The following is a 230,686-nucleotide window of genomic DNA, read 5'->3' as shown; positions in this document are numbered from 1 at the left end:
GGTGTCATCGGCGCCGCAGCGGCGGCGCCTCTAATAAGTCTCGGCCTTACGATTTCTTCCGCGGCGGGCTTGTTCGTGCTGTCCGCAACCAATGCAGTTGTAGATGCAGTCAGAGATGCAGCGAACAGCATCAGCCATCTGCTTGACAGCATCGCATCCCAGTCCGGCACTAGTGGCCAGTCGAGCTCTACTCAAATCGGTGCGCCTGGCACCAACGGAACGACACCCGAATCCGGCGCGGGCGGTGCCGCAATGCGCAAGTACGAGGAAAGTTACCCTCAAATCAGCCCGCTGGTTCTCGATCTGACTGGCTCGGGAATCAACCTGACGCCACTCAACACAAGCTCTCCTTACTTCGATCTGACCAACAACGGCTTCGCTCGTCAGACGGGCTGGATCGGTACCGGAATGGGTCTTCTCTGTTTCGATCCGGATAACCGGGCCGTCACGAATATCACGCAGTTATTCGGCAACGCAACGACCGACGGTTTCGACATTCTTCGCCCGCTCGACACCAACCACGACAACGTTATCAACGCGTCCGACTCCGCATTCGCAAGCCTGCGAGTCTGGGTCGATGCCAACGGAAACGGCATGACTGATCCCGGCGAGCTTTACACGCTTGCCGATCTCGGCATTGTTTCTATCAGCCTGAATGCCACCGCGGTGCATCAAACGATCGCCGGCAACAGCATCAGTTCGATCAGCAGCTATACGCTGGCGGATGGCACCACGCACGAAATCGCCGACGCGTGGTTTTCCAACAGCACCATGAACACCAAACCGGTAACGCCCGTTGAGGTGACCGCTATCGCCGCAGCGCTTCCGCAGATGGCTGGCGCGGGAACGTTGCGCGATTTGCGCTCAGCCATGACGCTCGATCCGGGATTGCAGGAACGGGTTCAGGCGTTCGTTGGCCTGCCGGCTGACACAATCCCTTCCAGTCTGAAAGCAGCAGCAGAGGCAATTCTCTTCCAGTGGGCTGGGGTGAGTCAGGTCGCCCCCAAGTCACGCGGCGACATGATCGACGCACGCCAGCTCGGCTTCGTCGAACGGTATCTCGGCCGCCCATTCAATACCACGGGTGACGGTGTCAATCCCGGAATCAGGGCAGCGGCCTATGTGCAACTCGCGTGGAACGACCTGTACGACGCAGCACTGGCGCGGCTTGTTCTGCAGTCACCGGCGGCCGCAAGCATAGCTCCCGAGTTCAGATATGACGCCGCCAGCGATACGGTCCAGGCAGCGGCGACACTCGCTCCCGCGATAGCCTCCGTTTTCCAGCGTCTCGGCGCAATTACCGCGGCGAATTTGGGGTCGTGGGACCTGATCTTGCGCGTCGCCGACGCAGCGCGACTCGACATGGGTATGCCTGCCTCCCTGTTCGAGAAATACGTAGCGGCAGCGACGAACGACACGGTCGCGTCGGTTGCTAACGCCATTGCATCCGGACTGCAGATCAGTTTCGACGGGGCGGGCCGAATTCAGGAAACGGGTGCCACGACGTACCAAGATTTTTACGCGGGCCCGGGAGTCAGTTTGCTGATCGGGGACCACGCCGGCAATAACCCGGCGGGCCAGTTGCCGGGCAACGATATTTTCACTTACTCGGCCGGTGACGGTGCTGTGGAAATTCGTGAACGCGACCCGAACTCCGCCGCGCCGGCCAATACGCTGCGGTTTGGTCAGGGCGTCGACCCGTCATCGATAAAAGCGAAGGCCTTGAGTAACTGCGATCTGGTGCTGACAGACGGCATTGCAGGCGACCAGATCACGCTGGTCGGAGAAATGCGCGACGGCGGACAGGGTGTACAGGTAGTGCAGTTTGCGGATGGCACGACGTGGACGAGACAACAGTTGATCCAGGTCGCAGCTCTCTGCGGCACAGCAGGCAACGACACCCTTTATGGCACCTCAACCGCGGAGGTGTTCGACGGTCGGGGTGGCAACGACTACGTGGTGGGCGGCGGCGGTGGCGATACGTTTATCTTCAACGCGGGCTACGGAAAGCTGGAAATCTACGAGTCCGACAACAGCAGCGGTCCTTATAACGTACTTCAGCTTGGTCCGGGAATCAGCAACGCTTCCGTCACGGTGCGCGGCACGAGTGGCGCCAGTATGGTGCTGACGGACGCCATTGCCGGCGACCAGATCACGCTGGACCTGGGAATGCTCTTCAACTCAATGGGTGTGCAGGCAGTACGGTTTTCTGACAATACAGTCTGGACGCGGCAGCAACTGCTCCAGATGGCAACTACCGGCACCACAGGTAACGACGCGTTGTACGGCACCATTGGCGCGGAAATATTCGACGGCAGAGGTGGGAATGACTACGTTGAGGGCGGCGGAGGCGGAGACACGTTTATCTTCAACGCCGGCTACGGAAAACTTGAAATCGCCGAAACCGACAACTCCGCCACGCCTCACAACGTTCTGAAACTCGGCGCCGGGATCACCGCGTCATCGGTCACGGTGAAGGGAACAAACAATTTGGGCATTGTGCTGACCGACGGCGTTGCCGGTGACCAGATCACCCTGGACGGCGAACTGGGCAGCAACGGCTTTGGCGTGCAGACGGTCGAGTTTTCGGACGGCACGACGTGGACACGGCAACAGCTACTCCAGATGGCGGCAACAGGCAGCCACCTGGGAGCGGTGGCTGTAACCGGGGTGTCTGCAGGAAATACGCCCCTGAGCGCCCAGGTTAATCATTTAATCCAGGCGATGGCCACCTTCACCGATTCTGATGCCGGATTCGATCCGGCATTCTTGGGCACGCCGGCAAGCACCGTTCCGACCTTCCTGGCTGCGACACCCGGCAGCCTGCATCACTGACTCTTTTTGAACGCACCGGCATGACGTGCGGCCACGCAGGCAGACACCTGTCACCCCCGCTCGCGCCGTCTCAGGCGCAACGGCCGCAAGACTGACCAGCAACCACGCCCGTCGCACGGGCCAGCACCAAGGTATCAGACGTGACAGCAAGACTAGAGACCGTCGCCGCCGATCCGGGCCTGGCGGCGCTCGTACTGATCGCCCGCCTTCACGGTATCGCGGCGGAGCCGGATCAGATCCGGCATGCAGCAGCGCTAAATACACAACGCTTCGGCGAACAGGACCTGATTCTTTCAGCGCGCTCACTCGGCCTGAAAGCGCGCGCAATCACCGTGAGCCAAACCCGCTTTGTCACGACGCCACTACCGGCCCTGCTGCTCGACAGTTCGGGGCGACATTGTGTGCTGGCGGCCTGCGACGTAACGCGCGCCATGCTGCTCGAATGCGGCGCCGAAACGATGTCGGTGAGCTCACCCGCACAGGTCATGGCCCGCTCGGGCGGTCGTATGCTGCTGTTCACCTCCCGCGCGTCGCTGGCCGGCAGTCTGGCCCGCTTCGACTTCTCCTGGTTCATTCCGGCAATCGTCAAATACCGGCGACTGCTTCTCGAAGTGCTGCTTGTCTCGGTGATTCTGCAATTGTTCGGACTGGTTTCGCCACTCATGTTCCAGGTGGTAATGGACAAGGTGCTGGTCAATCGTACCTACAGCACACTTAACGTCGTGTGTGTTGCGCTACTGGCCAGTTCAGTCTTCGAAGTCCTGCTCACCGGGTTGCGCAACTATGTCTTCACACATACGACAAACCGGATCGATATCGAACTGGGTGCGCGGCTCTTCCGGCATCTTGTATCGCTCCCATTGGCCTATTTCGGTGCGCGCCGTGTCGGCGATACGGTAGCCCGGGTGCGGGAGCTGGAAAGCATCAGGAATTTCCTCACCGGCCAGGCGCTTACCGCGTTTGTCGATCTGACATTTTCGTTCGTCTTTCTTGGCGTGATGTGCCTTTACAGCTTCTGGCTGACGGTGATCGTCGCTCTTTCGCTGCCCGTCTACGCCACGATTTCGGCGGGTCTCGTCCCCGTACTGCGCGCGCGTCTGAATGAGAAGTTCGCGCGCGGTGCCGACAACCAGTCCTTCCTTGTTGAAGCGGTGTCCGGTATGGAAACCGTCAAGGCGATGGCGGTCGAGCCACAGTTCATCAAACGCTGGGAAACGCAGCTCGCGGCCTACGTCGCGGCGGGGTTTCGCGTCAGCTCGCTAGGCAATGCAGGGCAGCAGCTTATCCAGCTGGTCGGCAAGCTGGTGACGGTGGGCACCCTGTTCTTTGGTGCCCGGCAGGTCATCGACGGCAAGTTGACGGTCGGTCAACTGATCGCCTTCAACATGATGGCGCAACACGTCAGCGGGCCCGTCCTGCGGCTTGCTCAGCTATGGCAGGACTTCCAGCAGGTCGGCATTTCGATGAGCCGGCTGGGCGACATTCTGAACGCGCGGACCGAACTGCCGCCGACCGTTCAGGCGCTCCCCGCACTCAAAGGTGAAATCAGCTTCGAAAACGCGCGCTTTCGCTATCGTATCGACGGGCCACCGATTCTCGATAACCTTTCCCTCCATATCAGAGCTGGCCAGGTGGTCGGCATCGTTGGACGTTCGGGATCAGGCAAAAGCACACTGACGAAACTGCTGCAACGTCTCTACGTTCCTGAACAGGGAACGGTGCGCATCGACGGTATCGATCTCGCGCTTGCCGACCCGTCCTGGTTGCGACGCCAGATTGGCGTGGTGCTCCAGGAGAACGTGCTCTTCAACCGTTCGATCCGCGAGAACATCGCGTTGAGTGATCCCGGCGCGCCGCTCGAAGCGGTCATCCGCGCGGCGACACTCGCCGGCGCGCACGAATTCATCTGCGAGATGCCGCAAGCCTACGATGCGCTCATCGATGAACGCGGCTCGAACCTGTCCGGAGGGCAACGACAACGCCTGGCGATTGCACGCGCGTTGCTCACTAACCCACGCATCCTGATTTTCGACGAGGCGACCAGTGCGCTCGACTTCGAAACCGAGCGGGTAATCCAGTCCAACATGAGGGCCATGTGTGCGGGACGGACGGTCATTATCATCGCGCACCGGCTGACGGCAGTCCGGCTCGCCGACCAGATTATCTCAATGGACCGGGGCCGAATCGTCGAGCAGGGCAACCACACATCATTGCTCGCGCGCGACGGCTATTACGCCCATCTGGTCTCGCTGCAGGACGCTCAATCATGAGGTTTATGCGATTGCAGGCCGCTGGCGACCTGATTGCCCGCTACGCAGCGATATTCCGCAGTGCCTGGAGCATCCGCCACCAATTCGACGCGCCGGAGCGCGAGGCTCACGAACTCGCATTCTTACCCGCGCAGCTTGAACTGGCCGAAACGCCGCTTCATCCCGCACCACGCTGGACCATGCGCATGCTGGTTCTACTGGTGACGCTGGTTCTGCTCGTCGGCGTCGTCGGCCGACTCGATATCGTGGTAACGGCGAAGGGCAAGTTCGTCCCCAACGAACGCGTCAAGGTCATCCAGCCGGCGATGACTGGCGTGGTGCGCGAGATTCTCGTGCGAGACGGGCAGCGGGTCACGGCGGGGCAACTGCTGGTGAAACTCGACACCACACAGGCAGCCGCCGACGCGCACAAAGCAAACTCCGCAAAGCTCGATGCCGAACTCGCCATTGCACGGGCAACCGCGTTGCTCGCCGCGCAGCGTGATCATCATGTACCGCTGATCGAGTCCGTCGAAGGTGCGCCGCAGTACCGCGTGCTGGCGGCTCAGCGACAGGCTGAGGGCGCATACCTTGAGTATCAGGACGCAATGGATAGCGCCCGCGCCGAACTGCGCAAACAGGAGGCTGGACTTGACAGCACCCGGCAGCAGGTCGCCAGGCTCCACGCCACCGCACCGCTCGCGCGCGAACAGGCCGATGAGTACCGGACGCTCGCGGGCGAGAAGTACGTTGCGAGAGGTGACTATCTCGACAGGGAGGCGACAGCGCTTAGCCAGGAGCATGAACTGGCTGCGCAGCGGAGTCACGTTCGCGAACTCGCGGCCGGCATAGCGGGCCAGCGCGCCCAGATTGCGACGGCCGCTTCGAAGTTCCGGCATGACCAGCTCGACGAGCTGGAGAAGGCCACACAGCAGGTCGCCCAAACCCGTGATGAAGCCACCAAAGCGCAGACGCGCCAAGGATTGCTCAGTCTGACCGCGCCGGTGGCAGGAACCGTTCAGGTGCTAACCACGCATACGCTGGGTGGCGTCGTCACCACCGCCCAGTCGCTGATGGAAATTGTGCCGGACGACAATTTGGAAGTGGTGGCGCAACTGGAAAATCGGGATGTCGGGTTCATCGAAGTCGGCCAGACAGCCGCCGTCAAGGTCGAAGCGTTCCCGTACACGCGCTACGGTTTCATCACCGGCACGGTCGTGTCAGTCTCGAACAATGCCGTGCAGGATCGGAAGTCCGGTCTGGCGTTTCCGGTCCGAATCCGACTGACCGCCAACAGGCTGCATGTCGAAAACAGATGGATCACGCTGACACCCGGCATGGAAGTGAGCGCCGATATCAAAACTGGCAGGCGCAGCGTCGCTGGGTACTTCCTCGGGCCGTTGGTCGAAGGTATGCAGGAGAGCATGCGTGAGCGCTAGACCATTCATCGCGGCAACCCTCGCCACATGGCTCACGGTATCGCCTGAGGTCCAGGCTTTCGATGTTCTGAGGACTGAAGCATCAATCCCGACGACAGCGGCTGGCGCTATCGCACCGGCCGCAGACGGCTGCGTGTTTGGTACGCCCGGCAACCCGTTCCTGCTGGCCGAAGCGGTTGAGCGCGCGCTGTGCGGCAATCCCAAAACGCGTGCTGCATGGGCTGATGTGAAGGCACAGGCAGCGGCTCTCGGCATGGCACGTTCGGGCTACCTGCCAACCGTATCTGCCACGGCTCAACGGGTGCGCGACCAGTCGACCACCGATGTGACGGGGCACCCAACACTCAGTTCCGCCAATGCTTCCGGCGTCAATTCGGAAAGCGTCTCGCTGGACTGGACGCTCTATGATTTTGGCGTGCGGGCGGCCGCGGTCAGGCACGCGTCGGCGCTGCTGGCTGCCGCCCGGTCGACGCAGGATGCGACGCTGCAGGGCCTCTTTGTCACAGTCGCAAAAGACTACTACACAGCACAGGCGGCGGCCGGTGCAGTCACGGCGGCGCTCGATATCGAACACATGGCCAGTGAGAGCGCGAAAGCATCCACGGCACGTGTCGAACGAGGCATTGCACCGATATCCGATGCGCTTCAGGCCCAGACCGCATACATCCAGGCGGTCCTGAGCCGCAATAAGGCGCGTGGCGCATGGAAGACGGCAATCGGCACGCTCGCTGCAGATCTCGCGCTGCCGCCCGATACGCCGCTACAGTTGCCCGCGGTCGCGGACGGCGTGAAGCCGGATGCAGCTTTCTCGCATTCAATTGGCGAACTGATGGAGGATGCGCGCCGCACCCATCCGGCCGTACTCGCCGCGCAGGCGCAGGTCGAAGCAGCGGCGGCGAGAATGGACGAGACACGCGCACAGGGTCTACCCAATCTCATCCTCGTTTCGAAATACAGCCGCAACAACCAGCCCGCCAGCCTCGGTCTCGGCGCCGCGCAATTCCCGGCAACCGGGCGCGACTGGTATGTCGGGGTACAGATCACCATTCCCTTCTTCGAAGGCTTCAACCGGACGTACCAGGTGCGGCAGACGCAAGCCCAACTCGAACGCCAGCAAGACACACTCGACGAGACGCGCCAGGAGGTAGGTTTGGAAGTGTGGAACAGCTATCAGGCAGTTCAGGTCTCGATGAATGGTGTCGAGGACAGTGCCGCGCTGTTCGATATTGCACAGCGCTCATTTTTGGCAACTCAGCGCCGGTATCAGGCAGGCGTCGGGAACATTCTGGAACTGCTCAATGCGCAAACCGCACTGGCAAACGCGCAGCAACAACGGATTCAGGCGCTCGCGGATTGGCGTTCAACGCGGTTGAGGTTTGCTGGCAGTCTAGGGCGACTCGATCTCTCCCGACTCGCCGACAGTCCACAGTGACCATTCGGGCCGCCCTCTTTCCACTCCCGAAAAAGCTCACCAATGGTTTGTTCGAGCGCCTTAGCCTCTCCCGAAAACCCTCACCTTCCCCCAAACACCGGCGCACGTCTCTCCGAAAACGCCACGAGCCCCTCCCCGAAATCCGCGCTCTCACACACCCGTCGACGCAACTCCGCTATCTGCTCCATCGCCTGCACGGGCATCGGCTGCATGTCTTCAAGGATTCGCAATTGCTCCTTCACCGCCTGGATCGCCAACGGCGCTTTGGCCGCTATGCCGCGCGCTATTTCAAGTGCCGTCGCCTCCAGTTTGTCGCTGTCCACCAAACGGTTGATCACGCCAAACCGCTCCGCTCGCGCAGCATCGAGCGGCTGCGCCGTGAAGAACATCTCCTTCAATACGTGAATCGGCACGTTGTTGAAAAAACGCAGCAAACCGCTCGTCGTGTACGGCAATCCTATGTTCGCCGGCGTCATCGCAAAACGCGCGCTCCCGTCCGTAATCACCATGTCGCAACTCATCGCCAAATCCACCGCGCCGCCCCACGCGGAACCCGACACCAACGCGATCACCACGCCCGGGTAAGCTCGCACGCGACGCAAAACCTTCTCAAGCGGCTTGCCATAAGCAATCGGGTCGCGGTCGTGTGCCAATTCGCCCAGGTCGTGACCCGCGCTCCAGACGTCCTGGCCAACGTCCGTGCCTAATATCACCACCGGGATCCGCTGCGCGGCCAGGTCGACCAGCCTTGCGTCCATCTGCTCCAATAGCCCCGCGCTGAGCGCGTTTCTTCGTGTCGGATAACTGAACGTCAAACGGGCGATTCGCTCGTCCACTATGTCGGCCGTTACCGAAAATGCTCCCGCTTCCGTCGTGCTCATTGCGTCACCCCCGCAGCGCGTTCCAATGCCCTCTGCTGCGAATAATAGTCGCCCGTTTGATGCACGGTTTTGGTCGCGAGCAGCGCGTCGATCGCGGTTGTGTCGAAACCGGCTTCGCGCAATACGTCGACCGTATGTTCGCCCAGCGCCGGCGGTGCGTGGCGGCTCGTGTGCTTCGCCAGTTCGCCCGCCTCGGTGGAACTCGTCACGGGTGTCACCACCTGGCGCAACGCACCGAGCGTTGGATGCTCAAGCGTTTCAACCAGCCCGCAATGCTGGACCTGCGGGTCGGCGAATACTTCGTCCAACGTGTTGATCGGGCCGGCCGGTAAACCCGCGGCAATGAACAGCTCCGTCCACTCGCGTTTGCCGCGCGTCTTCAAGCGCGCTTCCAGCATCGACTTCAATTCGTCGCGATGCGCGACGCGCGCTTCGTTCGTCGCGAATCGCGCGTCGTCCGGTAGCGCAGGCAGGTCGAGCAGTTGGCACAGGCGTAGCCACATGTCGGAGGTGATCGGTGCAAGGTTCAGCGGACCATCAGCGGTTTCGAATACGCCATACGGCGCAATCACCGAATGCGCGTTGCCCGTGCGGCGCGGAATGTCGCCGAGGCTCAAATAGCGCTGGCCATGCACGCTCAGCAATCCCACCAGGCTCGCCAGCAGCGACGTGCTCACGTGCTGGCCGCGGCCGGTTCGTTCGCGCTCCAGTAGCGCGGAGAGAATCGCCATCGCGAGCCACATGCCGGAGCTCAAGTCGCCGATTGCCGTGCCGGTGCGCGTCGGGTCGCCATCGGCGAAACCGGTCAGGCTCATCAGGCCGGAATAGCCCTGCGCGATCTGATCGAAACCGGGCCAGCCGCTCATCGGGCCATCCGCGCCGAACGCGTTGATGCTGCCCATCACGAGGCGCGGATTGCGCGCGCTCAGCACGTCGTAACCCAACCCCATGCTGTCGATAGTGCCAGGCTTGAAGTTCTCGATCACCACGTCGGCGCCGTCGATCAGTCGATGAATCGCGGCCAGCCCTTCCGGCTGCCGGAAGTCGATGCACACGCCGCGCTTGTTGCGGTTGCAGGACAGATAGTAGGTGCTCACGCCACGATCGAACGGTCCCCACGTGCGGCTCATGTCGCCGCTCGGACCAGGCTCGACCTTGATTACGTCCGCACCGAGATCGGCCAGCACCATCGAACAGAACGGCCCCGACAACGCGCGGCTCAATTCGACGACCTTGATTCCTTGTAATGCTTGCATGCAGTTCTCCAGCTAATCGACGATGACAGTTAAACGAGCACGCTATTCCGGCAACGTCTGATGACGCGTTTCAACCGCGAACGGCAAGATCAACAGCCCGATCACGAAGGCCGCCGCGGTCCACGCGATCGGCAAGCCGAGCGAGCCGTGCCAGTGAATCGCGGCGGCCAGCAGGAAGTTGACGCCCGCGCCAAGCAGGCGCCCCACCGACGCGTTGAACGCGAACGCCGTGGCGCGAATTCGCGTCGGGTATTGCTCCGGCAACCACAGCGAAAAGATCGCGAAGTTGCCGCCGAAAAACCCGAGGAACAGCAGTGAGCCCATGAACAGGTTGAGACCGTTCGGCAGATAGAAGACCCAGCCGAACGCGAACACGATCGACACCGCCATGCCGGCGAAATACGCGCCGAGCGCGAGCCGTCGGCCCACGCGCTCGGCGAGCCACGGCGCCACAAGACAGCCGAGAATCGTCCCCACCGCCAGCACCGCCGCCCCAATCGACGCGAGATGCACCGCGCCGATCCGGTCGATACCGGCGCGCGTCGCGAGCGTCACGACAGCGCTCGCCTCGTAGACCGAACCCGCCCACAGGCCGATGATCGCGACGCCCACCAGACTCGCGCTAGTCAGCGTGCGACGCAGATACGCCGGCGCGAAAATCTCCAGCAGTGGACGGCGAACCGGCATCGACGGCGCGCTCGTCTGGCCGACACCGTGGGCCGCCTTGCGCCACTGTCCCGGCTCCTTGACCCTGAGCACCGTGAAAATAGCGAGCAACGCGGGTGCGAGACCGCACAGAAACATCGCGCGCCAACCGTACGTTGCGCCGACCGTGTAGTTCAGCAACGCGGCAAGGAAGAAGCCCACGTAGTAACCCGTCTGCAGATATCCCGCGCCCATCTTGCGACGATCCTCCGGCCAGCTCTCAGCCACATAGGTACCAGCCAACGCCCATTCGCCACCCACGCCAATGCCGGCAATCAGCCGGAACGCGGCCAGCTCCCACACGTTGTGCGCGAACGCCGCCGCGCCGGTGAATACCGAGTAAATGAGGATGCTCGCGGCCAGCGTTTTCACGCGCCCGAAGCGGTCGGCAAGCGGCCCCCAGATGAACGACAGCCCCCAGCCGATCAGAAACAGCGCGAACAGAATCGAGCCATACATGCCGAGGTTGCCCGGCGTGGCGGCAATGCCCGAGGCGGGCAGCAGCTCGGTCAGCGCCGGGATCAGCACCAGCGCGTAGATGACGGAATCCACGCCGTCCAGCACCCATCCCGAGTAAACGGCCCAGAAACCGCCGATCTGCTCGCGGCTTAGGGGCGTGCGCCGAGGCTTGAGCGCCGGCGTCGATGCAGCGATCACTTTGGACATGCTTGTCTCCGTTTGAAGCGGCATCGCACCATGGGGACGGACACGCTTCGGTTTTTTGTGGTTCGAGTATAAGAACGCATCCGATAATCGAAAAATATGATATTTCTCTTGTTCGATCGGATTTTCTTATGGGAAGAGGGAGCGAGCGACGCGCATGGATCTGCGACAGCTAAGGTATTTCGTCAAGGTGGTGGAATGCGGCAACGTCACGCGTGCCGGCGAGGCGCTGCATATCGCGCAGCCGGCGATCAGCCAGCAGATGCGCAACCTCGAAGCCGATCTCGGTATGCAACTGCTCGAACGCAGCGTGCAGGGCGTCGCGCCGACCGCTGCGGGGCAGACACTCTACCGCCACGCGATCGAATTGCTGCGGCAAGCCGACAGCACCCGTGAACTGCTGCGTCAGGATGCCGAGCTACCGCAAGGCAAGGTATCGGTGGCGATGCCGTCGAGCACGGCGCGCATGGTCGCGATTCCGCTCGCGCGGACGATTCGCGACCGCTATCCGGGCATCGCGCTGGAATTGATCGAAGCACCGAGCGCGGATCTCGCCAACCTGATCGGCGGCGGACGCGTGGAATTGGCGGTGGTGGTCGATGCGGTCGAAACACGCGGCGTCGCGTCGCAAAAGCTGCTCAGCGAGGCGCTTTATCTGATCGCATGGCCGGAGTTTCAGATGCCGGACGAGCCGGTGCCGATCGCCGAGTTGGCGCGCATGCCGCTGATCCTGCCGAGCGCGCCGAATACGATACGCAGCCGCGTGGAGTGGGCGCTGCGCGAGGCCGGCCAGCCGTGCGAGATTCTGTTCGAGGCCAGCTCGACCGCGCTGCTGTTCGCGGCGGTGATGGCCAGGCTCGGCGTCACGATCCTGCCGTGGACCGCCGCGCATGTCGAACTCGACGAACACAAACTGAAGCTCGCCAAAGTCGATCACCGGCTGTTTTCGCGCGACCTGTCGCTGTGCTGGCACGACACGGCGTTGTTGAGCAACGCCGTGCAGAAGGTCAAGGCGACGATCCTCGAACTGTTCGACACGTTGGGAAGACGGCCGGAGTGGACGGCGGCGGATTAATTCGCCGCCGTCGGGTAAACCAAGAAAACGCAACGTTCAGGAAGCGCGCGTCCGTCGCATGAAAATGCGTCGCGTCAGATCGAACGCCACCAGATTGCCGGCCACCACGAGCAGCAGTCCGACCACGGCGAGCGCGGACCATTGGTAGCCCTCGAATACCGTCGACACCGCCAGCGCCACGATCGGGAACAGCACCGTGCAGTAGGCCGCCCGTTCGGGGCCCATGCGGCCGACCAGCATCAGATAAGCGGTAAAGCCGATCACCGAGCCGAAGATCGCCAGATAACCGAGCGCGCCGAGATAACGCACGGACGGGTCGACCGCAAACGACAAGCCGCCCAGCGCGCTGCCCACGGTCAACACACTGGCGCCGATCATCATCGCCCAGCTATTGGTGGCGAACGGATGCAGACCCATCGATTGCATGCGGCTCGACAGCAGATTGCCGGCCGAAAAACACAGGGTGCCGAGGAACGCGATGCCGAGTCCCAGCCACGCGGTGTGATCGCCGAGATGTCCCGCCATCTGCTGAACGAACAGACACACAATGCCGACGAGCCCCAGCATCGCCCCCGCAATCGCCGTGGGTTGCAGCGGCCGGCCCATGAACAGACGCCCATTGATCGAGTTCAACAGCGGCGCGGTGGAAAACACCACGGCCACGAGCCCACTCGGCACGACCTGTTCGGCGTAGTAGAAGCACAGAAAGTTGACGCAGAACAGCGCCAGTCCTTGCGCGACGAGGAATCGCCACGCGGCGCGCGGCGGCCAGATCGGCCGGCGCATGATGCGAAGCAACGCGAACAGCACCAGCGCGGCGATCCAGAAACGCCACGCGATCGAAACCGGCGGCGGCACCGACCCCAGTTGCCATTTGATGGCGATCCAGGTGGTGCCCCAGATCAATACGGTAACGGCATAAAGCGCCAGATTCATGGTCAAGCCTGCAGCAACAATGTCGGAAGCCCGACTATGCCCCCGCGCGGCGCGCCGCACTTGTCCAGGATTGCGCACTTTTTCGTGGTGGTCAGCGGCGGCGCAAGCATCCCCGTATACTGGCGCTCAGCCCGCTTTTAGAAGTATTCCGCCTATTCCGTGAACGCCAGACCGCCCGCCGCCGAGTTGAATCCCATCGAAACGCCGTTCGGCCTTCAATCGGTGTGTCACACGCTGGGCAGCTCCAACGCCAATCTGGATCGCTTCGCGTGGCTCGGCGACCGGCTCGCCGTCGCCGTCTGGACGCGCGAAACGAAAGAGGCCGAGACCGTCTACGACCAGCCCGGCCATCACACGTTGTCCTGCTATCTGGATGGCGGGTACCGCACCGAGCGGCAGAAAATGCCGGGCCATTACGGCGCGCCGTCGCGACTCTGCACCCTGCCCGGCGATCATGAATCGCGTTGGTGGGTGCGTGGTCACATGCACTTCATGCATCTGTACTTCCTGCCGGAACACTTCACGCAGCGCGCCGTTCAGGAGCTCGATCGCGAGCCGCGCGAACTGACGCTCGCCGATCGCACCTATTTCGAAGACGCGCGTATCGCCAGTCTGTGTCAGGCACTCGCCAATGAAGACTGGCAAGACCCCGACGGCCTGCTGCGCACCAACGAAACCGCGCACCAGGTGTTGAGTCTGCTGCTGCGTGCGCAAGGCGTGCGTCGCACCGACACGGCGCTTAAAGGCGGTTTGTCGGTGGCGACTCGCCGACGCTTGCGCGACTACATCGAAAGTCATCTTGCGCAGACGCTCACGCTTGGCGAACTCGCCGGCGTCGCGGCGCTTTCCGAATTCCATCTCGCGCGGATGTTCCGCACGTCGTTCGGTTTGCCGCCCGCCGCATGGATCGCGCAACAGCGGCTCGAACGTGCCCGCACGCTGCTGCGCACCACCGCGCTGCCGCTCGCGCAAGTCGCCGAACAATGCGGCTACGCGAACGCCAGCCATTTCAGCCATCGCTTTCGCGAGAGCGTCGGCGTGGCGCCGTCCGCGTATCGGCAGGCTGTCGCCGCCTGAAACGCGAGGCGGCTTGCCTCCTCGATCTAGCGTTAGCTTCAGCGTTATTTCAACGCCATTGCCAGCACGCGCGCCACATGGATCGCGTCGACGCCCGCGCCGTCGTGGATCTGATGCCGACAACTCGTGCCGTCGGCCACCATCACCGTATTGGCGTCGATCTTGCGCACCGCCGGCAGCAACGACAATTCCGCCATAGCCAGCGAGGTCGCGTAATGCTCGACTTCGTAGCCGAAGCTGCCCGCCATCCCGCAGCATGACGATTCCACCGTCGATACCTTCAGCTCGGGAATCCACTTCAACACGGTTTGCACCGGCGTGAACGCGTCGAAGGCCTTCTGATGGCAGTGGCCATGCACCAGCGCCTGCGACGTGGCCAACGGCTTCAACGCGAGTTGCAAACGCCCAGCCTTTTCCTCGCGCACCAGAAACTCTTCGAATAGAAACGCCTGCTTCGACAATTGCCGCGCCTCTTCGCCGAAACCGTAGTGCAGAAACTCGTCGCGCAACGACAGCAAGCACGACGGTTCCAGACCGATAATCGGCACGCCCCGCTCCACGAACGGCTTGAACAGATCGAGCATGCGCCGCGCTTCCTGCTTCGCCTGATCGACCAAACCCGCCGCGAGGAAGGTGCGGCCGCAACACACCGGCCGTTCGCCCTGGCGCATATTGAAATGCACCGTGTAGCCGGCGGCTTCCAGCACTCGCTGAGCGGCGCGCGCGTTGTCCGGCTCCATATTGTTGTTGAACGTATCGACGAACAACAGCACCTCTTTCAACGCGCCGCCTTTGGGCGGTTTGGCCGCCACTGCGTTCGACAGAAACGATTTCCTGAAGCGCGGCAAACTCCGCTCAGGCGCAAAACCCACGGCGCGCTTGAACCACGCCGATAGCACCGGCACGTTGTCGGCCAAGGCCATCAAACCCGGCATGCGGCTCGCCGCCCCGGCATAGTGCGGCATGAAGGCGACCAGCTTGTCGCGAAGTCGGAGCCCGTGCCGTTTGACGCGCGCCGCCCGTGCTTCGATCTTGAACTTCGCCATGTCGACGCCGGTCGGGCAATCGCGCTTGCAGCCCTTGCACGACACGCAGAGATCGAGCGTGTCCTTGACGTCGTCGCTCGCCAAACCCGCTTCGCCGAGTTGCCCCGAAATCGCGAGACGCAAGGTGTTCGCGCGTCCACGGGTGACGTGCTGTTCGTCTTTCGTCACGCGATAACTCGGGCACATGGTGCCCGCGTCGAACTTGCGGCAATGGCCGTTGTTGTTGCACATCTCCACGGCTTTCGCGAGACCGCCGGACAGATCGTTGCCGGTTCCCGGCGAGGTTTCCTGACCCGTGAGCGGATCGCGTTCGACATTCCACGCCGACCAGTCGAGCGCGGTGTCGATCCGCTGTTCCTGGTAGCCAGGCGCAAAGCGGAAATTACGCGTGTCGTCCATCTTCGGCGGACGCACGATCTTGTCGGGATTGAAGCGGTTATCCGGATCGAACAGCGTCTTGATCTCGCTGAACGCCTGGTTCAGACGCGGTCCGTATTGCCACGCCACCCATTCGCCGCGGCACAGACCGTCGCCGTGTTCGCCCGAATAGGCGCCCTTGTATTCGCGCACCAGCGCCGCCGCTTCTTCGGCAATCGCGCGCATTTTCACCGCGCCGTCGCGTCGCATGTCGAGAATCGGCCGCACGTGTAGCGTGCCGACGCTCGCGTGCGCGTACCAGGTGCCTTCGGTGCCGTAACGATGGAACACTTCAGTTAGACGGCTCGTGTACTCGGCCAGATGCTCGAGTGGCACCGCGCAATCTTCGATGAACGACACCGGCTTGCCGTCGCCCTTCATGCTCATCATGATATTCAGCCCGGCTTTGCGGACCTCCCACAACGCTTTCTGTTCGTTCGCGTCCGGCATCTCCACCACCGAATCGGGCAAGCCCAGATCGGCCATCAGTTCCGTGAGCTGTTTGAGCGACGCGCATTGCGCGTCGCGATCCTCGCCCGCGAATTCCACCAGCAGGATCGCCTGCGGCTCGCCGACCAGCGCTTTGCCGATCACCGGCCGGAACGCAGGGTTGCTCATCGCCAGATCGATCATGGTGCGATCGACCAGCTCCACCGCGACCGGCTTCAGCTTGACGATGTGCTGGGTCAGGTCCATGGCCTGCCAGAACGTTGGGAAGTTGACCACGCCAAGCATCTTATGCATGGGCAGCGGCACGAGCTTGAGCGTCAACTGCCGGCTGAACGCGAGCGTGCCTTCCGAGCCGACCAGCAGATGCGCGAGGTTCGCGAAACCGTCGTCGGTATAGGTGCGCGGGTTCTGGCAATCGAACAGATCGATGTTGTAGCCCGCCACGCGGCGCAACACCTTCGGCACCTGCGCGACGATTTCGTCGCGTTCGCGCTGGGCGATCCGCGTCACGCCGTCGAGTATCTGCTGCAAGCGCGCGCCTTGCGGCGCGTCGTGCAACGACGCGAAATGCGCTTCGCTACCGTCGGCGAGAATCGCGTCGATCGCCTCGACGTTGTGCACCATGTTGCCGTATTCGATCGAGCGCGAGCCGCACGAATTATTGCCGGCCATGCCGCCGATCGTGCATTGCGCGGCCGTCGAGACGTCGACCGGAAACCACAGACCGTGCGGCTTGAGCCACGCATTCAGATGGTCCAGCACGACGCCCGGTTCAACGGTGACCGTGCGCGCGTCGGCATCGAAATCGACAATGTTGTTGAGCCACTTGGTCGTGTCGATCACGAGCGCTTCGCCGACGGTCTGGCCGCATTGGCTCGTCCCCGCGCCGCGCGCGAGCAGCGGCACTTTCTCGCTACGGGCGATTTCCAGCGCGATGCGCAGATCGTCCTGATCGCGCGGCACGACCACGCCGATCGGCGTGATCTGATAGATCGACGCATCGGTTGCGTAACGGCCGCGGCTCGCCAGATCGAACAACACGTCGCCGCGCAACGACTTGCGCAGGTGCTGCGCGAGCGGCGTCGTCAGGCGTGCGGCAGAGGGGACCAGATGAATCGGCTTGACGAGCAAAGCGGAGGTGGGGTTCGTCATATCGTCTGCCTTTGGAAAAACGGGCTAGCTAGTACAGCGTCAGGCTGAGCGGCGCGAGGCCTTCAATGCGTCCGCTCGCGGTGCCCGCGTTCTGCGGAAAAAACATACCGGTATAGGAGCCCGCGGTGATGACCATGTCCGGCGTCACGGCAATACCACGCGACGTCGCGTGATTGACGAGCCACGTCAGCAAACGCCGCGGATCGCCGGCGGGGTTGGCGGGTGTTGTCTGAACCACGTCGTGAGCGTCGAAACTGAAACGCAGCGACGGCGCCACGAACGGAAAGTCCTCGCGATACGGCGTGAACTCGCCGACGATCAACGCGCCGTTGTTCTGCAAGTCCGCGAGTTGCGCGAGCTTGTCGATGTCGGGCCACGCCGCGTAGCGGCTTGAAACGATTTCGATCGTCGCGCCGATCGAGCCGATGCCCGCGCGCACTTCCGCTTCGCTATACGGCGTGGTGGAAGCGTCGAAGCGACGGCCGAAGCGAAACGCCACTTCCAGTTCGAGGCCCAACGGCGTGAAATCCGCACGCGCCAGCCGCGCGCCGTCGGCATGCATATCGACGGCGGGCAGCGGCGCGCCCTGGATCGGACCGCTATCCGACTTCGCGCCGATCTTCCAGCCGCCGATCCGTGCGCCGCTTGCGTCCAGCATCTCGTGCTGGATCGCGTAGGCCGCCTCGGCGTCGGCGGGGATAAGCTCTGGCGACAGCGCGTCGAGCGTGGTGTGGTTCCGGCGTGCGTCGGCGAGACGCCGGCTAAGTGATGTCGTCATATCGTGCTTGAAGCGAGGAGAGAAAACGGCGTCGTGTCGTCGGCTGGTTACGCGCCCAGACGGGTGGGCACCTGCCCGTTGTCCGCCGGATTGGCTGCGAATTTGCTCTCGGGCTGCATGCGGAACGCGAGCACCACGCCGATCGCCATCAACAGCATGCTGCCGACGAACGGCAACTCCCAGCTTCCGAAGTAGTCGATCAGGAAACCGCCCGCCACCGGCGAGATGATCGCGGCCAGTGCCGAGCCGGTGTTCATCATGCCGCTCGCGGTGCCGGAGAATTCCGGCGCGATGTCCATCGGGATCGCCCACATCGGACCGATCGTCATTTCAGCGAAGAAGAAGCCGGACGCGAGACAGGCCATCGACAGATACAGGTCGTGCGTAAACATCAGCGGGATCAGCGAGAGCAGGCAGAAGAACATGCAGACCGACACCATCCAGCTACGGGCGCGCTTCAGACTACCTGTGCGCTTGAAAATCCAGTCGGTCACGATGCCGCCGAGCGTATCGCCGAGCACACCGGCGAAAAACACCACCGAAGCGAAGATCGCCGACTTCGACAGTTGCAGGTGATAGCTATGCAGAAAGTACTGCGGAATCCAGCTCAGGAACAGCCACAAGGTCCAGCCGTAGCAGAAGTACACGATCGTGACCGGCCACATGCGGCGGAACAGTTTGCCCCACGGCACGCTGGCGGCTTTCGGCTTCGGCGCGGGCAGAATGTCGAGTTCTTCGGTCGTGATACGCGGATGATCTTTCGGATGCTCGGTGAACGTGAAGGCCCACACGGCGACCCACAACAGGCTGAACACACCGCAGATATAGAACGATTCGCGCCAGCCCCACGTTGCCATGACGAGCACGATCAGGCCGGGCGCCACCGCATTGCCGATCCGCGACGCCGCATGCGTGATGCCCTGCGCGAAGCCGCGTTTCTCTTTCGCGACCCAACGCGCCATGGCGGAAGTCGCGGCGGGAAAGGTTGCGCCCTCACCAAAGCCGAGCAACACGCGCGCGGCCAGCAGCGAGACCAGACCACCGGCAAAACCGGTCAGCAGGGTCGCGATGCCCCACACGGCGCCGCAAAACAGCAGCGTGCGTTTCGCGCCGAAGCGATCGCTGACCCAACCGCCGATAATCTGAAAGATCAGATACGGATACGCAAAGGCCGAGAACACGAGGCCGACTTCCGTATGCGAAAGGTTGAATTCCTTGCCGAAACCCGCAGCCGCCGTGCTGACGTTCACCCGGTCGAGGTAGGTGATGAAGTACATGATGCATAGCATCACTAGAACGATACCGCTCGCACTGGTCACACGAAACCGCTTCATCGTCTCTCTCCATTGCATGTGTCGACGGCACGCCTGAAATGGCGCGCTGCGTCGTTTCCCGTCAGCGGCGTAGGCTGAGGCGGGACCATCGCATGTTGTTCGGGCCGCGTCTCAGCGCGGCTTGGTGAGGGAAGTGCTCCCGCCTTCCCCGGCTGCGAGTTGCCTGGTGCTGGTGTTGTCGATTGCTTGTTGCTTTTTTTGCGCGGCCGCTGGGCAAATTGCCTGGCGGCCGCGCGTCTGGGGCGGCTTAGGCTGCCGCCTTCAAACCCGACGCCTTCGTCGGCTGGCTCAACCACTCCATAGCGGCAGGCAGGCCGCTTTCCTTGAGCGGCACACCCGCGAGCCGCAGACCCATTTCGCAGCCGGCCAACGTGGCCAGCAACATCAGGTCGTTGCAGTCGCCCAGATGGCCGATGCGGAACATGCGGCCTTTCATCTTGCCGAGACCCGTGCCGAGCGACATGTCGAAGCGTTCGTAGATAACCTTGCGCACCACGTCGGCATCGATGCCGTCGGGCATCATCACGCCGGTCAGCACCGGGCTATAGACCGACGGATCGGCGCACTGAATCTCCAGGCCCCACGCACGCACTGCGCGACGGGTCGCTTCGGCGAGACGCTCGTGACGGGCGAACACGTTGTCGAGCCCTTCGCCGAGAATCATGTCGAGCGCTTCGGAGAGCCCGTAAAGCAGGTTCGTATTCGGCGTGTACGGCCAGTAGCCCGCCTTGTTCATTTCGACGATGTCGGCCCAATCCCAGAAGCTGCGCGGCAGCTTCGCCTGCTTGCTGGCGGCAATCGCTTTCGGCGAGATCGCGTTGAAGCTGATGCCCGGCGGCAGCATCAAACCCTTTTGCGAACCGGACACGGTGACGTCGACGCCCCATTCGTCGTGACGGTAATCGGCACACGCAAGGCCCGAGATCGTGTCGACCAGCAGCAGCGCCGGGTGACCCGCGGCATCGATTGCGCGACGCACGGCAGCGATATCCGACGTGACGCCCGTCGACGTTTCGTTGTGCACCACGCACACCGCCTTGATGGTGTGCTGGGTGTCGGCGCGCAGACGCTCTTCGATCATCTGCGGCTGAACCCCGCGTCGCCAACCTTCGATACCCGGCAGTCCGAGAAACTCCGGCTTCAGGCCGAGGCTTTCGGCCATCTTTTTCCACAGCGTCGCGAAGTGGCCGGTTTCGAACATCAGCACGTGGTCGCCGGGGCTCAACGTGTTGGACAGCGCCGCTTCCCAGGCGCCCGTGCCCGAAGCCGGATAAATCACCACCGGCTGCTGCGTCTTGAAGATCTTCTTGATGCCGTCGAGCACCTGCAGACCTAGTTCGCCGAATTCGGGGCCGCGGTGATCGATGGTCGGGTAGCTCATCGCCCGGAGGATGCGGTCGGGCACCGGGCTCGGACCCGGGATCTGCAGAAAGTGACGGCCAGCGGGGTGAAAGTCTAATTTGAGCATTGGGCTCCTCCGATTGAATTTTGCATGCAAAAAACTATATCAGACGATCCGTGACACCCCCAAGACGAAATTTGACATTTTGGACCGGTGTTTACCCCCGCTCTTAACTAATCGGTGCGCTTCCGATAAAATCCGACGTAACACGATGTGAGGGCTTTTGTATGCAAAATTCGGATTTCGATGCGGGTGTGGGCGCTTCCCCGCTGATGCCGAAGGTCGAGCGGCAGCGGTTGCACGACACGGTGGTTGAGCACATTCGCCGGTTTATCGTCGAAGGGGTGCTCGAGCCGGGCAAGAAACTGAATGAGCGCGAGTTGTGCGAGACGCTCGGCATTTCGCGCACGCCGTTGCGCGAGGCGCTGAAGGTGCTGGCGGCGGAGGGCTTGATCGAGATCGAGCCGAACCGGGGCGCGTCGGTATCGAAGATGTCGGAGGCGGAGTTGCGCGAGACCTTCGAACTGATGAGCGGTCTCGAAGCGTTTTCCGGCGAGCTGGCGGCGGAGCGCATGACGGCGGCCGAGCTGGCCGAGATCAAGGCGCTGCATTACGCGATGCTCGCGTGCCGCACGCAGAACGATCTGGCCGGGTACTACAGCCGCAATCAGGCGATTCACGACAAGATCAATGAGGCGGCCAGAAATTCAGCGCTGCGACAGACTTACGTCGCGGTGAACCGTCGTTTGCAGGCGCTCCGGTTCCGGTCGAATTTCCAGATCCCGAAGTGGGATAGCGCGATTCATGACCATGACGAGATGCTGAAGGCGCTTGAAGCGCGCGACGGCAAGAAGCTCAGCGCGATTCTTCGGCAGCACTTGCTTGATAAGCGGGATGCGGTTTTGCAGGTGCAGTCGCGGGAAGATGTGTCGGCGTCGACGTTTAAGGCTTAGGGTGGTGAAGCGGTGTTTGGGGTCGGCGTTGGTGGGTACGCCGACGCTGTAGCTGGACTTGAAAACTTAACTTGTCCACGTAAATTGTTCGCAAGGCTGTGGATAACGGTCTGACATGGCGGGTAAGTGGTTGATGCGGCAGAGATATCGCCTGGCGGCTCATGCGTAAGCATCACGCGTCATTGCAGGCTCGACGACGCTCAAATAGGCGCCTCGCGGGTATCTTGTCCAAGACTCCGAACATGTTCCTCCAGTTGTCCACAGAATTTGTTGGCAAGGCTGTGGACAACACCCTTGAAACAGCGCCAAGCCATTGACGCAAATACGCTTGTGCAAATCGATGCGTCGGTCAGCCCATAGCGATCTGTTTCTGCTTCCCTAAATCGTCTTGACGAGTATTACCGCACTCTCGATGAGCGCTTAAAGCGTCCGCTGAGTGCTGCCGCCACTTCGCAATTCCTAGTCGTTACGGTCAGCTCCCCGCCTATTTTTGTTCTTCTTTGGCTGTGTCATCACCAGACCTTCTGGCGCAAGATCTGGGTAAGCTCTCCATAGCGGTTCAAGAAGAAGGTATAGCCCACCTGCGACTCTTCCAGCCTCCGAACGAAAGCCCTCAAACTCCGTTTTCGAGCATTTTTCCTGAACTATTCTTATGGCGTTCTCCACAGAATTGAAGGCGTCTAGCAGTTGCCTACTTACGTAAGCGGCCGTTTCCTTGTCGATTTCTTTGTCCAAAATCATCTCTCTAGCAGTCGTAGTCTGATTTGCATTGACTCATGCAGTTGGCGACACGTTTTCGAACCCGGCCTTGCACCGAACTGGGCGGAAAGCGTGAGACAGTCGACGGCATTCGCGCCGGAGGCGACCGTCAGCAGCGGAAATACGATCAGACCGGCCCCTCAGTAACGCTATCGTTTTTCACCGTCGTCCTCATCCGTTGTACCTGTTCGAAGAACAAGCACGCTATAAGGCACCGAGCGACGAAAAAACCCGAAAATTCTCCAACCCTTGCTGTCATTTCATCTATGACGGAGCGCCTCCCGCGACGCCTACATCGGACCTGGGAAATCACTCATCGGCCTGTCATCCCCTGACGAAATGCCCCATCCCCTTCGTCGTACAGACACATCTTGCCGACGCATCGTGCGCCGCTTCTGCCCCCCAACCTTATCCCCACATTTTGTCCATAAGCCTGTGGACAACCTGAGCACATCCCACCCAACTCATTGAAGCAACAAACCAATCCCCCGCCGCTCACTCACAAGCAACGGGATCCGCCCGCCCCTGTGATAAAAAGTAACTCCCCGCCATCTACCGAGGCCGCGCATGTCTTCCGTCATGGGCTTCAAACTCGTCTTGCTGTCGCTCGTCGCGATCATCGGTCTCGAACTGCTCGCCAAGCGGCTGCGTCTCCCGCCCGCCGCCGCGCTGCTGGTCGGCGGCGCCGCGATGGCCTTCGTGCCCGGGCTGCCGACCTTCAATCTCGATCCCGAACTAATCCTGATCGTGTTCCTGCCGCCGCTTCTCATGGATGGCGCGTACTTCTCGGTATGGGACGAGTTCAAACGCAATCTCGGCGGCATCCTGCTGCTCGCAATCGGCGCAGTCGCCTTCACCACGCTCGTAGTGGGCCTGGTGGTGCATTGGGTCGTGCCCGCGTTGCCATGGGGCGCCTGCTTCGCGCTGGGCGCGGTCGTCTCGCCGCCCGACGCCGTCGCCGCGAAAGCCGTGCTGGAACGCGTCGCGCTGCCGCGCCGCCTGATGGTGCTGCTCGAAGGCGAAAGCCTCCTCAACGACGCCGCCGGCATCGTGCTATTCCGCATCGCCGTGACCGCCGCATTGACCGGCGCGTTCAGCGCGCAAGCAGCGGCGGGGCACTTCGCCGTGCTGGCGCTTGGTGGCGTCGCCGTCGGCGTCGTGATCGGCTTTGTCGTCGTCAGGCTGCTGCGGCTTCTCGACGACGGCTACCTGATCATCACCGCATCGATACTCTCGCCATGGATCAGCTACATCGCCGGCGACATGCTGGGCGTGTCCGGTGTCATCGCGACCGTGAGCTGCGGGATGATGCTCGGCTGGTATCAGCACGAGGTCTTCTCGGCCGCCGTCCGGATGCGCGGCACGGCCTTCTGGCAAGTCGTGATCTTTCTGATGGAAGCGCTGGTCTTCATTCTGATCGGCCTCTCGCTGCGCGGCGTGATCGCGCGGCTGGGCGGCGTCGGCGACACGCTCGCCGCGCTGGCGCCGGCGGTCGGCGCAGTACTGGCGGCGGTCGTGCTGTCGCGTTTCGCGTGGGTCTTCACGACGGAATGGTTGAAGGCGCGGATCTGCAAATGGGCACGGCGCGAAGGCAGCACGCCCGACTGGCGCTCGGCTACCGTCACCAGTTGGGCCGGCATGCGAGGCGTAGTCACACTGGCTATCGCGCTGTCGCTGCCTGAAGCCATGCCCGGACGCGATCTGATTCTGGTCGCGTCCTTCGCGGTCATTCTCGTGACGGTGTTAGGTCAAGGCACGACGATCGGTCCATTGATCCACTGGATCAATCCGGATCACGAGGACGAGCAGAACGCCCGCCATCTGAGCGAACCGCAGGCATGGGCCAGGCTCGAAGCGGCGCAACTCGCCGCGGTTCTACCGCTCGCGCATGGGCCGGATGGCAGCGTGATTCATCCACGGCTGCTGGAGCAGTACACCTATCGTGCGAGCATGACCGAGGCGTATCAAAGCGAAACTGCTTATCCGCCGGACGTCCGGGCCGCGCACTATGACGTGGTATTAGCCGCGGTTGCCGCAGCGCGCGTCGAATTGCTACGTCTGCACCGAACGGGCTTGATTCACGACGAACTCCTGAGCGTTCTCGAACACGATCTGGATTTGCAGGAAATAGCCGCGACACACGGCAAAGGATGACGGTTGCGCGCGCGGCACCTTCACCGCGCGCGCCCCGAAAGAACTGCGTTGACGTTCAGTGACCCTTGAAGATGTCGAGCAATTGGCTTTGCATCTGCATCATGTCGTGGGTGTGCTTCATCTCCATCTGGGCCACGTTGTCCTGATACTCCATTTCCATCTGCATCATTTTTTGCTGAATGCCGATGGCTTGCGTGCGCTGCTCAGGCGTCAGCTTATCCATCATCATGCTGTAGTTCGGCGGCATCAGATACATACCGGCGTGCCCGATTCCCTGTGCCTGCGCGGAACCCGCGGCAAACGCAAGCGGCAACAGGCAGCACATCATGGCGGCTCGGATCGATTTCATGTCATCTCCAGTTTCAGGCCGGTGGCCGCGCTTCGATAGCGGGCCACGCAGCGACGTTCAAACGCCTGGACGTACCGGGCAGCGGTCGATCCACTGCCCATGCCGTACCCGGCAATGCAACATCCGGGGCTGGCCGCCATGTACGATCGTCCGGATGTTTCGTGGACTTAGTCGCCGCCGCTGACTGGAAATGACGTACCTCGCAAAAAATTATTCGAAGGATGCTTCAGCTACGCGATGCCGCTCATCTCGCGGCATCCTTCTGTCGCAACGACTCAGGCAAGCCGTACAACACGATCAGCGCGCAAACCAGACTCATCGCACCGATCACGTAAAGCGCCGGCGTCGTGCTGCCGGTCAGATCCCGCACTCGCCCCACCATGACCGGACTCACGATCCCGCCAAGCTGTCCGAGCGTATTGATCAGCGCGATCCCGCCGGCCGCGCCGGCGCCGGTCACGAGCTTGGGCGGCAGCGCCCAGAACGCCGGGATCGACGCCACCACGCCCGCGCCCATCACCGCCAACGCGACGACCAGCAAAGCGGTCTGCTTATCGAAGTAACCCGCCGCGAAAAAGCCGATCGCCGACATCACCAGCAAGCCGCAAACGAACTTGCGCCGCTCGCCGCTCGTATCGGACAGGCGTCCGACGACCACCATGCAGATGGCGCCGCACACATAGGGCACCGCCGTCAGCAAGCCAATCACGGTGGGGTTGTGGGTCCCCGCCACGCGAATCAAATGCGGCGCCCAGAAGTTCAATCCGTACGACGCCACCTGAATCAGGAAATAGACCAGACCCAGCGTCAGAAAGCCCGGCGTTCTGATCGCACCGAGAAACGAATGTCCGGTCTCGGGATGACGGCTTTGCTGCGCAATCTGCGCCGTCAGAAAAGATTTCTCCGTCGACGACAACCAGTCGGCGTCGTCGATCCGGTCTTTCAGCACCTTCAACACGAGATACCCCAGCACGATGCACGGCAAGCCGCCGAGCAGAAACAGCCAGTGCCAGCCCGGCATACCGAGCACGCCGTTCATATGCCCGATCACCAGACCCGCCAACGGCGCGCCGACCAGACCCGAAAACGCGGACGCCAGAAACAGCATCGACGTAATGCGTCCGCGATGACTCGGCGGAAACCACAGCGTCAGGTAGTACAGCACGCCCGGCGCAAAACCCGCTTCCATCGCGCCGATCACAAACCGCAGTCCGTAGAACTGCCATTCGTTATTGACGAACACCATCGCCGCCGTCGCCAGGCCCCACGAGATCATGATCCGCGCGATCCAGCGCCGTGCGCCGACCTTGTACAGAAACAGATTGCTCGGCACTTCGAACAGCACATAGCCGATCACGAACAGACTCGCGCCGAGACCGTACGCGGTGTCGGACAAACCGAGATCGCTTTGCAACTGGAACTTCGCGAAACTGATATTGATGCGGTCGAAGAACGCGAACAGATAGCAGATCATGATCAGCGGCATCAGCCGCCAGGCTACTTTGCGGATGATCGCCGCGGCGTCGTCCGCGTTGTGCTCACGGCTGCCGGCAGCCACTGCGCCCAGGTCGCTCATGCGTGTCTCCAATGCCGGATTCGGCGATGCCGTCCGATCGTGTAATCGGTTAGGGAATGTCAGATGTGTAGAACGTAGTCCGGCACGGGATGCAGGTCGCGATTGCGGCCGGCCTTTGCCAGTTGTCCCGGCATGTCGTGGCCGAGCAACGCAGGCAATCCGCGCGACAAGGTCAGCAACTTCTCCAGATCGATCCCGGTGGGAATGCCCATTTCGTCGCACAGGTTCACGAGATCTTCCGTGCAGATATTGCCGGACGCGCCCGGCGCGAACGGACAGCCGCCCAGGCCGCCTAACGCAGCGTCGAAGCGGCGCGCGCCGGCTTCGTACGCCGCCAACACATTGGCGAGACCGAGACCACGCGTGTTGTGAAAGTGCAGCGTGAGCGCGGCGGCCGGCAACCGCTCAAGTACCCGCGTGACGATCCGTGCGACCTGGCGTGGATTCGCCATGCCGGTCGTATCCGCCAGCGTGATGCCCTCGATGCCCATCTCGCGATACGCGTCGACAATCGCGATCACGCGGTCTTCGTCGATCTTGCCTTCGAACGGACAACCGAACGCCGTCGCCACGGACGCATTCAGCAACACGCCCGAGCCCTTCACCTGCCGCACGATGTCGCCGAACGCCGCGAGCGACGACTCGCAACTCATCCGCATATTGGCGCGGTTGTGCGTCTGACTCGCCGACATCACCAGGTTCAGCTCATCGGCGCGCGAAGCCAGCGCGCGTTCGGCGCCCTTCAGATTCGGCACGAGCGCAACGTAGATCACGCCCGGTTGCCGCGCGATTTGCTGGAACACCGCTTCGCCGTCGCGCAACGCCGGAATCGCTTTCGGCGAGACGAACGAACCTGCCTCGATGCGTGTGAAGCCCGCGGTGGAAAGCGCGTCGATCAGCGCGATCTTGTCGGCGGTCTCGACCCAGGTGGGTTCGATCTGCAAGCCGTCGCGCGGCGCCACTTCCTGCACGATCAGTTTGTCGAATGGGATGGCACTCATTGCACGACTCCTTCACCGCGCAAGCGCGCGATATCTTCGTTGCTGAATCCAAGTTGAGTCAGGACGCTGCCGGTATGCTCGCCGAGCGCCGGCCCTTGCCAGCGCACTTCGCCCGGCGTATCCGACAGCTTCGGCACGATCCCCGGCATCTTCACCGTGACACCGCCGGGTAGTTGCGCCGGCAACAACATCTCGCGCGCCTGGTAGTGCGGATCGGCGACGATGTCGGCCACGGAATAGATCCGGCCCGCCGGCACTTCGGCGCGTTCGAGCGCGGCCAGCACGTCCTCGGTGGCGTGGCACGAGGTCCACGCGGTGATGACCTGATCGAGCATCGCGCTGTGTTTCGCGCGGCCGTCGTTATGTGCCAGAGCGGGGTCGTCGGCGAGATCGGCGCGACCGATCAATTGCATCAGGCGCTTGAAAATCGGATCGCTGTTGCCGGCGATCACCACATAGCCTTCGTCTTCCGTGCGATAGGTGTTCGACGGCGCAATGCCCGGCAACGCGCCGCCGCTGCGCTCGCGCACATGTCCGAGCAGATCGTATTCGGGCACGAGGCTTTCCATCAGATTGAACACGCTTTCGACCAGCGACACATCCACCACCTGGCCTTCGCCCTGCCCCGTCTTCACGCGCAGCAGCGACATCAGCGCGCCGATCACGCCGTGCAGCGAAGCGAGCGAATCGCCGAGACTCACGCCGACGCGCGCCGGCGCGCCGTCCACTTCGCCGGTCGTGTAGCGAATACCGCCCATCGCTTCGCCGATCGCGCCGAAGCCCGGCCGGTCGCGATAAGGACCGGACTGGCCGTAGCCGGAAATGCGGACCATCGTCAGTTTCGGGTTGATGGCGTGCAGCACGTCCCAGCCGAGGCCGAGCTTTTCGAGCGCGCCTGGACGGAGGTTTTCGATCACGACGTCGGCGTCGGCGGCGAGCCGTTTGACAATCTCGACACCGTCCGTCGACTTCAGATTCACGCAGATAGACTTTTTGTTGCGCGACTGCAGATACCACCAGAGCGAAGTGCCCTCGTGCAGCTTGCGCCATTTTCGAAGGGGGTCGCCGGTGTTGGGCGCTTCGATCTTGATGACGTCGGCGCCGAATTCGGCCATGAGGCGCGCGGCGAATGGCGCGGCGATGAGGGTTCCGATCTCGACGACGCGGATACCCTGAAGAGGTCCACTCATGTTGCTGTCTCCGAAGTGGGTTTCGTGTTGGGAGACAGCTTAGAAGCGGCGCGACGGCGGCGTCCAACCGCCATTCGGCAACGACCGTTCGCGAACGGCGAACGCTCGGCGTCAGGCGGCGGCTGGCGGGGTGTTGGGGGTGGACTGGGTAGTCGAGGCCTCGGCGGCTTCGATCGAACGCAGATGGTCGAACAGCAGGCGACTCACCGGCGACAGCGCCTCGACGTCGCGCACCACCAGGATCAGGCTGCGCTCGGACCACTCGTCTTCGAGCGGCGCGCCGATCAGACCGAGCGGGCGGCCCATCAGTTGATACACCTTGAGCGGCAGAACGCCGACGCCCATACCCGCTTGCACCATGCGGCACACCGCATCGAAGCCCGGCACGTGGATGCGCAGCCGCAACGCCTTGCCCGCCTGACGCGCGGCCAGATGGGTGCGCGCGTTGATCGAACTCGCCGCATGCAGGCCGACGTGATCGCCGTCCAGCGTTTCGGCGAAGGCCACGCTGGCGCGTCCCGCCAGCGGATGATCGTCGCGCATCACGAGGATCAGCGAGTCGTGCCGATAATGCGCGACGTGCAGATCGCGCGTATCGGCCTCGCCGGAACAGATGCCGAGATCCGCGAGGCTATCGTCGACGGCTTCGACCACGCCGCCGCTCGGCCGCTCTTCCAGGTCGAGTTTGACGCGCTCGTGCTGCAACTGAAACGCGCGCAAGTCCTCAGGCAGAAATTCGACGATCGCCGACAGATTGGCCATCATCCGCACATAGCCGCGTACGCCGCTTGCATGACCAGCCAGTTCGATGCCGATATTCTCGATGTCGCGCATCACGCGACGCGCGTGGTGCAGCAGCGTTTCACCCGCCGGCGTGAGCGTCATGCCGCGCGCGTTGCGTTGAAACAGCGTCGCGCCGATCGTCTGTTCGAGTTCGAGCAGACGCTTGCTGGCGGCGGAGACGGCGATCGCTTCCCGCTCGGCGGCACGCGTCAGCGTGCCTTCCTCGTAGACCGCGAGAAAGAGGTGAAGCGTGGTGAGGTCGAGCCTTCGCAGAAGGTTTTTGATGGCCATGACGGGGCGCCGCGTGGTTGTGCGATCCGGCTATTCTGACGCCAGATGCGGAAACAGGTGCGATGTCTTGGTTGGAACACGCGCCATGCGGATGCGCGTGCCTGTGCGTGCATGTGCGTGACCTCGGGGCATCAGTCGAATTAAACTCTGCCACACGCGCTGTGCCCACCGCATCACGCTGACCGCCGCGACTAGCGGATGCCGTCCATCGTCAAAGGAAGTCTTTCGATGTCTACCGTCGCGATCGCGATCTTTCCCGGCGTCCAGGCGCTCGACGTCGCTGGACCCGTCGACGTGTTTTCCGAAGCCAACCGCTTCATTGCGCCGGCCGCGCGCTACGAGGTCAAGCTGATCAGTGCCGAGGCAGCGCCGCTGCGCGCGTCCAACGGCATGACGCTCGTCGCCGACACGACTTTCGACGAAGCGCGCCGCCCGTTCGATCTGGCGTTGATCGCAGGCGGCCCGGCGCTGCCGGACAGCGAGGCGCTAGATGACCGCATGCTGGAATGGCTAACGAGCGTCGCCACGCAATGCGACCGTTACGGCTCGATCTGCACCGGTGCATTCGCGCTAGGCCACGCCGGTTTGCTCGATGACTGCAACGTCACCACGCACTGGCAGCACGCCGCACAACTGGCGGCGCAGTTTCCGAAGGCGCGCGTCGACTTCGACCGCATCTATCTGCGCGATGGACCACTCGTCACGTCGGCAGGCGTAACGGCCGGCATCGATCTGTCGCTCGCGTTGGTCGCCGAAGATCACGGTCCGCACACCGCGCTGGCCGTCGCCAAACGACTGGTCGTGTTCGCGCAGCGTCAGGGCGGCCAGTCGCAATTCAGTCCGTATCTCACCGCCCCGGCCGACGAAACCTCGCCGGTTGCCAAGGTCCAGGCGCACGTCATGGAGCGGATTCGCGAGAGCTTCACGGTGAAGCAACTGGCGGACGTCGCGGGCATGAGCGCACGCAACTTCGCACGCGTGTTCGTGCAGGAGACGCAGGTGACGCCGCACGAATTCGTCGAACGTGCGCGTGTGGATGCGGCGCGCAAACTGCTCGAAAGCAGCGGCGCGGCGCTCAAGGCAATCGCCTACGACTGCGGCTTCGGCACCGCCGACCGGATGCGGATCGTCTTCACCAAACGAATCGGCGCGACGCCCATGCAGTATCGCGAGCGCTTCCGTTCCAGTTGAGCGCGTCGGTCGAACCCGGCGCTGAAGCCGCGCCGCTCAGCGCGCATGAAACCCGCGTGAGAAAATAGCCGCCTCCCCAAGCCACCGATCCCAAGGAACGACATGACTCCCTCTTCTCCGATTCGCGCGATCGTCACCGGCCACACACGCGGCCTGGGCGCCGCGCTTGCCGAGCAACTGCTCGCGCGCGACGTCGCCGTGCTGGGCCTGTCCCGCTCGCGTCACGCCACGCTCAAGACGCGCTTTCCCACGCAGCTCGAAGAGATCGAATTGACGTTGGACGACCCCGCGCGCGTCGCGCAATGGATCGCGACCGACGCGCTGCATGCGTTTCTCAAGGGCGCGCAAACGGTGCTGCTGATCAACAACGCGGGCATGGTGCAGCCCATCGGACCGATCGAAGGACAGGATCCCGCCGCAATTGCCACCGCGGTGAGCCTGAACGTCGCCACGCCGCTGATGCTGGCGAGCGCGCTCGCCGCCGCCAGCGCCGACGCCGTCGACCGGCGTATCGTCCATATCTCGAGCGGCGCGGCACGCAATGCGTATCCTGGCTGGAGCATCTACTGCGCGACCAAGGCCGCGCTTGATCATCACGCGCGCGCCGTCGCACTCGACGCGAATCGCGCGCTGCGCATCTGCAGCCTGGCGCCGGGCGTGATCGATACGAATATGCAGGCGGAGATTCGTGGAAGCGGCACCGAGCAGTTCCCGCTGCGTGAAAAATTCGAAGACCTCAAGCGCAACGGACAGCTCGCGACGCCGGAACAATGCGCAACCCAGTTGCTCGATTACGCACTCGGCGACAGCTTCGGCGAAACGCCGGTGGCCGACATTCGCGAGATCGCGAAGCCGGTTTGACGCACGCCGTCAGCGCTCCCGAAAACACTCACCTTTGAGCGGATTCGGGCGCCGCTAACGCCAAATCGCGGACCAGACACCCACGTCACACGCCGGGCGCGACCATTGCGCCGCGCTCGGCCGCACCGATCTCGCCGTGCGGCACGAACACATAACCGCGTCCCCACACCGTCTGCACGTAACGCGGTTCGGAAGGATCCATCTCGATCAGCCGGCGCAACCGCCAGATCGACACATCGAGACTGCGCCCTTGATGCACCACGCTGCTGCCGCGTAGCTGCTCGTTGAGCTGCATGCGCGTCAGCACGGTCATCGCGTGATTGACGAAGATCTTCAGCAACGCGAACTCGGAACTGCGCAGCGCGAAGCGCTCGTTATCGCGATGCAACTCGCGCGCGGAGAAGTTCAGCTCGCAGCGGCCGAAGCGATAAGGCGGCCGCGTTTCCGGCGCGCCTGGCGCGAGCGCGCCGCGCCGTCGCAACAGCACGCGGATACGGGCGAGCAGTTCGGCGGGATCGGCGGGCTTGCTCATGAAATCGTCGGCGCCCAGTTCGAGGCCGATTACCCGATCGATCGCCTTGCTGCCCGTCGACAGCAGAATCACCGGCACGTCGTTACCGCTCAGGCGAAGGTCGCGCAACACCGCCAGCCCGTCGCCATGCGGCGCGGAGATGTCGAGCACCAGCAACGCCGGCCGCTCCATCTCGACCACGTGCTTAAGACCGACGACCGGTGGACGTGCGGAGACCCCGCAGCCTTGCCCGCGCAACGATGCGCCCACCACGGCCGTCAAGCCGGCATCGGCGCCAACGAAAAGAATATGCTGACTCATCCAACTGATTCCAGGAGACGATCGTTTTTCAGAGACAGGGTCCGGCTTGCAGGTATAGCGAAGCCGCAGACTTTGTCGTCCGCGTCGCCATCTTCCCTGTATGCGGCTCATCTCAAAACGCGGAACAACCCCCAAGGTTGGCAATTTCTTCCCAACTCTTTCAATCTGGAACGTGGTATGGGATTGCGCGCGAGCCGCGCGCCGATGGGCAAGACACGCTCCCGAAAAACCTCACCTTTGATTCGGAGCGGTCGGGGTTAGGCGCAAGGTGCGGTTTGCCCCACTCCCGAAAACCCTCACCTTTCGAGCTTAGGGGCAGGGCGCAAAGGCATGCTGGGCGTGGCGCGGGAGGTGTCGAACCGGCTACTCCCGCAAACCCTCACCTTTAGCGGTGCTGGGGTAATTTGCATACCCAGGTAAGGAACCGCGACGACGGTGGACCTGGCGAAAGTGGGGCCGTGTGTTGTCAGGCCGGTAAGCGCGGTTCGATCTTGCCGCTCACATTTCTCTCATGGACTGCTTGAGCAGAACGCGGACGATCTGCGAAATGTCCTCTTCGCCGAGTCCTTGCTCCACCGCTTCCTGCAATAGCTTGCGCACTTCGCCGACTGCCCGCAGCGGCGCATGCGACTCGTGCGCCAACTCCGCGACGGCGTCGAGATCCTTCAACATGGTCCTGATCGTGCCCGACGGATTCGACGGCGGCGTCAGCATGCGCGGCAGCAAGGTTTGCAGCAGCACCGAATCGGCCCAACCGCCTCCCAACGCGGCGGGCATCGACGCGGCGTCGATACCCGCGCGTTGTGCGAGCACGCAGGCTTCGGCAATACCCGCAATGGTCGTCACGACGATCGCCTGATTGGCCAGTTTGGTCGCTTGTCCGGCACCGCTCGCGCCCATGCGCGTCACACGCGACGCATAAGCACGCAACAGCGGTTCGACCGCAGCGATCTCCGGCGCGCCGCCACCGCAGAAGATCGCGAGCGTGCCCGCTGCGGCGCCTGCCGTGCCGCCCGACACGGGCGCGTCAATCCATGCACCGCCGGTCATCTCATGCCAGCGCTGCGCGAAGTGTCGCGCCTGCATGGGTGCGATGGTCGAGTGGTCGATCAGAAAGCGCGGCGCGTTGACCGCCCGCGCGAGTCCTTCAGCGCCGAACACGACGTCTTCGACAGCATCGGCGTCGCCGAGGCACAGCATCGCGACGTCGCTGTGCTCGGCCAACTGCCTGGGCGATTCATCGACTACCGCGCCATGCGCCTCAAGCTGCGCCAACTTCGCGGACGAGCGGTTCCACACCCGCAACGCATGGCCTGCCGCAAGCAGCCGCCAGGCCATCGGCTCGCCCATCTTGCCGATTCCACAGAAGCCGATGCGCGGCGTCTCAGGCAAATCGCCATGGCTCATGCCTCATCCTCGCCGATGGACGCCTCATACGGCCACTCGACCGCGCCCGAATGGGTCACCGCGCCGAGATTCGCCGGCCGCACCAACGCTTCGTATTTCTCCAGCACACCGCCCAGACGCCCCCGCGTGAACGGCACCGCCTCCGCGCTGCGGCGCGCGAGTTCCGCTTCGCTCAGCTCGACGTCGAGCGTGCCTTTGTGCGCGTCGATATGAATCCGGTCGCCGTCTTTCAGCAAACGAATCGGCCCACCGGCCGCCGCCTCCGGTCCGACATAGCCGATACACATGCCGCGCGTCGCGCCGGAAAAACGACCGTCGGTCAGCAACGCGACTTTCTCGCCCATGCCTTGCCCGTAGAGGGCCGCCGTCACGCTGAGCATCTCGCGCATGCCGGGACCGCCCTTCGGCCCTTCGTTGCGGATCACCAGCACGTCGCCTTCCTGATAGGTGCGCTTCGAGACGACCGACATGCACGCTTCTTCGGTTTCGAACACGCGCGCGGTGCCGCTGAAGACCAGCGACTTCAACCCTGCCGTCTTCAGACAGGCGCCATCAGGCGCGAGGTTGCCGCGCAGGACAACCAGCCCCGCGTTCTCGCTCAATGGCTCGTTATGCGCGCGCACGACTCGACCATCCGGACCCGCGAACGCTTGCAACGCGACTTCGAGCGTTTCGCCGGTTTGCGTCAGCGTATCGCCGTGCAGAAAACCGCCGGCAAGCAACGCATTCAACACGGCCGGCACGCCGCCCACGTGATAAAGATCGAGCGCCAGATACTGCCCGCCCGGCTGCAGATCGCCGATCAACGGCGTGCGCGCGAGCACCTCGGAGACGTCGTCGAGCGTGAAGCGGATGCCCGCCTCATGCGCGATCGCCGGAATATGCAGCGCGGCATTGGTCGAGCCGCCGGTCGCCGCGACCGCGGCGCACGCGTTCTCCAGACTCTTGCGCGTGACCAGATCGCGCGGCAGCGGACCGCCGTTTTTTAGCGTGTTCATCACCGTTTCGCCGGCGCGGCGCGCAATCGCAATGCGCTCGCTATACACGGCCGGGACCATCGCCGAACCGAGCGGCGCAAGACCGAGCGTTTCGGCCACCATCGCCATCGTGTTCGCGGTGAACTGGCCTGGGCACGAACCCGCGCCCGGCGTGCAGCGCTTTTCGATGCCGCGTAGCGTCTCGAGCGACATGTCGCCGCGTTGCGCGGCGCCGACGGCTTCGATCGCGGTCAGGATCGTGGCCTGTGTGCCGTCCGGCGCAATGCCCGGCAACATCGCGCCGCCGAACAGGAACACGCCGGGCACGTTCACCCGCACCATGCCCATCAAAATGCCGGGCAGCGTCTTGTCACAACCGGCCACGCCGACGAACGCGTCATAGCAATGCGCGCGCACGAACACCTCGACGCTGTCCGCAATGATCTCGCGCGACACAAGGCTAAAGCGCATGCCGGAGTGATTCATCGACGTCCCGTCCGACACCGAAATCGCCGAGCCGCGAATCGGCACGCCGCCGCCCGCCGCCACGCCGAGCCGCACGTTGTCGGAGACCGCGGCGAGCGACATCGAGCACGGTGTGTTTTCGCCGAACGTATCGACGATCGCAACGAACGGTTTATCGATTGCGGCGTCGTCCATGCCGGTCGCGCGCAGGAACGCGCGGTGCGGCGTGCGCGTGATGCCTTCGGTCACGGTACGCGAGCGATGTTTGTGGAGATTGCTCATGGTGGGTCCTGTGCATGTATTGGGCGTTGTGCTGGGCGGGTGGCGTCGTCGCTTCAACCGTTCAACAGCAAGCCGTTCTCCGCGGCGATCACCTGGCCGGTCATCGCCGGCGCATGCGCGGCGATGAACCACGCAAGGTCCGCGATCTCGCCGGGCTGCGAGACGCGCTTGAGCGGTGCGACCTCCGTCATGCTGTCGACGATTTCCGCGTACGCCGCTTCACCGAGCACGCGGCGCGGCAAGCCGTCGTCCACCATGCCTGGGGCCAGCGCATTCACGCGAATATGCGGCGCCAGATTGCGGGCCAACGAGAGCGTCAGCGTGTTGACGGCGCCCTTCGAAGCCGCATAGGCGATGGAAGACCCCGTGCCGTTCAACGAAGCCAGCGACGAGATATTGATCACCGAACTGCTGTGCGACGGTGTCGACGATTCGCGCAGCACGGGCACCGCGGCGCGCGTCATCTGAAACATGCCGATCAGGTTCACGCGATACACCCGCTCGAACTCCATATCGTCGACGGAAGCGAGATCGCCGTGCGGGATAAAACGCGTCGTCCCCGCGCAGTTGATCAGCGCGTCGATGCGCTGCCATTGCTTCGCCACCGTCTCCACGGCCTTCACACAAGCGACGTCGGACCCGACGTCGGCGTCGAAGATCAGCGTCTCGGCGCCGAGCCGCCGGCATTGCGCTTCGACGGCCAAGGCCGCTTCACGCGTGCTGTCGTCGAAATTGCCGAGCGCCACCGCCCAGCCGGCGCCCGCGAAGCGCAGCGCGGTCGCCGCGCCGATACCGGTCGCGGCACCCGTGACCATACAAACCTGATGCGTCATCCTGCTCTCCTCATGCTGTCCTGCGCGTGGCCGGCATGGCCAGCACGATCACCGCAGCCAGCACCAGCGCGCAGGCGAGCACGATCATGCCGGGCAGCAAGGTGCCGGTCGCGTCTTTCAGAAATCCAATGACATACGGGCTCACGAAACCCGCCAGGTTGCCGGTGCAATTGATCACCGCGATCGCCGCCGCCGCGCCCACGCCGCCCATCAGCGCGGTCGGAATGCCCCAGAACACCGGCGCAATCGAATTGATGCCGATGGCCGCGACCACCAGCGCCACCATGGAAAGCCACACGTGCTGGCCGAGCAGCACCGACGCCAGCATGCCGGCCGCGCCGAGCACCGCGCACACCGCGACGTGGATGCGCCGCTCGTCGTGTTTATCGGCGTGACGCGCGATCAGGATCATCGCGACCGCGCTGATCAGCGACGGCACCGCCGACAACAAGCCGATATTCGCCACGCTGACGACGCCGCTGGCGCGGATCATCGTGGGTAGCCAGAAGACGAGGCCGTAGTTGCCCATTGCGATGCAGAAGTACAGCAGCCCGAGCAGCCACACTTTCGGATTGGTAAATGCGCCGCGCACCGTTTGATGCGCACGGGTCTGCGCATCGGCGTCGAGGTCGCGCGCGAGTAGCGCCTTCTCGTCTTGAGAGAGCCAGCTCACCGACTCGATACGGTCGTGCAGCACGAAGAACGCGACGACGCCGACCACGAGCGAGGCGATCCCTTCGATCAGGAACAACCACTTCCAGCCGGCGAGTCCGTGCACGCCCGCCAGGTGCTGCATGATCCAGCCCGACACCGGACCGCCTATCGCGCCCGACACCGGAATCGCCGCCATGAAGAGCGCAATGATCTGCGAGCGGCGGTTCGACGGGAACCAGGTGGACAGATACAGCACGATGCCCGGAAAGAAACCGGCTTCGGCGACGCCGAGCAGAAAGCGCAGCACATAGAACGACGTGGCGCCGCTCGCGAACATCGTCAGACACGACACGATCGACCACGTCACCATGATTCGCGCGATCCAGAGCCGCGCGCCGACGCGATGCAGGATCAGGTTGCTCGGCACTTCGAAGATGAAATAGCCGAGGAAGAATATGCCCGCGCCCGCGCCATACACGGTCTCACTCAACGAGAGATCGGTGAGCATCTGCAATTTAGCGAAGCTCACGTTCACACGATCGATATACGCGACGATGAACGCGAGAAACAGAAACGGCACGATGCGCCACGCGAGCTTGCGATAGAGCGCCGCGCGTTCTGCGGATTCGACGGGTTCGCCGGGTAAAACAGGACGAGCGGGCCGCGCGGCGCCGTCGTAAAGGGGGGTGCTCATGCATGTCTCCTTCCGCGCGCTTGGTGGCGCGCTGTGGTCGCGGCGTGCGGTGCATGAAGCGACTCCGGTTATACCCTGAGTCAGGTGGCCGACGCGTAGCTGCTATGCTCGCCTCACCCGTTTCACGCCCAACCGTCCCGCCGATAGTGAAGCGTAGCCGGGTTGCACACCGCGCTGCAAATCACCGTTTCGGCGCGAGTTATTACCGTTTAGTTATGTTCATGAGGCGATCCGGGTGGCAACCCTTGAAAACGACGCAATCGACCGCTTCTTTCGCAGCGGCCTGAAACTGCCGCATCTGCGCATACTGGTGAGTCTCGCCGAGCTCGGCCAGGTCACGCGCGTAGCGGCCGCATTTCACGTGACGCAGCCGGCCATCTCGAAGCAGATCGGCGAAATCGAGGAAGCGCTCGGCGTGCCCGTCGCGCGGCGCGTGGGCAATGCGGTCGAGTTGACCGGCATCGGCAAGGTGATGGCCGCGCGCGGGCGCGAGATCCTGCGGCATATCGAACTGGCCCGCCGCGACGTCAGTGCGTTGACCACGGGTACGGCCGGTCACGTCCGCTTCGGCGCGGTCACGACGATTCCGCAGCCGCTGATCGCGCACGCGGTCGAACTGTTCATGCGGCGTGCGCCGACCGCGACACTGTCGTTCGTCGAAACGACGCTCGACAAGCTGGTCAAAATGCTCGACGAAGGCGAGCTCGATCTCGCCTTAGGACGCAATCGCATCGCCGACAATCAGGACGTGCTGAGCCAGCAGACGCTGCATCGCGAGCCGTTCGTGTTCGTGGTGGGCGCGAGCCATCCGCTCGGCAAGGTCGATCTGCCGGTGAGCTGGAACGATCTGCGCCCGCTGCGTTGGATCACGCCGTTGCGCGGCTCGCCGGCCTTTGCGACGCTCGTCGAAGCGCTCGCCGCGCAGGGCATTGCGCTCGATCGCGGCGCGCTCGAATCCAGTTCGCTAACGTTGAATCTTTCGCTGCTGATTCGCGGCGACTTCGTGTCGATCCTGCCGCTCTCGGTCGCACGTCATCACGTGAGCCGTGGACGGATGCGCGTGCTGCCGCTCGCGCCCCTCGAACCGCTGGGTGAAGTGGTGCTGGTGTGGCGCGCGGATACGTCGGCGCCGGCAGCCGATCTGTTCAGCGACTGCTTGCGGGAATCGTCGTCGGAATTGCTGACGGGTGAGGCGGAATGACGTGATGGACTCACGGATAACCCGACGCGCGTCGGCTCCCGAATATCCTCACCTTTGACCACGATGAAGACATTCGGCAGCCCGGCCGCCCTTGCGACGGCCGGTGCGTTCATGCAAACAATCAGAACTTGTGACGGATGCCGACCACTGCCAGCTCCTGGCTGCTGGTCCCCGAGTTGACACCGAAACTGCCGATCGACGCCTGCGCGCTCACCACCTTGCCGCTCGCGTTCAACGTGTTGCCGCTCGCCTTCTGGTAGCCCGCCAGCGCATACAGATCGGTGCGCTTGGACAGCGCGTAGTCCGCACCGAGGTTGACCTGGTTGTAATGCGCCGAGCTCGGGCCCGTCAGCGACGTGTAGTTGTAGCCGACACCCGTGCGCAACGCCGGCGTGATCTGATAGTTGAAGAACACCGAGCCGTTATTGAACTTCGCCGTGCTGTGATACGCGGAGAACGCGTCGGTCGCGTACTGCGTGTTCGAATACGCAAGACCGACCGTTGCCGCGCCGATCACGTACTGTCCACCCACCCGCACGATCTGAATCGACTTCGCGCTCGCAAAGCCCGAGTTGATGACCGTGTTGAACAGCGTGTCGGAACTGCTGGTCCACGTCCGCACGTTACCCGTCGTCGTATTGCCGCCGTTGGCGTAGAAGTAACCGGCGCCCAGCGACAGCGGGCCATTCGCATAGGCCGCGCCAAAGCTGTAGGTCTGACCGTTGCCGCTTGCACCGGCCACGCCGCCCACGCCATACAGCGCTTCGACCTGGAAGCCGGCGAACAGCGGGCTCACATACTTGACCGAGTTGCTGACGCGCAGGCTGTTGTCGTAGTTGTCGAGGTCGCCCGGCGAAGCGAAGGTGCCGCCGAAGTAGTTGTCTTCCGTGAGGCCTTGAACCAGATCGACGATCGGATCGTATTGGCGTCCCAGTGTGACCGTGCCCCACGTGCTGCTCGACAGACCGACCACCGACTTACGGCCGAATTCGCGGCTGCCCTGGCCCAGCGTGCCCGTGCCGAGGTTGTAGCCGTTCTCGATCTGGAACACCGCGGCGAGACCGCCGCCCAGGTCTTCGGTGCCCTTGAGGCCCCAGCGACTGCCGGAGACGTTGCCGCTGCTGAACTTCACCAGCGACGACTGATTCTGGCCGTTCGCACCTTGTGCGTTGTGGACGTAAGCGATGCCGGCATCGGCGATGCCGTACAGCGTGACGCTGCTTTGTGCCTGAGCGCCGGCCGCCAAAAGGAGACCGGCGGGCAATGCGAGGAGAGAAAGACGCTTCATGGTTCGTGTGTTCCCGTATCGATGTTGTATTTCTTTAAAACTGGCGAAACGATACGAGACGAGCGGGCGTCGGCAAACTAACTAAATCTTCGAAGAATATGAAAGCGACAGTGGCGCGACCTCTACGACGGTCGGGCCAGTCCCGTTTCGACGTGACGTCACGCCGGCACGGCGGACTGTTCGGAGACCGCGTATTTCGACGTGGCGAGCACGTCGGCGGGAACGGCGACGTGGGCGCGGCGCAGCAGCGCGCCGCTGCGGAACATCAGCAGATCGCCGGGTTGGCAGGCGGTCCACACTTCGTCGGTCAGCGGCGTGGTGGCGATCACCGCGGCGCGATCGGCCGGCGTGCCGCGCTCGGCAAAATCCACGCTCAGATCGCCGTCGACCAGACGTGCGCTGGAAAACGGCCAATGACGGATTACGTACGAGAGCCGCGTCGAGCAATAGGCGAATTGCGCCTGCCCGTTCGACAACACGAAGTTGAAAATGCCGAAGGTGTTCAGCGTGCGCGTCGCCTGTTCGATGACGTTGAACACGGCGTCGATGTCGTCGACGTTTGTGTCCGTGCTCGTGTTCGTATTCGCGGCGAAATGCGCGTAGAGGCGGTTCATGATGAAGCAGAACGCGGCTTCGCTATCGGTCGTGCCGACCGGTGCATACGGACCGGGCTCCGGTTCGCCGAGCGGCCGCAAGTCGCCGTTATGCGCGAACAGCCATTGCTGGCCGCGCAACTCGCGCATGAACGGATGGCAGTTCTCGACGCGCGCGCCACCCTGCGTCGCCTTGCGAATATGCGCGACGACATTGCGTGATTTGATCGGATAGCTTTTCAGAAAGGCCGCGACCGGCGACTGATACGCCGGCTTTTCGTCGACGAACACGCGGCACGCGCGGTCTTCGTAGAAGGCCACGCCCCAGCCGTCGACATGATGGTCGGTGAGACCGCCGCGCGCGGCGAAACCCGTCAGCGAGAAACTGACGTCGGTGGGTTCGGCGCAGCTGAGGGCGAGCAATTGGCACATGTCCGGCCTCGCCCTACGCGGCCTGCGCCAGCCAACGCACAGGCATAAGCACCGGCATACGCACAGACCCAGGCACGAACAACGCGACGGCATCCGCCATTACGGCGCCAGCACTGCCTGAAGTTATCGCGGCCATCACTCGTCATCCCGGGTCGTTCACAGTCATTGGGAGACTAGCGTGTTTCAACCGCCGCCGTTATAGCGAATCGTGCTTTGCAAATCACGGGCAAGCGGCTCCCGAAAAACCTCACCTTTGGCCCATCTCACCGCATTGGCTGAGCTTTTACCGCCGCTCTTACCGACTTCAGCTCGCCAGCTTGCGGAACGTTTCCAGCACCGCGTCACCCTTGAACGGCTTGACGATCCAGCCTTTGACGCCCGCCGCCTTGCCACGCTCTTTCATGGCCGGGCTGCTTTCCGTCGTCAGCATGATCACGTTGACGGTCGTGTTCGCCAGCTCGCCGCGAATCTTTTCAACCATCGTCAGGCCGTCCATGTTCGGCATGTTGACGTCGCTGATCACCAGCTTGATACCGGGGCTGGCCTTCAGCTTGGCGAGGCCGTCCTTGCCGTCCACGGCCGTATCGACGTCCAGGCCGTTCTTCTTCAGAAAGCCGGCCACTTCGTCGCGCACCGTGCTCGAGTCATCCACCACCAGAATTTTCGACATGATTTTTCCTATGACAACAATCAGAACAGATCCAGTTCGCCCGCTTCGACCATGGCGCCGACGTCGTCCGTGACTTCCTTGAAGTCTTCCGGCGACCAGCTCAGGCTGAACACAAAACGTTGATGCAGCTTGACCGAACGTCCCGACTGCGGGTCCTTCAGCCAATACATGAAGCACAGTTGCGGATTGCCGCTGCCGAACGAGATGTACCGGTGCTTGTGATTCACCAGCAGCGGCACCTGCACCTGGCTGCGCTGCCAGGCGTCCGCGTCGCCGACATAGCGGTTCTTGAACGACCCCCAGATCAGGTTCGTCACCTCGCCGAGCACGCCGTTCAGATCGCGGAAGTCCGCTTCGCCGTCCGGCGCGTGGTCGACCATCCGGTAACGATCGAGCAGGTCGAGGATCGGCGCCTCCTCGGCCTGCATCATCATGTAGCCGCGGCACCACGCGCTTTCCAGCGGAATCAGGCTGAACACTTCGCCGAAAATGATGCGGTCGCGCACGATATACGGCGTGTCGCACGTAATGACGAGGTCCTTGAACACGTCGCCGAGAATCGCCTGCGTCATGTCGGCAATACCGCGCACCAACGCGTTCGGATAGTCCAGGCTGAAAATGTATTCGTCGATCAACTGGCGCAGCGGCGCCATGTCGTGCCCGACATAGGCGGCGCAGACCACACGGCGCAGACTCTCGGGCAAGCTATCCACACTGGCCTCGCTATCGCGCCGCATGATGATCGGCAACTCGGGCCGCACCGCGTTGATCCGGATCGCGATCTCGGCGCTGGCTTCGAGCGAGCCGCCATAGCTCTCGGAGAACAGCACCGCGCCCAGATCGATATTCGAGCGCAGCACCGACTGCAACCGGTTCTTGCCGACTTTCACGCCAACCAGATTGTTCTCGTCGCAAAACTGCTTCAGCGCTTCTTTGTGCAGCGGCGAGTCGTCCAGCACCAGCACCTTGCTGACCGGCTTGTTCATGTTCATGTCGCGTTCCTGCTCACTGCGGCGAATCGCCGGGTCGTTAAAACAATTCCAGCTCGCCGCTGGTTTCTTCAATAGCGCTGGTATCCGCAACGAAGTCGATCGGCGCATGCGCGCAGACGCATACCGTCGCGGCGAGGCGCACGTCGCCGTTGAGCGTGATCGCATACGACGACAGCAGACCCGGCTTCAATTCATGCAGATGCGGCAGGCAACGCGCGTTCAGCACATATGGCGTTGACATGCCGAGATCGGGAAAGTGATTCAGCAATTCCTGATTCATCGCCCCGCAGCAGAGATTGCAGATTTCCAGAAAGACTTCCTTGAACGAGCGCTCGTCGGCCTCTTTCAGGTAGTACTGGCGCGCGCTGTCGTTCTCGTCGAAATGGAGAATCAGCAACAGCCGGTACACGATCGACGAAATGGTCAGCACGACCACCTGCGTGTCTTTGGTCGTGCCGGCGCTCGCGTCGTCGATCGGTACGATCTCGAACAGGTCGCCCGAATCCAGCGGCAAGCGCGCCTGCGCCGCCTTGCGAAAAATGCGTTCGAAGCTGTCTTTGGCGTGGTCCGAAATCACGCCGGCACCTGATGCAGCTTCGCGTAAAACTGATTGGCGAGCGACTCGACGCTCGCCAGCGACGCCGAGATCATCTTGCCGCCCGCCTGAATGTCCTGGAACGTGGACGTAGTAGTCAGGTCGTTGCGATGCAGACTATCGCGATAGCTCTTCGACAACTCTTCGGAGCGCGCCGCGAGTGCGCGCACTTCGCTGGCCACCACCGCGAAACCGCGACCCGCCGGACCCGCGCGCGCCGCTTCGATCGACGCGTTCAGCGACACGATCACCACATGCCGCACGATCGACGACAGCTCCTGATTCTTCGCGTGCATGTCGTGGTTCTGCGTCATCAGCGAGATCATCTGCTCGTGCCAGCGCTCGAAGGTCGCGCCCAGCCCTTTCAGACGCGCGGCTTCGCCGGCGATCCGCTGGGCTTGCTGGGTCCACTGATCCTTGTCGCCGGTGAGGGCGTCGAGCGTGGCGCGCAGTTCGTCGGCGCTGGCCGATTGCTGCCGCAGCTCGTCGCGCAACTGGTCGGTCAGCGCGAGCAGTTCCTGCTCGGCCTCCTCGCGTTGACGCAGCAAGTCACCATGGTCGATCTTCTCGGCCATCAGCGTATTGATCCGGGCTTCCGCTTCGGCACGCAAACGTGCAGCCAGCTTCGCGCTATGCAGCTTGTGGAGGGCAAACGCCAGCAGCGCGGTGATCGCGCTGCCGGCTGCTGCTGCCGCTAAACCATACTGTTGAATCACAACCCTTCCTTGCGAAGTTCATCGCGACGCGCATCGACCCGCGCTCAGTCCGCCATCGCGTCGAGTTGCAGCTCGCCGGTTTCACCGCGCGCGTTCACGCCGAGCGTATCCACCGCGAAGCTGTCCGGCAGGCAGACGATCGTCTGGAACTGACGGAATGCCGCGCCCTTGTGATCGTCGGTGAAACGCAGTTCGATGCTGCCGTGCTCGCGCTTGAGGAAAGCACGCACCGCGTCCATACCGACACCGCGGCCCGACACTTCCGTGACCGTTTCCGCAGTCGAGAAGCCTGGCCGGAAAATGAAGTCGGCAATCGCTTCGTCGCTGAGTGCTTCGTCGCCGTTGATCCAGCCGCGTTCCGCCGCGATGCCGCGAATCCGTTCGAGCGCGAGGCCGCGGCCGTCATCGCTCAGCGTGATCTGCAATGCACCGCTGTCCACGCCGACTTCGATATCGATCGTGCCGGCCGGCGTCTTGCCGTGTGCGCCGCGCATGTCGGCGGTTTCAATGCCGTGGTCCATCGAATTGCGCAGCAGATGCATGAACACGTCGTTCAGCGTGCCGCCCGCCTGGCCACGCAGACGGTAGCCGTTGTCGTCGATCCGCACGTCCGGCGCCGGCTTGCCCAATTCGCTCGCGAGCGACGGCAGCGAATCCAGCACGCCCGACAGCGCGTCGGCCACGCTCTCGCTACCCAGCGCCCGCAGCGTGCGGCGCATCGCGTCGCGCATGGATTGCAGTTCATGCAGTTCGCCGGCGTTGGTTTGATCGAGCATGCTCAGCGTGCGTTGAATGTCGTCTTTCTCGACCATCACGAAACGGCCGGCGTTGCCTGCTTCGTTGGCCAGACCCTTACCCTTGCGGCCGAGGCTGTGTTCGTTGATCTTCGCGTAGCTTTCGATCGCTTCGCGCACGCGCGTCAATTCCTGCATCAGGTGATCCTGATCCCACGGGCGGTCCGCATCCGGCTGGCGCAGTTCGTGATAGCTCTGCTCGGTTTCGTGGACGACGTTGGTCAGATGCTGCAGGTTATACGTGCGCGCATTGCCCTTGATGGTGTGCATGTTGCGGAACAGCTCGACGATCGCTGCGTGATCCGCTTCCGAATGCTTGCGGATAATGCGCTCGTTCTCGCTGACGAACCCGGCCGAGCTTTCGATGAAGTGATGGAACTTCTCTTCGCTGACCGCGAGAATCTCGCCGATCATGTCGAGACGGCGACGCTGTTCGCTGGCTTCCGCCGCGAGCTTGCGCAATTCGGTGACGTCGCGCACGCACAGCATCAAGCGCACGATCACGTCGTTTTCATCGGTAATCGCCGACCAGCTCAGGTCGAGAATTTTCGCGCGACCGTCGGGCATGCGCTTCGAAATCTCGCCGACCAGCAGATGCTGATTGAACACGAAGTTCATGCAGTCTTCGCCAAGGCACGCATGAGCGGCGGCATCGACTTGCGAGAGCGCGTCCGAACCGAGATCGGTGTCGCCGAACACGAGGTCCATCAGGCCCCGGCCGGCAATGTCCTTGGTTTCGAAGATGTCTTCCAGATACGCCGAGTACTCCGAGTGGATCACCGCGCCGTCGACCACGGTCAGAATACCTTGCTGCATGTTCTGCAACATCGCCTGAATGTCGGCGGTTTTCTGCTTCAGTTGCGCCGAGCTTTCCTGAATCTTCTCGATCATGCCGTTGAACGCGACGATCGAATGACCGATCTCGTCGAGTCGGCCCACCGGCACGCGGCGCGTGAAGTCCTGGCTCGACGCGATCTCGCTCATCATGGCCTGCATGCGGCTCAGCGGGCGTGTGATCTGGCGGTACAGCAGCGAGCCGATCGACGTCAGCAGAATGATCGCGATACCGGTGACGATAGCAATCGCCGTGGTGGTGGTCGATAGCGTGGCGTTCAACGCCGTGATCGCGTCGTCTTTCTGGCGATTCTTCTCGACGCGCAAGGTCTCGACGATGCCTTCGAGTTCGTCGCGGTATTGCGCGACGTTGGCGAACAGATAGGCCTGGGCGAGTTCGTTCTTGCCGTCGGCCTTCATCTTCGCCGTTTCGGTAATCGCGGAGAAATAGTTCTCGAGGCTGTCGTTGGCCTGCGAAACGAGACCTTGCTGCGCGTGGCTCGCGGCGTCTTTAGCCTGCAAGGCGAGCGCCTGTTGCAGCGAGGCTTTTTTCTTCTTCAGCTCGTCCTGCGCCTGCGTCACCATGTTGGCATCGGGCGCGTAGACCAGCGTCATCGTGGCAAGTTGCACGTCCTTGACTTGCGAGACGAGGTCGGCGGAGGCGAGCGCGCTGGGCACCACACCTTCCGTCACCTTGCGTACGTCGGCCGCGCTGCCGCGCGTCTGATAAACGGCGTAGCCGCCGATCGCCGACAAGGCGACGAACATCAAAACAACCAATAGCGTGATGCGATGACGGATAGTCATTTGAACCCCCCGGGGTCTGGCCTTCGCGTCAGCCCTCGATCGGAGCAGCGCGTTTTGTACGAAATATGGTCTGACTTGCAGCGCTGCCGAGTATTGCCGAGGTTTGTTACTAAGCCATGACTACACTGTTCTGGTGCGTATAAAAATCCGTAAATAAATCGCTAAAGTTTTTGAATGAAAAGCCGTTAATGTTTAACGGCCAATTTTCTGATGTCACCGTTAAGACAAGCTGCGCGCATAGCGCCCAGCATCTCTAGACTCGAATGCTTTCGAAGGAATCGAGTGGCTCGACCAGTTCGGTTCCTTGCGCCACTTCATGTTGAGAAAACCCGTCGTAGGGAATGAGCGCGCTGAAGTCTATATTCGTGTTCTGCATCACACTCCGGATACTGATCTGGAACGTCTTATACCCGGCGTAGACAAACTTGAGGTGCTCAAGCGCCTGCACCTGATCGACCTTATAGGCGGTCGCGGAAGGACGGCCGTTCTCCGTCACAATCGCGACGACTTTCCAGAACGCCTTCGGGATCAGGGCGCCGCGATAGGCCAGGTCGTTCGCGCCGAAGAACGGGCCGGTGAAGACCGACACGCGCATGCGATCCACCTTGGCGTGCCGTAAAACGTAGTCTTCGAGTCCCAGCCAGACCTTCTGATTGACACTCGCCATTTGCGGGCAACAGTTCGTGAAATGGAACGTGTCGGCATTGGCCGTGCGCGCTTCCTCCAGCGTGCCCCAGACCGGATCTTCTCGACGCACCATGTGACCTCGGTCCAGTGCGTTGCCGTCGTAGAGCGCGTCTCCCCATTGATCGTCTTTGTCGAGCCGTCCGTCGAAACACCACACGTCGGTGCGCGGCACTTGCCGCGATTGCGCACCGTCGATATTGACCGCGGTGATGAGCGGAAGCCGTCGCGAGGCCGACATGATTACCGAGAAGTTTTGATACCTGAGTTCGGCGCCCGGCCCGCCCCGGCGAAGCGGGCGAATGTCGCCGGCAGGTTGGGGCAGCGCGACGCGCCAGCCTGTCAGGAAGTCGGCGTTGTAGCCATGACGCCCGCTCAATTCGTCGGGCGACGTAGTGGGTTCCCTGCCCGCCTTTTCGAGCGAATCCGACGGGTTCCGGCCGAGGCGAACCATGTCGGCGAGGGTGGTTTTCCGGGTGGGCGTCACGGGCATCGTCAGACTCCTTGATGAGGTACGGGTCGATCTGAGTACCATCATCAATGGTCGGGGGTGACGAGGCGGCGCTTACTTCTCTAGAGATTGATGTGAATCAAGCGACGCAATCGCACAGGTGCTAGTTGCTCCGGCGCAAGATAAGCGGCCGCGATCGAAAGTCCTGAAGCAGGGTCAGCGAATCGACGGCAGATGCTTCGACGCTTCTCGCACGGTGAGCGGCGACATGATGTCGCCGGAAACCGATAGAAAGCCGCTCACCGCTTGAGGCGCGTGCCACGCGTAATCGCGCAACGCCCAGCCGATCGCTTTGCGGATGAAAAAATCGCTTTCGTTGGCCAGCGAGCGGGCATAGCCGAACAGACGCGTTTCGTCGGTGTGATCGCGCCAGCCGAGCTGATGAATCATTGCGACGCGCCGTACCCACAGCGAGTCATGTTGAAGCGCCGCATCCATGGTGGCCTGTGCTTGCGGCGTGTGTGTTCGCGCCACCTTCAACACATCGCCGACCACACCTGCGAGCGGGTCGACGCAATCCCACCAGCAAGCGCGCTGCACGATCTCCAGCAAATGCGTGATGTCTGCCACTGCCAGCGTCTTCCACTTGCGCGCCAACAAGTCGGTTGCGACATACTGGTATTCGCGTGCCGGCATCGTCCACACGGCGTTCGCGCACGCCAATAAATGCTCGGCGTTCTCCACCTCCAGCCGCTTGAATACCGGCAGCACAGCTTGCCGCCGCAGCGGGGTGGGCACGCCGACAAAGTCGAACTGATCGCGCATGTAGGCACGCATAGCGGGCGCGCGCTGCGCGTCGGCGTGCGGTGCGAGCGCGGCCTTGATCTCTTTGGCGAAAGTCTTGGGCGTCATTGCGGGAAGCGCTCCACGTAAACGAGTTCAAGGACGAGATGCGGGCACGGATCCAGGCTCCCGAATTCCCTCACCTTTGAATTTAAAGTGCGGGGACAGGTAGCGATATTCTCACCTCGACCGCTCCCGAATTCTCTCACCTTTGGTGTTTTTAGTTGACGGTTGCCTGCGCAATCGCATCGGTATGTCATTCTGCGCGTGGCAAACGCACTCCCTGGAAATCCTCACCATATCGACGGTGCGAAGTCGGCATGACACTTTCTCACCTCCTGGAATCGCTCACCTTTGCGGTCGATCTCCTGGAACGCCTCACCTTCGGATGCTTTGCAGACGCCAGAGGTGCTGTTCTGTTCTTGCATCGACTCACCGCTCAGCGACCTGCGGACGGTCTCCTGGAACAGCTCACCTCTGATCCCACCGGGGCCGCCTCCTGGAAACTCTCACCGCTGATGACAGTGACCTCGTCTCCTGGAATTCCTCACCGTTGATGGCAGTGACCTCATCTCCTGGAATTCCTCACCGTTGATGGCAGTGACCTCGTCTCCTGGAATTCCTCACCGTTGTCTCGACGACCGCCGCTATCGCAGCGCGGCGGCCACTAACGGGCCGATTAACGCCAGTGCTTCCGGGTGCAACATCTTCTCGTGCAGACACGTAATGTCGTGGGCCACGATATCCCCGCCGATGTACGGCTGCCACGCGGTTGGCTCGCCCAGCAACGCATTGTCCGGTTCGGTCCGGGTGGCACGAAAGAACAGTAAATTGCCGTCGAATACGCTGGGTCTGAACTGGCAGATCAGTGCCGGCGTGGCCTTTAACTCGTCGAAGATCGCGTTGAATACATCGTCATCCAGCCCGTGGGCAAGCTCCCTTCGGTGACTTGGCTGTCGCCGGATCGCATCGGGCGACGACGGCTCGTCAGCATGCTCCCACGGTGTATCGGACAGCGACTGAAACAGCAGCTTCATGATTTGCAGGTCGGTTGGCGGGAGGGGCATCTCGACTGCGGGAGGGATCGGATAGCTGTCGAACATGATGAGTTGCTCGACCTGCTCATTCTGATGCTGCAGCAAGGTGGCGACCGCGTGCGCGATATGGCAACCGAGCGACCAGCCCAGCAGGCGGTAAGGGCCGGCGGCCTGCACCGCGCGGATCTGTTCAAGATAGTCTGCAGCGATCGTCTCGATCGTGCCGAAGCGGCGAGTCGGCTCGCTTAACCTGCGCGCCTGCAGCGCATACAGAGGGCGATCGGGGAGATAGCGCAGCAATCCCGCATAAGGCCAGCCGAACCCGCCGCCTGGGTGGATGCAGAACAACGGCGGATGCAGTCCTTGAGTGCGCAACGGCAGCAGAACATTCAGCGCCCCGGAATCTTCCCGCGGGACTGCGTGGGCCGCGAGTCTTTCGGCGAACAAAGCGATGGACGGCGCCTCGAATAACGCCCCCAGCGAGACGTCCCTACCGAATGTCACGCGCACCTGGTTCAGCAGACGAGCGGCCATCAGCGAGTGTCCACCGAGGGCAAAGAAGTTGTCGTGCCGGCCGACGCGTTCGATGCCGAGGAAGGCCTGCCAGAGCGTGGCCAGCATCGTTTCAGTCTCACCTTGCGGTGCGGCGTACTGCTGCAGGCTGAACGCGTCGCCCGGCGGCGCAGGCAGCGCCTTGCGGTCGAGCTTGCCGTTCGGAGTGAGCGGCAACCGCTCAAGATGAACGAACGCGGACGGGACCATGTAGTCCGGCAGCCGGCGCTCAAGGTGGGCACGCAGCTCGCCCGGCAGTCCGGCACCGGCCGTCGCGCCATCGTGCAGCGTGACGTAGCCGACCAGACGCGCTTCGCCCGGTTGATCGACGCGCGCGAGCACGACCGCTTCCCGCACCTCGGGGTGGGTCGCGAGCTGGACCTCGATCTCTCCCGGTTCGATCCGGAAACCCCGGATCTTCACCTGCTCGTCATTGCGCCCGAGGAACATCAGGTTGCCGTCGGGCCGATAGCGGGCGAGATCGCCGGTGCGGTACATGCGGGCGTCGGGCGCACCGGCGAACGGATCGTGCAGGAAGCGTTGCGTGGTCAGTTCCGGCTGGTTCAGATAGCCGCGTGCCACGCCAGCGCCACCAATGTACAGCTCCCCCACGGCCCCCAGCGGCACCGGTTCGAGCTGTGCGTCCAGCAGATAGATGCGGGTGTTCGCGATCGGCCTGCCGATGGTCGGCGCGGCGTCGCCGGGGCGGACGATACCCGACGTGGCGACCACGGTCGTTTCGGTGGGGCCGTAGTTGTTGACCAGTTCGATGGCCGCGGGCAGCGCGGCGGGACGCTGCGCAAGGCGGTCGCCGCCGACCAGCAGGCGGCGCAGACCGGGAGGCAGGCCGGCGTCGATGGCGAGCAGCGCGAGCGGCGTGACGAGGAACACGGTATCGACCGGTTGATCCCGCCACCAGTGGAGCAGCGCGGCAGGATCGGCGGCCAGACCCGGGGGCGGCAGCAGCAAGGTGGCGCCGCTGGCGAGAACGGGCCAGATTTCCCACGCGGTGGCATCGAAGGCCAGGCCGGCCGTCGCGGTGCTGGCGCATCCGGGCCGCAGACCGAAGCGCTCGATATGCCAGCAGACCAGATTGACAAGCTGCCGATGCTCGACCATGACACCCTTCGGCTGCCCGGTGGAGCCCGACGTATAGATCACGTAGGCCAGATGGCGGGAGGTAAGGCCCGGCACGACCGGATCGGTGTCGGGGCGGGCCGACCAGGCGGGCTGCGACGCATCGAGATCGATGTGCGCAACGGCGGCCGGCAGCAGATCGTCGAGCGCGCGCCGGCCCGCGCGATCGATCAACAGCAGCGTCGGCTCGGCGTCGGCCAGGATGTGCCCGATCCGTTCGCGCGGAGAGTCCGGGTCGAGCGGCACATAGGCTCCGCCGGACTTCAGGATCGCGAGCAGGCCGACTACCATCGTGACGCTGCGCTCAACACAGATCGCGACGCGGGTATCGGGCCGCACGCCTTGCGCGATCAACTGGTGCGCGAGCTGGTTGGCACGTGCATTGAGCGCTGCGTAGCTGAGCGCCGCATCGTCGCCTACGAGCGCAGTGACATCCGGGGTGAACTCGACCAGTTGCTCGAACAACCGGTGCAGACATAGCTCGTCAGGATAAGGAGTTTCCGTCGCGTTCCAGGTCTGCAGTAACAGGCGGCGTTCGTCCGCCGCTAAAAGCGCGATGTCACCGACGGGGAACATCAGGCCGGCGCACGCGTTGCCGAGATAGTGCACCAGCCGGTTCGCGTGATGCGAGATCGTCGCAGTGTCGAACAGTGCATCATTGAAGCGCAGTTCAAGATCGATCGGCGCGGCGCGGCCGAACTGCGTGTAGAGAAACGACAGGCCGCTTTCGGGCCCGCTCAGCCATCGCACCTGGGTCGGCGCCCCGGCAACCTCGATGCTTCGCCGCAGAAACAACGTGTTGATGCTGACCTCGGCGTGGCGCGGATCGAAACCATGGCGCCGCACCAGTTCGCCGAGCGGATAGCGGCCGTGCCGCAGGACTTGCCGGTGCGCGCGGCAGACGCGCTCTATCGCATCCGCCAGCGTATCGGCCGCGGGATCGAACGATGCGCCAACCACCATCACCTTGGCGAACTGACCAGGAATATCGAGCGCTTCCCGGGGCCGGTTCAGAAGCGGCACGCCGAACGCGACCTCGTTTTCGCCGCTGACGCGGGCAAGGTACAACGCGGTCAATGCCGTCAGGCATTCCGACAGCGTCAGCGACAAGGTATCCGCCGTCTGCGCCAGCGCGACTTGCAGCGTCGCCGGCAGTGACCGGCACAGCGACCCGACGCGACGTGGAGCATGCGTCGCATACGGTCGGTCGGCCAGTAACGTCACCAGCGCCGGGCGCTCGAAGGCGCGGCAGGCGCTCTGCCAGAACGCCGCGTCACGCGCATGTTCGGGCGAATCCAGGTAGCCGCGCTCCAGTGTCAGCGTGTCGAGAAATCCGCGATCTCGTTCGAACGCATGCGCAGGATCGCGTTCGAGTTGTCCATAGTTCTTCGCGACGCGCTCGAAAGCGCGCAGCGCGGACCAGCCGTCGTTCAGCATATGGTGTGAGCGGAGCGCGACCACGGCGCAATCGGACCAGTGAAACACCGCGATGTCGCTCGATTGATCGCCACGCCGGTCGTTCAATTCATGGTGCCAGTCGTACACCGCCTGCAATTGCGCATCAGGTGCGAGTGCCGCGCTGTCGGAGAAGCTCGCAAAGCGGGTTGTGGGCACCGGTGTCTCCCGCTGCAATCCGCTATCGGTCCATTCCAGCCGGAGCGATTGGGTTTGCGTGATCATCCCGCGCGCAGCGGCCTCCACCCGGTCGCGATCGACAGTGGGTGCGCAGCGCATCACCGCCAGCGAGAAAAACGACGAGCCCGGCGGCGACGCCTGCTCCTGCATCCAGACAGCCTGCTGGGCCGGCGACAGCCCATACCATGCACCCGTGGCGGACAGCGGGCGGGCGATCAGCCTGTTCAACGCCACACCGTGCGCAGACACCTGGGTCAATGTGATACACACATCCCAGAGCCGATCGACCGATGCCGTCGGATCGCGCGTCGCCTGCGAAATGAGCACCCGATAGAGCGCGACGATGGCTTCGACGCTCGCGTGATCGAACAGATCGACGCTGTAGGCGACTTCCGCTTTCAAGACATCGTCCGCGTGCTGGAACACGATGGCGAGATCCGCGCCGCGGCCGGGATTTTCGCGTGGCACCGCGTCGACCGACACGCCCGGGAGCGTCGCCTCGTTTTCGACAGCGCTCGGCTGTAACTGGCAAAACACCTGAAACAGCGGGTCGTGAGAAGCCAGCCGAACCGGATTGACGGCGGACACGATCTCCGGGAAGGGAAGTTCGCCGTGCTCCAGCGCAACCAGCAGTTCCTCCGACGCTCGCAGCAAATGGCTCTGGATCGAAGCGGACGGTTGGATCGTATGGCGTAGCGGAATCGTATTGACGAACAGCCCCACGATGTTCTCGGTGGCGAGCGGGTTGCGGCCCTCGGTCACGGTGCCGATCACAACGTCGCTGCTGTGCGCGAGGCGGCTGCACAGAATCGCCAGCAGGGTCTCGAGCACGACGAACGGGGTCAGCCGCAACGACGACGCGGTACGGCGGACGCTTCGGCTCAGCTCGGCCGGTAGCTCAAGACCGATGCGCCCGGCGCGATCCGTCATGCCGGCAGGACGCGCGCGGTCGAACGGCAGGTTCAGGCAGACCGGCGCGCCGGTCAGCTTGTCGCGCCAGTGCCGCCGCAGTTGCGCCAGCCGTTCCGTGCTCAGTTGTCGTCGTTGCCAGGCCGCGTAGTCGCGGTACTGGATCGGCTCGGGCGCATGATTCGGCAGGTGGCCAGCACTCAGAGCCTGATAGGCGCGCACGATGTCGCGCCAGACGATCGTCCACGAGATCGCATCGATCGCGATGTGATGGATGCCGAACACGAGGAGCGCGCGGTCGTCGTCTTCGTCGTGTTCGACGAACAGCGTCGCGCGAAATAGCGGCCCGCGGAAACAGTCGGGCATCACGGCGGCCTCGTTCTGCGCGGCGCGCAGACCGTCCGGCTCAAGCGCGTCGACCGGCCGGATAGCCAGCCGGAACTCCGTCGGCGCATCGATCACCGGGCAGAATGCGCCACTGCCTGGGTCTGCAGCGTAGCGGGTGCGAAGAATTTCATGCCGTGCGACAACCGACGCCATCGCCTGTTCGAGCCAGTCACGACGTAGCCTGCCGGACAACCGGAAGATGCACGAAGAATTGAGAATCCCGGTGCTTGTCGACGACGTTTCGAACGCCACCGCCCGCTCTTCGGCGAACGAGAGTGGCAGCTCGCCGTGACGATCCACCGCCACGATGGGCGCGCGACTCGCCGACGCGGAGCTCGCGGCCGCGGCCGCCGCAAGCTGCGCGATGGTCGGGCCATCGAAGACACAGCGCAGAGGCAATTCCTTGCCGAACGCCGCGCCGAGACGCGCCACCAGGCGTGCCGCGAGAATGGAGTGTCCACCGAGGGCAAAGAAGTTGTCGTGCCGGCCGACACGTTCGATGCCGAGGAAGGCCTGCCAGAGCGTGGCCAGCATCGTTTCAGTCTCACCTTGCGGTGCGGCGTACTGCTGCAGGCTGAACGCGTCGTCCGGCGGCGCAGGCAGCGCCTTGCGGTCGAGCTTGCCGTTCGGAGTGAGCGGCAACCGCTCAAGATGAACGAACGCGGACGGGACCATGTAGTCCGGCAGCCGGCGCTCAAGGTGGGCACGCAGCTCGCCCGGCAGTCCGGCACCGGCCGTCGCGCCATCGTGCAGCGTGACGTAGCCGACCAGACGCGCTTCGCCCGGTTGATCGACGCGCGCGAGCACGACCGCTTCCCGCACCTCGGGGTGGGTCGCGAGCTGGACCTCGATCTCTCCCGGTTCGATCCGGAAACCCCGGATCTTCACCTGCTCGTCATTGCGCCCGAGGAACATCAGGTTGCCGTCGGGCCGATAGCGGGCGAGATCGCCGGTGCGGTACATACGGGCGTCGGGCGCACCGGCGAACGGATCGTGCAGGAAGCGTTGCGTGGTCAGTTCCGGCTGGTTCAGATAGCCGCGTGCCACGCCCGCGCCACCAATGTACAGCTCCCCCACGGCCCCCAGCGGCACCGGTTCGAGCTGTGCGTCCAGCAGATAGATGCGGGTGTTCGCGATCGGCCTGCCGATGGTCGGCACGGCGTCGCCGGGGTGGACGATACCCGACGTGGCGACCACGGTCGTTTCGGTGGGGCCGTAGTTGTTGACCAGTTCGACGGCCGCGGGCAGCGCCGCGGGACGCTGCGCAAGGCGGTCGCCGCCGACCAGCAGGCGGCGCAGACCGGGAGGCAGACCGGCGTCGATCGCGAGCAGCGCGAGCGGCGTGACGAGGAACGCGGTATCGACCGGTTGATCCCGCCACCAGTGGAGCAGCGCGGCAGGATCGGCGGCCAGACCCGGGGGCGGCAGCAGCAAGGTGGCGCCGCTGGCGAGAACGGGCCAGATTTCCCACGCGGTGGCATCGAAGGCCAGGCCGGCCGTCGCGGTGCTGGCGCATCCGGGCCGCAGACCGAAGCGCTCGATATGCCAGCAGACCAGATTGACAAGCTGCCGATGCTCGACCATGACACCCTTCGGCAGCCCGGTGGAGCCCGACGTATAGATCACGTAGGCGAGCCCGGCGGCTTCATGGCCATCCAACCTGAGCGGGGATTGCGACTGGTCGCCCCAGCAGGGCGTTTCGGCGTCGAGATCGATAAGCGGGAGCGTGCCGGGCAGTAGATCACCGAAAGCGGAACATCCGGTCCGGTCGGCAATCAGCATGGCGGGCGCGGCGTCGTGGACGATGTGGACGAGACGCGATCCGGGAGAGACGGGATCCAGTGGGACGTACGCGCCACCTGCCCTGACAATGGCGAGCATCGCAACAACGAGCGCGGGCGTGCGCTGCGCGCAAACGGCAACGCGGGTCTCGGGCGCGACGCCCAGGTCGAGCAGGTGCCGGGCTAGCTGGTTGGCACGCGCGTCGAGTGCGGCATAGCTGAGCGACTCGTTGCCGACTCTGATCGCAACGGCATCGGGATGGCGGTCGGCCTGGTGCTGGACGAGCTGATGGATGCAAAGCTGGTCCGGATAGGGCCGCGACGTGGCATTCCAGGTGTCGAGCAGAAGACGCCTTTCGTCGTGCCCGAGCAGATCGATGCGGCTGAGGGGCTGTTGCGGATCGGCAAGCACGCTCTCGATGAATTGCCGCAACCGTCGACCATGCGCCGCGACGCTGGCATCGTCATACAGATTCGTATTGGCGTCGATATGCAACACGAAGCCAGGCCTGCCCGGCTGCCCCATTACCGTCACGGCGAAATCGTTGACGAGGCCGTTCGACAGCGCATGCAATGTGGCCGGATAGCCGTCGAAACGCCACGAATCGTCGAGCGGGACGATATTGATCCGGGGGCCGAAAATCGGTGCCGCGGCTGTGCCCAGCATGTGCCGGATGTCCTTACCGCGGAAATACTGGTGCTTCAGGTGTCTGAATATCTCGCTATCGACACGCTGGGTCAGCGTGGCCAATGTGTCGTCATTCGACATCGACACCTTCAGCGGCAACACGTTGGCGAACATGCCGGGCGTTGCGCGCGTGTCCTTCGCCCGCGCTGCAATCGGGAAGTCGAAAACACCGCTCCCGAGATTAGCCATGCGCAACATGTAGGCTGCCACGATCGCGGTGAGCAACTGTGGCCATTTGCAGAACGGTGTTTCTGCAACCGCCAGCGCCGCCGTCAAAGACTGTGACAACTCGATCGAACGTCGCCGGAACAGACCGCCCGCATCAGGCGGGCCGCCCGTCATCGTCGTTGCGCCGGACAATTCAGCGACGTAATCGCGCCAATAGTCGCGATCACTCGCGTAGCGGGCAGAGCGTCGGTACGCGGCATCGCTCTGTAGCAACACGTCGAGCGGCGCAAAGTTCGCCGCTGCGATGGGACGCTCCTGCATTAACGCCGAATAGATCGCGCCGACCCGGTGGGCCGCAAGCGGAATGCTGGCGCCGTCGAATGCAATGTGGTGGTAGCGCTGGTACCAGAGAAAATGCTCGCTATCCAGCTTGAACAGGGCGTACTTGAAGAGGGGTCCTTCGACGAGGTCGAGAATAGTCGAGGCGTCGACCCGCATTGCGTGAAGCGCCGCCTGGAACGGAGCGGCGTCGCCGGACAGATCGACACAATCGAATGGTAACGGGGGCGGCCCGATGAGTTCCTGCATCGGGCAGCCAGCCGTATCGACGAAACGAATGTGCAACGCCTCGGCTTCAGAAACGAATTGCTGTAAAGCCTGCCTGAATACAACGGTATCGACAGGACCATGAATCTCCAGATAAAAACAAACGTCGAATCGAGGATTTTCCGGAGCGAGTTGTTGCGCAAACCACATCTCAAGTTGGGGTGCGGTCAATGCTTGCAATGCGATGTGCCTGGATCTGTTCACAACAGCGATTTCCTTCTGGAAAGGGGATGGCTACTGAAACAACGACGCGTTATCGACAGATACAGGCTTTCCGAAAATAGCCAGCAAGCTCACGAGGTTCGTGACGATTGCGATAGCCCGGATGGGAGATATCCGGCCTCTCTATGCGAGGTCTTGAGTGTCATGGATTGGGAGGGCGACCGTAACTCCCCAGATTGGGAGGCGAGTCGAGGCAGCTTGCAGCAATGGCAGGACGAAGACGCCAGTCAATCTGACGCGCGCCGCTGCATGCGAGGGGGAGGGTGTTGCCAGTCAGTCAAGCATCCGCCGGACGAATCCGGCGGCAGATCAATCAGAACTTCACCTTCACCTGAAACCCGATCGTGAACGGCAGGTGATCCGACGGGATCGGCGGAATCACGATGAAGTTCGCGCCCACACGTTTGTATTCGACCATCACGATCGGCGCGACCACCGGTCCGATCGTATGATCGCGGCCCAGGCCCCAGTTGCCGTAGTTATAGCCGGAGATGATCCCACCCATCGCCGCGATCCGCACGATGCCCCAGTGCGCGAACTCCGGCGCCCAGACCCCACCGCCGTAATAGGACGGCCGGCGCAGCGAGTTGCGAAAGCCGCCGGCCGTCAGGGCCCACTGGTTGTTGAGCCAGCATTCCACGCCAAGGCCCGGGTTGAATTGCTCGAAGTGAGTGCCGGGATCGGGATCGATGTGGTACGAGCCGAGCATCGCGTCGACCCATACGCCGCCGTCGCACCAGCTTCCCGCGTGCGCCGCGGAGGCCGCGGCCAGACTCGCGACGAGTGCAACCGCGGTATGTCGGATGGTCTTCCTGATCTGCCGAAAATACATGTCTTCTCCGCCACCGGTCGAGCGCCGGCGTCATCTATGTTCTGGATAGTCGTGCTTGCCGCCCGTCGCGCACTGTACCTCAACCCGCACGGGCGATGTGGAGGACACGCTCGGGCGCGCGGGCACAAGTCGTGCCCCGCAGCCTGGAACCAGAACAATAACGGAGAACCGATGGCAGAGCCGTGAAGACGCGGCGGCTTTCTCGAAGGAGCGGTTAAAGACCGAGGTCGGACAAACTCGGATGATCGTCCGGACGACGTCCGAGCGGCCAGTGATACAGCCGGTCGGCTTCGCGGATCGGCATGTCGTTGATGCTCGCGTGACGGTGCGCCATCAAGCCATGCTCGTCGAACTCCCAATTCTCATTGCCGTAGGAGCGGAACCAGTTGTTCGAGTCGTCATGCCATTCGTAGGCAAAGCGGACGGCGATACGGTTGTCGGTAAACGCCCAGAGCTCCTTGATCAAACGGTAGTCGAGTTCCTTCGCCCATTTGCGACGCAACAGGCCGACGATCTCCGCGCGGCCATTCGTGAACTCGGCGCGGTTGCGCCAGCGGCTATCGACGGTATACGCGAGCGACACGCGTTCCGGGTCGCGGGTGTTCCAGCCGTCTTCAGCGGCACGCACTTTCTGGATGGCGGTTTCGCGCGTGAACGGCGGCAGCGGCGGGCGGGTTTCGGTTGGATCGGCCATGATGTTTCCTCACTTCAGTCAGGTTGCGGTGCGCCGGGATGGCGGTCGTTTGCTCGGTTTGTTCTTGCTCGAAGACGCGTTGGTCGCTCTGCTTATGGACGCGTCGGCCTCGCTGACGGACTCCGCTTCCAATACGGTGCGCGCCATAGACTGCGCGTCGAGTGCCGCATCGGACTCGCCGCTCACCAGCGCCACGGCAATCGCGCCATCGAGCAGCACCAGCCACTGACGCGACAGGCGCGCGGCGCGGCGGCCCTCCATGCCCGACTCCGCCGCGAACTCATCGCACTGCGTTCGCACGAAAGCGAGCAGGCGTTCCTTATGTCCACGTGCGACGATCCGGATCGGATCGTCCGCCGAGGCAATTTCGCCGGCCGCGTTTAGAAACGCGCAGCCGTGAAAATCCGCCGACTCAAACCATTCGCGCAACACGTCGAACATGCCGAGCAGACGCTTTCGAGCCGTCTTGCCGCGTTGCTGCGTGCCGGCGATAAACCAGTTCATCCAACGTTCGTCACGCCGTTCGAGTGCGGCCGCCACCAACGCATCCTTCGATTCGAAGTGCGTGTAGAAGCTTTTGCGTGCGGTACCGGACTGCTTGACGATCGCGTCCACACCGGTGGCATGGATGCCGCCGGCGTAGATCAACGCCTCGGCCGCTTCGAGCAGCCGCTCGCGCGCGCTGCCGGGCACCGTCGATTCTGTTTGAGTGTCGTTAGCCATGAGCGAAGAGTAGAACGATCATTCTCCTTCGTCAAGTCTTGATGTGTTTTGCGGATGAGCGACGCGACCTGCTATCTTGGTCGTGATCGGTCAACCGGAACGAACGTCATGAATTCATCAACTGCTTGTGCCAGCTTTGCACGCGCCTTAATGCGAGGCTTGCTCGGCGCAATGCTTTTAAGCGCGATGGCCTGCACGCCGATTCAGGTACTCACGCATTCGGTCAGTCAGAACGAGGCCCGTGTGCCGGCCGGCCGCTACGAGGTCGACCCGAACCATACCAGCGTGACTTTCGACATCGATCACTTCAAGTACACGCGCTTTCAGATCCGCTTCGATCGCAAGAAGGGGCAACTTGACTGGAATGAAGGCGGGTTGGATAAGAGCACGACGTCGATCACGATCGATGCCGCGAGCATCGATACGAACGTGCCGCTGCTCGACAAGATGGTGAAAAGCGCCAGCCTGCTCGACGTGGAGCGTTATCCGGAGATTCGCTTCGTGAGCACACGTTTTGAGCGCACGGATGAGTCGCGCGGCACATTGACGGGCGATCTGACGATTCACGGCGTGACGCAACCGGTCACGCTCGACGTCACGTTCAACGGCTTCGCCCCCGATCCGCTGACGAAACAGGACACGCTAGGATTTTCAGCAGAGGGGCACTTCAGCCGCGCGAAATTTGGTTTGGCGACGTGGTATCCAGCCGTCGGCGACGACATTCACGTGCGCATTCAGGCGGAGTTCGTGAAAACGCCCGCAGGCGGGTGAGCGCGCTGCGGGCGTTTTAGCGTTGTTGCGTTGCTGCTGCTGCGGGGCTAACTCAAGCAGCCGTCCAATCGAGAATCACCTTGCCGCTCTCGCCTGAGAGCATCGTGGCAAAGGCTTCCTGATAGTCGTCAACCTTGAAATGGTGCGTCAGGATCGGCGACAGATCCAACCCGCTCTGCAGCATCGCGACCATCTTGTACCAGGTCTCGAACATCTCGCGGCCATAAATGCCCTTGATTTCGAGGCCTTTGAAGATCACCTGCGTCCAGTCGATCGCGGTCTGCGCCGGCGGAATGCCGAGCAACGCGATCTTGCCGCCATGGTTCATCGCGTCGAGCATGCTGGTGAACGCGCTCGGCACGCCGGACATTTCGAGGCCGACGTCGAAACCTTCGGCCATGTGCAGATCCGCCATCACGTCACGCAGCGATTCACGCGAAACATTCACCGCGCGCGTCGCACCCATCTTGCGCGCGAGTTCGAGCCGGTAATCGTTGACGTCGGTAATCACGACATTGCGCGCGCCGACGTGTTTCGCGATCGCCACCGCCATGATGCCGATCGGTCCCGCACCGGTTATCAGCACGTCTTCGCCGACCAGATTGAACGACAGCGCCGTGTGCGTGGCATTGCCGAACGGATCGAAAATCGCGGCGAGGTCGTCGGAAATCTCCGGCGGAATCTTGAATGCGTTGAAGGCCGGAATCACCAGAAACTCGGCGAACGCGCCTTCGCGATTCACGCCGACGCCCACCGTATTGCGGCACAAATGCCGACGGCCTGCGCGGCAGTTGCGACAGAAACCGCAGGTGATATGCCCTTCGCCCGACACGCGATCGCCGATCGCAAAGCCGCGCACTTCCTGGCCCATCTCGACGATTTCGCCGACGTATTCGTGACCGACATGCATCGGCACCGGAATCGTTTTTTGGGCCCAGTCGTCCCACTTCCAGATATGAATGTCGGTGCCGCAAATCGCGGTGCGCGTGATGCGGATCATCACGTCGTTGTGGCCGACTTCAGGTTTCGCGACGTCCGTGAGCGTGAGGCCCGGTGCGCGTTCGAGTTTTGCCAATGCTTTCATGTACGCCTCCGGATCAGATCACGCCAAGTTCACGGCCGACGCGCGCAAACGCATCCACGGCGCGATCGATCTGTTCCGTGGTGTGCGCGGCGCTCATCTGCGTGCGGATGCGAGCGCGCCCCTTCGGCACCACCGGGAACGAAAAGCCGACCACGTAGACACCTTCCTTCAACAAGGCATCCGCCATCTTCGACGCGAGTTGCGCGTCGCCGAGCATGACCGGAATGATGGGATGTTCGCCGGGCACGAGCGTGAAACCGAGCGCGCTCATCTTGCCGCGGAAGTGCGCGCCGTTTTCGCGCACGCGTGCGCGCAGTTGCGCGCCTTCGTCGCTCGCGAGCAGTTCGAGCACTTTCAGCGACGCAGCGGCAATGCTCGGCGTCAACGTGTTCGAGAACAGATAGGGACGCGAGCGCTGGCGCAACAACTCGATGATTTCCTTGCGCGCCGCGACGTAGCCGCCCGATGCCCCACCCAGCGCTTTACCCAACGTACCCGTGATGATGTCGACGCGCGACAGCACCCCGCAATGTTCCGGCGTGCCGCGACCGTGTTCGCCGACGAAACCCACTGCGTGCGAATCGTCAACCATGACCAGTGCGCCGTAACGATCGGCAAGGTCGCAGATGCCGGCTAGGTCGGCGATGATGCCGTCCATCGAGAACACGCCGTCGGTCGCGATCAGTTTGAAGCGCGCGCCGGCTGCGTCGGCTTCTTTCAGCCGCGCTTCGAGATCGGCAAGGTCGTTGTTCTTGTAGCGAAAGCGCTTCGCCTTCGAAAGCCGCACGCCGTCGATAATGCTCGCGTGATTCAGTTCGTCGCTAATGATCGCGTCGTTATCGTCGAGCAGCGTTTCGAACAAGCCGCCGTTTGCGTCGAAACAACTGGAGTAGAGAATACAGTCGTCGGTTTGCAGGAACGCGGCGAGCGCCGACTCGAGTTCCTTGTGCACGCTTTGCGTGCCGCAAATAAAACGCACCGACGCCATGCCGAAGCCGTCGTGATCCAGGCCTTGCTTGGCGGCTTCGATCAGACGCGCGTCGTTCGCCAGTCCCAGATAGTTGTTCGCGCAGAAATTCAACACGTCCGCACCGTTGGCGAGACGAATGTCGGCCGACTGCGGGCTGGCGATCACGCGTTCGTTCTTGTAAAAGCCGTCGGCGCGGATCTGCTCCAGACTGCCGCGCAGATGGGCGAGATATTGGTCACGCATGAACCAGACTCCTGAAATGGGTGAGAGCGCCTGTGTCAGCGTGTTCGGCATGTGCGACCACGAGGCGGCCTGTTATAGTCGGCTGTCAGTTTTAGCGGATATTTTCGTTTTTCCGAACTAAAATCCGATATATCGAACAACTCTAAACGATGGGTCAGGAAATGGCAAGTTCGGGTATTCGCCGCGCAGCAGCCGCTGCGGCGCCTGCTGCAGGTGCTGCGGGCGCGGGGCCAGTGGCCGCGATCGCGGCGCCGCCGCGTGTCGGCGAACACATTCAGCGTTTGCGCGCCGAACGGCGCATGACGCTCGACGATCTGTCGCGCGCGGCCGGCGTGTCGAAATCGATGCTATCTGAGATCGAGCGCGACAAGGCGAATCCGACGATTGCGGTCGCGTGGCGGCTGACCAATGCGCTCGGTGTCAGTCTCGATTCGCTGTTCGCGCCGCAAAAGGCGCCGGAGGCGATTGCCGTCTCCGGTCCGCACGACATTCCCACGTTGAGCGGGCACGAAGCCAAGTATCAGTTGCGGGTGTGGGGGCCGATCGAGCTGGCCGGCAAGTTCGAGTGGTACGAGTTGACGCTGCAAGCGGGCGGGGCGTTGGTGTCGAATGCGCACGAACCCGGCACGCGCGAACACCTCACCGTGCTGCACGGATCGATAGAAATCGAGGCCGCCGGCACGACGAAACGGCTCAAGACCGCGGACACCGCGCGTTATGTCGCCGACGAACCGCACGCCATCCGCAACGCCGGCAAGGGTGAGGCGAAAGCCCTGCTGGTGGTGATTCACGGCTGACGCGCAAGCTCACCGTTAGTCGCGCGTAGCGGGATGAACCGTTCGTCGGATGAGGTTGCGCCAAACACTGTATGTTTGTACAGTATTGGCTATCGACTGGAGCCGACAATGAACGACCTGACAACCGACCATGCCGACCACGCTCTGGCCGCGCTGCGCTATCAAACCGCGGCGCGCGATCTCGAACGCATCGTGCGCAATATCGCCGCGCGCTACATCGTGCAAGAGGTGCCGCTCACGTGGCGGCTGCTGCATGCCATCGAGGCGGAGGCGCTGGCCGACCTAGGGTTTGCGAGCCGACATGACGCGATCATGCTCGGGCTGTTTCAGCGCCCGTCCGATCTGCCTTATCCCGAAACTGACGAAGGCGTGGACTTCGGTACGTCCACCGCGTTGCCCGCGGTGTTCGCGTTCGCCGTCTGCGCCTATGAGGAAGCCGCTCGTCGCGCTGCGCAACCTGCTGCGCAACCTGCTGCGCAAGACGCTCCGCTGAAACGCGCGCGAGCTTGGGGCGACTGATTCGGGGCTGATTTTTCGCCGGTTGCCACCTACAATGTGTGCAACTAACGGAAAGATAGCTCATGTCACCTCCCCATCTGTCCGACCCAGTTCCACGGCCTGCGCCATCCACCGATCTATTCGATCAGCAGCGCGAAGACTGGCGCCGCGATCCGCAAATCGCGTTCGACGCATGGCTCGCCAATCAACATTTCCGACGCTCGTCCGCTGAAGTCTACCAGGCGCAATGGGGACTCTTTCTCGAATGGCTGGCCGCACGCCAGAAGAGTCTCGTTACGGTCGATACGCACACCATCGCTGAATTTGTTGGTGGGCTTGAGATTCGCAAACCGCAGCGTATCCGGTATTTGCGCTTGATCGAGCGGGTGCTGGATCATGTGCGCGAAATCGAATCCGCGTCGACTAACCCCGCACGTTTCATCGCTCAGGACGGCGAGGCGGCTTGGCGAAACGCACGCGACAACGAACCCACAGGGTTTCTCAACCACGCTGAACGTACCGCGCTGATTGCCCACCTGTTTTCACCGTTGCCGGATTTGTCCGCGGCGCAGCGCTGGAGAGAACGGCGCGATCGCGCGTTGATCGCCGTGTTTCTCGGCGGTGGGTTGAAGACCGGCGAAGCGGGTGCGCTTTCGGTTAGTTGCGTGAATGTGGGGTCGCCCTGGGTCACGATCGAATCGGCCAACCCCATGTTGATGCGGCGCACCCGGCTTGCACCCTTCGCCACAGCCATCCTCGACGCATGGCTCGCCGAGCGGCGTCTGTCGGAATTGGCCGGCAATCTGGTTTTTCCCGCGTCGCCTTCCGGGCGGCCGATGCACAAGGCCACCATGCTGCGCGCGGTCGACGCATTGATCGACGCAGCGGGCATCGCCGCGTCGCGTGCTTCACGAGCCAGTCCGCAAACCTTGCGAAACACGTTTGCGGCGGATCTGTTTGAGAGCGGGGTGGAGGCAGAACTGGTCGGCCAATGGCTCGGCTTCGTGCAAGCCGTGTCGGCGAACCGTTTGTATCGGGCATGGCAAACGTGGGCGGATCAGCAGGATTCAGCCGCCGTCGACGCACCGGATCCCGCAGCGCAATCTTTGCCTGAACCTAGACGTGACGGGCGTGTAACGAGGAGAAGGGGAGGAAATGAGCCCTGAAAATCCTCACCTCTCAGGTCCCGAATTTCCTCACCTTTCGCCGTTTATCCGTTATTGCAGGACGTTGGACGCTCACGCCGAGGCGGTGATCGGGTCACTCGACAAAAACCGGCTAACTGCCTCCAGCCTTGATTCGCCGAGGCCGGACGAGTGGTCGCATTCCGGACATTGCAGTTCGAAGCGGTGATCGACCTGGGACAGCTCCGGCTCACCTTCCTCACATTTTGGGCATCGTAAAGGCACTGCGACGTGACCGTCCGCGGCAGTGCCGATCGTCCGCAACTCTTCGCTGCTAAGCCGCCCGGCTTCGACCAGCGAACACAGCAGACCGGCGATTGCCGGATCGATTCCTTGCTGGCCGCGCAGCACGGCGACTTCTTTTGTCAACGTATCGACGTCGTCCGATTGCTCGCGCAGTTGCGCATCGAGCCGATCGCCGCGCGCCTTGGCCGCGGCGATTTGCTGAATAAACTCGAATTCCTTGCGACTGGCGTCGCGTACGCCTGACTGATAGGTCGACGCCATGGTGCGAAGAGAGTCCAGCTCGACCAGCATCGGCTTCACGCGTCGCTCGGCTTCGGCGATAGCGTCTTTGATCTGTTGCGCATAGTGCTCGGTGCTTTGCCGTAATTCGACGTGCAAGGCGTCGATCCGGTCGCGAAGCGCCGCGTTGGTCGCACATTCATTGTCGAGCCGCTGACGAAGCGTCTCATTTTCTTGTTCGAGCCGTCGAGCCGTTGCCTGCAGGCCTTCCTGGTGAACGTTGCCGTGCGTAGTCGCACTGGATAACTGGGTTTCCAGTTCGCGAACCTTTTCCCATGCGGCTTCAGCTCGCAGTTCACTGCGCTTGATCGCGTCTTCGGAGGCATCCAGCCGAATCTCCGCGTCTCGAGCACGCTGGTCGGCATCCGCGATCTGGGTACGAATTTCGGCGCGTTCGTCGTCTAACGCCGTTCTGGCGTGGGCAACTGCTTCTTCAAAAAGAGCGCCTAGCAGTTCACCGGCGCGATCTTCCAGCGCTTTCGGAATGGCGCCTGCGCCCACTTTGACACGCGACACGTTTCGGATCCGTTCCCAGAAGTGGTCGATGTCTTTCGGGATATCGCTTGCGCTGCCGGTTTGCGTCAGGTCGCGAACCGCGGCCATGGACGGGCGAATACCCAGATCAAAAAACAAGCGCTTGCAGGCATGGAGCGAAAGCTCTTGCCGGCGAGCGCCGCTGGTTCGCATTGAGTCGAGCTCGTCGCGAATGGTTTGCCGTACCTGATCCAGATTCACGTATACCTCGATGTCGCTCGAATTGCATGAATCATAACAATTTACGTAACGTTTGCTACGTATTTATGGCCGCTGAGCTGACTTGGCCGAATTGGTGTGCTTTGACGCTTGTCGTGCATCACGGAATCGTCATGCAGTCGGTTTTTCCGTGAAACAAAACGAAGAATAGCCAACAAGTCCTTGTAAAGAAAGATGTTTTGCGGTTCTCCCGGCGATCGTGCACTGTTTCACGACCGTGTGATGACGGCGAAGTGGTTGGGAGACTTTGTCCGAAGGGCGCACGGGGTGAAGATTCTAGAGAGTAATAAAAGTAAACACCTTTGAACCCATGTTAAAAACGTTAACGCCACTGCAAACCTATACCTGGTAAGGGTTTCAGAGCGCGAAGGTGAAGCTTTGCGGGAGAGGTGGTGAGGTCTTGCGGGAGGGTTCGGTGATGGAGTTCGGGGACCTTGGTGAGCGGGTCCGGGACAGAACGTGAGCGGGTTCGGGAGACACCCCAAAAGTGGGGTTTGTTCAAAGGTGAGGTTTTGCGGGACCTGTTCGTCTCGGATCGCCCGGCAGCGCTCGATCGTGCCCTCTGAGGGCTGCCGGTCTGAAGGTGAGCGCTTTCAGGACCCTCTTGCCGACCGATTTTTGGCGGTATTCAAGGGTCGTAAACCCCTTCGGTGAGTCAAGACGGGAGGAAATGCGAACCGAAGGTGAGGTTTTACGGGGCCGAGGTGCCATTTTTGCCAAATTTTTGTGCATTGCGAGGCTTAAGGTGAGGGTTTGCGGGAGCCTAGCGATCGTTGCTGCTGTTTTCCGGCGGCAAGCTCGACCGGGGGGATCGGTGTCGAGTGTGGCAAAGGTGAGGAAATTCGGGAGGCTCGAATCGGGGCGATCCGCAAGACTTCAAATTGCCTGGTTTTTGGCAAAGGTGAGGTTTTTCGGGAGCGTTCTGAGCCGTTTTGGATCGCTACGGTGAGGAAATACAGGATCAAAACGACCTGAATGGCTCGGAAATGCCCTACACGCGTAGACGAACGGCGCTGTCTATTTCGTCTGCTGAATTTTAAAGGTGAGGTTTTTCGGGACCTTTGTGGTGGGGATTCGAAGCGCGTGGTTTCGATGCAAAAGACGGTTGAGGTGAGGTTTTACGGGAGATCGTGAGGAAGAAGCTTGTCGGCTATATTTTCTAACATATTGAATTGATAGATTATTTTGTGGCCATTTTGCAAAGGTGAGGTTTTTCGGGAGGCTTTTTTTGAGGGGCATTTTGTTGTCGTGGGGGCGCAAAGGTGAGCGTTTTCAGGAGAGTTTTCTCGCGATTCTTACGCTCCACCACGCTGGAGGCCGCGCCGTTCCGAGTGGTGTGGCGTGACTAAGGTGAGACTTTTCGGGGGCGTTTGTTGGTTCGGCGCTCGCGCATGAGTGAGAGATTGCGCCGGTGGCCGATTTGACGACCGCTGCGCAGCGGTGTCTTCGACCGGGGTCGCGTGACGAGAACCTCCGTGTTGCTGCGATGGCGTATTGGGCCGCGGGCTAATTGCGCGGCGATGATTCACCGATGGCTCCGTCGCTGGCTCAATTTGAGCGTGCTGCGCGGTTACCGGCGAGCGGTCGCCCGCACGTTGACTGCAGCGGGTGTGAGGGCTCTGGAGCGCGTGGTTTGGGGGCTCGCAGCGGGTTTCGACTCATGGATAACCTTGTCGTCGCCGCATTCGGGGTGTCCTTCGCATTGATCGCGGCGCCGGGTCCCCCTTTGATGGGGCTCGGGTAAGCGGGCGGCCCTCCCCTGCCGAAGCGGGCGGTCTCGATCGAGAGCAGGTGCTTTCACCAGGTGGATCGGCATCAGTGCGCCTGGCTCGGTCCGCCGTGCGAGCAGTGAAAATTCCGGAAATTTTTTAAGGTGAGGAGATTCGGGATCGAGTCGCCACTGTTCTCGCCAATGAGGGAAAAGGTCTGAATTTGCCAGGACCGCGACCTGCAAGGACAGCCCCAACCTGGCGCCGAACGGCTGAGGTGAGGCTTTTCGGGAGACGCTCGAGGTGAGTCGCGCGTCGTAAACTCACTTCACCCGGAACGGTGAGACGCACGCTATAGACGCGTATCACCGCAGTCGGTATGCTCTCGCCAAATCCCTCCTCGACCTGACGCATGGCCACGAAGCGCGCGAAGAAGACCGATGTAGTCAGCCCGAGCTCGGCCGAATTGCGCAAAGCCGTCGAGGCGATCGCGATTCAGCCTAAAAGCGGCAAAATCACCCTCCTTACCCGCAAGCTGTTCAACGTGCTGCTCGCCGTCGCTCAGCAAGCGGACGAGTCGGGCGACACGTATCGGGCCTTGCTGTCCGACATCGTCGCCAATTCGGCATTCGATTCCAACGACACGGCACTCGTCAAAGAGCATCTGCGGCGCATGGTGTCGGTGCAGGTGGAATGGAGCACGGGTACGTCCAGCCAGAAGCCGGGGCGCAAGTGGGGTATCTCCACGCTGATCGCCGACGCGGAAATTCTCGAAGATCCGACCACGCGTCGCGTCTGGGTTGAGTTTTCATTCGCGCCGAAGATCAAGAAGAAGCTGCTCGATCCGGTTCAATATGCCCGATTGAGTTTGCAGTTTCAGAGCCAGTTGCGCAGTAGCGCGGGGTTGGCGCTCTACGAAATTTGCGTGCGCTATCTGACCAACCCGAGTCACCTCACCATGCGTGAGACTTGGGAATGGTGGCGCCCTATCCTGTCCGGTACGCCGGACACGGAGGCGGGTGACGAGGCGAAGCGCGAGTACAAATACTTCAAGCGCGATTACTTGCGCCCGGCGATCGCCGAGGTCAACGCCGTCACGAATATCTTCGTCGAATTAATCGAACACCGGGAAGGACGGCGCGTTGCGGAAATCCAGTTCCGCGTGACCGAACGCAAGCAGCCCATGCTCGCGCTCGACGAACATCCGAACGTGTTTGACAGCACGCTGGTCGACCGGATGGTGAAGATCGGCATTCCGCTGAAAGAAGCGCAGACGCTGTATGCCGACAGCGAGGAAAACCGGATTCGCGCCGCACTGCAAATGACGGAGCAACGCATGCGCAGCACGTCGTTGCCGGCCGTGCGCAGTGCACCGGCGCTGTTCAAGGACGCGTTGAAGAAAGGCTATGCGCCGCCGGTCGAAGCGCTGCCCTCCGGTTCCGGTGGTAAGGCGGCGGTGGCGGCACCGGCCGACGATCTCAAGGCCCGTCTGCTCGGCGAATATTCGGCACATCGTCGCAAGGAAGCGTACGAGTTGTACAACGAGCAAGGTGAGTCGGAACGGGAGATCGCGCGGCAGTCGTTTGAAGAAGATGAATTGCCGGGTCTGGGCACTCACATGCGCGACGACTGGCGCCGTCGCGGCTTGGATTCGAAGATTGTCGAGACGGCATTCTTCGATTGGCTGGCTCGCAAGACTTGGGGTGAGCCTACCGACGGTGACCTGCTTGCCTTCACGCTGAGCCAATCGCGCGCGGCGTAATCATTGAGCGGGACGGCGGCTGGAACTGATTGCCGCCTGTCGACCAGAACCAGAGTTGGCGCCTTAGCGCTTCCTCTGGTCCCCTTCCCCGCTGTGACTTCCAGATCCGTTACTTCAACATCTTCTCAATCTGCCGAAGGATGTCGTCACGCTTTTCACGCGTGAGCCCTTTCAGGCGCAGTTCGATTCGATCATCCCCGTACGATTTGAGATCACCGACCGAGACGCCTTCGAGTTTGATTTCGAGGCGCTGCGCGTAGCGCTGCCGGCCAGCTGGCTTGGTGCTTTCCTGCGCGCTTGCTCGACCTTTGACGATATCTGCAACTTGTCGCGTGCTCAGATCGTCGGAGAGGATTTTGTTGATCAGACGCAGCGTCGCATCGGCGCCGCGGGCCGTATGGTAACGGCCGACCTGATACGCCATGTTCGAGCCGAAGCGGTCCGGACGCGCGACCATCTCATGCATGATGACCTCCGGCAACTTGGCGATCGACAGAGCGACTGCCACGGTCGATTCGTCCAGACCGAGATGTTCGGCAAGCTCCTTCTGGCTTTGAAAATGCCGGTCGTCGAGAAAGCGTTTCCAGACGACGGCGTTGTCGAACACCGTTTGCGAATCGCGTTGGACGTTGAGGTCGTAGCCGAGCTTGTAGCTCTGAATGCCGATCGGCAGATCGATGACGATCGCCTTCACCGATTCCTTGTTCGCTTCTTTCAGCGCGCGCACACGGCGGCCGCCGTCGCTGACGTAGTAGGTGCCGGGATTGTCGTAATCGGGAATGACGTGAATCGCTTGCTGCTGGCCTTGCTTCGCCAGATTCACGGCAAGCTCGGCAATCGACGACTTCAGATAGAAATGCCGCGGATTGAACGGGCTTGGTTTGATCGTCTTGAGCGCGAGGTCGATTACCTGACCCGGCCGATAAGCATGCTCGAGCCGCCACGAGCGGTAGGCCGCCGATTCGTCGGCGGAGTCGACCGTGTCGACTTCCGCGATGCTTTTCGGCATGACGGATGACATTGGACGGCTCGGCACTTCACTGCCCTTCGGGCCATTCTTGACCAGACCGTCGATGGCATTCAGACGATCGAGCGCGGTTCGCTTTTCGCTGCTGGTCGTATCAGGACGTGCTTGAAAGCCTTTGGCGAATTGGGAGGGTTTCATTCAGGGTCCTTTATGCGCATAAATTTCACGGGAGCAGGGCGGCGATCTCGTTGGTGCACGCCCGTACTTCGATGGCGGCAAGCTTGGCGCCACGATCGTTCATCTGAAGGACTGTCTGTCCTAACGCCATGGCCTGCTTGTAGGCTTCACGCGTCGGGATCTGGGTCTTCAGCAGCGGGAATCCGAGCTCTTCGAGCGCGCGCTTCAGTTCGCGCGTGAGCATCCGTTTCTCTTCGGTCTTGTTGAGCAGAAAGACGGCGCGCAGGTCTTCATTCATGACTTGAGCCTGCTGAACGAGTTTCACCAAGCCGATGCTCGACCAGTAGTCCGCCGGCGATGACGAGGTGGGAATTACCGCGACACTCGCTGCCAGCAGCACGACGCCAGATACTTTCTCTGTGATGGAGGGCGGGCAGTCGACCACGATGATGTCGTAGTCGGACACGAACTTCTTGATCTCGCGATGGATCTGGCTGCCGGCTTCGGACAGGTTGACGACCGGGAATGGGATTCCGTTATCGCCGTCCGATGATGCGCTGGCCCAGTGGATGAGTGTGTTTTGACCATCTGCGTCTACAACGAGGACGCGTTTGCCTTTCTCATGAAACGCAGCGCCGAGGTGCATCGCGATTGTGCTCTTCCCGACCCCACCCTTCTGCTGAGTTACCGCGATGATTTCTGCTGCCAATCTTCACCTCCTCTTTTTAGACGCAAATGGATTTTACCTGGATGAATTCGTAATTCAATCGTTTTTGGTAAATCAATAGACGCATTAGCCATTCGGGATAGGTTTATGCGCATAAAGCGACGTGATGGCCGTAAGAGGGCAATCGTGAGGCTGTGATCGGGCGGTCGGTCGGGTGTGATTAGCGATGCGGCGAAGAGGTACAACTGAATGCAAATCGGGGCTGTCGATGCATGTGAGGGAGTCGGAGTCGCTGACCTTCGTCGTGGGACGTTGAGCTCCGCCGCATAGATGAGCGAGGGCGGTCGCGCGATCGGATATCAAAGGGCGCCGCGTCGTCACGCGTGACTGGGGCGTCAGCGGGGAAGACAAAGCCGGCAGACGCTACGGTCACGCGCTTTATGCGCATAAAGTCCTCCGCGAACTGACGTAGTTCGCAGCCGGAGTGGGAGCATTCGGTATCGCGGGACGCGACCGTATGGCGAAGGCAGGCGGGTGGGACCTATCCGAGCATGCGACACGTGACGCGTGTTTGTGTCGGCTTGAAGCAGCGGCCGACCATCTTCGGGGGCTTTATGCGCATAAACCGAAAGCAGCGCTGTCGAAGCGAGGCGACGATGCGTGCCAGACCTTCATCGTCCCCCGCTCTCTTTGCGAGTCCCCACGTACGGGGAAATACAGCAACCCGCACGTACCTTTGCAGATAGGGTAGCTAAGCACGCGCCAAACGAGCTGGCACCGTCGATCAGAATTTCACCGGGTGGCTGGCCTGGCGCCTCCTGCCTGACGTCGATCGCCAAACGCAGTTTGTCCGCATATCCCGCTGGGACACAGAGGTCGTGCGGAAGAAGAAATTCGGCCAATAAATTGTGGAAGAAGCACAAGAAAAGCTAGCTCGAGTGGTCGCGCCCAGAGTCTGCTTAACCGCCAAACAAGCCATCCTTTGCCTGGTGCGGACCGCCCGCGCCGATACCCAAATAGAAACTACCGACGCAACCGCCGCCCCACCCACCGACGCGCCTGTACCAATCAACGCGCTAAAATCCAACACAAAAAAACGTCACACCACCAGAACACCAACCGCAACAAACCCCCCAACCATGATCACCATCTACCACAACCCTCGCTGCTCAAAATCGCGCGCCGCATGCGAGTTGCTCGCCAGCATCTACAAGGTCGCAAACGAACCAGCAGAAATTGTCGAGTACCTGAAGCAGCCGCTCACCGTCGCGCAACTCAAGCAGTTGAACACCCAGCTAGGCTGCCCGGTCCGCGAAATGATTCGAGACACGGAAGTCGAATACAAAGAACTCCATCTCTCCGATGCCGCGCTAACTGATGACGAGTTATACGAAGCAATGGCCATGCATCCCATCCTGCTGCAACGGCCGATTGTCGTGCGAGATGGCCGCGCGGTGATCGGCCGTCCGCCAGAAAACATCGCGGCGCTCTTTGCCTGACCAGCCACGAAAGCGCATCACCGAACCTGCGTAACTGCCACGCCAGCGAAGCACGCCGCTCAAGCGGTGTGTCTTGGCCACAAGCTCGGCCCTTCGTCACCAACGCCGCATCCATCGTCACGATCTTCACGAAGACAGCCGATACGAAATTCCTTCGCGCGAGGCGCATCGCCGACGAAAACGGATTGAGACGCAGCGTCCAACAAAGCGTCCGCATCGGCAAGAAACGCACGCGAACAAACTCACGCCAAGCGATCTGCCGCTGACGGCACATAAAAAAGTGCCCACAAAAAATAACGACCACAAACCAATCGACGCCGGCAATAATTTGTCCGCTGTCCCGTCCAAACCGATAAATTCGAATAAACAAAAATCCCTGCGGCCCGCGAAGCTCACCGCTCACCAATCGGTCGCCCTCACTGCGACGAGCGGTCGCGCCCCGCTACAATCCGTCATCCGCGGGCGGCCGTGGATGCGTCAATCGATTAAAAGGGACACCGTGCATCTGACGACAACACTCGCGCCGTGGTCATCCCACGACACCCAACTGATTCTCTCGTGCGTGCTTGGACTCGCACTCATTATCATTTTCATCAGCGTGCTGAAGCTCGCGCCGTTCCTGTCGATTCTGGTCGGCACGTTCGCCGCAGGTTTTGCCGCGGGACTGCCGCTAGAGGCTGTCGCCAGTGCTTTCAGCAAAGGCGCGGGTGCGTTGCTCGGCGACGTCGGCATCATCATCGCGCTGGGGGCCATGCTCGGCGCGCTGATGGCCGAATCGGGCGCGGCCGACCGGCTCGTTTCGACCATTCTCAAACATTCGACGCCGCGCACGCTGCCGTGGATGATGGCGCTCGTCGCGCTGATCATCGGCTTGCCGCTCTTCTTCGAAGTCGGCCTCGTGATGATGGTGCCGATCATCTTCGTGATGGCGCGCCGCTCGCAACAACCCATCTTACGTATCGCGATTCCCGCGCTGGCCGGCATGACCACGCTGCATGCGCTACTGCCGCCGCACCCGGGTCCGTTGATCGCGGTCAGCGCGCTGCATGCCGATCTCGGTCTGACGCTCGGCCTTGGCCTGATCGTCGCGATTCCGGCAGTGATTCTCGCCGGTCCGCTCTACGGTATCTGGCTGTCGAAGCGGATGCATGTCGCCGAGCCCGAAGAAATGGGCAAGCTGTTCACCGCGCAACAAGACACCGCCGAGCCACCGGGTTTCGCGATTTCGCTGATCACGATTCTGTTGCCCGTCGTATTGATGTTGGGCCGCACGGTCGCGAAGCTTCTGCTTCACCCCGAAACGTTCCTGTTCGACGCGCTGAATTTCCTGGGTGAGCCGTTGATTGCACTCGGCCTCACCGTGCTGTTCGCGGTGGTCGCATTGGGCTGGTCGCGTGGCATGGCGCGCGACCGCGTCGGTGGCATTCTGCGCAAAAGCTTGCCGCCGATCGCCGCGCTGCTGCTGACTATCGGCGCCGGCGGCGGACTCAAGCAGGCGCTCGTCGTCGCCGGCATCAGCACGACGATCGGCAAGATCGCGGTCGGCGCGCACATGCCGCTGATTCTGCTGGCGTGGCTTATCGCGGTGGCGTTGCGGCAAGCGACGGGTTCGGCGACTGTCGCCACCACGACGACCGCGGGGATCGTCGCCCCGGTCGTCGTGGGTCTCAGCGCGACGCACAATTCGCTGATGGCGCTCGCTATCGGTGCAGGCTCGGTGTTCTTCTGCCACGTGAACGACGCCGGGTTCTGGATGGTGCGCGAGTATTTCGGCTTGCAATTGAAGCAGACGGTGCTCGTCTGGTCGGTTTTGCAAACGATCGTCTCCGTGGTCGGCCTTGCGCTCACGCTCGTGCTGTGGGGCGTGCTGACGTGACGGTGCGATAGGCCCCGCCGGATTGGCAGGAATTGCGGCTGGGCTGTCAATTCCTGCGTAAGAGGGCCGCTTACACTGCGTGGTCAGGCGAGGTGCGGCGCACCTCGTTCCCCCCTCGACGCGGAGCCACCATGCTTGAACTGAGACCTTCCTGCGAAGGATGCGGCAAGTCACTGCCGCCGAACGCGCCTGACGCGATGATCTGCACTTACGAATGCACGTTCTGCGAGGTTTGCGCGCTCAGCACATTGCGTAATGTGTGTCCGAATTGCGGCGGCAATTTCCAGCATCGGCCGATACGCACGCGCGTGCAGCTCCAGAAACATCCCGCGCATATCGAACCGTTTCCTATCTCGATCGACGAGGCGGCGCACGCAAGTTATTTCGAGCGTTATCGGAATACACCGCCCACCGAGCGATGAATGGTGAACGCGCGGAGCGGGCGCAAGCAGCGTGCAAGGACGCTTCACGCGTTCGTCCGACGCGTCGCCACTACCCTACGCCGCGCATCAGTCGTCCCCGTTCGTGGCACCCGGCGTTGCAATCCCGCTCATCGAACGCGCGGCCACGCGCAGCAAACGGATCTGCTTGCGGTAGTTACGGCAGCCGCTGCAGGTCGGCAGATGCAGCCGGATGGCGACCCATTCCCCAGTTGTCAAACGCCGATCCAGCGCATCCGACAGTAAACGCGTGATGTTTTTACATTTCCCCATTCGCATCCTCGCTGGATAGGCCTTTTTCGCTCAGGCAAGTGCGCAGGCGCAAGCGCGCGCGGTAAATCAGCACGCTGCAATGATTGGCGGTCATGTTCAGTTCGGTGCAAATCGCCTCGGTCTCGAGATCGAGGAATTCGCGCATCATGAACACGCGCCCGATCTGTTCCGGCAGGTGTTCCAGACACATTTCGAACAGTGTCCAGAACTGCTGCTGACGCAGCGCGGTTTCCGGCGTTGGCCATGGACGCGGTTTGGTTTCGCGCGACCAGTGGCCGTTGTCCTTGAACAGTTCGCGATCGAGCAAGGCTTCGCCGTCGAGTTCGGATTCCAGCGCGGACAGGTTGATCGTCCGTTGCCGTGCGCGCAGCGTGTCGACGAGCTTGTGCCGCAGGATGCCGAACACCCAGGTCTTGTGCTCCGACTGCGCCGCGAAGCGATCGGCTTGCGTCCACGCCGCGGCGAGTGCTTCCTGGACGGCATCTTCGGCGGCGGCCGCGTCGCGCAGTTGCAAACGGGCGAAGCGCACCAGGTCGCGCCGCAATTGCGTCAGATAAACGGGATCGTCGAGCGCCGGCCCGCTTACTTGTGCCATGGCATGCTCCGTCGCCCGGCTCGCGGTTGCCGCGCGCTTTCTCTTGCGTCGTTGTGGTTCATAGAGGGGGGTGTTCTGCGCAATGTGGGGATTCGAGCGCCATTGTGCTCTAAGCCCCAGCGCAATCGAATCGGTATTGAACATATGCCCCGCCGACGCACGATAAACAGATGACGTTAGTCGAGCCACGGCAGGTGGTTATGACAGAAAAAACATTATTGCGAAAATTGAAATCAATCGTGTGTGCGAGCGCTGCTGTCGTCCGCCCCACAGCCCAGAGCCTGGCGGGCACCATCGCAATCGATCCACCACGCATGGCAATTTCGATTGTTTCATTTTGCGAAAAGATGTCTTTGCGACTTTGATATTTTTAGGCGGACACTGAATCGCTATCCTCCAGTCCATCGATCGACCTGATCGCGAACTAAACGCCGAAGAGGAGTAGCACCATGAAACGCATTCTGTCCGCCCTGATCGCTTCCGTCGCCCTGTTTGCGGCCGCTTCCGGCGCTGCGCATGCAGCCGCACCGGCGCAATGCAACGGTCCGGCATCGTACTGCAACGTGTTTTTCGGTAACTAAGCCGAACGGCGAACGGGCTCGCCGCCGGACGCTTCATTGGTCCGACGCCGGTCTGTCAGCAGGAAAGCTTTCCGAAGCAAAAGGGTGCCGTTATCGGCGCCCTTTTTTCGTTTGAGCAGTAGATGATGGAAGGACATCAGCGCGTCAAAGTGGACGGTACACACTACGCGGCACTCCGAAGCAACACTCGCGCCTGGCACATGAATGCGTCCAATGCTCGCTCTACTGACGTGTTACAGTGGGTCAACAGCTTGCAGTTCTCCTGCGCGCTTGCGCAGTCCCCAACGCAAACGCTTCGCATCACAGCGCCCTGCTTTGAACAGGGTCCCGTTCCTCCTACTCTGCTTTGCGGTGTCGTCTGCCGGCCGGGTTGAAAGCGGCCGTTGCTCACGCGCATCGTCGATCATTACCGTGTTTTCGTGAGACGTCTTCTGCCGGCCGCGCGGTTCGCCGCAACGATAGCGTTTCACGAAAGCCCTCACCGGAGACGACCATCATGAGCAACACGATTCGACACTATCGAGGACTCGAGATCTATCCGTTGGTCTATCCGCACCAGCCGAGGGATCGCGACGGCGCCCGTCATTACGATGCCGGCTTCGACGCCGCGGTGCGCATCTGCCGGCGCGGCAGCGACCACATCGTCACCGGCAGCCGCCTGTTTCAGGTGCCGAGCACATCGCCGTTCGACGCCGCCGGCGTCGCGCGCATTGCGTCGACCAGCTACGCCGAACAGGTGATCGACGGCATGGTAGCCGGTCAGTCGATCGCCGGGCTATGACGCGCGCAACGATGGCAAGTCACGTTTCCAAACGCTCGCAGGGCGAGCAGGTTCCGGCTCTCGTCGGCCGTGAGAATTATCAGGTGGCGGCGTCGTCGCGGCGTACGTCGAGCGGCACTGTGCCGACGCTAAAAGTCATCCGCCTGAGCGACGATCGGGTGATCTACCCGTTCCAGGGGCACGCGGACATGCCCTTTTTCGACGAAGCTAACGACGCTCAATCGTATGCCGAGCAATACGGCTGGCAATTGGTGGACGGGGACATCGCCGTACCTGAGTAGGCGGCTGAAGCTAGATCTAGCCGCCGCGGTTGCCATTTTGCCCCCACACCGACGCCGTTCGGCAATGTCGTCCCGCACGATTTGCGGACATCGGTCATTTGTACTCGCGCCGCCACGCGTTCTTAGCGTCCGCCTATGGATTGCTGCGATTTGCCTCAAATCTTCCTAGGCCGAAAGCATGCTTGATTGACAAGGCAAAAGTACCAGTTATCCACAAGGTTATTCAGTGAATCTGTGGATAACTTTTTGCGGCGATAAAGTTATCCACCGGTTGCTGCGTCTCACAGTCGCCCACCCGACCGGCGACAAGTCACCAGCGCTCATCGCCGCACCCGCCGTGGCTCCCCGCGCGGCTTTTGCCTATGATGTTCATGCATGAGCATGCGTTATCCGCCTGCGCGTCCCGCGCACCCCATTCGAGGAAACGAACCATGGCATATCACATTGCAGTCGTCGTCGGCAGCTTGCGTCGCGAGTCGTTTAACCGCCATCTGGCGCAAGCCGTGATTTCGCTTGCGCCTTCCGACTTTACGTTCGAGTTCATCGATATCGGCTCGTTGCCGCTCTACAGCCAGGACTACGATGCCGACTATCCCGAAGCCGGCAAGCAGTTGAAGCAACGTATCGAAGCGGCCGACGGCCTGCTGTTCGTCACCCCGGAATACAACCGCTCGATCCCGGGCGTGCTGAAGAATGCGCTCGACTGGGGTTCGCGTCCGTGGGGCACGAATTCGTGGGGGAACAAACCCGGTGCGGTGATCGGCACATCGGTCGGCGCGACCGGCGCGGCGTTGGCGCAGCAGCATCTGCGCAATGTGCTGGCTTATCTCGATGTCGCCACGTTGGCGCAACCCGAGGTGTTTATCAAACACGACCTGTCGGTGATCAACGAAAAAGGCGAGATCGTGAGCGACGGTACGCGCAAGTTTCTACAGACTTTCGTCGACCGTTACGTCGCGTGGGTTAAGCGCCAGACGGCCTGACGGCTCACCCATTTCGCTGCCGCACGATAGGCCTCGCTGGAGACAGCGAGGCCTATATCGCCAGACTGCACCGCGAGACCGAACGGGCACACGGTGGCCTCGCCATAGATTCACGGCACGCCGCCGCACCACGCTACACGTGGTGATGCCCCGTCACCCGCTCCCAGCCATGATGCACGGCGAGTTTGAACCGCTCCCATGCGCTATCCGGCGCGGTCGTTTCCCATTGACGCCGTACTTCCGGTTCGGCGTCGTCCCAAGGCATGTCGCGAAAGCGCGCGTCCTGACCGATTTCCGCGCCATAGCGGTACGCCGGCACATAGTCCTCGTAACGCGAATTTTCCGTCGCGTACTGCTCGTCATAGTGCGAGCGGAAATCTTCTTCGTACTCGAGGTATTCGTTCGGAATCTGGGCGCCTAAACCCGAGGTCGGATGCGCAGCGTCGGGCACGACCTCCGACGGCTGCATGATCGCGCCAGATCCGCCGATCGAGCCGGCGGCGATCGCACTACGCCCCGCGTCGCCGACCAGCGGATCCGTCACCGGTTCGTTGATCGGATCCAGCACGGGCCGCTCGTTGAGCGGCGGCGGTACGAACGGTTCGGCGTCAATGTTGCCCGGCGGCATGGGGTAGAGCGTATCGGCCATCGTCGTGCTTGGGCTAGGGGTCGCCACACCGGATGCCGGCGCGCCCGCTCCCGTCATCCCCGCAGCGGCCACGCTCGACGAATGCGGCGTCCCCGACCCCACCGTCCCGATGCCGAGTTCGTCGAGCACCGAATGCTCGCGGCCTGGTGCAGCGTCCTCATTCCAGTCCGGCACCCGTTCGCCGATATCGACCGCGCCGAGCCGCGTCAACGTTCCGCGTGCCAAATCCGCATGCGCTTCACTGGCAGCGTTGACGCACACCAGCACGGCGCCGCGCCGCACGGCCTCGGCATAACGCGCCGTGTCCGGCGCGCGTGCGCCGGTGGCGAACAGGCTCGACAGAAAGCGCTCGATATTCGCGAGCACGCCCGTGCTGGCGACTTCATCGGTTGCCGAGCCGATGGACGGTTCAGGGTTGGCCTGCAACTCGATCGTTTCGGGTGCAAAGCCGGTCTGGACGAGCGTGTCGCGGGCGCCTTCGGCTTGAGAGTAAGTGTCGAATAAACCAATCACGGTATGTTGCATGGCTGTCTCCCGACGTATTGAATGGACCGACGGGCGACGCGGTACGCGTGCCCTTCATCCGTTGTATGCCGCAACGATCATGCCGGAGCCGGCGCAGGGGTTCCGAAGCCCATACGCCCGTACAGGCCGGCCTGCGCTGAAGAATCGGTGACACCCGCCTGCACGGGACAGCAGGACCGCAGAACAGCGACGCGGCGCTTTTACAACGCCGGTAAATGACGACGGACGTCGACCCGCACCTCAAACCCATCGCCACCCGCTTCAATCCGTCGATTGCGCCGCCGGATCCGTCCCCGTCTGCGTCAAATCGTGCTGGATCGTACGCAGCAGTTGCTCCAGCAGGCCGATATCGAAGGGCTTGGAAAGCACCCGCACGTCCACGTGCCGTGCGCGGTCGAGTTCTTCCGCGTAGCCGGTCACCAGAATCACCGGCAACTGCGTGTCGAACGCCTGCACTGCCTCGGCCAGATCGATACCGTTCATCTTTCCCGGCATGTGGATGTCCGACAGCACCAGATCGAACGGCAGCGGCTCGCCGGTGCGGGCGCGCCGCGCGTGAGCGTCGTCGAACAGGTGCAGCGCGGTGTCGGCATTGAACACGCAGGTGATCTGGTGGCCCATCATCTGCAGCAGCGCTTCGGTGCCGGCGGCCACTTCCTCGTTGTCTTCGACCAGCAGAATGCGCAGCCCCTGCGGCGCGCCGCTCTCGTCGACGTTCGCCTCAGGCGGAGCGTCGGCGGCGGGTTCGTCGGTAGCGCGCGGCAGATACAGGCGCACCGACGTGCCCGCGCCGACCGCGCTGTCGATCGCGGCCAGCCCACCGGAGCGTTCGCAGAAGGCGAAAACCTGCGGCAGCCCGAGGCCCGTGCCCATGCCCTGCGACTTGGTCGTGTAGAGCGGTTCGAAAGCCCGTGCGAGCACGTCGGGCGCCATGCCGATGCCGGTGTCTTCGAGCGACAGTTGCACGAACTCGCCGCTCAGCGGAAAGTCGTCGTCGCGACGGAAATGGATATTCGCGGCCCGCACGGTGAAACGGCCGCCGTTCGGCATCGCATCGCGCGCGTTGACGGCTACGTTGATCAGCGCGAGTTCGAGCTCGGCGACGTCGACGTGCATCGGCCAAACCTCCGCACCAATATCAATCACCAGCGAAACCTTCGCGCCGAGCGACGCGCGCAACAATTCGCGGCAGGCCGGCAGCCAGCGCTCCAGCGACAGCGTCTCATTGCGCAACGGCTGTTTGCGCGCGACGCCCAGCAACTGCCGCGTCAGCGACTGACCGCTCTTGAGCGCGCGTTCCATTGCCGACAGTTCGCGATCGAGGCCTGGTGTGCCGCGCCGCCGTGCGATCTGCACGTTGGACGAGAGAATCATCAGCAGATTGTTGAAATCATGCGCGACGCTGCCGACTAGCGTGCCGAGCGCCTCCATCTTGCGCGACTGGCGGTACGCGGATTCGATCGAGCGGCGCATCGACGCCTCGGCCTGCCAGCGCTCCCACGCTTCCTGTTCGGCGCCGAGCCGACGCAGCGACAGCCAGATCACGCACCACAACGCAATGGACGGCGTGAATATCGACAGAATCAACACGCTCAGATGCCGATACCACCCGGCCCAGATCGCCGACGTGCGATAGCCGCACGACACATACACCGGATACGAGCCGACCCGCCGGAACGCGACGATCATGTCGTCGCCGTCGAGGTCGGAATGCATTTTCACGACACCCGCCCGCCGACCCTGCGCCAACGCTTCGGCGAACGGCGAATGCGGTGCCACCGCGGCCGGCTCGCGCGGGTTCCGCGGGTTGCGTGGATAGCGCGCAAGGATCGCACCGTCCGTGCGCACCAGGCTCATCGTGATCGGCGTGATGTCGTTGCCGCCGAGCAGTTCGCGGTAGAACGCGTCGAAATAGCTGGGACGCAGTGCCACCGAGACCACGCCCGCAAACGCGCCGTCGGCATCGCGCCGCGCGACGCCCGTGTTGAACACCTGCTCGCCGGCGACATGCCCTGTCATCACTTTCGACACATGGTCGAGATCCTTGCCGCCGCGAATGCCGACGAAATCGTCGCGCTCGCCGATCGAAATAGCCGGCGACGGATAGAAACGGCTGGTGGCCAGCAGACTGCCGTCGCGTCCAAAGATCGACACTGCGGCCACTTGCGGATAACCGCCGCCCATCGTGCGCAGCTTCTCGTGAATGGCGGCTTCGCGGGCGCGAATGCCGTCGTCGTCGAGACCTTCGGTCAGATCGACGACGCGCGCGTCGAGCGTCTCGTTCATGTCGAACACTTTCAGCGCGTGTTCGTCGGCCACCCGCACGGTGCGCAGCGTCAGGTCGGTGGCGTCGGCGACGCGCGAGCGCCAATCGCTCAACGCCATGATCGCGACGTAGACGCACGGCAGCACGATCGCGGCGATCAGCAGCGCAATCAGCGTCATGCGCCGTACGTGGAAATTCTGTTCCGGCACGGCGGGGAACATCGCCTCGTTCTGCCGACTGGCAGCAAGGCGGTTCGCGGATGGCGGGTCGAAACGGTCAGGTGTCATGGTCGTTAAGGCCAGCTTCGTGCGGTACGAAATGGGTTCGTTGAAGGCGTCATACGAGAAGCATAGACACACAGCCACGGTAGAAGTTACCTTGGCGAGTCGCTATGCGGGGTGCGGCACGTTATTCGTCTGCTTTTTGAAACAGCGACGAATCGGCAACCGCAAACGTACACAAAAGTATAAATAGCAAAGATAGCTTCCCACATCTATCAAAATATTTTCAAAAATAGTACTTATTGGGAAAATCTCTTTAATGAACGTGGAATTGGCGAGTTGCCTTTCCGTTGAATTACTTCGAGAATCGATGCCACGATAAAAAATGCGTCCGCCATGTTCGGAGGCATCTGCCGCGAGGGCTGCCAGACCGTGCGTACCACGCACGCCGAAGGCGTTCGCGGAAACACGCGCGCGGCAAGGGACCAGCCCGATCCACGAGGCCGCGCAGATTCATCTACGGGGTAGGCTTCGAACATGCCGGTCATAGCCGTCGTTCACCGTGCGAGCACGCATTCGTGCCCGCCCACGGGTTCCGCCAAACGCACCGCGCCCCGCGTGTTCCCCGCTCGCTCGCCATCTGCTTTCCCCTACGCTTCAGCGCACTTAGCGGCTGGTCGACAGACCGCCTGCTAAAGAATTCGCCTGTAAACGCCGTTAACGCGCAAGAGCTTATTTCGCTTTCCGACCCGCCCATGTCTTTGCCTATTGTGATCGCCGACGATTCGCTGCTTGCCCGCAAGGTGCTCACCAAGGCATTGCCGCCGGACTGGGATGTCGACGTGTCCTACGCCACGAACGGGCGCGAAGCGCTCGGTCTGTATCGCGAAGGCAAAGCGTCGGTGATGTTCCTCGATCTGACGATGCCGGACATGACCGGTTACCAGGTGCTCGAAGCTTTGCAGCATGAGGATCTCAACACCTTCGTGATCGTCGTCTCCGCCGATGTCCAGCCGATGGCCCAGTCGCGCGTGCGCGCGCTCGGCGCCGCCGCCTTCATCGCCAAGCCCGTGACGCCCGAGGCGGTACTTCCCATCCTCAAGGAGTACGGGTTGTATGTCTGAGCCAGTCCTCACCGAAGATCAGCGCGACGCGCTGCAAGAGGTCGCCAATCTGGCGATGGGCCAAGCCGCGACACGTCTGGCGCGGCTGCTCGATGCGTTCATCGAATTGTCGGTGCCGCGCGTGCGGGTGGTGGCGGTAAGCGAGGCGGCGCAGGCGCTGCGCGAGATGACCGGTATCGAGGACAAGGTCAGCGCGGTGCGTCAGGGCTTTCGCTCCGATATCAAGGGCGAAGCGCTGGTGATTTGCCGCAGCGATAGCGTCGATCAACTGTGTTCGCTCGTCAGCGATCCGTACTCGCGCTCGGCCTACGAAGCGGTCAGCCAGCGCGAGCTGGTGTTCGACGTCGCCAATGTGCTGACGGGCGCGTGCGTGTCGTGCATTCTCGACCAGCTCGGCCGCACGCCGGTGTTCTCGGCGCCCGGCCTGCTCGGCGAATCGATGACCCTCGACGAAGTGTTCCAGCCCGGTGTGCTGCAATGGGGCGTGGCCCTGCTGGTCGAAGTCAATTTCGCGCTGGAAGACCACAGCTTCCGCGCCCATCTGGTGATGCTGATGGCGGAAGAGTCGATCCGTCACATGAACGGAGCGCTCGACGAGCTGTTGTCCAGTCTATGAATGTGCCTGTGGAGTCGTTGAGCGATCTGGTTGTCGAACGTGTCGGTTTCGGCATCTTCGTGCTCGATCGCGATATGAACGTCCTCATGTGGAACCGCTTCATGCAGGACCACAGCGGTATAGCGGCCGAGCAGGCGGTCGGCCAATCGCTGTACACGCATTTCCCCGAACTGCCCCGCGTGTGGCTGTCGCGCAAGATCGAAAGCGTGTTTCAGCTCGGCAGTTTCGCGTTCAGTTCGTGGGAGCAGCGCCCGTATCTGTTCAAGTTCGATCACGATCGGCCGATTACCGGCGGCGTCGATTTCATGCAGCAGGACTGCACGTTCATGCCGTTGATGCGCGATCGCGAAGTGGTGGCCGTGTGCGTGACCATCTCGGACGTCACGCACGTCAGCATCGTGCAGCGCGAACGGGAAGACGCGGTCGCCAAGCTGCAGGAATACGCGGACCGCGACGGTCTGACGGGAATCGCCAACCGGCGGTTTTTCGAAGCGCGTCTGCGCGACGAATTTACGCGCTGGCAGCGCTACGGTGGCGATATGTCCGTGCTGCTGTTCGATCTCGATCACTTCAAGAAAATCAACGACCAGTTCGGCCACGGCGTCGGCGATACCGTGCTGCGCGTGATGGCGCAGCGGGTGGCCGGCGTGGTGCGCGCGCAGGATACCTTCGGGCGCTTCGGCGGCGAAGAGTTCGCGTTGCTGCTGCCTTGCACGCCGCTCGAAGACGCCATGCGCGTCGCGGAAAAGATCCGCTGCACGATCGCCGACACGCCGGTCGAAGTGCAGGGCGTGGGCGTGCCGGTAACCGCGAGCGTCGGCGGCGCGGCGGCGCGCACCGGCGTGCCGGCGTATGACGTGCTGATCAACGAAGCCGATGCCGCGCTGTATAGCGCGAAACGGCAGGGACGCAACCGCTCGATCGCGTTTAACTGAGCGGCACGGCGCGGTTTTTTGCCGGCGCGGCTTGTCGCGTGGACGCATGCGCAGCACATTGCGCGGCATAAACTGCCGTCGAACCGGCCCACCTTCCGACCCCTTAATCACCCGCGAAACTGCGGCATCTCACAAACGTTGATATACTTTTCGCCGTTTCCGGCCTCCCTGCCGGATGTTTCGCGCGTGTCCGCGCGCGCGGGCCGCTCGCCTTGCGGGTGAGTATCAAACTTCTTGAACGCCTTTCAGCGGGCGCCTCCAGCGGAGATCGTCTTGGCTGTTTCCAATCTTGTCGTGGACGAACCAGAAATCGACGCCGCTGCCGCTACGTCCGGCAGCTCGTTTTATCTCGCCATGCGCATCCTGCCGGCTGCGCAGCGCGATGCGATGTATCAGGTCTACGCTTTTTGCCGCGCTGTCGACGATATCGCCGACAGCGACATGCCGCGCGTTGAACGCGCCGCCGCGCTCGAGCGCTGGCGGGCCGACATCGACGCGTGCTATGCCGGCGCGCCGCGCGCTTCGTTGCGCGCGCTGACGCGGCACATTCATACGTTTCATCTGCAACGCGAAGATTTTCACGCGATGATCGACGGCATGGCCATGGACGCCGCCGCCGACATCTGCGCGCCCGACGAAGCCACGCTCGACCTCTACTGCGACCGCGTCGCCAGTGCGGCGGGCCGGCTATCGGTGAGGATATTCGGGATGCAGGACGAACCCGGCCGTTTGCTCGCGCACCATCTGGGCCGCGCGCTGCAATTGACCAATATCCTGCGCGATATCGACGAAGACGCCGGTATCAACCGCTGCTACCTGCCGCACGAATTGCTGGCGCGCGAAGGCATCGCGGTGACGAGCCCGACCCAGATTGCCGACGATCCGTCGCTGCCGCGCGTCTGCGCCACGCTCGCCGAGCGCGCCAAGGAGCACTTCGCCGCGTCTGACGCGATCATGGACCGCGAATCGCGGGTTCACGTGAAGGCGCCGCGCATCATGTCGGGCGTCTATCGCCTGCTGCTCGACCGCACGCTAGACCGCGGCTTCGACATTCCGCGCACGAAGGTCAGCAAGCCGAAGCTGCGCATGCTGTGGATCGTCGCGCGTTACGCGCTCTTCTGAGTTGATGCCGAAGCTCGTCCACGTGGTCGGCGCGGGCCTTGCCGGCCTGGCCGCCGCGGTGCAACTGCAGCGGCGCGGCGCGCAAGTCGTACTGCACGACGCGGCGGGCTACGCAGGTGGACGTTGCCGTTCCTATTACGACGCCAAACTCGGCGCGACGCTCGACAGCGGCAATCACATCGTGTTGTCGGGTCATGCCGCGACACTGAACTACACGCGGGCGATCGGCGCCGCCGACGAACTGGCCGGCCCGGCGCAGCCCGACTATCCGTTTGTCGATCTGGCCACGCGGGCGCGCTGGATCGTGCGCATGTCGCCGGGCCGCTTACCCTGGTGGATCTTCGACTCGAACGCGCGCGTGCCGAACACCGGGCCGGGCGATTATCTGTCGCTCGTGCCGTTGCTGTTCGCCAAGCCCGGACGTAGCGTCGCGCAGACCATGCGCGCCAATGGTCCGCTGTGGGACCGTTTGCTACGGCCGCTGCTTCACGTGCTGCTGCAGGTCGAGCCGCGTGAGGCATCGGCGGAATTGACGGCGGCCATGGTGCGGGAAACCGTGCTCGCCGGTGGTCTCGCGTGGCGTCCGTTGATGGCGCGCAATGGCCTCGGCAGCGCTTTCGTCGACCCGGCGCTGCGGCTGCTGCAACACGGCGGCGCGGCCATCCGGCTGGAGTCGAGCCTGAAGGAAATCGGTTTCGCCGCCGACAAACCCCGCGTGCAGACGCTGAACTTCGCGCACGAACAGATTGCCGTCGACGTCAATCACGCGGTGATTCTCGCTGTGCCGCCGGAGATCGCGCAGACGCTGGTGCCCGGCATGCGCGCGCCGACGCGCTTCGCGGCGGCTGCGAGCGTGCATTTCGCGGTCGAGCCGCCGTTCGGTTTGCCGCCGCTCACCGGGCTGCTCAACGGGACGGCCGAATGGCTGTTCGCATCCGACGGACGCCTCGCCGTGACCGTCAACAACGCTGAAGCCCTGCTCGACACGCCGCACGAAGCGCTCGCGGCGACCGTGTGGGCCGAAGTCGCCCAGGCGGCCAGTCTGCCCGCCACGCCGATGCCGGCCTGGCAGGTCGTGATGAACAAACGCGCGACCTTCGCCGCGCTGCCGGATCAGGAAACCCTGCGCCCCGGCACGCGTACTCGCTGGAACAACTTGATGCTCGCGGGCGACTGGACGGCCACCGGCCTGCCCGCGACGATTGAAGGCGCGATCCGCTCCGGCCAGAAGGCCGCGGATACGTTGCTGAATGAACCGATGGAACGCCGATGAACGACTTATCTCAAGCTCAGCCGCTGGACGCCGTCCTGCCCGAATTCGCCGACGCCACCGCCGTGCCTGCAACGCCTGACGCGCCGGTGACGGCGACGACGGCCGCGCAAGCGCCCGACACATCGCTCGACGCCGCGATCACGCGCGCGACCGACGCGATCCTCGCCGCGCAGAAACCGGACGGTCACTGGGTCTACGAACTCGAAGCCGACGCGACGATTCCCGCCGAATACGTGCTGCTGGTCCACTACCTCGGCGAAACGCCGAACCTGGAACTGGAGCAGAAGATCGGCCGCTATTTGCGCCGCATCCAGATGGCGGAGGGGGGCTGGCCGCTGTTCACCGACGGCGCGCTCGACATCAGCGCCAGCGTGAAGGCTTATTTCGCGCTGAAGATGATCGGCGATCCGGTCGACGCCGAGCACATGGTCCGCGCCCGTGAGGCGATTCTGGCCCATGGCGGCGCGGAAACCGTGAACGTCTTCACGCGGATTCTGCTGGCGCTGTTCGGCGTCGTGTCGTGGCGCGCGGTACCGATGATGCCGGTCGAAATCACGCTGTTGCCGGAGTGGTTCCCGTTCCATCTGTCGAAGGTGTCGTACTGGGCGCGGACCGTGATCGTGCCGCTGCTGGTGCTCAACGCGAAGCGGCCGGTGGCGCGCAATCCGCGGCGTGTGCGGATCGACGAGCTGTTCCGCGGCGCTCCGGTCAACCTCGGCCCGCGCGATCGGGCGCCGCATCAGCACCTCGGCTGGTTCCGCTTTTTCAGCGGCGTGGACGTGCTGCTGCGCGCCGTCGACGGTCTGTTTCCGAAAGCGACGCGCGACCGTGCGGTCCGCGCGGCTGTGGCGTTCGTCGACGAACGGTTGAACGGCGAAGACGGCCTCGGCGCGATTTTCCCGGCCATGGCCAATTCGGTGATGATGTACGACGTGCTCGGCTATCCGGCCGATCATCCGAATCGCGCGATTGCGCGTCAGTCGATCGAGAAGCTGCTCGTCATCAAGGATGACGAAGCATATTGCCAACCGTGTCTGTCGCCGGTGTGGGACACCTCGCTGGTTGCGCATGCGCTGCTCGAAACCGGCGAGGCGCATGCCGAACAGGCCGCCGAACGCGGGCTTGCGTGGCTGCGCCCGCTGCAGATTCTCGACGTGCGCGGCGACTGGATCTCGCGTCGGCCGAACGTGCGGCCTGGCGGTTGGGCGTTCCAGTACAACAATGCGCACTATCCGGACGTCGACGATACGGCAGTGGTCGTCATGGCCATGCAGCGCTCGGCGGCGCTCACGCAATCCGATGTGGATCGCGAAGCCATTGCGCGCGCGCGCGAATGGGTGGTCGGCATGCAGAGCAGCGACGGCGGTTGGGGCGCGTTCGAGCCGGAAAACACCCAGTACTACCTGAACAACATTCCGTTCTCCGATCATGGCGCGTTGCTCGATCCGCCGACCGCCGACGTGTCGGGCCGCTGTCTGTCGATGCTCGCGCAACTCGGCGAACTGCCGAAGGACAGCGAGCCGGCGCAGCGCGCGTTCGCGTACATGCTGAAGGAACAGGAATCGGACGGTAGCTGGTACGGCCGTTGGGGCCTGAACTACATCTACGGCACGTGGACCGCGCTGTGCTCGCTGAACGCAGCCGGCTTCCCGCACGACGACCAGCGCATGAAGCGCGCCGCACAGTGGCTCCTGTCGATCCAGAACGAGGACGGCGGCTGGGGCGAGGGCGGTGAGAGCTACAAGCTCGACTATCGCGGTTACGAACGGGCGCCGAGCACGGCTTCGCAAACCGCGTGGGCGCTGATGGGCCTGATGGCCGTCGGCGAGGTCAATCACGAAGCCGTGGCGCGCGGCGTCGCGTATTTGCAGCGCGAACAGCGCGAGCATGGCTTGTGGGACGAAACGCGCTTCAGCGCGACCGGCTTCCCGCGCGTGTTTTATCTGCGCTACCACGGCTATCGCAAGTTCTTCCCGCTGTGGGCGCTGGCGCGCTTCCGTCATCTGAAGCGCAACGGGCTCACGCGCGTCGCGGTCGGGATGTAACGGATGCCGCTTTCGACAACGCCGTCCGGCGCGGACGGCCGCACCGGCTTGCCGGTGATCGTGGTGACCGGCATGGCGTTCGAGGCGCGCATTGCGCGCGGCGAGGGCGTCGAGGTGGTCTACGCGGCGCGCGCCGATCTGCTGGAGCGCGCTTTGAGCGCGGCGGTGGCGCGCGGTTGTGCGGGCATTGTGAGTTTCGGCACGGCGGGCGGGTTGGCGCCGGATCTGGAACCGGGCTCGATGATCGTCGCGGATGCCGTGGAAGGGCCGTTAGGGCGTCTCCAGACCGATCCGGCTTGGGCGGACAGGCTGGCAGCCGCGCTGACGGCTGGGCCGCTCAAGGCGCGTCTGCAGCGCGGTCTCGTGGCGGCGGTGAGCGCCCCGCTGGTGAGCGCCGACGACAAGAGCGTGCTGCATCGCTCGACCGGCGCGTTGGCGGTGGATATGGAGTCGCACATTGCCGGTGCGACGGCCGCCGCGCATGGCGTGCCGTTCGCGGTGTGCCGCGCGATCGTCGATCCGGCCTGGCGGACGCTGCCGTCCGCCGCGACAGCCGGTCTGCGCGACGACGGCAGCACGGCGCTCGGGCCGATTCTGCGGGAATTGCTGCGTCAGCCTTCGCAACTCGGCGCGCTGATCCGGTTGGCGGTGGATGCGCGGGCGGCGCGAGGTTCGCTGGTTCAGGCGCGGCGCGCGATGACTGAGGCGGGCGCTTTGCGGATGGTCGCGGCGGTCTGAGCAGGCGGTTTCGCCCGCTGGGCCTGCCGCCGATTGATTTTCCTAAGAATTCAGTAGATATTGAATAACTAGGGAAAACCCTTATATTTGGTGCAATGTCAGTGTTAACCCTAGGTTTAGGCGGCAAGCCTCACCAGGTGCCTCGAACACGGAGTACCAAATGAATTTCCATACCAGAAAGTAACGGTACGGCGGGGCTTAGCAGCCAGAGCCTTATTGTACGGGGCTTTCAGCGAGGTCTGCGAGGGTTATCTGAGGCAAGTTAGAAGCACAGCCCCAACGCTAACCCCAATAAAATTGGGGCCATAATTGGCCCCTTTGTTTTGTGCAATTGATTGCAATCATGCCTTGGCCGGTTCTGCGGCGGGCAGGGCGTTGCCTTTGGCATCGCGGCCCAGCAATTTGTTCAGGCGGCTCATGCCACACGCGAAGCCCTTGGCGCGGATGGAATCCAAAATTTTCTGCGTGCGCAAGTCGGCCCAGCCGCTGGCTTGGATGAACGAAATCAACTCTTCGTCTTCGCTAAACCGTTCTCGGCTAATCCGAGCGACGAGGGCAACTGCTTCGGGGGCGGTCGGGAAAACGAATTCGCCTTCGCGTTGATTGCGCAATGTGATTGCCGGGTGCGTCACGGTTACGAGGGCGGCTGCGCTGTTAGCGGTCTTGGTCATGTGATCTCACTCCATTGAGGTTTGGTTCAGAGGTGGCTTGCTGCGTTGCCTGAACCGACTCTAGGGAGAGGTCACGGAAACTCCGAAGAGATTCTCGCGGGTTGGGGTAACTGCCGAGATTTCTTCTGGCTTTCGGCTACCGCACCAGCATGTCTGCGCCGCTCCATCAACAACCCGTGCGATGCTTATTCGCAGCCACCGCAGACCATAGAAACCGCGAACTCTAAGTCTGTTGATATGATGGCCTGCATACAACGGGGGTTGCATGAACGTGCTGTTTTTCCTAAACAATCGCGTCGAATTTATCCGGAAATTCTACGAAACCGGCAGCATGCCGTTTCGCGAAATTATCCGAAAGATAGAAGCAGAGGAAGACCCATTTGTTCCTCCGTACAGCGAGCACAGCGAGCCCGCGTATATGGACGAATGGAATGCGGCAACTGCGTCGTTAGGGGTACTGGGACGAAATTGCGTATCGATGCTGTCAGAATCGCTGAAACTTTACTTCAAGACTTGGGAACACCAGCTTGGTTTGTCGTGCGTCGAAACTCACGCGAAGGCGTTTAGGCAAGGTTTCGTAAATGGCTATCGGGTCAGTTTCGGGGATACGCTAGCGCTGAAGTGGGACACTTGCCCAGCCGATTTTGCGATCCTCGAACAGATTGTGCTTGCGCGCAACGCCGACCAGCACTCGGGAAGTATTACGTCGATGCGCGCGACCCACTCCGAGAGTGACAGGGAGAAGCATCCCAAGCTATTTTTCGCTGATGAAGCGGAGAAGGCTCTTATGCGTGATCGTGACGGGGCGCAGAGCTGGTGGATGGACCCAACCGTACATGTGTCATCCGAAGGCTTGGAGATTGCGAACCAGCAAGTTGAGAAACTCGCGGAGTGGCTGGATATCGAGATCGCATCGCGGCCTGAACTACACGCAGAAATCCGAAAGATTCAAGTCAAAGCTAAGTTAGGTCTTCTGAAAGAAAAGGTTGAAGCGGCAGAGCCGGAGGCGGTAATGGCCGTCACTTTCCACGAAGTCTGGAAGCCAATGGCATACGACGAAGATTTGCATAAGCGCATGGGACTTTCCTACGCCGCGCACGCATTTTTTGTTGTCCGCTCGGCGCTTCGACGTGAGATGCTGCTAGCCCTGATGAGACTTTGGGACAATGACCGCAAAGGCAGGGCTATTGGAATGGAGTCGATCGCCAAAACGCTTAGCGATCAGCAGGTTTTTACGGCGTTAGTCGTTAGCCGGGCCGAGGGCACCGGGCTGTCATCAGGATTCGTTGTTGACAGGATGCGGGAGACGTTGGATGCAAAGTCAAAAAAGGCGGTTGAGCTAATCAGTAAATACGCGCCGGGCGGCAAGCATCGAGGCGTACTCGAAAAACTACGGACGCTTCGAAACGAATATCTCGCGCATAAACAAACCACGCCAACCAACGCGACAGGGGCCGACGCTAGTGACAATGAAATCGAAACGTTTTATCAAGATAACTTAGAGATCGTTCAATTGCTCCTGAGTTCGGTTTTGGGTCGGTACTTTGACCTCGCGGAAGCAGCAGATGTTTACCGACATCATTCCAAATATTTTTGGGCGGCGGCGCGAGGTGAGAGAACGGAGGGACATCCGAACTATTGGACACCTCCGGATGCTGATGAGGGTTCACCGGTGAGCACCTGATTGTTCTAAGCGCGTATAGCAAATCGTTTTGCCGGGAAGCCAAGCGCCGAAAATTGCTGCCGAAACCCAGAAAAGAGAGGCTTTATGAGTCAGATCAACAAGGACGCAGCTTGGCTTAAGTATGCCGACAAACTTTATGACTTCGCGCAATCTGTCCTTGCAGGCTCGTCAATCCCCATCAGTCCGCAAGGGGCTGCGGACCCTAAAGTACTGGCGGCGACGCTGCTTGTCAGAACGACTTCCAATTTCAAAGGCGCGATGGTCCTGGCACGCGAAGGGTTGGTCGTCGAAAGCCGCACACTTGTCCGCTGTTGCTTCGAAAACCTTTTCTGGCTGGGTAACCTGTTAAAAGAAGGCGATAAGTTTGTCAAAGAGATGGGTGCTGACGATGCGAAGAGTATGCACAAGCGCCTGACGTTCATTCTTGATAAGCAACTATCGTCCACAGATGCCACAGAAAACAGGCTGCGTGGCGTCGCGCAGAATATCTCCGAGCAATGGCCGAAAGCGAAAATTCTTAATCCGAAAGAGGTTGCGCAGGCCAGCGTAATTAAAGCGGGTTATTTGATTTACAGTCAATTGTCGGCAGATTCGGCTCACCCGTCGCTGACCTCGCTTAAGCGTTATGTCGCTCACGATCAGAGTACTGGTGAAAGAGGCATTGACGTGAGCCCCATACCACCTGCAGAAGAAGTGGCTCGGACAGTGAACTGGGGCTGCATGGCACTCCTAGGCGCGTGTGTCGCTTTCAACCAGATTGTCGGGCAAGCCGTCGCAGCGCGTTTGTTAAATAACATTGCTGATGAATTTGACGCCGTGAAATCGAAGACAGGTATCGAGTGAAGATGTGTTGGCGCTACCCTGGCAATTACGATTTTGTGCGAACTAACGAGGCGAACATGGGATTTTTTGACGAAAAGGCGATCACTGGCAGGTTTACAAATTCAGACATTGCGAAGCAAAATCTGCACGGTTTTTCGAACATCTGGAGCAATTTCACGAGTGGCGATAAGTTGAAGGGTGCGTTTTTCTTTCCGGTGCGATCGAGTGACGGCGAGCTTCGCCTCGCGGTATGGATCGACTACTACGAAACGGCGGAGACGCATTGCTATTTGGTGATCGATGGCCCGTTCCTCAGTGCCGCGAACGTCGAGTTGATAGCGGAGTTGCTCGGTCTAACCGAAGCGTTCCAAGGTAAATTGCTCGCCTCTGGCGCTCCTGCCGTGGCTGGCGTTGGTCAAAAGGTCTTCTACTGCAAATATGCCGCTCCCGATACAGTCGATCTGCACGACGCGCTTGAGGCCGCACACAAGTTTGCCGAGACCTGGCTTAAGACAGACTGGCATAGCATGACCGCAGAAGAGTTCTTGCAGCTCTTTCAGAGTACTTAACGACCTCGTACTAGCGACCCAATCCCCGCTTACGGGCGGGGTGCATTTCGTACTCGACGCAACGGCACAAAGTGCTCACCATCGTAAGCGTTCGTGACGGCGTGGCCGTCGCTCTTTCGAATCCGCACGAAGAAAAGCGTCGGTGAGGTGTTGGCAGCACCACCGCATTCCGGGGAGTGGTTCTCACGGACGCGCACCTCGTAGCTCGCGCCTTTGTCGAACGTGTCGAAGAACAGGCATTCGATCTTGTCCGTGGACAGCCGGTATTTGGTCACCACCTTGGATGCCCATAGCGCTGCGGCGTTATCGTCTGGCACGGCCAGCGGCTTTGCGTAAGCCGACACACAGGCAACCAGCAGCGCGACTGCAACCGTCCACCGGGTCATTGCGTGGCCTTCGCGTCGTATTGGTCGAGCTTGTGCGCGCGGATGATCACGTTTAGTTTCGCCGCGTAATGTTTGTCGGTCGCATAGCCATTGTGCTGTAAGGCTACGGCGCACTTACTGGCACTCGGTTGCGTATAGCAGACTCTGTATTTCGGGTCGCTGCTGACCGTCCGCGCATAGTCTTCTGCGGCGTCATCAAATCCCGAGTAAGCGCGGAAAGTCCCCTGTATCGCCACGGATGCACCGCCAACGATTTCATGCGTGCCGAATGTCGCTGAGCTGCCGTCCGGTGCATGTCCCTTCACGCCGAAGTAGGCATTTGCGACCACGCGGCGTCCCCAGTTCGTTTCCAACGCCGATTGCGCGATAACGATGCCTGCCGGAATGCCGTATTGGCGCTGGATCGCCTGTGCCTTGGCGAGGTGGTCCGCGATAAACGTCGTCACATAAGACGGTGACGATGACGCCGCGTGGGCCTTATGGGCGTGGTGTTGAGGCATGACGATTTCCCGCAAAACAAATAATACGAGGAATGTATCAAAGCATTCGCGGGAGTTAAACCCCATTCCTGATAGCCGGATGCGCTTAATGCACGGTGAATGCGCAAAGTACTGATACGCCTAAGTCTAGCGCTTGCGGCGGTAACATTTTTTTACACATTCGTTCTGCAAGTGTTAAATCCTTCACCCACCCCGAATGGTCTTTTTTGGACCGAATTGGACTGTTAATCGTTAGAAAGACGTTTTTCTACAGTCCTGATACCAGCTTTGCACCATTAGGTGAAACAATTAACGTTATGTACTCTGGAGACTCCTTCTCAGCGAATGAATGGAGTCACTCGAAATGGACAACCTTAATCCCGACAAGGTTAGAACGACGGTGGTATTGCCGCGTGAATTGAAAGCGCGGGTGGAAGCTCACGCAGAGCGAACCGGCGCGGCCCTGAGTACCGTAATGCGTATCGCGCTAAATGCTTTTTTGGATAAACAGAAGGTTACAGAGGAAGTGGGTTGAGCAAGAAAAAAGCCTCGCTGCAAACGAGGCTTTAAATGGTTCGTTGGTGACAGGCCTTCAAACCGGAGTTGATTGCAACAGTATAACGCTCCGTTTTGACATTGATCAAATGGTTAATACCGGAGTGCATCATGACTGATTTGTCCATACAGCAACATCTCCCGCCCGCCCCAATGCTCTCAACTTAAGCCTAAGCCCCGCTGCATCAAGCGAGTTTGTACGCGAGATGGAAGTGGGGCTTGGCTTTTCTGGGTGGCCTTGGATAGGAGCGTGAGGGCTGGATCCGGCATCGGGTCTGATGGATTACTTCCAGCACACCGGCGAGTCTGTCCAGACAGCGCTGGATGCGCAGAAGGCACGCGCCGAGGATGGGCTTGAGTGCGCCCAGTGCGTACACCCGGTTAGGACGACTCGCGCCGGCATCGTCGCGCGACGTATCCAGATCGCTGAGCAATGTGCACAGGTTGTCAGCGAGGATTTTTGCGCCGAAGTCCTGCTGCAAGGCCAGGTAGTCGAGGCCCGTGACGGCTTCCAGTCGTAGCCGGTGTTTCAGGCGTTTGAACGCTTCTTCGACGCGCCAGCGCTGGTGATAGAGCGCCCCGAATGACGCAGCCGGGTAACGCTGGCCATCGAGCAGCGAGGTCATCAGCACACGCACGCGACCACTCGGGGTGACGTCACGAATCAGGCGCACGGTGCTCGGCGTACGCGCCAGTTCGTAGTCGCGGGCATCCTGCTCGCTGGGCGCCTCCAGTATCACCACGCGCTCGAGCTCGCCGCTGCGGGCAAAGGCGGTGACGCACTTCCAGTTACGTGCGTCGACGCGCATGCAGAATTCAATATCGCGCTGGGCGAGTGCGGCCACCATCGTGTTGCCGATGTAGCCGCGATCGAGCAGCAGCAGATCGGTGCGCGGCTGCAGCACGTCCAGTGCTTCGAACAGCATCTGCCGCTCGGCGCCGTCGGCGGGATGAAGTGTGGCGTGCAGGGTCAGTTCTGCTCCCGGCAGGAACAGCGCAAAGGCGTAGTGGTCGGCGCGCAGTTCATGGCCTCGACGCGTACCCACACGCAGGCGGGTACCGTCAGCGGCGACCAGTCTCAGGCCGTTCCAGCGCATCGAATCGATATGGGGTTGCGCTAGCGAAATCAGGTGCTCGCGGGCCAACTCGAACAGCTCCGCGGACAGCCCGCGGCGGGCCTTGCTGAAGGCCTGCGCACTGACGGCGCGACTGCGTGCGCCGTGCTCGCCCAGTGCGCCAAACAGCGCGTCGAGTTCGGCCTGCACGCTGGCACACATGCCCGACATCATCAGCGCGGCCATGCGCGGCAAGGTCAGGGTGCGATTGCGGGTAAAGGCGGTGGGAGAACGACGCACGCGATCGGCGAGCGCCGGATCAAGCAGGAATTCGGAGAACTCAGCCAGAAGCCTTGAGGACGCTGGTATTTGAGTTCATATCGTTGATTTATCAATGAGTTATGCGATGAAGTTTACAGGGGCAATGCCTCGTTTACAAGCTCTTTAGGGCTTAAGTTGAGAGCATTGTAGTGCGGAGGACCACCGCCATAAGCTTCTTGCAGATTAAGTACGTTGAACGCGATTACCAGCGCAAGCATGACCAGTAAAAGGCTGCCGAGAATAATAGTAATAAGCTTATTGCGAGCCATATTAATATCTGACGCTCAGCGGTATATAACAATCTGGAGATGACGACGTAGCTGCCTTTAGGTCACGCAATAAATATTCCATCCGGCCATGTAGCTGTTCGGCATTTTTGCCTTGAAATGATGTCGGATAAAGCATTCATCTTAACTGGCAAATATAATGTCGTTATGCAAATACGGTATCCCGATAACAATTTGGGTATTTTAGTGAAAGAAAAGATAACCAGTGCGGCGCGAGGGATTGCTTTGAATTTCAAAAAAATAATAAAAAGCGGCTCCCTTATAAGCTAAGGAAGCCGCTTTACAATCCGCCGCAGTGAACTACTACCGTCGCTTGTTCCCTATTGCGTGCTCGGCGCCGCCGCCGGCTGCCTACCCACTTCCGGTGCGGGTTGTGGCGTCGGCGCTACCGCGCCCGAAGCCGCCGCCGGCGCAGCCGGCATAGCACCCGCCACGCCGCTAGCCGGCGCATCGCTCGGGTCCGCGTAGTTCGGCACGCCCGCAGGCGCACCCGTGGCCGCTCCAGACGCCGCATTCGGCGCCTCGGCCGCATCGCCCGGATCCGCATAATTCGGCAAGCCGCCCGCCGCACCCTTCGCGGGAGCGGCGGCACCGGAATCGCCCTGATCGTCATAGTTCGGCAACGGCGCCGCATTGTCGCCCGTACCGCGCAGACGCGCCTTGCGCTGCTGCGTATACGCATCCCGCACGAACGAGTACTTATCCAGCGCCGCCTGCTGCAGCAAATCGGTCGCGCCCAGCAAGTCGGAACGCACGCTCACGAACTGCAGGATGTACAGCGGATTGCGCAGTGCCGGCTCCATGTAGTTCAACGGGTTGAACTTCACGTCGACCACCAGCCCCATGCTGTCCCGCACCGTGCTCGGACCGAACAGCGGCAGAACCAGATACGGACCTGACGGCACGCCCCAGTGTCCTAGCGTCAGCCCGAAGTCCTGATGATGCTTCGGCAGGCCGGCCGGCGTCGCCCAATCCAGCAGGCCGCCCAAACCGAAGGTCGAGTTGAACGCGAAACGCACGAGGTCTTCGGTCGCGTCCGTGATCTTCAATTGCAGCAGCGCGTTCGCGGCGTTGCTCAGGTCGCCCAGATTCGAGAAGAAATTGCTGACGGCCGTGCGCAACGGCTGCGGCGTCACTTTCTGATAGCCCTGCGCGACGGGCCGCGCGACGTACGTGTCCAGTCCGTCGTTGAATTTGAACACCACCCGGTTCACCGGCTCGAACGGGTCGCCGGGTTTGCGGTCGGGACCGGTCGCGCAGCCAGAGATCAGACCGGTGGCGGCCAGCGCCAGCACGGTGTTACGCAGCTTCATGCTTATATTCCTTTGTGCTTCGAGCGACGTTGACGCGGCTTGCCCATCAACACGGGTTGGAACACCACCGCGCCGATCAGCGTACAGAACAACGACAGCGCCAGCAGGCGTCCCATGCTGGACGTCCCCGGATGATGCGACAGCCAGAGACTGCCGAACGCTGTCGCCGTAGTCGCCGCGCTGAACAGCACGGCGTGCGTCAGGCTCGACTGCAACAGGCCGGTCTGGCCGTTGCGCCATGCCATCACGAAGTAAATCTTGAATGCTACGCCGACGCCAAGCATCAGCGGCAGCGCGATGATATTCGCGAAGTTCAGCGGCATGCCAAACACCACGCACAACTCCAGCGTGACGAGCGCCGAGACCAGCAGCGGCACCAGCGTACGCAGCATGTCGCCGACGCGCCGCAGCGCGATCCACAGCAGGATCGCGATCGACAGCAACGCCCAGCCGGCGGCCTGCAGGAACGCCTTGATGATCGTGTCGGCCGAATGCAGGATCGAAATCGGACCGCCGATCGCGTCCGGCTCCGCCTTCTTCACCGCATGGACGAAGCTGGCGAGCACGGTGTCGTCGTTCGGGTCGGCGCCGGGCTTGATCTTCGGCGCGATGTCGACGAGCGCGCGGCCGTCTTTCGAAACCCAGCCGCTGGAGATTTCTTTCGGCAGGTTTTCGCGGGTGATTTGAGTGGGCTGCAACAGATCCGCCAACTGCTTCAGCGCAATACGCAACGGTTCGGACAGCGCGGTTTCGGCGCGGTCGCGCGTGGCGGCATCGGCGGCGGCGAGCTTTTGCAGTGTTGCGGACAGATGCTGGGCTTCGGCCGCGCCGGGACCGGGATGATCTTCGGCGGCGAGCGAGAGCTGGTTCGACGCGCGCTTGAGCGTGGCCACGCGCACGGCGTCTGTGGCGGCCGGCGCGGGTTGCTGCTGCAGCGCGGGCAGCAGTTGCTGCGCGGCGCTGGCGACCAGCATCATCTTTTGCTGCTGTTCAGTGGGGACGAACGTATCGAGCGTCGTGACGCGCCCCACTTCCGGCAACGTGCGCAGATGCGCGGCCTTCTTATCTGCGTCGGCGAGCGATGCCGCTAGCACATGCACGTTGTTGACCGCGGCTTCCGGCGAATCCTTCAGCGACAGCAGCGTTGCCATCGATTCCGTGTGCGGATCCTTCAGATGCAGCGGGTTGAAGTCGAAGCGCAGATGCGTGAGCAGCGGCGAGGCGCCGATCACGACGATCAGCGTGCCGATCAGCACCGGCTTGCGGTGATGGTCGAGAAAATCGTCGACGGGTGCGAGTTGCTTGAAACCCGGCGACGCGGCTTCGCCCGGCGGATTGAAGAGCTTCAACAGAGCCGGCAGCAGCGTCATGTTGGTGAAGTACGCGACGAACATGCCGACGCCGGCTATCTCGCCCAACTCCGAGACGCCGCGATAAGCGGTCGGCAGGAACGAGAAGAAGCTCAACGCGACCGCCACGGCCGCGAGCGTCAGCGGCACGCCGATGCTGTGTGCCGTGTGCATGAGCGCGGCGGAGAGACGGTTGTCGCGATTGCGCTCCTCGCGATATTTGACGCCGAACTGCACGCCGAAATCGACCCCGAGTCCGACGAACAACACCATGAACGCGACCGAAATCATGTTCAGCGCGCCCACCAGCATCAGACCGAGCGCTGCAGTGATCGCGAGCCCGACGAACAGCGTGATGAACACGGCAGCGATCATGCGGCCCGAACGCAGCGCGAGCCACAGAATGATCAACACGACGATAAAGGTGCCGATGCCGTTCAGCGCCGCGCCGTCCTGGACCGAGGCGAACTCTTCGTCCGCGAGCGGCTGTTCGCCGGTCAGGCGGACCGTGGCGCCATAGCGCGCTTCGAGGTGCAGCGCCACGGCGGTCGCGCGGATCGATTTCGACGCGCTCGCGCCCGGTTCCAGCGCGTCGTAGTTCACGACCGGCTGGACGACGACGAACGCGCGCGCCGGGTTGGTGGCGACGCCCTTGTCGACCAGCGCGCGCCACGAGAACGCGGCCGGCTGTCCGGCCAGCACGCGATCGAGCGTGGTCGCGCTGGTCGACAGCAGATGGCTCATATCCGCGAGCTTTACCTGACCCAACTGCAGCGGCAGCAACAGGCTCGTGGTGAGCGTGCCGGCGAGGCCGGTCAGGCTCGGATCGTGCGCCAGCGCATTGACCAGCGGACGCGACTGCACGAGTTGCGACGTGGTGGACAGGACTTCGTCGGTGGACGGAAACAGCAGGCCGTTGTGGTCGAAGAACTCACCGCCGGCCGGTTGCGACACCTGCACGAACTCCTTCGGGTCGGTTTTCAGCGCGGCGGTCAGCGCATTAGCGGCGGCGTCGGCGAATTCCGGCGCGCGCGCCTCGACGACCACCAGCACGGTATCGCCGCGATCCGGAAAGGCCTGGTCCATCGCGTGTTCGAGCGACGACCATTGCTTGTCCGTGTCGATCAGACGGCTGATGTCCGTGTTGATCTTGAAGTTATGGGCAACGTAGATGCCGCTCAGAACGGCGAGCGCGAGCGACACGGCGACGATCCGCAGCGGATATCGCACCGAGTAGGCGACGAGACGGACAATAGATGACTTCAGCATGTAGGCGAAACTGGCCTTATCACGGGACGTTGTTTTTGACGAAAGTGCACAAGTATACAGAGCCCGAGGGATCCGGGCCGTATTCGGTAGCAAGTACAGCGCCCGGTGCGGCGCATCGGGGTGGGAACGCAATATCGGTATACTGGTCTATCCTGCTTTCGCCGCGGCTGACAAGGCTGTCGGCACTTACTTCTTTCAGGTTTTGACGAGCGTATGAAACGTTATCTGTCTGCTTTTCTGGCTGCGGCCGTGGTTTCCACGGCAGCTTTTGCGCAAAGCGCGCCTGATGCGGTGGTAAAGGGTGCCGTCGAGGGCACCGTCGCTGCCATGAAGGCCGACCCGCAAGCGCGCGGCGGCGACATGGGCAAAATCACGCAACTCGTGGAAACGCGCTTCCTGCCGGCCACGGATTTCCAGCGCACCACGCGGATCGCCGTGGGCAAGGCCTGGTCGACCGCCACGCCCGAGCAGCAGAAGCAGCTTTATGACCAATTCACGCTGCTGCTGGTTCGCACTTATGCGGCGTCGCTGTCGCAATTGCGCGATCAGGACGTGAAGTTCAAGTTCTTGCCGGTCGACGCATCGGCGGGCGCGAAGGACATCGTCGTGCAGTCGCATGTGATCAGCAACGGCGGCGACGACGCGATCGACTACCGTCTGACCAAGGGCCCGTCCGGCTGGAAGGTCTACGACATCAACATGATGGGCGCCTGGCTGATTCAGGTTTATCAGACGCAGTTTGCGGATCAGATTTCGAAGGGCGGCATCGACGGCCTGATCAAGTTTCTGACCGCACATAACGCTCGTAGCGCAGGCTAAGGGCTAGGGGTTAAGGCCGCCTTCGTTTAAACGTAGCGTCCTCAGCGGCGCGGCCAAAGAAAAAGCGCGGTGGCCCGAAGGCCACCGCGCTTTTTTTGTCGCCGACATCACAATCGGTCAGAAGCGGCGCGAAGCCGCCCCATGTACCGCGCTGTGTGCTGCCGCCCTTAAACTTCGCGGGCGGCGAGCGGTTGCAACAGTTTCGCTGGCAACTTGAATTCGACTTTCTCTTCACGGCCGGACATTGTCGTAACGTCGACGGGCCCCAACGCGCTCAGCGCATCGATGACGTTTCTGACCATCTCTTCCGGCGCCGAAGCGCCGGCCGTGATGCCGACCGTCTGCACATTCGCAAACCACTCCGACTTCACTTCCGAACCGTCGGCGACGAGGTAGCTCGCTACACCGCTTTCGCTGCCGATCTCGCGCAGCCGGTTCGAGTTCGAACTATTGGTTGCGCCCACCACCAACAGCACTTCGACCTGCTTGCTCAATTCGCGCACTGCCGCCTGGCGGTTTTGCGTTGCATAGCAGATGTCGCGCGTGTCCGGTCCGACGATGTCGGTAAACCGGCGCAGCAAGGCGTCGATGATGCCGCGCGTGTCGTCCACCGACAGCGTGGTCTGCGTGACGTAAGCGAGCGGCGTGTCGAGCGGCAGGTCCAGATGCGCGACCTCGGCCTCGCTCTGCACCAGTATCACTTTGCCGGGGATCTGACCGATCGTGCCTTCCACTTCCGGGTGCCCGGCGTGGCCGATCAGGATCAGCGTGCGGCCGGCACCGACATACTGGCGGCCTTGCACGTGCACTTTGGTGACCAGCGGGCAGGTTGCGTCGAGCACGTCGAGACCGCGCGCTTCCGCATCACGTTCGACGGTTTGAGCGACACCGTGCGCGCTGAAAATAGCAACGGCGCCTTGCGGCACTTCATCGAGTTCCTCGACGAAGCGCGCGCCCTTCTGGCGCAGATTGTCGACCACATGACGATTGTGGACAATCTCGTGACGGACGTACACGGGGGCCCCGTGTTGCTGTAACGCGCGATCGACAATCTCGATTGCACGAACAACACCCGCACAAAAGCCGCGGGGTTGAGCAAGGATGACTCGCATAAGTTGGCGAACTCCGACTGACGCGGGTTTCGAAGAAGTCGGTAAGTTTGACTTTATCGCCGCGACCATCTAATTAGTTGACGTCTTGAGCCCCGGCGACCGCCGGTACAGCAAAACCAAACGCGCATTCTAACGCTATCAGGCCGGCTTTGCTTTGGCGGCCCCGCCCGGTGTTGGACGGGCGCTGCGCGACCGGCTTGGGTTCGGCGCCATCGCGGAGGCATGCGGCAATGATTACACGCTGCGCCGGATTGGCGGACCCCTTAAACTACGTGGTCCTGCGGCGCGCTCGGGCGCCCGCATTACAGAAAGGTTTCGAGGCTCGCTGGATGGAAGTCGATCACTCCGAAAATTTTCCGGTCGCGAGCGTGTTGCTGCCCAAGGCGCTGCGCGCGCCGATCGGCATTATCTATCAAGTGGTCCGCACGGCGGCCGACATCGCCGACGAAGGGGACTGGAGCGCGGCTGAGCGGCATGCCCGGCTCGCCGACTTCCGCGCCGGTCTCGACGCGGTCGTGGAGCGGCGCGCGGCGCCGGTGCATCCGCTGTTGTTCGGCAAGCTCGCGGGCGTGGTGGCGCAGTTTAAACTGCCGCTCGCGCCGTTCTACGATCTGTTGCGGGCGTGCGCGCAAGACATCGATACCCGCCGTTATGCGGATCGGGCCGCGCTGCTCGACTATTGCCGCCACTCGGCGAATCCGGTCGGGCATCTGATGCTGCATCTGGTGGGCGCGGCCACGCCGGAAAATCTCGCCGACGCCGACGCGATCTGCACCGCGTCGCAACTCATCAGCTTCTGGCTCGAAGTCACCGCAGACTGGAAACAGGATCGGCTGTATCTGCCGCTCGCGGATCTGAAACGCTTCGGCGTGACCGAGGCGCAGATTGCCAACGGCCTCGCCGACGACGCCTGGCGCGCGCTGATGGCGCACGAGGTGTCCTATGTCCGGAGCACGCTGGTGCGCGGCGCGCCGCTCGCGTTGCGGATTCCGGGGCGGCTCGGGTTCGAGCTGTGCGGCGCCGTGCACGGCGGCCTGCGATTTCTCGAGCGAATCGAGCGTGCGGGCTACGACGTGTTTCGCGAGCGGTTGGAGCTCAATGCGTTTGACTGGTGCGTCGTCACGGCGCGCACCGTGGTGATGTGGCTATCGCGACGCGTCGGTGTAGCGGCGCGTTCAATCGAGGGTAATGCTTAATGGCGGTGGTTCTGTTTCTTCTTTCGTGTCTCTCCCTGTTGATCTGGTGCGTGCTGCTGTTTGCGCGCGGCGGTTTCTGGCGCGCGCGGCCTGCCGCGCCGCTGGCGCTCGCGCCGCGCGAAACCTGGCCGGCGGTGGCCGCCGTGGTGCCGGCGCGCAATGAGGTCGAGGTGATCGCCGAGGCGGTCACGAGTTTGCTTCAGCAGGACTATCCCGGTGACTTCCACGTGATCGTGGTCGACGACCACAGCACCGACGGCACCGCCGACGCCGCGCGCGCCGCTGCGTTGCGGTTGCAATGCCCCGACCGTTTGACGGTGCTGAGCGCGAAGCCGCTGCCGCCGGGCTGGTCCGGCAAGGTGTGGGCGCAGTCGCAAGGTATCGAGGCGGTGCGCACGCTTGGCCTGCCGGCGGACTTTCTGCTGCTGACCGACGCGGACATCGGTCACCCTGCGGACGCGGTCGCGCAACTCGTCGCGCGGGCGGACGCGGAACAGCGCGATCTGGTCTCGCTGATGGTGCGTCTGCGTTGCGATTCGTTCTGGGAAAAGGCGCTGATTCCGGCGTTCGTTTTCTTCTTCGCCAAGTTGTACCCGTTCGCGTGGGTCAACAACCCGCGCAATCGCACGGCGGCGGCGGCCGGTGGCTGCATGCTGGTACGGCGCAGCGCGCTGGAGGAAGCGGGCGGTATCGAGTCGATCCGCGCCGAACTGATCGACGATTGCAGCCTGGCTGCGCGCATCAAGCATCGCGGCACGGGGCGTCATCCGATCCGGCTGGATGTGGCGGCGCGCAGCGTCTCGCTGCGTCCGTACGATAGCTGGCGCGATATCTGGAACATGATCGCGCGCACGGCCTTTACGCAGCTTCACTACTCGCCGCTGCTGCTCGCGGGCACGCTGCTGGGCATGACGATCATCTATTTGATGCCGCCGGTCGCGGCGTTGGTGCTGGGTCCGATGGGCTGGCCCGCGTGGCTCGCGTGGGCGGCCATGTGCTGCGCGTATGCGCCGATGCTCAGTTATTACCGCCGTTCGCCGCTGTGGGCGCCGTTTTTGCCGCTGATCGCGCTGTTCTACGTCGGTGCGACGTTTGCGTCGGCGGTGCGTTACTGGCGCGGCAAGGGCGGTCAGTGGAAGGCACGCGTTCAGGCGCCAGTGCAGGAACGCTGATGCGGTTTGTCCGAGTTGAGTGAGCAAAAAATGGCGCCTTCGAAAAGGCGCCATTTTTTATTTGCTCTGCGTAAGCATCATGTAGAGCTGAATCACCATGTCGGGGGAGAACGTAAACGGCACCCAGCCGTGCCCCGTATGGCGCATGACCAGCAAACGGTCACCGTTCGACTGCTTCTGTACCGCCATGACCGGGTTCTTGGTCGATACGAAGCGCCAGCCCGGCGGGATGCCCGGCGGCGGTTCCGGCGTCATCGACGCGCGCGCGTTCGACAACTCCTCGATCAGTTTGCCGATCTGGTCCGGACGCAGTGCGACGGTCTGACCGCCGATCGTCATCGTGATTTCGTTCTGACCGGGGCGATTGATTTCGAGCGTGGGTGGAACCGGCTCGGCCGGTTCTTCAACCACCGCCGACGGCGCCTGCTCAACCACGGCGGTTTCAGCCGCGACACCGTCCGCATGCGATTCGGGCGCGACGTGATCCGCCGACGCTTGCGGCGCAACGGTCTCTGCGGGTGTCTCGGGAGTATTGTCGGCCGGCGGGGCCACGACAGCCTGAATGAGCTGATCGACGCCCATTTCCAGCGCGCCGAGCTGTTCGTGAAGATTCATGCGAGGTTTCTCTGGTAAGACCTACGATTTTACCTGCTGCGCGTAGGCTTTTACCTGTCGCAAACACAGTGACGTTGTAACAAAATGCTCGCGACCGCGCCGGTTTGCCGGGCGCGTGTCGCGTGCTGAAGCTGGCTTCAGCGCTTCGAGCCGGGCGTTAGATAGCCCGCTTGCCTGAACCAGTCGAGCGCGTCGCTCAAGCCTTCGCGATAGGGCCGCGCGCGATAACCGAGTTCGCGCTCCGCTTTCGCCGACGTGAAGTACATCTTGTTCTTCGACATCTTCAGACCGTCCACGGTGACGAACGGTTCACGCTTCGTGATCTTCGCGACCGCTTCGGCGCCCATCGCGAGCGGATACAACGGCCAGCGCGGCAGGCTCAGCGTCGGCGCCTTGCGGCCGGTCAGCGCCGCGATGTCCGCGAGCATCTGCTGCAACGGCAGGTTTTCGCCGCCGAGAATGTAGCGCTCGCCAATCTTGCCGCGTTCCAGCGCCAGAAAATGGCCGGCGGCCACGTCGTCCACGTGCACGAGGTTCAGGCCCGTGTCGACGAACGCGGGAATCTTGCCGAGCGCCGCTTCGACGATGATGCGACCGGTCGGCGTCGGCTTGACGTCGCGCGGACCGATCGGCGTCGACGGATTGACGATCACCGCCGGCAGGCCGTCTTCGGCGATCATGCGTTCCACCGCGCGTTCGGCCAGCACTTTGCTGCGCTTGTACACGCCGATCGCCTGGTCGGCTTTGAGCGGCGAGGTTTCGTCGGCGGACTGGCCGGAACTGGTCACCTTCAGCGTCGCCACGCTGCTCGTGTAGACGATGCGTTCGACGCCTTCCTTCAGCGCCGCGCGCATGGTCGCTTCGGTGCCTTCGAGATTCGAGCGCTCGATTTCGCTCGGGTCCGGCGCCCACAGTCGATAATCCGCCGCCACGTGCAGCAGATAGCGCACGCCGCGCAACGCGGTGCGCATGGACGCTTCGTCGCGCATATCGCCGACGACGATTTCCGCGTCCAATGCCTCGACGTTTTGACGCGGACTGGTGGCGCGCACCAGCACGCGCACCTTGAAACCCTTCTGTTGCGCGATGCGTGCCACCGACGAGCCGACAAAGCCGGAAGCGCCGGTCACGAGCACGAGATCGCGATTCTGTTCGCTCATTCTGTTTCCATTCCCTGCATGACAGTCGACGGATTGTACGTGCCGCGCGCGCCGTGTGTCGCGCCGGGTGTGCCGGACAGGCGCTCGGAAGGCGGACATTGCCGAGCAAGCTCGCCGCGACGCGGCTAGAATGCCGGCTTGAAAGTTGAGTTGCATGGGAGAACACGGCATGGCCCCGGATCTGGATCAGCGGATCGAAACGTATTACGTGCGCGTACGCGGCATCGTGCAGGGCGTCGGCTTTCGCCACGCGACCGTGCGGCAGGCTCACGCGCTCGGTATCAAAGGATGGGTGGCGAATCTCGACGACGGATCGGTCGAAGCCATGTTGCAGGGCTCGGCCAATCAGGTCGACCGGATGCTGTCGTGGTTGCGGCATGGGCCGCCGGCGGCGCGCGTCACCGAGGTGGCCGGCGAAGAACGCGCGACCGAAAAGCGTTTCGAGCGTTTCGAGCAGCACTGAGCGAATCGACAACACCGCGCTGAATGAAAAAAGGCGGGCCGCCATCACACCGATGGCGGCCCGCCTTGTTCATTGCGCTGGTGAATCGGCTTTGCTTCGCGGTTCGACCCGTGTCGGTGTCCGCGTTTAGCGCGCTACCAGCAGACTCTCCGCAAACCCCCATTCATCTTCGATCCACTGATGGCTGCATACGAAACCGGCGTCGTCGGCGATCGCGGGCATTTCTTCCGCGCGATATTTGTGGCTGCTCTCGGTCCAGATCGTTTCGCCCGCTTTCAGCGACACCGTCAACTGCGCGGCGCCGACGTGTGCGGTGATATCGCGCTTCGCACGCAGATGCATTTCGATGCTGCGCGCGTCCGGATTGAAACGCGCGACGTGCTCGAACGCCTCGAGCGGAAAATCGCCGTCGAGTTCACGGTTGATGCGCGCCAGCAGATTCAGATTGAACGATGCGGTCACACCGACCGCGTCGTCGTACGCTGCGATCAGCACCGGCGTCGGCTTGATCAGATCGGTGCCTAGCAGCAATGCGTCGCCGGGGGCGAGCATGTTGCGGATGTCGCGCAGAAAACGCGTGGCCGCGAGCCGGCCGAAATTGCCGATCGTACTGCCGAGAAACAGCACGAGCAACCGGTCGTCCGCCGCGCGGTCCTTGCTGACTTCGGCCAGACCGGCGAGATAGTCGCGTTCATAACCGACAATCGAAATCCGTTCGATGTCCCCCAGTTCGCGCCGGCACAACTGCAACGCGCTGCGCGAAATTTCAATCGGGCAGTAAGAAGTGGGGCGCTTTTTACACAGCGCTTCAAGAATGCGCCGCGTTTTACGTCCACTGCCGCTGCCGAGTTCGGCGACGGTCACGTCATGCGGCAAATGCGCGACGATGTCCGCCGCGTGCTTCGCGAGCAGCCGCTCCTCGGCGCGTGTCACGCCGTATTCGGGCAGCACGGTGATCACTTCGAACAGCGCGGAGCCGACTTCGTCGTACAGATACTTCGACGGCAGTTCTTTTTGCGGCGTGTGCGTGAGTCCGGCGCGGACTTCAGCGGCGAAGGTGGAGCGGAAGTCGGGTGAGGCATCGTGCGATAGGGCTGGCTGGGTCATGGTGGCTCCAGTAGTCACATTCAATGAGCGGAGTTGCCGGCAGGGCGGTGACAGGCATGTTGAAACGCTGTCGATGCATGCCGCGAAAGAGGCGGGCGGGCTCGTCCGTTGGACGTGTTGTGCCGGCTCGGCTCGGGGATGCTGCACAAGCTGTGTCGCCCATCAGAAATTTCAGCGGGGCGTTGCGAACGACAAGGCGAACAGCGTCGCAAGACTTCGTAGCAAGATTCGCGCTTGAGCCGGCTTGGGCGGCTGCGAGAGACGCTGCCGTTTGAACAGCCCACGCCTGGCTCGTCGCGCGTGAAGTTAAGTTCTAGTGCATCGATACGCGATGCGCACGGAATAATTTGCAGCCTGTCGACGGGAAAGCGCAAAGCCGCGTATGACCAACCCGTCTAGAATGCCGGCTTGCGTTGCCTGATGAAACTACTGAAAAACTAGAACGCAGTGAGCTCGTCGACACAACTCGCCGTACTGCACTGCCTGCTTAAGAGACATGCCGCTAATGAAGAACCGCCACGCCGCGCTGCCGGATGCTGCACTGCAAACAACATCGCTTGCAACGGTACTTGCAACTGCATCGCCCATTACCGCGATCGCGCCGCGGACCGTGCAATGAACCAGTATGACCCAAAGCGCGGTATCGCGTTGTCTGTCGGCGCGTCCGCGATGTTTGCATTACTGTCCGCTTACGCAACGCTGCTCGCACCGCTCAGCGGCCTCGACATCTTTGCGTGGCGGATCATCTGGACTGTGCCCGGCGCGCTTCTGTTGGTCGCGTTGCGTAAGCGCCTACCGATTCTCCGGCAGCTTCTTTACCGCATGGTGACCGAGCCGAAACTCGGCGTCGCGATGATCGTCAGCGCTGTTCTGTTGGGCGCGCAACTGTGGGTATTTCTGTGGGCGCCGCTGCATGGCCGCATGCTTGAAGTCTCGCTCGGCTATTTTCTGTTGCCGCTGGTGATGGTGCTGGTCGGCCGCTTCTACTATCACGAACGTCTCGACGGTTTGCAGTGGCTCGCGGTGATTTGCGCCGCCGCGGGCGTCGCCCATGAACTGTGGATGACTGGTGCTTTCTCGTGGCCGACCTTGCTCGTTGCGCTCGGCTATCCGCCGTACTTCGTATTGCGCCGCAAAATCAATCAGGATTCGCTCGCCATGTTCACCGTCGAAATGGCGTTGCTACTGCCGGCAGCGATCGTCTTCGCGATCAGCGGCGGTTCGCTGGCGGCGATTAGCGGCCGCCTGGACATGTGGTTTTTATTGCTGCCGGGCCTCGGCGCGTTGAGCACACTCGCGCTCGCTTCGTATCTGAAGGCGAGCCGCTTGTTGCCGGTCGCGTTGTTCGGCATTCTCGGTTATGTCGAGCCGGTGTTGCTCGTGCTGGTTTCGATCATGCTGCTCGGCGAAACGCTGAACGCCGCGCAACTGGCCACGTATATCCCGATCTGGATCGCGGTCGCGTTGACCGCGTTGCATAGTGTGCGTCTGGTTCGACTGGCGCCGAATTGACCCGCGTTGAGCATGTCGCAGCGGACCGCATTGATGATGATGGGCCGCCGCGACACGTACTAAGCGTTGCCGCGCTACGCCATACGCCATCAGTGATGCGCCGCCGCCCGCTCCGCATTGATACGCGTCGGGCCGACTTGCGCCTCGATCGCTTCGCGCAGCGCCGGACGCCAGCCGAAGCCGAACAACGCTTCCGCGAGAACGAACAGCGGGCCGATCAGCAGTCCGATCACGTCGTCGACGAAAGCCGGCTTGCGGTGTTCATAAGCCACATGGCCGACGAACTGAAACACCCAGCCGACCACGAACAAGCCAACGCCGGTCGCAATCCAGATCAAAGTGGATTGCGCGGCGATCCATTGCCCGAACGCGACACACACGACCGATACGATAGCCATCATCACGCCGAGCGGCACGTCGAGCACGAGGTAATAGACGGTCGCCGCGCCGAACAACAACCACGCCGGCGATAACATAAATGGCAACGCGCCGACGGCGAAAGCGGGACGGCTCAGCAGAACCGCCAGCGCCACCACGATCATCGGGATGCCGATGAAATGCGTGGCGATATTGCGCCGGTCGCGGTGGTAAGCCGCGTATTGCGTGAGTTGTTGCGTCAGCGTTCTCATGGATGCCCCTCGTCCGTCAAAGTCAGCATAATCGCGGGCAGCGGAATTTGAAACCATCGGGTAGCCGACAATCGGGCACGGATGCCGTCCTATGACTGCGAGTTTTTCATCGAACGAGAATGAATTGAGCGCGCTGCTGGCGCGCAGCGCGTGGTTTCGCTCGGCGCCGGCCGACATGCAGGCGCGGCTGATCGAAGCGGGGCGCGTGGAGCGCTTCGTTGCCGGGCAGCGGCTTTTCACGCGGGGCGACGCCGACGACGGCCTCTATTGCGTGCTCGACGGTCTGGTGAGAATTGGCGCGGCCAGTTCGGCCGGCAAGGAAGCCTTGCTTGCCGTGATCGAGCCGGCGAACTGGTTCGGCGAGATCGCGCTGTTCGACAATCGGCCGCGAACCCATAACGCGTATGCTGAACGCGATTCCGTGCTGTTTCACGTAACGCGCGCCGTGCTTGCCGCGATGCTAGAACGGTCGCCCGCGTATTGGCACGTGTTCGGTCTGCTGCTGACGCAAAAGCTGCGCCTCGCGTTCGACGCGATCGAAGAAGCCGCGTTACTGCCTGCCGCGCAGCGCGTGGCGCGCCGGTTACTGCTGATGGCGGGCGGTTATGGCGAACCTGGCGCACTGCGGCGCGTGCTGAAGGTACCGCAGGAGGATCTGGCGATGATGCTGGCGTTGTCGCGTCAGACGATCAACCAGGTGCTGAAGCAGTTCGAAACGCAAGGGGCGTTGAAGCTCGGCTACGCCGAGATAGAAATTATCGATGCAAAAAAACTCGGCGCACTGGCGGAGCTCGATCTTGCTGCGGAGTGATGTGCCGGATCGCGCGGCATCTTTATAAGCATTTTACGGCGCGCCCCTGTTTCTTTGGCGATTCGCTATACCAAGCCCGGTAAGGTCGAGACACTCCGGGTCAGGAAGCGAAAACATGCATGGAAATAGCGTTCTGGATGGTGTGCAGAGACAACGACAAGCCGGGCGAACTAACCCGGCATCCCGCCTGACGACGATGCTCGCGGCGATCGCGCTGTCGTTCGGCGTTGCCGCGCAGGCGGCCGATGCGCAATCGGCGGTGGCCACACCGATTGCGGTTGCGGTCGCAAGTCATTCGATCAGCGCTTCAATGAGCAACTCGACGAGCGATTCGACGCCCGGGTCCACGCTCCCATCGCTCAGCGACATCACCGCGATGCTACGCGCGCAATTCCGCGTCGCGCCGATGGAATCGATGAAGATCGCGCGTGCCGTGTTGACGGAAGCCGACCGTTACGCGATCTCGCCGGTCTTGCTACTCGCGGTGATGTCGGTCGAGTCGAGCTTCGATCGCCACGCGGTGAGCGTTGCCGGCGCGCGCGGCTTGATGCAGGTGCTGCCAGCGGCACATCCGCAATTGATCGCCGGGACGACCGATCTGTCCGATCCCGCGATCAACGTGCGTATCGGCACGACGATTCTGCGCGACTACCTCGACGCGAGCGGCGGCGATCTCGAAGCCGCCTTGCTTCGCTATAGCGGCGGCGGTCGTGGCTACGCGCGGCGTGTTGTGTTGCGCATGCAAAGTTTCGACGCGAGTCTGCGCCGCGAATGAAGAAGCCATTCGCGGCGCGTTTTTAGTTCGTGATGGGTACGGCGACGTGGAAGACGAACCGCTTAGTTCGTCGCGCCGGCAAACTCGGCGCGCAGATCCTGCAAGCGGTCGCGCGCCGTGCTCAATCGCTCGACGAGTTGCGCCGACGCACGCGTAATCGGCATGCGTGTCTCGTCGCTGAGTGAATGATCGAAGGCGAGCATAGCCTTGATGGCCGACGGATTCGGCGCCGCGAACAGCAGACGCAACACCGGCAGCAGACTGGCGAATAGCGTGCGCGCGTCCGTCGCGCGATCGGAATGGATCAGCTCCTGCACCGCGACCAGCAGATCCGCACAGACATGCGCGCTGGCCAGAATGCCGCCGGCGCCACCGTGATGCAGGCAGTCGTCGAAGGCTTCGTCGGTGCCGCACAGTACGTTGACGGGCAGTGCGCTCAGCTTCTCGAAGTGTTCCCTCACGCACTCCTTGATCGCGACGATATTCGCGTGTTCGACGAGCCGTGCGACCGTCTCCGGCGCGATCGTCACGCCGGTTCGGTGCGGCACGTTGTACAACACGATCGGGCGTTCGGTGGCGAGTGCCACCTGTTCGAAATGCCACTGCACGCCGGCCTGATCCGGACACACATACGACGGCGCGGACACCAGATAGCCCGCGCAATCCCAACGCTCGTAGCGCTGAATATCGTGCAGAACATCACGCGTGTTCGAGCCGCCGACGCCGATCAGCATCGGCAATCGCTGGCCGATCACTTCCGCGAGCGCTTGCAGCACGGTGAGACGTTCGGCTTCCTGTAACAAAGCGGCTTCGCCTGTCGTGGACAGCGCAACGAAACCGCTGATTTCCGTGCGCAGATAGTAGTCGGCGAGGCGCTGCAACGCGTCGACATCGACTCCGCCTCCGCCGTTATGCAGCGGCGTAACGATAGGCAACCAGATACCGGAGAACATGATCAACGCACCTTTGCGGCCGTGCTGCCGCGCTTCACGGGGCCGATCAACGCGGCGGGGAGGGTCGAGATCAGAGTGTGCAGAGTGAAGTCGAGATCGTCGCGCGCAATGTCGAGTTGCACATGTACTTCGTCACGATCGGCTTCGGTACTGATCACATACACGCCGAGCGGCGAGTGAAGCAGTGCGCGCAGCTGGACGCCGGGAAGGTCGTGCGGGAGATGCGGCAGAGCGACTTGCAGGCGCACGCGCGCCGAGGGGAAGGGAAAAACGTTGTTGCGTGACGGGGCCGGCGGCGCGTTGAGCGGTTGCGGAGCGAAGCTATCGATGGTTTGTGTGAGTGCCATTTAATCCGGCGTTCGTCGACGCCAGGGTTGATCAAGACAGTTCGAGATTAGACTTCCGCGGGTAAACGCAGTGCAAAAATTCGCGTGTCGATTGAAAAAATCATGCGGACTTTTTGACGATGGACGCATGCTCTCTTGCGAGACGCGCATAAAAAAAGGCGAGTCCTTAGACTCGCCCTCCCTGAACGGCACAGTGCGGCTTCGATTAACTACCCATGCATGGCCGATGCGTGCCGAAACCGATCACGTGTTATTGCGTCTTGGTCGTGTCGGTCTTTGCGCCGTCGACTTTCGCCGGGGCATTGCTGGCCTCTTTCGCGCTCTCCGTCTTGCTCTTCGCGGCGCTTGTATCGACTGCGGCCTTCTTGGTGACCTTATGCGGCTTGGCCGTGTGGTGAGCGGCAACCTTCTTCACATGCGACTTGCTCGCGGCTTTGGTCGGCGCTTTCGTCGTCGCGGTGCCTTCGTCCGTTGCACCGGTTTGCACGGCGGTGCTGGCCTTCAGGTTCGCTTGACCGGCGGCCTGCGTTTGCGCGGGTTGTGCCGGTTGCGCGGCGGACGGTGCGGCCGTTTGAGCAAATGCGGTCGACACGACGAGAGCGGAAGCGAGAGCGGCGAAAAGCGTCTTCATGGTGTTACTCCTGGTTAAACCGGTGGTTTCTTGTATCGTGGCTGAATGTGTTCAGCGCTGCCGGTTTAACGTTGACCGGAAGACAGGAGTTGACGACGCTCTGGTGACAAAACGTAACGGCTGAAACATGTCGGGGTGCTGAATCATGGGGTGGCGTTGCGTGCGGCAACGCGCTGTTGACTCGGCAAAGGTGAGGATGAAATTTGCGACTGCTTCGTCCGTCGTGTTGTCGAACGGCGCGAGGACCAACTGCTTGGGGGAGAGCGACGTTCAGGAGTTTAAAAAACGGCATTGCACTTGCCTGCGATACACATAGATTTGACTAGTTCCGCATGATGAAGCCAGTGGCAAAAAGTGTGGAAACTGTGCCGCCTCGACCGGCGTCGTAGCACGAACATGAGCCGCAGACGTCGCGTCGCAAATCGAGGCGCCTTGGTCATTTAACCGGTAAATATTCGACGATTAAATGCTATAATCGACATTAATAAGCAAATTTACGCCGATTAATTCGTGATATAAATTTGACCTTGCGCCGATTAATCAGTAAAATATTGCCGATAAACTGCAATTCGGCCACCTAACCAGCGCAAAAATGAACTTTGAACTTGCAAGTTCTCAAGAGGTTGCTCGCGAACTGGGCCAGCGGCTTCGCGCACATCGCCTCGCCCAAAACCTTCAACAGGAGGAACTCGCGAGCCGCGCGGGCATATCGGCGCGGGCGCTTCGCAATATCGAGTTGAATGGACAGGCAACGCTCGACAACTTCCTTCGCGCGGTCATGGCTTTGGGCCTCGCGGGCGAGCTGGGCAGCGTGTTCAATACGAAGCCGAGATCGATTCAGGCAATGGAGGCTGCCAGCGTCAGGCGTCAGCGTGCTTCCCGGGGATCGTCATGAAGAAACTCAGCGTCATTTACGCGGGTTGGGGCGAGCGTTTCGAACTCGGTCAGTTGGCTGACGACGGCACTGACCTTCTGTTCGAATACTCAGCGGCGGCGTTACAGCGAGGCCTCAACCTGTCTCCGTTCAAGATGCCGCTTGCACCCATCACCTACGGAAACTTTCCGGCGCATCAGTTGGGGTTGCCGGGACTCGTGAGCGACGCGTTGCCGGACGGCTGGGGCATGCTCTTGATGGACCGGCTGTTCCGCAAGCAGGGCTGGGACACACGGCGCATGTCTCCGCTTGACCGCCTTGCGTTCATCGGCGAAAAAGCGATGGGTGCGCTCGCCTTTGAGCCGAACGACGGTGAAGCGCTCGATCCTCAGGATGTCGAACTCATCACGCTTGCTCAAGATGTCCGGCAGGTCATGGTCGATGGCAGCGAGCCACTCTTGCGCGAGCTGGCTTTGATGGGTGGCTCGCCACACGGCGCCCGCCCAAAGGTTCTGGTCAACTTCGATCCGGATTCCAACCGGATGTTGAATACCGAGCAGGGTGCCGGGACACCGTGGCTGGTGAAATTCCCAGCGCAATTCGACGACAAGGAGGTTTGTGCTGTCGAGGCAATGTACGGCGCAATCGCTGCGGCGTGTGATCTTCGAATCCCCGTGACCCGCTACTTTGATCTTGGCCCCTCGCTATCGGCGTTCGGCATAGAGAGGTTCGACCGCTTTGAAGGCAAGCGAGTGCCGATGCATACGGCAGCAGGCGTGGCTCACGCCGATTTCCGTGTGCCGCAGATGGACTACGTCACGCTTTTGCGGTTGACGCAGTTCATGACGCGCGACGCACGCGAGGTTCAGCAAGCGTTTGAGCGGTGCGTGTTCAACGTCGTATTCAACAACCGCGATGACCATGCCAAAAACTTTTCTTTCGTGATGGCATCGGACGACCGCTGGCGCTTTTCGCCCGCGTATGACCTGACATTCAACGGCGGCCCTGGCGGTGAGCATCAGATGGACATCTGCGGCGAGGCAAGGGCGCCCGGCCGCGAGCATCTGATGAAGCTTGCAAGCATGACCGGTGTCCAACCGGGAATTGCATCGCTTGCCATCGAACGTATTGCTACGCTCGCGTCAGCATTCCGGGAATTTGCCGACGGCTTGCCTATCACGAGCGAAACGCTGGACATGATGGAGCGTGCCGTTAAAGAGAATCAGTCGCGGATGGTCTGATGGCCTGGCAATCAGGCCGCGCATGCCAGTTTGTGCGACGTCACTGAAACGGATTCCGCACCACACCCGGTTTCACATCCGGTTCGTCTTTCACCTTCGCGGGCAGATTCGCTTGCGCCTGCAACGCGGCGACGACGGCATCCACCGCTTCCTTAAGCGCAAGTGCCGCTTTCAGTCCGGCCTGATCTTGCGGCAATTCCAGCGTGCCGTTCAGCACGACGCGCGTCGTACCGTTGCTCACCGTGAACGCGTCGCCCTGAATGTTGAGCACGTCGTCGTCGTTCGAATAGGGTTTAAACACCTTTTAGTCCTCCCGGTCGCTGATCTTTGAGGTTCTCCGGAATGCCCGGAAAACGGATGCCCGACGCGGCTTCGAGTTCGTGAATCGTCTTGATGTCGTAACGGTTGGTCGACACATTGTCCACCATCACCGCGAAGGCCAGTTTGCGCGACGGCACGTAGACGACCTTGAACAACTGCGTCGGCACGAACACGCGCGTCGGTCCGATGGTCTGCAACTGCTGACCGTTGAAGAGCGGACCCGTGACCACATACGTATCGCCGTACGACATCGCGATCTTGCGCACGGAGGTTTCGATACGCGCCCACAGCCGCTGATTGTTCTCGCGATCCTGCGGCACGACGTTGGCCAGCGAGAACGACTGCGCCATCGCCTCCTGATTCCAGCGATTACCCGCCGGACTCATATGACCGCGATCGAAACCGCTGCGCTTATAGTCCGCGAGCGTCGCGCCTTCGCCGTCCGGCAAGCGCGCGTCTTCGAAGAACTTGTTGGTGCGCACCATGTCTTTGGCCGCTTCGATATGGTCGCGCGTCAGATGCTCGGCGGACCACAACGGACCGTGCGTGAGACCGGAATGCAGCACTGCAAAATCGCTATAGCAAAGCATGCGCGTTTTCGGCGCCATCTTCTGATTGGTCAGAACCGGCCATTGCGCGTTTGGAGTGAACTCGGTGCAGGAGGGCGCTGCGCTCGCGTGTGCGGCAACAGCGAATAACAGACAGGCAAACCACTTCTTCATGTGTCGGTCGGTCGAGGGATGGGGGCGCAAGTATAGCGTCGCCAGTGCGGTTCGAGCGATGCCAAATACTGCGAAAAACCGGAAGAAGAAAGCGGAGTGGTATTCCGTACGTAGCGTTAGAGAAGAGGCACAGGCGTGAAGTCCGCGACGTGATCGCAATCACGTCGCACCAAAAAAAACGGGCCGCTTTGCAGCGACCCTAATGCGTGGAGTTCCAACTCTACGGATGGAAACTTAAGATGGGCTTAAAGGCGTAAACGGCGAAATTCAACGAGAGAAGTTCAGCCAGCGAAGACGCGAACGCACGTGCGAATTTCTCGCCAGAAAACCCGCACTCACACCGGCACAAAGCCATTCCGACCGACAGAAAGAAAGCGCCAGAACTCAATTACCGAACACGCTGTTCTCAGCATGGACCGTCTGACGATCCACCGCCTGCAGCCGCCAGAATCCGCTTGTCGGCGCGCGCGTCGGCAGCGCGGTCCACGCGGCGGACCCTTGCGCCGCGCTCACGCGCTGCTTGCGATCGACATGCAAGCCGCGCAACGTGCACAGCGGCGCATCCGTGCTGGGCGCACAGAGGGTCGTCACGCCGTCCTCGTCGTGCAACTCGCCCCAAGGCGGAAGATCGATCCCTTGATGCGCCTCTCTCGACCACCGATGTTCTTCGGTGTCGAGCCATAGAACGGCGTAGTCGTGGCTGACGGTGGGATCCGAACCGTTGATGAGAATGGTTAGGCGCATGGCAGTTCCGTACAGATTGCGAAGTTTAGCTATACCAGTCTAGGCGGCGACGTGCGTTATTCAAGTCTAGAAGTATCAGGTTCCGACACGAAAAAAACGAACGCACCACGCACGCGGCGGTACGATAGCCGCGTCGTGATGACGTCCGCGGAGGCGCGCCATGCTGCATCGATTGCTGCGGTACACGGTGGTGATGGGATGCCTGACTGCGGCAGCGATGTCTTGCGTCGCGGCGGACAACGCGCCGTTCGCCGCACCGGCGCCGATTGTCTATGTGGCCGACTTCGACCTCGACGTCGCGAACGTGACGCCGGACAGCGGCCCAGGGCAGCGCGTGCGTCGTCTGCGCGGTTTGCTGCCGAGCGGGCCGGGTCCATTGGGGCAGGATAAAAATCCGCAGGACCACGCGAAACACATCGTCGACGAAATGGCAGACGCGCTGACCGACGATTTGAAAAAGGGCGGTGTGGATGCGCGCCGCAGCGCACCCGGACAACCGCTGCCACCAGCGGGCTGGCAAGTGCGCGGCGTGTTTCTGAATGTCGACGACGGCAATCGTCTGCGCCGTGCGATGGTCGGCTTCGGCGCCGGCCAGAACAATATTCAGGTGGCGGTGTCGTGCGATAGCCTGGGGGCGGCCGATCTGCCGCCGCTGTACCAGGCTGTCGAAGAGGCCGACAGCAAGAACAAGCCAGGCGCGGTCATCAAGCTGAATCCTTACGTGATCGCCGCGAAGTTCGTGATGTCTAGAGGCGACGAGAAAAAGACGATCGAGAAAACCGCTCAGGAGATCTCGGACGCGGTGATCGCCAAACTGCATGGCGCGGCGTAGTAAGACGACGTAAAGCGGCTAAGCGCAGCGCCAGCAGCGGCACTTAGCCGCGAGCGCAGCGCACGGTTCACGCGCAGCGCACGTAACGCACCGCGCGCGAAAAAACCAAAAACTTGCGTCGCCCCTTCGCTCAAGCCAGATCCAACGTCCCCGTCAAATCCCCCAGTGGCGCGAGCCCATTACTCGCGAACGCGCGGTCGCGCGCCACTACGCCGTCCAGCGGCGCCAGCCCATGCACGCGCGTGATCAGCCGAAGAATCGAATTGGTGTCGTACACCGTGTGATCGACGTAGCCCTTCTTCGCGAGCGGCGACACCACCAGCGCCGGAATGCGCGAGCCCGGACCCCAGCGATCGCCCTTCGGCGGCGACACCGGATCCCACCAGCCGCCGTTTTCATCGACGGTGACGATCACGACCGTATTCGCCCACTGCGGCCCGCGCTGGAGGTGGTCGATCACCGCTGCGATGTGGCGGTCGCCCGATTCGACGTCCGCGTAACCCGCGTGCATGTTCAGATCGCCTTGCGGCTTGTAGAACGCGACCGTGGGCAAACGGCCCGCGTCGATATCCGCGATCAGACGATTGCTCGTGGCGTCGTTGCCGAGTCCGGCATCGCGCAGATGTTGGCTGCGCGCGGCCGTGCCCGGCGCGTAATTGGCGAAGTAGTTGAACGGCTGATGGTGATACTGGAAGTCAGGCACCGCGCCCGTATCCTGGTGGTCCAGCGCGTATTGCCACGCGCCGCTGTACCACGCCCAGTCGACCCCTTTGTCCGTCAGCCGGTCGCCGATCGTCGCGTAGTTCTGTGGCGGCAGCACACGCGGATTCGACAGATCCGCGAACGCGGGATTGCCGCCTTCGGCCGGACGCACATTGCTTGGCTGATACGGCGGCGCCATCGTGTTGACGGCGTAGCCGTCGGCGGTGAACGCGCCGTCGTTGACGAATTTCGGCGGACCGTCGAGCGCGGACGCGGGCGAGTCTGCCGCGAGCTTCAGCCGCGTGCCGGTCGGATCGTCGCCTTCCACCACCGAAGCCAGTTTTTTCGCCGGACTATTGTGAATGTCCGGATAGAACGGCGGCTGCGCCGAAATCAGAAAGATGTGGTTCATCCACGAACCGCCGAAAGCCGCCATGAAGAAGTTGTCGCACAGCGTGTATTGCTGCGCCAGATTCCATAGACGCAGCGTGTCGGCGGAATTGCGGTAGTGCCCCATCACGAGGCCGCCGGAATCGCCCCACGCGGCAAACTGATTGTTGCGGCCGGCGTTGATCTGCATCTGGTTCTGATAGAAACGGTGCACCAGGTCGCGTGTGATCACGCCGTTGGGCAGCGGCGCGCCTTGCGCATCGGTGATATGGAAAGGCTGGTTGCGCAGATTGCCGAGGTCCTTCTGCGCGATCATGTAACGCTTGCCATCCACTTCCTGCGCTTGCGGCACGAGGCCGCCCCAGATGGCCGGCAAACGCGGCAGCGGCGTTTTGCCGTCGCGGTCGAATTGCAGATAGCGCTCGGCGCTGACGGCGTCGAGCGGATGCTGCACGCCGGGGAAGTTGCCGTACAGATTCGCGAAGCTGCGGTTTTCCGCATAGATCACCACGATGTGCTTGACCTGATCGTGCAGCGCGGCGTCGAGGCGCAAGTCGGCGGCGCTGCGCGGTGCGCCGTCGCTCGACAGGCTTTGCTCAGTCTTGCAGCCCGCCAGCGCGATGCCGAGGCCGACCGCCGCGAGCCCGGTGAGAACGCGGCGGCGTTCGGGATCGTCGGGGGCGTTGTCGGTGTGATCAGCGTTGTTGGCGTTGGGCGGCAGGGTGGAGTCGTGGTCGGTCATCGGTCGTTTCCAAAGTGGGCGTGACGGGCGCTGGCGCGGCGCACGGTGAGAACGTGCGCGTGCGCCAACGGTGGCAGATCCGGGCGAGCCGCAAGACGCGGCCTAAGGCAATCGGCGCTTGACGCGCCAACTGCTGTGCGTTGCATCGACGGCGAGCAGCAGCCATTGCCGACTATCAACAGGGTGACGCTTTTGTGTCGCATAGCGGTCCACGGCCAATTCGAGTTCGTCGAGCGCGCGGCGGTGACAGGTCGCGTTTGCGCCCGAACCATCCGCGAATTCGACGATGGCGGCCGCCTCGCGGGCCGACTCGGGCAAATGCGGAATGCGTACCGCGCAGCCCGGATAAAGATGCGAGTCGGCAACCTGAATCTGGATGGAATCGGACATGAGCGTGGCCTCCGGACGCTTGAGCGGAGCGAAAGCGCGGCGGTGAGGCGGCGCGCAGTGGACCGCATCAAAGGATAGCACCGCGCGAATGGGGTGCGGCGCCGATAAATGACCGCCGGGTGCTTCGCGCTATGATGTTGATCTGACTACGATGAACCGCAGAAACGGCAGCCAAGATGGCAAAAGAAGAGCAAACAGGAGTGGGACGCAAGCAGGCAAAGCCACGTGGCGCGGCGGCCTCGATTTCGCAGGACGATGCACTGTCGCCGGCCCAGATGGAAGGCGCCGAGTCCCACGATTCCACCGACGAAGAGAGCTCCGGCGGATCGACTTATCTCGTGCCGGGCCTCGAGCGCGGCCTGCGGATTCTCGCTGAGTTCAGCGCGCGCGAGCCGGTGCTCGGCGCGCCCGAATTGTCGAAACGGATCGGCATTCCGCGCACCACCACGTTTCGCTTATTGCAGACGCTCGAAGCGCTCGGTTTTCTCGAACGCGTGAATGGCGATCGTTATTTCCGGCTGAGCGTCGCCGTGTTGCGGCTCGGCTTCGAGTATCTGAGTTCGCTCGAACTGACCGACGTCGGCACGCCGATTCTCGAACGTCTGCGTGACGCCACTGGCCTGAGTACGCATCTGTTGATTCGCGATCAGCGCGACGTGGTGTTCGTCGCCAAGGCGCAAACCCACGAGCCGATGTTCAGCTCCGTCAAGGTGCATGTCGGCACCCGTCTGCCGGCACATGCGACCGTGCATGGTCAGGTGTTGATGGGCGATCTGAGTTTCGAGGAACTGCGTCAGTTGTACCCCGAGCCGCAACTCGAACGCTTCACCGAACGCACGCCGAATACCGTCGAAGAACTGTACGGTCGGGTGCGCGAAAGCGCCGCACTGGGTTATGCGTTGAGCGAAGCGTCGTTCGAGCGGGGTATTTCGGTGGTGAGCGCGCCGGTGCGCGATCAGAGCGGCAAGATTGCCGCCGCGTTGACCGTCACGATTCCGCGTTCGGATATCGGCGAGGCCGAGGAGCGCGAACCGCTCATCATCGCGGTCTGCCAGGCGGCGCTCGAATTGTCCGAACGTCTGAGCTATCGTCCGCGTGCGGACGATGCGACCGCGGCGCAAGCACGTCGCAGGCCGGTTGCGGCAAACTGATTCTGCCGCTGACGAAATAAAGCGCGCGAGTCAGGCTGTGTTCACAGCCGACTCGCGCGCTTTTTCATTCTTGCTACCGTCCAGCATCAGAACGAGTGATGAATCCCCGTCAGGAAAATCGTCTGATTCCGGCCGCTCGACACACCCGCGGTAAAGAACGCGGCGTCCGTATTCGAGCCCGCGCGCTCATACAGCGCATTCACGTACAACTGCGTCGACTTTGACAGCGCGTAGATATCGCCGATCTCGAACTGCGTCCAGCGATGTCCCGCCAGCGTCGTGGTCGCGGCGCCGCCGGCAATGCTATTGAACGGTGTGAACTGATAATTCGCGCCCGCATCGTAGCTTTGGTACGTGTTCGAATGACCGGCGTATTCCAGCTTCACGCGGGTGTACAGACCATGCACCAGCAACTTGCCGAACTGGTAGGACGCGCCCGCGCCCATGTTCTCGACCTTGTCCGCCGTGTAGGTCGCCGCGGCCACCCCCTGGAAGTTGGTGATGCCCGTCGTGATGATCGACGGCGTGCGGTCGTGCTCGTTCGCATACGTCGCGCCGGCCTTGAACGGGCCGTTCGCGTAGCTAAGCGCAAAGCTCAGCGTCTTGCCGGTCGAGAAGTTGGTCGTGTTGCCGAGACCCATCATCGCGCCGACTGAAAAGCCGTTGAAACTCGCCGAACGGAATTTCACCGAGTTGTCGAACGGCACGACGCCCGTATCGGCGAGTTCGTCGATATTGCCCGGGTGGAACGCGTACCAACTGGCGGCCAGATAAGCCGTGCTCAACGGACCCAGCACGTCGAAGCTGAACGGCGTCTGATGGCCGAGCGTCACTGTGCCGATCTTGTCCGAGCTTAGACCCACGAACGCCTGCCGATTGAACAGCACGCCCGCCTTAGCGAAGGCGCCCGTGTTCGTATAGAAGCCGTTTTCCAACTGGAAAACCGTCTTCAGCCCGCCGCCCAGATCTTCGACGCCCTTCAGGCCCCAGCGGTCCGGCTGCATGTTGCCTTGTTCCTCGATCCACTTCGAACTACCGCCCGCATTGCTGATGTACGCGATACCGGCATCCAGACTGCCGTATAGCGTCACACTGCTCTGCGCCCACGCGCCAGTTGTTGCGCAGATTGCCGTCAAGCCGGCCGCAATGATGTGCTTCACAGTTGGTTCTCCTGATCACACGACGGATTGGCCTGCGCCGATGTCGTCGTCCCTGATCCTTGCTTTGGGGTTGATTGCAGCTTTGGGTTTATGCGCCAAAACTGCACCGCTTTATGTTCCACCTATGGGCGTCCGTATCGCCTATGGAAAGTATAGTGACTCTAGAAGTGGTCAAAATAAATTTTCGGACCCCGTACAAACCCGCATCGGTGCTTTTCGATTTGTCTGCCAATAACGTCTCAACCAAGCGCTAGAAGGCGCTGCGCGCGATTCGAGGATTTCGGCCAGATCACGCAATGCTGTGTTGCGAAAGCCACAGTCGGTGTTTTCCCCAGGCGGTTCAGATTTTTATTTTTTCTCGCTGAAGCCACTCCTATAATTATCCATACACGAACTGATGTTCCTTAGGTGGAACATAAGGCTTCAGGAGAAGGCGAGAAATGACTGAACAATGGCGCTGCGCCGGCCATGCCGGCGACCTGTCCGATGACGCGCCGATCGAGTTCAAGCTCGACGGCACCGAGATCGGCATCTACAAGGTGGGCGATGCGCTGTACGCGCTGGAAAACGTCTGCCCCCATGCGTTCGCGTTGCTGACGCAGGGGTTTATCGACGGCGACACCGTCGAATGCCCGTTGCACGAAGCCGTGTTCCATATTCCGACCGGCAAATGCCTGAAAGAGCCCGGTGGCCGCGACCTGAAGATGTATTCGGTCCGACTCGCCGGCGAAGAAATCCAGATCAAGGTGGAATGACATGCGAGAACAAATCGTGAACTTCAATCCCTTCCTGAAGCCGTGGCTCGCGCCGCAGCCGAACAACGTCGCCGGCAAGGGCGTGATCGAGAAGCCGGGCGAAACCGGCAACTTCATCTGGCAAACGCGTAAGACTGAGCCGACCCAGTACGAAAACGACTTCGGCGACGCACTCGAAAAAGTGTTCGACGCCGGCGCGGTGGAGTTGCAGGAAGTGGTCGACGGTTTGAATCGCGTGGGCTTCCGCACGCCGGAAGGCAACACGTGGGACGCCGACCGCCTCGCCGCCGAATTCCGCCTGCTCGCCGAATAAGCGCGCTTTCCCGAACACGCTTCATCGCTTTCGTTTCCGGAGTCTTTTGATGACGTCCCCCAATACAACGACTCAAAGCGCGGCCGATCCGATCCAGTCCTATCTGGACAAAGGTCTGCGTAATTACTGGTATCCCGTCGCACCGAGCTGGCAAGTTGGCGATGCGCCGGTCGGCATCACACGCCTCGGCGATCAGATCGTGCTGTGGCGCGACAAGGAAGGCCAGGTGCGCGCGCTCGAAGACCGCTGCCCGCATCGCGGCGCGCGTCTGTCGCTCGGCTGGAATCTCGGCGGCAGCGTCGCGTGCTGGTATCACGGCATTGAGATCGACGGCAGCGGCGAGGTCACGAAAGTGCCGGCCGTGTCGAACTGTCCGCTGGAAGGCCAGAAGTGCGTGAAGTCGTATCCGGTCGAAGAACATGCCGGCGCGATCTTTCTGTGGTTCGGCGACGACGCCCATAAGGAACCGGCGCCGCTCGCGCTGCCGGAAGAACTGGTCGGCGAGGAATACGCGAACTTCCTGTGCATGTCGAACTGGAAGTGCAATTACCAGTACGCGATCGACAACGTGATGGACCCGATGCACGGCGCGTATCTGCACGCGACGTCGCACTCCATGGCCGAAGGCGACAAGCAGGCCGACATGCGTGTGCGCAAAACCGAAACCGGTTTGATGTTCGAAAAGGTCGGCCAGCGCGACGTGAACTTCGACTGGGTGGAACTCGGCGAAACCGGCTGCCTGTGGATGCGCCTCGCGATTCCGTACAAGAAGAAGTTCGGCCCGGGCGGCAACTTCGGGATCATCGGCTTCGCCGTTCCCGTCGATGAAAACAACTGCCAGGTGTACTTCTGGCGCACGCGCAAAGTGTCCGGCTGGCAGCGTGACGCGTGGCGCTTCATGTATCGCAATCGTCTGGAAGGCTTGCATTGGGCGGTGCTGGAGCAAGACCGCTACGTGCTGGAAAGCATGGCGCCGAATGCACGCGATCAGGAATTCCTCTATCAGCACGACGTCGGTATGACGCGTGTGCGCCGCATGCTGCGTCAGCGCGCACAACAGGATTTTGCGGCGCTGGACGCGCATCGCGCGCAAGCGGCGAATGCTACGCAAGCCGAAACCCCGGCCACCACACCCGCCGAAGCAGGCCACAGCCATGCATAACGACGCGCACGCAGCGCTCACCGGCCGGCGCGTCCTCGTGACGGGCGGCGCGCGCGGTCTCGGCGCGGCGTTCGTCCGCGCGCTGGTGCAAGCCGGCGCGAAGGTGGTGTTCGGTGACGTGCTGCATGAAGAAGGCAAGGCGCTGGCTGCGTCGCTCGTCGAACAAGGGTATGCGGTGAGCTATCTGCCGCTCGATCTCGCCGACCCCGCCAGCATCACGCAATTCGCGCAGCAAGCTGCGGCGCAACTCGGCGGTCTCGACGCGCTGATCAACAACGCGGCGATCACCAACTCCGGCGGCAAGTTCGCCGACGCGTTGTCGGTCGACACGTGGGACGCCGTGATGAACGTCAACGTGCGCGGCACCTGGTTGATGAGCACCGCCGCGTTGCCTTATCTGCGCGACTCGGGCCACGGCAGCATCGTCAACATCGCGTCGGACACGGCGATGTGGGGCGCACCGAAGCTGCTCGCCTACGTCGCGAGCAAGGGCGCGGTGATCTCGATGACGCGCTCGCTCGCACGTGAATTCGGCGCGCACAACGTGACCGTCAACGCGATCGCGCCGGGCCTGACCGAAGTCGAGGCCACTGCGTATGTACCCGTCGAGCGTCATCAGTATTACCTGCAAGGCCGCGCGCTGACGCGCGCACAAGTGCCCGACGACGTGACCGGGCCCGTGCTGTTCCTGTTGTCCGATGCCGCGCGCTTCGTGACCGGCCAGTTGCTGCCGGTGAACGGCGGCTTCGTGATGAATTGATCTTGTCGAATCGAAAGGAGAAAGAGATGGCGGACGCCGAACTCGAACGCAAATCGTGGGAACAACCCGCGGACGCGAGCTTTGACCAATGGCTGGACAGCCGCGTCGCGCGCCTGGAAACGCGTCGCTATGACTGGGATGCATTGAAGTTCCAGGCCGACTACGACCCGAAGTACCGCCGTGCGCAAATGCGCTACGTCGGCACGGGCGGCACGGGCGTCGCGAAAGATATGAACACGGTGCCCGCAGGCGGCTTCACGTTTTCGACGATGGTGATTCCGGCCGGCAACATCGGCCCGAGCCATATTCATATGGACGTCGAGGAAATCTTCTTCGTGCTGCGCGGCAAGATGAAAGTGGTCTGCGAGAAAGACGGCGAGACGTGGGAAGCCGTGCTCGGCGAGCGCGATCTGATCTCCGTGCCGCCGGGCGTGTACCGCACGGAAGTGAACGTCGGCGAAGAAGACGCGCTGATGTGCGTGATGCTCGGTTCGCCGAAGCCGATCACGCCGACGTATCCGCCGGATTCGCCGCTCGCGAAGCTCAAGCGCTAAGCGCGCTTCGTTGCATCGAGTTGCACCTAAGCACCCTGAAACACCCACGAAGGAAATCATGTCCGCTGTTCCAACCGTTACCGCCGATCAGCACGCCACGCACGCCGGGCTCGAAGCTCGCCTCGCGCGTTTCCCGGCGCAGCAGATCGGGCTGGCTTCGCAACGCGCGGTGAGTTATCGCGAAGCGGAGTGCGCGGACAGCGACAGCGCGTTGCCGCTGGTGTTGTTGCACGGCATCGGTTCAGGCGCGGCCTCATGGGTGCAGCAGTTTGAAGTGCTCGGCGCGACGCGCCGCGTGCTGGCGTGGGACGCGCCGGGTTATGGCGCGTCCACGCCGGTCGCGGCCGAATCGCCGAACGCCATGGACTACGCAACTGTCTTGAACGAATGGCTCGACGCGCTCGGCGTTGAACGTTGCGTGCTGGTGGGTCATTCGCTGGGCGCGATCGTCGCCGGTGCGTTTGCGGTTGCGTATCCGCAGCGCGTGGCCGGCTTGCTGCTGTTGTCGCCGGCTGGCGGCTACGGCGCGGCTTCCGCCGACGTGCGCGACACGAAGCGCGATCAGCGCCTCGCGATGTTGAACGACCTCGGCCCGCAAGGTCTCGCCGAAAAACGCAGCGCCAACATGTTGTCCGCGCAAGCCAACGACGAAGCCCGCGCCTGGGTGCGCTGGAACATGTCGCGCGTGATCCCGCACGGCTACGCACAGGCCACGCATCTGCTCGCCAACGCCGATCTCGCCGCCGACCTCGCGCACTACACAGGTCGCATCAACGTCGCCGTCGGCGCGGACGACACCATTACGCCCCCGGCCGCCTGCGAGCGACTCGCGCTAGCGGCGCGCACCCCACTGCAGGTCGTGCCGCATGCGGGGCACGCCAGCTATATCGAAGCGCCCGCCGCGACTACCGCGATCATCGACACGTTCTGCCGCGCGAGCGACAGACAACGGAGCCCTGAATGACGCCCGACCTCATCAACGCCGAGCGCGACGCGGACGACGACCGCAACGACACCGGTAGCGAAGCCAGCTACCGCGTGCCGGGTCTCGAACGCGGTCTGAGGATCCTCACGGAATTCTCGCCACGCGAGCCGGTTCTCGGCGCACCGGAATTATCGAAGCGCCTGAAGATTCCCCGCACGACGGTGTTCCGTCTGCTGCAAACGCTCGAATCGCTCGGCTTTCTCGAACGCGCCGACAAGGACCGCAACTATCGCCTCGGCGTCGCGGTTCTGCGGCTCGGTTTCGAATATCTGAGCTCGCTCGAATTGACCGACCTCGGCCTGCCGATCATCGAGGCATTGCGCGACGACACCGGTCTGACGAGCCATATCGTGATTCGCGACGGACGCGATGTGGTGTTCGTCGCCAAGGCACAAAGCCATGCGCCGATTTTCAGTTCGGTGAAGGTCAACGTCGGCACGCGTCTGCCGGCGTACGCGACGACGCACGGTCAGGTGCTGATGGGCGACATGACGCTCGACGACCTGAAGAAGCTGTATCCCGAACCGGAACTCGAACGCTTCACGAAACAGACGCCGATCACGCTGGAAGACCTGTACGAGCGGATTCGCGACGACGCAAAGCGTGGTTTCGCGATCAGCGAGTCGTCGTTTGAGCGCGGTATTTCGGTGGTCAGCGCGCCGGTGCGGAATGACACCGGCCGCATCGTCGCCGTGATCACGACGACGATTCCGCGCCATGAGATCGACGCCTCGCTGCTGGACAGCGGACTGATCGACAAGGTGCGCCGCGCGGCCGAAGAACTCTCGCAGCGGCTCAACTACCGGCCGAAGAATGGGCCGAATGCGGGCAGCAAATACATGAAGGCACTGGGGCTCTGATGATTCAAATCGACTTGACCGGGCAGGTGGCGGTGGTGACGGGCGGTTCGTCCGGCATCGGCCTCGCGACTGCCGAACTGTTTCTGCGAGCCGGCGCCTCGGTCGCGATCTGCGGCCGCGATACCGAGCGTCTCGCGCAAGCGGAAACCGCGCTGAACGCGCAGTTTCCTAATGCAGCGCTTCTCGCGCGCCGTTGCGACGTGCTCGATACCGACGACGTCAGCGCATTCGCCCAGGCGGTGCAAGCACGCTTCGGCCGCACCGACATGCTGGTGAACAACGCGGGCCAGGGTCGCGTGTCGACCTTCGCCGACACCACCGACGACGCCTGGCGCGAAGAACTCGACCTGAAGTATTTCAGCGTGATCCGCCCGACCCGCGCGTTCCTGCCGATGCTGCGCGACGCGGGCGGCGCAGGCAACAACGCCGCGATCGTCTGCGTGAACTCGCTGCTTGCACAGCAGCCGGAGCCGCACATGGTGGCGACGTCATCGGCACGCGCCGGCGTGCAGAACCTGATCAAATCGCTCGCGGTGGAACTCGCGCCGCAGCGTATCCGCGTCAATTCGATTCTGATCGGCATTGTCGAATCGGGCCAGTGGCGCCGCCGTTACGCGACGCAAGCAGAGCCGGGCCAGAGCTGGGAAGACTGGACCGCCGAACTGGCGCGCAAGAAAAACATTCCGCTAGGCCGCTTCGGTCACCCCGAAGAAGCCGCTCAAGCGCTCTTTTATCTGGCTACGACGCTGTCGTCCTATACGACGGGCAGTCATATCGATGTTTCTGGAGGCGTTGCACGACATGTCTAAAAAAACCACCGTTGGCGAACTGATCGCCGCCTTTCTCGAGCAATGCGGCGTTCAAACCGCATTCGGCGTGATCTCGATCCACAACATGCCGATCCTCGACGCGATCCATAACCGCGGCAAGATCCGCTACGTCGGCGCGCGTGGCGAAGCCGGTGCGGTGAACATGGCCGACGGCCTGGCGCGTGTGTCGGGCGGCCTCGGCGTCGCGTTCACCAGCACGGGTACCGCAGCGGGCAACGCAGCGGGCGCGATGGTCGAAGCGCTGACCGCCGGCACCGCGTTGCTGCACGTCACCGGTCAGATCGAAACCGAATACCTGGATCAGGACCTCGCGTATATCCACGAAGCGCCGGATCAACTCGCGATGCTGTCGTCGATTTCGAAAGCCGCGTTTCGCGTGCGCTCGGTCGACACTGCGCTCCCGACCATCCGCGAAGCCGTGCGCGTTGCGCAAACCGCGCCGAGCGGTCCGGTCAGCGTCGAGATTCCGATCGACATTCAGGCGGCGGAAGTCGAATGGCCCGCCGACCTGGCCGCGCCGCACATCACGACGCTCACGCATTGCAAGCAGCGCGTCGCGCAACTCGCCGAGCAACTGGTCAACGCGAAGCGCCCGTTGCTGTGGCTCGGCGGCGGCACGCGTCACGCGGCCAAGGCGGTCGAACGTCTGGTGGCCCTCGGCTTCGGCGTGGTGACCAGCGTGCAAGGCCGTGGCGTGCTGCCGGAAGATCATCCGGCGACGCTCGGTGCGTTCAACGTGCACGCGGCGGTCGAAAGTTTCTACAAGACTTGCGATGCGCTGCTGGTCGTCGGTTCGCGTCTACGCGGCAATGAAACGCTGAAGTACAAGCTCGCGCTGCCGCAGCCGCTGTATCGCATCGATGCCGACGCGCTCGCCGACAACCGCGGTTATCGCAACGAGATGTTCATTCACGGTGACGCCTCCGCCGTACTCGAAGAACTGGCGACGCTGCTCGAAGGCCGCCTGAAGGTCGATCCGACCTTCGCCGCCGATCTGGCCGCCGCACGCGTTAGCGCCGTCGCCGATGTGGGCAAGGGCCTCGGCCCATACAAGCAACTCGTCGACGCGCTGCAAGGCGCGGTGGGTCGCGACTACAACTGGGTGCGCGACGTCACGATCTCGAACAGCACCTGGGGCAACCGGATGCTGCAGATCTTCTCGCCGCGCGCAGGCGTGCATGCGCTTGGCGGCGGCATCGGCCAGGGCATGCAGATGGGCATCGGCGCGGCGCTCGCGGGTAGCGCGGCGAAGACCGTGTGTCTCGTCGGCGATGGCGGTTTGATGGTCAACGTCGGCGAACTCGCCACGGCCGTGCAGGAAAACGCCAACGTGATGATCGTGCTGATGAACGACCAGTGCTACGGCGTGATCCGCAACATTCAGGACGCGCAATACGGCGGCCGCCGCTGCTACGTCGATCTGCATCAACCGGATTTCGCGCAGTTCTGCGAGAGCCTGAAGCTCACGCACTACCGCGTCAAATCGCTCGACCAGGTCGACGCGATCATTCGCGAAGGCATGGCGAAGGCCGGCCCTGTGCTGGTCGAAGTCGACATGCTGTCGGTCGGCTCGTTCGCCACCGCGTTCGCGGGCCCGCCGGTCAAGAAAGAGGAGCCGGAACATGCATGACGCCGGCTACGCGGGGCATCACGCACCCGTCGACGTCGCGATGATCGGCTTCGGCGCGATCGGCCAGGCGGTGTATCGCTCGGTCGCCGCCGATCCGACCGTGCGCGTATCGCACGTGATCGTGCCGGAACGTCATATGGCGTCGGTGCGTGAAGTGGTGGGGTCGTCCGTGGACGTGGTGGCCTCCGTGGCCGCGTTGAGCAGCCGGCCGCATTTCGCGCTGGAGTGCGCGGGGCACAGCGCGCTGGTCGATCACGTGGTGCCGTTGCTGAAGGCCGGCACTGATTGTGCGGTGGCTTCGATCGGTGCGCTGTCCGACATGCTGTTGCTCGACGCGTTGTCCGCCGCTGCCGACGAAGGCGACGCGACGCTGACGCTGCTCTCCGGCGCGATTGGCGGCGTGGATGCGCTGGCCGCCGCGAAACTGGGCGGCCTCGACGAAGTGCTGTACACCGGCCGCAAGCCGCCCACCGGCTGGCTCGGCACGCCGGCGGAACAGGTCTGCGATCTGAATGCGCTGACGGAAGAGACGGTGATCTTCGAAGGCAGTGCGCGCGAAGCGGCGCGGCTGTATCCGAAGAACGCCAATGTTGCCGCGACGATCGCGCTGGCTGGTCTCGGCCTGGACCACACCACGGTGCGCCTGATCGCGGACCCGAACGTGACGCGCAACGTGCACCGCATCCTCGCGCGCGGCGCGTTCGGCGAGATGTCGCTGGAAATGTGCGGCAAGCCGCTGCCGGATAACCCGAAGACGTCCGCGTTGACCGCTTACAGCGCGATTCGCGCGCTGCGCAATCGCGCGGCACGTTGCGTGATTTAAGCGTCAAGCCCTAAGCCTTTAGCCTTTAGCAGAAGCAAGCAAACCGGAATGACCGACATGACTCACTTCGATACCAGCCTCGTGCCCAACGGCGATATTTTCATCGGCGGCGAATGGCGGCAAGGGCGTGGCAACCCGTACAAAAGCCTGTATCCGGCGGATCAGTCGGTCAACATGGAAATTTCGACGGCCAATGCCGACGACGCCCGCGACGCCATCGAAGCCGCCGACATCGCGTGGCGCAAAGCGGATTGGTCGGGACTGAAGCCGCATCAACGCGCGCTGGTTCTGTATCGCATCGCCGATCTGATCATGGCGCGTCACGAAGCGCTCGCGCAATTGCAGCGTCGCGACAATGGCAAGCCGATCGGCGAAACGCGCGTGCTGGTGGCGAGCGCCGCCAACACGTTCCGCTATTTCGCGGCTTGCCTCGAAACGCTCGACGAAGAAGTCACGCCCTCGCGTGGTGACTATCTGACCATGAGCATTCACGAACCGATCGGTGTGATCGCGGCCATCGTGCCGTGGAATTCGCCGATCGCTTCCGACGCGCAGAAGCTGGCACCGGCCCTGGCGGGCGGGAATGCCGTGGTGCTGAAGCCGGCTGAAGTGACGCCGTTGGTCTCGCTGGCGTTGGCGCGCATCTGCGAAGAAGCCGGTGTGCCGAAGGGCGTGATCAGCGTGGTGCCGGGCAAGGGCTCGGTGATCGGCGACGTGCTGGTGCGTCATCCGCTGGTTAAGAAAGTGTCGTTCACGGGCGGCACTGAAGTAGGGCGCGGCATCGCGCGTATCGCGGCCGACAAGCTGATGCCGGTTTCTTTGGAACTCGGCGGCAAATCGCCGACCATCGTGTTCGACGACGCCGATCTCGATCATGCGGTCAACGGCGTGCTGTACGGCATTTTCAGTTCGTCGGGCGAAGCGTGCATTGCCGGTTCGCGGCTGTTCGTGCAGCGCTCGATTTACGACGCGTTCATGAAGCGTCTCGCGGAAGGCGCGCGCAAGCTGCGCGTCGGCGATCCGTCGCGCGCTGAAACGCAAATGGGTCCGCTGATTACGGCGGCGCATCGCGAAACGGTCGAGCGATATGTCGCGCTGGGTCTCGAAGAAGGCGGCCGCCTGCTGTGCGGCGGCGAACGTCCGGTCGGCGATGGCCGCGAACAAGGCACCTACTTTCAGCCGACGATTCTCGAAGGCCTCACGAATAACGCGCGCATCTGCCAGGAAGAAATTTTCGGCCCGGTTTTGGTGGCCATGCCGTTCGACGACGAAGCCGCGTTGCTGAAAGATGCGAACCACAGCGTGTTCGGCCTCGCCGCCGGCATCTGGACGCGCGACTACAAGCGCGCTTACCGGATTGCCCGCGCGCTCGAAGCCGGCACCATCTGGATCAACACCTACAAGCTGTTCTCGATCTCGACGCCGTTCAGCGGCTGGAAGGAGAGCGGCATGGGACGCGAGAAAGGCCGGCTCGGCATCCGCGAATACATGCAGCAGAAGAGCCTCTACTGGGGCTTGAACGACGCGCCGCTGGCGTGGGCCAACTAAACCGACACGCAGGAACCGCAAGAGGCACGTTATGACGATTCTCGGCATTGAACAGATTATTTACGGCGTGACGGATCTGGCCGCCTGCCGCCGCTTTTTCGCGGACTGGGGCTTGAAGGAAGTCGCGCACGACGAAACGCACGCGCGCTTCGAAACGCTGAACGGCTGCACGGTGCTCGCTGTGGACGCGAATGACGCGTCGCTGCCGCCCGCGTTCGAAGAAGGCCCGACGTTGCGCGAAGTGACCTGGGGCGTCGCCACGAAAGTGGAACTCGACGCACTGCGCGGCCGCTTTGCCGGTCAACCGGGTCATTTCGAAACCGACGACGCGGTCGGCTGTATCGACCCGAACGGCATGGCGATTCGCGTCGAAGTGACCCGCAAGCGCGTGCTCGACATTCATGGCTCGCCGTCGAACGTGTGGGGGCAAACCTTGCGCGTCGATCAGCCGTCGACGATTTACGAGCGCGCCGAGCCGGTCGAAGTCGGTCACGTGGTGTTCTTCACCAACCAGCTTGCCGAACAGGAAAAGTTCTATCAGGAACTGCTCGGCTTCGAAATGTCGGACCGCTATCCGGGCCGTGGCGCGTTCATGCGTTGCGCACCGCACGGCGGCCACCACGACATTTTTCTGCTGGCGTTGCCGGGCGGCAAGCGCGGTCTGAATCACGTCGCGTTCACCGTGCGCGATATCCACGAAGTGTTCGGCGGCGGCATGCATATCAGCCGCTGCGGTTGGGATACGCAGCTTGGACCGGGACGTCATCCGGTGTCGTCGGCGTACTTCTGGTACTTCCAGAATCCGGCCGGCGGCCTGATCGAGTACTACGCCGACGAAGATCAACTCACGCCCGACTGGCAGCCGCGCGATTTCGAGCCGGGTCCGACTGTGTTCGCCGAATGGGCGATCGACGGTGGCATCGACGGTAATACGCGGCGGCAGAAAAACGCGAAAGCGCCGGAAGGCAAGTTCATGACGGAGCGGAAAAATGACTGACGCTGCTGTTGCCAAGGCGCAAGCCGCGCACGAAGGACTCGAAGCGCCGCGCACGATCGTTGTGATCGGCGGCGGACAGGCGGCCGGCTGGGTCGTCAAGACGCTGCGCAAGGAAGGCTTCGACGGCCGTCTCGTGATGATCGCCGACGAAGTGCATTTGCCGTACGAACGACCGCCGCTGTCGAAAGCAGTGCTGGCCGGCGAAGCGGATATCGACACCGTGCGTCTCGTGAAACCCGACGACTTCGACGCGCTGAACGTGGAAGCGTGGCAGCCGGATTGCGCGAGCTCGATCGATCGCGAACAGCGCATGGTGCGTACGCAATCGGGCCGCGAAGTGCAGTACGACCGTCTGGTGATCGCCACGGGCGGCGCGGCGCGCCGTTTGCCGGACGCGCTCGTCAAGACCTCGCACATTGCCTATCTGCGCACGCTCGACGAAGCCGTCGCGCTCGGTGAGCGACTGCGCGCGAGTCAACGTGTGCTGGTGGTGGGCGGCGGCTGGATCGGCCTCGAAGTCGCGGCCACCGCGCGCAAGCTCGGCGTGGAAGCGTCGGTGGTCGAAGGCGCGCCGCGTCTGTGTGCGCGCTCGTTGCCGCCGATGGTCTCCGGTTTCCTGCTCGACCTGCATCGCGCGAATGGTGTGGACGTGCGCCTGAATGCGTCGCTCGTGAAGCTCGAAGATCATCCGAACGACGCTAACCGGATTCGCGCGACGTTCGCGGACGGTTCGATGCTGGACGCCGATTTCGCCGTCGCCGGCATCGGTCTTACGCCGCATACGGCGCTGGCCGAAGCAGCGGGCGTGAAGGTGGAAGACGGCATCGTGGTCGATCATTTCGGCGCGACCGACGACCCGCGCATTTTCGCGTGCGGCGACGTGGCCAATCATCCGAGCGCGTGGCTGAAGCGCCGCGTGCGGCTCGAATCGTGGGCCAACGCGCAGAACCAGGCGATCTCCACGGCGAAAGCGCTGCTCGGCCACTTCGAACCGTACGCGGATATTCCGTGGTTCTGGTCCGATCAGTACGACGTCAATCTGCAAATTCTCGGCGACATTCCGGCCGACGCGCAACTCGCCGTACGCGGCGATTTGCCGGGCAAACGCGCCACGCTGTTTCATCTGGAAGACGGCGCGATTCGCGGCGTGATCTCCATCAACACGCCGCGCGAATTGAAACTGTCGCGCAAATGGATGAACCAAGGCCGGACGATCGACCTTGCCACCCTGACCGACGCCTCGACGGCGCTTGCCTAACCACATCTACGGACGGCACCACGGCATGAGAACCATCGATAACACTATGGGGGACCGCAGCAGCGCCGGTGTCTCAGGCCCTGTAACCCGGGGCTCGATCATTGCGCGTCTGGAGCGTTTGCCCGGCAACGCGATGCAGGTGCGCGCGCGCATTCTGATCGGACTCGCGACGTTCTTCGACGGCTTCGACGTGATCGCCATCGCGGCCACGCTGCCGATTCTGATCGCGAAGTGGCATCTGACTCCGTGGGAGATCGGCTTTCTGATCGGCTCCGGTTCGGTCGGGCAACTGATCGGCGCCTTCGTGTTTCCGTGGTACGCGGAACGCAAAGGCCGCGTGAGGGCGATCGCGCTGAGTTCGGGGATTATCGGCATTACCAGCATTGCGTGCGGTTTTGCGCCGACCTTCGCGGCGTTTCTGGTGCTGCGCGTGATTCAGGGTTTGGGGCTCGGCGGCGAACTGCCGGTGGCCGCGACCTATATCAACGAGATCAGCCGTGCGCATGGTCGTGGTCGTTTCGTGCTGCTGTATGAAATCGTTTTTCCGGTGGGGTTGCTGGCGTCGAATGCGTTGGGCGCGTGGATCGTGCCGCGTTTCGGCTGGCAGGTCATGTACTTTATCGGCGGCATGCCGTTGATTCTGTTCTTCGTGTTGCGCAAGCTCGTGCCGGAATCGCCGCGCTGGCTCGCCGAACGTGAACGGATGGCCGATGCCGATGCCGCCGTGCATGCGTTCGAACGTGCCACGAAGGGGGCGTTGCCGCCGGTGACGCAATCGGCCGAATTCGAAGCGATGGTCAATCGCCATCCGAAGCGCCGTATGAGCGACCTGTTCGGTCCGGCGTATCTGAAGCGCACGCTCGCCGTGGCGATGCTGTGGGTGACCTGCGGCTTCATTCAGTACGGTCTCTCGACCTGGCTGCCGACGATCTATCGCACGGTCTATCACGCGCCGCTGCAACTGGCGCTGAACCTGGCGGTGGCGGCTTCGGTGCTGGGCGTGGTGGGGTCGCTGACCTGCGCGCTGCTGGTCGATAAGGTGGGACGTAAGCCGATTATCAATCTGTCGTTTGTGGCGTGCGCGATTTCGTTGCTGCTGGCAGGTGTGTTCCACGATTCGTCGGTGTACGTGGTGGCGACGTGCTGTGCGTTCTCGCTTGGGTTCCTGGCTTGCGGGTTTATCACGGCGTATGTGTACACGCCAGAGTTGTACCCGACCAGTATCCGTGCGATGGGTTGTGGCGTCGGCGGCGCGTGGCTGAAGGTCGCGGCGATTTTCGCGCCGGCTATCGTGTCGAAGACGATGATTGGCGGCAACTTGCAGGTGGCGTTTTATATTCTCGCGGCTGTGCCGTTCATTGCGGCGATCGCGGTGCATTTTCTTGGGATCGAGACGAAGGGTAAGGTGCTGGAGCAGTTGGAGGCTTGAGCGTTGCTCGTGTAAGGGGTTTGGTGGGCGGTGATGGGTAGTACCGCGATGGCAGGAAGACGAAGGGCGCACCGGGTGGTGCGCCCTTTTGTTTTTGGGGCAATTCCGAGAGGCTTTCGGATTTTTCTCAGATGCCGATGGGTGTTATCCACATAAGTCGATTCGACATCAATTATTGACAAATTCTCAATTGCTCATGCCTTCGAGAATGTGATATTTGTTCGGATGACTGAATTACGGAAATGGCAATGAAACGTAGTTATCTGAAAGTAGGCGACAAGTCTTCAGCCGGGGGGACTGCCACTGAAGGCATTGCTCTCATGTCTCACCACGGAACGCAACTGACTTTCGTTGGCGCAACTGTCGAGTGCCCCGCATGCCTTTCCATGGGGAAAATCGTCCCGCGAGGTCCTCGGTGGGCAGGGAACCTAATGGGCAAGCAAGTCGCGCTGGAAGGTGATGTTTGTGCATGTCAGTGTTACCCGCTTCCTGTGATGCTCGCTTCCCAGTCAGACATGACGATGAGTTTTGAAGCGCATGAGTTGGCTCGCATGGGGCTCGGTTCAGACGGCGCATCGATAAACGAAACGCCGGCAAGTGACCATTGGATACGGTTTGCTCTGAATGAAAGAGGAAGCTGTGAGGGCTTAGGGTGTCGTGCTCATTTTGCTGATGGCTCGGTCGCGCATGGCACGTTCGACGCTAACAACATTGTTCATTTTGAGCGGCCGAACGCTACTCCCTGCCAGAAAGTCGAGCTTGCGATCGACTATGAAAAGCCCTCTCGATCGCTCGTCCACTCTCTGTTGTCTGCGATGTTGGAGTGAGGTATGGCCGACGCTCAAACCACCTTTAACGGTTCATTCGATACCCAGAAAAAACATCGTCTTCCGAGTGCGCTTCTGGATGCTGCAATCTCGGACTGGGAAGCGATAGCTACGAAATTCGGATTGGATGCGATCAAAGATTCGGCTACGCGTGCCAAATACATGGCTCACATTGCTGAAATCTCGAATGATGTCAGGCAGGAAGTCGACAGCGGGAACATGTCTATCAAAGACGGTGCTGTCTACTGTAACCAGTTGCGAGATAGGTTATTTATCGAATACAGGAAATATACGTCTTCGGTCGGAGTTGCTCAGGCAGAGGCTATCAAACTAAATGCTCGGGGTTTCGACTACTATCTGAACAAATATGCTCAAATTGAGTTCAAGAAGAAATTCGCGGATTTGACCGAGCAGGAGCGAGGCAAGATCTACTACGAAGTCATCAAATCAGCAGGTAGAGGCAACGACACAGTCAATACGAATGTTAGAAAATTAAGAGTCAGGGGCAATGTCTTCTTGCTAGTCACTGCCATTCTTGCTGTTGGTGAAATAGTTGGGGCAAGGAGCAAGATCAAGGAAGTCGCCAGGCAAGGCAGTATCATCGCTGGTGGGATGATAGGTGGTGGTCTTGCTGGTTTCGGCGTGTCATTCGTATGCGGCCCGGCCGAACCTCTCTGCGCCGTCGCGTTGGTCTATATCGGAAGTCATGTCGGCGGTACGGTTGGGCAACTGGCAAACGACGTGTATCAGGATGAACGTGAAGAGTTCATGCGGTGGATGAAAAGATGAGGGTTTTGACGTGACAACACCTTTACTGATACTTCTGCTCGTGCTTTTTGTCGGCTCGGGTGGTGTGATGTTGTTTAGCCTCTTTCCGAGAGATCGAGGCATCAATTTCTCCGACCTGGACAACGAAGGCGTGTTGCCTGCCGACAGGTCGGACGTGCTCAGAAAGCCAGCCGTCTTCTATACGGCTACTGCCATATTGGTGTGTTCGGCCGGCGTGTATCTATGGTGGAAAGCGACTGCTGGATAAGACCGCCGCGTGGCAACCGTGTCGCCATGGCGGGCTATTTTTGGTGGTTGCCGGCTAACCCGCGTCGCCGCCTGACACCCTCGATGATCCAGATACTCATCAACCCCGCGCTCACACAAGCGACGATATCCGGTTTGGTCACAGCCAGCACCATCCAGAACAAATTCACATAGCCGCGAAAAAACGCCGGTATCGCCGAGCGCATTTCAGTCCAGCGAGTCGCCTCCAGTACCCCTCCCGCCGCCGCCATCACCGCAAAAAGCGCCCACGCGAACTGAGTCGAGTGCTCTTCACGCTGCAACAGCAGCACGATCAACGCGACGAAGGCCGCAAACCAGATCGGCAGGAAAACCCACGACAACCGCAGCCGGCGCGCGAGCCAATCGCGCCACTCGGCCTGCGCGAACGAGATGAAGAACGCGAACAGCACGCCATGGGCGAACGGCATCGGCCATGCACGCGGGTCGGTAGCGATCCAGTGGCCCACGAAGCCGAACGCGCTGGCGTTGGCGACAGCCAGAATCGCCAACCGCTTGATAGACGGCCAGCCGTGGATCAGCGCAGCCCAGATTGTGCAGACACCAAGCGTGATCATCGCCATCGAGGTGGAATGGCCGTTGCCGTCTTCGCACAACGCCGCGGCGGTGGTGCCTAACCATACAGGAATCCAGCCATAGCGCAGCCAGCCGATCGAACGCAACGCGCGCAAGCGCTGTTGCTGCGGCTCTGAAAGCAGCACGCTGGTCGCGGCGAGGGTGACCAGCGCGAGCATCAGCGTCGATAGAAGAATGGCGAATTGTGGTGGCGCCCATTGATCTAACAATCGATCGCTTGCGGGATTCAGCGAGGCGGTGGCGAACAGCACGCCACACCACGCATTCAGCGCGAGCGCCGGACCCAGCAGACGGCCCACACCGATGCGGAATTTGAGGCAACTACTCCAGAACTCGACCTTCTCGCGATCCAACCGCAGCCGTACCACGCTAGGATGGTAGCGGCCCAGCGAGGTCAACAACTGTTCCATCTCCGTGCGCACGCCGGCACGCAGCAACGCTCTCGCGCCGATTGCGATGGATGGTGACGGCGCTTCGAGCAGCGCCATCGCGTTCATGAAGCGCAAACGCAGCGCGTTGTAGTCCTCGTCGGCGAATACGCGGTCCAGTGCGAGATTCGCAATGGGCGCGTTGCGCCGGCGCAGATGCGCGGTGTTGTCCCGCCACCCGAGCACGGCGTTCAGATTCATGCGCAGTTCCGCCGGCGTGTCCTCGTTCAGACAGTGGCACAGTGCTTGCCATTCGAGTTCTTCGCGCGTTGGAATATTGACGATGGAGCCGAACAGCGCCTCCAACGAACGGCGCGACGCGAGTTGATCGGGTTGCGCGACGAAGTCCTGCCACAGTTGTACCGCGCTTTCGAACGCATCGGGTTCGCGGACGGTTTGCACCGCGAGCGTAGGCGTCGAGACCGTCGACACCGTCGCCGGCATCGCCACAACCGTATTGCCGCTCACTATCTGCAACGCCGACTCATACGCATAGCGCAGACGCTGAAACGCGTCGGCATCCTCATCCGGCCGTTGCTGTTTCAGCAGTTTCGCGTAGGCACGGCGCACCGCGCGCTCATCCGCATTCGATTCGATGCCGAGCGCGTCCCACGGCCAGGTGTTGTCGGAACTCGTAGTCATGGCCGATCAGTAAGTCACATGCACGTCGAAGCGATCCAGCAGCGCGCTCAGGTCGCTGCGCGCAAGGGCGATCTCATCGGCATGCTGCCGTTCGATCAACGCCTGAAAACGCGCGATATGCGCGGCCAGATACTGCCGATGGTCCCCGAGCGTTTCTTCATAGACACGGTCGGCACGCGTCAGCAGCGTGCGATTTTCGAGTTGATCGCGCGGATGAATCTTCAACGTACTCAGCGCGGCCAGCCGCTCGCGGATTTCTTCCGGCGTCATCACGCCGGGGTTTTCTTCAATCACCATCGCGCGCTTTTCGCCGCCGGGAAACGCGGTGGCTTCCACTTCCAGCACACCGTTCACGTCGTACGTGAAGCGCACATCCGCGCCCGCTTCGCCTGCCGGCTTCAGCGGCACGTCGAGCGCGAATTCGCCGAGCGGCACGTTGTCGCGAGTCAGACGCGCTTCGCCTTGAAACACCTTGATGCTGAGCCTCTGCTGACGGTCGCGCACCGTGAAAATCCGCTGCATGCGGCTCACCGGCACGATCGTATTGCGCTCGATGATCGGCAGGAAATGCCCCGGCACGATCTGGTCCTGCGCGAGCTGGATGGCGGTATCGATGCCGAGGCTATACGGCGCGACATCGGTCAGCACCATTTCTTCGAGCCCGGCGTCGCGTGTAACGAGACCAGCCTGCACGGCAGCGCCGAGCGCCACGACTTCATCGGGATTCAGGTGCCCGGCGGGCAGGCGGCCGAACATCTTCGAGACCAGCTTGCGGACCATCGGCATGCGCGACGCGCCGCCGACCAGGATAATTTCGTCGAGCGCGTCGACGGCGATCTTCGAATCGCGCAACGCCCGTTCCACCGGCTTGCGCAGCCGTTGCAACAGGTGCTCGCAGGCCCGTTCGGCGGCGGCTGTGTCGAGTTCGAGGGTGGCGTCGCGGTTGTCGATCGCGAGCTTGAGCGTGACGCTATCGGCGCCATGCTGCGTGAGCTGCCGTTTCGCGCGCTCAGCCTGCTGATGCAAACGTTGCGCGGCGACCGGCGAGAGCGTGTTGAGTTTCAGGCTATTGCGCTGGCAGAACAGCTCGACCAACGCCTCGGTGAAGTCCTCGCCGCCCAGAAAATTGTCTCCGGTGCTGGCGCGCACTTCCATCACGCCTTCGAAGAAGTCGAGCACCGACACGTCGAACGTGCCGCCGCCCAGATCGAAGATCAGGAACTTGCGTTCGCTATCGCGCTGATGCACGCCATACGCGAGCGACGCCGCGGTCGGTTCGTTGACGAGCCGCCGGACCTTGAGCCCGGCCAGTTCGCCGGCAATGCGCGTGGCTTTGCGTTGCGCGTCGCTGAAATAGGCGGGCACGGCGATCACCGCGTCGTGGACCGTTTCGCCGAGAAAGGCCTCGGCGTCCGCCTTCAACGCTTTCAGCACCAGCGAGGACAGTTCCTCGGGACGCAGGGTTTGCGTGTCGAGCGGCACGCTGCGGTTCGTGCCCATGTAGCGCTTGAAGTTCGCGGCGGTACGCTCGGGATGCGTATGCAGACGGTCATGAGCGGGGCGGCCGATAAGGATCGAGCCGTCGTCGTCGATCGAAACGCACGAAGGCGTGAGCGTCTCCCCCAATGCGTTCGGGATGAGGACAGCCTGATTGTCGCGCCAGACCGCCGCGAGACTATGCGTGGTTCCAAGATCGATGCCGATGATCGAAGGCATGGTCAGTTTCCGATTCCGTTTCGCGCCCCTCCATGAGGAGATCGCCCAAGTTGCCGCGGATCAACCGCGCGGGAGCCGCGAGTAGCTCCGTCCAATGGCGATAACGGCAAGCCGCGCGTAAAACTTGAGCGGCACGGTCCGCCGGCGGGCGGGAATCGGAAACCTGCGGCGTTATAACGCCTTGCGATACACCACGAAGCCTGAGTGATCCGCAACCTGATCGTAGAGTTTCATCGCGGTCTGATTCGTTTCGTGGGTCTGCCAGTAGACGCGCTCCAGACCATCCGCCCTGGCTCGCGCGTACACCCCTTCGATCAGCGCGCGGCCCACGCCCTTGCCGCGCTCGGTGTCGAGCGTGTAGAGGTCTTGCAGATAGCAGATGGGCGCGGCCATCGTCGTATGGCGGTGATACAGGAAATGCACAATGCCGAGCAGTTGGCCGTTGCGTTCGGCGACCATGGCATGCATCGGCTCGTAGGCATCGAAGAAACGCGCCCAGGTGATGCGCGTGATCTCGCGCGGCAGGGCCGTTTCGCCCGAGCGGCCGTAGAACGCGTTGTAGGCGTCCCATAGCGGCAGCCAGGCGTCGAAGTCGGCGGGCGCGGCGGGGCGGATCTGGATCGGGTCGGACATGGGTTTGAGTTCCTCGTGAGTGGATGACGTCTTGCGGGCAGGCCGCGGAGACGACGCTAAGGTTGAGTCGAACAGGCGTAGAGCGCCGCGCTGAGCGCCTGCTCGCGTTCGTCACGGCTGGCCACTCGTGCAACTTGCGCGATGACGCCCGACGCAGCCGCGTCCGCTGCGTCGCCGTGCAGCGCGAGGCGTTCGTGCAAGCAGGCGTCCAGATTCGCGCGCGCGGTCGTGGCAGGATCGAACGCGCCATAAATGCATGCGGCGCACGCCAGCGCTACGCAGCACGTTGCCGAGGCGCCGTAACTGGCGCGCAGGGTTGCGGTTTCTCGTGTCTGCGTATTCATCATCGTGGTCCCTTCTTCTGGCGTAAAGGCGTAGAGGCTTACAGCGTGGCGGCAGCGCCCGAACCATCAGCATAAGAAATTTGTGGCACCATTGTTAGCTCCACAAGGCGAGCAAAATTTGGAGCCACGATTTGGACTACGGTCTGTTGATGTCGAACGTCGAACGAACGTTGGGCGGGCGCAAGCTCACGCAGCAGGACCTGCTTTACGAAAGCCTGCGCCGCGCGATTCTCGACGGCGCGATTCGCCACGGCAGCCGTCTGCTCGCGAGCCGTGCGCTGGCCGAGCAATTGGGCATTGCGCGTAACTCGGTGTTGTACGCGTACGAGCGGCTGACCGAAGAAGGCTTTATCGCCGCGAGCCGGCACGGTTCGATCGTCAGCATGGTGAGTGGCGCGGATAGTGCCGCTTCCAAGGCAGTAGGACGGCTGCAGTCGTCCGGCAGTGGGCTATCGCGGCGCGTCACGGATCTGCCGCGCGAACGCACCAGTCCCGACGACCCCACACCGTTCCGCCCAGGCGTGCCCGCGCTCGACGAATTCCCGCTCGCGCAATGGCGAGCGTCGATGGAGCGCGCATGGCGTGCGGTCCCGTCCGACGAACTGGGGTACGGCAACAACTCGGGCTATCCCGCGCTGCGCCGTTCGATTGCCGACTATGTGCGCGTGTCGCGCGGCGTGCGCTGTTCCGCGGAGCAGGTGTTCATCACCGCGGGCACGCAGGCGAGTCTCGATCTCTGCGCCTGCATGTTCGCCGATGCCGGCGACAGCGTGTGGGTCGAAGACCCCGGCTACCACGGCGCGAAGGCCGCGTTTCAGGCTGCGGGTTTGCAGCTGGTGCCGATTCCCGTCGACGCCGCCGGCATGGCGCCGACCTCCGACGATTGGCAACAGACGCCGCCGCGCTTGCTGTATCTCACGCCGTCGCATCAATATCCGCTCGGCAGCGTGCTGAGCCTGGAGCGGCGCTGGTCGATCATCGATAACGCGGTGGCACGCGGCGCGTGGATCATCGAAGACGACTACGACAGTGAGCTGCGTCACAGCGGGCCGCCGCTACCGTCGATTCAAGGGCTCGTCGAGCACGCGCCGGTGATCTACCTCGGCACCTTCAGCAAGACGATGTTTCCGGCGCTGCGTATGGGCTTCATGGTCGTGCCCGCGCATCTCGTGACGCAGGTCGACGACACGCTCAGCGAGATCGCGCGGCAAGGGCGCGTGGCTGAACAGATTGCGTTGGCCGACTTTATCGATAGCGGGAAATATGCGCGGCATTTGCGGCGCATGCGGCGTCTTTATCAGCAACGCCGCAGCGCGCTGGTAGCGGCGATCGAGCGGCACATGGGCGATCTGGTGACGGTGTCCTCCGACGGCGGCGGCATGCATCTGACGGTGCGGCTCGACGCGCCGCTGCGCGATCAGGACGTGAGCGCCGCGACGCGCGAGCACGGTTTGCATATCGCTGCGTTGAGCGCGTTTTGCCAGCATCCGGAGCGGGACGCTGAGCATTACAACGGCTTCATGCTCGGCTACGCGGGCGTAAAACCGCAGGAGGCGGATGCGCTGGTGGCGCGGCTCGCTGCGGTGGTGCGTGGATTGTTGTGACGACACGGCAAGTCTTTCGCATCGTCACAGGGGGTTCCGTGACGTCGAAACCGCTCACGCCGTCTCGGCTCTAAGCCAGCGCGCGAGCATGACGTCGTCGTCCGTATCGAGCGCCTGAGCGACGCGCCGGCCTATCGCCGCGCCGAATTTATATCCGTGCCCCGAGCACGCGGACACCACCAGCGTGTTGCCGATACGCTTCGAGAAGAAACGGCTGTCGGCAGTGAAGGTGTACATGCAGCTTTTGACTTCGGAAACTGTGTAGTCGCCAATGCGGCTGAACGGCGGCGCAAACAGCCGGCGCACGCTGTTGCCTTCGCCGTGCGTCGCGATGCGGTCGGCGTCGGGGTCGAGCGCATGGACCTTGTGAATGCCCGCGCCAAACTTCAGACCAATGCCGTCGAGCGGCGGCAGGGCATAACCCCCGCTCGATCCGCCAATGTCGACGATCGCCGGCGCATTCGCCCACGCGTCTTCGAGATCCGCGGGCGGCTCCACGTACGCGACCACGTTGCGGAACGTCATCAAGGTTTCGGCCAGCGCGGGGAACAATTGCAGCGTCCATGCGCCCGCGGTGATCACGAGGCGGTCGGCGCGCACGATGCTGTCGTCGTCGATACGCACGCAAGCGGTGTGCGGGTCGACCGAGAGGACTTTCGTATGCGTACGGATGTCGGCGCCGCGCATCTTGAGCCACGCTTTCATGTCGCGCGCAATGCGCTCGCTGAAGAGCGCGCCGCCGTCCTGATCGAGGTAGGCGTAGCGAAACGTGGTGGGGTCGAGAAAGGGATAGCGCTGTGCCGCGTCTTGCGGCGCGAGTTGCTCGTACTCGAATTGCATCCGGTCGAGGCCGGCGCGAAATTGTTCGGCGTCGTCGCCGGCGAATTGCGAAATGCCGAGCACGCCGCAATTCGCATAGTGGGACACGCCGAGATCATTCCACAGCAGATCCCAACTATCGAATGCTTCGGCCATGGTGCGCGCATAACCGTCGGCGTCGCCATAGGCACGGCGAATCATTCGGGTCCGGTCGCCCGAGGCGGCCAGTGGATTCGGAATCGAGCCTTGCTCGATCAATGTGATGTCGTGTCCCAGTTTCGCGAGCGACCACGCCGTGCTCAACCCGGCAATGCCCGCTCCTACGATTGTCACCCGCATGCCCACTCCCCCGAGTCGATGGTTCCGGCACAGAGTCTAGCAGCGGAAAAAAAATAATCGGTAAGGGTTCGTGCGGATCGGCGCGCGAGCGGACTGATCGACACGATGCGAAACCCGGTCAGGCGGTGGTCTCCGCGCGCGCCGTGTCAGTGTTTGCGATGCGGGTTATGGCGAAGCTGGTTGCGCACTTTTTTCGCCGCGAACAGCGGCACGTAATCGAATACGCGCGCTTCGTGACGGTAAGTGGCCAAGGTGTCTGCGTACATCTTCGACACTGTTTCCGTGGGGGTGTCGGTCTCCTCTGCGATGCTTCTCACGACTTCATCGATATTTGGCTCGGGTTGGGACATGAATCTCTCCGGGGAGGCGGGTTGGACAGCGGGCACGGACAACAGGAGTTTCATTAGAGGATGCGATCCGCGCCGATGCCAATTGAATCGGTCTATCGCACGCACCGTTTCACAGAGATTTTTGTCTTGCGGTGCAGCAAGTCGCCGCGCAGCGCGGCGACGCCGAAAATCAATGCGAATGACGATGATGTATGTCAGGGAAATGCGCATGAACATGCGTGAGCGGCGCATGTTCATGCGGATGGGTGTGGGGCTCTTCGCCGTCCCATGCGAAGTCGTGCTCGTGCTGATGATGCGCGTCGTGCCGGTGGCGATGCGTGTGATCGAGCGGTTCATGCGTATGCGGATGCTCGTGTCGTTCGCGGATGTGCAGCCACACGCCGAGCGTCATCAACGCGGCGGCGAGCCAGAACAGCGGTGGCGGCAACTCGGGCCACAGCAACCATGACAGCGTCACGCCGAACAGCGGTGCGACCGAGAAATAAGCGCCGGTTCGCGCGCTGCCGAGATGGCGCAGCGCGACGACGAACAGCACGAGACTGACGCCGTAGCCGGCAAAACCCGTCAGCATCGCCAACGCGACGGTCGCGCCGGTCGGCCAAGACGCGCCGAGGGCGAGGGCGAGCGTCACGTTGACCGACCCGGCCACGAGTCCTTTCAGGCAGGCGATAAACATGGCGTCGTGCGTGGACACTTTGCGCGTGAGGTTGTTGTCGATCGCCCAGCATGCGCACGCGCCGATCAGCAGCAGCGTGCCGGGCGGCAGACCCACCGTGCCGGGTTGCCAGGACAACGCCACGCCGCCCGCGACGATCGCGGCCATGCCGAGAAACACCTGCACGTCGACGTTTTCGCGGAACACGATCCACGCGATCAGCGCGGTGAACACGCCTTCGAGATTCAGCAGCAGTGAGCCGGTGGCGGCCGGGGTGGTTTGCAGACCCAGCATCAACAACGCGGGACCCGCGACGCCGCCCGCGACGATTGCGCCGGCCAGCCACGGTGCTTCGCGTAATGGGAACGGGGGGTGATCGGCGGGTTGTCTTGCGGAGTTGCCTTTGCCTTTGAGTCGGCGCACCAGAATCACGGTCGCTAAACCGAGGCCACTGCCCAGGTAGAACAACCCGGCGAGCAGAAATGGCGACAACGCGCCGAGCAGCGCCTTGGCGAGCGGCGTGGTCGCGCCGAACAGCGCGGCGGCGAGCAAGGCGGTGAAAGCGGCGTTAAAGCGGATGGACATGGTGAGCCGATCGGATGGGAACAGCGGGCGTGACAGACACGAGACACGATAGCGCGAACTGACCGGCGGCGTTATGCGTCGCTGAATACGTGTTCGGACAGGAAATCCACGAACGCTCGCAGCTTCGGCGAGAGTTGGCGGCTCGACGGCCAGAGCACCGAAAATTGCCCGGGGTCCGACAGGTGATCGTCGAGCACGCTGTGCAGCGTCCCCGCTCGAAGCGCGTCGCGGGCCAGAAAGTCGGGCATATACCCAATGCCCAGACCGAGTTCGGCGGCGGCCCGCAGCGCTTCCATGTTGTTGCAGGTCAACGCGGTGGGAAAGCGCGCGGCCGCTTCTTCCGACTGCCCGCGAAACGCCCACGGCTGCAACTTGCCTGAAGTCGGAAAACGGAACCGCAGGCACGCATGATCGGCGAGGTCCGCGGGCGTGAGCGGCACGCCGCGCCGTTGCAGATAGCCGGGCGACGCGCACAGCACGAAGCGGAACGGGCCGAGGCGCTTCGCCATCAGTTGCGAATCGGCCAGGTTGCCGCTGCGGATCGCGGCGTCGAAACCGCCTTCGATCACGTCGACAATGCGGTCGTTGAAATCCAGTTCGAGATCGATCTCCGGATAGCGTTCCGAGAACGCCGGCAGGATCGGCAGCAGAAAGCGATAGCCGATGGTCGGCAGGCTCACGCGCAACCGGCCGCGCGGCACGGCGTTGGCTTCCAGCATCATCGATTCGGCTTCGTTCAGCGCGTCGAGGATTTGCCGGCAACGCTCGTAGAAGCGTTCGCCGTCGTCGGTCAGGCTGACGCGGCGCGTGCTTCGCTGCAACAACCGCACGCCGAGATGCTGTTCGAGCCGCGCCACGCTTTTGCCGACGGCGGACGGCGACACGCCCAGCCGCTGCGACGCGGCGACGAAGCTGGAGGCCTCCGCCGTTTGCACGAAGGCGACGATGCCGCTGAGGTTGTCCATTCGGTCGATTCGAGCACTAAATTCTGGAATGGCCGAAATGTAGCATTATTTAGCGGCTTTCAGTCCGCTATGGGCGCCCATCTCCACACGCCGATCCAGCCGAACGGATTCACGAGCGGCGGCGCGCGCATCCATCCGGCCCCGTCGAACGTAATACGTTTATTGATGCTACGTTCGAGGCCCTTGCCATGCGCCGCCTGTTCTCCGCCGCCGCTGTTGCGACCGTCCTGCTGCTGTCCCTTGCCGGCTGTTCCAACGATCCGCCCAATCCGAACCCGCGCGCGAGCGAACCGCTCGCCACCGTACCGGTCGATTTGCCGCGCTATATGGGCCGCTGGTACATCATCGCGAACATTCCGTACTTTGCCGAACGCGACATGGTGGCGAGCCGCGCGGAATGGCAATTGCGTCCGGACGGCAAGATCGACGACTCGTACTACGCGCGCAAGAAAAGCTTCGACGCGCCGGAAAAGCACTATCAGTTTCTGGACACGCCGGTGCCGGGCAAAGAGGGCGGCGAGTGGAGCGTGCAGATCTTCTGGCCGGTTCACGTGGCGCAACTCACGCTGTACGTGGATCCCGACTATCGCTACACGATCCTCGGTTATCCGGGCAAAAACCTCGGCTGGATTTTTTCGCGCGAGCCCGATATGAGCGACGACACCTACCGGTCGATGCTCGCCCGTCTCGATGCGATGGGCTACGACACGTCGCGTTTCAGGCGCGTGCCGCAGCATCCGGATCAGTTGGGCAAGGCGGGCTTTGCTTCGCCAGGCGATAAGAACTAGGGCGTGGGGCGCGTCTGCGCGTCGGCGCTTTGTGTGGGTCGCCTGCGTCGCGCCTGCCGCATCCGATCCTGTTTTCGCCGCGTATAACCCGCATCGTTACTGAATGAGCGCCTTATGCCGCCACTTGCCGCCGCCGTGATTGCCTTGATCGGCCTCGTCGCGATCTTCAGCGCCGCGTGGGCGTGGCAGTTGAAGACCGACAACGCCGGCATGATCGATCCGATCTGGGCGTATTCGCTGGGTCTCGTCGCCGTGCTTTACGCCGTGCTCGGCAATGGCGATCCGCTCACGCGCGCGCTGACCGCGCTGGGCGGGCTGGTGTGGGGCGTGCGACTCGGCACGCATCTGTGGCGGCGCAATTTCGGCCAGCCCGAAGACGCGCGCTATCACCGCTTTCGCGAAGAATGGGGCGACGAGGCCGCGAGCAAGATGTTCTGGTTCTTCCAGTTGCAGGTGGTGGTGTCGATGTTGCTGTCGATCGCGTTTCTGGTGCCGTCGTATCGGACCGTAGCGCCGGGCACGGGTTGGATGTTGCTGGCGGCGTTGCTGTGGATCGCTTCGGTGCTCGGCGAAGCCCTGGCCGACCGGCAACTGAAACGCTTCAAGGCCGATCCGGCCAATCGCGACGCCGTGTGCCGTGCCGGTTTATGGCGCTATTCGCGGCATCCGAATTACTTCTTCGAATGCGTGCATTGGCTGGCTTATATCGCGCTGTCGGTGGGGACGCCGTGGGCCTGGTTCACGTTGCTGCCGCCGCTGCTGATGGCGTTTTTGCTGCTCAAGCTGTCCGGCATTCCGCTGCTCGAAGAAAGCCTGGCGAAACGGCGCCCCGGTTACGCCGAGTACATGCGCACCACCAGCGCGCTGATTCCGTGGCCGCCGCGGCATTGAAATATCGAGCGAAGCGCAAGTGCGCGTCCCGACAACGACATGAACGATGGGAGTTAGCCTCATGAGCCTTTCCACTGCCGACCACACAATCCCTCCGTCCGCCCCCGCCGAACCCGGCGACGACTGGCTGATCCGCAGTTGCGAACGCGGCTGGCTGCCCGACGGCCTGATCCGCTTCGGCATGCGTCAATTGATGCGGCAGCGTCTGCGCGACGAAGCGCTCGACAACGGCGAGGTGCGTGCGCAGCGGCTCAACCGTCTGCTCGACGAATTGCGCGCGAGTCCGATCGCCATCGAAACGCAAGCCGCCAACACGCAGCACTACGAGGTGCCCGCGTCGTTTTTCCACGCGCATCTCGGACCGCATCTGAAGTATTCGTGCTGCCTGTATCCGAGCGGCGCCGAGACGCTCGCGCAAGCCGAAGCCGCCATGCTCGAACGTTATGCCGAGCGCGCGGAACTCGCCGATGGTCAGCGGATTCTCGACCTCGGCTGCGGTTGGGGTTCGTTGTCGTTGTGGCTGGCGGCGCGCTATCCGCACGCGCAAATCGTCGCGCTATCGAACTCGCACGGGCAACGCGCTTTCATTGAAGCGCGTGCGGCGGAAAGGGGCTTGCAGAACCTCACCGTGGTCACGGGCAATGTCGTCGATTTCGAATTCGATCGGGCGCAACTGGGCGAAGGCTTCGACCGCGTGGTGTCGATCGAGATGTTCGAGCATATGAAGAACTACGGCCTGCTGCTCGCGAAAATCGCGCGTTGGATGCGCGACGATGTCGACGCGAAACTGTTCGTGCATATCTTCGTGCATCGCACGCTCGCGTATCACTTCCAGGTGCAGGACGGCAGCGACTGGATGTCGAAGTACTTCTTCACCGGCGGCACGATGCCGTCCGAAGCGCTGCTGCTGAACTTCCAGGACGATCTGCGGATGGAGCGGCAATGGTGGGTCAGCGGCACGCACTACGAGCGCACGGCGAATCATTGGCTGACCGCGCTCGATGCCGCGCGCGAGCGCGTCATGCCGATGCTCGTCGACACCTATGGCGCGCGCGACGCGGCCGTGTGGTTGCAGCGCTGGCGCATGTTCTACATGGCTGTTGCCGAGTTGTTCGGTTACGCGAACGGGAACGAGTGGGGCGTCGGGCATTATCGGTTCGTGAAGCGCTGAGCAACGACCGGCGATTTGCCCACGGTGGGTCGCCGCGCTGAATGCGCGTCGCAGACGGCGCGCCGCCTGTGGATCTTGCGGCGCCAAGCACGCGCGACGCAGTAAAGGCACAATCTGACTTTTGCCGCAGCGGGTCATGGCGGCCGATGACTCCGTGCGCGCGACATCGCCCCTTTTTCGACAAGTGGACCGAATCGACCGCGGTGATCGCACGGTGCTGCCCGCATCGGTCTCGCCCCCGCCACGCCGCATCGAAATAATCTGAAACACACCTTTACGCGCGTGGCGGAATAAAAGGCCACACTTAGGCGTTTGGTCAATTGAGTCGAGCGCCTGATCGCTTCGGCGTCGCCGGAATTTCAAACAGCTTTCGCAGCACTGCGCTCGCGAATGGAACACAACCATGAACACCCACGCCAATTCTCTGTCTGACTCGAACGATGCGTCGACCCGCTATACGCGCACCGCGATGACGCTGCACTGGCTGATCGCGCTGCTGATGATCGGCAACGTGGTGCTCGGTCTGAGCGCCGATTCGTTGCCCGACGACTGGGTGCGTCCGGTGGTCGATACCCACAAGTCGATCGGCATCACGGTGCTGGGTCTCGCGCTCATGCGTATCTTGTGGCGCGTGTCGCACAAGCCGCCGCCGTTGCCGCGCGAGTTTCCGTCATGGGAAAAAATTGCCGCCCATGTCGCGCATTTCCTGCTGTATCTGCTGATGATCGCGTTGCCGCTGTCCGGCTGGTTGCACGATTCCGCGTGGAAAGACGCGGCCACGCATCCCATGCGCCTGTTCAACCTGTTTCCGTGGCCGCGTATCGGCTATGTGATGAACCTCGATCCGACGCTCAAGGAGAGCTTGCACGATCGTTTCGGCGCGTTGCATACGTGGCTCGGCTATGCGCTCTATGCGCTGCTTGCCATGCACATTGGCGGTGCGCTGAAGCATCAGTGGATCGATCGCAAGTCGGTTCTGAAGCGCATGGTGCCGTGAGCTGCGCCGCGCCGCGCTTCGTTGAGTCCTTTAACCGCAGCCTCGAATAATTCGTCGTCACTTTGAAGAAAACCCTGGAACAGGCGCTCGCCCTCGCGTCGCCACGCATCCTGCCGCGTCGCACGACGCCGTTGAGCTCGCTGATTCATTTCAGCGTGCTTGCCTTGTGGGTGCTGCTGTTCGCGCGCGCCTTCTTTCTCAAAGGCGCATTGGCGTGGTCGACCGGTATCGCCTACGTGCTGTACGACACGTTGCTGCTCGCGTTCGTCACGTGGAAGTCGTTGCCGCTGATGCGACGCACGTCGCCGCTCGAACCCGACTACGACCAGCGCAACCTGCCGGCCATGGGCGTGATCGTCGCGTCGCATAACGAGGCGAGCGTGCTGCCGGTGACGCTGGCCGCTTTGCTGCGGCAGACGCACGGTCCGGCGCAGATCGTGATTGCCGACGACGGCTCCACCGATCACACCCGTGAGCTGCTGATCGAACGCTTCGGTCTGACGGCAGCCGCCGACGGTGTGCTGAGCGCACCGAGTTCGCTTTATCCGAACCTCTTCTGGCTGCGCGTGCCGCATGGGGGCAAGGCGCGCGCGCTGAACGCCGCGATCACGCTGATGACCACGGAAACAGTCATGACCGTCGACGCCGACACGCTGCTCGACGACGACGCCACCTACGCCATGCGCGCCGCGTTCGCGAATGAGCCGAAGCTGGTCGCCGCCGCCGGCATTCTGGTGCCGGTTTGCGGTAAGACGGTGTCGGGCCGCGTGTTCCAGTGGTTCCAGACCTACGAGTACATGCGCAACTTCATCGCCCGTTTTGCGTGGATGCGCGCCGATAGTCTGCTGCTGATCTCGGGGGCGTTCGCCTCGTTCAGACGCGACGCACTGGTCGACGTGGGCGGCTTCGACCCGCAGTGTCTGGTCGAAGACTACGAACTGATTCACCGGCTGCGCCGCTATTCGGTCGATCACGGCCTCGGATGGGACGTGCGGGTGGTCGGCGAAGCGCATGCGCGCACCGACGCGCCGGACAACCTCGGCAGTTTTCTGCGGCAACGCCGCCGCTGGTTCGCGGGCTTTCTGCAAACGCAGTACTGGAACCGCGACATGACCGGCAATCCGCGTTACGGCACGCTCGGCATGCTGATGCTGCCGGTCAAGGCAATCGACACGATGCAGCCGATCTACGGGCTGACGGCGTTCGGCTTGCTGCTCGCGTTTCTAGTCGGCGGGCATGGGGCGATCGTCATCTCGATCTTCAGCGTGATCGGCATCAAGACGGCGATCGACCTCGCGTTCTATCTGTGGAGTATTCATCTCTACCGCCGCTGGACCGGTAAGTTTTCCGGCTCCAGCCTGGGCATGGCGATGCTGGCGGCCGTGGTCGAGCCGTTCACGTTCCAGTTGGTGCGGCATGTGGGCGCAGCGCTCGGCTGGCTGCATTTCCTGCGCGGTGGAAGGTCATGGGGCGTGCAACGGCGCTCCGGGCTGGTCGCGCACGACGAAAGCTAGCGACGTTTTTTTGGCGCGCCAAGGAGCGCTCGCATCGCTGGACGGCCCGCCGGGCCGGCCCAGGGTGCGTCAAGGGATCCCGGGCGGGGCCCGCTTCGAGTAGACTGACGGGCGATGCCGCGCTGGTAATAAGGCGGCTACCTTCTATCCGCTCGTGCACGGAGGCCCCACCTATGCATGCTGTTCCCCCGCTCGAACAAGACACCGTCGAAGCAACCCTCGATACGCCGTCGGTTCATGACGCATCGTCGAAAAACGCTCATGCGTCCGCTGACGCGCATACGCCGGACCAGGCCGCGACTAACGCGCCGGTGCGCGATCTGCGCCGCGTCGGTATTCACCCTGACTACTGGTATCCGCTCGCCTGGTCGCATGAAGTGAAGCGCGGCAAGACGCACGGTGTGACGTTCGCGGGCGAGCCGATCGTGCTGGCTCGTACGGAGAGCGGCAAGGCGTTCGCGCTGGAAGACCGTTGTGCGCATCGGCAGGTGCCGTTGCATCAGGGCGTGGTGGAGGGCGAATCGATTCGCTGCGGTTACCACGGCTGGACCTACGACTGCTCGGGCAAGTGCATCGACGTGCCGTATCTCGGCAAGGATCGTTTGCCCAATGGCGTGCGCGCTTATCCGTGCCGTGAAGTGGAAGGCCTGATCTTCGTGTTTCCGGGCGATCCCGCGCTGGCCGACGAACGGTCGTTGCCGCCGCTCGGCTCGGTCTCGGACCCGAAGTACAAGACGCGCCGTTTCGGCCGTCCGGTGAATTGCCATTACTCGTTCATGCACGAGAACCTGATGGACATGAACCATCAGTTTCTGCACCGCCGGCAGATGGGCCAGATGCGAGCACGCTCGCTGGGCCGTCGGCGCGGCGACGGCTGGGTCGAGGTCGATTACACGTTCGCGCGCATGGCGGGCCAGCAGCCGATCGGCGAAGCGATCGTGTTCGGCCAGAGCCGCAAGACCGGCGGCGACAACGACAAAGACGTGATGACGATCCGCACGCAGTATCCGTATCAGACACTGCAGATCCGCACGTCGGAGAACACGCTGGTCATGGATCTGTGGATCATCTATGTGCCGCTCGATCGCGAGCAGCGCACCAACCGCACGTTCGGCCTGCTGTCGATTCGCAAACCGGGCATTCCCGGCGTGCTGAATCTGGCGTGGCCGCTGCTCGTGTGGTTCACCGAACGCATCTTCAAGGAAGACCGCGAGATCGTCGAAGCCGAACAGCGCGCACACGATTCGCAGGGCTCGGACTGGAATCACGAGGTGTTTCCGGTGATCAACGAACTGCGCGCGTTGCTGCGCGAGAGCGGTGCGCCGGATCAGGTGGTGGGCGTCGGCACGGGCGACACATCCGTGATTCGCTTCTGGGATTCGCGTCACGGCCGGCCGGATCGGGCCGCGACCGAATAACAGATATTTGAGTTTTTTCGCGCCGCCTGGGACCGTACAATCATCCGCGACGATGAGCGGCGAGCCGGGCGGCGGGGCGGCACAACACACATGCGCGGGGCGCGGGTTCATCGATCGGGAAAGCTACAAACATAAATAATCGCCTGAGAGGCTCATTCGATGAGTACCGAACTGCATACGGTTATGCCGGTTGTCGTGTTCCTGGTGGGCCTCGCTGTCGTGGCGTGGGCGCTTGTGAAGGGCGGTCCCAAACCGCCGCCGCCGCTTGATTCGATCAACGAGCCTTTCAAGTCGATCGATACTTCCGATTTACCCCCTCTTGAACGTTTCACCGCACGCGATAACACCGCGCTCGCCTATCGGCTTTATCCGAGCCGCGTCGCGAAGGCGCGCGGCAGCGTGGTGCTGATTCACGGCTCGTCGGCGAGTGGTGTGAGCATGCATACGCTGGCCAAGGCGCTTGCCGCGGCCGCTTACGACGTTTATGTGCCCGACGTGCGCGGCCATGGCGAATCGGGCAGGAAAGGCACGATCGCGTATATCGGCCAGCTCGAAGACGACCTCAGCGATTTTCTCGACGAAGTGCAGCCGCGTGGGCCGCGCACGCTGGCCGGTTTTTCGGCGGGCGGCGGGTTCGTGCTGCGTTATGCGGGCGATGCGCGGCAACTGGCCTTCGAGCGCTATGTGCTGCTTGCGCCGTTGCTTCACCATAACGCGCCGAGCACGGTGCCCGGCGGCGGCGGTTGGGTGAGCGTGGGGATGCCGCGGACTATCGTGCTGGTTCTGCTCAACAAGCTGCGTATCACGGTGTTCAATCATCTGCACACCGTGGCCTTCGCTCTGGCGCCGCTCGCGGCGGCGAAACTCACGCCGCAGTACTCGTACAACCTGATGCAGAATTTCCGCCCACACGATCACTACCGCGCCAATATTCGCGCGACGCGGCGACCGCTCGAAGTGCTAGTCGGCGCAAATGACGAAGCGTTCTATGCCGAAGCCTACGCCGGTGAATTCGTCGATGCGGGGCGGGTGGTGCCGGTCACGATCGTGCCAGGCGTCGGGCATATCGGTCTCACGCTCGAACCCGCGGCAGTGGCCGAGATCGTGGCCGTGGTGTCGGAGCGCGCCAGCGAGGCTGTGGTTTCGTAGCGGGTTTCGCCGTTGCCTTTGCGCCGCGCGGGGAATTTGTCCATCTCCGCTCGGTAGGTAATGAGCGGCCGTCGAGCGGCGATAATGGCATTTGATATGGCAACGAATGCACGCGGGTTTGCGCTAAACGGCATGTGCCGGTCGCGGACCCGTGTACCATTTCGCTTTTTCCGACTTTGAAGACCCAGCCCGTGACTTCGCAACAAATCCCTACTGCATCGCGTAAATCCCTCACTCTGCTGCAATTGCTGGGCCTCATCGGCGGTGCCGGCCTGATTGCCGCCATCGTGCTGAACCAGTACTTCTGACCCCGCCGCGACGTTTAGCTCGACGCTTCCGACCTATGCCGGTGTACTCCCCGAGAAGTCTTCTTGCGGGACGTGCTGCCGGCTTCCTCGATATTCCGATTTGCCATGTACAAGAAGGGCGTAGCCGTAGAAATCCAGTTTTCCCCCGAGCGGCTCAACGACGGCGCCGGCGATCCGTACTGGGTCGATTTGACGCAGGCTGAGGCGCAGCGGCTGCTGGAAAGCCTGCAGGCGCGTCTCGCCGGGACAAGCGGCGGGACTGCCGCGCCGTTGGTGGTGAGTCTCGACGCGTCGCCGGATGCGCAAGCGGCGGACGTGCCGGTAGCCGACGCGCCAGCCGCGGTGGATGACTTCAAGCAGTGGGTCTGCGTGATCTGCGGCTGGATCTACGACGAAGCCGCTGGCCTGCCGGAAGAAAACATCGCGCCGGGCACGCGTTGGGCGGACGTGCCGGCGGATTGGCGTTGCCCGTTATGCGACGTGGGCAAGGAAGATTTCGCGCTGGTCGAGTTTTGAGTTCGGTCGACCGGCTGACACGTTGATCGGCTGATCGCTGATCGACTACAGCGACGCCGCGGCAACACCACAGCAATCCCTCGGCCCGGCAAAACACGCCGGGCCATCCCCTGCCCTTAACCCGCCCCTTCCGGATAATCCGCACCTACGGTTGCCGCTTCCCACGCGTCGAAATCGCCGCGCATGAAGTCGAGCTTCTTGCGCGCCAGTTCGAGCGCCATCTTGCCGAGCAGCAGACGCAATGGCGGCGTATCCGACAGCGCGGCGTCGATAATCGCCTGCGCCGCGCGCACCGGATCGCCCGCCTGTTTGCCGCTGCGCGCTTCGGTCTGCTTGCGGCGCTCGCCGGCCGTACTCGCATAGTCGTCGATCAGCGTGGCGGACTGTTTGATCGACGGTCCCGCCCAGTTCGTGCGGAACGGTCCCGGTTCGACGATCAGCACGTCGATGCCGAGCGGCTTCACCTCCGCCGCCAGCGACTCCGACAAACCTTCCACCGCGTACTTGGTGGCGTGGTAATAACCGGTCGCTGCGAAACTCGTCAGGCCGCCAATCGACGACACATTGACGATCAGCCCGCCGCGCTGCTCGCGCATGATCGGCAGCACCGCTTTCGTCATGTCGACCAGACCGAACACGTTGGTCTCGAACATCGCGCGGACTTCGGCGTCTTCGCCTTCTTCCACCGCGGCCAGATAGCCGTAGCCCGCGTTATTGACGAGCGCGTCGATGCGGCCGAAACGCTGCTTCGCCTGCTTGACCACGTCCTCGACCTGCGCGAGGTTCGTCACGTCGAGCGGCAACACTAGCGCGCGGTCGCCGTGCGCTTCGGCGATATCTTTCACTTTCGACGCGTCGCGCGCGGTCACCACCGCGCGCCAGCCGCGCTCCAGCACCAGCTTCGCGAGTTCACGGCCGAAGCCGGTCGAACAGCCTGTGATCAGCCAGACGGGATTGTCTCGATTCATCATTTGGGAAACTCCGGTTGATGGTCTACGACATACATAGGAACACTTCATACGGCGCGAATGCGCAATCAGTGCGCGGGTCACGTCCGCAATCGGTTTGCTACGGTGCTTAGCGTGAAGCGTGCCCGGTCTGATTGCCGGGTGGATCGGCGTGGGTTCGCGCGATGCGAACGGCCGTGTGCTGAGAAGGGACCTAACGCGCTTTGCCGGCCGCAAGGGACGGTCAAGGCGGTTTGTCTCGTATGCGTCGCTGATCGGACAACGGCGTTATGGCTGCTTGCGTCCGGTGTGACTTTTCAATTGTAGCCGCAGCGCGGCAGCCTCGCTTTGCAGCGCTTCAACGAACGCGGCGGCGAGCGGATGACCTGGCCGATGCTCCGGATGAATCACACTCACGCGAAACGGTAGCGACACAGCAAGCGGGCGGATATGCAACTGCCTGCCCACGAAGTCGAGCGCGGTCAGCGGATTGACGATCGCCACGCCGAGCCCTTGCCGCACGAAACCGCACACGGAAACGGCGGTGGGCGTTTCGACGATCTGACGACGCGCGATATCGGCGTGAGCGAAGGCTTCGTCGATCTGAATCCGGTAAGGATCGCTCGACGACAGGCTGATGAACGGCTGGTTCGCGAAGTCCTTCAATGCGATCACCCGCTTGGCCAGCAGCGGATGCCCGTCGGGCAGCACGCAGACTTCATCCACTTCGAGCAACGGTGTCAGGCGGGTGCCGGCCGGCGGCGCGCCGTGCTCGGTGAGGCCGAGGTCATAGCGCTGCGCCGTGAGCCATTCTTCGAGAAAGGGCGATTCCTGCGTGGCGATCGACAGACTCGCGTCAGGCTGCGCGCCGTGAAAGCGTTTCGACGCGCCCGGCAGGATCGAATGTGAAAACGCGGGCAACGCGATGAGGGAAAGCTGCCCGCCCTGGAATTCACGCAAGCTCGCCGCCGTGGAGGCCACCCGTTCAAGGCCGACATACGCGCGCTTGATTTCGTCGAAGAGCGTCAACGCGGACAACGTGGGACGCAGCCGCCCATGCACGCGTTCGAACAACGCGAAGCCGATGCTCTGCTCCATGCGCGCGAGTTCGCGGCTCACCGTGGGCTGCGAGGTGAAGAGCATCTCGGCGGCGCGGGTAACGCTGCCCGCCGTCATCAGCGCGCGAAAGACTTCGATGTGCCGGTGGGTGAGCGCCATGATGGGTATATCAGGAGTGAATGGATCGTTGAAGAACAGGTATTTTACTGAATGCCGATTTCTCCGCATCATGTCATGCATGCCAACGCTTGAACATCGGGAGCCGCAAACCGTGACGCCATTCAATCCGCTACAACTTGTCGAACTTGCCCAGCAGCATGGCACGCCGCTGTGGGTCTATGACGCCGACGTGATCCGTCAACGAATCGCCGAGCTGCGCAGTTTCGACGTGATTCGCTACGCGCAGAAAGCGTGTTCGAACCTGCACATTCTGAAACTGATGCGCGATGCTGGCGTGAGGGTCGACGCAGTGTCACACGGTGAAATCGCGCGCAGTCTTGCCGCGGGATTCACGCCGGACGGCGATCCTGAAGGCGTGGTTTTTACGGCGGATCTGATCGATCACGCGACGCTCGCCACCGTGGTCGAGCATCGCATCACGGTCAACGCGGGATCGCTCGATATGCTCGAACGCGTCGGCCGACATGCGCCCGAAGGTCATCGCGTGTGGCTGCGGATCAACCCCGGTTTCGGCCACGGGCATAGCAACAAGACCAACACGGGCGGCGAACACAGCAAGCACGGCATCTGGCTCGATGACGTGCCGAAGGCGCTGGAAATCGTGCGTCGTTATCGATTGAAGCTGGTTGGGCTGCACATGCATATCGGCTCGGGCGTCGACTATGGGCATCTGTCGCGGGTCTGCGACGCGATGATCGAGGCGGTCAAAGGCCTTCAAGGCCACGATATCGAAGCAATCTCGGCCGGCGGTGGTTTGTCGGTGCCGTACAAGACCGGCGACGCGCGTATCGACGTCGAGCATTATTTCCGGCTGTGGGACGCGGCGCGTCGGCAGATCGAAGCGCATGTCGGGCATCGCGTGAGACTCGAAATCGAACCGGGACGTTTCCTGGTCGCTGAAGCGGGCGTGCTGGTTGCCGAGGTGCATGCGTTGAATCGACGGCCGTCACGGCAGTTCGCTTTGGTCGACGCCGGATTCAACGATCTGATGCGCCCGTCGCTTTACGGCAGTCATCATGAGATGACCGTGCTGAAACGCAACGGTACGCCGAGCAGTGCAGCGCTGGACGCGTTCGCCGTAGCCGGCCCGCTCTGCGAAGCCGGCGATGTCTTCACGCAGGCGGAAGGCGGCGTGGTCCTGAACCGGACGATGCCCACGCCGGAGATAGGCGACTTCGTCGTATTTCACGATGCGGGTGCGTACGGCGCGGCGATGTCATCGAACTACAACAGCCGGCCGCTTGCGCCCGAAGTGCTGCTGGAAAACGGCCAACCGCGAGTGATCCGGCGGCGCCAAACCATCGACGAATTGCTCGCGCTCGAATCGATCGATTGAGATTCGAGCGCGACTGCCGACGCGCCGCGCTACACCAAACGCACGATCAACGCGCCCGCACAGTGCGCGTGTACGACGCGATCATCGTCGCGAGTTCCTGCGCGGCGGGCGTGAGCGGAATCGCCGCGCGCTGTAGCAGGCAGACGTTTTGATCCACCGCCCGCTCGCGCAACGGAATGACGGTGAGCGTGCTGGCGAACGGCCCGCGCGTTGCCACGGCCGACGCTTCCAGCGACAGGCAATCCGTCGCGCCGACCAGATGCAAGGTCTCGTACAGACCTTCTATCGTCGCGATGATCTTCGGCGGCGGCAAGCCGTGACTATCGAGCAGATGGTGCAGACGGCTGACCTGCGGATCGTCCGTGAGATTCGGCGAACGCGTGGCCACCCACGTGCAATCGACGAGTTCGGCCAAGGACGTCGCGCCCGCTTTCGGATGCCCTTGGCGGCACACCACCACCGGATCGGACGGATAAAGCGGCATGACCGACAGATCGGCGGTATCGGTTTGCTTCGACACCAGCGCGACCGCGAAGTCCAGCGTGCCTTCACGAATCATCGAAATCATCATTCGCGAGGTGCCGGTGCGCAGATGCACCGCGACCCGCTCGAAGCGCATGCGAAATTGCGTCAACACCGGCGCGAGCGCGTCGACGAGCGGCTCCGTGGTCATGCCGAACGTTACTTCGCCGACGTAATCGCCGCGCAATTGCTGCACCTCCTGCTCGGCGCGCTCGCATTCGCCGATGATCGTGCCGGCCCGCTGTAGCAAGCGCTGACCGAGCGCGGTCAGCGCAATACCGCGATTCGTGCGGGTCAACAGGGTCGCGCCGAGGACCGATTCGAGGTTCTGCAACTGCTGCGTGATGCCGCTCTGCGCGATGCCGAGCGCCCGCGACGCCGCGCGGATGCTGCCATGCTCGGCCACCGCGGTGAACGCGCGCAACTGGGAAATCGTCAACGCCATGGCGGTTGAGGTCCGGTGATCGGTAAAAGTGATCATGATAGTCCGAATGGGACTTCTTTGAGGCGCAAGAGCGGCATAGGATAGGGCTGTCGTTCTCCGCCCACCCCACACTCCGCCTCCCATGAAAATTCTGCTGATGATCCTGAGCGCCGCGCTGACTTTGAGCAGTGGAGCGTTCGCCGCTGAGCCCCAGACCTTGCGCCTCGGCATCGACCCAACCTATCCGCCGATGGACTCCAAGGCGCCCGACGGCAGCGTCAAAGGCTTCGACGTCGATCTTGGCAACGAAATCTGCAAGCGCATTCACGCGCGCTGCCAATGGGTGGAGCTCGAATTCTCGGGGATGATTCCGGCACTGCAGGCGCGCAAGATCGACGCCGTCATGTCGTCGATGGCGATCACGGAGAAGCGCGAGCAGCAGATTCTGTTTTCGTCGAAGCTGTTTCAATTCAAATCGCGGCTGATCGCACGGCAAGGTTCGCCGCTCGCGGGCGGCATGAACGCGTTGTCAGGCAAGCAGATCGGCGTGCAGTCGGGCACGCAGTTCGAGTCGTACGCGTTAAAGAACTGGGCGCCGAACGGCGTGCACGTGGTCGCGTACAAGAGCCAGGACGAAGTATTCGCCGACCTCGAGAACGGGCGGCTTGACGGCGCGCTGCTCGGCACCGTTGAAGCGGATTACGGCTTCCTGCGCACGCCGGCGGGCAAGGGCTTTGCGTTTGTCGGCGAGCCGCTTTCCATGGGCGATCATGGTGTGGGCATCGGCTTGCGCAAGGACGAGACGGCGTTGCAGGCATCGATCAACGGGGCGATTGCCTCCATGCTCAAGGACGGCACGTACGCGCAGATCGCGAAGAAGTACTTCGACTTCGATCCGTACGGCAATTGATTCTTTTACTTCCTCCACTTTCGCATCAGGCTTTCCGTTCATGAACAGGCAATCGATTCCGCTTCTCTCGCCGGCTATCGGCACGCACCGCGAACTGGTGTCGTTTCATTTTGGCCCGACGGATCGTGGGCAAAAAATTTATATCCAGTCGTCGCTGCATGCCGACGAAACCCCCGCGATGTTGACAACGGTGTTGCTGAAGCGCCGCTTGCTCGAACTGGAACAGCAGGGCGCGCTGGATGCGGAAATCGTGCTCGTGCCGGTAGCGAATCCGGTGGGGCTCGGGCAGTACGTGCTCGGACAGTTTCTTGGACGTTTCGATCTGGGCAGCGGGAAGAACTTCAATCGCCATTTCCTGCAGTTCACGAAGTTGAACGCGCGGGCCAAAGAGGTGTTGGGTTCCGACGCCGCGGAAAACGTGCGGCTCGTGCGGAAGCTGATTGCCGAGGAACTGGCCGAGCAGAAACCGTTGACCGAGTTCGAGTCGCTGCAATTGGCGTCGCTGAAGCTTTCGTACGATGCGGACGTGGTGATCGATCTGCATTGCTCGCTGGAAGCGGCGATGCATCTCTACACCAGCGAGGCAGCGTGGCCGGAGTTCGAACCTTTGTCGCGGTATCTTGGCGCGCAGGCGTCGTTGCTTGCGACGAACTCAGGCGGCGAGTCGTTCGACGAGACACATAGCCTGTTGTGGTGGAAACTGCAGCAGGACATGCCGGCGGATAAACCAGTGCGGAACGGTGCGATTGCGGTCACCGTGGAATGCCGCGGTCAGCGCGATGTGTCCTACGAAGTGGCACAAGAGGACGCGGATGCGATTGTCGATTACCTGGCGTGGCGTAAGGCGATTCGGCGTGAAGTGAAACCGATGCCCGCGTTGCTGTCGCCGGCGACGCCGCTCGCGGGCAGTGAGCAGTTTTATGCGCCGGTCAGCGGGATTCTGATTCATCGCGCGAAGATCGGCGAGACGATTCGCGTTGGGCAGGCGTTGTTCGATATCGTCGATCCGTTGACGGATGAAACCACCACGATTTCGAGCAATACCGAAGGCGTGTTTTATATGCGCCGGGCGATTCGGTTCGTGACGACGGGTGCGCCGTTGGGACGCGTGACGGGGACGCGGCCGTTCAGGACTGGGGTGTTGTTGGGCGCTTGAATCTACGTTTTCTCTCTGCGGGCGTGGCGTGTTTCGATGTTTGAGATTGAAACCGGAATCGCCTCGCCCGTCGTTGCCTGTCTGCTGTTCTCTATTCTTTTCTTCCCACCAGATACGTCACGCCATTCGGACCATAGCGCTCCGAATGCGGTTTGTTCGCCGCCAGGTGGAAGACGTCGCCGACCTGGTACAACCGTTCTTCGTCGCCGCAGACGATGTGCAGCTCGCCTTCGAGGATCAAGGCTTTGGCCTCGAAGGGATGCGTGTGGACGGCCATCGTGACGTTGGGTTCCTTCCTGGTCACCACGGCTTCTGGGAAACCGTCTTTCGTCAGGCTTTCAGTGAATGCTTCGCGGTCCATGGTGATTTTCTCGCTGTGGGGTGGGGGATTTACTTTAACGCTGGGCGGGGTTTTCTGCAGGGCGTGCCGTCGTCGGCGCCGCATTCGCGGCGCGTCTCGATCGCTAGCGTTGACCGTTTCGATTTTTCTTCGGCTTAATGTCGACGTCTGCGCGTGCCGTGTAGGAATAGATGGCATCGCGCGCGGCTCCTTCCGATTGCTGCCTGTTATTTCCGCACATTCGTAAAGATGCGCTTCAAATTTTCGTTTTTCCGAATTCTCTTATTCTGAGTTTTATCTCCCTGATTCAGCGTCTGGTCGTTACGGATTTCTAACGACGCATGAAAAAGAAGGGGGACGTATGAAAAATGAGAACCCGTTTTCGGAATGACGGGAAACCTGGCGCGCGTTTTCGCCATGTTCGCGTTGCTGTTGATCGCATTCGGCGTGAATGCGACAGACTGTCTCACGCTTTACGCGCAGTCCGGTGCAACGCCGGGATCGAAGACGTGTCGTCTCGATGTAGTGGGCAATACGCCCGGCGGAATGGGCAACTATGCGTGCATCAACGACTTTGCACTGATTGATCAATGGTGCGCGGCGCCGAAGGCAAACGAGCCGGAGGCAAGTTGTCCGATTGCTGATCCGGTGTATCCGGGCAATGGCGCCGTTACGCTAACAGAGGCCGATTTCGTCAGCGGTGACGATCTGCCGATGCAGTTCACGCGGACTTATCGCTCGAAGTCGTTGAGCGCTTCGTCTGCGGCGATGGGGCCGGTGTGGTTTCACAGTTGGCAACGCAGCCTTGGACTGACCAATGCGAATAGCGGCAGTTCGTCGGCGGTGCTTGCTTATCGTGAGAACGGCGAACCGGTCACGTTCAAATGGGCGAGTGGCAGTTGGCGTTCGGCCGGCTTCACGGGGCTCGCGCTTGCACAGAATGGATCGGGCTGGACGCTAACCGACCTTCGCACGGAGACCGTCGAATCGTATTCGGCGCAAGGCGTCCTGCAGTCCGACCGCACGAAGACGGGATTCGTCCGGACGCTCGCCTACGACGCGTCCGGCTTGCTGACTACGATCACGCAGCATGCCATTGGCACGGACGCGAAACAGGACATCACGCTTCGCCTGGACTACGACGACAAGCGGCGTCTGTCACGTCTGAATGGTCCGCTGGGTGGAATGACCCAATACGGGTACGACGCGAACAGCAATCTTGTTTCCGTCACGTGGCTCGATGGGTACGTGCATCGCTATGTCTACGACGACCCCCGTTTTAAAAACGCGCTGACCGGAGAGATCGACGAATCGGGAAATCGCGTTGCGTCGTGGAGTTATGACGCGCAAGGGCGGGCCGTGGCGGTCAGCCATCCCGACACGTCGCGCAATGTGCAGTTTGCCTATAACGCCGGCTCGACGGTTATCACCGATAGCCGACGCGCTACGACGTTGAATCTCTCATCGATTGGCGGCATGTTGCGGCCGACGGGGAGTTCGTCGACCGCGGGTAACACCGCTTCCACATGGGACGCGTCCGGCAATCTGCTGAAGGACTCGGACGCGAGCGGCGGCGCCACCGAATACAGCTACGACGATGTGGGGCGGCCCGTTCGGGCGACGGTAAAAAATGCGTCCGGCACCAGCATAAGCACGATGCGCTATGCGGACGGGACGAGCCTGCGTCCGTCGATGATCGCCTCGCCTGGTTTGCTCCAGTCGTTCGTCTACGACGCTAACGGCAACACCACCGGCATCGCCGAAACGCCGACGCGCGACTTGACCGGCGCAAGCGCATTCGACGCGCCGAAGTCTGACGGCGTGACGATGGCCTACGGCATGACGTACGACGCGACCAGTCGGCTCGCGTTTGTCCAGCAACTGGCGGACGGCAAGGTTGCGGGACAGTGGAAAGTCACGCGCGATGCGACCGGGAACGTGTTTGCGATCGTGATCCAGCAGAGGATTCCGGACGCGACCGAGATGATCATGCGGGATGCTGCGCACCGCGTTCTGAATGGCTACAACCCGACAGGTGATTTCTATCTGCATTACGACTGGCGCGGTCGCATTGATCTCTTCAAGTTCAGTGAGTACGCGAGTGCGGCGAATGGCGGTGTTCGACGGGTATTCAAGGTCCGATGGAATTACTCGCCGGATGGTCAGGTTGTTTCGCGAGTTGGGACCGTCGCAAGGAATGGCAGCGTTCTCGATCTGAATGACGGTACGGATCTTCCGATCAGTAGCGATGAGACTGACCAGTGGATCGATAACTACAACTATGGCGATTCGCCGGTTGGGCCGCCTGCGAATCTACAGGGCGTGCGGCAGATGCTGCGGGCTGGAGGTTTTGCCGGGACGGGGACGGTTTGCGGCGATTGCCATTTCTCAGCGGGACTGATCGACGGGGCGGCGCGGGGGATTGCGTTTGTCTGGCGGCTCGCGCAGAACCCGGCGGTTAGATATGGGATCGGGCAGGGTGCAAGGAAGGCGGCGGAGAACTGGGAGCGCATCAAGGCGTTGTGCAAGCCCGCTGCGGAGACGGAAGTTGATGGGATTCCGCCGGGTAGGATTACGTCGGAATACACTGATATTACGGTGGGACGAAGTACACGAAATATCCAGACGGACGTGGGTAAGGCCGAGTTTGAGGCCAATTTACGTAATGACGGTTGGATACAGTCTCTTAGCAAAGACGGCAAAGCCGACATCTTCACAAAAGAAGGTGCAAGGTACACCGTTCGTGACGAGTCGAATGCGGGATCGCCGACCGCCGATTTTGTCCCTCTTGGCGCGCAGCGTCCTACCCTCAAAATTCGACTGCCGAAATGACCAAAATCGACTTCATCCACGAGCATTCAGAGTTCATGCCGCTTTGGGAACGCGCCACAGCAGGTTTCCACATGCTTCGTTGCATACCCCTCACAGACCTGCTCTATTTCGACTCGATCGACCTACAGACGCAGAAGTTCTACGAGCTCATCCGGCATCTACTTACCGTCGATGGATCACATGACTTTGCCACGCTGGTCTTGAAGCCTGACCCGTTCAGCTATTTTCATTTTCATTTTGGAAAGTACCCTGGGTTCATTCATCGAGCGGAGCACACCGACGACGAGTTCTTTGAGTTCTTGCTGAAGGATCCCGGGGACAGTCTTGCCGACGCGCTCGGAGTCAATTCCGAGTACTACGTCGTGATGCCCATGACAGGCGATTGGATCGCCTTCGGTGATCGATCATGGGGCACCGGCGTGTTCTATGGGCCGCCAGACATAATGGAGTGCGCCCGGAAGTTCTACCCGTATTTCATGAAACCGCCGGAGCGCTTCCGGGTCGGACCGTAGCCGCCGGAAAGCACAAGGAGAAAGACGCGAACAATCCGCGCCTTTTTCCTCACCTGCTACCGACACAAGCTAGACCGAACCCCCTCAAATCCCTACCAAAACTGGCGCCACTGCCGCCGGATCGCTAATACTCGGCCGCCCATTCTCAACATGCCCTGCCAGACGACGCGAAAAACTGGCGTCGTCATTACTCGTCACCGTCAGGTCATACCAGTGATGACTCGAAGCCAGCACCCACGCCTCTTCGATATGCGCGCCAGCCGGCACGAACACCGGACGCGTCCGCGCACCATACGCGTTATCCGTCACCGTCAACCGCGCAAACCCACCCCCGCTGTTACTGAACTTCAAGAACACATTCCCATTGGCCACGTCGTACTGCACTTTTACCTCAGGATGCGCGGGCTTCTCATGCCCACCCCAGCCCGCCACCTGCGAAGCCGCCGACGTTTGCGCGACCGTCAACTGCGTATTCCCCGCAAACTTGCGCACAAAACCATTCGGCCCGAACACTTCGAACGCGTACACACCGCTCGTCGTCGTCAGATCGAAGGTCTCCTTCAGCGACTTACCCGCTTCAACCGTATAACGCCACGGACCATCCGTGCGATTCGTCCCGTACACATAGAAATGCGCGCCCTGGTCGCCGGTATTGCCGATCGAAATCTCGAACGTGTTCTGCTTTACGTCCGCATGACCATTCACATGCAGCTCATACGGCAATGCCCGCGCGAAACGAATGCCGCTTTCCTGCGGATCGATTGCACGCGGCGTCGCGGGCACCGTCGGCTTCGGCTGCGTCGCGCACTGGTTGTCTGCAACGCTCTTGTAGTTGCTCGTATCCGGTAACGGCGGCACTTTCGAATCCGGCGTGCGGAAGTCGAACGCGGTCGTCAAATCGCCGCACACCGCACGACGCCACGCCGTGATATTCGGCTCGTACACCCCAAAACGTGCCTCGATAAAGCGAATCACGGACGTGTGATCGAACACCTGCGAACACACAAACCCGCCCTTGCTCCACGGCGACACGATCGTCATCGGCACACGCGGGCCGAGGCCGTACGGCAAGCCATCCGCCGTATAGCTGCCGCCGCGCTGCGGATTGACCACGTTGTGAATTTCGCCGTCGGTGCTGACCGTCGATTGCCCTTGCGCAGGCGTCGTCGCGGGTTGCGGCGGCACGAGGTGATCGAAGAAGCCGTCGTTCTCGTCGTACATGATGAACAGCACGGTCTTGCTCCACACCTCGGGATTCGATGTCAGCGCATCCAGAATCTGCGACGTGTATTCGGCGCCATAGGCCGGCGTATAGCTCGGGTGTTCGGAGTACGCGGCCGGCGGGCACAACCACGACACTTGCGGCAACTGGTTCGCCATCACATCGGCCTTCAGATCGTCGATGGTGCGCACGGTTTGCGCGCGCTCAAACAATGGCGAACCCGGTTGCGCGTTGATGAAGTTCGTGAAATTCTGCAGGACGTTGGTGCCGTAATTGCCGTTCAACGGGTCGGCGCCGGTCAGCCCTTGCTGATACACCTGCCACGAAATCCCCGCGGCTTGCAGGCGCTCCGGATACGTGGTCCACGACAGCAACTGGTAATTCGGCGGACCGTCGCCGTCGACGAAATCGTTGTTGTCGAGCAGCGGGCCGCCCAGCGTGCCGCTCGGGTCGACCATGCCGCTCATCAGATACGCGCGGTTCGGGTGCGTCGGTCCCGGCAGCGAGCAGAAGTACGCGTCGCAAATGGTGAAGGCATCGGCCAGCGCGTAGTGAAACGGAATGTCGCTGCGCAGGTGATAACCCATCGTCATATCGGTCTTGTTGGCCGGCCACTGGTCGTAGCGGCCGCCGTCGATCGCGGCGTGAGTCTTGTACCAGGTGTGATCGAGATCGCCGACGCATTGCGCGCTGGTGGTCGCCGTGTTCAGATGGAACGGCAGCACCGGTTGCGTGGGGTCTTCCTTCGACGGTTGATACCACACCGGTTTGCCGCCCGGCAGCGGAATCGGGAAGCGGTCGTTGTAGCCACGCACGCCGCGCAAATGGCCGAAATAGTGGTCGAACGAACGGTTCTCCTGCATGAACACGACAATGTGCTCGACGTCGCGGATCGTACCGGTACGCGAAAACGCGGGTACGGCCAGGGCGTTGCGAATCGACTCGGGCAGCGCGGTCAGCGCGGCAGCAGCGCCGGCGGATGAAGCGACGGTCTGCAGGAAACGGCGACGGCTAGTTGATGTCATCGAATATCACCTTCTGCGGGGAGGAAGAATAGCGCGTCTGGCGCGCCGGTTGAATCGGGTTAGTTGCTGGTGGCGCTGTCGCCGGGTGCGTAATGCATCACCGGCGCGATCTGCTGGCTGTCGGCGGCGAGACTGGCTTGCATGTTTCGCGCGATCGGATCGGACGCCGCGGCGGCCGCGCTCGCACTCGCACTCGCGGCGAGCGTTGAGGATGTGTTGAGGATTGGCGTCGCGGGCAAGGCGGCGGCGCGCTGGGCAGTGTCGCCGTTGGCGGCGGTCATACCCTTGGAAGACGCTGAAGGCGCGGCGTTCGACGCGGAATCGTCCGCACCGCAACCGGTCAATGCGAGTAGTGCAATTGAACTCACAACGACGCTCGCAAAGCTTTTGTCTCTTCTCATGTCGGCATCCAGTTTCGTGAAAGCGGATGCAGTCTCCAATCCTTTCAAGAAATAATTGTGAAACGTTTGCGAGTGGTAAATCTTGCGTAGTTACGTTGGATTTTAGAAAGGAAATGGAAAGTGATAAGAAGGACAATGGTCACCGAAGCGCCACATGCCGGCAGTCGAGGCATCCCCAACGATTGACGGCTGTGCGTAACCGATAACTTCATGACACGCATCGAACGACCCTTCGACATCACGCGTTTCGAAGACGAATGGCTGGAGGCGGATGGCTTCGGCGGCTTTGCCTCGGGCACCGTGGGTACGTTGCGCACGCGCCGTTATCACGCGCTGCTGCTGACGGCGACGCGCGCGCCGGGCGGGAGGATGGTGCTCGTCAATGGTGTGGAAGCGTGGGTCGAGGCGAATGGACAGCGGTTTCCGCTGAGCATGCAGCGCTATGTGCCCGATGTGATCTATCCGGACCTCACAACGCGTGTTCTCGAGTTCGATACATCGCCGTGGCCGACGTGGCGCTTCGAGCTCGACGCGCAGAGGGTGCTGATAGCGGAAGTGTTCGTTAGCAAGGCGACGCGCGAAACGGTGTTGCGTTGGCGGCTGGAGGACATAAGAACGGCTTCTGAAGAAGTTAACGCACTGACGCTCAAAGTCAGGCCGCTGCTTTCCGGGCGCGACTATCACGCGTTGCATCACGAGAACCCGGCATTCAACTTCAACGCGCAAACCAGCGACGATCAGTCTTGCGTCAGTTGGCAGCCCTATGGCGACGTGCCGGTCATCCATGCCGCGACGAACGGCGCGTACACGCACGCGCCCGATTGGTATCGCAACTTCTGCTACGTTCGCGAGCAGGAACGGGGTTTGGATTTCAGCGAAGATCTCGCGACGCCAGGCGTGTTCAGCTTCGATCTCGCGAAGGGTGAAGCGGTGATGATTCTCACCGCAAGCGTCGAAAGCGCTGCTAACGCGAGCACGCCGTCGCAGCAGCAGCCCGCACAGCCCGCACAGCTCACAGCCACCCACGCAACCGAACGCGTAACCGAACTCGCAAGCATCGAACAACAGCGCCGCGCCGCTCTCGGCACGCGCCTGCAGCGTTCCGCCGACGCCTACGTCGTCGCACGCAACGAAGGCCGCACGATCCTCGCGGGCTTTCCATGGTTCACCGACTGGGGCCGCGACACGTTCATCGCCATGCGCGGCTTGCTGATCGCGTCGGGCCGTCTCGGCGAAGCCGAAGCGATCCTGCTCGAATGGTCCGGCACATTGTCCGAAGGCATGTTGCCCAATCGCTTCCCTGACTACGGCGACACGCCGGAATACAACTCCGTCGACGCCTCGCTGTGGTTCATCGTCGCCGTCCACGACTATCTGGCCACGCATCACGCAAGCACCGCCACCACGCAGCGCCTGCAACAGGCTGTCGAAGCCATCCTCGCGGGCTACACAAAAGGCACACGCTTCGGCATTCAGGCCTCGGCGGACGACGGCCTGCTGAACGCCGGCGTACCCGGCGTACAGCTCACGTGGATGGATGCAAAGGTTGGCGACTGGGTAGTGACGCCGCGCATCGGCAAACCAGTCGAAGTACAAGCGCTGTGGATCAACGCGTTGCGCATTGCAGCAATCTGGAATCCGCAATGGCAGGCGTCCGCCGACCGGGCGTTGCAAGCGTTTCACGAACGCTTCATCGATCCGTCGACACTAGCGCTGTTCGACAACATCGACGTCGACCACGTCAAAGGCACGGTCGATCGCGCGATCCGGCCAAACCAGATTTTTGCGGTAGGCGGACTGCCGTTTCCGTTACTGGAAGGCGCCGCGGCCCGCGCAGTGCTCGATCAGGTCGAGGCGCACCTGCTCACGCCGCTGGGCTTGCGAACGCTTGCGCCGTCCGATCCCGCCTATTGCGGACACTATGGCGGCCCGCCGCTCGCACGCGACGGCGCCTACCATCAAGGCACGGTCTGGCCATGGCTGCTCGGTCCATTCGTCGAAGCGTGGTTGCGGGTTCACGGCACTGCAACAGAAGCCCGCAGCGAAGCCAGAACGCGCTTTCTCGACCCACTGGTCGCGCATCTCGATCACGCGGGGCTCGACCATCTATCGGAAATCGCCGACGGCGATGCACCCCACGCACCGGCCGGCACCCCGTTTCAGGCCTGGTCGCTCGGCGAGTTGCAGCGCATTGACACGCTACTTGCCCGGCTGGAGCCCGTTGGCGCGTAAACCGCGCTACGATGTGTGTCCCGCTGCCAAGCCTGATGCAAGGACGGAGTCATGCCACCGCTGCGCGCTGCGAATCTGCTCGCCACTCTTGAAGGTTCACGCCTGCATTCGGCCGATTGTGCCCACTGGCAGCGCTGGGGGCCGTATCTCAGCGAGCGTCAGTGGGGCACGGTGCGGGAGGATTACAGCCCGGACGGCACCGCGTGGGACTCCTTTCCGCACGACCACGCCCGCAGCCGCGCATACCGTTGGGGCGAAGACGGCATTGCCGGTTTCGGCGACGACAAACTGAGCTGGTGTGTGTCGCTCGCACTGTGGAACCGCAAGGATCCGATCCTGAAAGAGCGCCTGTTCGGCCTCACCAACGCGCAGGGCAACCATGGCGAGGACGTGAAGGAGTTGTACTTCTACGTCGACGGCACGCCCACGCATTCGTATATGCGGATGCTCTACAAGTACCCGATCGCGGCTTTTCCGTACGACGACCTGGTGCAGGAAAACGGCCGCCGCGGCGCGGATATGCCGGAGTATGAAATTCTCGACACCGGCGTGTTCGACGATTGCTGCTATTTCGACGTGCAGGTCGAATACGCGAAGCACGCGCCCGACGACATCCTGATGCGAGTGACGATCAATAATCGCGCGGACCAGGCCGCTTCGCTGGATGTGCTGCCGCAGATCTGGGCGCGCAATTCGTGGTCGTGGAAAGAGAACAAAGACAAACCGTCGCTGACCGCCGGCACGGATCACAACGGCAACGCGCAATTGGTCGGCCATCAGCATGGCCATGATCCGATCGTGGTGACGGCCTGGTCGAAAGACGCTCCGCAGGTCGACTGGCTGTTCTGCGAGAACGACACCAACGTCAAGCGCCTGTTCAATATGGACACCCCGGGTCCGTTCAAAGACGGCTTCAACGACTACCTGGTCCATGGCGACGAACACGCGGTGCGTCGCGACAAAGGCACCAAAGCCGGTGCGCATGCATCGATCGAACTTGGCCCGCACGGGCGCGCGGTGGTGTACATGCGCTGGCGTCCGCAATCCAGTCCCGACGACGTGCTGCTCGATGCCGACGCGGTATTCGCACACCGCATCGCCGAGGCCGACGAATTCTATGGCGCGCTGCAACACGAAATCGCCGACCCCGACGCGCGTCTCGTGCAACGTCAAGCGCTCGCAGGCATGCTGTGGTCGAAGCAGTATTACCAGTACGACGTGCAGCGCTGGCTCGACGGCGATCCGCTACAACCCGCACCGCCCGCGAGCCGCAAAAAAGGCCGCAACACCGACTGGCGGCATCTGTGCAATGCGGACATCGTGTCGATGCCCGACAAGTGGGAGTACCCGTGGTACGCATCATGGGACCTGGCGTTCCACGCCGCCGCCTTTGCGCTGATCGATCCCGCGTTTGCCAAACGTCAATTGCTGCTGCTGGTGAAGGACCGCTATCAGCATCCGAACGGTCAAATACCCGCCTACGAATGGGCATTGGGCGACGCCAATCCGCCGGTCCATGCGTGGGCCGCGTGGCGCGTTTATGAAATCGACCGGGCGCTCACCGGCAAGGCGGATCGCGACTTTCTGGAACTCGTGTTCCACAAGCTGCTGCTGAACTTCTCGTGGTGGGTGAACCGTAAAGACGCCGACGGTCACAACATTTTCCAGGGCGGCTTTCTCGGCCTCGACAACGTCGGCATTTTCGATCGCTCTTCGCCGCTGCCCACCGGCGGCCATATCGATCAGGCCGACGGCACCGCATGGATGGCCGCGTACGCGCTCGACCTGATGCGTATCGCGCTGGAACTCGCCTATGCGAACCATGTGTTCGTCGACATTGGCGTGAAGTTCTTCGAGCACTTCCTGTATATCGCCGAAGCCGTGAGTTGCGACGACGGCTGCGACACCGGCCTCTGGGACTCGGAAGACGAGTTCTTCTACGACAAGCTGCGCCTGCCCGACGGCAGCAACGTGCCGTTGCGGCTGAGGTCCATCGTCGGGCTGATTCCGCTGTTCGCCGTGCACGTGCTCGAGCAACGTCTGCATGGCGGGTTGCCGGGGCTGCGCGAACGGCTGACCTGGTTCCTCGAACATCGCCCCGATCTGGCGCGGCTCGTCTCGCGCTGGAACGAACCCGGCAAGAGCAATGCGTTGCTGCTCTCGCTGTTGCGCGGGCATCGCATGAAAGCGCTGCTGCGCCGTGCGCTCGACGAAAGCGAATTCCTGTCCGATCACGGGGTGCGGGCGCTGTCGCGGGTTCATCGCGACCAGCCGTTCGTGTTCAATCACAACGGCGACAGCTTTACCGTCAAATACCTGCCGGCCGAATCGGACTCGCGCGTGTTCGGTGGCAATTCGAACTGGCGGGGTCCGGTTTGGATGCCGATGAACTATCTGCTGATCGAATCGCTGTACGAATTCCATCGCTATTACGGTGACGATTTTCGTGTCGAGTATCCGACCGGGTCGGGGCAGAAGTTCTCGCTGAGCGAAATCGCCGATGAACTCGCGCGACGCTGCACGACACTGTTCCTCAAGAACAAAGATGGCGAACGTCCGGTGATGGGCGCGTATCCGTTGTTGCAGGCCGACCCGCATTCGCGCGATCTGGTGTTATTCCATGAGTACTTTCATGGCGACAACGGGCGCGGCGTGGGCGCTTCGCATCAGACCGGCTGGAGCGGACTGGTTGCGTTGCTGCTGCAGCCGCGCGCCATGGGCGCATCGGGCAACGTGCCGTTGACCGGCGAGGGCGACCAGGCGCCGATTCCGACCGCGCCCAACGCACAGGTCGCGACACCGGCGTGCCCTACGGAGGCTGCGCCTGCTGCAACACCTGAGCCCGCACCCGCACTCGTTACCGCAGTGAGCAAGTAGCAAACCGAGCCATAGCAAACCGAGCCATAGCAAACCGAGCCATAGCAAACCGAGCCATAGCAAACCGAGCCATAGCAAACCGAGCACTAGCAAGCCACGGGCCGCGACGCCCGGCGTGCAGGTTACATAAACCCTACACGCCAGCGCGCCGGCCCGGTTGTGGAGTCGTTTTTGAACTGTGTGGCTTCAAGCGTGGTCTTTCATGTACCGCCACGTCCGTTCCATTGGCTTCCTGAGTGAATCCCATGTCGACTACACCGAATACTCCCGCTTCCAATCGCCCCGCCACCGCTGCGGAACCGAGCTGCAAAGTCAGCGTGAGTCCGCACGACGCGCCGTCCGTACCCGCGTCGCCGGCCGGCAAGCGGCCCGCACCGCCGTGCACGCTGGTGATCTTCGGCGCTGGCGGCGACCTGACCAAACGGCTGCTGATGCCGGCGCTCTACAACCTCGCCGTGGATGGCCTGCTCGACGACGGCATGAAAATCGTCGGCGTGAATCACGGCGAGCGCGAGACGAGCGCATGGCGCGACGATCTGCACACGTCGCTCGAACAGTTCGCCGCCGACAAAGCCAGCACCTTCCACGCCGGCAAGCTCGACGACAAAGCGTGGGACTGGGTCGGGCAACGCCTCGAATACATGGCCGGCGAATTCGAAACCGACGACGTCTTCACCAAGCTGAAGCAGAAGCTCGATCAGGCGCAGGGCGGCAACGTGATTTTCTATCTCGCCGTCACCTCGCGTTTCTTCAAGCCGATTGTCGAGCGTCTCGGCAAAGCGGGTCTGCTGAAAGAAGGCGAGGGCGAAGGCGGATGCTTCCGCCGCATCGTCGTGGAAAAACCGTTCGGCACCGATCTCGCGTCGGCGCGCGATCTGAACGCGCACATCCTCTCGTACGCGGACGAATCGCAGGTGTACCGCATCGATCACTTTCTTGGCAAAGACACCGTGCAGAGCATTCTCGCGGTGCGTTTCGCGAATGCGCTGTTCGAACCGATCTGGCGGCGCGAATACATCGACAGTGTGCAGATCACCGCGGCGGAAACGATCGGCGTGGAAGGGCGCGGCAAGTTCTACGAACAGACCGGCGCGTTCCGCGACATGCTGCCGAACCATCTGTTCCAGTTGCTCGGCATGGTCGCGATGGAACCGCCCAATTCGTTCGACGCCGAAGCCGTGCGCGACAAGAAGGCCGACATCATGCATGCGATCCAGCCGCTGACCGTCGACGACGTCGTGTTCGGTCAATACGAAAAAGGCCCTCCGGGGGTTGGCTATCGCGAGGAACCCGACGTGGCGCCCGACAGCACGACGGAAACGTACGCCGCCGCGCGGGTGTTCGTCGAGAACTGGCGTTGGGCCGGCGTGCCGTTCTATCTGCGCACCGGCAAGCGGCTGGCCGCGCGGCGCACGGAAATCTCGGTGCAACTGAAGCCGGTGCCGTTCCGCCTGTTCCGCGACACACCTGTCGACGCGCTCACACCGAACGTACTGACCTTGCGTATCGATCCGGCGCACGGCACGAGCTTCGACTTCAACGTCAAGACGCCGGGACCGATCATGCAGGTCGGCGCGGTGCAGTCGTCGTTCGACTATGCGGACTTCTTCGCGGAACGCGCGAACGTCGGCTACGAGACCTTGCTCTATGACTGCATGCTCGGCGACGAGACGCTATTCCAGCGCGCCGACAGCATCGAAACCAGTTGGGCGGCGGTAGACGACGTGCTGCATCCGAAAGACGGCGGCGCGATGCCCGTGCATGGCTATGCGTCCGGTAGCGAAGGGCCGGCGGAAGCAGACGCGCTGCTCGCGCGCGACTGCCACGCCTGGCGGCCATTGAAACAGGCTCCAGTCGAAAAGAAGTGATTCCATCACGCGTATCAACATAATCGGGGGACACCGTGGCAACACGCAAAACCGTGGCAACGCGTAAGACGAAAGTGAAGAGCAGCACTGAGCGGATTCTGGCGATCGACGTCGGCGGCACCGGTCTGAAGGCCGCGATTATCGACGCCGACGGTCAGATGAAAACCGAACGCGTACGGGTCGCGACGCCGCATCCGTGTACGCCGGATCAACTGGTGGATGCGCTGGCGAAGCTGGCCGGTCCGCTGATCGAACAGGAACCGCCTACGCTGATGTCGATCGGCTTTCCCGGCGTGGTGCGTAACAACCGCATTCTGACCGCGCCGCATTTCGGCGTGGAGGGTTGGCATGACATTCCGTTGGCGGATTCGTTGGCGCAGCGTTTGGGCGGTTTGCCGGTGCGCATGATCAACGACGCCGAGATGCAGGGCTTCGCCGCGATCGAAGGGCATGGTCTCGAGTTCGTGCTGACGCTCGGCACGGGCGCGGGCACGGCCATGTTCCGCGACGGCGAGCTGATGCCGCATCTCGAACTGGCTCATCACCCGGTCAGCAAGAAAGGCGTCGCGTACGACGAATACATCGGCGACGCCGCGCGCGACAAAGTCGGGAATAAAACGTGGAACCGGCGCGTTAAGAAAGTGATCGGGATTCTCAGCGCACTCGTGAATTACGACAAGCTGTGGATCGGCGGGGGCAACGCGGCACGCCTCACGTTCGATCTGCCGGCTAACGTGGCGACCGTTTCGAACGATGCGGGTATCGAAGGCGGCGCGCGTTTGTGGCACCCGAAGTCGTTCCGCGAGACGCGGCAGTTGCCGGAAGCGACGGCGCGGACGGGACGATTCAAATGACCTTGAAGCCGTGAACGCGTAAAAAAGGGGAATTCACGATGATCCGGAACGGCCACTTCGACCTCGCCCGACGCCTGCTTTCCGTGGGCGTGTGCGCGGCATTAGCGCTTGCAGCGACGCATGGTCGCGCGGCCGAAGCGTTCGCGGTTTCTTCGCCAGGTCTGGCCGATGGCGGCACGCTGGATTCGAGCCATGCCGCGAGCGCGAACAATTGCGGCGGCGGCAACGTGTCGCCGGCGCTGCAATGGCGCAACGTGCCCACGGGCACGAAGAGCTACGCGGTGACCCTTTTCGATCCGGACGGCGCGAAGGGTTTGGGCATCGTGCATTGGATCGTGTATGGCGTCGCTGCTTCGACGACATCGCTCGGTGCCGGCGGCAGTTCGCCGCCCGGCAGCGTCTCCGGAACGAATCGCACGGGCGGCCCGGGATACTACGGTCCGTGTCCGCCCGTCGGCGAGGTGCCGCATCACTACATCGCGCAGGTCTATGCGCTCGATCTCGCGCCCGACGCGTTGCCCGCCGGGCTGACGCGCGACGCGTTGCTCGCGGCCATGAAGGATCATGTGCTCGCCGCGTCGAGCACGGTGCTGCGCTACGGGCGATAAGTCACATAAGTCAGGCCGCGGCGCCTAGCGCGCCGCGTCGCCCCACCGGTATTCCACGCTCGCCTCATCGAGTTGCGTTTTGATCTGCGCGTCGAGCACCAGCTCCGACGCCGCAAGCGTGTCGCTCAATTGCTCCGCACGGCTCGCGCCGATAATCGCCGACGTGATCTGCGGATTCGCCAGCACCCACGCCAACGAAACGCGCGTCAACGACTCGCCGGTCGGCGACACGATCGCCTGCAAGCGCTCGATCGTTTCGAATTCGCGCTGATGCCAGTAACGCGCGTGATACATCGCGCCGGCCTTGCCGACCGTCTCGGTGAAACGCCCCGAGGTCGGCGCTGCATCCAGCTTGTGCTTGCCGGTCAGCAAGCCGCCCGCGAGCGGGTTATACGGCATCACGGCCAGATGCTCTTCGGCGGCCAGCGGCAGCAACTCCCGCTCGATCTGGCGAAACAGCAGGTTGTAGCGCGGCTGCACCGAAACGAAGCGCGCCACGCGTAAGACATCGGCGCGGCCCAACGCGCGCGCCAGCCGGTACGCGAGAAAATTCGACACACCGACATAGCGCGCCTTTCCGGATCGCACGATCACGTCCAGCGCTTCGAGCGTTTCGTCGAGCGGCGTGTTCGCGTCGTCGGAGTGGAGCTGATAGAGGTCCACGTAGTCGGTGCCGAGGCGGCGCAGCGACGCGTCGATCGCATCCAGCAGATGTTTGCGCGACGCGCCTTGGTCCCATGCCGCAGGTCCCATCTTGCCGACGGCCTTCGTCGCGAGAATGAAGCGGTCGCGCTTGCCCTTCAGCCAGCGCCCGACGATTTCCTCTGTGCGTCCAGCCAGACCCTCGCCGCCGCCGAGCGGATACACGTTGGCCGTATCGATGAAGTTCACGCCGGCCTCCGCGGCCGTGTCGAGAATGCGCTGCGAGGCCTCTTCTTCAGTCTGCAGGCCGAAGGTCATCGTGCCGAGACAGAGTCGCGAAACGTTCAGCCCTGTGCGGCCGAATTGGCGGTATTGCATGGTCAACTCCGAAGTGAACGGAACAGTGAGGGCAGACGGTGTTGCAAAAAGGATAAACCGTGTCGTGATTTCGTGTCGGCGGTCGGGCTTGCGAATTGTTGTCTATTTGAAAGCTAACTTATACCGGGTGTCTTTCAATCGCATTGATCAGCTTTACTTCAGCCTTGTCTTGAGTTTACAAATAAGTAATAAAGCAAACTCGTCGCGTCGTTGAAAATTACGTTATCCATACGTTCGTAACGTACAGAAATAAACCGATTACACGAAGTAAGAGACGCCAACGTTGATGCCGTCTTATGCGTATGGAATGATAGCGATTCTCATTTAACTATCAGCCAGCCATCCCGTCATCCCTGCTTCATCCCAGGAGACCGGCAGCCAGCCAAATGCAGCTTTGTCATTGATCGCACGCGCAGACATGCGAATCAGGCAAGTGCACCTCCGACGGGATTTCCATGTTCAACCACACGCCGCTTGCGACCGCGTTAGCGCTAGCCTTTGCCATTCCTTTTGCGACGCCGGCCGTCGCGCAGACAGCCGCGCAAGCCACGACGCAGCCGTCGACCGACAAAGCCGCAAACGCAGGCGCCGCCACTGCTGCCACCGACAGCGGCACCTTGCCGACCATCGGCGTCGCGGCGCAGGCTGAACAACAGGACTTCCAGGCGGAGAAATCGAATGTCGGCGCGAAGACGCCTACTGCGTTGCGCGACATTCCGCAGACGGTCACCGTCATCAATAAAGACGTGCTCGCTTCGCAAGGCGCCACGTCGTTCCAGGACGCGCTGCGCAATGCGCCGGGCGTGACGATCGGCGGCGCCGAAGGCGGCCAGATCGGCAACAACATCAACCTGCGCGGCTTCACCGCGCAGAACGACATCTATCTCGACGGCTTCCGCGATCGCAACCAGTACTACCGCGACACCTTCGACCTCGAAGAACTCGAAGTGCTGTACGGTCCGTCGTCGATGTTGTTCGGGCGCGGCTCCACGGGCGGCGTGATCAACCAGGTCAGCAAGAAAGCGAACCTGAAGGATTCGGCGGAAGTCACCGAAATGATCGGCACCGACGACCGCTATCGCAGCACCGTCGACGTGAACCACAAGCTGACCGACACCGCGGCGATTCGCCTGAACGCATTCGGCCAGAGCCTCGGCTCGACGCGCGACGTGATGAAGAACAAGGACTACGGTATCGCGCCGGAAGTGCGTTTCGGCATCGGCACGCCGACCGAAGTGACGCTGTCCGCGCTGATCCAGCACAACGACGACATGCCCGACTACGGCGTGCAGGCCTTGAACGGCCGTCCGTCGCCGGTGCCGAAGAACACCTTCTACGGCCTGACCACCGACCGCACGATCCAGGACGTGCAGACGTTCACCGCCGCGATCAAGCACAAGTTCTCCGACGCGCTCACGCTGACCAACCAGACGCAGTTCTCGCACTCCATGACCGACGCGCGCGAAACCGCGCCGCAATCGGTGCTGACGGGTCCGCTCTCCAGCAGCACCGCGCTGGTGAACGGCAATTTCACGAGCTTGTCGCCGTCGCAACTGTTCATCAAGTTGCAAAGCCACGACCGCGTGATCGAGAACCACTCGCTGTACAACGACACCACGGTCGAATACAAATTCGACACTGGCCCGATCAAGCACGACCTGATCGCGGGCGTCGAACTCGGTCACGACAGCTACTCGAACCAGGCCTACACGCGTAACAATCTGCCGGTCGTGACGATGCTGAATCCGGCGTATCTGTCCTCGCCGGCGGGGGTCACCACGACGGTCGGCAACTACGCGAACTCCGGCTCGAACGAAATTGCCGGCTATGTGAACGACACCATTTCGCTGGGTCAGCACTGGAAGGTGATTGGCGGTTTGCGTTGGGATCGCTTCCAGGCGCAGATCCACAACTCCGTCAGCTTGCCGGCTTACGCGAGTCAGACGAACTTCTTCACCAGCGTTCGCGCCGGCGTGATTTATCAGCCGACCGACTGGCAGTCGTACTACGTGTCGTACGGCACGTCGTTCGACCCGTCGCTCGAAGCGTTGACGGTCACCAACCTCACGCAGAATCTGGCGCCGGAGTCGACCAAATCGTATGAAGTGGGCGGCAAGTGGGATCTGCTCGGCGGCAATCTGTCGGTGAATTCGGCGTTCTTCCGCGAGGAAATGACCAACGCCCGCACCCAGGTTTCGCCGACCGAATACGAACTCGACGGCGATATCCGCGTGGACGGCTTCCAGGCCGGTGTAACCGGTCACATCACCGACAAGTGGCAGATCTTCGGCGGCTATACGTACATGGACGCCGTGGTCCTGAAGGCGCTCGACGGGACGCAAGGGCACACGCCGGCCAACACGCCGCGCAATACGCTGACGCTCTGGACCACGTACGCGATCACGCCGCATTGGGAAATTGGCGGCGGCCCGACGTATATGTCGCCGCGCTACGCGTCGAACACGAACTACGTTCAGGTGCCGGGCTACACGCGCTGGGACGCGACCGCCGCTTACCATGCGAAGAAATACGACGTGCGCCTGAACCTGTTGAACCTGACCAACAAGCAGTACTACGACGGTCTGATCCAATCGGACGGCGGCCGCTCCGTGCCGGGTATCGGACGTACGCTGCTGGCCACGTTCGACTACCGCTTCTGATGTAAGCCGAACGGTTGCGTTAGGCTTGCCGGTTTCGATCGCGAACGGCAAGCCCACGCCAAGGAAATAGTTATGTTGCTGCAGATTTCGAATGTACTGAACGCCGAGCAGTTGCGCTTCGTGCGCGAGCGGCTCGATCAGGCCGGCGACGCCTGGGTCGACGGTCGCGCGACCGCCGGCTATCAGGGCGCGCCGGTCAAGCGTAACCAGCAGATCGCCGAGCACACGCCGCTGGCGCGCGAACTCGGCGACGTGATTCTCGCGGCGGTCGAACGGCATCCGCTGTTTATCAGCGCGGTGCTGCCGAACCAGGCGTACCCGCCGCTTTTCAATCGTTACGAAAGCGGCATGACGTTCGGCAGTCACGTCGACGGTGCGGTGCGCGTGTTGCCCAACGGCGTGAAGCTGCGCACCGACGTCTCGGTGACGCTGTTCATTTCCGAGCCCGATGAATACGACGGCGGCGAACTGGTGATCGAAGACACCTACGGCGTGCAGCAGGTGAAGCTGCCGGCCGGCGACATGATCGTCTATCCGGCCACGAGTCTGCATCAGGTGACGCCGGTCACGCGTGGAGCGCGGCTCGCCAGTTTCTTCTGGGTGCAAAGCCTCGTGCGCAGCGACACGCAGCGCGCGCTGCTGTTCGACATGGACACCGCGATTCAACGTCTCAATGCCACCCGTGCCGACGATGCGGCGCGCCGCAGCCTCGTCGGCTGTTATCACAACCTGTTGCGTACCTGGAGCGAAACGTGAGCGTACCCGAGGCAATCGACCTTCAACCGGCCACGGGCCTCGACTCAGCCACGCGCGAACCGCAACGGCTCGGCGACAGCGAACTGAAGGCGCGGCAGCAGCGCTCGCGCCGCGCCACCTTCGTCAAATGGCTGCGCAAGGTGCACGGCTGGATCGGCCTGTGGGGCGCGGCGCTGGGTCTGTTGTTCGGCACCACGGGCTTTTTGCTGAATCATCGCGGCGGGCCGTTGAAAGTCTCGACCGGTGAGCCGCAAGTGTCGACGATGCAAGTGCCGTTGCCGCAACCCGCGCCGGAAACGCCGCGCGAGCTGGGCAAATGGCTGAAGCACGAATTGAAGCTGACCGGCACGCCGGGACGCGTGCAGAAAGAGCCGTCGCATCCGGTCGCGTGGGGCGATCGCAGCGTTGTGCAGCCCGAGCATTGGCAGCTCAATTTCGCGTCGCCGCATGAAAACACGTCGGCCGAGTACTGGGTCGGCAACGGCTACGTGACGGTCAAGCGCAGCGACAACACGTTTCTCGCGATGCTGACGAATCTGCACAAGGGTGTCGGCTTGAGCGTCGGCTGGGTACTGCTGATCGATACGCTGGCGGGCAGCATCATTCTGCTGTCGCTGACCGGCGTACTGCTCTGGACCGAGCTGAACAAACGCAAGACGGTGGGCGCTGTGCTGGTGCTCGGATCGATCGTCGCGGCGGTTTGCGTGGGGCTGCTGTAGGTCTGATTTCACGACGCGGTGGGCAAGGATTCGGTCGGGAAGATCGCCTTGCCCGTGCGAGTCGTTGAAGTACGTTTTACCGGCAATTTGCCGCCAACCGTCCCTTTCTTTCGTCCTTGCGAAGTGTGCCGTCCAACGGCCTGCGCCGGGACGCGAAAACCCCGCTGCTTCAGGCGTTGACGCGCCCTTCCGACTTCCGCCGACGGCTCGCGACGTGCGAGAATCGCGCTAGCACAATTGCGCCGTTTTGCACCCGCCGTCCATCGTCTCGGGTATCCGTTCCGCAATGGGGCGCCGCACGATCGTGACACCGCCGCGTCGAGGAGATTGCGTTGAAAGAGCCGGACAGTTTCTCGTCGGATATGCCGTTGACTCCCCAAACCGTTCCGCCGTTTTTGTCCGGCGGCGGCGAACTCGGCGCGCTCATTCGCGCCTACGACTGGACCCAGACGGCGCTCGGCGCGCCGGAGAACTGGCCGCAAGGGCTGAAGCTCGCGATCCGCATCATGCTGACTTCGCGGCAACCCATCTGGATCGGCTGGGGCGACGAGCTCATCAAGTTTTACAACGACCCGTACAAGTCGATCATCGGCGGCAAGCATCCGGTGGCGCTCGGTCAGCCTGCCCGTGTGGTGTGGCGCGAAATCTGGACCGAGATCGAGCCGTTGCTGAACACCGCGATGACGGGCACCGAAGGCATCTTCGTCGAACAGCAGTTCCTCATCATGGAGCGCAACGGCTTCCCCGAGGAAACCTATTACACGTTCTCGTACAGCCCGATTCCCGGCGACGACGGCGAGCCCGGCGGGATCCTCTGCGCCAATAGCGACGACACGCTGCGCGTGGTCGGCGAACGCCAACTGGCGCTATTGAAGGAACTGGCGGCCATCAGTCCCGACGGCCGCGACTGGCGCGAGGCGTGCGAACTGAGCGCGCGTGCGTTGAAGACCAATCCGCAAGATCTGCCTTTCGCGTTGCTGTACGCCGCCGAACCCGGCAGCGAGTCGGTCACGCTCGTCGCGTCGAGTGGCATCGAGCCGGGTCATCCCATGGCGCCGGCATCCCTGAGTCTCGGCGATCAATTGGCGTGGCCCGTCGCCGACGTATTGAAGATCCAGGTCCCGCAAATGGTGCGCGGCTTGACTCAGCGTTTCGGCACCGAGGCGCCGCGCGGTCCGTGGCATATCGCGCCCGAGCAGGCCGTGATTTTGCCCGTATCGCCGGGCAGCGAAACGACGCAAGCCGTGGTGCTGATTGCCGGTCTGAATCCTTGCCGCCTGTTCGACGACGCTTACCGCGGCTTTCTGAACCTGACCGCCGGCCAGATCGGCGCGGCGATCGGTTACGCGCAGGCCTATGCAGAAGAGCGGCGGCGCGCGGAGGCGTTGGCCGAAATCGATCGCGCGAAGACCACGTTCTTCTCCAACATCAGTCACGAATTCCGTACGCCGCTGACGCTGATGCTCGGTCCGCTCGAAGAATTGCTCGCCAGACCGCCACGGGAGGCAAGCGGCGCAAACGCAGCGCCCGGCAGCAGCAACGAGATCGACGACCGCGCGCTGATCGAGATCACGCATCGCAACGGCTTGCGTCTGCTGAAGCTGGTCAACGCGCTACTGGATTTTTCGCGGATCGAGGCAGGGCGCATTCAGAGTCGTCCGCAGCCTACCGATGTCGCCGCGTTCACGGCTGAACTCGCGTCGCTGTTCCGGTCCGCGATCGAGGCGGCTGGCCTACGGCTCGAGATGGAGATTCCTGCCGCGCCCGTGGTCGTGCAACTCGACCGCGAGATGTGGGAAAAGGTCGTGATGAACCTGCTGTCGAACGCGTACAAGTTCACGTTCTTCGGCACGATCCGGGTGACGGTACGCGCGATCGACGACGAAGGTGTCGCGATCAGCGTGACGGACACCGGCATCGGCATTGCGGAAGAAGAAGTGCCGCGCCTGTTCGAGCGCTTTCATCGCGTGGCGGGTGCGCCGGGCCGTTCGGTGGAAGGCAGCGGCATTGGGCTCGCGATGGTGCAGGAGCTGGTCAAGCTGCATGGCGGCACGGTGCAAGTGGACAGCGTGCTCGGCGAAGGCGCGTGCTTCACGGTCACGCTGCCGCGCGGCGCCATGCCGACTCAGGTCAAAGACGAAGCCGTGCATGCCGCGATGAGCCAGCACGCGCGCACGTATGTCGACGCGGCTTTGCGCTGGAGTCCGGAGAACGAAATTCTCGCGGATGCGCCGGTTGCCGCAACCGGGCACGGCGACACAGCAGGTTCCGGCGCGGCGCAGGCGACTGCCGCGCGTCTGCTCGTGGTCGACGATAACTCAGATCTGCGCGAGTACATGAGCCGGATTCTGCGCGCGGCAGGCCACGACGTGCAGCTCGCCGCCGACGGCCAGGCCGCGCTCGACGCCGCGCGCGCGGCGCCGCCGGATCTGGTGCTGTCCGACGTGATGATGCCGCGCCTCGACGGTTTCGGCCTGCTGCGTGAACTGCGCGCCGATCCCGTGTTGCGCGAGACGCCGGTGCTGATGCTGTCCGCTCGCGCCGGGGAAGAATCGCGCGTCGACGGTATCGAGCACGGTGCCGACGACTATCTGACCAAGCCGTTTTCCGCCCGTGAATTGCTGGCCCGCGTGGCCGGCAACTTGCAACTGGCCCGCTTGCGTCGCGAGACCGAGATGAAGCTGCGCGAGGAATCGCGCACGCTGGAGATTCTCAATCGCGTGGGCTCGACGGTCGCGGCCGAACTCGATCTGAGCCGCGCGGTGCAGATCGTGACCGACGCGGCCACCGAACTCACCGGCGCCGCGTTCGGCTCGTTCTTCTACAACGTCCTCGACGACCACGGCGGCAGCTACACGCTTTACACGCTGTCCGGCGTGCCGAAAGAAACCTTCGACCGCTTTCCGATGCCGCGCAACACGGCGGTGTTCGCGCCCACGTTCAGCGGCGCGGGGATCGTGCGCGTCAACGACATCACGCATGACCCGCGCTACGGCCACAACGCGCCGCATAGCGGCATGCCGGAAGGCCATCTGAAGGTGCGCAGCTATCTGGCCGTACCGGTGCAGTCGCGTGGCGGCGAAGTGGTGGGCGGGTTGTTCTTCGGCCACCCGGAGCCCGGCGTGTTCACCGAACGCGCCGAGCGGATCGTCACCGGCATCGCCGCGCAGGCGGCGATTGCAATCGACAACGCACGCCTCTATCAGGCCGCGCAAACCGAGATCGCCGAGCGCACCAAGGCGCAGAACGCGCTAAGCGATCTGAACGAGACGCTGGAACGCCGCGTGATCGAAACGGTGGCGGACCGCGATCGTCTGTGGGAGTTGAGCGAGGATCTGCTGGTGGTGGCCGATATAGAAGGCCGCCTGCAGCGCGTGAGTCCGTCGTGGAGCACGGCGCTCGGTCACAACAAGCACTGGCTGCTGTCGCGCTCGTACGTCGATCTGGTGCATCCGGACGACGTCGACGTCGTCGCCGCGCATCTGGCCGAATTGCGCCGCACCGGCGTGCCGGTGCGCTACGAGAACCGCTTCAAGCGGATCGACGGCAGCTGGCGCTGGGTCGCGTGGACACTCGCGCTCGATCCCGACACCGCGCGGATTCACGGCGTGGGCCGCGACGTCACCGCCGACAAGGAAACCACCGAGGCGCTGCGTCACGCCGAAGAAGCGTTGCGCATGGCGCAGAAGATGGAGGCGATCGGCAAGCTCACGGGCGGCGTCGCGCATGACTTCAACAATCTGCTGCAGGTGATCGGCGGCAATCTGCAACTGCTCGCGAAAGACGTCGCGGGCGCGGAGAAAGCCGAGCAACGCGTGCGCAATGCGCTGGCGGGCGTGGCGCGCGGCGCGAATCTTTCGTCGCAATTGCTGGCGTTCGGACGGCGTCAGCCGCTCGCGCCTAAGGTCGTCAATCTCGGCCGCTTCGTGCGTGGACTCGACGACATGCTGCGGCGCGCGCTCGGCGACGGCGTCGAGATTGAAACCATCGTGTCGGGCGGCTTGTGGAACACGCTGGTCGATCCGTTCCAGGTCGAAAACGCGCTGCTCAATCTCGCGATCAATGCACGCGACGCGATGAGCGGCCACGGCAAGCTGACGATCGAAGCCGGCAACGCCGCGCTCGACGACGCGTACGCCAAGCGTAACGCCGAGGTCACACCGGGCCAGTACGTGATGCTTGCGGTCACGGATACCGGCGCGGGGATGTCGCCGGAAATCCGCGAGCGCGTCTTCGAGCCGTTTTTCACGACCAAGCCCGAAGGTCAGGGCACCGGCCTGGGCCTGAGCATGGTGTACGGCTTCGTCAAGCAGTCCGGCGGCCACGTGAAGATCTATAGCGAAGAAGGGCACGGCACGACCATTCGCGTTTATCTGCCGCGCGTGCGCCAGGAAGAGGACCTCGAAACCAATATCGACGCCGGCCCGGCAAAGGGCGGCACGGAAACGATCCTGGCGGTCGAGGACGACGAGGAAGTGCGCACCACGGTGGTCGAAATGCTGTCCGATCTCGGCTATCGCGTGCTGAAGGCGAAAGACGCGCAGAGCGCGCTGGCGATCGTCGAAAGCGGCGTGCCGATCGACATGTTGTTCACCGACGTGGTGATGCCCGGCGCGCTGCGCAGCACCGAACTCGCGCGCAAGGCGCGCGAGCGGCTGCCGGCGATTGCAGTGCTGTTCACGTCGGGCTATACGGATAACGCGATCGTGCATTCCGGGCGGCTCGACGAAGGCATCGAATTGCTCAGCAAGCCCTACACGCACGAGGCGCTGGCGCGCAAAGTCCGCTACGTGCTGCAGACGCAGAATCCGCAAGCGGCCGAGATTGCCGAGGCGGAGCGGCATCTTCTGGACATCGATCCGCCGCTCGCGGCGGATAGCGCCGACAGTTTTGCCGCGAACGCGCGGCTGCGGATTCTGCTGGTGGAAGACGACGAGCTGATCCGCGTGAGCACGGCGGAACTGCTGCGCACGTTTGATTTCGACATTCTGGAGGCCGAAGGCGAGCGCGACGCGAAGCAACTGCTGCGCGACCACGCGATCGACGTGATGCTGACCGACGTGGGGTTAGCGGGCAAATCGGGTGTGGAGTTGGCGCTGGACGTGTGCCGCGAACGGCCCGATCTGCGAGTGATCTTTCTGACCGGTTACGACCTCGTGCTGACGCCGGAACAGCGCAAGGTGTTGCCGCACGCAATGCTGCTGCGCAAGCCGTACGAAATGCTGGATCTGATCGATGCGCTGAAAACGCCGCTGCGCTAGGCCGGTGACGCTGCGGGCTTGCCAGAAGAGCAAGCCGGCGTGCCGGCCTGCCAGCGGGAAAGCGGCGGCTCGCGCTAGAATCGTCGCGCTTGAAGTGAGTTCCCCACTTCCTATCGGATCATCATGAAAACATCGCGCCGCCAATTTCTTTTGAGGCTCAGCGTGGGCGTCGGCTCATCGCTCGTTCTGTCGGGCGTGGCGTTGGCCGACCCCGCGAACACGCTCAGCGAAACCGATCCGAAGGCGCAAGCCGTCGGCTATAAAGAAGACGCTTCGAAGGTCGACAAGGCGAAATATCCCGCTTACGCGGCGGGACAAAATTGCGGCAACTGTTCGCTGTTTCAGGGCAAAGCCACCGATACCTACGGCGGTTGCACGTTGTTCGGCGACAAGCAGGTCGCCGCGCGCGGCTGGTGCGATTCGTATTCGAATATGTGACGGGCTTTTGGGGCGCCACTTGCGCCCCGTGGCTTTTTACCCGTTACCCCAACGCGCTCAGCACCAACTCATGCGAACGGCCGATCCATACCGCCGCGTCGCGATGATCGCTTAACGAATCGCCCGTATTCGGGTGCAGGAACACGTCGAGCGCGCCGTGATTCAGCGTGAGCCAGCCCACCAGTTCCGTGAATTGCTCGGGCGCGAACGCGAGCTGGTACGACCACATAGGATGCGGCCCAACCGGGCGCTCGTGAAAGCGGCCCAATTGCAGCTTGCCGTTCCAGTGCGCTTCCACTACCTCGCGAAAGGCCCACGCGGCGTCGCGGCTGCTCGCGTCGAAATAGATGTGGGCGTGCCAGCTCTCTATGGCTGAGGTGTCGCGAAGTTTCATGACAGGGTCCGTGGTGAGGTTCAGTCTTTATCCGACATTTATTCTGCTTCAGTTTCCGCCGACGCGCGTGGCGCGTATCGCATGTAAAACTGCATCTCATCTTCGCCGTCGATCTCGAAGCCGAGACGATCATACAGGCGCTTCGCCGGATTGCCTTTGAGCACCTTGAGCGTGACGGGCAGCGCATCAGTCTGCGCAATCCGCAAAACCGATTGCAGCGCGCGCTCGCCGATGCCGCGCCCTTGCTGCACCGGCGCAATTTGAACTTGCACGACGACCCACTCGGTGTCGGTGCGATACGCTTTCAGCAAGCCGGCCGGCGCGCCGTCGATGCAAATCACCTGCGCCGCGTCGTAGCGATACAGCAGGCGCGCGCGATGGGCGGCGTCGTCCAAAGGTTCGCCGGCGCGGGTTAGATGCTCCGTCATCGTGGCTTTGCGCAGCTCGAGTAGAAAGGCTTCGTCGGCGTGTGTCGCGGGACGCAAGGTGAGGACGGGTTCTTGAACGGACATGTGGAGAGCGTTGGCGGCGCCACGCGGCAGGTAAGAATGGCTGTGAATTGTCGCGTGTGCTGCGCTTTTTTACCATGCTGCGATGTTTCGGCTTTTCAACTCTCTGCTTCAGCGACGTTGTCGGCGCTATAGGCGTACGGTCAGCGCCGACACCCATCGGCGTGATGTACGGCGCGCGGCATCAGGCGCGGTCGGCATTTGCGGCTCGCGAGGTGAATCGCACGCTCCACCTGGCCCGTCTGCGCCGCGCTCGCGGGGGGCGGCACAAGCGTTTCGCTGTCTATTGGCATGGGCTTTGCTTTTGCCTAATCCGCGGATTGGTGTGCGCGGGTTCGACGCCGCGCGCGCCAAACGTCGAACCACCGACGCACGTCTTTCACCCCGACACGGATTCATTGACCACGACTTTCGTTCGCGGGTGCCGGTGCGTGCAGCGATCGTGGCGACAGAACCGCGCCGATGGGATAAGTCGACATAACGGAACGCCTGACCTGCGTTTCCATTCAGTTTTATGCGCTGTCATTCGTTCAAGACGGCAAACGGCTTAACGAACATTGCGAGGTGGGCTATGGAGATTATCGAGCTTGAACCCAGCGTCTCGGCGGATGGACGCGCGGTGATTTTCCAGCTTTCGACGCGAGGCCGGGACCTCGAGTGCGCCGTCACATGTGAAGCGTTGGAGCAGCACTTCTGGCTGCAACGCGGCGCGGGTGAAGCGCGCATTCTGAAGACCTTCGCGGACGGCCGCCAACGCATTACCGCGGTCGCGGAAAGAAAGATGCTCGCGCGGCCGGGCGAAAAAGTCCTGCTGACCATCAGCGATTTCGTCGCGCGCGGCTGACGGCTGTCACGGTTCCGTCTGACGAATTTGCGCTCGAATCGGTGTTTGAATTTGTGTTACGCCGATTCGCCAAATTAGGCCGCCAATTCCCCTCGCTTCGCCCAATTGCATTCGCAACGGCTCACATAAACTGTTTTCCATGGCGCGACAAATCACCGAGCCCATCGACGCGGTCTCCCCCCGCGTTGTTTTGAACCGTACCGTTGATGGCAGTGTGCCGCGGTTGTCGAACGCGGCAGGGCAGTAACGCAGTAGGAAGTCGAAGCAATGGAAAACGGCGCGCAGTCAGTGCGATAAGCGCGCGAAGTAGCAGGGGTTGCGGCTAGGTGGTGTTGAAGGCGAGGGACCCGGCTGCGATTGAGTGTTGGTCAGTAGCGACGGTTTTTGCAGCAGATGTTCACGTAACAGCAACTCAAGCAGTTCAAGCAGTAAATGTTGATGTGATGCAGCAACCGCTTCCGCAGTAGCAGTTGAAGTAGCAACAGCGTTTTAGCTTTGATGGTTAGAGGTCCGCAAGCATCCACGCGCATGTGCGACTGTTCCATCCTGTCCGGCCCTGTTCCTTCGCGGGAACAGGGTTTTTTTTTCGTCGACGGCACGCGGCGTGACTTGCATTCCGCGAGTTCAAACCGATATGCGAGCGTTGAATTAATTCCGCGCCCGGATGCCGGCAGCGAGCAGGTAGGGCGGCAGGATGCCGCAGCTCAACCCGTCTTTCGGGTGTTTAAGTCTGTCTTAATAGTCGCTTGCCATGATGGCTTCACAGACTCGCATTAAGGGCCTGTCAGGCCGCCGGAAAAATCGGCGGCGTTTGCCACCGGAGAGCACGATCATTCGGTGGCGAAGCCGAGAGTTAGTGATGGAGGTTGAACCGTTATGTCCAATAAGTCGCGAGTCCGCAAGCACCACCAACCGGCCATGTCGCCGCTGCTGCGTGCATTGACCTTTAGCCGCACGGCACACGAGCCGGTGACGGCGGCGATGCTGATGCAGTGCTATACCGCCCTCGACGCGTTCCGGCGCGGCCAGGGTTCGCGGGATCTGCATCTCACGTTGAGCCGGCATTTGCTGGTGTCGCAAGAGTTGGCGCGGCTCGGCCTCGGCGAAGATGTGATCGCCGAAATTGAAAGCGCCCATGCGGCGATGGTGCGCCTCGACGCTTGCGAACACGAGACGGGTAGCTGGGCGCTCGAAGACAGCGACTACGCGCGTCTCTGCACGGCGCTGGCGATTCTGGACGGGCAACTTTCCGTGGCGTCGCTGAGCGAGATCGCGAGCGCGGAAGCGCGGATGATCGAAGGCTTGATGCGCTCCGCGCAGGTCCAGGCCATCGCGGAAGCCGCGATCTGAAACGATTCAGCGTTGCTGTTGCGGCGTTTTGCGATTGGATCTCGTAGGGCTGACGAAACAGCGGACTGAGTGAATGATCACGCTGTCCGAAAGCCCTACGCGGCTCGCGCGTTTCGCGGGCGCTTATTCGTTGACGGGCCGACCGGTCTTCACCGCTTCGACCGCCGCCACTGCGGCCAGCAAACGCTTGGGTGCGGCGGCTTCGAGCATCAGCAGTCCGGCACGCAGCAACTCGCTCTTCTTGACGGAGACGCCGGCATCGAGGCATTTCTGCTTCAGCGAAGCGATTTTTTCATAGTCGGATTTGGGCATCGTGAAGCTGTCGCGCACGACCTTGTCCTTTTTCACGCGCTTCGGCTTGGCTTCGACCGGCGCGGCGACTTTTTCCACCTTCGGCTCAACGGTACGCTTGGCCTTGGCGGCTTTCTTCGTCGCGGCCGGTTGGGTTTCGGCCGGTTTTTCAACCGCCGTGACCGGTGCGGCGCTGACCGGAGCCGTCGCACGTTTTGCTTTGGACGCCTTCTTTGCCGAAGCCGGCTTGGCCGACTTGGTGCTCACCGGTTTCTCAGCGGCCGCTACCGGCGCAGCGCTAGCCGAAGCACGCTTGGTCTTCGCGGCCTTTCGTGCCGCGAACGGTTTGGTCGCTGCAGGTTTGGCCGCAACCGCGGCTTCTGCCGGCTCGGCGCTAACCGCGTCTTGAGTGTCCGGAGTTTTCGGGAAATGAAAAGCTTTCTTGGTCGGTTTTGCGGTGATTGGTGCGTTCATGAGGCACTCCACGGTAATAATGGTATAAACAGTATATACGGTTATTTGGTGTGTCCCCAGAGCAAACCGTTACTAGTCAAAGTCAGTCCGCATACTCCCCTTGCTGTCGAACATCCGCCTGTGCCGCCGCGGCGCGCAGCATACCCGCGATAGCGTCGCCCGAAACCGCGGCGCTGTACAGAAAGCCCTGTCCTTCGCTGCAACCGTGGTCGACCAGAAAGCCGCGCTGCACATCCGTTTCGACGCCTTCGGCAATCACATCGAACTTCAGCGCTTCGGCAATCGCGATCACCGCGAGCGTCAGCGCTTCATATTCCGTTCCTCGGCCGATCTCCTGGACGAACACCTTGTCGATCTTGATCCGGTCCACGCTGAAGCGTTGCAGATAGCTCAGGCTGGAATAGCCGGTGCCGAAGTCGTCGATCGCGATCTTCACGCCGAGCTCGCGCAGATCGTGCAGCACGCGCGCGGCGTCGTCGGCGTTGCGCATCAGCGCGCCTTCTGTCACTTCGAGTTCGAGCATGTCCGCGGCGCAGCCGCTGTCGTGCAACGCGGCGCGCACCACGCCGACCAGGTCGGAGCGCTCCAGTTGAACCGGCGAGACATTCACCGACACGCGGATCGGCGGCAGCCCCTGCGCCCGCCATTGGCTCGCCTGCTCGCAGGCGGTTCGCAACACCCACTCGCCGATCCCTTGAATCAGGCCGGTTTCTTCGGCGATCGGAATGAACACCGCGGGCGAGACTACGCCCAGTTCCGCATCGTGCCAACGCAGCAGCGCTTCGGCGCCGAAGATGCGTCCGGTCACCATGTCGATTTGCGGCTGGTAGGCGACCTGCAACGACTTCGTTTTCGCGGCGCGGCGCAGCCGCGTCGACAGTTGCAGGCGTTCGGCGGCCGCCCGATTCAGTTCAGGCCGATAAAACTGGTAGCCATTGCGGCCGCGCGACTTCGCGAGGTACATCGCCGCGTCGGCATTTCGGATCAAGGTGTCGGCGTCCGCGCCGTCTTGCGGGAAGGTGCTGACGCCGATGCTGGCTTCCACATAGAGCTCCCGTTCACCGACGTAGAACGGTTCCGTCATCGCGGCGTTCAGGCGTTCGAGCATGGGCACCAGTTGCTCACTGCTCGCGCGCGCGGCGACGATAATGAACTCGTCGCCGCCGTAGCGGGCCACCAGATCGGTGGAGCGCACCAGCCGTTGCAGCCGTCTCGCCACGCTGGCGAGCAAGGTGTCGCCCACCCGGTGGCCGAGCGAATCGTTGACCTCCTTGAAGCGATCGAGGTCGAGGAACAGGACCGAGACCTGACTGTTCGCGTCCGACGCGCGTTTGATCGCTTCGCTCAGGCGCTCGTCGAGTAGCGTGCGATTAGGCAGCTCCGTCAATACATCGTATTTCGCCTGGTGTTCCAGACGAGCCTGATATTCGACGAGCGCAGTGACGTCGCTCATGACGCCCACATGGTGCGTGACCTGCCCCTGCTCGTCGCGCACCGGCGCCACCAGCACGTTGTTCCAGAACCGCTCGCCGTTCTTGCGGAAACACGACAGCGTGACGTTGGCCTCGGTGTGATGATCCAGCGCGGCGCGCACCTCGGCCCATTTCTGTGGATCGCCGGTCAGGTGGAACAACGAATCGCAATCCGAGCCGGTCACGTCGGCGGATGAATAGCCGGTAATGCGCTCGAACGCCGCATTGGCGAACATCACGACATTGCGCTCGGGGCGGACTTCCGCGATCACGATGCCGTTGATACTGGCGTCGATGGCGCGGCCCTGCAGGCGCAGCACGAGTTCCGCATTGCGCCGCGCGGTGATGTTGTCATAGGCGATCAGTACGCCGACGATGTTGCCGTTCTGGTCCTTGAGCGGCAGCTTGGTTTCCGAAATCCACACTTCGGAGCCGTTCACCGCAATGGATCTGCGTTCGAAATGGCGGCGGGTCAACTGGCCGGACATGACGCGGACGTCTTCGTCCTGGGCGACGTTGGCGTCGGTGCCCCACAGCAGATCGTGATCGCTGAGCCCGATCAGCGCTTCGCGCGACGGCAAGCCCGCGTCGCGCGCGTAAATCTCGTTGCCGCCGACATAGCGATGCTTCGCGTTCTTCCACGCGATGCCTTGCGGAATATGGTCGAGCACGTATTCGAGCGTCTGCTTCGATTCGAACAGTTCGGCGCGCGCCACCAGTTCGAGCGTGACGTCCACCATGACGGCCATCGTGGATGCGCGGCCTTCGAACGCGACGTTCAGGTGATGAACGGCCATCGACCTTTGCTCGCCGGCGCGGGTCTGGTAGTGCCACACACCGGCTGCGCGGGTTTCGCCGAAAGTTGCACCGGCACTTGCTTCGAAGAACGTCTTGAGGCGGCCGAACTCATCCGCCGGATGGACGTCTTCAAGCGACATGTCGAGCAGTTCTTCTTCCTGATAGCCGAAGCTTCGCTGCGCGGCGCCATTGGCCGCGACGAGCCTGAGCGATTCGTTGTCGTAGATCCAGATCGGCAACGGATGTTCGTCGAAGAAACGCTGATAACGGGCGCGCGCGGAATCCGCGAGGCGCAGCGCGGCACGCAGCCGTCGCGCGATGCGGGCGTTCCAGCGCAGCAGCACCAGCAACAACGCCGCGGCCGTGAAGCCGCTGACCAACAACGCGTTGGATACCCACTTCGAGTCTGACGACGATTTGCTGACGACGGAATCGAGCGTGGCGTCCGCTTCCATCCGCACATCGACCACATGTTCGAGCACGCTGTAGAAATACGCGTCGATTTCGCTGAGTTCAGGATCGCCGAGACTAACGCTGCCCGGCCGTTCGTTGACGCGTATCGCCAACGCCTGGCTGTGTTCGCCGAGCTTGCGCATCAGATCGTCGAGTTCGTCCAGCCGTGACAGGCAGTCCTGACGATCGCGGCAGCCGGAGCGGGCGTCGTTGGTCAGATCGAGCAACGTCGCCATTGGAAAGTGATACGGCGCGCGTTTATAAAACGCGCGGGTGCCGATTAGCGTGTTCAGTTCGCCGTGCTCGTCCAGCATGATCTGCTGGACCTGATCGAGGTCGCGCTTCAGGCGGCCCCACTCATGAAGCGTGCCGACGGAATTCTCCTGCTCGTGCGTCTGCCGGCGCGCCAGAAAGGTATTCAGGCCGATCGCGGAGAGAATGAACGCGACGACAATGGCCGTAAAAGCCTTGCCGATGAGATCGCGATGCAATGCCAGCCCGGCAAAGCTGGTGGTGTCGAGCCGTCTCGACGGTCCGCTATGCGTGCGGTTGGGATGCGGCTTTACCATGGATGGCCTCGAGTCCGTCTATCGACGGGATAACGGCCTGCGGAGCGAAGTTCTTGAGTATTACGAAGATTACGAAGAAATACGAAGCACGGCCCGCGCCGAGGTGAGCGCATGCAAAACGCGCGCGAACCCCGCGCAAAACGCGCGCAAACCCCAACGCAAACGATAACGCGCGCCGACGTGACCGCGCGCCGTCGCGAAGACGGACCCCATCGTTGCACCGCGCGAAACCGTCCGCGCGGGTCGAGCCCTCGATCAGGCCCGCCAGACCTGTTTCAGTCGCCCGAATTCGGCTGGCCGCGTGTACGACCGGTAGAGCTCGCCGACTGTCCCGAATGCCAGAGCGGGCTTCAGGGTTGCACCGGGCAGGGCTTCTTCCAGCCAGACAAACGCGTTCATCTCTCGCTGGGCCGCGTGTACCGCTGCGGTGAGCGCCGACAGCGCCCGTTCCGCCGAGTGGCCGCCAAGGTCGACGAAACAACTCTCAAACGGATGTTTCGCCGGACTTTCGATGTGCAAGGCTGACTTTCGCATGGGCAAATCGATCTCCTACGCAGATTGCCTCATCTGTATAGCAAGCGATTGTGACAAAGCATGACATGCGGCGAGTCGAATCCAATCGTGGCGGATCCCCGTATATGAGTTCGTGCCACGCAATCAAGCATGGCGACTCAGGGGGAGTAGGCAATGAACTACAAGACTATGTTTGCCGCCGTTGCACTGTCGACTGCCGTATCGGGCGCCTTTGCCGCTAGCGATACGGTCATGGTGGGCGGTCAGGCGATGTATCCGAGCAAGGACATCGTCGATAACGCGGTCAACTCGGCGGATCACACCACGCTGGTTGCCGCGGTCAAAGCCGCAGGGCTGGTCGACACATTGAAGAGCCCGGGCCCGTTCACCGTATTCGCGCCGACGAATGAGGCTTTTGCGGCATTGCCCGCCGGGACGGTCGACACGCTCGTCAAGCCGGAAAACAAGGCGATGCTCACCAGCATCCTCACGTACCACGTGATTTCGGGGCGCTATGACTTCCGCAAACTCGACGCGGCGATCAAAGCCGGTGGCGGCAAGGCCGAGTTGAAAACGGTCAACGGCGAAGCGCTGACATTCACCGAGAACGGCCCGCACAACATCGTCGTGATGGATGCCGGCGGCCACACAGCGGACATTTCGACCTACGACGTGACCCAGAGCAACGGCGTGATCATGGTGGTCGACAAGGTACTGATGCCGAAGTGACGAGACAGGCGTCGAGCGCGAAAAAGCCGGATGCCACGGAGTGTCATTTTCGGTGCTGCGCCACGACTTAACCGTATGCCTTGAACCTGGTCGCAGCAACGTCCGTCCTGTCCAGTTTCGAGCAACTGCTTGCGCTTAGCCGCTGTGCAATCAGTCAGCCGTTAGCGGTCTATGAAAACTCGACGCGTACACCTGCACGCGTCGAAATCGCCGGAGAATTATCATGGAAAAGATCACGTTGAACGTCCTGTTGGCCCGTGTCGCTGTCGTTTCACTCTGTGCGTGCGCCGCGACATTCGCGCAGGCCGGCGGCAATGGAAACGGCGGTAATGGCAGCGGCGGCGCGCATGGCGCGGCGACCTCCGGTATGACGTATCACGGCGAGCCGGTTAACAGCCCGTGGAGCACCGTGCCGGGCGGCGGCATGAAGAGCGATATGGGCATGACGGATACCGCCATGTCTGCGATGCCGACTAACGACACCGCGAAGACTGCCAAAGCGGCGCAATGAGTGTCGAGCAGAACGCGAACGCCAGGCGCCGCAGATTCATTGCGGCCGGCGTCGCGACTGTCGGTGCGCGGTTGATCCAGCCTCAAAAAAAATCATCACAGCTGTTGCAGTTCGTTTTTCATCCACTCGTGAACGGCGCGACTCAAATCCTGTTGCGACATGTCTTGCGATGAGAACGCGGGCCCGACCACCACGCGGATATGTCCGCGCCCGGTAGGCCAGCCTTTCGCCGGCCACACTTTGCCCGCATTCAGCACCACGGGAACCGCCGGCACGCCGGTCGCGCAAGCGAGGCGAACGCCGCCCGAGGTCAGGCGCAACGGCGCGTCATGTGCCACACGGGTGCCTTCCGGAAAGATCACGATGACGTCGCCCTTCGCCAGCTTCTCAGCGCTTTCCTGCGTCACCGCCTGATGCGCCTGACGTGCAGAGCCACGGTTCAGGCTGACCATATCGAGGCCACGCAGCACCCAGCCGAAAAACGGAATGCGCAGTAGGTCTTCCTTGAAAACGAAACTGACGCGGCGTGGAAAAAGCGCCATGAACGTGAGGGTTTCCCACGTCGATTCATGACGGCACAAGATGATCGCGGGGCCTGCGGGAAGATGCTCAAGCCCTTCGATCGAACATGACACGCCGGGCAGCCAACGCATCACGAACACCAGCGCACGGCACCATTGTTTGGCGAGCCAGTATCGCCCGGCCCGTCCGACGAACGGAAACAACAGCAGGATGATCATTGAATACAGCGTCCCGCTACCGAGCAGGTAGACAATGAACAGCCATTTAGTGAAAGTTGCGCGCATCGGGATTCGAGTGGGAGGGTGGGCGGTGGAACGATTTCACCGTAACCCGGTGAGACCACGACAGGGGCGATACGTTCGGCGGGTGGACCGGAGCGGCCGGCCGGGGCTTGAACGCAACAGTAACTGATCAATAAAAACGCCCCTCGCGGGGCGTCATGCGTTTATCGATGGGACAAGCCCACGAAGCCATCCATCATAACAACTCATGCGGCGCTTCACGCAACCTTCAACACGCCCCTCCGCTCCTTCACCTGTACGACCTTCATCTTTGAGTCAAGCAACTTGTCGAACCGTGTTGCCGCGCCGTGCGGTATAGACACGTCAACCGGCTGGTGAAACGCGGGGTTGGTATGATTTTGTTGCACGGCTCCGTGGCCCTTGCTCTGTCAGGCCCCGGAAAAAAGGGGGTAAATCATGCGCGATTGATTTACCTGTGTTTGCCCGCATGTGCGGGTTTGCTTAAACGCAATCGACACACCGATAGACATGATCAAACCTGAATTCAACGAGCGCGACAGTGCGCGCCCCGACTTGCTGTGTCTTCTCGTCGCGATTGCGGCGGCGTCTTACGCGCTGACCAACGAATGGCGGATGGACCATGTCGTGCAGATCTGCCGTCAGTGGCTGAAGAAAAACCGCCTGAAGATGGACTGGCTGGACCGGGTGCGCATCGGCCAGCTCGCGTTGAAGATCGCCCGACAGGACCTGCTTGAGGCCGGGGTCGCCGTTCGGCTGTCCAGCGTGAACGCGCTGTTCACCAGCGAGATGGAACTCAACGAATCGAGCACGATGGTCCAGCGGATGATGGCGCTTTGCCACGACGCGCTGTGAGCGGATCGCCGCGGCTTCAACACACGCTCGTAGCCGTGGCTGCTACGTTGCGTGAAGCAGCGACTTAGCCTGCTCAAGAAGCGCGAGCGACGCGGGAAACTCGTTGCGTCCCGCCATCGTTAGCGCTGCTTCGGCGGTGCGCAGGAACAGCTCGTCGTTGGACGTCGATGCCGCCGTGCGGCTGAGGCCGGTGTCGTCGTATCGACGAAAGAACGCGAGCGATTGGAACGCGGCGAACCGGAGGTCCTGCGGTCCCGCTTTAGCGGCGATGTCGGCCGCGGCGCATAGTTGGCGGATGGCAACGAGAAAAGCAGCGTGGTCCATGGTTTCCGTCTCCTTCATCGACACCAGTGCGTTCGCTTCATGCCAGTTTGACGTGCGCCGGGTCGAAGCATTCCGCCAGCGCGGTTTGAACTTTGGCGACCGCCGTGTCGCGTAGCGCATTGATTCGCCACCCCACCTCGATCGGATACTCCGGCAGCGTCAGCGGGCAGGGCAACAGCAGAAGCCCCGTCATGCCCGCGATAGCGTGTGCGGCATGCGTCGGGATCGTCGCAATCGCCTCGCTACCCTTCAGCAGATACGGAAGCCCCGCGAAATGCGTGGTCGATGCCGCCACCCGGCGTTTGCGTCCGACGCTCGCCAGCATCTCATCGACTATCCCGACCACGCCGCCGGCCGAGACCAGAATGTGATCGCGGTTCGCGAAGTCATCGAGCGAAATCGTGGCGTTGCCGCTCCGCAGGCTGCCTGGGTCGACGAGGCACGCGTAGCGGCCTTTCCCCAGAACCTGCCGACTGAGGCCGCGTAACGAGAAGCCTCCCGACGTGATCGCGAGGTCCATCTCCTGATTGGCCAGCGCGTCCGTGACGATCTGGCTGTAGGTCTGGCGAAAGATCACGCGCAGACCCGGCGCGCGCTTCGCCATGAGCGCCATGAGTTTCCGGCCGATGGCCAGTTCGAAATCGTCGGACATGCCGATCGCCACCGCTCGCCCGGAGAAATCCGTCGGGTTCGGCGAAGCGATCGCGAGACTCTGGCGGAATTTATCGAGCGCCTCGCTCACCAGCGGTTTCAGCTCGCTGGCCCGGGAGGTCGGTGTCAGCCCCCGGCCGGTGCGCACGAACATCTGGTCGGAATAGAGGTTGCGGAGCCGTCTGAGCGCCGCGCTGACGGCCGACTGCGTCATATCCAGCCGAATGGCCGCCCGGCTCGCGCCGCCCTCCTCATACAGCGCTTCGAAGATTTTCAGCAGGTTCAGGTCGACGCCCGAGATATCACTCCGGTTCATATCAGAAAGTTCGAAATGGCGTTCCATTCATTTTATGACGGTCGCAAGATCTCGGACATCCCATTACCGGTTCAATCATCATGTCCAAGTCGAAAGTCGCTGCGCTGCAAATCGGGTCGTCGCCCAAGGGTAAGCAGGACACCCTCGAGAACATCCTTGCCTATGAGGCCGAGATTCGGGCGTCGGGCGCGTCCGTGGTCGTGTTGCCCGAAGCGCTTCTGGGCGGTTACCCGAAAGGCGAGATTTTCGGCACGCGTCTCGGCTATCGCTTGCCCGAAGGACGCGAGGCGTTCGCCGATTACTTCCGCAACGCGATCGATGTCCCAGGCCCCGAGACCGACGAACTCGCCGCGTTCTCCACGCGATGTGACGCGTCCATCGTCATCGGCGTGATCGAGCGGTCCGGCAACACGTTGTACTGCACCGCGCTGTTCTTCGAGCCGGGCGCCGGACTGGTCGCGAAACACCGCAAGCTGATGCCGACCGGTACTGAGCGGCTGATCTGGGGGCAAGGCGATGGTTCGACGCTGCCCGTCGTCGAATCGCGCGCGGGGCGTCTTGGCACCGCGATCTGCTGGGAAAATCACATGCCGCTGCTGCGCACCGCGATGTACGCCAAAGGCGTGCAGATCTGGTGCGCGCCAACGGTCGACGAACGCGAGATCTGGCAATGCTCCATGCGCCACATCGCCCATGAGGGACGCTGTTTCGTCATCAGCGCATGCCAGGTCCAGCCGTCGCCCAAAGCGTTGGGAATCAGCGTGCCTGACTGGGATGAGGACCGTCGTTTGATCAATGGCGGCAGCGTGATCGTCGGGCCGCTCGGGGATGTTCTCGCCGGGCCGTTACTCGGCGAGACGGGTCTGGTCGTTGCGGAAATCGATACGGACGAACTGATTCGCGCGCGTTACGACTTCGACGTAGTGGGACATTACTCGCGACCGGATGTTTTTTCGCTCAGCGTCGATGAGCGGCAGAAACGATCGGTGGAGTTTAACGACGGGCATCGCGGGTCGTAACGCGCGAACCGGTGAAGCGCGCAGTGCATTGACACGGAGAAAGGAAAACGCCCCTCGCGGGGCGTTTTAACGTTCAGCAATCGTTCAGTCCAGTCCAAGCCAGCCAGGCTGGCTGGCGATCACGTCAAACCCTAGTCGTTATACCGCGTGATGTCGTAATAGCTAATCCCACTCTGAGCGCCACTCAACTGCACGAGCCGTGAATTGCCCGTCAGCAGCGGCGTGAACTGGCAGTTCACGCAAGTCTGCACGCCGAGCGAATTGATCCCCGCGCTGACGGTGGTCTGATACTGGCCGAACGTGGTGTTGTTCGGCAGGCCGACGGAGAACCCGTCGACTTCGAACGGACCGGCGGCGGCCATGCCGGTCGTCTGAATTTGCACCGATGTCACCGGGTACGCGAGATTCTGACCGTTCACGAGGCTCGACCACGTCACGCTCATCGCGTACTGCGAGCCGGCCAGCGACCCGTCCGGCGTCAGGAACTGGGTCGCGAAGTCCGGCAGCAGCGAGGGCCATGCGACCGTGCCGCCCGCCGTTGCGTTCAACGGACTGCCCGGATTGACCACCGACGACTGACCGAGCAGCGCGCCGTTTTTGTCGTAGAGCGTGACCGTGTAAGTGGCAAAGGGCGGCACCGTGCTCGCATCGATCGATTGGGGCGCGTAATAGCCGGTCGACGCAGGCGGCGCGAAGCTCGCCGTCGACGACAGCGATTGCCACGACCAGCGGTACAACGACGTGTTGCTATTGGTCACGGCGGGCGACACCGGCGCGGCGCTGAGCGGCGTGTCCGATATTCCCAGCAGGCTGTTGCCCACCGCGTTGCGCGGCATCAGCCAGACCGGCGCGGCGAGCCCCGGTCCGGTGACGGACGCCGAATACACCGTCGGATTCAACGCGCTCGGAATCGAAATCGTGAGGCCGGACTCGTAGTGATTGACGTCGGCGAGTCGTGTATCGAGGAAGGTGCGGCGTGCGATCTGCGAATTGATCGACACCGCGAATTGCGATTGATTGCCGATCAGATCCCAACCGAGTTGCGTGCCGTTGGCCAGCGTGACCGGCGTCGCGAGTTGTTGCACGAACGTGTACAGCACGCCGCCGATGTTGCCGCTCGCGAGCGTGACCGGCAACTCCACGAACGCCATCTGCTTGCCGTTGCGCGTGAGAAACGCCAGCGTCTTCGGCGAGCCGAACACCGCGCCGGTGAACACCGCGTCCGGCAGGTTGTGGCCGGTGGCGAGGTCGTTTGAACCGTTCTCCACGAACGCGGCGTCGATCGCCGGCGAACAGGACGTGTTGAGTGTACCCGAGGCGGCGCAAGCCGTGAGCAGCGTGGCGAGCGGCTCCAGATAATTGGCTGCGGCCGGCGGCGCGGCGAGCATCGTCGACAGGCCGGTCTGCTTGTTCAGCAACAAGGTCGTACCCGGCGCCGCGTTCGAAGCCAGCGACAAGCCGCCACTCGGCGCACTCGCGACCAACACCGAATCGATCACCGCGTCCGCGCCGGTATGGTTCGGCGTGAAGGCGGTGCCGATCGGATCGAAGCCCGCCGCCTGAATGCCGTTCTGCGCGAGGAGGTTCGTCAGGATCGTGTCGAGTGTGATGGTGGCGATTTGCACCTGCTGCAGCGTCACCTGGGCGAGCGCCGTGCTCGCCGTGAGGTCGATCGGGTTGCCCGAGGCGGTCAGCATCGCGGCGATCGCGGTGGTCAGCGTGGTCACGTTGGCGACCGCCGGCCCCGTGCCGTTGGGCAGCCTGGCGAGCACGGAGACGAGCGGAGTGGAGAGGCCGGCGGCGTCGGTGGCGACGATCACGAACGGCGCGGTCAGGCCCTTCACGGCGATCGTGTACGCGCCCTGCGCGCCGCTGGTCGTGCTGACCTTCGCACCGGTCGCGTCGATGAGCGTGACGTTGGCGCCGACGAGCGGACTGCCGGAGGCGACCGTGCCGCTGACCGAACTGGCAGTGACAGTCTGCGTGCCCGACGAGGCGGTGCTGGAACTACCGCCGCCGCTGCAACCGCTGAGTTGGAAAAAAGCCAAAGCCGCAGCGGCCGCGAGAGCGGTGCGCACTGACGATCGATACATGAGGTTCCCCGATGCTCTGATTATTGGAGTCGTTTGTTTTTGCCGGCCGACTTTAACGAGTTCGGAGAATACTTCAAAGCGTCGTTATCGTGTCGCATGGCAAAAGTAAATCCCTATGCGCTACGGATATTACGAGTCCTCGTAAAGGCCACGAGCGGCTGCGGTTCCCGTACCGGATGGGGTTTGCCGGAGTCTTTCACGCTTGTTAGACTGGCTGCCCACACTCGCCGCAAGCGCGACCTTTGCCGCCATCCGCCTGCCGGGCGTTCATGCCGGCGGAGCGATTAATCGGAGACGCCATGTCTTACATGCTGCTCATCGTCGAACCCACCAATCAGCGCGTCGAACGCGGTGAAGCCGCCGGGCGTGAAGTCTACGATCAGATGGTGCGTTACGCCACGAACCTGAAAGAGCGCGGCAAATTGCTGGCGGTCGAATCGCTCACGTCGTTGAACGACGCCGTGCGCGTCCAGGTGCGCGACGGCCAGCCGAAACTGCTCGACGGCCCGTTCGCCGAAGCCAAGGAAATGATCGGCGGCTTCTTCCTGCTCAATTGCGACACCCGCGAAGAAGCCGTGACGATCGCCGAGGCTTGCCCGGCGGCCTCGTGGTGCACGGTCGAAGTCCGCAAGCTCGGGCCGTGCTTCATGTAGGCGATTCGCCTCGCTGTCGTTCTTTGGTTTGGGGTTTTCCCTGGCATGCCGGTTCGCCTGTCGATCCGGCGGCGCGTGGCTCGTCGTGTGAGTAAGGAGCCGCCCATTTGCGCGACTCCGCTTCTCACCACGCACAAGGAGAACGGCATGCGATTCATGATTCTGGTCAAGGCAACGGCTGCCAGCGAGGCCGGCGTGATGCCGGAAGCGTCCCTGATGGCGGCAATGGGCGCCTACCACGAAGAGCTGGCCAAGGCCGGCGTGCTGCTCGACGCTACCGGCCTGCAACCGAGTTCGAAGGGCTGGCGCGTTCGCTACAGCGGCGGCAAGCGGACCGTGGTCGACGGCCCATTCGCCGAAACCAAAGAACTGATTGCCGGCTATACGCTGATTCAGGTGCGCTCGCGCGAAGAAGCCATGGAGTGGGCGCGGCGCTATCCAGCGCCGTTCGGCGAACACGCCGACGGTGAAATCGAAGTGCGGCAACTGTTCGAACTCGACGACTTCGAGCCCGGCGCGGAACTGGAGAGGTTTCGCGATCTGGAAGCGAACCGGCGCTGAGCGTCGGCCGCTGAGTGCTGAGTGCCGACTCAGGCGCTGGTCGCTCAGCGCGCTTGCCGCGCTTCCGATAACCATGATTCATGGATGCCATCATGCACAAGCAGATTTACGTCAATCTTGCCGTCGACGATCTCGAACGCTCGAAAGCCTTTTTTAGCGCGATCGGTTTCAGCTTCGATCCGCAGTTCACCAACGAGCAAGCCGCCTGTCTGATCCTCGGCGAAAACCTCTACGCGATGCTGCTGGTCAAGGAGCTGTTCAAGTCCTTCACGCGCAAGCCGCTGTGCAATCCGAAGGAGAGCACCGAGGCGTTGCTGGGGTTGTCGTGCGAAAGCCGCGGCGAGGTGGATGCTCTCGTGGCCAGGGCACGCGCCGCCGGTGGCGCCGTGCCGCGCGCGCCGCAGGACTACGGCTTCATGTACGGCCACGGTTTCGAAGATATCGACGGACATATCTGGGAGCTGATCTACATGGATCCGAACGGCAAGGCAGCGGGCTGACGCGGTGACGATACCGGCCACCCACCGTGCCATCGAGGCAGTCTGGCGGATCGAATCCGCGAAGGTCATCGCTCACGTCGCGCGGATCGTGCGCGATGTCGGGCTTGCCGAAGAACTGGCGCAAGACGCGCTGGTGGCCGCGCTCGAGCACTGGCCCGACGCGGGCGTCCCCGACAATCCGGGAGCATGGCTGATGGCGACCGCGAAAAACCGTGCACTCGACCGCTTGCGGCAGGAAGCGCTGCATGCGCGCAAGCGTGAAGAGCTGGGCCACGACCTCGACGCATTGGAGGCGCATCTCGTGCCGGATTTCGTCGATGCTCTCGATGCCGCCCGTGCCGACGATATCGGCGACGATCTGCTGCGGCTGGTGTTCACCGCCTGTCACCCGGTGCTGTCCACCGACGCCCGCGTCGCGCTCACGCTGCGCCTGCTCGGCGGTCTCACCACGGACGAAATCGCGCGTGCTTTCCTGGTGCCCGAGCCGACCGTCGCACAGCGGATTGTGCGGGCCAAACGCACGCTGACGGCGGCCAAGGTGCCGTTCGAAGTGCCGCAAGCGGACGCGCGCGCGGCGCGGCTCGCGTCGGTGCTGCAGGTGATCTATCTGATCTTCAACGAAGGCTATTCGGCCACGGCCGGCGACGACTGGATGCGCCCGGCGCTCTGCGAGGAAGCGGTGCGGCTGGGCCGCGTGCTCAGCGGCCTGGTACCGGCCGAAAGCGAAGTGCATGGCCTTGTCGCGTTGATGGAGATTCAGGCGTCGCGTACCCATGCGCGTACCGACGCACAGGGGCGCCCCGTGTTGTTGCTCGATCAGGATCGCAGCCGCTGGGACCCGCTGCTGATTCGTCGCGGGCTGGCCGCGCTCGACGCCGCGCACGCGCTGGGCGGCGCGAGTGGCACGTATGCGCTGCAGGCCGCGCTGGCGGCGTGTCATGCACGCGCCCGCCGCGCTGAAGACACGGACTGGGCGCGGATCGTCGCGTTATACGACGCGTTGGCGCAGGTCGCGCCTTCGCCGGTGGTCGAGTTGAACCGGGCGGTGGCCGTGGGCATGGCATTCGGACCGGCGGCCGGGCTTGAGATTGTCGACGCGCTCGCCGCCGATGCCTCGCTCGCGAACTATCAATGGCTGCCGAGCGTGCGTGGCGACCTGCTGGCGAAACTCGGACGCGTGACGGAGGCGCGCGCGGAGTTCGAGCGCGCGGCGGCGATGACGCGCAACGCGCGCGAACGCGAGTTGTTGCTTGAACGTGCTCGTGGCATGGCGTCTTGAGTGGAGCGCGGTGCGCCGCGAGCACGTGTGTTGCGCGCTGCGTGCCGAGGCATCACACAGCAACCGCCCGCAGCAGATAGAACTCACGCTGCCCGGTCTCCTGCGGCGGATCGGCTAACGGTTCGAGATAACGGGTGATGCCGATTTCATCGAAGCCTGCTGCCACGCACGCCGCTTCCAACGTCGCCGCATCATGCACAGCGAAGCCGTAATCCGCGAATGGCATTTCAGCCGCGCTTTCCGGTGTGATGGCCGCGATCACCAGCGTGCCGTTCATGCGCAGTAGGCGTCGCATGCCCTTCAGGCCGGCGACGAGATTGGGCCAGAAATACGTGCTGTTGATCGCGATCGCTTTGTCGAACCAGGCGGCGGCGAATGGCATGGCGACGACGTCGGCGGTTTCGAGCGTCACGACACCGTCGCGGACATAGGCCGCATTGCGGCAACGCGCCACGGCGATCATGGTGGGCGAGATATCGACGCCGGTGTAATGCACGCCAGCGGCTTGGTCCAGCACGAACGGAACATGCGCGCCGTTGCCGAGACCCACTTCGAGAATGCGGTCGTTGGCGTGCAGATCGAGCAACTCGAACGACGCCTCGATGACGGCGCGATTCGAGTGCTCCAGCATATCGCCGACCGCGATGCCGATGCTGCCCGCCGGACAGCCGAGTTGCGGCAGCAGAATGCTTTCGTCGAGATGGGCAACGCCCGCGCCGGTTAGCTCAGTGGTTTTGCTCACGGTGATTCCTCCATGACGGATTGCGCCGGACTTCACGATTGCATGGATATTCGCATTCGCTTGTGAATTAATCCGGCATCCTTAATTTATGTCATGAGGTGGGGTGAGCGGGTATCTCTTTAATGGTCAACGAGTTCTTGAGCAAAGCGGACGTGCGACGCGTCACGCTGCCATGCGCGTCGCGCGGCCTTGAAGCCAGCCGCGCGACATATGCGCACATCAGACCGACAGAAGCGCCATGGCGCCGGTGATCACGCCCGCCGCCGCAACCACGAACGACAGATTGCGCAGCCATTTCTTGCGCGTCAGCAACGTGATCGCGCACAGCGCGATCGCCACCTGAATCAGCGTGGTGGCTTGCGCCCAGCGATGATGTCCGTGCAATAGCGCTTCGCTTTTGGCGTCGTTGTCCACGACGTCGTTTTCGATCGCTTCGGCCTTCGCGCGGATCGGTTCTTTCTGCGACTTGTATTTGTCGACGTCGGCGAGGAATTTCGCGTGAGCGTCGCTATTGCCGGTGGACAACGCCGCGCCGAGTTCAGCGAGATTCTGTTTCTCGCCCTTGGCCTGGTAGTAGTTCCACTGGTTCGACGCTTCGGTCTTTTTAATCGCGGCTTCGTTCTTGTAGTAAAGCGCGAGATTTTCGCTGTTGCCGCTTTGATAGGCGCACAGCGCGCCGATTGTCGCGAGGATCGCCGTCATCACGGCCATACGGCTCGCGAACGGGTCTTCGTCGTGGTGACCGGCGTGTTCCACTGCATGATCGTGCGGACCATGCACTTCAAACTCTTCAGACATCTGATTCTCCGAGGCAATGCTTTCTTGTCGTCTTCGGGCGGCGCGCCGGATGGTAGCGCGCGCTGAGCGCGCACCGCAATGTGGCGCGTGAGCCCGGCGGGCTCAATCTTAGCGTGTGACGCCCGACGATGGGAAAGGTGCCCGCGCGCTCAATGCAGACTCGCTGCCAGCCAGGTGCGCACGAGCGGAATGACGTGCTCGCCGCCCAGCATGCCGAGCAACCCGACCAGCGCGACGGTCGGCGGCGCCGGTGACTTCACGTTCATCACGCTGTAGAGCAGACCGACCACCACACCGGCGGCCAGCGAGACCAGATACGCTTTCATGTTGGTTGTCCCTGTTATGAGCGGTGCGAGCGGGGCGGCTGTCACGCCGCTGCGCTCGCGCCAGCCGTTACATCGTGATGACGACCCGGCCGCGTGTGCCGCCGGCCACGGCGGCATAGGCTTCGCGCGCCTGGGCGAGCGGGAAAGTCTGCGCGATGGCCGGGCCGGTCAACTGGCCGCTTTCGAAGCCTTCGACCAACGCCGTCATCAACGGCGCCGATTCCGCGACGCCGAGTTTGGCGCTATCCACACCGAGCAGTTGTGTCTCGTTGTGATAGAAATCGATCAGATCGAACTCCACGCGACGCTTGCCCGTGCCGCTGATTTCGAGCACCCGGCCGCGACGTTTGACGAGGCTCAGCGCGGTCTCGAACGCTACGCCGCCCACGGTGTCGTACACCACGTCCGCGCCTGCGCCGCCGGTCAATGCGCGCACGCGTTCGGCGGCCTGGTCGTCGAACGGCACGTAGTCATCGATCAGACGGCCTGCGGGGGTTTCCGGATCCAGCGGATGACGATCCACCCCAATGACACGCGCACCGCGCGCCTTCGCGATCTGCACCACCGCACCGCCGACGCCGCCGCCCGCGCCGATCACCGCAATGGTTTCGCCCGCCTGCAGATGCGCATACTCGACGGTGCCGAGCCACGCGACCACGAAATTCACGCCGATCGCGGAAGCTTCCGCGTGGCTCAGCGTTTTGGGCTTGCGCGACAACGCGGTAACCGGAATCTTGATGAACTCGGCATGCGTGCCGTCGCGGGTGAAGCCGATATCGCCGCCGGTGCCCCAGACCTCGGCGCCGATCCAGGCCTCTGGGCCCTCCACCACCACGCCGCTGAAGTCGCGCCCCGGCGTGCGCGGCAACACCGTGTGTTCGAAATGACCGGAGACGTTCTTGACGTCGCTCGGGTTCACCGAGGCGGCCTTGACCTGCACGACCACGTTGTCCGCATCGGCATGCAAGGCGGGCAGATCGGTGTGTTCGAGCACTTCCGGATTGCCGAAGGACTTGAATTGAATGGCTTTCATCGCGTGTCGCTCCTGTTGGGTCTCGGGCTGCATGAGCAGCGGATTGAGGCTAGTGTAGATGGCCGGAAGAACGGCGTCATGACAAACACTTTCGAATTTCGGACAAAACGCGGAGCGAGGGGTGTGGCATTCGAGGCCGCCGCACGCGGAGTTTTCAATACGCGCGTTGCGCAGCGCATTGCAGGCCAGCTTTCAGCCTCGGCCGGATTTCGCCTGCTCGGGCTCCACCGCCGCTACCGAAGCCGCCGCTGCTTCTCCCAGCGTGCCGCCCGGATCGAAGCCCGTAGGCGGCGCGCCCAACTCGCGTCGGAACATGTCGCTGAAGCTGCTCGGCTGGAAACCAAGCTCACGGGCGATGCTGCTCACCGAACGTCCTTCGGCGAGCCCGGAAACGGCGACGGCCAGTTGCACTTGACGTCGCCATTCGGCGAATCCCACGCCCAGTTCACGCGTGAAGAGCCGCGCCAGGGTCCGCACGCTCGCGCCGACCGACGCCGCATGCTGCTCGAAGCTGATCGCGATCGACGGGTTCGCGATCACCGCGCGGCAGAGCGCTTCGAGACGCCGGTCCGAGGCATCGGGCAGCGCGATGCGCAGCGACGAACGCGGCGCGCGTCCCAACTCCAGCACGGCGAGACGATAGGCGGCTTCGAGATAGGCCTCGTCGCCCGTTTGCGTGCGCTCGTATTCCGCGATCGACGTGATCAGCTCGCGCAGCAGACCGTTCACTTCGAACACGTCGCTGCGGCGGCTCAAATGGCCGACGTTGCGCTCGTGGAAGTAGAGGTTGCGCATCTCTACGTCGCTCATCATGTGAATGGAATGTGGCGTGCCGCCCGGCAGCCAGACCGCGCGTTGCGGCGGCACGACCAGCGCCTCCCGGCCGACTTCGACCCACATCACGCCCGACATCGCATACAGCACTTGCGCCCACGTGTGCGAGTGCGGCTCGATGCGCAGCCCGCGCGGGTAGTGACGCGCGAGCGCGCCGGCGCCGGCGGCGTCGCGGAGTTCAGGAGGGCGGGCTTTGGGCACGGTGGTGGCAGGCGGCTCGGGTCGCGCTTCGCGAATGAGGATCGCGGACCGTGGCGGTCCGTGGGCGAAGCATAGCGCGCGGCGCGGCTTGCGTCAGGCGCGGTGTCCCATCAACAGCAGCAGCACCGACAGCGTGATCACGGAACCGGCCGTGGACAGCAAAATGGTCCGCGACGTGATGTGCGCCTCGCGTTCGTAGAACTCGGCGAGCATGAACGGGCCGGTGCCGGTGGGCAGCGCGGCCAGCACCACGGCCATTTCGACCAGCGTGGGCGGCAGCCCGAAGACCCGCGCCGCGAGCCACCAGGTCAGCGCCGGCTGCACCACCAGCTTGACGCCGGTCAGCAGCAGCGCAACGCCGCGCGCGCCGGGCTCCGACGGCCGCTTTTCGGCAAGGAACAAGCCGAGGCTCACCAGCGCGCACGGACTCGCAGCGCCGCTCAGCAACTTCAGAAACGTCTCCGCGCTGGCCGGCATGGCGACGTGAAAGCTCGCCAGCAGCATGCCCGCGATCGGCGACACGATCAGCGGATTGCGCGCTAGCGCGCGCAGCACTTTCAGACCCAGCTTGTGCGGCGCTCGCTCGGTCTGCAGGCCAATTTCGATCAGCACGATCGCGAACGCGAACAGCACGCTGGCGACGAGGATCGTCGCGATCGTGGTCGGCGTCAGGCTGGCGGGACCGAAAGCGATCAGCGCTAAAGGAAAGCCGATATAGCCGGTGTTCGGATACGACGCCGCGATCGCATCGACGCTGGCATCGGCGAGATGCCGTCCGTTCATCAGACGCAGTGCGAGGATTAGCAGGAACACGGCGACGCACGCAATCGAGAAGGTCGCGACGAAGGCCGGCTGATACAACTGCTGCCACGTGGCGCGCGCCATCGTATCGAACAGCAGCGCCGGCAGCGCGAGCCAGACCACGAATCGATTTAGCTCCGACGCGGAGTTCGGTCCGAGCACGCCGCGTCGGCGGCATGCGAAGCCCGCGAAAATCAAACCGAAAACGGGAAGCAGAATTTCGAGGGTGGCTAACATCGGGACGAACGGCTTTGGAAAAAGGACGATCCGCCAGCGTAGTGGCTTGCGTTGATACAATCCAATACTGTTTTTCGAGTCCAACGATACCTTTTTAGCATCGTCATTTCGGGTAGGCGCATCGTGATCGATTTCAAGCCGCTACGCTACTTCGTGACGCTGGCCGAGACGCGCCATTTTGGCCGTGCCGCGGCGCGTCTGAATCTGTCGCAACCGCCGTTGAGCCGGCAACTGGCGGCGCTGGAGGCGAACCTCGGTGTCGTGCTGATTGAGCGCAGTCCGCGCAGCGTGACATTGACCGCGGCGGGCGAGCGCTTTTACGCAGACGCGAAGGCGATTCTCGCTTCGCTCGATCAGGCGGTGAACAACGCGCAAGCGGCGGCGCATGGCGACGCCGGCAAGCTCGCGATCGGCTTCACGATGTGCGCGGCGTACAGCGTCGTGCCGGGTTATGCACGCGTGTTCGGCGCGGCGTTTCCCGACGTGGCGTTGAATCTGCGCGAAGTCGTATCGAACGATCTGGCCGCGCAGGTGCTGGCCGGACAGATCGACGCGGCCATCATGTTTCCGAACCTGCCGGACAAAGGGCTGGCCACGCGCACGATCCTGAGCGAACCGTTGTGCGTTGCGCTGTCGCGCGGGCATCCACGGGCGCGTGCCCGACGGCTGAAGATTGCGCAACTGGCGGGGGAACCGTTCGTGCTCGCTTCATCGGAAGTCGCGCCCGGTTTGCGTGCGGCGATTCTCGACCATTGCCGGTCGGGCGGTTTCGAACCGGATATCCGCTTCGAAGTGCAGTTGCAGCAGACCGTGCTGAGTCTCGTCGATGAAGGCGTGGGCGTGGCCCTGGTGCCGGCTTCGATGCGCAAGGCGCAACTCGCGGGCGTGGTGTTCCGGCCGTTGATCGATGCGCCCTTGATCGAGCAGGTGCTGGCGTGGTCGCCGGCGAATCGCAATCCGTGTCTGGCGCGTTTTCTCGAGTTGGCGTGAGCGGGTGGTTTATGAGTTGGCGAGCGGCGGCGTGGCTGGGGTGACGGCGTTGTCCGCGTAGCGCAGCGCATCTTGCCTGATGCGCTGGCGGCACCAGAAGGTCCACGCCGTTAGCGCGGCATAGACGCCGTAGCGCACCGCTTCCGAAGCCAGCGCCGAGTGTGGATCGTTCGGCCATTGCCAGACGATCAGCGTGCGCACCATGTTCTCGCCGATCATGCCGAGGCCCCAGACGAGCGTCATCAGGCGGATATACGCGGCGAGCGTGGGGCGCTCGCGCCAATGCTTTTCAAAGTTCTCGGCGTCGCGGTGACCTTCGCGCATCATCGTCGAGCGGGCGAGATAGAACACCAACGGCCGCCGCAGCGCGAGCGATACGAGAAACAACGCGCCGATCATGGCTAGCACCATGGGGTCTTCGAGCGCGCGTATTTTTGGGCTGCTGCCGAAAGCGGCAGCGAGAATCGACAGCGCAATGCCCACTAGCACGAGCGCGCTGAGCGCGTCGAAATGACGACGGTGCAGCAAGTCCCAACTCATCCACGCGATCAACGGCAGCGCCGACGCGGCCAGCGCGCCGAGTTGGCCCCAGTGCGGGAACGCGAGCCGGTAGGCGAGCCAGGGTAAGGCGACGTTGATCACGAGGGCGCTGAGGTAGCGTAGGCGGGGGTTCATCGACTAAGCCGTGAGTGGGAGTCCATGACGCTTGGATGGCGTGCGTGTTGCGTCAACCCGGTTGGGCAAAGCTACTCGACGAGTGTAGGGCGAACTCCTCTCTCATGCCAAATTCGGTCGCGCGCGGCGACGGCGGTCCCGACCTTTGCGACGAACCCGGCGGATAGAAAATCTGCGATGATCGAGCGCAACCCTATCCGAGCTTCGTCGCCAAACCACTCGCACTTTCCCATGCCCACCCAGCCCACCCTCACCACCGACCGCCTGACCCTAACCCCGCACACCCCCAACGACTTCCTCGACAGCTACGCGATGTGGTCCGATTCCGAGGTGATCCGCTACATCGGCGGCAAGCCCTTCACGCGCGAAGAAGTCTGGGCGCGTCTGCTGCGTTACGCCGGGCATTGGGCGATGCTGGGATACGGCTACTGGGTGGTGCGGGAAAAGCAGAGCGGCCGCTTTGTCGGCGAAGTCGGCCTGGCCGACTATCACCGTGAGATCGAACCGTCGTTGCTGGGCACGCCTGAAATTGGCTGGGCGTTGAACCCGGCGCTACATGGCCGCGGTTATGCGACCGAAGCCGTGCGCGCCGCGCTCGGTTGGGCCGATGCGCAATGGCCGGACAAGGAGACCGTGTGCCTGATCGCACCGGAAAACCTGCCGTCGCTGAGTGTCGCGCGTAAGTGCGGCTACCGCGAACGGCTGCGCACGCCCTACAAAGGGAGTCCGACCATCGTCCTGCGTCGCGCGCCGAACACGGGTTAAGCCGCCCGCTGTTGCGCGATCAGATGCGCCAGCCGCTCGATCTGCTTACCCTGCGCATCGAAATTGCCGGCGTCGAGCCAGCGTGCATAGCTCGCACGCAGCGCGGGCCATTCACCGTCGATCACCGAAAACCACGCGGTGTCGCGATTGCGCTGGTGATACACGATCGCCTGCCGGAAGATCCCTTCGAACGTAAAGCCGTAACGCAACGCGGCGGCGCGTGACGGCGCGTTCAACGAGTCGCACTTCCATTCGAAGCGGCGATAACCCAGCCCGTCGAAAACCTGCGTCATCACCAGGAACATGGCGTCGGTGGCAATGCGCGTCTGCTTCAGACGCGGCGAATACGTGACATGCCCCACCTCGATCACGCCGTTCACCCGGTCGATTCGCATGAGCGCCAGCGTGCCGACCGCCTTGCCGGTCGCGAGATCGATCACCGTGTGGTGCAGCGGATCCGGCGACGCGGCCATGCGCGTCAAATGCTCGCGATAAGCGGCGAGACTCTCGAACGGACCCACGTTCAGATAGGTCCAGTCGCGCGCATCGGCGGCCGAGCTGTACGCGTCGTACAGGTCCGCGGCATGACGCTCCACGTCCACCGGTTCGATCCGGCAATAGCGGCCCGTCAGCGGCGCGCGGCCGGGTGCCTCGGCGCCTTTCCAGTCCAGCACGGGCACGCCGATCGGCTGCTCGAACTCGTTGTGTCTGGGTTCCATCGCTGTTCTCCTGTTGTTGCGGCATCAATGATCGTCGGCGGCTGCCGTTCATCAGGAACGATACGGCAAACGTGGTATGTTCAAAAGATCCACGCCAAACCCATTTCATAGGTCCAGCCGCAATGATGGAAATCATTGGTCCGCTCGCCAACCCGGCTGCGGCGACTGCCGCGAGCGCCGCCGACAAACCCCCACCGCTGCAAAAACAGCTGATCGAACGTTTGCAGCAGGCGATTCTCGCCGGACGATTGCCGGCGGGTTCGCTGCTGCCTTCGTCGCGTCTGCTGGCGGCGGAGATGGGCGTGTCGCGCAACACAGTCGTGATCGCGTATGAACATCTGGTCGCGACCGGTTACGTGGTGGCCGACAAGAAGGGCACCCGCGTGAGCCCACTGTCCAGCCCGGCAGCGCGCGGCGAGCCGGCGGCGCCGTCCGCTGCGCCCGAGGTGGCTTACGCGGCGCGCGTCGGCCAGTTCGCGGCCACCCGCACCCACGCCGACAACACGTTTCCGATGACGCCCGGCACGCCCGCGCTGGACCGCTTCCCGCTGAGCGCCTGGCGGCGCGCGCTCGAACGGTCGCTGGAGCGCGCGTTGCCCTTCACGCTCGGCTACGGCGCGCCGGCCGGCGAACCGGCGCTGCGCGACGCGATCGCCGGCCATTTGCGTATCGCGCGCGGCGTGCGTTGCGACGGCTCGCAGGTGGTGATCACCGAGGGCGCGCAGGAGGCGCTGAACCTGTGCGTCCGGCTGCTGACCAATCCCGGCGACGTCGCGTGGGTCGAGGACCCCGGTTATCGCGGCGCGAAGGCCGCCTTCAACGTCGGCGATCTGACCACGCTGCCCATGCCGGTCGACGCCGAAGGCATTGCCGTGCCCGCCGACGCGTGGCGCGCGCATCCGCCGAAGCTGATCTACACGTCGCCCGCGCATCAGTATCCGACGGGGGCGGTGTTGTCGGTGGCGCGTCGTCTGGAGTTGATCGCGCAGGCGCGCCGCTGTGGCGCGTGGCTGATCGAGGACGACTACGACGGCGAGTTCCGCCACACCGGCGAGCCGATCGCCAGCATGCAGGGTCTCGTCGCCGACGCGCCGGTGCTGTACGTCGGCTCATTCAGCAAGACCATGTTCCCGGCGCTGCGCATCGGTTTCGTGGTGCTGCCGCGTGTGATCGTCGAGGAATCGGCGGTGGCGCTGCAGGAGATGCTGCGCGGCGGGCATCGGCTGGAGCAGATGGCGCTGGCGCATTTCATCGAAAGTGGCGAGTTCGGGCGGCATCTGGGGCGGATGCGGCGGGTGTACCGCGAGCGTCAGCAGGCGTTGCGCGACGCGCTCACGGTCCACTTCGCGCCGGCGCAGATTCTGGGCGGCAACTGCGGCATGCATTTGACGCTGCGCTTGCCGCCGACCATCGACGACCGCGCGTTAGCCGCGCGGGCCGTCGCCGAAGGGCTCAATCCGCGCGCGCTGTCCGGGTTCGCGTTGCAGCCCGATGAGCAGACGAATGGGCTCGTGATCGGCTACGGCAGTACGCCGGCGGAGCAACTGGCGGCCGCCGCTCACGTGCTGGCCACGCTGGCGCGCGAGCTGGAGGGCAAGCCGGCAAGCGGGGCGACAGGTAGGCCCAAAAGCAGCCCAGCAAGCAGCCCAACAAGCAAGCCAACCAGCAAAGCAAAAAAAGCAATCGCCCCCCAGTCTGACGTGTAAGTTTTTGCGTTTGTCCGCGCGGCCCATGTCGCGCTATCGTGTCGTTTATGCGCGGCGAAATCGACAGGCGCAAACGTCGACGGATCGCCCCGCAGCTCATGCCCAGCGCGCCGCGCTGCAACATCGCGCAACAGGCGGAGCGCGCCTGCCGGGCCGCTGTCGAGCCCGGGCATGAAGAATGCCTTTGTTGTGGTTATCTATGACGATCTATCCGACCGGAGACGACATGAAGGAAATCGAACCGACCCCGTGGTTTGAGCTTGCCGCCCACACACCTGCACGCGAAGGCTGGTACGAGGTGCAATTGACGAGCGGGGACACGGCTTTCGCCAAATTCGGCGAAGGCATCTGGACTGAAAAACCGTTGCTGGTATTTACACACTGGCGCGGGCTGTCCGCCGATCCATCGAAAGCCGGTGAAGGCGAAACCGAATCGATCGCCGCCGAAGCCACCGCCGCGGAAGGCGTGCGCGCCGCATGGAACGCGTTCTTCCCCGGACTCGGCGAAGAACAGCACAAGCCGCTGGATGCGGTGCCCAACGGTAAAGCGCCTCACTGATTGATGCAAGCGCGGGCAGCGGCTGACAGGCCGCTACCCGCAATCACTTCATCGCGTTCCAGCCACCCTCTTTTTTACATGCCCACGAGTTCGCCGATTTCCGCAATCGTCCCGGCGCGAACCGCGCTCGTTGTCATGCATTATCAGACGGATATTCTCGGCCTCTTTCCATCGATCGCACCGACTTTACTCGCCAATACGCGCAGGCTGTGCGACGCCGCGCGGGCTGCGGGCGTCAGCGTTTATTTCGCCAATCTCCGTTTCAGTCCGGGTTATCCGGAAGTCAGCCCCTTGAACAGGAATGGGCAGGGCATCAAGCAATTGGGGCTTTTCGTCGACGACCGGCTCTCACCGGAACTAGACCGGCAGGCGAGTGAGCCGGTCATCACCGCACATCGCGCCAGCGTGTTCTTCGGCACGGATTTGCAGGTGCGGCTTTCGGCACAAGGGATCGACTCGTTGATCATGGTCGGCATTGCGTCGACGGGTGTCGTGCTGTCGTCGTTGCCTATGCGAGCGACGCCGACTTTCGCCTCTACACGGTCAAGGATTGCTGTTACGACCCGGATCAGGTCGTACACGAGCATCTGTTCGCCACGGCGTTCGAATCGCGTACGACCGTGCTGTCACTCGCGGACGCCGTGCTGCTGCTCGCCCGCTAGTGGTCGCGCGGTGCGCGCGCACGCTTACTCCACCCCCTCGGCAAACGCCTTGAGCGCGTCGCCCGCCAACCGGTAACGCACCCACTCGCTTTGCGCGCTTGCGCCGATCGCTTCGTAAAAGCCGATTGCCGGTTCGTTCCAGTCGAGCACGCTCCATTCGAAGCGCCCGCAGCCGCTTTCGCAGGCGATCTGCGCGAGGTGGCGCAGCATCCGTTTGCCCGCGCCGCTGCCGCGTGCGGCCGGCGACACATACAGGTCTTCCAGATAAAGCCCGTGTTTGCCGAGCCAGGTGGAATACGAATGAAAATAGACGCAAAAGCCGATGGGCTCGCCGTCCATTTCGCAGATCAACGCTTTCGCGGTGGCGGTCGCGGAAAACAGGCTCGTTTCGACGTCTTCGACGGAAGCGATGACTTCATGCTCCGCCTTCTCGTACACCGCGAGTTCGGTGATGAAGCGAAGAATCAACGCGGCGTCGGCTGCGTGTGCGCGGCGAATGTGAATGGTCAAGGTCAGGTGCTCGATCGGTTGAAGGTGGACCGACGTCGCGCGAAGACACGCGGGTTTCGGATCAGACAGACATCGTAGCGTCGATCGGCGTGAATTGACCAGCATTCTCGGCGATTGAGATTGACGCGTCGTGACCTGATCGTTTACTGTCGAGTCATGGACCTCCACTCGATTCCCTTCGCTGCCGTGACCACCACGACGACCACCTTCACAGGCGGGTCGTCGGGAGGTTGCGCACGCTAGCAGCACGAAGCAGTGGCAGACCACCCAAGGCCCCGCCGGAAACGGACGGGGCCTTGGGCATTTCTGGACCTCCGTTTGCGGCAACCCTCACCGCGATGAGCGGCATTCGACTAAACGGAGCGTGACTGTGAACGACATCGACCATCGTGTTTTAGGCAATAAACTCGACCTGTTCCATCAGCAGGAAGAAGGCGCCGGGATGGTTTTCTGGCATCCGCGTGGCTGGGAGTTGTATCGCGTGCTGGAAGATTATGTGCGCGTCCGCATGCGCCGCGCCGGCTTTCGCGAGATTCGTACGCCGCAATTGCTGGCGCGTTCGCTGTGGGAAAAAAGCGGCCATTGGGAGAAGTTCGGCGCGGCAATGTATTCGCTGGCCGACGCGGAAGAAGGGCGCGCGCTGTGTCTGAAACCCATGAGTTGTCCGTGCCACGTGCAGGTGTTCAATCAGCGCGTGCGTTCTTATCGCGAGTTGCCGGTTCGGTATAGCGAGTTCGGCGCGTGTCATCGCGATGAACCGTCAGGCTCGCTCGAAGGCTTGAAGCGCACGCGCGCGTTCGTGCAGGACGACGCGCATGTGTTCTGCGCGGAGTCGCATATCGAGGGGGAAGTGGGACGCTTCTGCTCGCTGTTGCGCGCGGTGTACGCGGACCTCGGTTTTCCCGACTTCAAGGTCGCGCTCGCCACGCGGCCGGCGTCGCGCTCGGGCAGCGAAGCCACGTGGGATCACGCGGAAAGCGCGTTGGCGAATGCCGCGCGCGCGGCAGGTCTAGAGTTCGATCTGCTCGAAGGCGAGGGCGCTTTTTACGGGCCCAAACTGGAGTTTCATCTCATGGACAGTCGCGGGCGAAGTTGGCAATGCGGCACGATCCAGCTCGACTTCGTGTTGCCTGAGCGGCTCGACGCGGAGTTCGTCAACGAGCGCAATGAACGCGAGCGGCCGGTGATGATTCACCACGCCGTGCTGGGCAGCATGGAGCGATTTATCGCGATGCTGCTCGAACATCATGAGGGATGGTTGCCTGTGTGGCTCGCGCCGGAGCAGGTTGTCGTCGCCACGATCAGCGACGCGAATGCGCCTTATGCGCAGGAGGTTCTGCAAGCGCTCGATGACGCGGGCATTCGGGCGCTGGTCGACAGCCGGCCCGAGCGGCTGGAGAAGAAGATCGTCGACGCACGCGAAAAGCAGGTGCCGCTTCTGGTGGTCGTCGGTTCGCGCGACGAGCGTGATCGGACGATCAGCATCCGTCAGCGCGACGGACAGCAAGCGACAGTGTCGCTGGAGGACGGTGTCGAGCGGCTGAAGCTCGCCGCGCAGCCACCGGCGATGCCATCGAGAAGCTGATACCGATGCCGTGTTCGCACAAGGGCGCGATAGAACGCGTCCTTGTGCGCTCGCTGCCAACCGTGGCAACGCGCAAAAGCAACAAGCATTGCCTTGCGTACAGCGCGAAGTGGTACCTGTCGCCATGCGCATGCATTGAACGCAACCCTCGCACCTACGCGTAAAACGCCGACGGCACCACGCCGAAATGTCGCTTGAACATCGCCGCGAACGCGCTTTGGCTCGTATAGCCATGGTCCATTGCGACCGCAATGATCTTTTCGCCATGCGCGAGCCGTTTCAACGCCAGGAGTAAGCGCGCCTGCTGCCGCCAGCGCCCGAACGTAATCCCGGTTTCACGCTGGAACCAGCGATGAAACGTTTTCTCCGATACATCCAGCGTATTCGCCCATGCGCCGATGGTGCGATTGTCGTCGGGCGCCGCAAGCACGCTGTCGCACACCGCGCGCAAACGGGCATCGGTCGGCCACGGCAGATACAGCGGCAGCAACGGTACCGCGTTCAACTCCGCCAGCAGCAACTGCATCAGATGATCGTCGCGCGAACCGGCGGTGTAGTCCTGTGGCACGTCGATCGCCGCGAGGATCAGCTCGCGCAGCAACGCATGCACTTCGACCACGCAACTGCGCGTGGGCAAATGCGCGGCCGCGCCGGGTTCGACGAACACTGTGCGCATCTTCACGTCGCCGCTCATCTGCACCGAATGGTCGACGCCCGGTTCGAGCCACACGCCGCGCGTGGGCGGCACGACCCACGAGCCCGTGGCGGACTCGATCATCATGACGCCTTCGATCGCATACAGCAGTTGCGCGCGCCGATGCCGATGCGCCTCGATCAGCGTGCCGTGCGGATACCACGCGGCCATGGCCGAAACCGGCATGGGCGTGCTTTCGAACGGCACGTGCGCGCCGGGTGCGGTCGGCGTTTCGGCGCGTCTTTGTGCGGCGAGGGTGACGTGAGCGGCGCGCGCATTCATTCGTGTTTTTTGCCATTGATCGAAGGGTTGACCGTTTCGCGACAAGTAAAGACTTTTTCGCGCGAGACGGACCTGGGTTGCGGGCTCACCATTCCGGTTCACTTCGAAGCCCGTATTCATCCCAACGACAGTCGGTCAGAGCGCGATATGAAGAGATCGTATTTCCTGTTTCCCTTTGTGGCAATCCTGCTGTGGGCCGGCAACGTGATTGTCTCGAAGCTGTCCGCCCATACCATCGACCCATCGGCGATTACGTTCTACCGCCTGTTGCTGGCGGTCGCGCTGATGAGCCTGTTCACGCTGAAGCCGGCCTGGCGCAACCGCGCGGCGATCGTCCCGCAACTGCCGAAGCTGGCCGTGCTGGGCTTTCTGGCGATGGCGCTGTTCCAGAGTCTCTCGTACGAGGCGGCCAAAACCACCACGGCGACCAACATGTCGATCATCACCGCGCTGGTGCCGCTAATGACGATGGTCGCCAGCACCCTGCTGCTCGGCGAGGCGCCGACTAGCGGCATGGTGGGCGGCGGCGTGCTGTCGCTGGTCGGCGTGGTGTATCTGATCACGCAGGGCAAGCCCGCGATGCTGCTCGACAACGGCGCGCATCTCGGCGATCTGCTGATGATTTTCGCCGCGCTTGCTTACGCGTTGTACGGCGTGCTGCTCAAGCGCTGGCATGTCGGCTTGCCGTCGTGGCAATCCACCTACCTGCAGGCGCTGTTCGCGCTGCTGTTCATGCTGCCGATGCTGTTGCGCCTGCCCGCCGCCGAAGCCGTGCCGACCCGCGCGAGCGTGCCGCTGGTTCTGTACGCGGGCGTGCTGGCTTCGGTGGTGCTGCCGTTTCTGTGGATGCAGGGCGTCAAGCATCTTGGTCCGAATCGCTGCGCGCTATTCATGAACGTGCTGCCCATCGCGACCGCGCTGATTGCTATTGCGATGCTCGGTGAAACTCTGCATCCGTATCATCTGCTCGGTGGCGGTACTGCGCTCGTCGGCGTGATCGTCGCGCAGATGTTCCGGCGGCCTGCTGCGGAAGTGGCGGCACGGCAGTAACAGAAAGCATGGGTAGCGCCTGGACGTCGCGCCCGCCGGTGCAAAACCGTGAGCATCCTGCGAGCGGACCTGCTTTGCGCGTGACGAGATACGTAGAACTCGCCACGCGTAGCCGCGTTGCTTCAGACGGCAATCACGTCTCGCTGACGGATCAGATGCGCGTGCAGCCCGTCCCACAGACACATGCGTTCATCGATCGCCGCCAGACCCGCTTCCAGCGCTTCGCGCAACTTGTGCGGATCGCCGCCCGCGGCCTCCGCGATCATCGTGCGTGCGGCTGGCCCGTGTTCGCCCGAATCCACCTCGATATGACGATCGAGGTAGTAGCCCAGCAGCGGCACGCCGGCGCGGTCGATCATCCAACTGGCGAGCAGCGCGCGGAACATATCCGGAATTACGTTTTCGCGGCCGTAGAAGAAGTTGCCGAGCACCTGATGCGTCGCGCCCTCGTAGCAGGTCGCGAAGGTCGAGTTGACGAAGCGGATCACCGGCGCGGGGGCGTCGACCGCGCTCATTGCGCTTTGCACGCTCGCGCCGTCGGCCAGCAAACCGATCATCCGTTCGATACGTTCGGTGCTCGCACCGACATCGCGCATGGCGTGCAGATACAGATCGAAGTGACTCATGGGGCCCTTCGGCGTTTCGTCGCATTCCTCGCCGAGGACGATCTGATTGATCAGCCGCGCGGCGCTCGCATTACGCGGCGCGATCCACGGCAGCGTGATGGTCGTGAGATCGGCTTGCAGCCGCTTGACGAGCGACATGAAGTCCCACACGGCGAACACGTGCCATTCCATGAAGGTGCGTAAACCGTGGATGGTTTCAATCGCGTGGAAGACCGGGTGCTGAGCGAGCGCCGTATGGCGTCGGGCGAGTTGTGCTTCGAGCTGTTCGATGTCGTTCATGGTGATCGTTATCCTCGGAATGTCGCTCCGATAGCGGTCAAGGGAACGGCGACAGCGCAGACCCGCCGCCATCGCGGAAGCGGGACGACCGTGCCCATGCCGATTCGGCGCATGTATTAAGTAAAACGCTTTGGGTTTGAAGAGGGACGCGCCGATGGGCGGGTGATATCCCATGACGTGGGTTTTGAAAGCCACGTCACGGAATAAGATAGGCCAGATTGTTTATTTAAGAACGCGTAATTACGGAAATCTGATCGTTCTATGCGTTTTGACTGTCGCAAAGTGCGATACCGCACGACATTACTTCACGTCGGTGAACAGGCGTCCCCAGCTTGCGAGCGGTGCGGTATCGACGTCCAGCATCCGCAGAGCTTTCCAGATGACGGTGGCGACCGTGTCGTAGGCGGGGATATCGGTGGCCATTTCAAAGGCGCGCACCAGATGCGCCGCGTGCAGATTCGTGCAGAAGGTGGTGATCGCATCGGGTCGCGCGAAGGCGGCCTCGCGCATCATGATCGCGAGTTGCGTATCGGGCACTTCGGCGAAGCGGAAATTGTCCTGCAAGCCGAGGTGCCGTTCCGCGACGCATTCAATGCCCAGCTTCTCGTAGTTGCGCACGATCCGCTGCTGCACGTCGTCGAGATACGGCGAGACCAGGCCGAAGCGTCGCACGCGCGTGGCGTCGAAGATTTCGTTGAGCGCGAGGACCGAGGTGGTCGCGGGAATACCTGTCGCCTCCGTAATGTGACGGCACAGCGCCCGGTCGCGCTCGAACCCCAACCAGCCCGCCGAGGTGCCGCTCCAGCCGATCACGTCGACGCGCGCGTCGGCCAGCTGATGCGCGGCCGCCAGAATCCGGCTCGCGTCGAACTGGCCGAGCGCCGGTTCCGACAGCGCGATCTCCGTCACGGTGAAGCGCGCGAAATGCGCGCTGACGTGCGGCAACTCGCTCAACATCGCGGCGGTGATCGGCTCGAGCGCCGTGTTCGACGACGGCGTCAAGATGCCGAGCCGGATTCGTCTGTTTTGCATGGCGGGGGATCGTTTAGTCGGCGAGCAGTTGCTTCACACCTTCGGCGGCTTCATGGCGCAGCGCGTCGAGATCGAGGCCCGGAATCACGCCGTTGTCCACCACCACGCGGCCATTCACCACGTTGTAGCGCACGCGCGCCGGTTCGCCCGCCGTCACTGGCGCCACCGCCAGATCGTGAAAACCGTTGAAGCGCAGATCGCTGATGTCGTAGAGCACGAAGTCCGCCGCCTTGCCCACTTCGAGCGTGCCGACCGCGTCGAGACCGAGCACACCCGCACCGCCCGCGCTGCCCCAATGAATCGTTTCTTCGACGGTGGTCGCCGCTGCACCCTGGGCCGCGCGATGCACGAGCCACGCGAAGTGCGCTTCGTTGGTCATGCTGCCGGATTCGTTCGACGCCACGCCGTCCACGGCCAGCGACATCGGCACGCCGGCCGCGGCCATTTGCGGAGCGGGCGCAATGCCGCTGCCGAGTCGCGCATTGCTCACCGGACAATGCGAGCAACCACTGCCGGTTTCCGCGAGCAGGGCGATTTCGCTCGGCTGCAGATGTACGAGATGCGCGAACCACACATCGGGGCCGAGCCATTCGTGATCGGCGACGAACTCGACCGGCAGCTTGTTGAAGCGCTCCTTGCAGAAGTCGACATAGCGGGTCGTTTCCGATAGATGCGTATGCAACCTCAGGCCCATCCGACGAGCCGCCCGCGCGACTTCCGGCAGCAACTCGGGGGGCAGGGAGAACGTCGGCGTGGTGGGCGCGACGACGACGCGGCGCATCGAAGCATCGCCGGCATCGTGATAGCGCGCCTTCAAACGTTCGATGTCGGCCAGCATCTGATCGAGCGTTTCCGGTTTGAGCGCGAGCTTGGAAAAACCGGGGTGATCGCCTGCCGCCTGCAAGGCGCCGCCACGGCACAACACGAAGCGCATGCCGAACGACGCCGCTTCGTCGAACAGCAGATCGCCGGTTTCGGTGCTGCCTTCCGCGTGATAGAGGTAGTGGTGATCGGCGCAGGTCGTCACGCCGGAGAGCAGCAGTTCGGCCATGCCCAGCCGCGCGGCGACACGCGCAAGATCCGGCGTGAAGCGCGCGAGACGCGGATACGGCACGGCGGCGAGCCATTCCTGCAAGTCCGCATTGATGCCGGACGGTACCGCTTTGAGCAGGTTCTGGAACAGATGGTGGTGGGTATTCACCCAGCCCGGATAGACGACGCAGGACCGTGCGTCGATCACGCGCTCGTCGGCGCGGGGGGTGAGATTGGGTGCGATGGTCTCGATGCGGCCATTGCGAATCCGCAGATCGACCTGGCCCAGGCGCGCGCGGTCTCCGTTCATGCCGCTCATCACGGCGACAGGGTTCTTGATCAGCAACGCTTCAGTTTGCATGCTCACGATTCAATGTCCTTTCAGTTACCGCGAAGCGGCCGCTCGCGTTTTGCCGCGCAGGAAACCCGCGCGAGCGCCGCGCGGAAGTCGACCGCCTATTCGCGGACCATGTTGTGGGCGGGCACGACTTCTTCTTCGTGCGCGCCGTTGAGCACCGCGTTCAGCACGACGGAGACGAGGCACGCCAGCACCACGCCGCTATGCAGAAACGGTTGCGTCCAGTCGGGCATGTGCTTGAAGACTTGCGGTGCCATCACCGGAATCAGCGCGGTGGCGATCGTGAAACCGACGATCAGCACGTTATAGCGATTGCGCTCGAAGTCCACCTTCGCCAGTGTCTGCACGCCGGCCGCGACCACCACGCCGAACATCGCGATGCCGGCGCCGCCGAGCGCTGCCGACGGCGTCGAGGCCACCACCGCGCCGATCTTCGGCACCAGCGCCACCACGCACATCAGCAGGCCGCTGATCGCCACCACCCAGCGGCTACGCACGCCCGTCAGAATGACGAGCCCGACGTTCTCCATGAATGCGATAAACGGAAACGCCGCGAACATGCCGGCAATCGCGCTCGCCAGACCGTTGGCGCGCATGCCTCGCACGACGTCGTCCTCGCTGACTTCCTTATCGACGATATCGCCGATCGCGACGAACAGGCCCATCGATTCGACCATCTGCACGACCATGACGACGATCATCGTCAGCACGGGGACCAGCGAGAACACGGGCGTGCCGAAGTGAAACGGCAGCGGCATCGTGAACCACGGCGCGGCGCCCACGCTCGCGAAGTTGCCCATGCCGAGCGAACACGCCAGAATGCCGCCCGCGATCAAACCGATCAGCACCGACAGATTGCGCAGGAATGGACCGGCAAAGCGGTTGATCGCCAGAATCACAATGGCGACGAACAGCGTGACGCTGAGAAAGGGCAACGCGCCGAACTGCTGCTGCGCGGCCTCGCCGCCGCCCGCCCATTGATACGCGACAGGGAATAGCTGCAAGCCGATCACGGTTACGATGCAGCCCGTCACTACGGGCGGAAAAAATCTTCGTAAGCGTCCGACCAACGGCGCGGCGAACATCGTGAACAGACCCGCGCCGATCACCGCGCCGCATACGCCGGCAAAGCCGACGCCGGGGCTCGTGCCGATCGCGATCACCGGACCGACGCTGCTGAACGCGACGCCTTGCAGAATCGGCAGACGCACGCCGAACTTCCAGAAGCCGACGGTTTGCAGGATCGTCGAGATACCCGAGCAAAACAGGGCCGTGCTGATCAGCACGGTCGTGTCGGCCTGCGACATCTTCAAGGCCGACGCAACGATCAACGGCACCGCAATAGCGCCGATATAAGCCACCAGCATGTGCTGCAAACCCAGCGTGATCATCTGACGCTTCGGCAAGATCCGATCGACGGGGTGAAGGGCGGTGTTCATGGCGTGTCTCCCATGCAAGAGGGTTGCTGCGATTGTGGTTGTCGATCGACGTGCGAGGTCATGCCGCACGGCGCTGGCCGTGCGGTCGTGGCTCATACGTCGGTCGGATCTCCCGTCAGGCCGCAACCGGCACGGCAAGACAGGCGTGGAAGCGGTCGGTCAGCGCGGCGCGATCGAGATCGCGGCCGATGAATACGATGCGGCACGAGCGCGGTTCACTGCCCCACACTTGCGCCGCGCGCAGTTCGATGACGTTGTGCACGCCCTGCAGCACATAGCGGTGCGACTGGCCTTGCACGGCGAGAATGCCTTTCATCCGGAACAGATTGGCGGCGTCGGCGTCGCGCAGTTCGGCGAGCCAGGTTTGCAGCGCGTCGAGGTCGATGTCGGCGTCGACTTCGATGCCTACCGAGGAGACGCTTTCGTCGTGCTGGTGGTCGGCATGGTCCGCGTGTTGGTGGTGGTCGTCGTGTTCGGCGTGCTCGTCGTCGTGGTGAGCGTGTTCGTGCTCGTGGTGGCCTGCGTGCGCGTGCTCTTCTTCACGCAAGCCGTCGGACTCGACCAGAATCTGCGAGAACTCGTTCGCGCCCACGCCGAGAATCCTGTCCAGATCGATTTGCGCGTAGCTCGATTCGACGATCTCCGCCGTTGCGTTGAGTCCGCGAATGCGCTGCGTCAGCGACGCAATATCGTCGGGGCCGACCAGATCCACCTTGTTGATCACGATCCGATCCGCGCACACGATCTGATCGACCGCCTGGTTGTCGCTGCCGTCCAGCACCAGATCGTCCAGATGCGCGGCGATATGCTTCGCGTCGACCATCGTGACGACGGCGTCCAACGTCACCTGTTTCGCGATCGGATCGTCGAGAAAGAAGGTCTGCGCAACGGGATACGGATCGGCGAGCCCGCTCGTTTCAACGATGATGTGATCGAGCCGGTCCGGCCTTTCCACCAGCATCCGCACGATCCGCACCAGATCCTCGCGCACCGCGCCGACGCAGCACACGCAACCGTTGGTCATCTCGTAGATCTCTTCGGTCGATTCGAGCACGAGGCCACCATCGATTCCAATTTCCCCGAACTCGTTTTCGATCACCGCGATCTTGCGGCCGTGCTTTTCGCGCAAGATGTAGTTGAGCAGCGTGGTCTTGCCGGCACCGAGAAAGCCGGTCAGCACCGTGACGGGGATTTTCTCGATGTCGTTGTGGGTCGTGTGAATGTGATTCATGGCTCTTCTCCGTTACGTCGTTCGTGCTGCGGTTCGGCTATCAGGCGGGTTGCGGTGCGGGGGCTTCAGCTTCTCGCCAGCGTTTGACGGTGCCCGCTTCGAGACCGAACAGATCCAGCACACGGCCTAGCGTGTGGTCGATCATCTGGTCGAGCGAATCCGGGCGCGCGTAAAACGCAGGCACAGGTGGCGCGACGATCGCGCCCATTTCGGTAACGCTAGTCATGTTGCGCAGATGGGCCAGCGTGTACGGTGTTTCGCGCGCCAGCAGCACGAGCGGTCGACGCTCTTTCAACG

The 230,686-nt window shown here is 62.5% G+C and carries 203 protein-coding genes and 1 pseudogene (2 of these 204 only partly in view); 103 read left to right on the top strand and 101 right to left on the bottom strand.

Translation table 11 applies throughout. The features are described from left to right. The 4 genes from GGD40_RS28815 to GGD40_RS28800 all read left to right on the top strand — a co-directional run. On the top strand, positions 1–2,835 hold the 3' portion of the coding sequence (locus GGD40_RS28815) for a calcium-binding protein (RefSeq protein WP_179745951.1). 459 nt of this gene lie to the left of the window's left edge; 2,835 of the gene's 3,294 nt are visible here — the last part of the coding sequence; its start codon lies off the left edge, out of view; its stop codon occupies positions 2,833–2,835. A gap of 140 nt (positions 2,836–2,975) precedes the next feature. Further along, the gene (locus GGD40_RS28810; RefSeq protein WP_373565374.1) at positions 2,976–5,105 is read left to right on the top strand and encodes a type I secretion system permease/ATPase; all 2,130 of its coding nucleotides are present in this window, start codon (positions 2,976–2,978) and stop codon (positions 5,103–5,105) included. Further along, positions 5,102–6,523, top strand: coding sequence for an HlyD family type I secretion periplasmic adaptor subunit (locus tag GGD40_RS28805; protein WP_179745950.1), 1,422 nt, complete (start codon positions 5,102–5,104; stop codon positions 6,521–6,523). The genes GGD40_RS28810 and GGD40_RS28805 overlap by 4 nt, the downstream gene beginning before the upstream one ends. After that, entirely contained in the window at positions 6,513–7,955 is a 1,443-nt protein-coding gene (locus tag GGD40_RS28800; RefSeq protein ID WP_179745949.1) for a TolC family protein, read from the top strand. The genes GGD40_RS28805 and GGD40_RS28800 overlap by 11 nt, the downstream gene beginning before the upstream one ends. Positions 7,956–8,035: 80 nt before the next feature. Here the strand turns inward: GGD40_RS28800 and scpB are convergent, their stop codons facing one another. The 3 genes from scpB to GGD40_RS28785 are packed head-to-tail and all read right to left on the bottom strand — an operon-like array spanning position 8,036 to position 11,463. Continuing rightward, the gene (gene scpB, locus GGD40_RS28795) at positions 8,036–8,836 is read right to left on the bottom strand and encodes a methylmalonyl-CoA decarboxylase (protein WP_179745948.1); all 801 of its coding nucleotides are present in this window, start codon (positions 8,834–8,836) and stop codon (positions 8,036–8,038) included. Further along, positions 8,833–10,092 carry a CaiB/BaiF CoA transferase family protein gene (locus GGD40_RS28790; RefSeq protein ID WP_179745947.1) on the bottom strand — a complete coding sequence of 420 codons (1,260 nt, stop codon included), beginning with the start codon at positions 10,090–10,092 and terminating at the stop codon, positions 8,833–8,835. Before GGD40_RS28790 ends, scpB begins: the two co-directional genes overlap by 4 nt. Before the next feature lie 42 nt (positions 10,093–10,134). Continuing rightward, positions 10,135–11,463: an MFS transporter gene (locus tag GGD40_RS28785; protein ID WP_179745946.1), complete on the bottom strand. Its 1,329-nt coding sequence runs from the start codon at positions 11,461–11,463 to the stop codon at positions 10,135–10,137. 154 nt (positions 11,464–11,617) lie between these two features. Between GGD40_RS28785 and GGD40_RS28780 the strand changes: the two genes are divergently transcribed. Further along, on the top strand, positions 11,618–12,535 hold the full coding sequence (locus tag GGD40_RS28780) for a LysR substrate-binding domain-containing protein (RefSeq protein WP_179711111.1): 918 nt from the start codon (positions 11,618–11,620) through the stop codon (positions 12,533–12,535). Between the two features lie 36 nt (positions 12,536–12,571). Here GGD40_RS28780 and GGD40_RS28775 read toward each other — a convergent pair whose 3' ends face one another. Beyond that, positions 12,572–13,471, bottom strand: a complete 900-nt coding sequence (locus GGD40_RS28775; RefSeq protein ID WP_179711113.1) for a DMT family transporter — start codon at positions 13,469–13,471, stop codon at positions 12,572–12,574. 159 nt (positions 13,472–13,630) lie between these two features. On the opposite strand from GGD40_RS28775, the gene GGD40_RS28770 reads away from it, so the two are divergent. Beyond that, the gene (locus tag GGD40_RS28770) at positions 13,631–14,548 is read left to right on the top strand and encodes a helix-turn-helix domain-containing protein (RefSeq protein WP_179745945.1); all 918 of its coding nucleotides are present in this window, start codon (positions 13,631–13,633) and stop codon (positions 14,546–14,548) included. Positions 14,549–14,592: 44 nt separating this feature from the next. On the opposite strand, the gene GGD40_RS28765 is transcribed toward GGD40_RS28770, so the two are convergent. From GGD40_RS28765 to GGD40_RS28750, 4 genes are all read right to left on the bottom strand, one after another. After that, positions 14,593–17,613, bottom strand: coding sequence for an FAD-binding and (Fe-S)-binding domain-containing protein (locus GGD40_RS28765; RefSeq protein WP_179745944.1), 3,021 nt, complete (start codon positions 17,611–17,613; stop codon positions 14,593–14,595). Between the two features lie 28 nt (positions 17,614–17,641). Next, complete coding sequence (locus GGD40_RS28760) at positions 17,642–18,391, bottom strand: 2-keto-4-pentenoate hydratase (protein ID WP_179745943.1); 750 nt, start codon at positions 18,389–18,391, stop codon at positions 17,642–17,644. A 47-nt stretch (positions 18,392–18,438) separates the two neighbouring features. Further along, positions 18,439–19,725 (bottom strand): MFS transporter, encoded by a 1,287-nt coding sequence (locus GGD40_RS28755; protein ID WP_179745942.1) that lies wholly within the window; start codon positions 19,723–19,725, stop codon positions 18,439–18,441. A gap of 247 nt (positions 19,726–19,972) precedes the next feature. After that, entirely contained in the window at positions 19,973–21,193 is a 1,221-nt protein-coding gene (locus GGD40_RS28750) for a pyridoxal-phosphate-dependent aminotransferase family protein (RefSeq protein ID WP_179745941.1), read from the bottom strand. Between the two features lie 161 nt (positions 21,194–21,354). Here GGD40_RS28750 and GGD40_RS28745 point away from each other — a divergent pair, with 161 nt between their 5' ends. Together GGD40_RS28745 and GGD40_RS28740 are read left to right on the top strand one after the other, a co-directional pair. After that, a complete protein-coding gene (locus GGD40_RS28745; RefSeq protein WP_035560730.1) occupies positions 21,355–22,080 on the top strand; it encodes a GntR family transcriptional regulator in 726 nt (241 codons plus the stop codon). Between the two features lie 1,326 nt (positions 22,081–23,406). Then, positions 23,407–24,993, top strand: a complete 1,587-nt coding sequence (locus GGD40_RS28740; protein WP_179745940.1) for a Na+/H+ antiporter — start codon at positions 23,407–23,409, stop codon at positions 24,991–24,993. A 55-nt stretch (positions 24,994–25,048) separates the two neighbouring features. Here GGD40_RS28740 and GGD40_RS28735 read toward each other — a convergent pair whose 3' ends face one another. From GGD40_RS28735 to GGD40_RS28715, 5 genes are all read right to left on the bottom strand, one after another. Continuing rightward, complete coding sequence (locus tag GGD40_RS28735; protein ID WP_035560715.1) at positions 25,049–25,342, bottom strand: hypothetical protein; 294 nt, start codon at positions 25,340–25,342, stop codon at positions 25,049–25,051. Positions 25,343–25,586: 244 nt separating this feature from the next. After that, positions 25,587–26,918, bottom strand: coding sequence for an MFS transporter (locus GGD40_RS28730; RefSeq protein WP_035560711.1), 1,332 nt, complete (start codon positions 26,916–26,918; stop codon positions 25,587–25,589). A 59-nt stretch (positions 26,919–26,977) separates the two neighbouring features. Beyond that, the gene (locus tag GGD40_RS28725; protein ID WP_179745939.1) at positions 26,978–27,919 is read right to left on the bottom strand and encodes a hydroxymethylglutaryl-CoA lyase; all 942 of its coding nucleotides are present in this window, start codon (positions 27,917–27,919) and stop codon (positions 26,978–26,980) included. After that, complete coding sequence (locus GGD40_RS28720; protein ID WP_179745938.1) at positions 27,916–29,109, bottom strand: CaiB/BaiF CoA transferase family protein; 1,194 nt, start codon at positions 29,107–29,109, stop codon at positions 27,916–27,918. Before GGD40_RS28720 ends, GGD40_RS28725 begins: the two co-directional genes overlap by 4 nt. Positions 29,110–29,220: 111 nt before the next feature. After that, the gene (locus tag GGD40_RS28715; protein WP_179745937.1) at positions 29,221–30,183 is read right to left on the bottom strand and encodes a LysR family transcriptional regulator; all 963 of its coding nucleotides are present in this window, start codon (positions 30,181–30,183) and stop codon (positions 29,221–29,223) included. 228 nt (positions 30,184–30,411) lie between these two features. Between GGD40_RS28715 and GGD40_RS28710 the strand changes: the two genes are divergently transcribed. Beyond that, complete coding sequence (locus GGD40_RS28710; protein ID WP_179711136.1) at positions 30,412–31,374, top strand: GlxA family transcriptional regulator; 963 nt, start codon at positions 30,412–30,414, stop codon at positions 31,372–31,374. A gap of 102 nt (positions 31,375–31,476) precedes the next feature. Further along, positions 31,477–32,235, top strand: a complete 759-nt coding sequence (locus tag GGD40_RS28705; RefSeq protein WP_179745936.1) for an SDR family oxidoreductase — start codon at positions 31,477–31,479, stop codon at positions 32,233–32,235. Positions 32,236–32,320: 85 nt separating this feature from the next. On the opposite strand, the gene GGD40_RS28700 is transcribed toward GGD40_RS28705, so the two are convergent. The 5 genes from GGD40_RS28700 to GGD40_RS28680 form a co-directional block, all read right to left on the bottom strand. Next, the gene (locus GGD40_RS28700) at positions 32,321–33,067 is read right to left on the bottom strand and encodes a winged helix-turn-helix domain-containing protein (RefSeq protein WP_179711139.1); all 747 of its coding nucleotides are present in this window, start codon (positions 33,065–33,067) and stop codon (positions 32,321–32,323) included. A 498-nt stretch (positions 33,068–33,565) separates the two neighbouring features. Continuing rightward, a complete protein-coding gene (locus tag GGD40_RS28695; RefSeq protein ID WP_179745935.1) occupies positions 33,566–34,474 on the bottom strand; it encodes an NAD(P)-dependent oxidoreductase in 909 nt (302 codons plus the stop codon). Next, positions 34,471–36,198 carry a dihydroxy-acid dehydratase gene (gene ilvD, locus GGD40_RS28690; RefSeq protein ID WP_179745934.1) on the bottom strand — a complete coding sequence of 576 codons (1,728 nt, stop codon included), beginning with the start codon at positions 36,196–36,198 and terminating at the stop codon, positions 34,471–34,473. Before ilvD ends, GGD40_RS28695 begins: the two co-directional genes overlap by 4 nt. A 53-nt stretch (positions 36,199–36,251) precedes the next feature. After that, complete coding sequence (locus GGD40_RS28685) at positions 36,252–37,031, bottom strand: SDR family NAD(P)-dependent oxidoreductase (protein WP_179745933.1); 780 nt, start codon at positions 37,029–37,031, stop codon at positions 36,252–36,254. 10 nt (positions 37,032–37,041) lie between these two features. Beyond that, positions 37,042–38,379 carry an MFS transporter gene (locus GGD40_RS28680; protein ID WP_179745932.1) on the bottom strand — a complete coding sequence of 446 codons (1,338 nt, stop codon included), beginning with the start codon at positions 38,377–38,379 and terminating at the stop codon, positions 37,042–37,044. A gap of 235 nt (positions 38,380–38,614) precedes the next feature. Here GGD40_RS28680 and GGD40_RS28675 point away from each other — a divergent pair, with 235 nt between their 5' ends. Beyond that, positions 38,615–39,580, top strand: coding sequence for a LysR family transcriptional regulator (locus GGD40_RS28675; protein WP_179745931.1), 966 nt, complete (start codon positions 38,615–38,617; stop codon positions 39,578–39,580). A 121-nt stretch (positions 39,581–39,701) separates the two neighbouring features. On the opposite strand, the gene GGD40_RS28670 is transcribed toward GGD40_RS28675, so the two are convergent. The 13 genes from GGD40_RS28670 to GGD40_RS28610 all read right to left on the bottom strand — a co-directional run bounded on the left by GGD40_RS28670 (position 39,702) and on the right by GGD40_RS28610 (position 60,650). Next, a complete protein-coding gene (locus tag GGD40_RS28670) occupies positions 39,702–40,868 on the bottom strand; it encodes a porin (RefSeq protein ID WP_179745930.1) in 1,167 nt (388 codons plus the stop codon). A 158-nt stretch (positions 40,869–41,026) separates the two neighbouring features. Further along, positions 41,027–41,893 carry a class II glutamine amidotransferase gene (locus tag GGD40_RS28665; protein WP_179745929.1) on the bottom strand — a complete coding sequence of 289 codons (867 nt, stop codon included), beginning with the start codon at positions 41,891–41,893 and terminating at the stop codon, positions 41,027–41,029. A 304-nt stretch (positions 41,894–42,197) separates the two neighbouring features. Beyond that, on the bottom strand, positions 42,198–42,563 hold the full coding sequence (locus GGD40_RS28660; RefSeq protein ID WP_028196001.1) for a response regulator: 366 nt from the start codon (positions 42,561–42,563) through the stop codon (positions 42,198–42,200). A 20-nt stretch (positions 42,564–42,583) separates the two neighbouring features. Further along, positions 42,584–43,555 carry a chemotaxis protein CheX gene (locus GGD40_RS28655; RefSeq protein WP_179745928.1) on the bottom strand — a complete coding sequence of 324 codons (972 nt, stop codon included), beginning with the start codon at positions 43,553–43,555 and terminating at the stop codon, positions 42,584–42,586. Between the two features lie 37 nt (positions 43,556–43,592). Then, positions 43,593–44,132: a hypothetical protein gene (locus GGD40_RS28650; RefSeq protein ID WP_179745927.1), complete on the bottom strand. Its 540-nt coding sequence runs from the start codon at positions 44,130–44,132 to the stop codon at positions 43,593–43,595. Continuing rightward, positions 44,129–44,866: a methyl-accepting chemotaxis protein gene (locus tag GGD40_RS28645; RefSeq protein WP_179745926.1), complete on the bottom strand. Its 738-nt coding sequence runs from the start codon at positions 44,864–44,866 to the stop codon at positions 44,129–44,131. Before GGD40_RS28645 ends, GGD40_RS28650 begins: the two co-directional genes overlap by 4 nt. Positions 44,867–44,910: 44 nt before the next feature. Continuing rightward, the gene (locus tag GGD40_RS28640; RefSeq protein WP_179745925.1) at positions 44,911–47,301 is read right to left on the bottom strand and encodes a HAMP domain-containing protein; all 2,391 of its coding nucleotides are present in this window, start codon (positions 47,299–47,301) and stop codon (positions 44,911–44,913) included. 253 nt (positions 47,302–47,554) lie between these two features. Beyond that, positions 47,555–48,478, bottom strand: coding sequence for a DNA/RNA non-specific endonuclease (locus GGD40_RS28635; RefSeq protein WP_179711157.1), 924 nt, complete (start codon positions 48,476–48,478; stop codon positions 47,555–47,557). A 174-nt stretch (positions 48,479–48,652) separates the two neighbouring features. Further along, complete coding sequence (locus tag GGD40_RS28630) at positions 48,653–49,348, bottom strand: DNA alkylation repair protein (protein WP_179745924.1); 696 nt, start codon at positions 49,346–49,348, stop codon at positions 48,653–48,655. A gap of 578 nt (positions 49,349–49,926) precedes the next feature. Beyond that, positions 49,927–58,329: an amino acid adenylation domain-containing protein gene (locus tag GGD40_RS28625; protein ID WP_257030731.1), complete on the bottom strand. Its 8,403-nt coding sequence runs from the start codon at positions 58,327–58,329 to the stop codon at positions 49,927–49,929. Positions 58,330–58,714: 385 nt separating this feature from the next. Continuing rightward, entirely contained in the window at positions 58,715–59,233 is a 519-nt protein-coding gene (locus tag GGD40_RS28620; RefSeq protein WP_179711166.1) for a hypothetical protein, read from the bottom strand. Positions 59,234–59,447: 214 nt separating this feature from the next. Then, on the bottom strand, positions 59,448–59,927 hold the full coding sequence (locus GGD40_RS28615) for a nuclear transport factor 2 family protein (protein WP_179711168.1): 480 nt from the start codon (positions 59,925–59,927) through the stop codon (positions 59,448–59,450). A gap of 18 nt (positions 59,928–59,945) precedes the next feature. Beyond that, positions 59,946–60,650: a TetR/AcrR family transcriptional regulator gene (locus GGD40_RS28610; RefSeq protein WP_179745922.1), complete on the bottom strand. Its 705-nt coding sequence runs from the start codon at positions 60,648–60,650 to the stop codon at positions 59,946–59,948. A 108-nt stretch (positions 60,651–60,758) separates the two neighbouring features. On the opposite strand from GGD40_RS28610, the gene GGD40_RS28605 reads away from it, so the two are divergent. Beyond that, positions 60,759–61,421, top strand: a complete 663-nt coding sequence (locus tag GGD40_RS28605) for a YceI family protein (RefSeq protein ID WP_179745921.1) — start codon at positions 60,759–60,761, stop codon at positions 61,419–61,421. Between the two features lie 52 nt (positions 61,422–61,473). Here the strand turns inward: GGD40_RS28605 and tdh are convergent, their stop codons facing one another. Continuing rightward, a complete protein-coding gene (tdh, locus tag GGD40_RS28600) occupies positions 61,474–62,505 on the bottom strand; it encodes an L-threonine 3-dehydrogenase (protein WP_179711172.1) in 1,032 nt (343 codons plus the stop codon). A 13-nt stretch (positions 62,506–62,518) separates the two neighbouring features. Then, positions 62,519–63,718 (bottom strand): glycine C-acetyltransferase, encoded by a 1,200-nt coding sequence (locus GGD40_RS28595; protein WP_179711174.1) that lies wholly within the window; start codon positions 63,716–63,718, stop codon positions 62,519–62,521. 149 nt (positions 63,719–63,867) lie between these two features. On the opposite strand from GGD40_RS28595, the gene GGD40_RS28590 reads away from it, so the two are divergent. From GGD40_RS28590 to GGD40_RS28580, 3 genes are all read left to right on the top strand, one after another. After that, a complete protein-coding gene (locus GGD40_RS28590; protein ID WP_179745920.1) occupies positions 63,868–64,515 on the top strand; it encodes a helix-turn-helix domain-containing protein in 648 nt (215 codons plus the stop codon). 108 nt (positions 64,516–64,623) lie between these two features. Next, positions 64,624–65,034: a DUF2471 family protein gene (locus GGD40_RS28585; protein ID WP_179745919.1), complete on the top strand. Its 411-nt coding sequence runs from the start codon at positions 64,624–64,626 to the stop codon at positions 65,032–65,034. Between the two features lie 62 nt (positions 65,035–65,096). Then, the gene (locus tag GGD40_RS28580) at positions 65,097–66,179 is read left to right on the top strand and encodes a tyrosine-type recombinase/integrase (RefSeq protein ID WP_179745918.1); all 1,083 of its coding nucleotides are present in this window, start codon (positions 65,097–65,099) and stop codon (positions 66,177–66,179) included. Positions 66,180–66,251: 72 nt separating this feature from the next. Here GGD40_RS28580 and GGD40_RS28575 read toward each other — a convergent pair whose 3' ends face one another. After that, a complete protein-coding gene (locus GGD40_RS28575; RefSeq protein WP_179745917.1) occupies positions 66,252–67,457 on the bottom strand; it encodes a DNA-binding protein in 1,206 nt (401 codons plus the stop codon). Between the two features lie 2,139 nt (positions 67,458–69,596). Here GGD40_RS28575 and GGD40_RS28570 point away from each other — a divergent pair. After that, entirely contained in the window at positions 69,597–70,946 is a 1,350-nt protein-coding gene (locus GGD40_RS28570) for a replication initiation protein (protein ID WP_179745916.1), read from the top strand. Between the two features lie 109 nt (positions 70,947–71,055). Here the strand turns inward: GGD40_RS28570 and GGD40_RS28565 are convergent, their stop codons facing one another. Further along, positions 71,056–72,111, bottom strand: coding sequence for a ParB/RepB/Spo0J family partition protein (locus GGD40_RS28565; RefSeq protein WP_179745915.1), 1,056 nt, complete (start codon positions 72,109–72,111; stop codon positions 71,056–71,058). A gap of 25 nt (positions 72,112–72,136) precedes the next feature. Beyond that, positions 72,137–72,799 carry a ParA family partition ATPase gene (gene parA, locus GGD40_RS28560; RefSeq protein ID WP_179745914.1) on the bottom strand — a complete coding sequence of 221 codons (663 nt, stop codon included), beginning with the start codon at positions 72,797–72,799 and terminating at the stop codon, positions 72,137–72,139. A gap of 1,097 nt (positions 72,800–73,896) precedes the next feature. Here parA and arsC point away from each other — a divergent pair. From arsC to GGD40_RS28545, 3 genes are all read left to right on the top strand, one after another. Next, the gene (arsC, locus tag GGD40_RS28555; protein WP_179745913.1) at positions 73,897–74,256 is read left to right on the top strand and encodes an arsenate reductase (glutaredoxin); all 360 of its coding nucleotides are present in this window, start codon (positions 73,897–73,899) and stop codon (positions 74,254–74,256) included. A 499-nt stretch (positions 74,257–74,755) separates the two neighbouring features. Beyond that, positions 74,756–76,132 (top strand): GntT/GntP/DsdX family permease, encoded by a 1,377-nt coding sequence (locus GGD40_RS28550; protein ID WP_179747084.1) that lies wholly within the window; start codon positions 74,756–74,758, stop codon positions 76,130–76,132. 131 nt (positions 76,133–76,263) lie between these two features. Then, positions 76,264–76,554: a DUF1272 domain-containing protein gene (locus GGD40_RS28545; RefSeq protein WP_179745912.1), complete on the top strand. Its 291-nt coding sequence runs from the start codon at positions 76,264–76,266 to the stop codon at positions 76,552–76,554. An 87-nt stretch (positions 76,555–76,641) separates the two neighbouring features. Here the strand turns inward: GGD40_RS28545 and GGD40_RS28540 are convergent, their stop codons facing one another. Together GGD40_RS28540 and GGD40_RS28535 are read right to left on the bottom strand one after the other, a co-directional pair. Beyond that, on the bottom strand, positions 76,642–76,845 hold the full coding sequence (locus GGD40_RS28540; protein WP_111932678.1) for a zf-HC2 domain-containing protein: 204 nt from the start codon (positions 76,843–76,845) through the stop codon (positions 76,642–76,644). Further along, positions 76,832–77,440: an RNA polymerase factor sigma-70 gene (locus GGD40_RS28535; protein ID WP_179745911.1), complete on the bottom strand. Its 609-nt coding sequence runs from the start codon at positions 77,438–77,440 to the stop codon at positions 76,832–76,834. Before GGD40_RS28535 ends, GGD40_RS28540 begins: the two co-directional genes overlap by 14 nt. A 170-nt stretch (positions 77,441–77,610) precedes the next feature. Here GGD40_RS28535 and GGD40_RS36705 point away from each other — a divergent pair, with 170 nt between their 5' ends. The 5 genes from GGD40_RS36705 to GGD40_RS28520 all read left to right on the top strand — a co-directional run bounded on the left by GGD40_RS36705 (position 77,611) and on the right by GGD40_RS28520 (position 80,066). Next, positions 77,611–77,805: a hypothetical protein gene (locus GGD40_RS36705; RefSeq protein ID WP_184000893.1), complete on the top strand. Its 195-nt coding sequence runs from the start codon at positions 77,611–77,613 to the stop codon at positions 77,803–77,805. A gap of 84 nt (positions 77,806–77,889) precedes the next feature. After that, positions 77,890–78,021, top strand: coding sequence for a hypothetical protein (locus GGD40_RS37085; RefSeq protein WP_257030615.1), 132 nt, complete (start codon positions 77,890–77,892; stop codon positions 78,019–78,021). A gap of 496 nt (positions 78,022–78,517) precedes the next feature. Continuing rightward, complete coding sequence (locus GGD40_RS28530) at positions 78,518–78,802, top strand: hypothetical protein (RefSeq protein WP_179711191.1); 285 nt, start codon at positions 78,518–78,520, stop codon at positions 78,800–78,802. An 11-nt stretch (positions 78,803–78,813) separates the two neighbouring features. Further along, a complete protein-coding gene (locus tag GGD40_RS28525) occupies positions 78,814–79,083 on the top strand; it encodes a DUF6723 family protein (protein ID WP_257030614.1) in 270 nt (89 codons plus the stop codon). A 431-nt stretch (positions 79,084–79,514) separates the two neighbouring features. After that, complete coding sequence (locus GGD40_RS28520; protein WP_035560583.1) at positions 79,515–80,066, top strand: NADPH-dependent FMN reductase; 552 nt, start codon at positions 79,515–79,517, stop codon at positions 80,064–80,066. A gap of 133 nt (positions 80,067–80,199) precedes the next feature. Here GGD40_RS28520 and GGD40_RS28515 read toward each other — a convergent pair whose 3' ends face one another. Further along, positions 80,200–81,240 carry a hypothetical protein gene (locus GGD40_RS28515; RefSeq protein WP_179745910.1) on the bottom strand — a complete coding sequence of 347 codons (1,041 nt, stop codon included), beginning with the start codon at positions 81,238–81,240 and terminating at the stop codon, positions 80,200–80,202. Between the two features lie 261 nt (positions 81,241–81,501). Next, entirely contained in the window at positions 81,502–83,793 is a 2,292-nt protein-coding gene (locus GGD40_RS28510) for a hybrid sensor histidine kinase/response regulator (protein ID WP_179745909.1), read from the bottom strand. 689 nt (positions 83,794–84,482) lie between these two features. Between GGD40_RS28510 and GGD40_RS28505 the strand changes: the two genes are divergently transcribed. The 7 genes from GGD40_RS28505 (at position 84,483) to GGD40_RS28475 (ending at position 91,580) form a co-directional block, all read left to right on the top strand. Beyond that, positions 84,483–84,851, top strand: coding sequence for a response regulator (locus tag GGD40_RS28505; RefSeq protein WP_120345191.1), 369 nt, complete (start codon positions 84,483–84,485; stop codon positions 84,849–84,851). Further along, positions 84,844–85,467 carry a chemotaxis protein CheC gene (locus GGD40_RS28500; RefSeq protein WP_179711199.1) on the top strand — a complete coding sequence of 208 codons (624 nt, stop codon included), beginning with the start codon at positions 84,844–84,846 and terminating at the stop codon, positions 85,465–85,467. The genes GGD40_RS28505 and GGD40_RS28500 overlap by 8 nt, the downstream gene beginning before the upstream one ends. Further along, a complete protein-coding gene (locus tag GGD40_RS28495) occupies positions 85,464–86,402 on the top strand; it encodes a GGDEF domain-containing protein (RefSeq protein ID WP_179711201.1) in 939 nt (312 codons plus the stop codon). The genes GGD40_RS28500 and GGD40_RS28495 overlap by 4 nt, the downstream gene beginning before the upstream one ends. A gap of 273 nt (positions 86,403–86,675) precedes the next feature. Further along, positions 86,676–87,524, top strand: coding sequence for a presqualene diphosphate synthase HpnD (hpnD, locus tag GGD40_RS28490; protein ID WP_035560566.1), 849 nt, complete (start codon positions 86,676–86,678; stop codon positions 87,522–87,524). A 4-nt stretch (positions 87,525–87,528) separates the two neighbouring features. Then, entirely contained in the window at positions 87,529–88,797 is a 1,269-nt protein-coding gene (hpnE, locus tag GGD40_RS28485) for a hydroxysqualene dehydroxylase HpnE (RefSeq protein WP_179745908.1), read from the top strand. Continuing rightward, positions 88,794–90,842: a squalene--hopene cyclase gene (gene shc, locus GGD40_RS28480; RefSeq protein WP_179745907.1), complete on the top strand. Its 2,049-nt coding sequence runs from the start codon at positions 88,794–88,796 to the stop codon at positions 90,840–90,842. Before hpnE ends, shc begins: the two co-directional genes overlap by 4 nt. 3 nt (positions 90,843–90,845) lie before the next feature. Continuing rightward, on the top strand, positions 90,846–91,580 hold the full coding sequence (locus GGD40_RS28475) for a phosphorylase (protein ID WP_179745906.1): 735 nt from the start codon (positions 90,846–90,848) through the stop codon (positions 91,578–91,580). 341 nt (positions 91,581–91,921) lie between these two features. Here GGD40_RS28475 and GGD40_RS28470 read toward each other — a convergent pair whose 3' ends face one another. Beyond that, positions 91,922–92,251 carry a hypothetical protein gene (locus tag GGD40_RS28470; RefSeq protein WP_179745905.1) on the bottom strand — a complete coding sequence of 110 codons (330 nt, stop codon included), beginning with the start codon at positions 92,249–92,251 and terminating at the stop codon, positions 91,922–91,924. Positions 92,252–92,516: 265 nt separating this feature from the next. Here GGD40_RS28470 and GGD40_RS37080 point away from each other — a divergent pair, with 265 nt between their 5' ends. The 3 genes from GGD40_RS37080 (at position 92,517) to GGD40_RS28455 (ending at position 95,326) form a co-directional block, all read left to right on the top strand. Continuing rightward, entirely contained in the window at positions 92,517–93,935 is a 1,419-nt protein-coding gene (locus GGD40_RS37080; RefSeq protein WP_257030613.1) for an AbiU2 domain-containing protein, read from the top strand. 84 nt (positions 93,936–94,019) lie between these two features. Further along, positions 94,020–94,778 (top strand): DUF5677 domain-containing protein, encoded by a 759-nt coding sequence (locus tag GGD40_RS28460; protein ID WP_179745904.1) that lies wholly within the window; start codon positions 94,020–94,022, stop codon positions 94,776–94,778. A 56-nt stretch (positions 94,779–94,834) separates the two neighbouring features. Beyond that, the gene (locus GGD40_RS28455) at positions 94,835–95,326 is read left to right on the top strand and encodes a hypothetical protein (RefSeq protein ID WP_179745903.1); all 492 of its coding nucleotides are present in this window, start codon (positions 94,835–94,837) and stop codon (positions 95,324–95,326) included. A gap of 29 nt (positions 95,327–95,355) precedes the next feature. On the opposite strand, the gene GGD40_RS28450 is transcribed toward GGD40_RS28455, so the two are convergent. After that, a complete protein-coding gene (locus GGD40_RS28450; protein WP_179745902.1) occupies positions 95,356–95,712 on the bottom strand; it encodes a hypothetical protein in 357 nt (118 codons plus the stop codon). Continuing rightward, the gene (locus GGD40_RS28445; RefSeq protein ID WP_179745901.1) at positions 95,709–96,278 is read right to left on the bottom strand and encodes a glycoside hydrolase family 73 protein; all 570 of its coding nucleotides are present in this window, start codon (positions 96,276–96,278) and stop codon (positions 95,709–95,711) included. The genes GGD40_RS28450 and GGD40_RS28445 overlap by 4 nt, the downstream gene beginning before the upstream one ends. Positions 96,279–96,555: 277 nt before the next feature. Here GGD40_RS28445 and GGD40_RS28440 point away from each other — a divergent pair, with 277 nt between their 5' ends. Further along, on the top strand, positions 96,556–96,726 hold the full coding sequence (locus GGD40_RS28440; protein WP_179745900.1) for a ribbon-helix-helix domain-containing protein: 171 nt from the start codon (positions 96,556–96,558) through the stop codon (positions 96,724–96,726). A 205-nt stretch (positions 96,727–96,931) separates the two neighbouring features. Here GGD40_RS28440 and GGD40_RS28435 read toward each other — a convergent pair whose 3' ends face one another. The 4 genes from GGD40_RS28435 to GGD40_RS28420 form a co-directional block, all read right to left on the bottom strand. Beyond that, positions 96,932–98,128, bottom strand: coding sequence for an IS4 family transposase (locus GGD40_RS28435; protein WP_179747082.1), 1,197 nt, complete (start codon positions 98,126–98,128; stop codon positions 96,932–96,934). 86 nt (positions 98,129–98,214) lie between these two features. Then, positions 98,215–98,391, bottom strand: coding sequence for a hypothetical protein (locus GGD40_RS28430; RefSeq protein ID WP_179745899.1), 177 nt, complete (start codon positions 98,389–98,391; stop codon positions 98,215–98,217). A 338-nt stretch (positions 98,392–98,729) separates the two neighbouring features. Further along, a complete protein-coding gene (locus GGD40_RS28425; protein WP_179745898.1) occupies positions 98,730–99,722 on the bottom strand; it encodes an MlaA family lipoprotein in 993 nt (330 codons plus the stop codon). Positions 99,723–99,724: 2 nt separating this feature from the next. Next, positions 99,725–102,340 (bottom strand): MMPL family transporter, encoded by a 2,616-nt coding sequence (locus GGD40_RS28420; protein WP_179745897.1) that lies wholly within the window; start codon positions 102,338–102,340, stop codon positions 99,725–99,727. 213 nt (positions 102,341–102,553) lie between these two features. Between GGD40_RS28420 and GGD40_RS28415 the strand changes: the two genes are divergently transcribed. After that, on the top strand, positions 102,554–103,159 hold the full coding sequence (locus tag GGD40_RS28415; protein WP_179711217.1) for an MlaC/ttg2D family ABC transporter substrate-binding protein: 606 nt from the start codon (positions 102,554–102,556) through the stop codon (positions 103,157–103,159). Positions 103,160–103,326: 167 nt separating this feature from the next. On the opposite strand, the gene ispH is transcribed toward GGD40_RS28415, so the two are convergent. Next, complete coding sequence (gene ispH, locus GGD40_RS28410; RefSeq protein WP_179745896.1) at positions 103,327–104,271, bottom strand: 4-hydroxy-3-methylbut-2-enyl diphosphate reductase; 945 nt, start codon at positions 104,269–104,271, stop codon at positions 103,327–103,329. A 329-nt stretch (positions 104,272–104,600) separates the two neighbouring features. On the opposite strand from ispH, the gene hpnC reads away from it, so the two are divergent. Both hpnC and GGD40_RS28400 read left to right on the top strand, forming a co-directional pair. Beyond that, positions 104,601–105,467, top strand: a complete 867-nt coding sequence (gene hpnC / locus GGD40_RS28405) for a squalene synthase HpnC (protein ID WP_179711221.1) — start codon at positions 104,601–104,603, stop codon at positions 105,465–105,467. After that, complete coding sequence (locus GGD40_RS28400; RefSeq protein ID WP_179711223.1) at positions 105,467–106,639, top strand: glycosyltransferase; 1,173 nt, start codon at positions 105,467–105,469, stop codon at positions 106,637–106,639. The genes hpnC and GGD40_RS28400 overlap by 1 nt, the downstream gene beginning before the upstream one ends. A gap of 57 nt (positions 106,640–106,696) precedes the next feature. Here GGD40_RS28400 and GGD40_RS28395 read toward each other — a convergent pair whose 3' ends face one another. Together GGD40_RS28395 and hpnA are read right to left on the bottom strand one after the other, a co-directional pair. Further along, the gene (locus tag GGD40_RS28395; RefSeq protein ID WP_179745895.1) at positions 106,697–107,254 is read right to left on the bottom strand and encodes a hypothetical protein; all 558 of its coding nucleotides are present in this window, start codon (positions 107,252–107,254) and stop codon (positions 106,697–106,699) included. A gap of 137 nt (positions 107,255–107,391) precedes the next feature. Further along, the gene (gene hpnA / locus GGD40_RS28390; protein WP_179711227.1) at positions 107,392–108,414 is read right to left on the bottom strand and encodes a hopanoid-associated sugar epimerase; all 1,023 of its coding nucleotides are present in this window, start codon (positions 108,412–108,414) and stop codon (positions 107,392–107,394) included. A gap of 169 nt (positions 108,415–108,583) precedes the next feature. Here hpnA and GGD40_RS28385 point away from each other — a divergent pair, with 169 nt between their 5' ends. After that, complete coding sequence (locus GGD40_RS28385) at positions 108,584–108,877, top strand: acylphosphatase (RefSeq protein WP_073429666.1); 294 nt, start codon at positions 108,584–108,586, stop codon at positions 108,875–108,877. A gap of 126 nt (positions 108,878–109,003) precedes the next feature. Here GGD40_RS28385 and egtD read toward each other — a convergent pair whose 3' ends face one another. Then, on the bottom strand, positions 109,004–109,984 hold the full coding sequence (gene egtD / locus GGD40_RS28380) for an L-histidine N(alpha)-methyltransferase (protein WP_179711229.1): 981 nt from the start codon (positions 109,982–109,984) through the stop codon (positions 109,004–109,006). Positions 109,985–110,599: 615 nt separating this feature from the next. Here egtD and rarD point away from each other — a divergent pair. Further along, positions 110,600–111,496 carry an EamA family transporter RarD gene (rarD, locus tag GGD40_RS28375; protein WP_179711231.1) on the top strand — a complete coding sequence of 299 codons (897 nt, stop codon included), beginning with the start codon at positions 110,600–110,602 and terminating at the stop codon, positions 111,494–111,496. Between the two features lie 89 nt (positions 111,497–111,585). Here rarD and GGD40_RS28370 read toward each other — a convergent pair whose 3' ends face one another. After that, on the bottom strand, positions 111,586–112,125 hold the full coding sequence (locus tag GGD40_RS28370) for an Mpo1 family 2-hydroxy fatty acid dioxygenase (RefSeq protein ID WP_179711233.1): 540 nt from the start codon (positions 112,123–112,125) through the stop codon (positions 111,586–111,588). Between the two features lie 91 nt (positions 112,126–112,216). On the opposite strand from GGD40_RS28370, the gene GGD40_RS28365 reads away from it, so the two are divergent. Next, positions 112,217–112,936 carry a Crp/Fnr family transcriptional regulator gene (locus GGD40_RS28365; protein WP_179711235.1) on the top strand — a complete coding sequence of 240 codons (720 nt, stop codon included), beginning with the start codon at positions 112,217–112,219 and terminating at the stop codon, positions 112,934–112,936. A 115-nt stretch (positions 112,937–113,051) separates the two neighbouring features. Beyond that, positions 113,052–113,711 (top strand): lytic transglycosylase domain-containing protein, encoded by a 660-nt coding sequence (locus GGD40_RS28360; RefSeq protein WP_179711237.1) that lies wholly within the window; start codon positions 113,052–113,054, stop codon positions 113,709–113,711. Positions 113,712–113,773: 62 nt separating this feature from the next. Here the strand turns inward: GGD40_RS28360 and GGD40_RS28355 are convergent, their stop codons facing one another. The 3 genes from GGD40_RS28355 to GGD40_RS28345 form a co-directional block, all read right to left on the bottom strand. After that, entirely contained in the window at positions 113,774–114,664 is an 891-nt protein-coding gene (locus GGD40_RS28355; protein WP_179745894.1) for a 4-hydroxy-tetrahydrodipicolinate synthase family protein, read from the bottom strand. A 2-nt stretch (positions 114,665–114,666) separates the two neighbouring features. Beyond that, a complete protein-coding gene (locus GGD40_RS28350; protein WP_179745893.1) occupies positions 114,667–115,011 on the bottom strand; it encodes a hypothetical protein in 345 nt (114 codons plus the stop codon). A 250-nt stretch (positions 115,012–115,261) separates the two neighbouring features. Then, positions 115,262–115,642, bottom strand: coding sequence for a hypothetical protein (locus GGD40_RS28345; protein ID WP_179745892.1), 381 nt, complete (start codon positions 115,640–115,642; stop codon positions 115,262–115,264). Between the two features lie 592 nt (positions 115,643–116,234). Between GGD40_RS28345 and GGD40_RS28340 the strand changes: the two genes are divergently transcribed. Together GGD40_RS28340 and GGD40_RS28335 are read left to right on the top strand one after the other, a co-directional pair. Next, the gene (locus GGD40_RS28340) at positions 116,235–116,537 is read left to right on the top strand and encodes a helix-turn-helix domain-containing protein (protein WP_179711245.1); all 303 of its coding nucleotides are present in this window, start codon (positions 116,235–116,237) and stop codon (positions 116,535–116,537) included. Then, positions 116,534–117,757, top strand: coding sequence for a type II toxin-antitoxin system HipA family toxin (locus GGD40_RS28335; protein WP_179745891.1), 1,224 nt, complete (start codon positions 116,534–116,536; stop codon positions 117,755–117,757). The genes GGD40_RS28340 and GGD40_RS28335 overlap by 4 nt, the downstream gene beginning before the upstream one ends. Positions 117,758–117,797: 40 nt before the next feature. Here the strand turns inward: GGD40_RS28335 and GGD40_RS28330 are convergent, their stop codons facing one another. The 3 genes from GGD40_RS28330 to GGD40_RS28320 form a co-directional block, all read right to left on the bottom strand. Then, a complete protein-coding gene (locus tag GGD40_RS28330) occupies positions 117,798–118,058 on the bottom strand; it encodes a hypothetical protein (protein ID WP_179711249.1) in 261 nt (86 codons plus the stop codon). Then, complete coding sequence (locus GGD40_RS28325; RefSeq protein WP_179745890.1) at positions 118,051–118,800, bottom strand: DNA/RNA non-specific endonuclease; 750 nt, start codon at positions 118,798–118,800, stop codon at positions 118,051–118,053. Before GGD40_RS28325 ends, GGD40_RS28330 begins: the two co-directional genes overlap by 8 nt. Positions 118,801–119,184: 384 nt before the next feature. Continuing rightward, the gene (locus GGD40_RS28320; RefSeq protein ID WP_179711253.1) at positions 119,185–119,544 is read right to left on the bottom strand and encodes a DUF3564 domain-containing protein; all 360 of its coding nucleotides are present in this window, start codon (positions 119,542–119,544) and stop codon (positions 119,185–119,187) included. 160 nt (positions 119,545–119,704) lie between these two features. Between GGD40_RS28320 and GGD40_RS28315 the strand changes: the two genes are divergently transcribed. Next, positions 119,705–120,376 carry a DUF4410 domain-containing protein gene (locus GGD40_RS28315; protein ID WP_179745889.1) on the top strand — a complete coding sequence of 224 codons (672 nt, stop codon included), beginning with the start codon at positions 119,705–119,707 and terminating at the stop codon, positions 120,374–120,376. A gap of 130 nt (positions 120,377–120,506) precedes the next feature. Here the strand turns inward: GGD40_RS28315 and GGD40_RS28310 are convergent, their stop codons facing one another. Both GGD40_RS28310 and GGD40_RS28305 read right to left on the bottom strand, forming a co-directional pair. Next, entirely contained in the window at positions 120,507–122,210 is a 1,704-nt protein-coding gene (locus GGD40_RS28310; protein WP_179745888.1) for an acid phosphatase, read from the bottom strand. Positions 122,211–122,312: 102 nt separating this feature from the next. Continuing rightward, positions 122,313–122,600, bottom strand: a complete 288-nt coding sequence (locus GGD40_RS28305; RefSeq protein WP_179745887.1) for a hypothetical protein — start codon at positions 122,598–122,600, stop codon at positions 122,313–122,315. Between the two features lie 176 nt (positions 122,601–122,776). On the opposite strand from GGD40_RS28305, the gene GGD40_RS28300 reads away from it, so the two are divergent. Continuing rightward, complete coding sequence (locus GGD40_RS28300; protein ID WP_179745886.1) at positions 122,777–123,751, top strand: IclR family transcriptional regulator; 975 nt, start codon at positions 122,777–122,779, stop codon at positions 123,749–123,751. Between the two features lie 86 nt (positions 123,752–123,837). On the opposite strand, the gene GGD40_RS28295 is transcribed toward GGD40_RS28300, so the two are convergent. Continuing rightward, positions 123,838–124,911 carry a porin gene (locus tag GGD40_RS28295; RefSeq protein ID WP_035560469.1) on the bottom strand — a complete coding sequence of 358 codons (1,074 nt, stop codon included), beginning with the start codon at positions 124,909–124,911 and terminating at the stop codon, positions 123,838–123,840. Positions 124,912–125,351: 440 nt separating this feature from the next. Here GGD40_RS28295 and GGD40_RS28290 point away from each other — a divergent pair, with 440 nt between their 5' ends. The 16 genes from GGD40_RS28290 (at position 125,352) to GGD40_RS28215 (ending at position 140,431) form a co-directional block, all read left to right on the top strand. Further along, on the top strand, positions 125,352–125,666 hold the full coding sequence (locus GGD40_RS28290) for a non-heme iron oxygenase ferredoxin subunit (RefSeq protein ID WP_035560467.1): 315 nt from the start codon (positions 125,352–125,354) through the stop codon (positions 125,664–125,666). 1 nt (position 125,667) lies between these two features. Further along, a complete protein-coding gene (locus GGD40_RS28285) occupies positions 125,668–125,979 on the top strand; it encodes a recombinase-like helix-turn-helix domain-containing protein (RefSeq protein WP_179745885.1) in 312 nt (103 codons plus the stop codon). 49 nt (positions 125,980–126,028) lie between these two features. Continuing rightward, complete coding sequence (locus GGD40_RS28280) at positions 126,029–127,141, top strand: aromatic ring-hydroxylating dioxygenase subunit alpha (RefSeq protein ID WP_179745884.1); 1,113 nt, start codon at positions 126,029–126,031, stop codon at positions 127,139–127,141. Next, positions 127,134–127,901 carry an SDR family oxidoreductase gene (locus tag GGD40_RS28275; RefSeq protein ID WP_179745883.1) on the top strand — a complete coding sequence of 256 codons (768 nt, stop codon included), beginning with the start codon at positions 127,134–127,136 and terminating at the stop codon, positions 127,899–127,901. Before GGD40_RS28280 ends, GGD40_RS28275 begins: the two co-directional genes overlap by 8 nt. A gap of 26 nt (positions 127,902–127,927) precedes the next feature. Then, positions 127,928–128,455 (top strand): cupin domain-containing protein, encoded by a 528-nt coding sequence (locus GGD40_RS28270; protein WP_035560458.1) that lies wholly within the window; start codon positions 127,928–127,930, stop codon positions 128,453–128,455. 58 nt (positions 128,456–128,513) lie between these two features. Next, positions 128,514–129,419 carry an alpha/beta fold hydrolase gene (locus GGD40_RS28265; RefSeq protein WP_179745882.1) on the top strand — a complete coding sequence of 302 codons (906 nt, stop codon included), beginning with the start codon at positions 128,514–128,516 and terminating at the stop codon, positions 129,417–129,419. Beyond that, a complete protein-coding gene (locus GGD40_RS28260) occupies positions 129,416–130,300 on the top strand; it encodes an IclR family transcriptional regulator (protein WP_035560451.1) in 885 nt (294 codons plus the stop codon). Before GGD40_RS28265 ends, GGD40_RS28260 begins: the two co-directional genes overlap by 4 nt. Continuing rightward, positions 130,300–131,109, top strand: coding sequence for an SDR family oxidoreductase (locus GGD40_RS28255; RefSeq protein WP_179745881.1), 810 nt, complete (start codon positions 130,300–130,302; stop codon positions 131,107–131,109). Before GGD40_RS28260 ends, GGD40_RS28255 begins: the two co-directional genes overlap by 1 nt. Then, positions 131,102–132,760, top strand: a complete 1,659-nt coding sequence (locus GGD40_RS28250) for a thiamine pyrophosphate-binding protein (RefSeq protein WP_179711273.1) — start codon at positions 131,102–131,104, stop codon at positions 132,758–132,760. The genes GGD40_RS28255 and GGD40_RS28250 overlap by 8 nt, the downstream gene beginning before the upstream one ends. After that, on the top strand, positions 132,753–133,583 hold the full coding sequence (locus GGD40_RS28245) for an aspartate dehydrogenase (protein WP_179711275.1): 831 nt from the start codon (positions 132,753–132,755) through the stop codon (positions 133,581–133,583). Before GGD40_RS28250 ends, GGD40_RS28245 begins: the two co-directional genes overlap by 8 nt. Before the next feature lie 57 nt (positions 133,584–133,640). Further along, a complete protein-coding gene (locus tag GGD40_RS28240) occupies positions 133,641–135,131 on the top strand; it encodes an aldehyde dehydrogenase (RefSeq protein WP_179713927.1) in 1,491 nt (496 codons plus the stop codon). Between the two features lie 31 nt (positions 135,132–135,162). Then, a complete protein-coding gene (locus tag GGD40_RS28235; RefSeq protein WP_179745880.1) occupies positions 135,163–136,128 on the top strand; it encodes a VOC family protein in 966 nt (321 codons plus the stop codon). Then, entirely contained in the window at positions 136,121–137,386 is a 1,266-nt protein-coding gene (locus tag GGD40_RS28230; RefSeq protein ID WP_179745879.1) for an NAD(P)/FAD-dependent oxidoreductase, read from the top strand. The genes GGD40_RS28235 and GGD40_RS28230 overlap by 8 nt, the downstream gene beginning before the upstream one ends. A 25-nt stretch (positions 137,387–137,411) precedes the next feature. After that, a complete protein-coding gene (locus tag GGD40_RS28225) occupies positions 137,412–138,815 on the top strand; it encodes an MFS transporter (RefSeq protein WP_179711279.1) in 1,404 nt (467 codons plus the stop codon). A 242-nt stretch (positions 138,816–139,057) separates the two neighbouring features. Further along, complete coding sequence (locus tag GGD40_RS28220; protein ID WP_306456602.1) at positions 139,058–139,642, top strand: PAAR domain-containing protein; 585 nt, start codon at positions 139,058–139,060, stop codon at positions 139,640–139,642. 3 nt (positions 139,643–139,645) lie between these two features. After that, a complete protein-coding gene (locus GGD40_RS28215) occupies positions 139,646–140,431 on the top strand; it encodes a hypothetical protein (protein ID WP_179711283.1) in 786 nt (261 codons plus the stop codon). Between the two features lie 281 nt (positions 140,432–140,712). Here GGD40_RS28215 and GGD40_RS28210 read toward each other — a convergent pair whose 3' ends face one another. From GGD40_RS28210 to GGD40_RS28195, 4 genes are all read right to left on the bottom strand, one after another. After that, positions 140,713–142,362 (bottom strand): J domain-containing protein, encoded by a 1,650-nt coding sequence (locus tag GGD40_RS28210; RefSeq protein WP_179745878.1) that lies wholly within the window; start codon positions 142,360–142,362, stop codon positions 140,713–140,715. A 6-nt stretch (positions 142,363–142,368) separates the two neighbouring features. Then, positions 142,369–144,078, bottom strand: a complete 1,710-nt coding sequence (locus tag GGD40_RS28205; RefSeq protein ID WP_179745877.1) for a molecular chaperone HscC — start codon at positions 144,076–144,078, stop codon at positions 142,369–142,371. Positions 144,079–144,249: 171 nt separating this feature from the next. Then, complete coding sequence (locus GGD40_RS28200; RefSeq protein WP_179711289.1) at positions 144,250–144,711, bottom strand: GNAT family N-acetyltransferase; 462 nt, start codon at positions 144,709–144,711, stop codon at positions 144,250–144,252. Between the two features lie 56 nt (positions 144,712–144,767). Beyond that, entirely contained in the window at positions 144,768–145,058 is a 291-nt protein-coding gene (locus GGD40_RS28195; protein ID WP_179745876.1) for a hypothetical protein, read from the bottom strand. 128 nt (positions 145,059–145,186) lie between these two features. On the opposite strand from GGD40_RS28195, the gene pdxR (GGD40_RS28190) reads away from it, so the two are divergent. Continuing rightward, positions 145,187–146,659, top strand: coding sequence for a MocR-like pyridoxine biosynthesis transcription factor PdxR (pdxR, locus tag GGD40_RS28190; RefSeq protein ID WP_179745875.1), 1,473 nt, complete (start codon positions 145,187–145,189; stop codon positions 146,657–146,659). Positions 146,660–146,713: 54 nt separating this feature from the next. Here the strand turns inward: pdxR (GGD40_RS28190) and GGD40_RS28185 are convergent, their stop codons facing one another. The 4 genes from GGD40_RS28185 to GGD40_RS28170 form a co-directional block, all read right to left on the bottom strand. Beyond that, positions 146,714–147,817, bottom strand: a complete 1,104-nt coding sequence (locus GGD40_RS28185) for an NAD(P)/FAD-dependent oxidoreductase (RefSeq protein WP_179745874.1) — start codon at positions 147,815–147,817, stop codon at positions 146,714–146,716. A 146-nt stretch (positions 147,818–147,963) separates the two neighbouring features. Further along, positions 147,964–148,167, bottom strand: coding sequence for a DUF3562 domain-containing protein (locus GGD40_RS28180; RefSeq protein WP_179711293.1), 204 nt, complete (start codon positions 148,165–148,167; stop codon positions 147,964–147,966). A 169-nt stretch (positions 148,168–148,336) separates the two neighbouring features. Beyond that, positions 148,337–149,407 (bottom strand): DMT family transporter, encoded by a 1,071-nt coding sequence (locus GGD40_RS28175; protein WP_179745873.1) that lies wholly within the window; start codon positions 149,405–149,407, stop codon positions 148,337–148,339. Between the two features lie 71 nt (positions 149,408–149,478). Then, positions 149,479–150,372 carry a LysR family transcriptional regulator gene (locus GGD40_RS28170; RefSeq protein ID WP_179745872.1) on the bottom strand — a complete coding sequence of 298 codons (894 nt, stop codon included), beginning with the start codon at positions 150,370–150,372 and terminating at the stop codon, positions 149,479–149,481. 188 nt (positions 150,373–150,560) lie between these two features. Here GGD40_RS28170 and GGD40_RS28165 point away from each other — a divergent pair, with 188 nt between their 5' ends. The 8 genes from GGD40_RS28165 (at position 150,561) to GGD40_RS36700 (ending at position 159,124) form a co-directional block, all read left to right on the top strand. After that, positions 150,561–151,160, top strand: a complete 600-nt coding sequence (locus GGD40_RS28165; protein ID WP_179745871.1) for a lipocalin family protein — start codon at positions 150,561–150,563, stop codon at positions 151,158–151,160. Positions 151,161–151,274: 114 nt separating this feature from the next. Then, positions 151,275–152,051 (top strand): DUF1295 domain-containing protein, encoded by a 777-nt coding sequence (locus tag GGD40_RS28160; RefSeq protein WP_179711302.1) that lies wholly within the window; start codon positions 151,275–151,277, stop codon positions 152,049–152,051. Between the two features lie 61 nt (positions 152,052–152,112). Next, complete coding sequence (locus tag GGD40_RS28155) at positions 152,113–153,222, top strand: SAM-dependent methyltransferase (protein WP_179745870.1); 1,110 nt, start codon at positions 152,113–152,115, stop codon at positions 153,220–153,222. A gap of 403 nt (positions 153,223–153,625) precedes the next feature. Then, entirely contained in the window at positions 153,626–154,219 is a 594-nt protein-coding gene (locus GGD40_RS28150; RefSeq protein ID WP_179711307.1) for a cytochrome b, read from the top strand. A 62-nt stretch (positions 154,220–154,281) separates the two neighbouring features. Then, positions 154,282–155,733, top strand: coding sequence for a glycosyltransferase family 2 protein (locus GGD40_RS28145; RefSeq protein ID WP_179745869.1), 1,452 nt, complete (start codon positions 154,282–154,284; stop codon positions 155,731–155,733). Between the two features lie 173 nt (positions 155,734–155,906). Then, positions 155,907–157,151 carry an aromatic ring-hydroxylating oxygenase subunit alpha gene (locus tag GGD40_RS28140; protein WP_179711310.1) on the top strand — a complete coding sequence of 415 codons (1,245 nt, stop codon included), beginning with the start codon at positions 155,907–155,909 and terminating at the stop codon, positions 157,149–157,151. A 159-nt stretch (positions 157,152–157,310) separates the two neighbouring features. Beyond that, positions 157,311–158,300 carry an alpha/beta hydrolase gene (locus GGD40_RS28135; protein ID WP_179745868.1) on the top strand — a complete coding sequence of 330 codons (990 nt, stop codon included), beginning with the start codon at positions 157,311–157,313 and terminating at the stop codon, positions 158,298–158,300. 413 nt (positions 158,301–158,713) lie between these two features. Next, complete coding sequence (locus GGD40_RS36700) at positions 158,714–159,124, top strand: rubredoxin (protein WP_218901333.1); 411 nt, start codon at positions 158,714–158,716, stop codon at positions 159,122–159,124. Between the two features lie 116 nt (positions 159,125–159,240). On the opposite strand, the gene GGD40_RS28125 is transcribed toward GGD40_RS36700, so the two are convergent. Both GGD40_RS28125 and GGD40_RS28120 read right to left on the bottom strand, forming a co-directional pair. After that, complete coding sequence (locus GGD40_RS28125) at positions 159,241–160,095, bottom strand: oxidoreductase (protein ID WP_134963798.1); 855 nt, start codon at positions 160,093–160,095, stop codon at positions 159,241–159,243. A 264-nt stretch (positions 160,096–160,359) separates the two neighbouring features. Then, positions 160,360–161,289, bottom strand: a complete 930-nt coding sequence (locus GGD40_RS28120) for a LysR family transcriptional regulator (protein WP_179745867.1) — start codon at positions 161,287–161,289, stop codon at positions 160,360–160,362. A 79-nt stretch (positions 161,290–161,368) separates the two neighbouring features. Between GGD40_RS28120 and lysA the strand changes: the two genes are divergently transcribed. Beyond that, a complete protein-coding gene (lysA, locus tag GGD40_RS28115) occupies positions 161,369–162,646 on the top strand; it encodes a diaminopimelate decarboxylase (RefSeq protein WP_179745866.1) in 1,278 nt (425 codons plus the stop codon). Between the two features lie 46 nt (positions 162,647–162,692). Here lysA and GGD40_RS28110 read toward each other — a convergent pair whose 3' ends face one another. Then, positions 162,693–163,613, bottom strand: a complete 921-nt coding sequence (locus tag GGD40_RS28110) for a LysR substrate-binding domain-containing protein (protein WP_179747081.1) — start codon at positions 163,611–163,613, stop codon at positions 162,693–162,695. 121 nt (positions 163,614–163,734) lie between these two features. Between GGD40_RS28110 and GGD40_RS28105 the strand changes: the two genes are divergently transcribed. Together GGD40_RS28105 and GGD40_RS28100 are read left to right on the top strand one after the other, a co-directional pair. Beyond that, on the top strand, positions 163,735–164,502 hold the full coding sequence (locus GGD40_RS28105) for a transporter substrate-binding domain-containing protein (RefSeq protein WP_179711318.1): 768 nt from the start codon (positions 163,735–163,737) through the stop codon (positions 164,500–164,502). Positions 164,503–164,542: 40 nt separating this feature from the next. Beyond that, complete coding sequence (locus GGD40_RS28100) at positions 164,543–165,658, top strand: succinylglutamate desuccinylase/aspartoacylase family protein (RefSeq protein ID WP_179745865.1); 1,116 nt, start codon at positions 164,543–164,545, stop codon at positions 165,656–165,658. Between the two features lie 91 nt (positions 165,659–165,749). On the opposite strand, the gene GGD40_RS28095 is transcribed toward GGD40_RS28100, so the two are convergent. Further along, on the bottom strand, positions 165,750–166,019 hold the full coding sequence (locus tag GGD40_RS28095; protein ID WP_179711320.1) for a cupin domain-containing protein: 270 nt from the start codon (positions 166,017–166,019) through the stop codon (positions 165,750–165,752). A 411-nt stretch (positions 166,020–166,430) separates the two neighbouring features. Between GGD40_RS28095 and GGD40_RS28090 the strand changes: the two genes are divergently transcribed. Together GGD40_RS28090 and GGD40_RS28085 are read left to right on the top strand one after the other, a co-directional pair. Further along, a complete protein-coding gene (locus GGD40_RS28090; RefSeq protein ID WP_257030612.1) occupies positions 166,431–168,830 on the top strand; it encodes a DUF6531 domain-containing protein in 2,400 nt (799 codons plus the stop codon). Continuing rightward, a complete protein-coding gene (locus GGD40_RS28085) occupies positions 168,827–169,342 on the top strand; it encodes a hypothetical protein (RefSeq protein ID WP_179711324.1) in 516 nt (171 codons plus the stop codon). Before GGD40_RS28090 ends, GGD40_RS28085 begins: the two co-directional genes overlap by 4 nt. 84 nt (positions 169,343–169,426) lie before the next feature. Here the strand turns inward: GGD40_RS28085 and GGD40_RS28080 are convergent, their stop codons facing one another. Together GGD40_RS28080 and GGD40_RS28075 are read right to left on the bottom strand one after the other, a co-directional pair. Next, complete coding sequence (locus GGD40_RS28080) at positions 169,427–171,589, bottom strand: phosphocholine-specific phospholipase C (RefSeq protein WP_179745863.1); 2,163 nt, start codon at positions 171,587–171,589, stop codon at positions 169,427–169,429. 59 nt (positions 171,590–171,648) lie between these two features. Continuing rightward, complete coding sequence (locus GGD40_RS28075) at positions 171,649–171,990, bottom strand: hypothetical protein (RefSeq protein ID WP_179745862.1); 342 nt, start codon at positions 171,988–171,990, stop codon at positions 171,649–171,651. Between the two features lie 210 nt (positions 171,991–172,200). Between GGD40_RS28075 and GGD40_RS28070 the strand changes: the two genes are divergently transcribed. The 5 genes from GGD40_RS28070 to GGD40_RS28050 all read left to right on the top strand — a co-directional run bounded on the left by GGD40_RS28070 (position 172,201) and on the right by GGD40_RS28050 (position 180,429). Continuing rightward, positions 172,201–174,222, top strand: coding sequence for an amylo-alpha-1,6-glucosidase (locus tag GGD40_RS28070; protein WP_179745861.1), 2,022 nt, complete (start codon positions 172,201–172,203; stop codon positions 174,220–174,222). A gap of 51 nt (positions 174,223–174,273) precedes the next feature. Next, positions 174,274–177,099, top strand: a complete 2,826-nt coding sequence (locus GGD40_RS28065; protein ID WP_179711332.1) for an MGH1-like glycoside hydrolase domain-containing protein — start codon at positions 174,274–174,276, stop codon at positions 177,097–177,099. A gap of 245 nt (positions 177,100–177,344) precedes the next feature. Then, entirely contained in the window at positions 177,345–178,967 is a 1,623-nt protein-coding gene (gene zwf, locus GGD40_RS28060) for a glucose-6-phosphate dehydrogenase (protein WP_179745860.1), read from the top strand. Between the two features lie 53 nt (positions 178,968–179,020). Further along, the gene (locus tag GGD40_RS28055; protein ID WP_179713929.1) at positions 179,021–179,821 is read left to right on the top strand and encodes an ROK family protein; all 801 of its coding nucleotides are present in this window, start codon (positions 179,021–179,023) and stop codon (positions 179,819–179,821) included. A gap of 38 nt (positions 179,822–179,859) precedes the next feature. Further along, on the top strand, positions 179,860–180,429 hold the full coding sequence (locus GGD40_RS28050) for a YbhB/YbcL family Raf kinase inhibitor-like protein (protein ID WP_179711334.1): 570 nt from the start codon (positions 179,860–179,862) through the stop codon (positions 180,427–180,429). A 24-nt stretch (positions 180,430–180,453) separates the two neighbouring features. On the opposite strand, the gene GGD40_RS28045 is transcribed toward GGD40_RS28050, so the two are convergent. After that, a complete protein-coding gene (locus tag GGD40_RS28045) occupies positions 180,454–181,449 on the bottom strand; it encodes an aldo/keto reductase (protein ID WP_179745859.1) in 996 nt (331 codons plus the stop codon). Between the two features lie 455 nt (positions 181,450–181,904). Between GGD40_RS28045 and GGD40_RS28040 the strand changes: the two genes are divergently transcribed. The 5 genes from GGD40_RS28040 to GGD40_RS28020 all read left to right on the top strand — a co-directional run bounded on the left by GGD40_RS28040 (position 181,905) and on the right by GGD40_RS28020 (position 191,283). Continuing rightward, entirely contained in the window at positions 181,905–184,109 is a 2,205-nt protein-coding gene (locus tag GGD40_RS28040) for a TonB-dependent receptor (RefSeq protein WP_179745858.1), read from the top strand. Between the two features lie 72 nt (positions 184,110–184,181). Next, positions 184,182–184,865 carry a Fe2+-dependent dioxygenase gene (locus GGD40_RS28035; RefSeq protein ID WP_179745857.1) on the top strand — a complete coding sequence of 228 codons (684 nt, stop codon included), beginning with the start codon at positions 184,182–184,184 and terminating at the stop codon, positions 184,863–184,865. Beyond that, positions 184,862–185,584, top strand: a complete 723-nt coding sequence (locus GGD40_RS28030) for a PepSY-associated TM helix domain-containing protein (RefSeq protein WP_179745856.1) — start codon at positions 184,862–184,864, stop codon at positions 185,582–185,584. The genes GGD40_RS28035 and GGD40_RS28030 overlap by 4 nt, the downstream gene beginning before the upstream one ends. A gap of 362 nt (positions 185,585–185,946) precedes the next feature. Beyond that, positions 185,947–190,845 (top strand): response regulator, encoded by a 4,899-nt coding sequence (locus GGD40_RS28025; RefSeq protein WP_179747080.1) that lies wholly within the window; start codon positions 185,947–185,949, stop codon positions 190,843–190,845. Between the two features lie 123 nt (positions 190,846–190,968). Beyond that, positions 190,969–191,283 (top strand): high-potential iron-sulfur protein, encoded by a 315-nt coding sequence (locus GGD40_RS28020; protein WP_179711345.1) that lies wholly within the window; start codon positions 190,969–190,971, stop codon positions 191,281–191,283. 43 nt (positions 191,284–191,326) lie between these two features. On the opposite strand, the gene GGD40_RS28015 is transcribed toward GGD40_RS28020, so the two are convergent. Together GGD40_RS28015 and GGD40_RS28010 are read right to left on the bottom strand one after the other, a co-directional pair. Continuing rightward, positions 191,327–191,677, bottom strand: a complete 351-nt coding sequence (locus tag GGD40_RS28015) for a DOPA 4,5-dioxygenase family protein (protein ID WP_179711347.1) — start codon at positions 191,675–191,677, stop codon at positions 191,327–191,329. 38 nt (positions 191,678–191,715) lie between these two features. Next, entirely contained in the window at positions 191,716–192,189 is a 474-nt protein-coding gene (locus tag GGD40_RS28010; RefSeq protein ID WP_179745855.1) for a GNAT family N-acetyltransferase, read from the bottom strand. Between the two features lie 568 nt (positions 192,190–192,757). On the opposite strand from GGD40_RS28010, the gene GGD40_RS28005 reads away from it, so the two are divergent. Both GGD40_RS28005 and GGD40_RS28000 read left to right on the top strand, forming a co-directional pair. Continuing rightward, positions 192,758–193,030, top strand: a complete 273-nt coding sequence (locus tag GGD40_RS28005; RefSeq protein WP_179711351.1) for a DUF1488 family protein — start codon at positions 192,758–192,760, stop codon at positions 193,028–193,030. An 876-nt stretch (positions 193,031–193,906) separates the two neighbouring features. After that, the gene (locus tag GGD40_RS28000; protein WP_179745854.1) at positions 193,907–194,380 is read left to right on the top strand and encodes a hypothetical protein; all 474 of its coding nucleotides are present in this window, start codon (positions 193,907–193,909) and stop codon (positions 194,378–194,380) included. A 123-nt stretch (positions 194,381–194,503) separates the two neighbouring features. Here GGD40_RS28000 and GGD40_RS27995 read toward each other — a convergent pair whose 3' ends face one another. The 3 genes from GGD40_RS27995 to GGD40_RS27985 form a co-directional block, all read right to left on the bottom strand. Next, positions 194,504–195,145, bottom strand: a complete 642-nt coding sequence (locus GGD40_RS27995; protein WP_179711355.1) for a hypothetical protein — start codon at positions 195,143–195,145, stop codon at positions 194,504–194,506. An 82-nt stretch (positions 195,146–195,227) separates the two neighbouring features. Next, positions 195,228–198,437, bottom strand: a complete 3,210-nt coding sequence (locus GGD40_RS27990) for a sensor domain-containing protein (protein WP_179745853.1) — start codon at positions 198,435–198,437, stop codon at positions 195,228–195,230. A gap of 255 nt (positions 198,438–198,692) precedes the next feature. Then, positions 198,693–198,971, bottom strand: a complete 279-nt coding sequence (locus tag GGD40_RS27985) for a hypothetical protein (protein ID WP_105505479.1) — start codon at positions 198,969–198,971, stop codon at positions 198,693–198,695. A gap of 153 nt (positions 198,972–199,124) precedes the next feature. On the opposite strand from GGD40_RS27985, the gene GGD40_RS27980 reads away from it, so the two are divergent. Together GGD40_RS27980 and GGD40_RS27975 are read left to right on the top strand one after the other, a co-directional pair. Further along, positions 199,125–199,679 (top strand): fasciclin domain-containing protein, encoded by a 555-nt coding sequence (locus tag GGD40_RS27980; protein WP_179745852.1) that lies wholly within the window; start codon positions 199,125–199,127, stop codon positions 199,677–199,679. A 223-nt stretch (positions 199,680–199,902) separates the two neighbouring features. Next, positions 199,903–200,190 carry a hypothetical protein gene (locus tag GGD40_RS27975; RefSeq protein ID WP_257030611.1) on the top strand — a complete coding sequence of 96 codons (288 nt, stop codon included), beginning with the start codon at positions 199,903–199,905 and terminating at the stop codon, positions 200,188–200,190. A gap of 95 nt (positions 200,191–200,285) precedes the next feature. On the opposite strand, the gene GGD40_RS27970 is transcribed toward GGD40_RS27975, so the two are convergent. After that, entirely contained in the window at positions 200,286–200,996 is a 711-nt protein-coding gene (locus GGD40_RS27970; protein WP_179711359.1) for a lysophospholipid acyltransferase family protein, read from the bottom strand. 486 nt (positions 200,997–201,482) lie between these two features. Between GGD40_RS27970 and GGD40_RS27965 the strand changes: the two genes are divergently transcribed. After that, positions 201,483–201,827 carry a hypothetical protein gene (locus GGD40_RS27965; protein ID WP_179711361.1) on the top strand — a complete coding sequence of 115 codons (345 nt, stop codon included), beginning with the start codon at positions 201,483–201,485 and terminating at the stop codon, positions 201,825–201,827. Between the two features lie 42 nt (positions 201,828–201,869). Here the strand turns inward: GGD40_RS27965 and GGD40_RS27960 are convergent, their stop codons facing one another. Together GGD40_RS27960 and GGD40_RS27955 are read right to left on the bottom strand one after the other, a co-directional pair. Next, positions 201,870–202,169, bottom strand: coding sequence for a hypothetical protein (locus GGD40_RS27960; RefSeq protein WP_257030610.1), 300 nt, complete (start codon positions 202,167–202,169; stop codon positions 201,870–201,872). A 19-nt stretch (positions 202,170–202,188) separates the two neighbouring features. Beyond that, a complete protein-coding gene (locus GGD40_RS27955; protein WP_179711363.1) occupies positions 202,189–203,118 on the bottom strand; it encodes a LysR family transcriptional regulator in 930 nt (309 codons plus the stop codon). An 80-nt stretch (positions 203,119–203,198) separates the two neighbouring features. Here GGD40_RS27955 and GGD40_RS27950 point away from each other — a divergent pair, with 80 nt between their 5' ends. Next, complete coding sequence (locus GGD40_RS27950) at positions 203,199–204,137, top strand: carbon-nitrogen hydrolase family protein (protein WP_179745851.1); 939 nt, start codon at positions 203,199–203,201, stop codon at positions 204,135–204,137. A 131-nt stretch (positions 204,138–204,268) separates the two neighbouring features. On the opposite strand, the gene GGD40_RS27945 is transcribed toward GGD40_RS27950, so the two are convergent. Further along, complete coding sequence (locus GGD40_RS27945) at positions 204,269–206,230, bottom strand: carboxypeptidase-like regulatory domain-containing protein (RefSeq protein WP_179745850.1); 1,962 nt, start codon at positions 206,228–206,230, stop codon at positions 204,269–204,271. A 299-nt stretch (positions 206,231–206,529) separates the two neighbouring features. On the opposite strand from GGD40_RS27945, the gene GGD40_RS27940 reads away from it, so the two are divergent. From GGD40_RS27940 to GGD40_RS27925, 4 genes are all read left to right on the top strand, one after another. Beyond that, complete coding sequence (locus tag GGD40_RS27940) at positions 206,530–206,883, top strand: YciI family protein (RefSeq protein WP_179745849.1); 354 nt, start codon at positions 206,530–206,532, stop codon at positions 206,881–206,883. Between the two features lie 147 nt (positions 206,884–207,030). Next, a complete protein-coding gene (locus GGD40_RS27935) occupies positions 207,031–207,444 on the top strand; it encodes a YciI family protein (RefSeq protein ID WP_179711369.1) in 414 nt (137 codons plus the stop codon). A gap of 92 nt (positions 207,445–207,536) precedes the next feature. Beyond that, on the top strand, positions 207,537–207,944 hold the full coding sequence (locus GGD40_RS27930) for a VOC family protein (RefSeq protein ID WP_179711371.1): 408 nt from the start codon (positions 207,537–207,539) through the stop codon (positions 207,942–207,944). 4 nt (positions 207,945–207,948) lie between these two features. Next, positions 207,949–209,223, top strand: a complete 1,275-nt coding sequence (locus tag GGD40_RS27925) for an RNA polymerase sigma factor (protein WP_179711373.1) — start codon at positions 207,949–207,951, stop codon at positions 209,221–209,223. Positions 209,224–209,275: 52 nt separating this feature from the next. Here the strand turns inward: GGD40_RS27925 and GGD40_RS27920 are convergent, their stop codons facing one another. The 6 genes from GGD40_RS27920 to GGD40_RS27895 form a co-directional block, all read right to left on the bottom strand. Further along, on the bottom strand, positions 209,276–209,965 hold the full coding sequence (locus GGD40_RS27920) for a class I SAM-dependent methyltransferase (RefSeq protein ID WP_179711375.1): 690 nt from the start codon (positions 209,963–209,965) through the stop codon (positions 209,276–209,278). A 219-nt stretch (positions 209,966–210,184) separates the two neighbouring features. Then, entirely contained in the window at positions 210,185–210,763 is a 579-nt protein-coding gene (locus tag GGD40_RS27915; RefSeq protein ID WP_179711377.1) for a DUF4337 domain-containing protein, read from the bottom strand. Positions 210,764–210,912: 149 nt separating this feature from the next. Continuing rightward, positions 210,913–211,089 carry a DUF1427 family protein gene (locus tag GGD40_RS27910; protein ID WP_179745848.1) on the bottom strand — a complete coding sequence of 59 codons (177 nt, stop codon included), beginning with the start codon at positions 211,087–211,089 and terminating at the stop codon, positions 210,913–210,915. Between the two features lie 67 nt (positions 211,090–211,156). Then, positions 211,157–212,122 carry a quinone oxidoreductase family protein gene (locus tag GGD40_RS27905; protein ID WP_179745847.1) on the bottom strand — a complete coding sequence of 322 codons (966 nt, stop codon included), beginning with the start codon at positions 212,120–212,122 and terminating at the stop codon, positions 211,157–211,159. Between the two features lie 192 nt (positions 212,123–212,314). Continuing rightward, positions 212,315–213,157, bottom strand: a complete 843-nt coding sequence (locus tag GGD40_RS27900) for an AraC family transcriptional regulator (protein ID WP_179745846.1) — start codon at positions 213,155–213,157, stop codon at positions 212,315–212,317. Between the two features lie 93 nt (positions 213,158–213,250). Beyond that, positions 213,251–214,195: an AEC family transporter gene (locus tag GGD40_RS27895; RefSeq protein ID WP_179745845.1), complete on the bottom strand. Its 945-nt coding sequence runs from the start codon at positions 214,193–214,195 to the stop codon at positions 213,251–213,253. A gap of 123 nt (positions 214,196–214,318) precedes the next feature. Here GGD40_RS27895 and GGD40_RS27890 point away from each other — a divergent pair, with 123 nt between their 5' ends. After that, positions 214,319–215,185 (top strand): LysR family transcriptional regulator, encoded by an 867-nt coding sequence (locus GGD40_RS27890; RefSeq protein ID WP_179711384.1) that lies wholly within the window; start codon positions 214,319–214,321, stop codon positions 215,183–215,185. Positions 215,186–215,194: 9 nt separating this feature from the next. Here the strand turns inward: GGD40_RS27890 and GGD40_RS27885 are convergent, their stop codons facing one another. Continuing rightward, a complete protein-coding gene (locus GGD40_RS27885) occupies positions 215,195–215,860 on the bottom strand; it encodes a VC0807 family protein (protein ID WP_179745844.1) in 666 nt (221 codons plus the stop codon). 231 nt (positions 215,861–216,091) lie between these two features. Between GGD40_RS27885 and GGD40_RS27880 the strand changes: the two genes are divergently transcribed. Next, entirely contained in the window at positions 216,092–216,625 is a 534-nt protein-coding gene (locus GGD40_RS27880) for a GNAT family N-acetyltransferase (protein ID WP_179745843.1), read from the top strand. Here GGD40_RS27880 and GGD40_RS27875 read toward each other — a convergent pair. Then, positions 216,622–217,344 (bottom strand): GNAT family N-acetyltransferase, encoded by a 723-nt coding sequence (locus tag GGD40_RS27875; protein WP_179745842.1) that lies wholly within the window; start codon positions 217,342–217,344, stop codon positions 216,622–216,624. The two genes, GGD40_RS27880 and GGD40_RS27875, sit on opposite strands and share 4 nt — an antisense overlap. Positions 217,345–217,466: 122 nt before the next feature. On the opposite strand from GGD40_RS27875, the gene pdxR (GGD40_RS27870) reads away from it, so the two are divergent. The 3 genes and pseudogenes from pdxR (GGD40_RS27870) to GGD40_RS27860 all read left to right on the top strand — a co-directional run bounded on the left by pdxR (GGD40_RS27870) (position 217,467) and on the right by GGD40_RS27860 (position 220,271). Continuing rightward, positions 217,467–219,050 carry a MocR-like pyridoxine biosynthesis transcription factor PdxR gene (gene pdxR, locus GGD40_RS27870; protein ID WP_179745841.1) on the top strand — a complete coding sequence of 528 codons (1,584 nt, stop codon included), beginning with the start codon at positions 217,467–217,469 and terminating at the stop codon, positions 219,048–219,050. A 226-nt stretch (positions 219,051–219,276) separates the two neighbouring features. After that, the gene (locus GGD40_RS27865; RefSeq protein WP_035563965.1) at positions 219,277–219,609 is read left to right on the top strand and encodes a hypothetical protein; all 333 of its coding nucleotides are present in this window, start codon (positions 219,277–219,279) and stop codon (positions 219,607–219,609) included. Positions 219,610–219,687: 78 nt separating this feature from the next. Then, positions 219,688–220,271: pseudogene (locus GGD40_RS27860) on the top strand (isochorismatase family cysteine hydrolase). Positions 220,272–220,295: 24 nt separating this feature from the next. On the opposite strand, the gene GGD40_RS27855 reads toward GGD40_RS27860, so the two are convergent. After that, positions 220,296–220,781 (bottom strand): GNAT family N-acetyltransferase, encoded by a 486-nt coding sequence (locus GGD40_RS27855; protein ID WP_035560247.1) that lies wholly within the window; start codon positions 220,779–220,781, stop codon positions 220,296–220,298. Between the two features lie 370 nt (positions 220,782–221,151). Here GGD40_RS27855 and thrS point away from each other — a divergent pair, with 370 nt between their 5' ends. Then, positions 221,152–222,366 carry a threonine--tRNA ligase gene (thrS, locus tag GGD40_RS27850; RefSeq protein WP_179745840.1) on the top strand — a complete coding sequence of 405 codons (1,215 nt, stop codon included), beginning with the start codon at positions 221,152–221,154 and terminating at the stop codon, positions 222,364–222,366. A gap of 154 nt (positions 222,367–222,520) precedes the next feature. Here the strand turns inward: thrS and GGD40_RS27845 are convergent, their stop codons facing one another. After that, a complete protein-coding gene (locus tag GGD40_RS27845) occupies positions 222,521–223,246 on the bottom strand; it encodes an AraC family transcriptional regulator (protein ID WP_257030729.1) in 726 nt (241 codons plus the stop codon). A gap of 243 nt (positions 223,247–223,489) precedes the next feature. On the opposite strand from GGD40_RS27845, the gene GGD40_RS27840 reads away from it, so the two are divergent. Then, positions 223,490–224,392, top strand: coding sequence for a DMT family transporter (locus tag GGD40_RS27840; protein WP_179745838.1), 903 nt, complete (start codon positions 223,490–223,492; stop codon positions 224,390–224,392). Between the two features lie 122 nt (positions 224,393–224,514). Here GGD40_RS27840 and GGD40_RS27835 read toward each other — a convergent pair whose 3' ends face one another. From GGD40_RS27835 to GGD40_RS27810, 6 genes are all read right to left on the bottom strand, one after another. Next, the gene (locus GGD40_RS27835; RefSeq protein ID WP_179745837.1) at positions 224,515–225,297 is read right to left on the bottom strand and encodes a DUF3050 domain-containing protein; all 783 of its coding nucleotides are present in this window, start codon (positions 225,295–225,297) and stop codon (positions 224,515–224,517) included. Between the two features lie 300 nt (positions 225,298–225,597). Beyond that, positions 225,598–226,329, bottom strand: coding sequence for a maleate cis-trans isomerase family protein (locus GGD40_RS27830; RefSeq protein ID WP_179745836.1), 732 nt, complete (start codon positions 226,327–226,329; stop codon positions 225,598–225,600). Positions 226,330–226,342: 13 nt separating this feature from the next. After that, on the bottom strand, positions 226,343–227,722 hold the full coding sequence (locus GGD40_RS27825; RefSeq protein WP_218901485.1) for an amidohydrolase family protein: 1,380 nt from the start codon (positions 227,720–227,722) through the stop codon (positions 226,343–226,345). A gap of 95 nt (positions 227,723–227,817) precedes the next feature. After that, positions 227,818–229,158: a nucleobase:cation symporter-2 family protein gene (locus GGD40_RS27820; protein ID WP_179745835.1), complete on the bottom strand. Its 1,341-nt coding sequence runs from the start codon at positions 229,156–229,158 to the stop codon at positions 227,818–227,820. Between the two features lie 115 nt (positions 229,159–229,273). Next, the gene (locus tag GGD40_RS27815; RefSeq protein WP_179745834.1) at positions 229,274–230,389 is read right to left on the bottom strand and encodes a CobW family GTP-binding protein; all 1,116 of its coding nucleotides are present in this window, start codon (positions 230,387–230,389) and stop codon (positions 229,274–229,276) included. Positions 230,390–230,429: 40 nt separating this feature from the next. Continuing rightward, positions 230,430–230,686, bottom strand: the 3' portion of a protein-coding gene (locus GGD40_RS27810) for a UbiX family flavin prenyltransferase (protein WP_179745833.1). 334 nt of this gene lie beyond the right edge of the window; 257 of the gene's 591 nt are visible here — the last part of the coding sequence; the start codon falls outside the window, past its right edge; the stop codon is at positions 230,430–230,432.

This window comes from Paraburkholderia bryophila (assembly GCF_013409255.1).
Taxonomy (GTDB): domain Bacteria; phylum Pseudomonadota; class Gammaproteobacteria; order Burkholderiales; family Burkholderiaceae; genus Paraburkholderia.
This window is presented reverse-complemented; position numbering and strand designations above follow the sequence as displayed.

Coding starts and splice junctions, on each gene's coding strand:
- GGD40_RS28740 (WP_179745940.1), top strand. CDS start 23,407: ATGTCTTCCGTCATGGGCTTCAAACTCGTCTTGCTGTCGCTCGTCGCG.
- GGD40_RS28045 (WP_179745859.1), bottom strand. CDS start 181,449: ATGCAATACCGCCAATTCGGCCGCACAGGGCTGAACGTTTCGCGACTC.
- GGD40_RS28585 (WP_179745919.1), top strand. CDS start 64,624: ATGAACGACCTGACAACCGACCATGCCGACCACGCTCTGGCCGCGCTG.
- GGD40_RS28290 (WP_035560467.1), top strand. CDS start 125,352: ATGACTGAACAATGGCGCTGCGCCGGCCATGCCGGCGACCTGTCCGAT.
- GGD40_RS27970 (WP_179711359.1), bottom strand. CDS start 200,996: ATGCGCGCAACTTTCACTAAATGGCTGTTCATTGTCTACCTGCTCGGT.
- GGD40_RS28395 (WP_179745895.1), bottom strand. CDS start 107,254: ATGAATCTTCACGAACAGCTCGGCGCGCTGGAAATGGGCGTCGATCAG.
- GGD40_RS28535 (WP_179745911.1), bottom strand. CDS start 77,440: ATGGCACAAGTAAGCGGGCCGGCGCTCGACGATCCCGTTTATCTGACG.
- GGD40_RS27845 (WP_257030729.1), bottom strand. CDS start 223,246: ATGCCGGTTTCGGCCATGGCCGCGTGGTATCCGCACGGCACGCTGATC.
- GGD40_RS28135 (WP_179745868.1), top strand. CDS start 157,311: ATGAGTACCGAACTGCATACGGTTATGCCGGTTGTCGTGTTCCTGGTG.
- GGD40_RS28040 (WP_179745858.1), top strand. CDS start 181,905: ATGTTCAACCACACGCCGCTTGCGACCGCGTTAGCGCTAGCCTTTGCC.
- GGD40_RS28520 (WP_035560583.1), top strand. CDS start 79,515: ATGGCATATCACATTGCAGTCGTCGTCGGCAGCTTGCGTCGCGAGTCG.
- GGD40_RS28050 (WP_179711334.1), top strand. CDS start 179,860: ATGATCCGGAACGGCCACTTCGACCTCGCCCGACGCCTGCTTTCCGTG.
- GGD40_RS28430 (WP_179745899.1), bottom strand. CDS start 98,391: ATGGCTCGCAATAAGCTTATTACTATTATTCTCGGCAGCCTTTTACTG.
- GGD40_RS28105 (WP_179711318.1), top strand. CDS start 163,735: ATGAAAATTCTGCTGATGATCCTGAGCGCCGCGCTGACTTTGAGCAGT.
- GGD40_RS28335 (WP_179745891.1), top strand. CDS start 116,534: ATGAAGAAACTCAGCGTCATTTACGCGGGTTGGGGCGAGCGTTTCGAA.
- GGD40_RS28595 (WP_179711174.1), bottom strand. CDS start 63,718: ATGCGTGACCAATATCTCGCCCATCTGCGCGGCAGTCTGGAGCAGATC.
- GGD40_RS28100 (WP_179745865.1), top strand. CDS start 164,543: ATGAACAGGCAATCGATTCCGCTTCTCTCGCCGGCTATCGGCACGCAC.
- GGD40_RS28160 (WP_179711302.1), top strand. CDS start 151,275: ATGCCGCCACTTGCCGCCGCCGTGATTGCCTTGATCGGCCTCGTCGCG.
- GGD40_RS28425 (WP_179745898.1), bottom strand. CDS start 99,722: ATGAAGCTGCGTAACACCGTGCTGGCGCTGGCCGCCACCGGTCTGATC.
- pdxR (WP_179745841.1), top strand. CDS start 217,467: ATGATGGAAATCATTGGTCCGCTCGCCAACCCGGCTGCGGCGACTGCC.
- GGD40_RS28025 (WP_179747080.1), top strand. CDS start 185,947: ATGCCGTTGACTCCCCAAACCGTTCCGCCGTTTTTGTCCGGCGGCGGC.
- GGD40_RS28170 (WP_179745872.1), bottom strand. CDS start 150,372: ATGGACAACCTCAGCGGCATCGTCGCCTTCGTGCAAACGGCGGAGGCC.
- GGD40_RS28400 (WP_179711223.1), top strand. CDS start 105,467: ATGGCGGTGGTTCTGTTTCTTCTTTCGTGTCTCTCCCTGTTGATCTGG.
- GGD40_RS28095 (WP_179711320.1), bottom strand. CDS start 166,019: ATGGACCGCGAAGCATTCACTGAAAGCCTGACGAAAGACGGTTTCCCA.
- GGD40_RS28125 (WP_134963798.1), bottom strand. CDS start 160,095: ATGATGAATCGAGACAATCCCGTCTGGCTGATCACAGGCTGTTCGACC.
- GGD40_RS28730 (WP_035560711.1), bottom strand. CDS start 26,918: ATGAGCGACCTGGGCGCAGTGGCTGCCGGCAGCCGTGAGCACAACGCG.
- GGD40_RS28195 (WP_179745876.1), bottom strand. CDS start 145,058: ATGATGAATACGCAGACACGAGAAACCGCAACCCTGCGCGCCAGTTAC.
- GGD40_RS28260 (WP_035560451.1), top strand. CDS start 129,416: ATGACGCCCGACCTCATCAACGCCGAGCGCGACGCGGACGACGACCGC.
- GGD40_RS28150 (WP_179711307.1), top strand. CDS start 153,626: ATGAACACCCACGCCAATTCTCTGTCTGACTCGAACGATGCGTCGACC.
- GGD40_RS28510 (WP_179745909.1), bottom strand. CDS start 83,793: ATGACACCTGACCGTTTCGACCCGCCATCCGCGAACCGCCTTGCTGCC.
- GGD40_RS27945 (WP_179745850.1), bottom strand. CDS start 206,230: ATGTATCGATCGTCAGTGCGCACCGCTCTCGCGGCCGCTGCGGCTTTG.
- GGD40_RS36700 (WP_218901333.1), top strand. CDS start 158,714: ATGTACAAGAAGGGCGTAGCCGTAGAAATCCAGTTTTCCCCCGAGCGG.
- GGD40_RS28530 (WP_179711191.1), top strand. CDS start 78,518: ATGAGCAACACGATTCGACACTATCGAGGACTCGAGATCTATCCGTTG.
- GGD40_RS28370 (WP_179711233.1), bottom strand. CDS start 112,125: ATGAGAACGCTGACGCAACAACTCACGCAATACGCGGCTTACCACCGC.
- GGD40_RS28235 (WP_179745880.1), top strand. CDS start 135,163: ATGACGATTCTCGGCATTGAACAGATTATTTACGGCGTGACGGATCTG.
- GGD40_RS28455 (WP_179745903.1), top strand. CDS start 94,835: ATGGGATTTTTTGACGAAAAGGCGATCACTGGCAGGTTTACAAATTCA.
- scpB (WP_179745948.1), bottom strand. CDS start 8,836: ATGAGCACGACGGAAGCGGGAGCATTTTCGGTAACGGCCGACATAGTG.
- GGD40_RS27815 (WP_179745834.1), bottom strand. CDS start 230,389: ATGAATCACATTCACACGACCCACAACGACATCGAGAAAATCCCCGTC.
- GGD40_RS28590 (WP_179745920.1), top strand. CDS start 63,868: ATGGGTCAGGAAATGGCAAGTTCGGGTATTCGCCGCGCAGCAGCCGCT.
- GGD40_RS27940 (WP_179745849.1), top strand. CDS start 206,530: ATGTCTTACATGCTGCTCATCGTCGAACCCACCAATCAGCGCGTCGAA.
- GGD40_RS28230 (WP_179745879.1), top strand. CDS start 136,121: ATGACTGACGCTGCTGTTGCCAAGGCGCAAGCCGCGCACGAAGGACTC.
- GGD40_RS28065 (WP_179711332.1), top strand. CDS start 174,274: ATGCCACCGCTGCGCGCTGCGAATCTGCTCGCCACTCTTGAAGGTTCA.
- GGD40_RS27885 (WP_179745844.1), bottom strand. CDS start 215,860: ATGAACCCCCGCCTACGCTACCTCAGCGCCCTCGTGATCAACGTCGCC.
- GGD40_RS27835 (WP_179745837.1), bottom strand. CDS start 225,297: ATGAACGACATCGAACAGCTCGAAGCACAACTCGCCCGACGCCATACG.
- GGD40_RS28280 (WP_179745884.1), top strand. CDS start 126,029: ATGACGTCCCCCAATACAACGACTCAAAGCGCGGCCGATCCGATCCAG.
- GGD40_RS28475 (WP_179745906.1), top strand. CDS start 90,846: ATGCCGCTTTCGACAACGCCGTCCGGCGCGGACGGCCGCACCGGCTTG.
- GGD40_RS28310 (WP_179745888.1), bottom strand. CDS start 122,210: ATGACCGACCACGACTCCACCCTGCCGCCCAACGCCAACAACGCTGAT.
- GGD40_RS28350 (WP_179745893.1), bottom strand. CDS start 115,011: ATGGCACTCACACAAACCATCGATAGCTTCGCTCCGCAACCGCTCAAC.
- ispH (WP_179745896.1), bottom strand. CDS start 104,271: ATGCGAGTCATCCTTGCTCAACCCCGCGGCTTTTGTGCGGGTGTTGTT.
- GGD40_RS28020 (WP_179711345.1), top strand. CDS start 190,969: ATGAAAACATCGCGCCGCCAATTTCTTTTGAGGCTCAGCGTGGGCGTC.
- zwf (WP_179745860.1), top strand. CDS start 177,345: ATGTCGACTACACCGAATACTCCCGCTTCCAATCGCCCCGCCACCGCT.
- GGD40_RS27955 (WP_179711363.1), bottom strand. CDS start 203,118: ATGAACCGGAGTGATATCTCGGGCGTCGACCTGAACCTGCTGAAAATC.
- GGD40_RS28200 (WP_179711289.1), bottom strand. CDS start 144,711: ATGTCCGACCCGATCCAGATCCGCCCCGCCGCGCCCGCCGACTTCGAC.
- GGD40_RS28225 (WP_179711279.1), top strand. CDS start 137,412: ATGAGAACCATCGATAACACTATGGGGGACCGCAGCAGCGCCGGTGTC.
- GGD40_RS28320 (WP_179711253.1), bottom strand. CDS start 119,544: ATGCGCCTAACCATTCTCATCAACGGTTCGGATCCCACCGTCAGCCAC.
- GGD40_RS28285 (WP_179745885.1), top strand. CDS start 125,668: ATGCGAGAACAAATCGTGAACTTCAATCCCTTCCTGAAGCCGTGGCTC.
- GGD40_RS28275 (WP_179745883.1), top strand. CDS start 127,134: ATGCATAACGACGCGCACGCAGCGCTCACCGGCCGGCGCGTCCTCGTG.
- GGD40_RS27905 (WP_179745847.1), bottom strand. CDS start 212,122: ATGAAAGCCATTCAATTCAAGTCCTTCGGCAATCCGGAAGTGCTCGAA.
- tdh (WP_179711172.1), bottom strand. CDS start 62,505: ATGAAAGCATTGGCAAAACTCGAACGCGCACCGGGCCTCACGCTCACG.
- GGD40_RS28725 (WP_179745939.1), bottom strand. CDS start 27,919: ATGAGTGCCATCCCATTCGACAAACTGATCGTGCAGGAAGTGGCGCCG.
- hpnC (WP_179711221.1), top strand. CDS start 104,601: ATGGAAGTCGATCACTCCGAAAATTTTCCGGTCGCGAGCGTGTTGCTG.
- GGD40_RS28365 (WP_179711235.1), top strand. CDS start 112,217: ATGACTGCGAGTTTTTCATCGAACGAGAATGAATTGAGCGCGCTGCTG.
- GGD40_RS27840 (WP_179745838.1), top strand. CDS start 223,490: ATGAAGAGATCGTATTTCCTGTTTCCCTTTGTGGCAATCCTGCTGTGG.
- GGD40_RS28450 (WP_179745902.1), bottom strand. CDS start 95,712: ATGACCCGGTGGACGGTTGCAGTCGCGCTGCTGGTTGCCTGTGTGTCG.
- GGD40_RS28035 (WP_179745857.1), top strand. CDS start 184,182: ATGTTGCTGCAGATTTCGAATGTACTGAACGCCGAGCAGTTGCGCTTC.
- GGD40_RS28515 (WP_179745910.1), bottom strand. CDS start 81,240: ATGCAACATACCGTGATTGGTTTATTCGACACTTACTCTCAAGCCGAA.
- GGD40_RS27825 (WP_218901485.1), bottom strand. CDS start 227,722: ATGCAAACTGAAGCGTTGCTGATCAAGAACCCTGTCGCCGTGATGAGC.
- GGD40_RS27865 (WP_035563965.1), top strand. CDS start 219,277: ATGAAGGAAATCGAACCGACCCCGTGGTTTGAGCTTGCCGCCCACACA.
- GGD40_RS28785 (WP_179745946.1), bottom strand. CDS start 11,463: ATGTCCAAAGTGATCGCTGCATCGACGCCGGCGCTCAAGCCTCGGCGC.
- GGD40_RS28315 (WP_179745889.1), top strand. CDS start 119,705: ATGCTGCATCGATTGCTGCGGTACACGGTGGTGATGGGATGCCTGACT.
- GGD40_RS28700 (WP_179711139.1), bottom strand. CDS start 33,067: ATGAGTCAGCATATTCTTTTCGTTGGCGCCGATGCCGGCTTGACGGCC.
- GGD40_RS28355 (WP_179745894.1), bottom strand. CDS start 114,664: ATGTTCTCCGGTATCTGGTTGCCTATCGTTACGCCGCTGCATAACGGC.
- GGD40_RS28070 (WP_179745861.1), top strand. CDS start 172,201: ATGACACGCATCGAACGACCCTTCGACATCACGCGTTTCGAAGACGAA.
- GGD40_RS27995 (WP_179711355.1), bottom strand. CDS start 195,145: ATGAACGCACCAATCACCGCAAAACCGACCAAGAAAGCTTTTCATTTC.
- GGD40_RS28780 (WP_179711111.1), top strand. CDS start 11,618: ATGGATCTGCGACAGCTAAGGTATTTCGTCAAGGTGGTGGAATGCGGC.
- GGD40_RS28790 (WP_179745947.1), bottom strand. CDS start 10,092: ATGCAAGCATTACAAGGAATCAAGGTCGTCGAATTGAGCCGCGCGTTG.
- GGD40_RS28155 (WP_179745870.1), top strand. CDS start 152,113: ATGAGCCTTTCCACTGCCGACCACACAATCCCTCCGTCCGCCCCCGCC.
- GGD40_RS28720 (WP_179745938.1), bottom strand. CDS start 29,109: ATGAGTGGACCTCTTCAGGGTATCCGCGTCGTCGAGATCGGAACCCTC.
- GGD40_RS28165 (WP_179745871.1), top strand. CDS start 150,561: ATGCGCCGCCTGTTCTCCGCCGCCGCTGTTGCGACCGTCCTGCTGCTG.
- GGD40_RS28270 (WP_035560458.1), top strand. CDS start 127,928: ATGGCGGACGCCGAACTCGAACGCAAATCGTGGGAACAACCCGCGGAC.
- GGD40_RS28705 (WP_179745936.1), top strand. CDS start 31,477: ATGACTCCCTCTTCTCCGATTCGCGCGATCGTCACCGGCCACACACGC.
- GGD40_RS28745 (WP_035560730.1), top strand. CDS start 21,355: ATGCAAAATTCGGATTTCGATGCGGGTGTGGGCGCTTCCCCGCTGATG.
- GGD40_RS28625 (WP_257030731.1), bottom strand. CDS start 58,329: ATGTGGTTTGCGCAACAACTCGCTCCGGAAAATCCTCGATTCGACGTT.
- GGD40_RS27915 (WP_179711377.1), bottom strand. CDS start 210,763: ATGTCTGAAGAGTTTGAAGTGCATGGTCCGCACGATCATGCAGTGGAA.
- GGD40_RS28420 (WP_179745897.1), bottom strand. CDS start 102,340: ATGCTGAAGTCATCTATTGTCCGTCTCGTCGCCTACTCGGTGCGATAT.
- GGD40_RS28220 (WP_306456602.1), top strand. CDS start 139,058: ATGGCAATGAAACGTAGTTATCTGAAAGTAGGCGACAAGTCTTCAGCC.
- GGD40_RS27820 (WP_179745835.1), bottom strand. CDS start 229,158: ATGAACACCGCCCTTCACCCCGTCGATCGGATCTTGCCGAAGCGTCAG.
- GGD40_RS27880 (WP_179745843.1), top strand. CDS start 216,092: ATGCCCACCCAGCCCACCCTCACCACCGACCGCCTGACCCTAACCCCG.
- GGD40_RS28360 (WP_179711237.1), top strand. CDS start 113,052: ATGCATGGAAATAGCGTTCTGGATGGTGTGCAGAGACAACGACAAGCC.
- GGD40_RS27960 (WP_257030610.1), bottom strand. CDS start 202,169: ATGAAGGAGACGGAAACCATGGACCACGCTGCTTTTCTCGTTGCCATC.
- GGD40_RS28325 (WP_179745890.1), bottom strand. CDS start 118,800: ATGAAGAAGTGGTTTGCCTGTCTGTTATTCGCTGTTGCCGCACACGCG.
- GGD40_RS28210 (WP_179745878.1), bottom strand. CDS start 142,362: ATGACTACGAGTTCCGACAACACCTGGCCGTGGGACGCGCTCGGCATC.
- GGD40_RS28640 (WP_179745925.1), bottom strand. CDS start 47,301: ATGACTATCCGTCATCGCATCACGCTATTGGTTGTTTTGATGTTCGTC.
- GGD40_RS28710 (WP_179711136.1), top strand. CDS start 30,412: ATGTCTACCGTCGCGATCGCGATCTTTCCCGGCGTCCAGGCGCTCGAC.
- GGD40_RS28715 (WP_179745937.1), bottom strand. CDS start 30,183: ATGGCCATCAAAAACCTTCTGCGAAGGCTCGACCTCACCACGCTTCAC.
- GGD40_RS28620 (WP_179711166.1), bottom strand. CDS start 59,233: ATGTATTTTCGGCAGATCAGGAAGACCATCCGACATACCGCGGTTGCA.
- hpnA (WP_179711227.1), bottom strand. CDS start 108,414: ATGAGCGAACAGAATCGCGATCTCGTGCTCGTGACCGGCGCTTCCGGC.
- GGD40_RS28305 (WP_179745887.1), bottom strand. CDS start 122,600: ATGTCCGATTCCATCCAGATTCAGGTTGCCGACTCGCATCTTTATCCG.
- GGD40_RS28000 (WP_179745854.1), top strand. CDS start 193,907: ATGTCCAATAAGTCGCGAGTCCGCAAGCACCACCAACCGGCCATGTCG.
- GGD40_RS28010 (WP_179745855.1), bottom strand. CDS start 192,189: ATGTCCGTTCAAGAACCCGTCCTCACCTTGCGTCCCGCGACACACGCC.
- GGD40_RS28565 (WP_179745915.1), bottom strand. CDS start 72,111: ATGAAACCCTCCCAATTCGCCAAAGGCTTTCAAGCACGTCCTGATACG.
- GGD40_RS28570 (WP_179745916.1), top strand. CDS start 69,597: ATGGCCACGAAGCGCGCGAAGAAGACCGATGTAGTCAGCCCGAGCTCG.
- GGD40_RS37085 (WP_257030615.1), top strand. CDS start 77,890: ATGAAACGCATTCTGTCCGCCCTGATCGCTTCCGTCGCCCTGTTTGCG.
- GGD40_RS28185 (WP_179745874.1), bottom strand. CDS start 147,817: ATGCGGGTGACAATCGTAGGAGCGGGCATTGCCGGGTTGAGCACGGCG.
- ilvD (WP_179745934.1), bottom strand. CDS start 36,198: ATGAGCAATCTCCACAAACATCGCTCGCGTACCGTGACCGAAGGCATC.
- GGD40_RS28685 (WP_179745933.1), bottom strand. CDS start 37,031: ATGACGCATCAGGTTTGTATGGTCACGGGTGCCGCGACCGGTATCGGC.
- GGD40_RS28415 (WP_179711217.1), top strand. CDS start 102,554: ATGAAACGTTATCTGTCTGCTTTTCTGGCTGCGGCCGTGGTTTCCACG.
- GGD40_RS28500 (WP_179711199.1), top strand. CDS start 84,844: ATGTCTGAGCCAGTCCTCACCGAAGATCAGCGCGACGCGCTGCAAGAG.
- GGD40_RS28580 (WP_179745918.1), top strand. CDS start 65,097: ATGTCACCTCCCCATCTGTCCGACCCAGTTCCACGGCCTGCGCCATCC.
- GGD40_RS28525 (WP_257030614.1), top strand. CDS start 78,814: ATGGCAAGTCACGTTTCCAAACGCTCGCAGGGCGAGCAGGTTCCGGCT.
- GGD40_RS28245 (WP_179711275.1), top strand. CDS start 132,753: ATGCATGACGCCGGCTACGCGGGGCATCACGCACCCGTCGACGTCGCG.
- shc (WP_179745907.1), top strand. CDS start 88,794: ATGAACGACTTATCTCAAGCTCAGCCGCTGGACGCCGTCCTGCCCGAA.
- GGD40_RS28470 (WP_179745905.1), bottom strand. CDS start 92,251: ATGACCAAGACCGCTAACAGCGCAGCCGCCCTCGTAACCGTGACGCAC.
- lysA (WP_179745866.1), top strand. CDS start 161,369: ATGCCAACGCTTGAACATCGGGAGCCGCAAACCGTGACGCCATTCAAT.
- arsC (WP_179745913.1), top strand. CDS start 73,897: ATGATCACCATCTACCACAACCCTCGCTGCTCAAAATCGCGCGCCGCA.
- GGD40_RS28695 (WP_179745935.1), bottom strand. CDS start 34,474: ATGAGCCATGGCGATTTGCCTGAGACGCCGCGCATCGGCTTCTGTGGA.
- GGD40_RS28805 (WP_179745950.1), top strand. CDS start 5,102: ATGAGGTTTATGCGATTGCAGGCCGCTGGCGACCTGATTGCCCGCTAC.
- GGD40_RS28660 (WP_028196001.1), bottom strand. CDS start 42,563: ATGTCGAAAATTCTGGTGGTGGATGACTCGAGCACGGTGCGCGACGAA.
- GGD40_RS36705 (WP_184000893.1), top strand. CDS start 77,611: ATGACGTTAGTCGAGCCACGGCAGGTGGTTATGACAGAAAAAACATTA.
- GGD40_RS27965 (WP_179711361.1), top strand. CDS start 201,483: ATGATCAAACCTGAATTCAACGAGCGCGACAGTGCGCGCCCCGACTTG.
- GGD40_RS27830 (WP_179745836.1), bottom strand. CDS start 226,329: ATGCAAAACAGACGAATCCGGCTCGGCATCTTGACGCCGTCGTCGAAC.
- GGD40_RS28760 (WP_179745943.1), bottom strand. CDS start 18,391: ATGACGACATCACTTAGCCGGCGTCTCGCCGACGCACGCCGGAACCAC.
- GGD40_RS28610 (WP_179745922.1), bottom strand. CDS start 60,650: ATGGCTAACGACACTCAAACAGAATCGACGGTGCCCGGCAGCGCGCGC.
- GGD40_RS27875 (WP_179745842.1), bottom strand. CDS start 217,344: ATGGAACCCAGACACAACGAGTTCGAGCAGCCGATCGGCGTGCCCGTG.
- GGD40_RS28250 (WP_179711273.1), top strand. CDS start 131,102: ATGTCTAAAAAAACCACCGTTGGCGAACTGATCGCCGCCTTTCTCGAG.
- hpnE (WP_179745908.1), top strand. CDS start 87,529: ATGCCGAAGCTCGTCCACGTGGTCGGCGCGGGCCTTGCCGGCCTGGCC.
- GGD40_RS28265 (WP_179745882.1), top strand. CDS start 128,514: ATGTCCGCTGTTCCAACCGTTACCGCCGATCAGCACGCCACGCACGCC.
- GGD40_RS27990 (WP_179745853.1), bottom strand. CDS start 198,437: ATGGTAAAGCCGCATCCCAACCGCACGCATAGCGGACCGTCGAGACGG.
- GGD40_RS28015 (WP_179711347.1), bottom strand. CDS start 191,677: ATGAAACTTCGCGACACCTCAGCCATAGAGAGCTGGCACGCCCACATC.
- GGD40_RS28615 (WP_179711168.1), bottom strand. CDS start 59,927: ATGGCCGATCCAACCGAAACCCGCCCGCCGCTGCCGCCGTTCACGCGC.
- GGD40_RS28540 (WP_111932678.1), bottom strand. CDS start 76,845: ATGGGGAAATGTAAAAACATCACGCGTTTACTGTCGGATGCGCTGGAT.
- GGD40_RS28635 (WP_179711157.1), bottom strand. CDS start 48,478: ATGCCCGTGACGCCCACCCGGAAAACCACCCTCGCCGACATGGTTCGC.
- GGD40_RS28080 (WP_179745863.1), bottom strand. CDS start 171,589: ATGACATCAACTAGCCGTCGCCGTTTCCTGCAGACCGTCGCTTCATCC.
- GGD40_RS28670 (WP_179745930.1), bottom strand. CDS start 40,868: ATGAAGCGTCTTTCTCTCCTCGCATTGCCCGCCGGTCTCCTTTTGGCG.
- GGD40_RS28110 (WP_179747081.1), bottom strand. CDS start 163,613: ATGGCGTTGACGATTTCCCAGTTGCGCGCGTTCACCGCGGTGGCCGAG.
- GGD40_RS28255 (WP_179745881.1), top strand. CDS start 130,300: ATGATTCAAATCGACTTGACCGGGCAGGTGGCGGTGGTGACGGGCGGT.
- GGD40_RS28680 (WP_179745932.1), bottom strand. CDS start 38,379: ATGAGCACCCCCCTTTACGACGGCGCCGCGCGGCCCGCTCGTCCTGTT.
- GGD40_RS28605 (WP_179745921.1), top strand. CDS start 60,759: ATGAATTCATCAACTGCTTGTGCCAGCTTTGCACGCGCCTTAATGCGA.
- GGD40_RS28085 (WP_179711324.1), top strand. CDS start 168,827: ATGACCAAAATCGACTTCATCCACGAGCATTCAGAGTTCATGCCGCTT.
- GGD40_RS28750 (WP_179745941.1), bottom strand. CDS start 21,193: ATGCTCAAATTAGACTTTCACCCCGCTGGCCGTCACTTTCTGCAGATC.
- GGD40_RS28765 (WP_179745944.1), bottom strand. CDS start 17,613: ATGACGAACCCCACCTCCGCTTTGCTCGTCAAGCCGATTCATCTGGTC.
- GGD40_RS28440 (WP_179745900.1), top strand. CDS start 96,556: ATGGACAACCTTAATCCCGACAAGGTTAGAACGACGGTGGTATTGCCG.
- GGD40_RS28300 (WP_179745886.1), top strand. CDS start 122,777: ATGGCAAAAGAAGAGCAAACAGGAGTGGGACGCAAGCAGGCAAAGCCA.
- GGD40_RS27930 (WP_179711371.1), top strand. CDS start 207,537: ATGCACAAGCAGATTTACGTCAATCTTGCCGTCGACGATCTCGAACGC.
- GGD40_RS28340 (WP_179711245.1), top strand. CDS start 116,235: ATGAACTTTGAACTTGCAAGTTCTCAAGAGGTTGCTCGCGAACTGGGC.
- GGD40_RS28175 (WP_179745873.1), bottom strand. CDS start 149,407: ATGTCCATCCGCTTTAACGCCGCTTTCACCGCCTTGCTCGCCGCCGCG.
- GGD40_RS28495 (WP_179711201.1), top strand. CDS start 85,464: ATGAATGTGCCTGTGGAGTCGTTGAGCGATCTGGTTGTCGAACGTGTC.
- GGD40_RS28215 (WP_179711283.1), top strand. CDS start 139,646: ATGGCCGACGCTCAAACCACCTTTAACGGTTCATTCGATACCCAGAAA.
- GGD40_RS28545 (WP_179745912.1), top strand. CDS start 76,264: ATGCTTGAACTGAGACCTTCCTGCGAAGGATGCGGCAAGTCACTGCCG.
- GGD40_RS28180 (WP_179711293.1), bottom strand. CDS start 148,167: ATGTCCCAACCCGAGCCAAATATCGATGAAGTCGTGAGAAGCATCGCA.
- GGD40_RS28505 (WP_120345191.1), top strand. CDS start 84,483: ATGTCTTTGCCTATTGTGATCGCCGACGATTCGCTGCTTGCCCGCAAG.
- rarD (WP_179711231.1), top strand. CDS start 110,600: ATGAACCAGTATGACCCAAAGCGCGGTATCGCGTTGTCTGTCGGCGCG.
- GGD40_RS28240 (WP_179713927.1), top strand. CDS start 133,641: ATGACTCACTTCGATACCAGCCTCGTGCCCAACGGCGATATTTTCATC.
- GGD40_RS27910 (WP_179745848.1), bottom strand. CDS start 211,089: ATGAAAGCGTATCTGGTCTCGCTGGCCGCCGGTGTGGTGGTCGGTCTG.
- GGD40_RS27895 (WP_179745845.1), bottom strand. CDS start 214,195: ATGTTAGCCACCCTCGAAATTCTGCTTCCCGTTTTCGGTTTGATTTTC.
- GGD40_RS28140 (WP_179711310.1), top strand. CDS start 155,907: ATGCATGCTGTTCCCCCGCTCGAACAAGACACCGTCGAAGCAACCCTC.
- GGD40_RS28665 (WP_179745929.1), bottom strand. CDS start 41,893: ATGTGCCAATTGCTCGCCCTCAGCTGCGCCGAACCCACCGACGTCAGT.
- GGD40_RS28655 (WP_179745928.1), bottom strand. CDS start 43,555: ATGAACATGAACAAGCCGGTCAGCAAGGTGCTGGTGCTGGACGACTCG.
- GGD40_RS28005 (WP_179711351.1), top strand. CDS start 192,758: ATGGAGATTATCGAGCTTGAACCCAGCGTCTCGGCGGATGGACGCGCG.
- GGD40_RS28755 (WP_179745942.1), bottom strand. CDS start 19,725: ATGAAGCGGTTTCGTGTGACCAGTGCGAGCGGTATCGTTCTAGTGATG.
- GGD40_RS28205 (WP_179745877.1), bottom strand. CDS start 144,078: ATGCCTTCGATCATCGGCATCGATCTTGGAACCACGCATAGTCTCGCG.
- egtD (WP_179711229.1), bottom strand. CDS start 109,984: ATGACCCAGCCAGCCCTATCGCACGATGCCTCACCCGACTTCCGCTCC.
- GGD40_RS27980 (WP_179745852.1), top strand. CDS start 199,125: ATGAACTACAAGACTATGTTTGCCGCCGTTGCACTGTCGACTGCCGTA.
- GGD40_RS28385 (WP_073429666.1), top strand. CDS start 108,584: ATGGCCCCGGATCTGGATCAGCGGATCGAAACGTATTACGTGCGCGTA.
- GGD40_RS28075 (WP_179745862.1), bottom strand. CDS start 171,990: ATGAGAAGAGACAAAAGCTTTGCGAGCGTCGTTGTGAGTTCAATTGCA.
- GGD40_RS37080 (WP_257030613.1), top strand. CDS start 92,517: ATGAACGTGCTGTTTTTCCTAAACAATCGCGTCGAATTTATCCGGAAA.
- GGD40_RS27985 (WP_105505479.1), bottom strand. CDS start 198,971: ATGCGAAAGTCAGCCTTGCACATCGAAAGTCCGGCGAAACATCCGTTT.
- GGD40_RS28735 (WP_035560715.1), bottom strand. CDS start 25,342: ATGAAATCGATCCGAGCCGCCATGATGTGCTGCCTGTTGCCGCTTGCG.
- GGD40_RS27950 (WP_179745851.1), top strand. CDS start 203,199: ATGTCCAAGTCGAAAGTCGCTGCGCTGCAAATCGGGTCGTCGCCCAAG.
- GGD40_RS28630 (WP_179745924.1), bottom strand. CDS start 49,348: ATGACGCCCAAGACTTTCGCCAAAGAGATCAAGGCCGCGCTCGCACCG.
- GGD40_RS27935 (WP_179711369.1), top strand. CDS start 207,031: ATGCGATTCATGATTCTGGTCAAGGCAACGGCTGCCAGCGAGGCCGGC.
- GGD40_RS28120 (WP_179745867.1), bottom strand. CDS start 161,289: ATGGCGCTCACCCACCGGCACATCGAAGTCTTTCGCGCGCTGATGACG.
- GGD40_RS28345 (WP_179745892.1), bottom strand. CDS start 115,642: ATGAAGACGCTTTTCGCCGCTCTCGCTTCCGCTCTCGTCGTGTCGACC.
- GGD40_RS28460 (WP_179745904.1), top strand. CDS start 94,020: ATGAGTCAGATCAACAAGGACGCAGCTTGGCTTAAGTATGCCGACAAA.
- GGD40_RS27975 (WP_257030611.1), top strand. CDS start 199,903: ATGGAAAAGATCACGTTGAACGTCCTGTTGGCCCGTGTCGCTGTCGTT.
- GGD40_RS28775 (WP_179711113.1), bottom strand. CDS start 13,471: ATGAATCTGGCGCTTTATGCCGTTACCGTATTGATCTGGGGCACCACC.
- GGD40_RS28445 (WP_179745901.1), bottom strand. CDS start 96,278: ATGGGGTTTAACTCCCGCGAATGCTTTGATACATTCCTCGTATTATTT.